At 59.4% G+C, this 225,456-nt stretch carries 202 protein-coding genes and 1 pseudogene (1 of these 203 running past the window's edge); 115 read left to right on the top strand and 88 right to left on the bottom strand.

The window, feature by feature from the left end; genetic code table 11:
• Nucleotides 1-285: 285 nt before the first annotated feature.
• Together JFT87_RS05255 and JFT87_RS05250 are read right to left on the bottom strand one after the other, a co-directional pair.
• On the bottom strand, nt 286-1,506 hold the full coding sequence (locus JFT87_RS05255) for a CaiB/BaiF CoA transferase family protein (protein ID WP_201199436.1): 1,221 nt from the start codon (nt 1,504-1,506) through the stop codon (nt 286-288).
• A gap of 13 nt (nt 1,507-1,519) precedes the next feature.
• Nucleotides 1,520-2,701, bottom strand: a complete 1,182-nt coding sequence (locus tag JFT87_RS05250; protein ID WP_201199434.1) for an acyl-CoA dehydrogenase — start codon at nt 2,699-2,701, stop codon at nt 1,520-1,522.
• A 157-nt stretch (nt 2,702-2,858) separates the two neighbouring features.
• Here JFT87_RS05250 and JFT87_RS05245 point away from each other — a divergent pair, with 157 nt between their 5' ends.
• The 11 genes from JFT87_RS05245 to JFT87_RS05195 all read left to right on the top strand — a co-directional run bounded on the left by JFT87_RS05245 (nt 2,859) and on the right by JFT87_RS05195 (nt 12,939).
• A complete protein-coding gene (locus JFT87_RS05245) occupies nt 2,859-3,758 on the top strand; it encodes a LysR family transcriptional regulator (protein ID WP_201199432.1) in 900 nt (299 codons plus the stop codon).
• A gap of 434 nt (nt 3,759-4,192) precedes the next feature.
• Nucleotides 4,193-5,314, top strand: a complete 1,122-nt coding sequence (locus JFT87_RS05240) for a Re/Si-specific NAD(P)(+) transhydrogenase subunit alpha (RefSeq protein ID WP_201199430.1) — start codon at nt 4,193-4,195, stop codon at nt 5,312-5,314.
• A gap of 15 nt (nt 5,315-5,329) precedes the next feature.
• On the top strand, nt 5,330-5,653 hold the full coding sequence (locus JFT87_RS05235; RefSeq protein WP_007947884.1) for an NAD(P) transhydrogenase subunit alpha: 324 nt from the start codon (nt 5,330-5,332) through the stop codon (nt 5,651-5,653).
• The gene (locus tag JFT87_RS05230) at nt 5,653-7,089 is read left to right on the top strand and encodes an NAD(P)(+) transhydrogenase (Re/Si-specific) subunit beta (RefSeq protein ID WP_201199426.1); all 1,437 of its coding nucleotides are present in this window, start codon (nt 5,653-5,655) and stop codon (nt 7,087-7,089) included. Before JFT87_RS05235 ends, JFT87_RS05230 begins: the two co-directional genes overlap by 1 nt.
• A gap of 180 nt (nt 7,090-7,269) precedes the next feature.
• Nucleotides 7,270-8,763: an acetyl-CoA hydrolase/transferase family protein gene (locus JFT87_RS05225; RefSeq protein WP_201199424.1), complete on the top strand. Its 1,494-nt coding sequence runs from the start codon at nt 7,270-7,272 to the stop codon at nt 8,761-8,763.
• Nucleotides 8,764-9,082: 319 nt separating this feature from the next.
• Nucleotides 9,083-9,298, top strand: a complete 216-nt coding sequence (locus JFT87_RS05220) for a DUF1127 domain-containing protein (RefSeq protein WP_201195908.1) — start codon at nt 9,083-9,085, stop codon at nt 9,296-9,298.
• A 259-nt stretch (nt 9,299-9,557) separates the two neighbouring features.
• Nucleotides 9,558-9,767 carry a DUF1127 domain-containing protein gene (locus JFT87_RS05215; protein ID WP_201199422.1) on the top strand — a complete coding sequence of 70 codons (210 nt, stop codon included), beginning with the start codon at nt 9,558-9,560 and terminating at the stop codon, nt 9,765-9,767.
• A gap of 134 nt (nt 9,768-9,901) precedes the next feature.
• Nucleotides 9,902-10,219 carry a DUF2388 domain-containing protein gene (locus JFT87_RS05210; RefSeq protein ID WP_201199420.1) on the top strand — a complete coding sequence of 106 codons (318 nt, stop codon included), beginning with the start codon at nt 9,902-9,904 and terminating at the stop codon, nt 10,217-10,219.
• Nucleotides 10,220-10,324: 105 nt separating this feature from the next.
• A complete protein-coding gene (locus JFT87_RS05205; protein WP_201199418.1) occupies nt 10,325-10,633 on the top strand; it encodes a DUF2388 domain-containing protein in 309 nt (102 codons plus the stop codon).
• A 27-nt stretch (nt 10,634-10,660) separates the two neighbouring features.
• Nucleotides 10,661-10,981 (top strand): DUF2388 domain-containing protein, encoded by a 321-nt coding sequence (locus tag JFT87_RS05200; protein ID WP_201195912.1) that lies wholly within the window; start codon nt 10,661-10,663, stop codon nt 10,979-10,981.
• Nucleotides 10,978-12,939: a DUF7844 domain-containing protein gene (locus JFT87_RS05195; RefSeq protein ID WP_201199416.1), complete on the top strand. Its 1,962-nt coding sequence runs from the start codon at nt 10,978-10,980 to the stop codon at nt 12,937-12,939. Before JFT87_RS05200 ends, JFT87_RS05195 begins: the two co-directional genes overlap by 4 nt.
• A gap of 189 nt (nt 12,940-13,128) precedes the next feature.
• Here JFT87_RS05195 and JFT87_RS05190 read toward each other — a convergent pair whose 3' ends face one another.
• From JFT87_RS05190 to trpB, 3 genes are all read right to left on the bottom strand, one after another.
• On the bottom strand, nt 13,129-13,587 hold the full coding sequence (locus JFT87_RS05190) for an anti-virulence regulator CigR family protein (RefSeq protein ID WP_201199414.1): 459 nt from the start codon (nt 13,585-13,587) through the stop codon (nt 13,129-13,131).
• Between the two features lie 121 nt (nt 13,588-13,708).
• Complete coding sequence (gene trpA, locus JFT87_RS05185; protein WP_201199412.1) at nt 13,709-14,521, bottom strand: tryptophan synthase subunit alpha; 813 nt, start codon at nt 14,519-14,521, stop codon at nt 13,709-13,711.
• Entirely contained in the window at nt 14,521-15,741 is a 1,221-nt protein-coding gene (trpB, locus tag JFT87_RS05180) for a tryptophan synthase subunit beta (protein ID WP_201199410.1), read from the bottom strand. The genes trpA and trpB overlap by 1 nt, the downstream gene beginning before the upstream one ends.
• 112 nt (nt 15,742-15,853) lie before the next feature.
• On the opposite strand from trpB, the gene JFT87_RS05175 reads away from it, so the two are divergent.
• The gene (locus JFT87_RS05175; protein ID WP_201199408.1) at nt 15,854-16,747 is read left to right on the top strand and encodes a LysR family transcriptional regulator; all 894 of its coding nucleotides are present in this window, start codon (nt 15,854-15,856) and stop codon (nt 16,745-16,747) included.
• Here JFT87_RS05175 and JFT87_RS05170 read toward each other — a convergent pair.
• Entirely contained in the window at nt 16,744-17,070 is a 327-nt protein-coding gene (locus JFT87_RS05170) for a DUF883 family protein (RefSeq protein WP_201195924.1), read from the bottom strand. The two genes, JFT87_RS05175 and JFT87_RS05170, sit on opposite strands and share 4 nt — an antisense overlap.
• 157 nt (nt 17,071-17,227) lie before the next feature.
• On the opposite strand from JFT87_RS05170, the gene JFT87_RS05165 reads away from it, so the two are divergent.
• On the top strand, nt 17,228-17,443 hold the full coding sequence (locus JFT87_RS05165) for a dodecin (protein WP_054047931.1): 216 nt from the start codon (nt 17,228-17,230) through the stop codon (nt 17,441-17,443).
• 123 nt (nt 17,444-17,566) lie between these two features.
• On the top strand, nt 17,567-17,788 hold the full coding sequence (locus tag JFT87_RS05160) for a DUF1161 domain-containing protein (RefSeq protein WP_201199406.1): 222 nt from the start codon (nt 17,567-17,569) through the stop codon (nt 17,786-17,788).
• Between the two features lie 68 nt (nt 17,789-17,856).
• Here the strand turns inward: JFT87_RS05160 and JFT87_RS05155 are convergent, their stop codons facing one another.
• Nucleotides 17,857-18,858, bottom strand: coding sequence for an LLM class flavin-dependent oxidoreductase (locus tag JFT87_RS05155; RefSeq protein WP_201199404.1), 1,002 nt, complete (start codon nt 18,856-18,858; stop codon nt 17,857-17,859).
• Between the two features lie 239 nt (nt 18,859-19,097).
• Between JFT87_RS05155 and JFT87_RS05150 the strand changes: the two genes are divergently transcribed.
• Nucleotides 19,098-19,529: an OsmC family protein gene (locus JFT87_RS05150; RefSeq protein ID WP_201199402.1), complete on the top strand. Its 432-nt coding sequence runs from the start codon at nt 19,098-19,100 to the stop codon at nt 19,527-19,529.
• 249 nt (nt 19,530-19,778) lie between these two features.
• On the top strand, nt 19,779-20,018 hold the full coding sequence (locus JFT87_RS05145; RefSeq protein WP_201199400.1) for a DUF1161 domain-containing protein: 240 nt from the start codon (nt 19,779-19,781) through the stop codon (nt 20,016-20,018).
• Nucleotides 20,019-20,024: 6 nt separating this feature from the next.
• On the opposite strand, the gene JFT87_RS05140 is transcribed toward JFT87_RS05145, so the two are convergent.
• Complete coding sequence (locus JFT87_RS05140; RefSeq protein ID WP_201199398.1) at nt 20,025-20,444, bottom strand: PA0061/PA0062 family lipoprotein; 420 nt, start codon at nt 20,442-20,444, stop codon at nt 20,025-20,027.
• 40 nt (nt 20,445-20,484) lie between these two features.
• Nucleotides 20,485-20,907, bottom strand: coding sequence for a PA0061/PA0062 family lipoprotein (locus JFT87_RS05135; RefSeq protein ID WP_201199396.1), 423 nt, complete (start codon nt 20,905-20,907; stop codon nt 20,485-20,487).
• A 60-nt stretch (nt 20,908-20,967) separates the two neighbouring features.
• Here JFT87_RS05135 and JFT87_RS05130 point away from each other — a divergent pair, with 60 nt between their 5' ends.
• A complete protein-coding gene (locus tag JFT87_RS05130) occupies nt 20,968-22,044 on the top strand; it encodes an aminopeptidase (RefSeq protein ID WP_201199395.1) in 1,077 nt (358 codons plus the stop codon).
• A gap of 115 nt (nt 22,045-22,159) precedes the next feature.
• Here JFT87_RS05130 and JFT87_RS05125 read toward each other — a convergent pair whose 3' ends face one another.
• Entirely contained in the window at nt 22,160-22,810 is a 651-nt protein-coding gene (locus JFT87_RS05125) for an HAD family hydrolase (RefSeq protein ID WP_201199393.1), read from the bottom strand.
• 28 nt (nt 22,811-22,838) lie between these two features.
• Nucleotides 22,839-23,384 carry a gamma carbonic anhydrase family protein gene (locus tag JFT87_RS05120; protein ID WP_201199391.1) on the bottom strand — a complete coding sequence of 182 codons (546 nt, stop codon included), beginning with the start codon at nt 23,382-23,384 and terminating at the stop codon, nt 22,839-22,841.
• Nucleotides 23,385-23,446: 62 nt separating this feature from the next.
• On the opposite strand from JFT87_RS05120, the gene prlC reads away from it, so the two are divergent.
• Nucleotides 23,447-25,525 (top strand): oligopeptidase A, encoded by a 2,079-nt coding sequence (prlC, locus tag JFT87_RS05115; protein WP_201199388.1) that lies wholly within the window; start codon nt 23,447-23,449, stop codon nt 25,523-25,525.
• Nucleotides 25,522-25,809, top strand: a complete 288-nt coding sequence (locus JFT87_RS05110; RefSeq protein WP_201199386.1) for a YheV family putative zinc ribbon protein — start codon at nt 25,522-25,524, stop codon at nt 25,807-25,809. The genes prlC and JFT87_RS05110 overlap by 4 nt, the downstream gene beginning before the upstream one ends.
• Before the next feature lie 56 nt (nt 25,810-25,865).
• Here the strand turns inward: JFT87_RS05110 and JFT87_RS05105 are convergent, their stop codons facing one another.
• Nucleotides 25,866-26,513: a dual specificity protein phosphatase family protein gene (locus JFT87_RS05105; protein ID WP_201199384.1), complete on the bottom strand. Its 648-nt coding sequence runs from the start codon at nt 26,511-26,513 to the stop codon at nt 25,866-25,868.
• A 302-nt stretch (nt 26,514-26,815) separates the two neighbouring features.
• Here JFT87_RS05105 and JFT87_RS05100 point away from each other — a divergent pair, with 302 nt between their 5' ends.
• From JFT87_RS05100 to JFT87_RS05075, 6 genes are all read left to right on the top strand, one after another.
• Nucleotides 26,816-27,556 carry a gluconate 2-dehydrogenase subunit 3 family protein gene (locus JFT87_RS05100; protein ID WP_201199383.1) on the top strand — a complete coding sequence of 247 codons (741 nt, stop codon included), beginning with the start codon at nt 26,816-26,818 and terminating at the stop codon, nt 27,554-27,556.
• A gap of 2 nt (nt 27,557-27,558) precedes the next feature.
• Nucleotides 27,559-29,343, top strand: coding sequence for a GMC family oxidoreductase (locus JFT87_RS05095; protein WP_201199381.1), 1,785 nt, complete (start codon nt 27,559-27,561; stop codon nt 29,341-29,343).
• Between the two features lie 12 nt (nt 29,344-29,355).
• On the top strand, nt 29,356-30,660 hold the full coding sequence (locus JFT87_RS05090) for a c-type cytochrome (protein ID WP_201199379.1): 1,305 nt from the start codon (nt 29,356-29,358) through the stop codon (nt 30,658-30,660).
• 70 nt (nt 30,661-30,730) lie between these two features.
• Nucleotides 30,731-31,789 carry a PA0069 family radical SAM protein gene (locus tag JFT87_RS05085; protein WP_201199377.1) on the top strand — a complete coding sequence of 353 codons (1,059 nt, stop codon included), beginning with the start codon at nt 30,731-30,733 and terminating at the stop codon, nt 31,787-31,789.
• A gap of 243 nt (nt 31,790-32,032) precedes the next feature.
• Entirely contained in the window at nt 32,033-32,764 is a 732-nt protein-coding gene (locus tag JFT87_RS05080) for a carbonic anhydrase (protein WP_201195944.1), read from the top strand.
• A gap of 90 nt (nt 32,765-32,854) precedes the next feature.
• The gene (locus JFT87_RS05075; protein ID WP_201199376.1) at nt 32,855-34,381 is read left to right on the top strand and encodes a SulP family inorganic anion transporter; all 1,527 of its coding nucleotides are present in this window, start codon (nt 32,855-32,857) and stop codon (nt 34,379-34,381) included.
• Nucleotides 34,382-34,501: 120 nt separating this feature from the next.
• Here JFT87_RS05075 and JFT87_RS05070 read toward each other — a convergent pair whose 3' ends face one another.
• Nucleotides 34,502-35,152 (bottom strand): hypothetical protein, encoded by a 651-nt coding sequence (locus JFT87_RS05070; protein WP_201199375.1) that lies wholly within the window; start codon nt 35,150-35,152, stop codon nt 34,502-34,504.
• A gap of 371 nt (nt 35,153-35,523) precedes the next feature.
• Here JFT87_RS05070 and coxB point away from each other — a divergent pair, with 371 nt between their 5' ends.
• From coxB to JFT87_RS05050, 4 genes are all read left to right on the top strand, one after another.
• A complete protein-coding gene (coxB, locus tag JFT87_RS05065) occupies nt 35,524-36,651 on the top strand; it encodes a cytochrome c oxidase subunit II (RefSeq protein ID WP_201195953.1) in 1,128 nt (375 codons plus the stop codon).
• An 82-nt stretch (nt 36,652-36,733) separates the two neighbouring features.
• Nucleotides 36,734-38,323 (top strand): cytochrome c oxidase subunit I, encoded by a 1,590-nt coding sequence (gene ctaD, locus JFT87_RS05060; protein WP_201199374.1) that lies wholly within the window; start codon nt 36,734-36,736, stop codon nt 38,321-38,323.
• A 603-nt stretch (nt 38,324-38,926) separates the two neighbouring features.
• Complete coding sequence (locus tag JFT87_RS05055) at nt 38,927-39,481, top strand: cytochrome c oxidase assembly protein (protein ID WP_201199373.1); 555 nt, start codon at nt 38,927-38,929, stop codon at nt 39,479-39,481.
• 33 nt (nt 39,482-39,514) lie between these two features.
• Entirely contained in the window at nt 39,515-40,402 is an 888-nt protein-coding gene (locus tag JFT87_RS05050; protein WP_201195959.1) for a cytochrome c oxidase subunit 3, read from the top strand.
• Nucleotides 40,403-40,406: 4 nt separating this feature from the next.
• Here the strand turns inward: JFT87_RS05050 and JFT87_RS05045 are convergent, their stop codons facing one another.
• Complete coding sequence (locus tag JFT87_RS05045) at nt 40,407-40,610, bottom strand: twin transmembrane helix small protein (RefSeq protein WP_027926133.1); 204 nt, start codon at nt 40,608-40,610, stop codon at nt 40,407-40,409.
• A gap of 70 nt (nt 40,611-40,680) precedes the next feature.
• Between JFT87_RS05045 and JFT87_RS05040 the strand changes: the two genes are divergently transcribed.
• The 5 genes from JFT87_RS05040 to JFT87_RS05020 are packed head-to-tail and all read left to right on the top strand — an operon-like array spanning nt 40,681 to nt 44,589.
• Nucleotides 40,681-41,421, top strand: a complete 741-nt coding sequence (locus tag JFT87_RS05040) for an SURF1 family protein (RefSeq protein WP_201199372.1) — start codon at nt 40,681-40,683, stop codon at nt 41,419-41,421.
• Complete coding sequence (locus JFT87_RS05035; protein ID WP_201199371.1) at nt 41,387-41,980, top strand: hypothetical protein; 594 nt, start codon at nt 41,387-41,389, stop codon at nt 41,978-41,980. The genes JFT87_RS05040 and JFT87_RS05035 overlap by 35 nt, the downstream gene beginning before the upstream one ends.
• A gap of 10 nt (nt 41,981-41,990) precedes the next feature.
• A complete protein-coding gene (locus JFT87_RS05030; RefSeq protein ID WP_201199370.1) occupies nt 41,991-43,070 on the top strand; it encodes a COX15/CtaA family protein in 1,080 nt (359 codons plus the stop codon).
• Nucleotides 43,058-43,957 (top strand): heme o synthase, encoded by a 900-nt coding sequence (gene cyoE, locus JFT87_RS05025; RefSeq protein WP_201199369.1) that lies wholly within the window; start codon nt 43,058-43,060, stop codon nt 43,955-43,957. Before JFT87_RS05030 ends, cyoE begins: the two co-directional genes overlap by 13 nt.
• Entirely contained in the window at nt 43,954-44,589 is a 636-nt protein-coding gene (locus tag JFT87_RS05020) for an SCO family protein (protein WP_201199367.1), read from the top strand. Before cyoE ends, JFT87_RS05020 begins: the two co-directional genes overlap by 4 nt.
• Nucleotides 44,590-44,767: 178 nt before the next feature.
• Here the strand turns inward: JFT87_RS05020 and JFT87_RS05015 are convergent, their stop codons facing one another.
• The 3 genes from JFT87_RS05015 to JFT87_RS05005 all read right to left on the bottom strand — a co-directional run bounded on the left by JFT87_RS05015 (nt 44,768) and on the right by JFT87_RS05005 (nt 47,300).
• The gene (locus JFT87_RS05015) at nt 44,768-45,541 is read right to left on the bottom strand and encodes a MetQ/NlpA family ABC transporter substrate-binding protein (RefSeq protein ID WP_201199365.1); all 774 of its coding nucleotides are present in this window, start codon (nt 45,539-45,541) and stop codon (nt 44,768-44,770) included.
• 77 nt (nt 45,542-45,618) lie between these two features.
• A complete protein-coding gene (locus JFT87_RS05010) occupies nt 45,619-46,293 on the bottom strand; it encodes a methionine ABC transporter permease (RefSeq protein ID WP_201199364.1) in 675 nt (224 codons plus the stop codon).
• Entirely contained in the window at nt 46,293-47,300 is a 1,008-nt protein-coding gene (locus JFT87_RS05005; RefSeq protein WP_201199357.1) for a methionine ABC transporter ATP-binding protein, read from the bottom strand. Before JFT87_RS05005 ends, JFT87_RS05010 begins: the two co-directional genes overlap by 1 nt.
• 265 nt (nt 47,301-47,565) lie before the next feature.
• Here JFT87_RS05005 and katE point away from each other — a divergent pair, with 265 nt between their 5' ends.
• The gene (katE, locus tag JFT87_RS05000; protein WP_201199355.1) at nt 47,566-49,704 is read left to right on the top strand and encodes a catalase HPII; all 2,139 of its coding nucleotides are present in this window, start codon (nt 47,566-47,568) and stop codon (nt 49,702-49,704) included.
• Between the two features lie 120 nt (nt 49,705-49,824).
• Here the strand turns inward: katE and JFT87_RS04995 are convergent, their stop codons facing one another.
• From JFT87_RS04995 to zur, 4 genes are read right to left on the bottom strand one after another with little or no spacing between them, the layout of a single operon-like run.
• Entirely contained in the window at nt 49,825-50,541 is a 717-nt protein-coding gene (locus JFT87_RS04995; protein WP_201199353.1) for a PA5502 family lipoprotein, read from the bottom strand.
• A gap of 37 nt (nt 50,542-50,578) precedes the next feature.
• Nucleotides 50,579-51,367 carry a zinc ABC transporter permease subunit ZnuB gene (gene znuB / locus JFT87_RS04990; RefSeq protein ID WP_201199350.1) on the bottom strand — a complete coding sequence of 263 codons (789 nt, stop codon included), beginning with the start codon at nt 51,365-51,367 and terminating at the stop codon, nt 50,579-50,581.
• The gene (gene znuC, locus JFT87_RS04985) at nt 51,360-52,145 is read right to left on the bottom strand and encodes a zinc ABC transporter ATP-binding protein ZnuC (protein WP_201199349.1); all 786 of its coding nucleotides are present in this window, start codon (nt 52,143-52,145) and stop codon (nt 51,360-51,362) included. The genes znuB and znuC overlap by 8 nt, the downstream gene beginning before the upstream one ends.
• Complete coding sequence (gene zur, locus JFT87_RS04980) at nt 52,145-52,627, bottom strand: zinc uptake transcriptional repressor Zur (RefSeq protein ID WP_201195974.1); 483 nt, start codon at nt 52,625-52,627, stop codon at nt 52,145-52,147. Before zur ends, znuC begins: the two co-directional genes overlap by 1 nt.
• A gap of 66 nt (nt 52,628-52,693) precedes the next feature.
• On the opposite strand from zur, the gene JFT87_RS04975 reads away from it, so the two are divergent.
• On the top strand, nt 52,694-53,614 hold the full coding sequence (locus JFT87_RS04975) for a zinc ABC transporter substrate-binding protein (protein ID WP_201199347.1): 921 nt from the start codon (nt 52,694-52,696) through the stop codon (nt 53,612-53,614).
• Between the two features lie 127 nt (nt 53,615-53,741).
• Here JFT87_RS04975 and JFT87_RS04970 read toward each other — a convergent pair whose 3' ends face one another.
• Nucleotides 53,742-54,692 (bottom strand): homoserine kinase, encoded by a 951-nt coding sequence (locus JFT87_RS04970; RefSeq protein ID WP_201199342.1) that lies wholly within the window; start codon nt 54,690-54,692, stop codon nt 53,742-53,744.
• Nucleotides 54,693-54,751: 59 nt separating this feature from the next.
• Nucleotides 54,752-55,042: a DUF2782 domain-containing protein gene (locus tag JFT87_RS04965; protein ID WP_201199341.1), complete on the bottom strand. Its 291-nt coding sequence runs from the start codon at nt 55,040-55,042 to the stop codon at nt 54,752-54,754.
• Between the two features lie 74 nt (nt 55,043-55,116).
• Between JFT87_RS04965 and polA the strand changes: the two genes are divergently transcribed.
• Nucleotides 55,117-57,888 (top strand): DNA polymerase I, encoded by a 2,772-nt coding sequence (polA, locus tag JFT87_RS04960; RefSeq protein WP_201199340.1) that lies wholly within the window; start codon nt 55,117-55,119, stop codon nt 57,886-57,888.
• A 294-nt stretch (nt 57,889-58,182) separates the two neighbouring features.
• On the opposite strand, the gene yihA is transcribed toward polA, so the two are convergent.
• Complete coding sequence (gene yihA / locus JFT87_RS04955) at nt 58,183-58,824, bottom strand: ribosome biogenesis GTP-binding protein YihA/YsxC (RefSeq protein ID WP_201199339.1); 642 nt, start codon at nt 58,822-58,824, stop codon at nt 58,183-58,185.
• Between the two features lie 191 nt (nt 58,825-59,015).
• Between yihA and JFT87_RS04950 the strand changes: the two genes are divergently transcribed.
• From JFT87_RS04950 to JFT87_RS04920, 7 genes are all read left to right on the top strand, one after another.
• The gene (locus JFT87_RS04950) at nt 59,016-59,306 is read left to right on the top strand and encodes a c-type cytochrome (protein ID WP_201199338.1); all 291 of its coding nucleotides are present in this window, start codon (nt 59,016-59,018) and stop codon (nt 59,304-59,306) included.
• A 46-nt stretch (nt 59,307-59,352) separates the two neighbouring features.
• Entirely contained in the window at nt 59,353-59,964 is a 612-nt protein-coding gene (locus JFT87_RS04945; protein ID WP_201199337.1) for a c-type cytochrome, read from the top strand.
• 200 nt (nt 59,965-60,164) lie between these two features.
• The gene (locus JFT87_RS04940) at nt 60,165-60,806 is read left to right on the top strand and encodes a thiol:disulfide interchange protein DsbA/DsbL (RefSeq protein ID WP_201199336.1); all 642 of its coding nucleotides are present in this window, start codon (nt 60,165-60,167) and stop codon (nt 60,804-60,806) included.
• Between the two features lie 14 nt (nt 60,807-60,820).
• Complete coding sequence (locus JFT87_RS04935) at nt 60,821-61,699, top strand: endonuclease/exonuclease/phosphatase family protein (protein WP_201199334.1); 879 nt, start codon at nt 60,821-60,823, stop codon at nt 61,697-61,699.
• The gene (locus tag JFT87_RS04930; protein ID WP_201199327.1) at nt 61,696-63,795 is read left to right on the top strand and encodes a GGDEF domain-containing protein; all 2,100 of its coding nucleotides are present in this window, start codon (nt 61,696-61,698) and stop codon (nt 63,793-63,795) included. Before JFT87_RS04935 ends, JFT87_RS04930 begins: the two co-directional genes overlap by 4 nt.
• A gap of 103 nt (nt 63,796-63,898) precedes the next feature.
• Nucleotides 63,899-64,678, top strand: coding sequence for an N-acetylmuramoyl-L-alanine amidase (locus tag JFT87_RS04925; protein WP_201199324.1), 780 nt, complete (start codon nt 63,899-63,901; stop codon nt 64,676-64,678).
• 76 nt (nt 64,679-64,754) lie between these two features.
• A complete protein-coding gene (locus JFT87_RS04920; protein ID WP_201199322.1) occupies nt 64,755-66,368 on the top strand; it encodes an EAL domain-containing protein in 1,614 nt (537 codons plus the stop codon).
• 9 nt (nt 66,369-66,377) lie between these two features.
• Here JFT87_RS04920 and JFT87_RS04915 read toward each other — a convergent pair whose 3' ends face one another.
• Together JFT87_RS04915 and algB are read right to left on the bottom strand one after the other, a co-directional pair.
• Nucleotides 66,378-68,168: an ATP-binding protein gene (locus JFT87_RS04915; RefSeq protein WP_201199320.1), complete on the bottom strand. Its 1,791-nt coding sequence runs from the start codon at nt 68,166-68,168 to the stop codon at nt 66,378-66,380.
• Nucleotides 68,169-68,178: 10 nt separating this feature from the next.
• A complete protein-coding gene (algB, locus tag JFT87_RS04910; protein ID WP_201199311.1) occupies nt 68,179-69,525 on the bottom strand; it encodes a sigma-54-dependent response regulator transcription factor AlgB in 1,347 nt (448 codons plus the stop codon).
• 425 nt (nt 69,526-69,950) lie between these two features.
• On the opposite strand from algB, the gene JFT87_RS04905 reads away from it, so the two are divergent.
• The 5 genes from JFT87_RS04905 (at nt 69,951) to JFT87_RS04885 (ending at nt 74,437) form a co-directional block, all read left to right on the top strand.
• A complete protein-coding gene (locus tag JFT87_RS04905) occupies nt 69,951-70,235 on the top strand; it encodes a hypothetical protein (RefSeq protein WP_201199309.1) in 285 nt (94 codons plus the stop codon).
• 73 nt (nt 70,236-70,308) lie between these two features.
• Entirely contained in the window at nt 70,309-70,473 is a 165-nt protein-coding gene (locus JFT87_RS04900) for a DUF1328 domain-containing protein (RefSeq protein WP_008002172.1), read from the top strand.
• Nucleotides 70,474-70,475: 2 nt separating this feature from the next.
• A complete protein-coding gene (locus tag JFT87_RS04895) occupies nt 70,476-70,943 on the top strand; it encodes an inhibitor of vertebrate lysozyme family protein (protein WP_201199307.1) in 468 nt (155 codons plus the stop codon).
• Nucleotides 70,944-71,642: 699 nt separating this feature from the next.
• On the top strand, nt 71,643-72,974 hold the full coding sequence (gltP, locus tag JFT87_RS04890) for a glutamate/aspartate:proton symporter GltP (protein WP_201199305.1): 1,332 nt from the start codon (nt 71,643-71,645) through the stop codon (nt 72,972-72,974).
• Between the two features lie 233 nt (nt 72,975-73,207).
• The gene (locus JFT87_RS04885) at nt 73,208-74,437 is read left to right on the top strand and encodes a nucleoside recognition domain-containing protein (protein ID WP_201199303.1); all 1,230 of its coding nucleotides are present in this window, start codon (nt 73,208-73,210) and stop codon (nt 74,435-74,437) included.
• 164 nt (nt 74,438-74,601) lie between these two features.
• Here JFT87_RS04885 and JFT87_RS04880 read toward each other — a convergent pair whose 3' ends face one another.
• The 9 genes from JFT87_RS04880 to JFT87_RS04840 all read right to left on the bottom strand — a co-directional run bounded on the left by JFT87_RS04880 (nt 74,602) and on the right by JFT87_RS04840 (nt 85,127).
• Entirely contained in the window at nt 74,602-75,228 is a 627-nt protein-coding gene (locus JFT87_RS04880; protein WP_201199301.1) for an ABC-type transport auxiliary lipoprotein family protein, read from the bottom strand.
• The gene (locus tag JFT87_RS04875; RefSeq protein WP_201199299.1) at nt 75,225-76,163 is read right to left on the bottom strand and encodes an MlaD family protein; all 939 of its coding nucleotides are present in this window, start codon (nt 76,161-76,163) and stop codon (nt 75,225-75,227) included. The genes JFT87_RS04880 and JFT87_RS04875 overlap by 4 nt, the downstream gene beginning before the upstream one ends.
• Before the next feature lies 1 nt (nt 76,164).
• Nucleotides 76,165-76,968 carry an ABC transporter ATP-binding protein gene (locus JFT87_RS04870; protein WP_201199297.1) on the bottom strand — a complete coding sequence of 268 codons (804 nt, stop codon included), beginning with the start codon at nt 76,966-76,968 and terminating at the stop codon, nt 76,165-76,167.
• Entirely contained in the window at nt 76,965-78,113 is a 1,149-nt protein-coding gene (locus tag JFT87_RS04865) for an ABC transporter permease (protein WP_201199295.1), read from the bottom strand. Before JFT87_RS04865 ends, JFT87_RS04870 begins: the two co-directional genes overlap by 4 nt.
• A 54-nt stretch (nt 78,114-78,167) precedes the next feature.
• Entirely contained in the window at nt 78,168-79,196 is a 1,029-nt protein-coding gene (locus JFT87_RS04860) for a DUF5924 family protein (protein ID WP_201199293.1), read from the bottom strand.
• A gap of 255 nt (nt 79,197-79,451) precedes the next feature.
• A complete protein-coding gene (locus JFT87_RS04855; RefSeq protein WP_201199292.1) occupies nt 79,452-80,831 on the bottom strand; it encodes a M16 family metallopeptidase in 1,380 nt (459 codons plus the stop codon).
• A 174-nt stretch (nt 80,832-81,005) separates the two neighbouring features.
• Nucleotides 81,006-82,664, bottom strand: coding sequence for a Na/Pi cotransporter family protein (locus JFT87_RS04850; protein ID WP_201199291.1), 1,659 nt, complete (start codon nt 82,662-82,664; stop codon nt 81,006-81,008).
• A gap of 317 nt (nt 82,665-82,981) precedes the next feature.
• A complete protein-coding gene (locus JFT87_RS04845; RefSeq protein ID WP_201199290.1) occupies nt 82,982-83,749 on the bottom strand; it encodes a TerC family protein in 768 nt (255 codons plus the stop codon).
• 70 nt (nt 83,750-83,819) lie between these two features.
• The gene (locus JFT87_RS04840) at nt 83,820-85,127 is read right to left on the bottom strand and encodes a CitMHS family transporter (RefSeq protein ID WP_201199289.1); all 1,308 of its coding nucleotides are present in this window, start codon (nt 85,125-85,127) and stop codon (nt 83,820-83,822) included.
• Between the two features lie 319 nt (nt 85,128-85,446).
• Between JFT87_RS04840 and JFT87_RS04835 the strand changes: the two genes are divergently transcribed.
• Nucleotides 85,447-85,848: a GFA family protein gene (locus JFT87_RS04835; RefSeq protein ID WP_201199288.1), complete on the top strand. Its 402-nt coding sequence runs from the start codon at nt 85,447-85,449 to the stop codon at nt 85,846-85,848.
• On the opposite strand, the gene JFT87_RS04830 is transcribed toward JFT87_RS04835, so the two are convergent.
• The gene (locus JFT87_RS04830) at nt 85,849-86,205 is read right to left on the bottom strand and encodes a DOPA 4,5-dioxygenase family protein (protein ID WP_201199287.1); all 357 of its coding nucleotides are present in this window, start codon (nt 86,203-86,205) and stop codon (nt 85,849-85,851) included.
• Between the two features lie 84 nt (nt 86,206-86,289).
• On the opposite strand from JFT87_RS04830, the gene JFT87_RS04825 reads away from it, so the two are divergent.
• On the top strand, nt 86,290-86,955 hold the full coding sequence (locus JFT87_RS04825) for an NAD(P)-dependent oxidoreductase (RefSeq protein WP_201199285.1): 666 nt from the start codon (nt 86,290-86,292) through the stop codon (nt 86,953-86,955).
• A gap of 45 nt (nt 86,956-87,000) precedes the next feature.
• Here JFT87_RS04825 and JFT87_RS04820 read toward each other — a convergent pair whose 3' ends face one another.
• Nucleotides 87,001-87,951 (bottom strand): choline sulfate utilization transcriptional regulator, encoded by a 951-nt coding sequence (locus tag JFT87_RS04820; protein ID WP_201199283.1) that lies wholly within the window; start codon nt 87,949-87,951, stop codon nt 87,001-87,003.
• 114 nt (nt 87,952-88,065) lie between these two features.
• Between JFT87_RS04820 and betC the strand changes: the two genes are divergently transcribed.
• The 3 genes from betC to JFT87_RS04805 all read left to right on the top strand — a co-directional run bounded on the left by betC (nt 88,066) and on the right by JFT87_RS04805 (nt 92,296).
• Nucleotides 88,066-89,580: a choline-sulfatase gene (gene betC, locus JFT87_RS04815; RefSeq protein ID WP_201199281.1), complete on the top strand. Its 1,515-nt coding sequence runs from the start codon at nt 88,066-88,068 to the stop codon at nt 89,578-89,580.
• Nucleotides 89,581-89,596: 16 nt separating this feature from the next.
• Complete coding sequence (gene choX, locus JFT87_RS04810) at nt 89,597-90,517, top strand: choline ABC transporter substrate-binding protein (RefSeq protein WP_201199279.1); 921 nt, start codon at nt 89,597-89,599, stop codon at nt 90,515-90,517.
• Nucleotides 90,518-90,727: 210 nt separating this feature from the next.
• Nucleotides 90,728-92,296 (top strand): SulP family inorganic anion transporter, encoded by a 1,569-nt coding sequence (locus JFT87_RS04805; RefSeq protein ID WP_201199271.1) that lies wholly within the window; start codon nt 90,728-90,730, stop codon nt 92,294-92,296.
• 156 nt (nt 92,297-92,452) lie between these two features.
• On the opposite strand, the gene aroE is transcribed toward JFT87_RS04805, so the two are convergent.
• Complete coding sequence (aroE, locus tag JFT87_RS04800) at nt 92,453-93,274, bottom strand: shikimate dehydrogenase (RefSeq protein ID WP_201199268.1); 822 nt, start codon at nt 93,272-93,274, stop codon at nt 92,453-92,455.
• Nucleotides 93,275-93,285: 11 nt separating this feature from the next.
• Entirely contained in the window at nt 93,286-94,200 is a 915-nt protein-coding gene (gene hemF / locus JFT87_RS04795) for an oxygen-dependent coproporphyrinogen oxidase (protein ID WP_201199266.1), read from the bottom strand.
• A 172-nt stretch (nt 94,201-94,372) separates the two neighbouring features.
• Here hemF and JFT87_RS04790 point away from each other — a divergent pair, with 172 nt between their 5' ends.
• Nucleotides 94,373-95,350 carry an NADPH:quinone reductase gene (locus tag JFT87_RS04790; protein ID WP_201199264.1) on the top strand — a complete coding sequence of 326 codons (978 nt, stop codon included), beginning with the start codon at nt 94,373-94,375 and terminating at the stop codon, nt 95,348-95,350.
• An 89-nt stretch (nt 95,351-95,439) separates the two neighbouring features.
• Here JFT87_RS04790 and JFT87_RS04785 read toward each other — a convergent pair whose 3' ends face one another.
• From JFT87_RS04785 to JFT87_RS04775, 3 genes are all read right to left on the bottom strand, one after another.
• Entirely contained in the window at nt 95,440-95,997 is a 558-nt protein-coding gene (locus JFT87_RS04785; RefSeq protein ID WP_201199262.1) for an L-threonylcarbamoyladenylate synthase, read from the bottom strand.
• Nucleotides 95,998-96,052: 55 nt separating this feature from the next.
• Nucleotides 96,053-97,153 carry a DNA-processing protein DprA gene (gene dprA, locus JFT87_RS04780; RefSeq protein ID WP_201199260.1) on the bottom strand — a complete coding sequence of 367 codons (1,101 nt, stop codon included), beginning with the start codon at nt 97,151-97,153 and terminating at the stop codon, nt 96,053-96,055.
• A 79-nt stretch (nt 97,154-97,232) separates the two neighbouring features.
• On the bottom strand, nt 97,233-98,258 hold the full coding sequence (locus JFT87_RS04775; protein WP_201199253.1) for a LysM peptidoglycan-binding domain-containing protein: 1,026 nt from the start codon (nt 98,256-98,258) through the stop codon (nt 97,233-97,235).
• Nucleotides 98,259-98,425: 167 nt separating this feature from the next.
• Here JFT87_RS04775 and def point away from each other — a divergent pair, with 167 nt between their 5' ends.
• From def to JFT87_RS04750, 5 genes are all read left to right on the top strand, one after another.
• Nucleotides 98,426-98,932 (top strand): peptide deformylase, encoded by a 507-nt coding sequence (gene def / locus JFT87_RS04770; protein WP_201199252.1) that lies wholly within the window; start codon nt 98,426-98,428, stop codon nt 98,930-98,932.
• A 57-nt stretch (nt 98,933-98,989) separates the two neighbouring features.
• Complete coding sequence (gene fmt, locus JFT87_RS04765; protein ID WP_201199251.1) at nt 98,990-99,949, top strand: methionyl-tRNA formyltransferase; 960 nt, start codon at nt 98,990-98,992, stop codon at nt 99,947-99,949.
• Nucleotides 99,946-101,256: a 16S rRNA (cytosine(967)-C(5))-methyltransferase RsmB gene (rsmB, locus tag JFT87_RS04760; protein ID WP_201199250.1), complete on the top strand. Its 1,311-nt coding sequence runs from the start codon at nt 99,946-99,948 to the stop codon at nt 101,254-101,256. Before fmt ends, rsmB begins: the two co-directional genes overlap by 4 nt.
• Before the next feature lie 23 nt (nt 101,257-101,279).
• Complete coding sequence (gene trkA, locus JFT87_RS04755; RefSeq protein ID WP_201199249.1) at nt 101,280-102,653, top strand: Trk system potassium transporter TrkA; 1,374 nt, start codon at nt 101,280-101,282, stop codon at nt 102,651-102,653.
• A 175-nt stretch (nt 102,654-102,828) separates the two neighbouring features.
• Entirely contained in the window at nt 102,829-103,146 is a 318-nt protein-coding gene (locus JFT87_RS04750) for a tetratricopeptide repeat protein (RefSeq protein ID WP_201205074.1), read from the top strand.
• Here JFT87_RS04750 and JFT87_RS04745 read toward each other — a convergent pair whose 3' ends face one another.
• The 3 genes from JFT87_RS04745 to tag all read right to left on the bottom strand — a co-directional run bounded on the left by JFT87_RS04745 (nt 103,147) and on the right by tag (nt 104,948).
• The gene (locus JFT87_RS04745; protein ID WP_201199248.1) at nt 103,147-103,386 is read right to left on the bottom strand and encodes a PilZ domain-containing protein; all 240 of its coding nucleotides are present in this window, start codon (nt 103,384-103,386) and stop codon (nt 103,147-103,149) included. It lies immediately after the preceding gene.
• Nucleotides 103,387-103,462: 76 nt separating this feature from the next.
• The gene (locus tag JFT87_RS04740) at nt 103,463-104,350 is read right to left on the bottom strand and encodes a lysophospholipid acyltransferase (RefSeq protein WP_201199246.1); all 888 of its coding nucleotides are present in this window, start codon (nt 104,348-104,350) and stop codon (nt 103,463-103,465) included.
• Nucleotides 104,351-104,390: 40 nt separating this feature from the next.
• A complete protein-coding gene (gene tag / locus JFT87_RS04735; protein ID WP_201199244.1) occupies nt 104,391-104,948 on the bottom strand; it encodes a DNA-3-methyladenine glycosylase I in 558 nt (185 codons plus the stop codon).
• Nucleotides 104,949-105,029: 81 nt separating this feature from the next.
• On the opposite strand from tag, the gene glyQ reads away from it, so the two are divergent.
• The 4 genes from glyQ (at nt 105,030) to JFT87_RS04715 (ending at nt 109,435) form a co-directional block, all read left to right on the top strand.
• A complete protein-coding gene (gene glyQ, locus JFT87_RS04730; RefSeq protein WP_008155694.1) occupies nt 105,030-105,983 on the top strand; it encodes a glycine--tRNA ligase subunit alpha in 954 nt (317 codons plus the stop codon).
• On the top strand, nt 105,980-108,034 hold the full coding sequence (glyS, locus tag JFT87_RS04725) for a glycine--tRNA ligase subunit beta (protein WP_201199242.1): 2,055 nt from the start codon (nt 105,980-105,982) through the stop codon (nt 108,032-108,034). Before glyQ ends, glyS begins: the two co-directional genes overlap by 4 nt.
• 6 nt (nt 108,035-108,040) lie before the next feature.
• A complete protein-coding gene (gmhB, locus tag JFT87_RS04720; protein WP_201199240.1) occupies nt 108,041-108,574 on the top strand; it encodes a D-glycero-beta-D-manno-heptose 1,7-bisphosphate 7-phosphatase in 534 nt (177 codons plus the stop codon).
• 81 nt (nt 108,575-108,655) lie between these two features.
• On the top strand, nt 108,656-109,435 hold the full coding sequence (locus tag JFT87_RS04715; protein ID WP_201196036.1) for a lysophospholipid acyltransferase family protein: 780 nt from the start codon (nt 108,656-108,658) through the stop codon (nt 109,433-109,435).
• Nucleotides 109,436-109,659: 224 nt separating this feature from the next.
• Here the strand turns inward: JFT87_RS04715 and JFT87_RS04710 are convergent, their stop codons facing one another.
• On the bottom strand, nt 109,660-111,192 hold the full coding sequence (locus JFT87_RS04710) for a sensor histidine kinase (RefSeq protein WP_201199238.1): 1,533 nt from the start codon (nt 111,190-111,192) through the stop codon (nt 109,660-109,662).
• 167 nt (nt 111,193-111,359) lie between these two features.
• On the opposite strand from JFT87_RS04710, the gene JFT87_RS04705 reads away from it, so the two are divergent.
• Nucleotides 111,360-112,079: a response regulator transcription factor gene (locus JFT87_RS04705; protein ID WP_201199236.1), complete on the top strand. Its 720-nt coding sequence runs from the start codon at nt 111,360-111,362 to the stop codon at nt 112,077-112,079.
• Nucleotides 112,080-112,243: 164 nt separating this feature from the next.
• On the opposite strand, the gene gyrB is transcribed toward JFT87_RS04705, so the two are convergent.
• The 4 genes from gyrB to dnaA are packed head-to-tail and all read right to left on the bottom strand — an operon-like array spanning nt 112,244 to nt 118,460.
• Nucleotides 112,244-114,667, bottom strand: a complete 2,424-nt coding sequence (gyrB, locus tag JFT87_RS04700) for a DNA topoisomerase (ATP-hydrolyzing) subunit B (RefSeq protein WP_201199234.1) — start codon at nt 114,665-114,667, stop codon at nt 112,244-112,246.
• A gap of 5 nt (nt 114,668-114,672) precedes the next feature.
• Nucleotides 114,673-115,776 carry a DNA replication/repair protein RecF gene (gene recF, locus JFT87_RS04695; RefSeq protein ID WP_201199233.1) on the bottom strand — a complete coding sequence of 368 codons (1,104 nt, stop codon included), beginning with the start codon at nt 115,774-115,776 and terminating at the stop codon, nt 114,673-114,675.
• A 20-nt stretch (nt 115,777-115,796) separates the two neighbouring features.
• Nucleotides 115,797-116,900, bottom strand: coding sequence for a DNA polymerase III subunit beta (gene dnaN / locus JFT87_RS04690; protein ID WP_201199232.1), 1,104 nt, complete (start codon nt 116,898-116,900; stop codon nt 115,797-115,799).
• 39 nt (nt 116,901-116,939) lie between these two features.
• A complete protein-coding gene (gene dnaA / locus JFT87_RS04685; protein WP_201199231.1) occupies nt 116,940-118,460 on the bottom strand; it encodes a chromosomal replication initiator protein DnaA in 1,521 nt (506 codons plus the stop codon).
• A 567-nt stretch (nt 118,461-119,027) separates the two neighbouring features.
• Between dnaA and rpmH the strand changes: the two genes are divergently transcribed.
• The 24 genes from rpmH (at nt 119,028) to JFT87_RS04565 (ending at nt 143,156) form a co-directional block, all read left to right on the top strand.
• Nucleotides 119,028-119,162, top strand: coding sequence for a 50S ribosomal protein L34 (rpmH, locus tag JFT87_RS04680; protein WP_003213577.1), 135 nt, complete (start codon nt 119,028-119,030; stop codon nt 119,160-119,162).
• A 16-nt stretch (nt 119,163-119,178) separates the two neighbouring features.
• Nucleotides 119,179-119,580 (top strand): ribonuclease P protein component, encoded by a 402-nt coding sequence (gene rnpA / locus JFT87_RS04675; protein WP_201196098.1) that lies wholly within the window; start codon nt 119,179-119,181, stop codon nt 119,578-119,580.
• Nucleotides 119,573-119,818 carry a membrane protein insertion efficiency factor YidD gene (yidD, locus tag JFT87_RS04670; protein WP_073636650.1) on the top strand — a complete coding sequence of 82 codons (246 nt, stop codon included), beginning with the start codon at nt 119,573-119,575 and terminating at the stop codon, nt 119,816-119,818. The genes rnpA and yidD overlap by 8 nt, the downstream gene beginning before the upstream one ends.
• 2 nt (nt 119,819-119,820) lie before the next feature.
• The gene (gene yidC, locus JFT87_RS04665) at nt 119,821-121,509 is read left to right on the top strand and encodes a membrane protein insertase YidC (protein WP_201199230.1); all 1,689 of its coding nucleotides are present in this window, start codon (nt 119,821-119,823) and stop codon (nt 121,507-121,509) included.
• A 79-nt stretch (nt 121,510-121,588) separates the two neighbouring features.
• Nucleotides 121,589-122,959 (top strand): tRNA uridine-5-carboxymethylaminomethyl(34) synthesis GTPase MnmE, encoded by a 1,371-nt coding sequence (mnmE, locus tag JFT87_RS04660; RefSeq protein ID WP_201199229.1) that lies wholly within the window; start codon nt 121,589-121,591, stop codon nt 122,957-122,959.
• Nucleotides 122,960-123,508: 549 nt separating this feature from the next.
• Nucleotides 123,509-125,401, top strand: coding sequence for a tRNA uridine-5-carboxymethylaminomethyl(34) synthesis enzyme MnmG (gene mnmG / locus JFT87_RS04655; RefSeq protein ID WP_201199228.1), 1,893 nt, complete (start codon nt 123,509-123,511; stop codon nt 125,399-125,401).
• Nucleotides 125,398-126,042: a 16S rRNA (guanine(527)-N(7))-methyltransferase RsmG gene (gene rsmG / locus JFT87_RS04650; RefSeq protein WP_201199227.1), complete on the top strand. Its 645-nt coding sequence runs from the start codon at nt 125,398-125,400 to the stop codon at nt 126,040-126,042. Before mnmG ends, rsmG begins: the two co-directional genes overlap by 4 nt.
• Nucleotides 126,043-126,060: 18 nt before the next feature.
• On the top strand, nt 126,061-126,858 hold the full coding sequence (locus tag JFT87_RS04645) for a ParA family protein (protein WP_201196049.1): 798 nt from the start codon (nt 126,061-126,063) through the stop codon (nt 126,856-126,858).
• A 9-nt stretch (nt 126,859-126,867) separates the two neighbouring features.
• Nucleotides 126,868-127,740 (top strand): ParB/RepB/Spo0J family partition protein, encoded by an 873-nt coding sequence (locus tag JFT87_RS04640; protein ID WP_201196050.1) that lies wholly within the window; start codon nt 126,868-126,870, stop codon nt 127,738-127,740.
• A gap of 148 nt (nt 127,741-127,888) precedes the next feature.
• The gene (locus JFT87_RS04635; RefSeq protein ID WP_201196051.1) at nt 127,889-128,296 is read left to right on the top strand and encodes a F0F1 ATP synthase subunit I; all 408 of its coding nucleotides are present in this window, start codon (nt 127,889-127,891) and stop codon (nt 128,294-128,296) included.
• A gap of 16 nt (nt 128,297-128,312) precedes the next feature.
• Nucleotides 128,313-129,182 (top strand): F0F1 ATP synthase subunit A, encoded by an 870-nt coding sequence (gene atpB / locus JFT87_RS04630; RefSeq protein ID WP_201199225.1) that lies wholly within the window; start codon nt 128,313-128,315, stop codon nt 129,180-129,182.
• A gap of 134 nt (nt 129,183-129,316) precedes the next feature.
• Nucleotides 129,317-129,574, top strand: a complete 258-nt coding sequence (gene atpE, locus JFT87_RS04625) for a F0F1 ATP synthase subunit C (protein ID WP_002555987.1) — start codon at nt 129,317-129,319, stop codon at nt 129,572-129,574.
• A gap of 56 nt (nt 129,575-129,630) precedes the next feature.
• Complete coding sequence (locus JFT87_RS04620) at nt 129,631-130,101, top strand: F0F1 ATP synthase subunit B (protein WP_008027535.1); 471 nt, start codon at nt 129,631-129,633, stop codon at nt 130,099-130,101.
• A 12-nt stretch (nt 130,102-130,113) separates the two neighbouring features.
• On the top strand, nt 130,114-130,650 hold the full coding sequence (locus JFT87_RS04615) for a F0F1 ATP synthase subunit delta (protein WP_201199223.1): 537 nt from the start codon (nt 130,114-130,116) through the stop codon (nt 130,648-130,650).
• A gap of 21 nt (nt 130,651-130,671) precedes the next feature.
• Entirely contained in the window at nt 130,672-132,216 is a 1,545-nt protein-coding gene (atpA, locus tag JFT87_RS04610; RefSeq protein WP_008007884.1) for a F0F1 ATP synthase subunit alpha, read from the top strand.
• A 50-nt stretch (nt 132,217-132,266) separates the two neighbouring features.
• Nucleotides 132,267-133,127, top strand: a complete 861-nt coding sequence (gene atpG / locus JFT87_RS04605) for a F0F1 ATP synthase subunit gamma (RefSeq protein ID WP_201196055.1) — start codon at nt 132,267-132,269, stop codon at nt 133,125-133,127.
• A 27-nt stretch (nt 133,128-133,154) separates the two neighbouring features.
• Entirely contained in the window at nt 133,155-134,534 is a 1,380-nt protein-coding gene (atpD, locus tag JFT87_RS04600; protein WP_201196056.1) for a F0F1 ATP synthase subunit beta, read from the top strand.
• 45 nt (nt 134,535-134,579) lie between these two features.
• Nucleotides 134,580-135,005: a F0F1 ATP synthase subunit epsilon gene (locus tag JFT87_RS04595; protein WP_201115593.1), complete on the top strand. Its 426-nt coding sequence runs from the start codon at nt 134,580-134,582 to the stop codon at nt 135,003-135,005.
• Nucleotides 135,006-135,122: 117 nt separating this feature from the next.
• Nucleotides 135,123-136,490 carry a bifunctional UDP-N-acetylglucosamine diphosphorylase/glucosamine-1-phosphate N-acetyltransferase GlmU gene (glmU, locus tag JFT87_RS04590; RefSeq protein ID WP_201199221.1) on the top strand — a complete coding sequence of 456 codons (1,368 nt, stop codon included), beginning with the start codon at nt 135,123-135,125 and terminating at the stop codon, nt 136,488-136,490.
• A 199-nt stretch (nt 136,491-136,689) separates the two neighbouring features.
• Nucleotides 136,690-137,466, top strand: a complete 777-nt coding sequence (locus tag JFT87_RS04585; RefSeq protein ID WP_201199219.1) for a DeoR/GlpR family DNA-binding transcription regulator — start codon at nt 136,690-136,692, stop codon at nt 137,464-137,466.
• Nucleotide 137,467: 1 nt separating this feature from the next.
• Complete coding sequence (gene glmS, locus JFT87_RS04580; RefSeq protein WP_201199217.1) at nt 137,468-139,303, top strand: glutamine--fructose-6-phosphate transaminase (isomerizing); 1,836 nt, start codon at nt 137,468-137,470, stop codon at nt 139,301-139,303.
• A gap of 119 nt (nt 139,304-139,422) precedes the next feature.
• Complete coding sequence (locus JFT87_RS04575; protein ID WP_201199215.1) at nt 139,423-140,343, top strand: LysR family transcriptional regulator; 921 nt, start codon at nt 139,423-139,425, stop codon at nt 140,341-140,343.
• 110 nt (nt 140,344-140,453) lie between these two features.
• Complete coding sequence (locus tag JFT87_RS04570; protein WP_201199213.1) at nt 140,454-141,080, top strand: glutathione S-transferase family protein; 627 nt, start codon at nt 140,454-140,456, stop codon at nt 141,078-141,080.
• Nucleotides 141,081-141,125: 45 nt separating this feature from the next.
• The gene (locus tag JFT87_RS04565) at nt 141,126-143,156 is read left to right on the top strand and encodes a 2Fe-2S iron-sulfur cluster-binding protein (RefSeq protein ID WP_201199211.1); all 2,031 of its coding nucleotides are present in this window, start codon (nt 141,126-141,128) and stop codon (nt 143,154-143,156) included.
• A 90-nt stretch (nt 143,157-143,246) separates the two neighbouring features.
• Here the strand turns inward: JFT87_RS04565 and JFT87_RS04560 are convergent, their stop codons facing one another.
• The 8 genes from JFT87_RS04560 to JFT87_RS04525 are packed head-to-tail and all read right to left on the bottom strand — an operon-like array spanning nt 143,247 to nt 152,235.
• Nucleotides 143,247-144,377, bottom strand: a complete 1,131-nt coding sequence (locus tag JFT87_RS04560; protein WP_201199210.1) for a glycosyltransferase family 4 protein — start codon at nt 144,375-144,377, stop codon at nt 143,247-143,249.
• Nucleotides 144,378-145,508, bottom strand: a complete 1,131-nt coding sequence (locus JFT87_RS04555; RefSeq protein ID WP_201199208.1) for a glycosyltransferase family 4 protein — start codon at nt 145,506-145,508, stop codon at nt 144,378-144,380. It lies immediately after the preceding gene.
• Nucleotides 145,492-146,859 carry a glycosyltransferase family 4 protein gene (locus JFT87_RS04550; protein WP_201199206.1) on the bottom strand — a complete coding sequence of 456 codons (1,368 nt, stop codon included), beginning with the start codon at nt 146,857-146,859 and terminating at the stop codon, nt 145,492-145,494. The genes JFT87_RS04555 and JFT87_RS04550 overlap by 17 nt, the downstream gene beginning before the upstream one ends.
• Nucleotides 146,856-148,109 carry an ABC transporter ATP-binding protein gene (locus JFT87_RS04545; RefSeq protein ID WP_201199204.1) on the bottom strand — a complete coding sequence of 418 codons (1,254 nt, stop codon included), beginning with the start codon at nt 148,107-148,109 and terminating at the stop codon, nt 146,856-146,858. The genes JFT87_RS04550 and JFT87_RS04545 overlap by 4 nt, the downstream gene beginning before the upstream one ends.
• Nucleotides 148,109-148,906 carry an ABC transporter permease gene (locus tag JFT87_RS04540; protein WP_201199202.1) on the bottom strand — a complete coding sequence of 266 codons (798 nt, stop codon included), beginning with the start codon at nt 148,904-148,906 and terminating at the stop codon, nt 148,109-148,111. The genes JFT87_RS04545 and JFT87_RS04540 overlap by 1 nt, the downstream gene beginning before the upstream one ends.
• On the bottom strand, nt 148,907-150,349 hold the full coding sequence (locus JFT87_RS04535; RefSeq protein WP_201199200.1) for a mannose-1-phosphate guanylyltransferase/mannose-6-phosphate isomerase: 1,443 nt from the start codon (nt 150,347-150,349) through the stop codon (nt 148,907-148,909). It lies immediately after the preceding gene.
• A 3-nt stretch (nt 150,350-150,352) separates the two neighbouring features.
• Nucleotides 150,353-151,324 (bottom strand): GDP-mannose 4,6-dehydratase, encoded by a 972-nt coding sequence (gene gmd, locus JFT87_RS04530; RefSeq protein ID WP_201199198.1) that lies wholly within the window; start codon nt 151,322-151,324, stop codon nt 150,353-150,355.
• Nucleotides 151,321-152,235, bottom strand: coding sequence for a GDP-mannose 4,6-dehydratase (locus JFT87_RS04525; RefSeq protein ID WP_201199196.1), 915 nt, complete (start codon nt 152,233-152,235; stop codon nt 151,321-151,323). The genes gmd and JFT87_RS04525 overlap by 4 nt, the downstream gene beginning before the upstream one ends.
• Nucleotides 152,236-152,673: 438 nt before the next feature.
• On the opposite strand from JFT87_RS04525, the gene JFT87_RS04520 reads away from it, so the two are divergent.
• The 6 genes from JFT87_RS04520 to JFT87_RS04495 all read left to right on the top strand — a co-directional run bounded on the left by JFT87_RS04520 (nt 152,674) and on the right by JFT87_RS04495 (nt 160,967).
• A complete protein-coding gene (locus tag JFT87_RS04520; protein WP_201199195.1) occupies nt 152,674-154,251 on the top strand; it encodes a glycosyltransferase in 1,578 nt (525 codons plus the stop codon).
• Nucleotides 154,245-155,546 (top strand): glycosyltransferase, encoded by a 1,302-nt coding sequence (locus tag JFT87_RS04515; protein ID WP_201199194.1) that lies wholly within the window; start codon nt 154,245-154,247, stop codon nt 155,544-155,546. The genes JFT87_RS04520 and JFT87_RS04515 overlap by 7 nt, the downstream gene beginning before the upstream one ends.
• The gene (locus JFT87_RS04510) at nt 155,543-156,697 is read left to right on the top strand and encodes an acyltransferase family protein (RefSeq protein ID WP_201199193.1); all 1,155 of its coding nucleotides are present in this window, start codon (nt 155,543-155,545) and stop codon (nt 156,695-156,697) included. Before JFT87_RS04515 ends, JFT87_RS04510 begins: the two co-directional genes overlap by 4 nt.
• On the top strand, nt 156,691-157,524 hold the full coding sequence (locus tag JFT87_RS04505) for a class I SAM-dependent methyltransferase (protein WP_201199192.1): 834 nt from the start codon (nt 156,691-156,693) through the stop codon (nt 157,522-157,524). The genes JFT87_RS04510 and JFT87_RS04505 overlap by 7 nt, the downstream gene beginning before the upstream one ends.
• A 136-nt stretch (nt 157,525-157,660) precedes the next feature.
• Nucleotides 157,661-158,845: a DUF3142 domain-containing protein gene (locus JFT87_RS04500; protein ID WP_201199191.1), complete on the top strand. Its 1,185-nt coding sequence runs from the start codon at nt 157,661-157,663 to the stop codon at nt 158,843-158,845.
• Nucleotides 158,832-160,967: a hypothetical protein gene (locus JFT87_RS04495; protein ID WP_201199190.1), complete on the top strand. Its 2,136-nt coding sequence runs from the start codon at nt 158,832-158,834 to the stop codon at nt 160,965-160,967. The genes JFT87_RS04500 and JFT87_RS04495 overlap by 14 nt, the downstream gene beginning before the upstream one ends.
• Nucleotides 160,968-160,970: 3 nt before the next feature.
• On the opposite strand, the gene JFT87_RS04490 is transcribed toward JFT87_RS04495, so the two are convergent.
• Nucleotides 160,971-161,600, bottom strand: coding sequence for a LysE family transporter (locus JFT87_RS04490; protein WP_201199188.1), 630 nt, complete (start codon nt 161,598-161,600; stop codon nt 160,971-160,973).
• Between the two features lie 145 nt (nt 161,601-161,745).
• Between JFT87_RS04490 and JFT87_RS04485 the strand changes: the two genes are divergently transcribed.
• On the top strand, nt 161,746-162,222 hold the full coding sequence (locus JFT87_RS04485; RefSeq protein WP_201199186.1) for an Lrp/AsnC family transcriptional regulator: 477 nt from the start codon (nt 161,746-161,748) through the stop codon (nt 162,220-162,222).
• 58 nt (nt 162,223-162,280) lie between these two features.
• On the opposite strand, the gene lpdA is transcribed toward JFT87_RS04485, so the two are convergent.
• Nucleotides 162,281-163,681: a dihydrolipoyl dehydrogenase gene (gene lpdA / locus JFT87_RS04480; RefSeq protein WP_201199184.1), complete on the bottom strand. Its 1,401-nt coding sequence runs from the start codon at nt 163,679-163,681 to the stop codon at nt 162,281-162,283.
• A gap of 213 nt (nt 163,682-163,894) precedes the next feature.
• On the opposite strand from lpdA, the gene hflK (JFT87_RS04475) reads away from it, so the two are divergent.
• From hflK (JFT87_RS04475) to cfaB, 5 genes are all read left to right on the top strand, one after another.
• On the top strand, nt 163,895-165,859 hold the full coding sequence (gene hflK / locus JFT87_RS04475; RefSeq protein ID WP_201199182.1) for a protease modulator HflK: 1,965 nt from the start codon (nt 163,895-163,897) through the stop codon (nt 165,857-165,859).
• Nucleotides 165,856-166,896, top strand: a complete 1,041-nt coding sequence (hflC, locus tag JFT87_RS04470) for a protease modulator HflC (RefSeq protein WP_201199180.1) — start codon at nt 165,856-165,858, stop codon at nt 166,894-166,896. Before hflK (JFT87_RS04475) ends, hflC begins: the two co-directional genes overlap by 4 nt.
• Entirely contained in the window at nt 166,893-167,951 is a 1,059-nt protein-coding gene (gene hflK, locus JFT87_RS04465) for a protease modulator HflK (protein WP_201199178.1), read from the top strand. Before hflC ends, hflK (JFT87_RS04465) begins: the two co-directional genes overlap by 4 nt.
• The gene (locus tag JFT87_RS04460) at nt 167,948-169,858 is read left to right on the top strand and encodes a heavy metal translocating P-type ATPase (RefSeq protein ID WP_201199176.1); all 1,911 of its coding nucleotides are present in this window, start codon (nt 167,948-167,950) and stop codon (nt 169,856-169,858) included. Before hflK (JFT87_RS04465) ends, JFT87_RS04460 begins: the two co-directional genes overlap by 4 nt.
• 226 nt (nt 169,859-170,084) lie before the next feature.
• A complete protein-coding gene (gene cfaB / locus JFT87_RS04455; RefSeq protein WP_201199174.1) occupies nt 170,085-171,269 on the top strand; it encodes a C17 cyclopropane fatty acid synthase CfaB in 1,185 nt (394 codons plus the stop codon).
• Here cfaB and cls read toward each other — a convergent pair.
• Entirely contained in the window at nt 171,266-172,705 is a 1,440-nt protein-coding gene (cls, locus tag JFT87_RS04450) for a cardiolipin synthase (protein WP_201199172.1), read from the bottom strand. The two genes, cfaB and cls, sit on opposite strands and share 4 nt — an antisense overlap.
• A 131-nt stretch (nt 172,706-172,836) precedes the next feature.
• Between cls and JFT87_RS04445 the strand changes: the two genes are divergently transcribed.
• Complete coding sequence (locus JFT87_RS04445) at nt 172,837-173,358, top strand: DUF3617 domain-containing protein (RefSeq protein ID WP_201199171.1); 522 nt, start codon at nt 172,837-172,839, stop codon at nt 173,356-173,358.
• A 113-nt stretch (nt 173,359-173,471) separates the two neighbouring features.
• Here the strand turns inward: JFT87_RS04445 and JFT87_RS04440 are convergent, their stop codons facing one another.
• From JFT87_RS04440 to folE2, 6 genes and pseudogenes are all read right to left on the bottom strand, one after another.
• On the bottom strand, nt 173,472-174,803 hold the full coding sequence (locus tag JFT87_RS04440; protein WP_201199169.1) for a dihydroorotase: 1,332 nt from the start codon (nt 174,801-174,803) through the stop codon (nt 173,472-173,474).
• A gap of 2 nt (nt 174,804-174,805) precedes the next feature.
• Nucleotides 174,806-175,366: a gamma carbonic anhydrase family protein gene (locus JFT87_RS04435; RefSeq protein ID WP_201199167.1), complete on the bottom strand. Its 561-nt coding sequence runs from the start codon at nt 175,364-175,366 to the stop codon at nt 174,806-174,808.
• Nucleotides 175,363-176,238, bottom strand: coding sequence for a metal ABC transporter substrate-binding protein (locus tag JFT87_RS04430; protein ID WP_201199165.1), 876 nt, complete (start codon nt 176,236-176,238; stop codon nt 175,363-175,365). The genes JFT87_RS04435 and JFT87_RS04430 overlap by 4 nt, the downstream gene beginning before the upstream one ends.
• Before the next feature lie 11 nt (nt 176,239-176,249).
• A pseudogene (locus JFT87_RS04425) lies at nt 176,250-177,115 on the bottom strand (metal ABC transporter permease).
• Entirely contained in the window at nt 177,115-177,783 is a 669-nt protein-coding gene (locus JFT87_RS04420) for a metal ABC transporter ATP-binding protein (protein ID WP_201199163.1), read from the bottom strand. The pseudogene JFT87_RS04425 and the gene JFT87_RS04420 overlap by 1 nt, the downstream one beginning before the upstream one ends.
• Nucleotides 177,780-178,679 (bottom strand): GTP cyclohydrolase FolE2, encoded by a 900-nt coding sequence (gene folE2, locus JFT87_RS04415; protein WP_201199162.1) that lies wholly within the window; start codon nt 178,677-178,679, stop codon nt 177,780-177,782. The genes JFT87_RS04420 and folE2 overlap by 4 nt, the downstream gene beginning before the upstream one ends.
• A gap of 84 nt (nt 178,680-178,763) precedes the next feature.
• Here folE2 and JFT87_RS04410 point away from each other — a divergent pair, with 84 nt between their 5' ends.
• The gene (locus tag JFT87_RS04410) at nt 178,764-179,966 is read left to right on the top strand and encodes an N-acetylmuramoyl-L-alanine amidase (protein WP_201199159.1); all 1,203 of its coding nucleotides are present in this window, start codon (nt 178,764-178,766) and stop codon (nt 179,964-179,966) included.
• Here the strand turns inward: JFT87_RS04410 and JFT87_RS04405 are convergent.
• Complete coding sequence (locus JFT87_RS04405; protein ID WP_201199158.1) at nt 179,963-180,340, bottom strand: glutamine synthetase; 378 nt, start codon at nt 180,338-180,340, stop codon at nt 179,963-179,965. The two genes, JFT87_RS04410 and JFT87_RS04405, sit on opposite strands and share 4 nt — an antisense overlap.
• A 223-nt stretch (nt 180,341-180,563) precedes the next feature.
• Here JFT87_RS04405 and zigA point away from each other — a divergent pair, with 223 nt between their 5' ends.
• Nucleotides 180,564-181,769 carry a zinc metallochaperone GTPase ZigA gene (gene zigA, locus JFT87_RS04400; RefSeq protein ID WP_201199157.1) on the top strand — a complete coding sequence of 402 codons (1,206 nt, stop codon included), beginning with the start codon at nt 180,564-180,566 and terminating at the stop codon, nt 181,767-181,769.
• Nucleotides 181,769-182,437 (top strand): DUF1826 domain-containing protein, encoded by a 669-nt coding sequence (locus JFT87_RS04395; RefSeq protein WP_201199156.1) that lies wholly within the window; start codon nt 181,769-181,771, stop codon nt 182,435-182,437. Before zigA ends, JFT87_RS04395 begins: the two co-directional genes overlap by 1 nt.
• A 4-nt stretch (nt 182,438-182,441) precedes the next feature.
• Here JFT87_RS04395 and JFT87_RS04390 read toward each other — a convergent pair whose 3' ends face one another.
• Nucleotides 182,442-182,798 (bottom strand): NADH:ubiquinone oxidoreductase, encoded by a 357-nt coding sequence (locus JFT87_RS04390; RefSeq protein ID WP_201199155.1) that lies wholly within the window; start codon nt 182,796-182,798, stop codon nt 182,442-182,444.
• A gap of 27 nt (nt 182,799-182,825) precedes the next feature.
• Here JFT87_RS04390 and JFT87_RS04385 point away from each other — a divergent pair, with 27 nt between their 5' ends.
• Nucleotides 182,826-183,791: a CobW family GTP-binding protein gene (locus JFT87_RS04385; RefSeq protein ID WP_201199154.1), complete on the top strand. Its 966-nt coding sequence runs from the start codon at nt 182,826-182,828 to the stop codon at nt 183,789-183,791.
• 86 nt (nt 183,792-183,877) lie between these two features.
• Here JFT87_RS04385 and JFT87_RS04380 read toward each other — a convergent pair whose 3' ends face one another.
• Nucleotides 183,878-184,291, bottom strand: a complete 414-nt coding sequence (locus JFT87_RS04380) for a DUF3301 domain-containing protein (RefSeq protein ID WP_201199145.1) — start codon at nt 184,289-184,291, stop codon at nt 183,878-183,880.
• A gap of 120 nt (nt 184,292-184,411) precedes the next feature.
• On the opposite strand from JFT87_RS04380, the gene pdxY reads away from it, so the two are divergent.
• Complete coding sequence (pdxY, locus tag JFT87_RS04375; protein WP_201199143.1) at nt 184,412-185,284, top strand: pyridoxal kinase PdxY; 873 nt, start codon at nt 184,412-184,414, stop codon at nt 185,282-185,284.
• A gap of 148 nt (nt 185,285-185,432) precedes the next feature.
• Here the strand turns inward: pdxY and JFT87_RS04370 are convergent, their stop codons facing one another.
• Nucleotides 185,433-185,915 (bottom strand): acyl-CoA thioesterase, encoded by a 483-nt coding sequence (locus JFT87_RS04370; RefSeq protein WP_201199141.1) that lies wholly within the window; start codon nt 185,913-185,915, stop codon nt 185,433-185,435.
• 285 nt (nt 185,916-186,200) lie between these two features.
• Here JFT87_RS04370 and JFT87_RS04365 point away from each other — a divergent pair, with 285 nt between their 5' ends.
• Nucleotides 186,201-187,964: a cation:proton antiporter gene (locus JFT87_RS04365; protein WP_201199139.1), complete on the top strand. Its 1,764-nt coding sequence runs from the start codon at nt 186,201-186,203 to the stop codon at nt 187,962-187,964.
• Between the two features lie 21 nt (nt 187,965-187,985).
• Here JFT87_RS04365 and JFT87_RS04360 read toward each other — a convergent pair whose 3' ends face one another.
• From JFT87_RS04360 to uvrD, 4 genes are all read right to left on the bottom strand, one after another.
• Nucleotides 187,986-188,393: an SMI1/KNR4 family protein gene (locus JFT87_RS04360; protein ID WP_007943369.1), complete on the bottom strand. Its 408-nt coding sequence runs from the start codon at nt 188,391-188,393 to the stop codon at nt 187,986-187,988.
• Nucleotides 188,394-188,540: 147 nt separating this feature from the next.
• Entirely contained in the window at nt 188,541-189,410 is an 870-nt protein-coding gene (locus JFT87_RS04355) for a Tim44 domain-containing protein (RefSeq protein ID WP_201199137.1), read from the bottom strand.
• Between the two features lie 177 nt (nt 189,411-189,587).
• Nucleotides 189,588-190,028: an EamA family transporter gene (locus JFT87_RS04350; protein WP_201190686.1), complete on the bottom strand. Its 441-nt coding sequence runs from the start codon at nt 190,026-190,028 to the stop codon at nt 189,588-189,590.
• 140 nt (nt 190,029-190,168) lie between these two features.
• Complete coding sequence (gene uvrD, locus JFT87_RS04345; RefSeq protein ID WP_201199135.1) at nt 190,169-192,355, bottom strand: DNA helicase II; 2,187 nt, start codon at nt 192,353-192,355, stop codon at nt 190,169-190,171.
• A 258-nt stretch (nt 192,356-192,613) separates the two neighbouring features.
• On the opposite strand from uvrD, the gene JFT87_RS04340 reads away from it, so the two are divergent.
• The 3 genes from JFT87_RS04340 (at nt 192,614) to JFT87_RS04330 (ending at nt 196,897) form a co-directional block, all read left to right on the top strand.
• Complete coding sequence (locus JFT87_RS04340) at nt 192,614-195,487, top strand: EAL domain-containing protein (protein ID WP_201199134.1); 2,874 nt, start codon at nt 192,614-192,616, stop codon at nt 195,485-195,487.
• A gap of 135 nt (nt 195,488-195,622) precedes the next feature.
• Nucleotides 195,623-196,489, top strand: a complete 867-nt coding sequence (gene hexR, locus JFT87_RS04335; protein ID WP_008027445.1) for a transcriptional regulator HexR — start codon at nt 195,623-195,625, stop codon at nt 196,487-196,489.
• Nucleotides 196,490-196,684: 195 nt separating this feature from the next.
• On the top strand, nt 196,685-196,897 hold the full coding sequence (locus tag JFT87_RS04330; RefSeq protein ID WP_201199133.1) for a PA3496 family putative envelope integrity protein: 213 nt from the start codon (nt 196,685-196,687) through the stop codon (nt 196,895-196,897).
• On the opposite strand, the gene JFT87_RS04325 is transcribed toward JFT87_RS04330, so the two are convergent.
• Entirely contained in the window at nt 196,839-197,801 is a 963-nt protein-coding gene (locus tag JFT87_RS04325) for a LysR family transcriptional regulator (RefSeq protein ID WP_201199132.1), read from the bottom strand. The genes JFT87_RS04330 and JFT87_RS04325 overlap by 59 nt on opposite strands.
• A gap of 190 nt (nt 197,802-197,991) precedes the next feature.
• Here JFT87_RS04325 and JFT87_RS04320 point away from each other — a divergent pair, with 190 nt between their 5' ends.
• Both JFT87_RS04320 and oadA read left to right on the top strand, forming a co-directional pair.
• A complete protein-coding gene (locus tag JFT87_RS04320; protein WP_201199131.1) occupies nt 197,992-199,407 on the top strand; it encodes an acetyl-CoA carboxylase biotin carboxylase subunit in 1,416 nt (471 codons plus the stop codon).
• A gap of 11 nt (nt 199,408-199,418) precedes the next feature.
• The gene (oadA, locus tag JFT87_RS04315) at nt 199,419-201,227 is read left to right on the top strand and encodes a sodium-extruding oxaloacetate decarboxylase subunit alpha (RefSeq protein ID WP_201199130.1); all 1,809 of its coding nucleotides are present in this window, start codon (nt 199,419-199,421) and stop codon (nt 201,225-201,227) included.
• 111 nt (nt 201,228-201,338) lie between these two features.
• Here oadA and JFT87_RS04310 read toward each other — a convergent pair whose 3' ends face one another.
• The 4 genes from JFT87_RS04310 to JFT87_RS04295 all read right to left on the bottom strand — a co-directional run bounded on the left by JFT87_RS04310 (nt 201,339) and on the right by JFT87_RS04295 (nt 208,592).
• Nucleotides 201,339-203,591 (bottom strand): autotransporter outer membrane beta-barrel domain-containing protein, encoded by a 2,253-nt coding sequence (locus JFT87_RS04310; RefSeq protein ID WP_201199129.1) that lies wholly within the window; start codon nt 203,589-203,591, stop codon nt 201,339-201,341.
• Between the two features lie 198 nt (nt 203,592-203,789).
• On the bottom strand, nt 203,790-206,747 hold the full coding sequence (locus JFT87_RS04305) for an autotransporter outer membrane beta-barrel domain-containing protein (RefSeq protein ID WP_201199126.1): 2,958 nt from the start codon (nt 206,745-206,747) through the stop codon (nt 203,790-203,792).
• Between the two features lie 190 nt (nt 206,748-206,937).
• On the bottom strand, nt 206,938-207,774 hold the full coding sequence (locus tag JFT87_RS04300) for an amino acid ABC transporter permease (RefSeq protein WP_201199119.1): 837 nt from the start codon (nt 207,772-207,774) through the stop codon (nt 206,938-206,940).
• A complete protein-coding gene (locus JFT87_RS04295; protein ID WP_201199117.1) occupies nt 207,771-208,592 on the bottom strand; it encodes an ABC transporter substrate-binding protein in 822 nt (273 codons plus the stop codon). Before JFT87_RS04295 ends, JFT87_RS04300 begins: the two co-directional genes overlap by 4 nt.
• 111 nt (nt 208,593-208,703) lie before the next feature.
• Here JFT87_RS04295 and JFT87_RS04290 point away from each other — a divergent pair, with 111 nt between their 5' ends.
• Complete coding sequence (locus tag JFT87_RS04290; protein ID WP_201199115.1) at nt 208,704-209,603, top strand: homocysteine S-methyltransferase family protein; 900 nt, start codon at nt 208,704-208,706, stop codon at nt 209,601-209,603.
• 124 nt (nt 209,604-209,727) lie between these two features.
• Here JFT87_RS04290 and JFT87_RS04285 read toward each other — a convergent pair whose 3' ends face one another.
• From JFT87_RS04285 to JFT87_RS04275, 3 genes are read right to left on the bottom strand one after another with little or no spacing between them, the layout of a single operon-like run.
• Nucleotides 209,728-210,399 carry a GNAT family N-acetyltransferase gene (locus tag JFT87_RS04285; RefSeq protein WP_201199114.1) on the bottom strand — a complete coding sequence of 224 codons (672 nt, stop codon included), beginning with the start codon at nt 210,397-210,399 and terminating at the stop codon, nt 209,728-209,730.
• Between the two features lie 18 nt (nt 210,400-210,417).
• Nucleotides 210,418-210,864 (bottom strand): GNAT family N-acetyltransferase, encoded by a 447-nt coding sequence (locus JFT87_RS04280; protein ID WP_201199113.1) that lies wholly within the window; start codon nt 210,862-210,864, stop codon nt 210,418-210,420.
• 9 nt (nt 210,865-210,873) lie between these two features.
• Entirely contained in the window at nt 210,874-211,497 is a 624-nt protein-coding gene (locus JFT87_RS04275) for an FMN-binding negative transcriptional regulator (RefSeq protein WP_201199112.1), read from the bottom strand.
• Between the two features lie 104 nt (nt 211,498-211,601).
• Here JFT87_RS04275 and pdxR point away from each other — a divergent pair, with 104 nt between their 5' ends.
• Nucleotides 211,602-213,152 (top strand): MocR-like pyridoxine biosynthesis transcription factor PdxR, encoded by a 1,551-nt coding sequence (pdxR, locus tag JFT87_RS04270; protein ID WP_201199111.1) that lies wholly within the window; start codon nt 211,602-211,604, stop codon nt 213,150-213,152.
• On the opposite strand, the gene JFT87_RS04265 is transcribed toward pdxR, so the two are convergent.
• The 5 genes from JFT87_RS04265 to JFT87_RS04245 all read right to left on the bottom strand — a co-directional run.
• Nucleotides 213,153-217,721 carry a dermonecrotic toxin domain-containing protein gene (locus JFT87_RS04265; protein ID WP_201199109.1) on the bottom strand — a complete coding sequence of 1,523 codons (4,569 nt, stop codon included), beginning with the start codon at nt 217,719-217,721 and terminating at the stop codon, nt 213,153-213,155.
• Nucleotides 217,722-217,873: 152 nt separating this feature from the next.
• Complete coding sequence (locus JFT87_RS04260; RefSeq protein WP_201199107.1) at nt 217,874-222,535, bottom strand: dermonecrotic toxin domain-containing protein; 4,662 nt, start codon at nt 222,533-222,535, stop codon at nt 217,874-217,876.
• A 190-nt stretch (nt 222,536-222,725) separates the two neighbouring features.
• On the bottom strand, nt 222,726-223,751 hold the full coding sequence (locus JFT87_RS04255; protein WP_201199105.1) for a histone deacetylase family protein: 1,026 nt from the start codon (nt 223,749-223,751) through the stop codon (nt 222,726-222,728).
• Nucleotides 223,752-224,010: 259 nt separating this feature from the next.
• Nucleotides 224,011-225,003 (bottom strand): AraC family transcriptional regulator, encoded by a 993-nt coding sequence (locus tag JFT87_RS04250; protein WP_201199103.1) that lies wholly within the window; start codon nt 225,001-225,003, stop codon nt 224,011-224,013.
• A gap of 149 nt (nt 225,004-225,152) precedes the next feature.
• Nucleotides 225,153-225,456: the final stretch of an asparaginase gene (locus tag JFT87_RS04245; RefSeq protein WP_201199101.1), read on the bottom strand. Its footprint extends 701 nt past the window's final position; only the last 304 of its 1,005 coding nucleotides appear in the window; the start codon falls outside the window, past its right edge; the stop codon is at nt 225,153-225,155.

The raw sequence follows: 225,456 nt of genomic DNA, 5'->3' as shown, positions 1-225,456 counted from the left end.
ACCGAGAAGATCGAACCGTTAATAGAGCCACACAACACCGCTCTACCAACTCCTTCTGGGCTTCGATGACCTGAAGCAACTCGCTGCCGAAAACTGCATAACTCTTTGTTTACCAAGGAGTTTTCCGTTTCGACTGCGCCGGAAGTGGGGCGAATTATAGACTTCCAGAATCTGCCGTCAAGCCCTGATTTAGCTTTTCTATCAATAACTTGCTGAAAGCTGGAAAACCGCACGATTCCTTCTATATAGGAGAGCAAAACAACGCCTTCTATATAGAAGGATCTCTCAAAGGACCCCAGCCTCTTTGAAAGCAGCCACGGCACCAACTGACAACCCCAACACCCGCTGCAGAACCTCAAGCGTATGCTCCCCTAATAGAGGAGGCGCATTACGGTATTCCACCGGGGTCTCGGACAAGCGAATCGGACTCGCAACCTGAGGCACCATCCCGGCCAATGCGTGAGGCAACTCTATAGCCAACCCACGCGCCTGAACCTGCGGATCAGCAAACACCTGGGCCAGATCATTGATCGGCCCACACGGCACGCCCGCCTGCTCCAACTGGAGCACCCACTCAGTCGTAGTCTTGAATACAGTCGTCTGACGGATCAACGGAATCAGTACCGCCCGATTAGCCACCCGCAGCTTGTTGGTGGCAAAGCGCGGATCATCCGCCCACTGCGGCTGACCTGCCACCTTGGCAAACTTGCGAAACTGCCCGTCGTTACCCACCGTGAGGATGAAATCGCCATCCGCCGTAGGAAAGTCCTGATAAGGCACGATGTTCGGATGAGCATTCCCCAAGCGCTTAGGCGCATTGCCAGTAGTCAGGTAGTTCATTGCCTGATTCGCCAGACAAGCCACCTGCACATCCAGCAACGCCATATCAATGTGCTGCCCGCCACCGTCATGATCCCGATGCGCCAGCGCCGCCAATATCGCCACCGTCGAATAGAGCCCGGTCAAAATGTCGGTCAGCGCTACACCGACTTTCACCGGCCCCGCGCCCTCATCACCCTCAGGTCGACCGGTGAGGCTCATCAAGCCGCCCAACCCCTGGATCATGAAGTCATAACCCGCGCGCTTGGCGTAAGGCCCTGTCTGACCGAACCCGGTAATCGAGCAATAGATCAGATTCGGATTGATCGCCTTGAGCGACTCATAGTCCAGACCATAAGCCGCCAGACCACCGACCTTGAAGTTCTCGATCAGAATGTCCGACTTCGCCGCCAGATCACGTACGAGCTTCTGCCCTTCAGGTCGGGTGAAGTCGATGGTCACCGATTGTTTGTTGCGATTGGCCGACAGGTAGTAAGCGGCCTCGCTGGTGTTCTCGCCATAGGCGTCTTTAAGGAACGGAGGCCCCCAGGCGCGCGTGTCATCGCCATTGCCCGGGCGCTCGACCTTGATCACTTCAGCGCCAAGGTCCGCCAGGATCTGCCCGGACCAAGGCCCGGCCAGCACCCGCGATAAATCCAGTACCCGTAGATGCGAAAGCGCGCCCATGGCCGTTCTCCTATTAATAGAACGCCTGGATACCGGTCTGCGCGCGACCAAGGATCAGCGCGTGGACGTCATGCGTACCTTCATAGGTATTCACGACTTCCAGGTTGACCAGGTGGCGAGCGACACCGAACTCATCGGAAATACCATTGCCACCCAGCATGTCGCGAGCCATGCGCGCGATATCCAGGGATTTACCGCAGGAGTTGCGCTTCATCATCGAAGTGATCTCGACCGCAGCAGTGCCTTCGTCTTTCATACGACCCAGACGCAAGCAACCTTGCAGCGCCAGGGTGATTTCAGTCTGCATGTCAGCCAGTTTTTTCTGGATCAACTGAGTAGCTGCCAATGGGCGGCCGAACTGCTGACGATCCAGGGTGTACTGGCGAGCGGTGTGCCAGCAGAATTCGGCGGCGCCCAGTGCACCCCAGGAGATGCCATAACGCGCGGAGTTGAGGCAGGTAAAAGGGCCTTTCAGACCACGGACATCCGGGAAGATGTTCTCTTCAGGAACAAACACGTTGTCCATGACGATTTCGCCGGTGATGGACGCACGCAGGCCGACCTTGCCGTGAATCGCCGGAGCGCTCAGGCCTTTCCAACCCTTTTCCAGTACGAAGCCACGAATGTCACCGGCATCATCCTTGCCCCAGACCACGAACACATCGGCGATGGGGCTGTTGGTGATCCACATCTTGCTGCCGGTCAGGCTGTAGCCGCCTTCCACTTTGCGTGCACGAGTAATCATCGCGCCCGGGTCGGAACCGTGGTCAGGCTCTGTCAGCCCGAAGCACCCGATCCACTCGCCGGAAGCGAGTTTCGGCAGATACTTCTGCTTTTGCGCTTCAGTACCGAACTCATTGATCGGCACCATGACCAGTGAGGACTGCACGCTCATCATCGAGCGATAACCGGAGTCAACCCGCTCGACTTCACGAGCGATCAGGCCATAGCTGACGTAGTTCAGGCCGCTGCCACCGTATTCCTCGGGAATGGTCGCACCCAACAAGCCCACTTCGCCCATCTCACGGAAGATCGCGATGTCGGTCTTCTCATGGCGGAAAGCTTCCAGAACACGCGGTGCGAGCTTCTGCTGAGCGAACTGCTCGGCGGTGTCGCGGATCATGCGTTCTTCTTCGGTGAGCTGTTGATCCAGCAGCAGGGGATCGATCCAGTTGAAGCTAGCTTTACCGCCCATGAGTGAGTCCTCTCGAATCGGGTCAAATAACGTGGGTTGATCCTAGGCCCGGTGCGGCATTCCGGCAAACGAGGATTTCGCATACTGTTGTGCTAATTTCTCACTCCGAAGCATCGCCAAAGGTCATTTGTGCGACGTATTAGTGAGGTTCACGTACATGCGCAGAAAAATCCCCAGCACCACCGCCCTGATCAGCTTCGAAGCGGCAGCGCGCCACGAGAGCTTTACCAAGGCAGCCCAGGAACTTTCACTCACCCAGGGAGCGATTTGCCGACAGATCGCCAGCCTCGAGGAATTCCTCAGTGTCGAACTGTTCCGACGCTCTCGGCGCGGAGTGAAGCTGACAGAAGCCGGGCTTTCCTACAGCCGTCGTGTGGCCACCCAACTCGATGCCGTTGAACGGGACACCTTGTCGGTCATGGGCCAGCAAGGCGCGAACGTGATCGAACTGGCGGTGGTGCCGACCTTCGGCACCCAATGGTTGCTGCCAAGGCTCAAGGACTTCCAGCACAAGCACCCGGAGGTGACGGTTAACCTCACCAACCGCACACGTCCGTTCTTGTTTGCCGACACCGAGTTCGATGCCGCGATCTACTTCGGCGACGCGGACTGGTCGGGTACCGAATCCCACAGGCTGATGGGAGAGAATCCGATGCCGGTGTGCAGCCCAGCCCTACTGGGCAAGAAGACCAACCTGACACCCGCTGAAATCGCGGAACTACCGCTACTGCAACAGACCACCCGCCCCTACGCCTGGCGCCAATGGTTCAACTCCCAGAGCCTGAATATCCCCCGCGACATGACAGGCCCGCGTTACGAGCTATTCTCCATGCTCGCCCAGGCGGCCATGCACGATATGGGGATTGCACTGATTCCGCCGTTCCTGATTCAGCGTGAACTGGCAGAGAAGCGCCTGGTGATTGCCAATCCGCAAGCGCTGTCGAGCATCAAGGCCTATTACCTGATGATTCCTGAGCGAAAGGTCGAATCGGCGTCTTTAAGGGCTTTTCGGGATTGGCTGGTGAATCAGGCCCACAGCTACAGCCTAGAAGGATAAAGGCTATGTCTCGTTAACTGACCCCGTAGTCAGCAAAACCAAAGCACTACAGATATAAGTATTTGTCGCATATTCATAGACTGTACCGACAAACAGTACAAACGTCCCACAAGTGCCTGATGACGTGGCCTTGAGCCTCTATTTCGATGCCATGGCAGCTCATTCACCGCACCGATATGTAAATTCTTGAATTTCGACCAGAATCCTTACAAGGCACGGCCTGCAAGGGATTGACCCGGCTAGTTGCGACATTCGGTCACGGGGTGACTTGTAGTTAATTTTCCGTCACCCGTCATAATCCCTTGAAGGGCACAAAGTTCGCCTGCAAAATGCCGCGCCCCGCCTGATTTGGCGGGATCGTGCTGATCGGCCGCCCCAGCCGCACCATCCGAAGTGCCTGGGTTTACTCAATAAGATCACGCAGGAGATTTGACGTGCACATTGGTGTTCCTCTCGAAACCCAGACGGGTGAAACACGGGTTGCTGCAACCCCGGAAACCATCAAAAAGCTGATCGGCCAGGGCCATAAGGTCACTGTACAAAGCGGCGCCGGGGTAAAAGCCAGTGTTGTCGACAGTGCCTATGAAGCGGCAGGCGCAACCATTGGCAGCGCCAACGACGCGTTTGGTGCCGAGCTGATTTTGAAGGTGGTCGCGCCCAGCGACAGCGAGCTGACTCTGATCAAGAGCGGCACCGTTGTGGTGGGCATGCTCAACCCGCTCAGCAATGAAATCATCGCCAAGCTAGCCGAGTGCGGCATTACCGCGTTCGCGCTGGAAGCCGCGCCACGCACCTCTCGCGCCCAGAGCCTGGACGTGCTGTCCTCTCAAGCGAACATCGCCGGTTACAAATCCGTACTGCTCGCCGCTCACTACTACCCACGCTTCATGCCGATGTTGATGACCGCCGCGGGCACTGTGAAAGCAGCGCGCGTGCTGATCCTCGGTGCAGGTGTGGCGGGTTTGCAGGCAATCGCCACGGCGAAACGTCTGGGTGCGGTGATCGAAGCGTCTGACGTGCGTCCTGCGGTAAAAGAGCAGATCGAATCCCTCGGCGCCAAGTTCGTCGACGTACCTTACGAGACCGATGAAGAGCGCGAATGCGCCGTCGGTGTTGGCGGTTACGCACGACCAATGCCAGCGAGCTGGATGCAGCGCCAGGCCCTGGCCGTGCACGAACGCGCCAAGCAGGCTGACATTGTCATTACCACCGCACTGATCCCAGGCCGCAAGGCACCGACGCTATTGAGTGCCGAAACCGTGGCGCAGATGAAGCCAGGCTCGGTGGTCATCGACCTTGCCGCAGCCCAGGGCGGCAACTGCCCGCTGACCGTGGCCGATCAGGTGGTCGTTGCGAATGGCGTGACCATTTGTGGCCCGACCAATCTGGCCGGTGAAGTCGCGGCAGACGCTTCGGCCTTGTACGCCCGCAACCTGCTGGACTTCCTGAAGCTGGTCTTCAACAAAGAAGGCCAGTTCGAAGTGAACCTAGAAGACGACATCGTCGCCGCGTGCCTGATGTGCCGCGACGGCCAAGTCATCCGCAAAAACGCCTAAGCAGGGATTCAGACGATGGAAGAGCTTATCTCCCCCGGTATCTACAACCTGATCATCTTCGTGCTGGCGATTTATGTCGGTTATCACGTGGTCTGGAACGTAACACCTGCACTGCACACGCCGTTGATGGCGGTGACCAACGCAATCTCCGCGATCGTGATCGTCGGCGCCATGCTGGCGGCGGCTTTGACCGTGACACCACTGGGCAAGACCATGGGCACCCTGGCCGTGGCACTGGCCGCAGTGAACGTGTTTGGTGGCTTCCTGGTCACCCGCAGAATGCTTGAGATGTTCAAGAAAAAAGCCCCGAAAGTCGTAAAAGAAGAGGCGCCCAAGTAATGAGCATGAACCTCGTAACGACGCTCTACTTGATCGCGTCGATCTGCTTCATCCAGGCCCTTAAAGGCCTGTCGCACCCGACCACGTCCCGACGCGGCAACGTGTACGGCATGCTCGGCATGGGGCTGGCGATCCTCACCACTATCGGCCTCATCTATAAGCTGGGCGCTGAGCTCGCGACTGCAGGCATCGGCTACGTTATCGTCGGCCTGCTGGTCGGCGGCACCGCCGGTTCGATCATGGCCAAGCGCGTTGAAATGACCAAGATGCCGGAACTGGTCGCCTTCATGCACAGCATGATCGGCATGGCCGCGGTGTTCATTGCGATCGCTGCTGTCGTTGAGCCGCAATCGCTGGGTATTGTTAAACAGCTGGGCGATTCGATTCCTGCCGGTAACCGTCTGGAGCTATTCCTCGGCGCCGCCATCGGTGCAATCACCTTCTCCGGTTCGGTGATCGCCTTTGGCAAGCTGTCGGGCAAGTACAAGTTCCGCCTGTTCCAGGGTGCACCGGTACAGTTTGGCGGCCAGCATAAGCTGAACCTGCTGCTGGGCCTGGCGACACTGGCCCTTGGCATCACCTTCATGCTGACCGGCAACCTCAACGCCTTCGCGCTGATGCTGGCCCTGGCCTTCGTGCTGGGCGTGTTGATCATCATCCCGATTGGCGGCGCGGACATGCCGGTGGTTGTGTCGATGCTCAACAGCTACTCCGGCTGGGCAGCGGCGGGTATCGGCTTCTCGCTGAACAACTCGATGCTGATCATTGCCGGCTCGCTGGTAGGCTCGAGCGGTGCGATCCTCTCGTACATCATGTGCAAGGCGATGAACCGCTCCTTCTTTAATGTGCTGCTCGGCGGTTTCGGCAACACGGCGGATGCAGCCGGCCCTGCTGGCTCGAAAGAAGCCCGCCCGGTGAAATCCGGTTCGGCTGACGACGCGACCTTCCTGCTGACCAACGCTGACACCGTGATCATCGTTCCGGGCTACGGCCTGGCGGTTGCACGGGCGCAACATGCGCTGAAAGAGCTGACCGAAAAGCTGACCCATCGCGGCGTGACCGTGAAGTACGCGATCCACCCGGTTGCCGGTCGGATGCCTGGCCACATGAACGTGTTGCTGGCCGAGGCCGAAGTGCCTTACGACCAGGTGTTCGAGATGGAAGACATCAACTCCGAGTTCGGTCAGGCCGACGTGGTGCTGGTGTTGGGCGCCAACGACGTGGTTAACCCAGCCGCCAAGAACGATCCGAAATCGCCGATTGCCGGCATGCCGATTCTCGAAGCGTTCAAAGCCAAGACCATCATCGTCAACAAGCGCTCGATGGCCAGCGGCTATGCCGGTCTGGACAACGAACTGTTCTACCTCGACAAAACCATGATGGTCTTCGGCGACGCCAAGAAGGTCATCGAGGACATGGTTAAAGCCGTCGAGTAAAACCTGCGCCAGCGCAATACCCAAAACCTCAGCCTTTAGTAGGCTGGGGTTTTTTTATTCCCCGTGAAACCCGACCAAAGGCTCTAAATCAGGGCTCGGCATTCGACCATGGTAGCGGGACGGATTTTTTTCAAATCACTAGACTGAGTACCTTGCTTCCGTTGCCCGAGATAATAATCCATGTACCGTGACCGTATTCGCTTGCCTTCGTTGTTGGATAAGGTGATGAGCGCCGCTGACGCTGCCGCTCTGATTCAGGACGGCATGACCGTCGGCATGAGCGGTTTCACCCGCGCCGGCGAAGCCAAGGCTGTGCCACACGCGCTGGCCGAACGCGCCAAAACCACGCCGCTGAAAATCACCTTGATGACCGGCGCCAGCCTGGGCAACGACCTCGATAAGCAGTTGACCGAAGCCGGCGTCCTGTCGCGACGCATGCCGTTCCAGGTCGACAGCACACTGCGCAAGGCCATCAACGCCGGCCAAGTCATGTTCATCGACCAGCACCTGTCGGAAACCGTGGAGATGCTGCGCAACCAGCAACTCAAGCTGCCGGACATCGCGGTGATTGAAGCCGTGGCGATCACGGAACAAGGCCATATCGTACCGACCACGTCGGTGGGTAACTCGGCCAGCTTCGCGATTTTCGCGAAGCACGTCATCGTCGAGATCAACATGGCGCACAACCCGAATCTCGAAGGGTTGCACGACATCTATATCCCGACCTACCGTCCGACCCGCACGCCCATTCCGCTGGTGAAGGTCGACGATCGCATTGGCAGCACCGCCATTCCGATCCCGCCGGAAAAGATCGTCGCAATCGTGATCACCAATCAATCCGACTCGCCGTCGACTGTACTGCCACCGGACGCCGAAACTCAGGCCATCGCCGATCACTTGATCGAGTTCTTCACGCAGGAAGTGGCTGCCGGGCGCATGACCAACAAGCTTGGCCCGTTGCAGGCCGGGATCGGCACCATCGCCAACTCGGTGATGTGTGGCCTGATCGACTCGCCGTTTGAAGACCTGACGATGTATTCGGAAGTGTTGCAGGATTCGACGTTCGACCTGATCGATGCCGGCAAGCTAAGCTTTGCCTCGGGCAGTTCGATCACCTTGTCGGCCCGGCGCAATGCCGATGTGTTCGGCAACCTGGAGCATTACAAGAACAAGCTGGTACTGCGCCCCCAGGAAATCTCCAATCACCCGGAAGTGGTTAGGCGTCTGGGCATCATCGCCGTCAACACGGCGCTGGAGTTCGACCTGTACGGTAACGTCAACTCCACCCACGTCTGTGGTACACGGATGATGAACGGCATCGGCGGTTCGGGTGACTTCGCGCGCAACGCGCACCTGTCGATCTTTGTCACCAAGTCGATTGCCAAGGGCGGTGCGATTTCCAGCGTGGTGCCGATGGTCAGCCACGTCGACCATACCGAACATGACGTCGACATCCTGGTGACCGAGATCGGTCTGGCCGACCTGCGCGGGCTGGCGCCTCGTGAGCGGGCTCGGGTGGTTATCGACAACTGTGTTCACCCGGACTATCGCGAAGCCTTGAATGACTACTTCATCGCCGCCTGCGCGCTCGGTGGGCACACCCCGCACATCCTGCGCGATGCCCTGAGCTGGCACATTAACCTGGAAGAAACCGGGCGGATGCTGGTGGTCTGATTGACGTAAAACACAGCTGACGCAAACACAGTTGCGTCAGTTGGCTCTTGCAACACCCGATCCTGTCGAAAACTGTACTGCTGTACTGGTCTTTTCCTACCGAAATCCCCTGCATTTTCGAGTCGACTTACCTATATTGCACTGTATTGGTGCCGACAGGTACAGTTGCCTCAATTTTGACCAGTACACCCCCTATAAACAGTTAATTGATCCCTCACAATACAAGTGAACTGTATCTAGGGGGACTGGCCAAACAGGAGGATCATTGGCATCAGTTAAACCACTACCTAATCCCGCCACAAGCGGAAGGATGTCAACCATGGAACGTACACTCAGTTCCGAGCTGTTCTTCGAAGACAATGCTGCAAAAACCCAGGCTTCCATGCCTCTTCGCGTTATCGCCAACCTGATGTTGTGGCAGCGCCGCATTACCAGCCGCCATCAATTGGCTCGTCTGGATTCGCGTCTGCTGGCTGATGCCGGGATTAGCGAAGCACAACGCTACGAAGAGCTGAGCAAGCCGTTCTGGCGCTAAGTTAGCGTCGCTGGCTCTGACCTATAGGGTCCACCGCCAGCAACCCGAATTGAACAAACAAAACCCGTCGTGGGAAACCACGACGGGTTTTGTCGTTTTGACCACGGAAAACGGCCGGTACAGGCACCTGAGCCGAACACAAGTACAGTTTTAATAAAATCGATTCTGAACCAGTACAATTTTACGCCGGTGTATCTGCTCCGTTGCCTGTATCAGGCTCACCATGACCCTTCACCCTATTTGGCTAAAGGAAAAGGTCATGAACGACTTACAGGATGTTTCAGCAATGTCGAGCAGCGCGCCCCAGCGCAGCCACCCTTTGCGCCGCGTGTTTCGCAATATCTGGCAAGCCCTGGAGCGCGCCAGGACGCGGCGCCTGTTGGCGCAACTGGAGGGTCGGGATCTCGCAGATCTGGGTCTCAGCCACGCCGATCGGCTGAATGAAATGGAGAAACCCTTCTGGCGCTAGCATTTTGCCCACTGTGCGAACCTCGTCGCCGGGCCTAATATCCACGCAGAACGTGGCGAATGCAGTGCAACCGGCGTCTGACTCCTCAGATACCGAGCCACCTCTCACTACGGTTTATCCTCAGGAGTTACCCTATGTCCCGTCTTCGCCTGCTCAGCGCTGCTGCCCTGCTGGCAATGGCTGCCAACGCCAGTGCCACCAGCTTCATCGTTACCACCGACGCCGTTGTCGGTGCGCTGAAATCCTCGTCCGACGCCACTTCCGACGTTTCCTCTTCCTTTCGTGACGACAAAATCGTCCTCGCCGCCCGTGACGACGCTGCCAGCTTCGTAGCCAGCGAAGGCGAAATCCGTGGCGTGAAGCTGGAAAGCGCGCTGGATCACATTCGCCATCAGGCACCACAGTTACAAGCAACCGATGCGCAGCTGGCTCAGGCTATTCTGACCATCTAAGCTGCTGGCATTGCGGGACACGTCGTGCGTGTCCCGATGTTTCGGCGCTGGCTCTGGCCCGGGCATTGCGCTAGTGTTGGGGCTCGCTAACCGTTACCGAGTCCTATGCGTTTTCTGCCAAATCTGTTTATCCCTTCCGTATTGCTCACAGCCTGCTGGGCGACTTCAGCCGATGCCTTTGATGTATCGACGCAAAACACTGTTGTCTCCGTTTGGGCGACCGGCATGGTGACCTCTGCGCCCTTCGACCATAAACTGCTGATCGCCGCTCAGGATGACGCTGCGGCTTTCATTGCCAGTGACGGCCAACTGCGAGGAGCGCAACTGGAATCCGCCCTGGTTTACCTGCGCCGGAGCCAGCCAAAACTTCATGCCAGCGACCTTGAACTGGCACAAGCAATTCTCGTCCAATAGTTATCATCGTTCCTCCGGAGTCGTTCCATGCGTAGCCCGCTGATTGCTGCCACCCTTGGCTTGCTGTTGTTGGCCGACGTGGCCCAGGCGCACACCCTGGTAGCCACCAGTAACATGATCATTCGCGCCACCCAGCGCACGCTTGATTTCACTTCTGATACCACCACGTCCATCCGTGATTCGAAGATCGTGCGCGAAGCTCACGACGACGCGGCCAGTTTCGTCGCCAGCGATGGCGATATTCGTGGCGCGCATCTGGAAGAGGCCTTCAATACCCTACGCACCCGCGTACCTGAAGCCCGCGACGCCAGTGATCAGGTCCTCGCCGAAGCCATCCTCGCACTGTGAGGTCGCTCAGCGCCTGGCTGCTGGCCGGGATGGTGTTGCTGCTTGGCAACACCGCACAGGCCAGCTTGCAATTACGGCTCAAGACCGACGGTCTGAGTCCCGCGCAAGTGCAGGCCAGCCAGGCGCTGCTCGATGAGGCCATGCAGGCATTGCCGCCGCGCTTCGTCGAGCAACTGGATCGGCGCATCGATGTTGGCTGGACCGACGAAATGCCCGACAACGCCTACGGCGAGGCGTCGCTGGTGTCCGAGCTCGATCTGAATCGCAATCTGCTCGACAGCCTCACCGACGGCAGCGCCGCGACGAAAAAGACCTACCGCCCCCACGGCACCGTGCGCCGGGAAATGCTCGCTACGGTCTTGCACGAACTCACCCATATTTACGACCGCGCGCGCCTGTGGCCATCTGCCCAGCGCACGCTGATCCAGCGTTGCAGCCAGCGCAATAGCAGCTCTGGTCTGGTCGGCATTCCCGATCAATGCCGCGGCCAGACGGCGCGACGTTTTACCCTCAGTGACGACCCGCGCCTGCTGGATCTGGCCGGCTGGCCGCAATACGTCGGCCGACGTGGCGAACGCGAGCAGCACAACCGGCAAATCGTTCGCAGCCCGGATATCTACGAGACGACCAATCCCAAGGAGTTCGTGGCGGTCAACATGGAGTACTTCCTCCTGGACCCGAGCTATGCCTGCCGACGTCCTGCGCTTTACCGCTACTACAAAGAACATTTCGGCTGGGCGCCGGCCGCCAAAGACACTTGCGCCAAATCCTTCGCCTTCCTCAATGCCGGTAACGACTTCGCCAAGACACCATTGGGCCAGGTCGACCCGGAACGGGTTTATGCCGTGGACTATCTGCTGGCCGAAGCCAACCAGAACTGGGTCAGCCGTTGGGGCCACAGCATGTTGCGCCTGGTGATCTGTGCGCCGGGCCGACCACGCGGACCGGATTGCCGGCTGGACCTGGATCAGCACCTGGCGCTGTCCTACCGCGCCTTCGTCGGTGACGTACAGTTGTCGAGTTGGGATGGGCTGGTGGGTAAATATCCGTCACGCCTGTTTGTCTTGCCCCTGGCCCAAGTGATCGACGAATACACCAAGACCGAAATGCGCAGCCTGGCTTCGGTGCCGCTGAATCTCTCTCGCACCGAAATCGAAGAAGTGGTGGAACACGCCGCAGAGATGCACTGGAGCTACGACGGCAACTACTTCTTCCTGTCCAATAATTGCGCGGTTGAAAGCCTGAAACTGCTGCGCAGCGGCAGCAACAACGCGCAACTGACCGGACTGGACAGCATCATGCCCAACGGCTTGCTGGAAGTGCTCAAGGGCCGCGGATTGGCGGACACCAGCGTGCTGGACGACCCTCGCGAAGCTTTACGCCTGGGTTATCGCTTCGACTCCTTCCGCGATCGCTATCAAGCCATGTTCGAAGTGCTGAAGAAGCACTTGCCGATCAAGCAGACCACTGTCGAAGACTGGCTGGCATTGAGCGCCGAAGAGCGCCGGCAATGGATCGATCAGGCTGACTTGCGCACCAGCGCGGCATTGCTGTTGTTGGAACAGGCCAGTTTCCGTCGGCAGCTACAGTTGGCCCAGGATGAGGTGAAGCAGCGCTACCTCGGTGCCCGGGAGCTGGAGAACGGCGGCATGGACAAGGCTAACGCGACCTTGCAGGAAATCCTCGCCAACAGCGGCTTCCTCAGCCGCCCGGCAGAGCTTCTTGATAGTCGTGGTTATGGGTTGCCACAGCCGAGCGAGTTCAAGCGGCTTGAGGATGAAAGCAGTCAGCGGCAGAAAAAGCTGCTGGTGCTGTCCGGTGATCTGGATGCTGAAGTGCGTAAGTTGCTAGAGCCCAAGCGCGCTGCGGAGATTGCGGCCAGCGAGGCCAATGTGAAGCAGATCGGCGAGCATTTGCGCAAATTGCACAAAGCCTCGGGCGGACTGGAACTGCCCTGAACTTGAGGCTGAACCTGATGCTGATGATGAGTGCATACCTTGTGGCGAGGGGGCTTGCCCCCGCTGGGTCGCGAAGCGGCCCCAAAATCAGCAGACGCGGATAATCAGATAGACCGCGCGGGCCGAATTGACGACTGCTTCGCAGCCGAACGGGGGCAAGCCCCCTCACCACAGGTGATGTGTGTCAGATCAATTGAGGACGCCATCCAGAATTTCATAAACGATCCCGGTTCCTACGGCGATCAGCACAATGTCGCCGCCCGCGCGGCGCCATTCGTAACCCTCGTATTGCGGCAACCGACCCAGCGCACGCTGATCCAGGCGTTCGCCGTAATAACCGTGAGGCAACGGCCGGCCACGTTCCAGACGGATGCCTGGCGGTGGCGGCGCACCACGCACAAAGTATCCGTGATTGTCGTGAATGGTCTGACGCACCGGGCCAAAATCATGTGGTGGAGGACCGCCACGATGGTTGTCCTCCGGGCCGCGGTGATCATTGCCACGGTTGTCACCATGGTTATCGTATTGGCCCTGCTCCGGGCCGCCGTGGTCGTGATCGTCGCGCTGATCGGCGCTGGCGTGCAGCAACGGGGTCGCACTCAGCATCAGTACGCCCAGGCTGGCTATCAACCGTTTCGGCATTTTCATCGGGGGTTTCCTCACTGCACCTACAGCAAAAAGGGCTTCAGAACGTAGTCCTGAAACCCTCGGTCTTACTGTTTAGTCTGTGTTGCGAGGCGCTAATTCCTTTGTATCAGGAACTTTACTTTCAGCTGACCCGTGCTTTGCGCACGCCCTCGGCCAACGCTGCGCAAAGACTCAATACACCGTCGATCGCCTGATCCGGTGTCGACGCATTCGCGATGTGATCGATCAATGCCGAACCCACCACCACGCCGTCCGCCAGACGAGCGATAGCCGCCGCTTGCTCCGGTGTACGGATACCGAAACCGATGCTGATCGGCAGGTCGGTGTGACGACGCAAACGAGCAACTGCTTCTTCGACGTGTTCCAGCGTTGCCGCACCCGCGCCCGTCACACCGGCAACCGACACGTAATAAACGAAGCCGGAGCTGCCGTTCAGAACGGTCGGCAGGCGCACATCGTCGGTGGTCGGCGTGGTCAGACGAATGAAGTCCAGACCCGCAGCCTGAGCCGGGTCGCACAGTTCGCCGTTATGTTCCGGCGGCAGGTCAACCACGATCAGACCGTCAACGCCGGCCTCTTTAGCGTCCGCGATGAAGCGCGGCACGCCGTACATGTGGATCGGGTTGAAGTAACCCATCAACACCAACGGCGTCTCGGTGTTGCCTTCGCGGAACTCGCGAACCATCTGCAGGGTTTTCGCCAGGTTCTGTTTGGCGCCCAAAGCGCGGATGTTCGCCAGCTGGATCGCCGGGCCGTCGGCCATCGGGTCGGTGAAGGGCATGCCCAATTCGATCACGTCGGCGCCAGCACCCGGCAAGCCTTTGAGGATCGCCAGCGAGGTGTCATAGCTCGGGTCGCCAGCGGTGACGAAGGTCACCAGGGCGGCGCGATTCTGTTCCTTGAGTTCGGCAAAACGCGTTTGCAGGCGGCTCATCAGTGTTTCTCCTGCTTAGATTGTTCCATGTGGTGCATCACGGTTTGCATGTCTTTGTCGCCACGACCGGACAGGTTGACCACCATCAGGTGATCTTTCGGCAGGTTCGGTGCGCGTTTGAACACTTCGGCCAGGGCGTGGGCGCTTTCCAGAGCAGGAATGATCCCTTCCAGGCGGCAGCATTTGTGGAACGCATCAAGGGCTTCGTCGTCGGTCACCGAGGTGTATTGAACGCGGCCGATGTCATGCAACCAGGCGTGTTCAGGGCCGATGCCCGGGTAGTCGAGGCCGGCGGAGATCGAGTGAGCGTCAATGATCTGGCCGTCGTCGTCCTGCAGCAGGAAGGTGCGGTTGCCGTGCAACACACCCGGTACGCCGCCATTCAGACTGGCCGCGTGCTTGCCGGTTTCGATGCCGTAGCCGGCGGCTTCAACGCCGATGATCTCGACGCTCTTGTCATCCAGGAACGGGTGGAACAGGCCCATGGCGTTGGAGCCACCGCCGATGCACGCCACCAGGCTGTCCGGCAGGCGACCTTCCTGATCTTGCAGTTGAGTACGGGTTTCCTTGCCGATCACCGACTGGAAGTCGCGAACCATCGCCGGGTAAGGGTGCGGGCCGGCCACGGTGCCGATCAGGTAGAAGGTGCTGTCGACGTTGGTCACCCAGTCACGCAGGGCTTCGTTCATCGCGTCTTTCAGGGTGCCGGTGCCGGCCACCACCGGGATCACTTCGGCGCCCAGCAGTTTCATGCGGAACACGTTGGCCTGCTGACGTTCGATGTCAGTGGTGCCCATGTAGATCACGCAATCCAGACCAAAACGCGCGGCCACGGTAGCGGTCGCCACGCCGTGCATGCCGGCGCCGGTCTCGGCGATGATGCGTTTTTTGCCCATGCGCCGCGCCAGCAGGATCTGGCCGATGCAGTTGTTGATCTTGTGCGCGCCGGTGTGGTTCAACTCTTCGCGCTTGAGGTAAATCTTCGCGCCGCCGCAGAACTCGGTCAGGCGTTCAGCGAAATACAGTGGGCTTGGACGACCGACGTAGTCACGCTGGAAGTAGGCCAGTTCTTCTTTAAATGCCGGATCTTCCTTGGCCAGTTCGTATTCACGGGCCAGGTCGAGGATCAACGGCATCAGGGTTTCAGCGACGTAACGGCCGCCGAACGAGCCAAACAGGCCGTTGGCATCGGGGCCGTTGCGCAGATTAGTCTGGGTCATGGGTCGCTCCAGTTGGATTCGTGTGATGACAATGACGACCACTCTACCCCTGACGTTCCGACCTGAAAACCGATAAGATCGCCACAACCTGTCAGGAAAACTCACATATCCCATGAGCCATGACCTTCCTCCGCTGAACGCCCTTCGGGCCTTCGAAGCCACTGCCCGCCTGAACAGCGTCAGTCAGGCTGCCGAACAGCTACACGTCACTCATGGTGCGGTTAGCCGACAACTCAAGGTGCTGGAAGAACACCTCGGCGTTAGTCTGTTCGTCAAGGACGGGCGTGGCCTTAAACTCACAGATGCCGGCGTTCGTTTGCGCGATGCCAGCAGCGACGCGTTTGAGCGATTGCGCACCGTTTGTGCCGAATTGACCCAAAGCACCGCCGACGCACCCTTCGTGCTCGGCTGCTCCGGCAGCTTGCTCGCACGCTGGTTCATTCCGCGCCTTGGACGCTTGAATGCGGATCTGCCGGACCTGCGCCTGCACCTGTCAGCCGGGGAAGGCGATCTCGACCCACGGCGGCCTGGACTGGACGCTTTGCTGGTGTTCGCCGAGCCACCCTGGCCGGCGGACATGCAAGTCTATGAACTGGCCAGCGAACGCATCGGCCCGGTCCTGAGCCCACGCTTCGCCGGCTACGAACGGCTGCAACAGGCGCCGGTCAGCGCGCTGCTGAGCGAGCCGCTGCTGCACACCACATCGCGTCCTCAGGCGTGGCCGAGCTGGGCACAGCAAAGCGGCCTCGACGCCAAGGCGTTGAAGTTGGGGCAGGGTTTCGAGCATTTGTATTATTTGCTGGAAGCCGCGGTGGCGGGGTTGGGTGTGGCGATTGCCCCTGAGCCGCTGGTGGCCGAGGACTTGAAAGCAGGTCGCCTGGTTGCGCCGTGGGGTTTCTGTGAAACCCCGGCGCAACTGGCGTTGTGGCTACCCAAGCGTGCCGCGGATGGCCGCGCTCGGCAGTTGGCGCAGTGGCTCAAAAACGAGCTGCGCCAAGCGGATTAGTCGCCGCGTTTGCACAACAGATAAGCCGCGAGTAGACCGAGTGCACCGACAGCGACACCCGCTGTAGTCCAAGGGTGTTCTTGGGCGTAGTCCCGGGTGGCGATCCCGGTTTCGCGGGTTTTCACTTTCACTTCTTCATAGGCATCGGCGAGCAGGTGGCGCGAATGTTTCAGCGCGCTCTCGGCGTTGCTTTTCAGGGCCTTGAGGGTTTTACGCGACTCGTCCGAGGCGTCGTCCTTAAGGTTTTCCAGCGATTTGAGAAGACTCTCGATCTCGGCTTCCATGCTTTGCAATGAGGCTTTACGTAAAGAGGTATTGGCCATGGTGGCTCTCCTTCATTGGTGATGAGTAGCGTGTGTTGGTTGGGACTTCAGGGGTTTGAGAAAGTGCAGTAAATCTGAACGGCGGTGCCCGATTGGCCGACAGAAGTAATACGAAAAATCACTGCTAGGCTGTATTTCATACCCCAAGGAGAACGCCATGACTGACCATCACACCTACAAGAAAGTCGAGCTGGTCGGCTCGTCCCCTACCAGCATCGAAGACGCCATCAACAATGCGCTGGCCGAAGCCAGCAAAAGCCTCAAGCATCTGGAATGGTTTGAAGTGACCGAAACCCGCGGCCACATCAAGGACGGCAAGGCTGCCCACTTCCAGGTGACACTGAAAGTCGGGTTCAGGATTGCCAGTAGCTGAGTTTGAGCTAGTCTTCTGAACTTGCGCGCTGGCCGAGTGCCATAGGGAATGGCAAAGCGCTACTTGAGCGCATCTGGCTACTGCTGGATGCTCCCCATTTGATCCGACCAGGGAATGCGACCGATGAAGAAGTTTATTTTGGCGGTAGGTTTATTGAGCATCGCGGGAACAGCCCTTGCTGGCGGTAAGTCGTGCGAAGACCTGAAAGGCGAAATCGCAGCGAAACTTGATGCCAAGCATGTCTCGGGCTATTCGCTGGAGATTGTCGACAAAGGCGCTGCCGCTGGCGGGAAAGTCGTCGGCAAGTGCGAAGCCGGCAGTAAAGTGATCGTCTACAAAAAGTAGATTGTTACCACCCTCAATGAAAAAGCCGACGCAATGGCGTCGGCTTTTTTATGCGCGTCGTTCCGGGATCAGCCCTTCATGACCTGCGCCAGCAACTCATAGGAATGCACGCGATCCGCGTGCTCGTAGAGGTCGCAGGTGAAAATCAGTTCATCGGCCTGGGTCTGCTCGATCAGCACTTCCAGTTTGGCGCGGATTTTCTGCGGGCTGCCGACCATGGCCAGCCCCAGCAAATCGCCGACCGCTTCCTTCTCATGCGGCAGCCACAGGCCGTCCATGGTTTTCACCGGCGGACGTTGCACCAGGCTCTGGCCACGCATCAGGGCGAGGATTCGCTGGTAGACCGACGTCGCCAGGTAATCAGCCTGTTCGTCGGTATCGGCCGCCACCAGTGGCACGCCGAGCATCACGTAGGGCTTGTCCAATACCGCTGAAGGTTTGAAGTGATTGCGATAGACGCGAATCGCCTCGTGCATGAAACGCGGTGCGAAATGCGAGGCGAAGGCGTAGGGCAAACCGCGTTCGCCGGCCAGTTGCGCGCTGAACAGACTGGAACCCAGCAGCCAGACCGGGACATTGGTGCCTGTTCCGGGCATCGCGATAATTCGCTGGTCCGGCGTGCGTGGGCCGAGGTAGCGCATCAGCTCTGCAACGTCTTCCGGGAATTCGTCCGCACTGCCGGAGCGTTCTCGGCGCAGTGCGCGGGCGGTCATCTGATCGGAACCGGGCGCGCGGCCCAGGCCGAGGTCGATACGGCCGGGATACAGGCTTTCGAGGGTGCCGAACTGTTCGGCGATCACCAATGGCGCATGATTGGGGAGCATCACGCCCCCGGAGCCGACACGAATAGTCGAGGTGCCCCCGGCCAGGTAACCGAGTAATACCGACGTCGCGGAACTGGCGATGCCGTCCATGTTGTGGTGTTCGGCCACCCAAAAGCGGTTGTAGCCAAACTTTTCGACGTGCTGGGCCAAGTCCAGGGAATTGTGCAGTGACTGGGCCGCGCTGCCGTTCTCCCGTACGGGCACCAGATCGAGGGTCGAAAACTTGATATCGGACAGTCGTTTCATAAACCTGCTTCTCCAATGGGGGCGCAGGTTTTTTCACGAACGAAAACCTGCCGAGTCTGAAAGCGTTCCCTATGCAATGAGGGCATATACCCGAGTTTCAATAGCAGACATGAATTTGCCTACCAGATAAGCGGTTTGATCCGACAGGGTGAACTTTGCCAAGTCTTCTATCCTCAGAACCCTTACCAAGCGAAAACCACGAAGGCGCGACGTTTCGCGCCGATCTTGAGGAGGCAGACATGGCTATCACGAAGAAAGCATCGGCTCATTGGGCAGGCGATCTGAAAACCGGCATCGGTTCGATCTCCACGGAAACCGGCGTACTCAGAGAAGCGCCCTACGGCTTCAAGGCCCGTTTCGAGGGCGGTAAAGGCACCAATCCGGAAGAGCTGATCGGCGCGGCCCACGCAGGCTGCTTCTCCATGGCGTTTTCGATGATTCTCGGCGACGCCGGCCTAAAGGCTGACAGCATCGATACCAACGCTGAGGTCACCCTGGACCAGGTGGAGGGCGGATTTGCGATCACGGCGGTGAAACTGATCCTCAAGGCGAAAATCCCTGGGGCAACTCAGGCACAGTTCGAGGAACTGAGTAAAAAGGCTAAGGAAGGTTGCCCGGTATCCAAAGTGCTGAATGCGAAGATCAGCCTCGAAGCGACGTTGGTCAGTTGATGTTCACAAGTCTTTAAATTGGCGTTGATTGCACCGACGCCTTCGCGAGCAAGCCCGCTCCCACAATTGGAATGCATTTCAACTGTGGGAGCGGGCTTGCTCGCGAAGGCAATCTCATGAACGACACAATCCATGGTTGAACATGCAGTTTGTGAGCGAAGTCAGAACTCGCTTTGTAAAACTGTGGTCGAATAAATGACAGCAGCTTCAGCGCATAGACATGCGCGCTGCCTCAAGGGAGCTTCAACCATGAAACGTTTTGTCTTGGCCGTTATTTGCGGTGCATTGGCGACTTCGGCCCTGGCCGCGACCAAAGACTGCGAAGAGCTTAAGAAGGAAATTGAAATAAAAATCCAGGCTAAAGCCATACCCTCCTACACCCTGGAAATAGTCACGAAAAAAGAAGCCGACAAGCACGATGCCGCAATGGTCGTTGGCTCCTGTGAAAACGGCACGAAGAAGATCATCTACCAAAAAAACGATCGTTGATTGGCCTCAAATGGCGCAGTCCACCGCCCGGTCTTCGGCCACGATCTCACGCTTGGCGTTATACAGCCGTGCGCTGGGCGTGAACGACAATGAGCGCCCTTCGAGCATGTAACGCTGGCCGGCCTCGAAATGGTCGTAGCGAATGGTCAGGTAGCAGAGGCGCTCTGCGGGATCGTTCATCATTCCAAAACCGCCACTGAACACCTCAAAGTCGAAACGCACCATCAACTCATGACTGCCGGGGGTGACCTGAAAGAAACGCCCGTCGGTCAATCGCTGGTTATCCAGGCGTTCGGCCATCATTAATTTCCCACCGGGGGTCGGTGTAGACATGTCGACCCAGGCCATCTGCGGATTGACCGCCGGCATCGGGCTCAGGCAACCGGAAATGACGCTTGCCGTGAGCAACAGCAATAACCTGCGCATGATGAATGTCCTGATGATTGGTCATTCAGCATAACGCCGATCACGTGCGTTGGCAGCCTGCCGGTGTGCCGTGCCCAATGACTTTTCGCTGCTGATCATAGAGCTTTGCCCACGGATGGAATCCGATGTTTCCCGCTTGCAACTCATAGCGCTCACCGGCGTTGAAATCCTTGAATTTCACACTCAACTGACAATCGCGCCACAACGGCTCACTGTCCGGGCCAATGTTGGTGGGCTGGACCGCAAACTGGTAACGCACCTTCAATTCATGGCTGCCGGGCTGCACTTCAAAGAAGCGTTTGTCGACGGCGGACTTGCGATCGACTTCCAGCGCTTGCAGCGCCGTGTCTTGTTGCCGTGCATCGAGATCGATCCAGGCTTGCGAAGGGTCAGGATCGGGCATTCCGAATCCGGCACAACCGGCCAATGTCAGCAGGCCTCCCGTCAGCATCAACATGCGCATAGCGGTGCTCCAGTCAGGCGGGATAGTCTTGCGGGCAGACTCTCCGAGGATGATTTTATTTTGATCAGGCCGCTTCCAAGCCTTGGGTTACTTGATCGCGTTTTGCGCGTTTTGTTTCCGGGCGTGTTGTTTTTGTTGCTCAACGGTTGCGCCAGCGTCAGCTACTACGGTCAATTAGCCAGTGGTCAGCTGCAATTGCTGCGGGCCCGGGAGCCGGTTGCCGAGGTGATTGCCGACCCACAGCGCGATCCACAATTGCGTGCGCATCTGGCCCAATCACAAAAGGCTAGGGTGTTCGCCAGCCAGCATCTGCACCTGCCGGATAACCAGAGCTATCGCCTGTACGCCGACATTGGTCGGCCGTATGTGGTCTGGAATGTCTTCGCCACGCCGGAATTTTCCCTGACGCCGCAGAACCATTGCTTCCCCATCGCCGGCTGCGTCGCTTACCGCGGTTACTACAGCCAGAGCGCGGCCCGGGGTGAAGCGGCCATGCAACGACTCAACGGCATGGACGTGTCGATCGGCGGGGTCGAGGCCTACTCGACCCTGGGCTGGTTCAATGACCCGATCCTCAGCTCGATGATGAGTTGGGGCGATGAACGGTTGGCCACGCTGATCTTTCATGAGCTGGGCCATCAGCGGTTTTATGTGAAGGACGACACTGAGTTCAACGAGTCTTTCGCCACGTTTGTCGAGCAGGAAGGCACCCGCCAATGGCGCGCCAGCCGTGGACTCGCCCCAGACACCGGCGCGCAGATGCAGCAACGTAATCAGTTCACTCAACTGGTTCTGGACAGTCGCGCTCGACTTGAACGGCTGTACGCCCAGCCCTTGCCCGCCGAGCAGATGCGCCAACGCAAAGCCGCCGAGTTCGAACGGCTGCGTCGCGACTATCGGACGATGCGTGACAACGTATGGGCCGGGGATAAACGCTACGACGCCTGGATCAATGCGCCGATGAACAATGCCAAGTTGCTGCCGTTTGGTTTGTACGACCAATGGGTGCCGGCGTTTGCGGCGCTGTTCAGGCAGGAGGGTGGGGATTGGGTGAAGTTTTATGCGGCCGTGGAGAGCCTGGGTGGGTTGCCGAGCAAGCAACGTAAAGCTGCGCTGCAAACGTTGGCCGGCAAATAACCCTGTGGCGAGGGAGCTCGCTCCCGTTGGGCCGCGAAGTGGCCCCATAATTTCCGGACCAATCACGACTGCTGCGCAGCCGAACGGGAGCAAGCTCCCTCGCCACAGTTCGGTGTCAGCCTCGCAGAAACGCCTGATGCATCTCCTCCAGCGTTTCAAAGTGATACGCCGGTGCTTCGGCGCTCAGCTCTTCGTGGCTGCCAAAACCATAACCCACCGCCGCCGCATCAAGCCCGTTGCTGCGCGCGCCGATCAAGTCGTGTTTGCGGTCGCCGATCATCAGGGTGTTGGCCGGGTCGAGGCCTTCTTCGGCGATCAAATGGGCGATCAGCTCGACTTTGTTGGTCCGGGTGCCATCCAGCTCACTGCCGTAAATCACTTTGAAGTGCTTGGCGAAGTCGAAGTGCCGGGCGATTTCCCGGGCGAACACCCAGGGCTTGGAGGTAGCGATGTACAGCTGTCGACCTTGCCCGCTCAAGGTTTCCAATAGCGGTGTGACACCGTCGAACACGCGGTTCTCGTACAGGCCGGTGACTTTGAAACGCTCGCGATAGAAATTCACCGCTTCCCAGGCCTTGGGCTCGTCGAACTCGTAAAACTGCATGAACGCCTGCAACAGCGGCGGGCCGATGAAGTGTTCGAGCTTGGTCAGGTCGGGCTCGTCGATACCCAGTTTGGCCAGGGCGAACTGGATCGAGCGGGTAATCCCCTCACGCGGGTCGGTCAAAGTGCCATCGAGGTCGAACAAAACAGTTTGGTAATGCATGAAAATTCCTGGGCAATAGTGAGAAGGCTTAGAGCTGGTCGTAGCCTTCGGCCAGATGCAGGTCCTTGAGCTTCACGTAGTTCGCCGCGCTGTAGGTGAAAAAGGCTTTTTCCTTGTCAGTCAGCGGCCGGATCTGTTTCACCGGGCTGCCGACATACAGAAAACCGCTTTCCAGGCGCTTGCCCGGTGGCACCAGGCTGCCGGCGCCGATGATCACATCGTCCTCCACCACCGCGCCGTCCATGACGATGCTGCCCATGCCGATCAGAACCCGGTTACCCACCGAGCAGCCGTGGAGCATGACTTTGTGAGCGATGGTCACGTCGTCCCCGATCAAGCAGGGAAAGCCATCGGGATTGAACGGCCCTGCGTGGGTGATGTGCAGCACGCAGCCGTCCTGAACGCTGGTGCGCGCACCGATGCGGATGCGGTGCATGTCGCCGCGGATCACCGTCAGCGGCCAGACGGAGCTGTCTTCGCCGATTTCGACGTCGCCGATTACCACCGCCGAGCCGTCGACAAAAGCGCCTTTGCCCAGTAGCGGCGTGTGGTTCAGATACTTGCGAAGGGTCACGATAGGTTCTCTCTCTGTCGCTGATAGCTGCGGTGAGCGTCGATTGTAATTAAGATGGCCGCATGTTTCTTCCAGCCAAGGTGCCAACCGTGAGCGTGAACAACCCTCTTTTGCAGTCCTACGACCTGCCGCCGTTCTCGGCGATTCGTGCCGAACACGTGCAACCGGCCATTGAACAGATCCTGGCTGACAACCGCGCCGCCATTATCGAGATCCTCAAAACCCAGGGCAAACAACCGACCTGGGCCGGCCTGGTACTGGCAATGGACGAACTCAATGATCGCCTGGGCGCCGCCTGGAGCCCGGTCAGCCACCTGAATGCCGTATGCAACAGCGCCGAACTGCGCGAAGCCTACGAGTCCTGCCTGCCGGCCCTGAGCGCCTACTCCACCGAGATGGGCCAGAACCGCGAACTGTTCCAGGCATTCGAAGCCCTGGCCAACAGCCCCGAAGCCGCCGGTTTCGACGTCGCGCAAAAAACCATTCTGGAACACTCACTGCGTGACTTCCGTCTGTCGGGTATCGACCTGCCGGAAGCTGAGCAGAAGCGATACGCCGAAGTGCAAAGCAAACTGTCCGAGCTGGGCAGCCGCTTCTCCAACCAGTTGCTCGACGCCACTCAGGCCTGGACCAAGCACGTTACCGATGAAGCCACCCTCGCCGGCCTGACCGATTCGGCCAAGGCGCAAATGGCGGCCGCTGCACAGGCCAAAGGCCTGGACGGTTGGTTGATCAGCCTGGAATTCCCGAGCTACTACGCGGTGATGACCTACGCCCACGACCGCGCCCTGCGCGAAGAAGTCTACGCCGCCTACTGCACCCGTGCGTCGGACCAAGGCCCGAATGCCGGTCAGAACGATAACGGCCCGGTGATGGTAGAAATTCTCGACCTGCGTCAGGAGCTGGCCAAGCTACTGGGTTTCGCCAGCTTCTCGGAGCTGAGTCTGGCGACCAAAATGGCTGAATCCAGCGATCAGGTACTCAGTTTCCTACGTGACCTGGCCAAGCGCAGCAAACCGTTCGCGGCTCAGGACCTGGAACAACTCAAGGCCTACGCCGCCGAACAGGGCTGCCCGGATCTGCAAAGCTGGGACAGTGGTTTCTACGGTGAAAAACTTCGCGAGCAGCGCTACAGCGTCGCGCAAGAAGCCCTTCGCGCCTACTTCCCGATCGACAAAGTGCTCGGCGGCTTGTTCGCTATCGTTCAGCGCCTGTACGGCATCGAAATCGCCGAGCAGAAAGGCTTCGACACTTGGCACCCGGATGTTCGCCTGTTCGAAATCAAGGAAAACGGCCAACACGTCGGCCGCTTCTTCTTCGACCTCTACGCCCGCGCCAACAAACGCGGCGGGGCCTGGATGGACGGCGCTCGTGACCGTCGCCGCACCGCTGAAGGCGTGCTGCAAAGCCCGGTGGCGAACCTGGTGTGCAACTTCACTCCGGCCGACAGCGGCAAGCCTGCGTTGCTGACCCACGATGAAGTCACCACCCTGTTCCACGAATTTGGCCATGGTTTGCATCACCTGCTGACCCGCGTCGAACATGCTGGCGTGTCCGGCATCAACGGCGTGGCCTGGGATGCGGTCGAACTGCCAAGTCAGTTCATGGAAAACTGGTGCTGGGAGCCCGAAGGCCTGGCGCTGATCTCCGGTCACTACGAAACCGGCGAACCGCTGCCTCAGGACCTGCTGGGAAAAATGCTCGCGGCGAAAAACTTCCAGTCCGGCCTGATGATGGTCCGCCAACTCGAGTTCTCGTTGTTCGACTTCGAACTGCACGCCACCCATGGCGACGGCCGCAGCGTGCTGCAAGTGCTCGAAGGCGTGCGCGACGAGGTTTCGGTCATGCGTCCGCCGGCCTACAACCGCTTCCCGAACAGCTTCGCGCATATCTTCGCCGGCGGTTACGCGGCGGGTTACTACAGCTACAAATGGGCTGAAGTGCTGTCCGCCGATGCTTTCTCGAAGTTCGAAGAAGACGGCGTGCTCAATGCCGAGACCGGCCGCGCCTTCCGTGAAGCGATCCTCGCTCGCGGCGGTTCTCAGGAACCGATGGTGCTGTTCGTCGACTTCCGTGGCCGGGCGCCATCGATTGACGCACTCTTGCGCCACAGCGGCCTGAGTGAGGACGCAGCAGCATGAGCGAGGGGCCTGTGATCACAAAAAAACGCTTTATCGCCGGGGCAGTTTGCCCGGCCTGCAGCGAGCCGGACAAATTGATGATGTGGAACGAAGACGAGGTCCCGCACCGTGAGTGCGTGGCCTGCGGTTACTCCGACACGCTCAATGAGCAAGGTCTGTCAGTGCCCAAGGAATTGGGCACGCGGGTCAACGTTTCGGCGCTGAAAGTGCCGGACGCCAAGGTTCAGGCGGTGCAATTCTTCCCGAACCCGAAGCTGAAGAAAAAGCCTGACGAGCAATTCTGAGTGAACACAACCTTCCACACCGCAATGGTGTGGAAGGTGACACTCCTGCCTTTATCCTACTTCTCGACGTTTGCCGATTTGAACCAGCTCTTCATCGAGCACATGGCGAACGGGCTGGTGCTGCAATCACCATTGGCCAGAGCCGTGCGCAGTTTGTCGACATCGGCCTGCATCATGTAGCGAACGCCGTCCTTGAAGTGGGTACTGTCGCCAAAACCGCCTTGGGTCATTTCATTCAAGGCGTCTTCTTTGCTCCAGCCCTGCACGACCACCCGATACATGGCCGCCATCAGGCCGGTGCGGTCAGAGCCGTGCTTGCAATGCATCAATACCGGGCCTTTGGCCTCGGCGGTCTGAATGGCGCGAAGCGCCTTGAGCACATCAGCGTCATCCACATGATTGGTGCGGTAAGGCAGCTGCACCTGGTCGATGCCAGGCGTCGACAACCAGCTCTTGTCCGACTCAGGCAGGAAGTTGATAACGGTTCCAACCTTGAGTTTTTCCAGTAGCGGCACCGCGCCGCTGTCCGGCAATGCGCTGCGGTAGAGCGTCGGGGACATTTGGTAGAGGTTATATTTCGACTCCACCGACTGTGCCCATTCGGCAGGCCGCGCAGGTGCCGTGTCGTCAGCCAGGGCCAGCGACACATTGAAAAAGGCTACCAACGACAGGCACATCGCAGGGATAAGACGGGTTTTAGACATGCTGGGCGACCGTGAAAAAGATGCGGATGAATAACGCTAGCTTCAACCTTGACCAGTCAAAGGGCTGTGAGCCGACTGTCAAAGAATCGTGAATCGATCGACCCAAAGGCTACTTTCGTCGCAAAACCCCGGTTTATTTATGCTGAATCGCTTCATCCTGATTCTTAGCCTGCTACCATTTGTTACCAAAGTTTGCAGTTACGTGGCCATTTTCACTGATCGTCCACCCGTATCACTGCCAAAACGAAAAGCCGTTCATTGAAACGGCTGAAAACCATCAATGCCTGATGAGGTGCACCCCCATGTCTGATCAAGATCGAGACAACCCGCGGCGTGAGTTTTTGCGCAAATCCCTGACCTTGATCCCGGTGGTCACCGTCGCCAGCACCGCGCTGGGCAGTTCCGTCCTGCTCGCAGCGCCTGAAGCGGCGCCGTCCAGTCCCGGCAAAACCCCTGCCAGCACCAGCGTCTATGAACCCAGCTACTTCACCGCCGAAGAATGGACGTTCATCAAGGCAGCCGTCGCTCAACTGATCCCGAACGATGCCCAAGGGCCAGGCGCACTCGAAGCCGGCGTGCCGGAATACATCGACCGGCAAATGAACACGCCGTACGCCGCCGGCGCGCTGTGGTTCATGCAAGGGCCGTTCAACGCCGACGCCCCGCCGGAAATGGGCTGGCAGAGCAAACTCGTCCCTAAAGAGATCTATCGCTTGGGCATTGCCGCCACGGATTCCTGGTCGAAAACCGTCAACGGAAAAGTATTTGCTGACCAAGATAGCGCTACCCGAGACGATTTACTGAAGCAACTCGAAGCCGGAAAACCTGACTTCGACAGCGTTCCGTCGACGATTTTCTTCAACCTGCTGCTGCAAAACACCAAGGAAGGGTTCTTCTGCGACCCGATCCACGGCGGCAACAAAGGCATGGTCGGCTGGACCATGATCGGCTTCCCCGGCGCCCGCGCCGATTTCATGGACTGGGTGGAACGCAACGAGCAATACCCCTTCCCGGCAGTTTCGATTCGCGGCGAGAGGGCATAAGCATGGCAACAGTTATGAAGAAGGTCGACGCAGTCATCGTCGGTTTTGGCTGGACCGGCGCGATCATGGCCAAAGAACTGACAGAAGCAGGCCTGAACGTGTTGGCGCTGGAGCGCGGACCGATGCAGGACACCTACCCCGACGGCAACTATCCCCAGGTGATCGACGAACTTACCTACAGCGTTCGCAAGAAACTCTTCCAGGACATCTCCAAAGAGACCGTGACCATTCGCCATAGCGTGAATGACATCGCACTGCCGAACCGCCAACTCGGCGCTTTCCTGCCCGGTAACGGTGTGGGCGGCGCGGGGCTGCATTGGTCGGGCGTGCACTTTCGGGTCGATCCGATCGAGTTGCGGATGCGCAGTCACTACGAAGAACGCTACGGCAAACACTTCATTCCCAAGGACATGACCATCCAGGACTTCGGCGTCAGCTATGAAGAGCTGGAGCCGTTCTTCGATTACGCCGAAAAGGTGTTCGGTACGTCGGGTCAAGCCTGGACGGTGAACGGTCAACGGGTCGGCGAAGGCAAGGGCGGCAACCCTTACGCACCGGATCGCTCGAACCCGTTCCCGCTGGAATCCCAGAAAAACACGGTCTCCGCACAGCTGTTCCAGAAAGCGGCCACAGCCGTGGGTTACAAACCCTACAACCTGCCGTCGGCCAATACCTCAGGCCCGTACACCAACCCCTACGGCGCCCAAATGGGCCCGTGCAACTTCTGCGGTTTTTGCAGCGGTTACGTTTGCTACATGTACTCCAAGGCATCGCCCAACGTGAACATTCTGCCGGCGCTCAAGCCGCTGCCGAATTTCGAACTGCGGCCCAATTCCCACGTGTTGCGGGTCAACCTCGACAGCACCAAGACCAAAGCCACCGGCGTGACCTACATCGATGGCCAGGGCCGGGAGATCGAGCAGCCGGCCGATCTGGTGATCCTCGGCGCGTTCCAGTTCCACAACGTGCGGTTGATGTTGCTCTCCGGCATCGGCAAGCCTTACGACCCGATCAGCGGTGAAGGCGTGGTCGGCAAGAACTTCGCCTACCAGAACATGGCCACGATCAAGGCGTTCTTCGACAAGGACACCCACACCAACAACTTCATCGGGGCTGGCGGCAACGGCGTGGCGATCGATGACTTCAACGCCGACAACTTCGACCACGGGCCGCATGGCTTCGTCGGCGGCTCGCCGATGTGGGTCAACCAGGCCGGCAGCCGCCCAATCTCCGGGACCTCGAACCCGCCGGGCACGCCGGCCTGGGGCAGTGCGTGGAAACGCGCCACCGCCGATTACTACACCCACCAGGTGTCGATGGACTCACACGGCGCGCATCAGTCCTACCGCGGCAACTACCTGGATCTCGACCCGGTATACCGCGATGCCTACGGCTTGCCGCTGCTGCGGATGACCTTCGACTGGCAGGAAAACGACATCAAGATGAACCGCTTCATGGTCGAAAAAATGGGCAAGATCGCCGAAGCGATGGGCCCCAAAGCTATCGCCGTGATCGGCAAGCAGGTCGGTGATCACTTCAACACCGCGGCCTACCAGACCACCCACCTCAATGGTGGCGCGATCATGGGCACGAACCCGAAAACCAGCGCCCTGAACCGTTACTTGCAGAGCTGGGACGTGCACAACGTGTTCGTCCCTGGGGCGTCGGCTTTCCCACAAGGCTTGGGTTACAACCCTACAGGCCTGGTGGCTGCGTTGACCTACTGGTCGGCGCGGGCGATCCGCGAGCAGTACCTGAAAAACCCCGGCCCGCTGGTTCAGGCTTAAGGAGCGATAACCATGAAAGCACTCGTTATCGCGACCTTCGCCCTGCTCGGCAGTGCCTCGATCAACGCCGCAGAAGTTGATCAAAACCTGATCAAACAAGGCGAATACCTTGCCCGGGCCGGTGACTGTGTCGCTTGTCACACCGCCAAGGACGGCAAGCCGTTCGCCGGCGGTCTGCCGATGGAAACGCCAATCGGGACGATCTACTCGACCAACATCACTCCGGATAAAACCGGCCTCGGCGACTACAGCTTCGAAGATTTCGACAAAGCCGTACGCCACGGTGTCGCCAAAAACGGCAGCACCTTGTACCCGGCGATGCCGTATCCGTCCTACGCCAGCGTCACCGAACCCGACATGCAGGCCTTGTACGCCTACTTCATGCACGGCGTGGCGCCGGTCGCCCAGGAGAACAAGGCCAGCGACATTCCCTGGCCTTTGAGCATGCGTTGGCCGCTGATGGGCTGGCGCTGGATGTTTGCCCCGGCCGTGGCGGATTACAAAGCCGCACCGGGCGCTGATGCGGTAGTCAGCCGTGGGGCTTATCTGGTGGAAGGCCTGGGACATTGCGGCGCATGCCATACGCCAAGAGCCCTGACCATGCAGGAAAAATCCCTGAATGCCGGCGATGGCAGCACCTTTCTGTCAGGCAGCGCGCCGCTGGAAGGCTGGATCGCGAAAAGCCTGCGCGGCGACCACAAGGACGGCCTCGGCAGCTGGAGCGAGGCGCAACTGGTGCAATTCCTCAAGACCGGGCGCAGCGACCGCAGTGCGGTATTCGGTGGCATGAGCGATGTGGTGACCCACAGCATGCAATACATGACAGACGCCGACCTGACCGCGATTGCCCGTTACCTCAAGTCCCTGCCGGCCAATGACCCCAACGACCAGCCACATCAGTACGACAAACAAGTCGCCCAAGCGCTGTGGAAGGGTGATGACAGCAAGCCTGGCGCCTCGGTGTACATCGACAACTGTGCGGCCTGTCACCGGACCGACGGGCATGGTTACACGCGGGTGTTCCCGGCGCTGGCGGGCAATCCGGTGTTGCAGTCGCAAGACCCGACGTCGCTGATTAACGTTGTGCTCAAGGGCGGCACCTTGCCGGCGACTCACACGACACCGTCGACCTTCACCATGCCAGCGTTTGCCTGGCGGTTGTCGGATCAGGAAGTGGCGGATGTGGTCAGTTTCATTCGCAGCAGTTGGGGTAACAAGGGCGAGCCCGTCAAGGCAAGCACCGTGGCCGATCTGCGCAAGGATGATATGAAAACCACCTCGGGCGACGATCTGGGGCAGGTCACCCAGAAGAACTGATCGCCCAGCGGCACTAGCCAGATGAACGACGCCTCGTTACTGTATATAAAACCAGTATCGAGGCGTTTTCATGTCCACTCCTCTTCCGCCACGCGGTCGCGGCACCGCGACCAACCCGCACAACCGCTTCGCACCGAACCGTTCGGTGGCCGAGGACGATGGCTGGTACCAGGAAGCGCCGGTCACCCAAGGCACCGAAGTGCGCATCGAGACGGCGAAAACCATCATCACCCGCAACACCTCGCCGGACTTGCCCTTCGACCGCTCGATCAATCCTTATCGCGGCTGCGAGCACGGTTGCATCTATTGCTACGCGCGGCCCAGTCACGCCTATTGGGACATGTCGCCGGGGCTGGATTTCGAAACCAAACTGATCGCCAAGACCAACGCTGCAGACGTGCTGGAGGAGCAACTCTCCAAGCGCGGCTATCAATGCGCGCCGATCAACCTGGGTTCCAACACCGATCCGTATCAGCCCATCGAGCGCGAGCACAAAATCACCCGCCAAACCCTGGAAGTGCTGCTGCGTTACCGTCATCCGGTGACCATCATCACTAAAGGTTCGCTGATTCTTCGTGATCTGGATCTGCTGGTTGAACTCGCCCGGCAAAACCTGGTGGCCGTGATGATCAGCCTCACCACACTCGACGACAAACTCAAACGCATCCTCGAACCCCGGGCCGCTGCGCCCAAGGCCCGATTACGAGCCATTCGGGTGATGCGCGAAGCCGGGATTCCGGTGGGGGTTTTGTGCTCGCCGATGATTCCAATGATCAATGACAGCGAACTCGAAAGCCTGCTCACCGAGGCCCACGCGGCCGGTGCCCAGAGCGCGGCCTACATGATGTTGCGCTTGCCCCTGGAAGTGGCGCCGTTGTTCGAAGAATGGCTGGCCGCCCACTACCCGCAGCGCGCGGCTCATGTGTTGAGCCTGATTCGGCAGAGTCGTGGCGGCGAGCTCTACGACAGCCGGTTTGGTGCGCGGATGCGCGGTGAAGGGCCATTCGCCGACCTGTTGGCGCAACGCTTTGCCAAAACCATCAAACGCTTGGGGCTCAATCGTCGTGAAGGGTTTAATCTGGACTGCGACGCCTTCTGTCCACCGGGTCGCCAAATGTCATTGATTTGAGGACAATTGGCCTATGGTTGAGTAGTGGAAACACCCGCCGCCGTCATTACCGGTCACGTTTTTTGCGACCTGGAACGTGCGTTCTAGAGCGGTTTATTCAGTTTGAGTTAAGTTTCGCCGGCTACCTTGTTCATCGAGTGACTGACGGGTCGAGATCTGCGACCTGGATTTTTTTTAAACAGCCACTGGCTTCATATCGGACAAAACGGGACACTTCCCAATCTCCGTCAAAGAGGATGAATCATGAGTGACAAGGATAAACAGCCGTTGGCTGCGTCGGTTTCAGCCCACCCCGAGGCGGAGTCCGCCGATGCAGCGCTGAAGCATATCGTTGACGGCTTTTTGCATTTTCATCACGAGGTCTTTCCACAGCAGGAAGAGCTCTTCAAAAAACTCGCCACAGCCCAGAGCCCGAGAGCGATGTTCATCGCCTGCGCCGATTCGCGCATCGTTCCTGAACTGATCACCCAAAGCGCCCCTGGCGATCTGTTCGTGACCCGTAACGTCGGCAACGTTGTGCCACCTTATGGGCAAATGAACGGCGGCGTTTCCACCGCGATCGAATACGCGGTGCTGGCCCTCGGCGTGCAACACATCATCATTTGCGGCCATTCCGATTGCGGCGCCATGCGCGCGGTACTCAACCCGCAGAGCCTGGAAAAAATGCCCACGGTCAAAGCCTGGCTGCGGCATGCCGAAGTGGCGAAAACCATGGTCCAGGAAAACTGCCATTGCGCTGACGAAAACGAAAGCATGCACATCCTCACCGAAGAGAATGTGATCGCCCAGTTGCAGCATCTGCGCACACACCCATCGGTGGCCTCGCGCATGGCCAACGGTCAGCTGTTTATCCATGGCTGGGTCTACAGCATCGAAACCAGCGAAATCAAAGCGTACGACGCGGATCAGGGTCGTTTCCTGCCGCTCGATGGCAGCCATCCGATTCCGGTGGCGACGCCCAAAGCGCGCTTCTAAAAACCTCCTAAATCGTTGTGTGGTTTAGCCGAGGCTGCCGATTGAGCAGCCTGGCTTCGCCATGCCTGAAAAAACTTCGGGAGAATCCCTATGCGTGCTGCGCAACTAAAAGCTGTTTTGCCACGGGAGCTGCTGGCTTCGGTGGTGGTGTTTCTGGTGGCCCTGCCCTTGTGCATGGGCATCGCCATCGCCTCGGGTTTGCCGCCGGCCAAAGGCCTGATCACCGGGATCATCGGTGGCTTGGTGGTGGGCTGGATTGCCGGCTCACCGTTGCAAGTCAGCGGCCCGGCGGCGGGCCTGGCCGTGTTGGTATTCGAGCTGGTGCGCCAACACGGTATCGCCATGCTCGGGCCGATTTTGCTGCTGGCCGGTTTTCTGCAACTGGTGGCCGGTCGTTTGAAACTGGGCTGCTGGTTTCGGGTGACGGCGCCAGCGGTGGTCTACGGCATGCTCGCCGGGATTGGCGTGTTGATCGTGCTGTCACAAGTGCATGTGATGCTCGACGCCGTGCCCAAACCGTCAGGGCTGGATAACCTCGCAGCGTTCCCTGCCGCCGTGGCTCAGGCGTTGCCATCCTTGGGCTGGCAGGCCGGTTTGCTTGGACTGTCGACGATTGCGGTGATGTGGCTGTGGGAAAAATTCCGCCCGCACTCGCTGCGATTCATTCCCGGAGCCTTGCTCGGTGTCGGTCTGGCGACAGTCGCCAGCCTGATGCTCGCCTTGCAGGTCAAACGCGTGGAGGTCCCGGCCAACCTGGCTGAAGCCATCGACTGGCTCAAACCCGCGGACTTGCTCAACCTGGCTGACCCGACGCTGCTGATCGCCGCGTTTGCCGTGGCCTTCATCGCCAGCGCCGAAACCCTGCTCTCGGCCGCCGCCGTCGACCGCATGCACAGCGGCCAGCGTTCGGACTTCGACCGGGAGTTGTCGGCGCAAGGCGTGGGCAACATGCTCTGCGGTTTGCTCGGTGCATTGCCAATGACCGGGGTAATCGTGCGCAGCTCGGCTAACGTCCAGGCCGGCGCGACCACACGAATGTCGGCGATCTTCCATGGTCTGTGGTTGCTGGCGTTCGTGCTGTTGCTGTCCAGCGTGCTGCAAAGCATTCCGGTGGCGAGCCTGGCCGGTGTTTTGGTCTACACCGGTTTCAAACTGGTGGACGTCAAGGCCTTTCGCGGCTTGGGGCGTTATGGCCGGATGCCGATGTTCACCTATGCGGCGACTGCCCTGGCGATCATCTTCACCGACCTGCTGACTGGCGTGCTGATCGGCTTCGGCCTGACCCTGGCGAAACTGGCCTGGAAGGCTTCACGGCTGAAGATCAGCCTGATCGACCTGCCCAAGGACGGCGAAATGGAGTTGCGGCTAATCGGCGCGGCGACCTTTCTCAAGGTACCGGCGTTGACCCAGGTGCTGGGCACCATTCCGGCCGGCACGACGGTGCATGTACCGCTCAATAACCTGAGCTACATCGACCATTCGTGTCTGGAACTGCTTGAGGAGTGGGGCCGGGCGAATGCGGCCAAGGGTTCGAAGTTGCTGATTGAGGCGCGGGGGTTGAAGCGCAGGTTGGAAGGACGGTTGCGGACCACATCCGGAGTGGGTTCGACAGGGTAAAACAACACTGTGGGAGCGAGCTTGCTCGCGATGGGGCCATAACATCCAACATCTATGTTGACTGACCCACCGCAATCGCGAGCAAGCTCGCTCCCACAGGGGATTGTGTTGATCTATGGATCAAGCAGCCGGTTGATCCAGCTCCAGGCCCACGCCCAACTGGCGCGACAGACACGGCCAGCGTTTCCACGCGGTGCCGGTGTCCGGGCTGTTGAGTTTCTCGCGGTAGGCTTCCACCGACTCCAGCGCGAAACTGTCTTCGTTAAGCATCTCGTCCACGGCGTGATGCACCGCCTCATCCAGTTGGTTGGCAAATTCTTCGCCGATCAATTGGTGGGCAATCAGGTTGGCGACAGTCATGTCCAATGGGATCAGTGGCTGGCCAAAATGCTTGATGTACAGGTCATTGACCTCTTCGACCAACCGGTGCGCCAGATAAGCTTCGTCCAGCAGGCTGTCCAGGCCGATATGCCCGGTCATGATCGCCGGCGGCTTGAGGAAGAACTGCTCGGCGATTTTCAGCACCGGTTTGATCTGTGATTCGATGCCCGCTTCCCGAGCGACATCATTGGCTGCGTCCAACAGGTCCGGCACTTGCTCTATATAAGCGGCCACAAAACGGGTCATCACGCCCTTGGCGTCGACATCCGGTAGCTGGATGGCGGAATGCAGGTGCGGCAGTTGAGTTTCCAGTTGACGAGTTAACAGGCCGGTCTCGGCCTCATGTTGTTGGGCTTTTTGGATCTGCTCGCGCAATGCGGCGGTGCTCATGAAAACTCCAGGAAACAAAGGCAATGAAATAGGGAGAACATAACTTAGCTGGCTTATGAAAAATGCTAAGACGCATTTGTCATAATTATTTCATCCTTGAGACATTGCAGTTATATCGATTTGCCACCACTCGTCTGCATCCTTCTCCATTCGTGCCCTGGAACGCAAGTACAAGCTGTTTCAGCTGATTTACGCCATCGCGTTGCGAGGTCGCGGTCGCTGTCTATACTCGGTTTTGAATGGAGTTAGCTGATGACGCCCGACTGCATATGCAGCAAGGCTCGGCGATTCAAGTTCGTAGTCTGAAAAAGCCGCTCCCTTGCCGCAGGTGAAAGCCGGCGGGATAACAAGAACGATAAGGGGAACCCGCAATGATGCGACATCCACATGTCTGGATGGGCCTCCTGTTGTGGTCGATTTTCAGCCAGGCGCAAGCCGCCTGGACTGTGAATATGGCGCCTGGAGCGACTGAAATCAGTCACGCAGTATTTGACCTGCACATGACCATTTTCTGGATCTGTGTAGTGATCGGCATCATCGTCTTCGGCGCCATGTTCTGGTCGATGATGGTCCACCGCCGCTCGACCGGGCAGGTGGCCGCAAAATTTCATGAAAGTACCACCGTAGAAATTCTCTGGACTGTCGTGCCCTTCATCATTCTGGTGGCCATGGCGGTTCCCGCGACAGCCACCCTGATCAAGATGTATGACTCCAGTGAGCCGGATATCGATATCCAGATCACCGGCTATCAGTGGAAGTGGCACTACAAATACTTGGGCCAGGACGTCGAGTTCTTCAGCAACCTGGCCACCCCCCAGGATCAAATCCACAACAAGGAAGCCAAGGGCGAGCACTACTTGCTCGAGGTCGACAAACCGTTGGTGCTGCCGATCGGGGCCAAGGTGCGCTTCCTGGTGACTTCCGCCGACGTTATCCACTCCTGGTGGGTGCCGGCCTTTGCGGTCAAGCGCGATGCGATTCCGGGGTTCGTCAACGAAGCCTGGACCCGGATCGACAAGCCCGGCATTTACCGTGGCCAGTGTGCCGAGCTGTGCGGCAAGGATCACGGCTTTATGCCGATCGTGGTCGAGGTCAAGGAAAAGGCCGATTACGACAAGTGGCTGGCCGATCGCAAGGCAGAAGCCTTGCAGCTCAAAGAGCTGACAACCAAGGAATGGACCCTCGACGAACTCAAAGAGCGCGGTGACAAGATCTATCACACCACCTGCGTGGCCTGTCACCAGGCCGAAGGGCAAGGCTTGCCGCCAATGTTCCCGGCGCTCAAAGGTTCGCCGATTGCTACCGGACCGAAAGCAGACCACCTGCACCGCGTTTACTTCGGCAAACCTGGCACCGCCATGGCGGCGTTCGGCAAGCAGCTCTCGGAAGTCGATATCGCAGCGGTCGTGACCTACGAACGTAACGCCTGGGGCAACAACAAAGGCGACATGGTCACGCCTAAAGAAGTGCTGGAGTTGAAACAGGCGGAAAGCAAATGACCCGGTCTATTGCGTACGTAAGGAACCGGTCGGGGCAGCGCGCCCCGGCCTGCCCAGCCCATTCGTTCTCGGGAGAACGGCCATGAGCGCTGTAATCGATGACCACGGTCATGCCGCCGACCATGCCCACGGCCCCGCCAAGGGCCTGATGCGCTGGGTGCTGACCACCAACCACAAGGACATCGGCACGCTGTACCTGTGGTTTGCGTTCACCATGTTCCTGATTGGCGGCTCGTTCGCCATGGTGATTCGTGCCGAGCTGTTCCAGCCCGGGCTGCAAATCGTCGAACCGGCGTTCTTCAACCAGATGACCACCATGCACGGCCTGGTGATGGTCTTCGGTGCAGTGATGCCAGCCTTCGTCGGCCTCGCCAACTGGATGATCCCGTTGATGATCGGCGCGCCGGACATGGCCCTGCCACGGATGAACAACTTCAGCTTCTGGCTACTGCCAGCGGCGTTCATCCTGTTGATCTCGACCTTGTTCACCGCCGGCGGCGGGCCAAACTTCGGCTGGACCTTCTACGCCCCGCTCTCCACGACCTACGCGCCAGAAAGCGTGACCTACTTCATCTTCGCCATCCACCTGATGGGCATCAGCTCGATCATGGGCGCGATCAACGTGATCGCCACCATCCTCAACCTGCGCGCCCCTGGCATGACGCTGATGAAAATGCCGCTGTTCGTCTGGACCTGGCTGATCACCGCGTTCCTGCTGATCGCAGTAATGCCGGTGCTGGCCGGGTGCGTGACGATGATGCTGATGGACATCCACTTCGGCACCAGTTTCTTCAGTGCCGCCGGTGGCGGGGACCCGGTGCTGTTCCAGCACGTGTTCTGGTTCTTCGGTCACCCCGAGGTGTACATCATGATCCTGCCGGCCTTCGGTGCCGTCAGCTCGATCATCCCGACCTTCTCGCGCAAGCCACTGTTCGGCTACACCTCGATGGTCTACGCCACGGCGAGCATCGCGTTCCTGTCGTTTATCGTCTGGGCGCACCACATGTTCGTGGTTGGTATTCCGCTGGTGGGCGAGTTGTTCTTTATGTACGCCACGCTGCTGATCGCGGTGCCGACCGGCGTGAAAGTGTTCAACTGGGCCAGCACCATGTGGCAAGGCTCGCTGACCTTCGAAACGCCGATGCTGTTCGCCGTGGCGTTCGTGATCCTGTTCTCCATCGGCGGGTTCTCCGGCCTGATGCTGGCCATCGCCCCGGCGGACTTCCAGTACCAGGACACCTACTTCGTGGTCGCGCACTTCCACTACGTGCTGGTGCCGGGGGCGATCTTCGGGATCTTCGCCTCTACCTACTACTGGCTGCCGAAATGGACCGGCCACATGTACGACGAAACCCTCGGCAAGCTGCATTTCTGGCTGTCGTTCATCGGTATGAACATGACTTTTTTCCCGATGCACTTCGTCGGGCTGGCGGGCATGCCGCGACGGATTCCGGACTACAACCTGCAATTCGCCGACTTCAACATGGTGTCGTCGATTGGCGCGTTCATGTTCGGTACCACGCAGCTGTTCTTCCTGTTCATCGTGATCAAGACCATTCGCGGCGGCCCGCCAGCACCGGCCAAACCGTGGGAAGGGGCTGAAGGTCTGGAGTGGAGCGTGCCGTCACCGGCGCCGTATCACACCTTCACCACCCCGCCGGAAGTGAAATGAACACCCGGCCGTTGGTGAGATGTGTACAGGCACACAGACCTCCTTGGGATCCCCAAAGATCCCCTGTGGATGCTCACAGATATTTTCTGGATGCACACAAAACCCCTGTGGAGGCTCACAGATATCTTTTGGAAGCACACAAAACCCCTGTGGAGGCTGACAGATATTTTTTGGAAGTACACAAAACCCCTGTGGATGCTGACAGATATCTTTTGGATGCACACAAAACCCCTGTGGATGCTCACAGATATCTTTTGGAAGCACACAAACCCCCTGTGGATGTTCACAGGTATTTTGGGGATGCACACAAAACCCCTGTGAATGCTCACAGATATTTTGGGGATGCATACAAAACCCCTGTGAATGCTCACAGATATTTTGGGGATGCACACAAAACCCCTGTGAATGCTCACAGATATTCTTTGGATGCACACAAAGCCCCTGTGGCGAGGGGATTTATCCCCGTTGGGCTGCGCAGCGGCCCCAAAATCTGCGATCGAGATTTATCAGGCAGACCGTGTGCGCTGGATTCAGGGCTGCTGCGCAGCCCAACGGGGATAAATCCCCTCGCCACAAAGGCATCACCGATAGGGGGTGGAAGCCATGGCTGACTCGGTCTCGATGAAAAAACTGGTCACGCGCCTGCTGATGGTGGTGGTAGCGATGTTTGTATTCGGGTTTGCCCTTGTGCCGATCTACGACGTGATGTGCAAGGCCTTCGGCATCAACGGCAAAACCGCCGGGCAGTACGAAGGCGAACAGACGGTCGACACCTCGCGGCAAGTGCGCGTGCAGTTTCTGTCGATGAACAACGCCGACATGCCGTGGGAGTTCTACCCCAAGGGCAATGAACTGACCACCTATCCCGGGGCGGTGAGCGAAATGCTGTTTGTCGCCTACAACCCCACCGACCACCCGATGAGCGCCCAGGCAGTGCCGAGCATCGCGCCCAGCGAGGCGGCGGCGTACTTCCACAAGACCGAATGTTTCTGCTTTACCCAGCAAGTGCTGCAGCCCGGTCAACGGATCGAGATGCCGGTACGTTTCATCGTTGACCGTGACATGCCCAAGGATGTGAAGCACCTGACGCTGTCTTACACGCTGTTCGATATCACCGCACGTCATCCGCCCGTGGCTGCTGCAAGCACCGGTGGCTAGGCGTTGAAGCGTGCCCGATAAGGAGAACAATAAATGGCAACTCATGAGCACTATTACGTACCCGCCCAGAGCAAATGGCCGATCATCGCCACCGCCGGCATGCTGGTCACGGTGTACGGCCTGGCCACCTGGTTCAACGACCTGAAAGCGGCACGGCCGGAATCCCACGGCCCGCTGATCTTTTTCGTCGGCGGCCTGCTGCTGGCCTACATGCTGTTCGGCTGGTTCGGCACGGTGATCAAGGAGAGCCGCGCGGGGTTGTACAGCCCGCAGCTTGATCGCTCGTTCCGCTGGGGCATGAGTTGGTTCATCTTCTCCGAGGTGATGTTCTTCATCGCCTTCTTCGGTGCGCTGTTTTACGTGCGGCACATCTCTGGCCCGGCGCTGGGAGGCGAAGGCCCAAAGGGCATCGCCCACATGCTCTGGCCGAACTTTCAATTCGCCTGGCCGCTGCTGCACACCCCGGACCCGAAACTGTTCCCGCCGCCTAAAGAAGTCATCAGCCCCTGGGGCCTGCCGCTGATCAACACTATTTTGCTGGTCAGCTCCAGCGTCACCGTGACCATCGCCCATCACGCCTTGAAAAAAGGCCATCGCGGCGCGCTTAAAATCTGGCTGGCGATCACCGTGCTGCTGGGCTGCGGATTCCTCGCGCTGCAAGCCGAAGAATACACACACGCCTACCACGAACTGGGGCTGACCCTCGGTTCGGGCGTCTACGGCGCAACGTTCTTCATGCTCACCGGGTTCCACGGCGCCCACGTGACCATCGGCACCATCATCCTGTTCGTGATGCTGATGCGGATCATGCGCGGACACTTCGATAACGAGCACCAGTTCGGCTTCGAAGCGGCGAGTTGGTACTGGCACTTCGTCGACGTGGTGTGGATCGGGCTGTTCGTTTTCGTCTACGTGCTTTGAGGCATTACCAAGGCGCAGTAGACACTAACTGGCCGCTGTAGAAACCCCAGGCGATCAAGCCGACGGTGGTGGCGGCCAAGGCAACCCGAACACTCAAGGCGATCACCAGGCGATTCGAGCTGCTGTCGTCCTTGACCAGAAAAAACAGGCCGCTGAACAGGCTGACAACCGTGGCAATCAGCATCAGGACGATGGCTGCTTTGAGCATGGTAAGACTCCGGGGGACAGGCGATGCATTTGAGTATAGCTATCGCGATGACCGACTTTCTGGCGATGCCATGAAGCGCTTTCGGCCGGGCATCGTGCCGACGATTGTAGTGGCGCTGTTGTTGCCGCTGCTGGTGTCGCTCGGCTTCTGGCAACTGAGCCGAGGCGCAGAGAAAAGCGCGCTGCTGCAAAACTATGCCGAGCGCAGGGCGGCCGAACCGATGGCCAGCACCGAGCTGCAACACACCCAGGACCCGGCCTTTCGCCGGGTGCACCTGTACGGCCAGTTCGATGCCGAGCACAGCTTGTTGCTGGATAACCGCCAGCGCAACGGCAAGGTCGGTGTCGAGTTGCTGCAACCGTTTCATGATCAAGCGACCGGGCTTTGGTTGCTGGTCAATCGCGGTTGGTTACCGTGGCCGGAGCGCCGCACCCCGCCGCAATTCAAGACACCCACCGAAGCGCAGAGCATTGACGCGTGGGTCTACGTCTCCCCCGGCGCGACGTTCCAATTACACGCCGATCCAACGACATCGACCTGGCCGAAGCTGATCACCGCCGTCGAACCGGCCAAGCTCTGGGCTTCGCTCAATCGCGAAGGTTTCGCCTACGAATTACGTGAAGAAACCGGCCCCGCGTCCTACCAGGCCGATTGGCCGGTGGTGGCCATGGGACCGGAAAAACACATCGCTTATGCCGTGCAGTGGTTCGCCATGGCGATCGCCCTGTTTGGCCTTTTTATCTACCTCGGCTGGCACAACGCAAAGGAGAAACACCATGGGAGCGGCCATGAATCCACCCAGCATGTCTGAGGCGAAAACGCCGGCGAGTCGGCGCAAGGGGCGTTTGCAACTGCTGCTGATCCTGCTCGGGGTGATCGGTCCGATGATCCTCGCCACCGGCATGTACAAACTGAATTTCTGGGTGCCGGACGGCCGCAGTTATCACGGCGAACTGATCGGCAACGGCCAGACCCGCGCCGACCTCGGCGTGCAGGCCGAAGAGGATCGCTGGCAAATGCTGGTGACCGCGCCCAAGGACTGCTTGGTGGACTGCCAGCAACTGGTGTACCTGGCGCGGCAAATCCAGATCGGCCTCGGTCGCGATGCGTCCCGTGCCAGTCATGCATTGGCAGCGGCGCAACCGCTGACCGCCGACTATGAAGCCAAGCTGACTCGCGAATATCCACAACTGCAGCGCTATCCCATGGACTTGACCACGTTCAGTAAAACAACAGGGGACAAGACCGCGCCGCAGCTGTGGATCATCGACCCCCACGGCAATCTGGTGCTGCGCTACGACCCGACGGTCAAGGGCAAGGACCTGCTGAACGATCTGCGTCAACTGCTGAAACTGTCGAACATCGGATAAGGGCATCGTCATGGCCAAACCTGGATTTCGCCTCGCGCTGTTTGCCACCTTGCTGGCACTGATTGTGGTGTTGCTCGGCGCCTACACTCGCCTGACCCACGCCGGCCTCGGCTGCCCGGACTGGCCGGGTTGCTACGGCTTTATCAGCGTGCCAAAAAGCGAAGCCCAGTTAGCCCATGCCGAACTGCATTTCCCCGATACGCCGGTCGTTGCCCACAAAGGCTGGAACGAGATGATCCACCGCTACTTCGCCGGCACGCTGGGGCTGTTGATCTCGGTGCTGGCCGGTCGTGCCTGGGTTCATCGTCGTCACCCGGGGCAACCGGTGAAATTGCCGTTGTTTCTGTTGGCGGTGGTGTTCGCCCAAGCGGCGTTCGGCATGTGGACGGTGACGCTCAAGCTCTGGCCGCAAGTGGTCACCGGGCATTTGCTTGGCGGGTTCGCGACCCTGAGTTTGTTGTTTCTGCTGACCCTACGGCTGTCCGGCGTATTGCCGGCCCTAACGGTGCCAAAACGCTTGCAGTACTGGGCGACCGCCGGCTTGCTGCTGGTGATCCTGCAAATCGCCCTCGGCGGCTGGGTCAGTTCCAACTACGCGGCAGTGGCGTGCATCGACTTCCCGACCTGCCACGGCCAATGGCTGCCACCAGCTGATTTCGCCAACGGTTTTCACCTGACCCAACACATCGGGCCCAATTACCTCGGCGGGCAACTGGACAGCGATGCCCGCACCGCGATTCACCTGACCCACCGGATCGGCGCCCTACTGGTGACGCTGGTGCTGCTGGGCCTGGCCTGGCAGCTAAAAGTGGTCGGCATGACTCGCCTGGCCGGGTTGGTGCTAATCGCCCTCGGCGCACAAATCACCTTGGGCATCAGCAACGTGCTGTTTCACCTGCCGCTGCCGATTGCCGTCGCCCACAACGCGGGCGGTGCGACGTTGTTGCTGACGATGGTGCTGGTCAATTATCACGCGCGAACCAGTCTGGTTCGGGTCAAGCAGCAATCCCCTGCGCGCTGGCGTTTCAGCCTGCGTAAACACTCCGCCGGGCCCATAACAATAAAAGGAGAGATGCCATGGCGACTCTGATCGGCGAACGTCACAGTCAGGCAATCTGGCGGGATTATCTGGAACTGACCAAGCCGAAAGTGGTGGTGCTGATGCTCATCACATCCTTGGTGGGCATGTTCCTCGCGACCCGCGCCGGAGTGCCGTGGACGGTGCTGGTGTTCGGCAATCTGGGGATCGCCCTGTGTGCTGGTGGCGCGGCGGCGGTCAATCATGTGGTGGACCGGCGGATCGATGCGGTGATGGCGCGGACTCACAAGCGACCGCTGGCTGAAGGCCGGGTGTCACCCGCAGCGGCGTTGACCTTTGCCTTGGTGCTGGCGCTGCTCGGTCAGGCATTGTTGCTGGCGTTCACCAATCCGCTGACTGCTTGGCTGACCCTTGCCTCCCTGCTCGGCTATGCAGTGGTCTACACCGGTTTCCTGAAACGCGCGACGCCGCAGAACATCGTCATCGGCGGCCTCGCCGGCGCTGCCCCGCCGCTGCTCGGCTGGACCGCCGCGACCGGGCATATCGGTGCCGAGCCATTGCTGCTGGTGCTGATCATCTTCGCCTGGACCCCGCCACACTTCTGGGCCCTGGCCATTCACCGCAAAGAGGAATATGCCAAGGCCGACATTCCGATGCTGCCGGTGACCCACGGCGAGCACTACACCAAAGTCCACATCCTGCTTTACACCTTCGCGCTGCTGGCAGTCAGCCTGATGCCTTATGTGATCCACATGAGCGGTGTGCTCTACCTCGTTTGTGCCTTGGGACTGGGCGCGAGGTTTCTGCAATGGGCCGTGGTGCTGTACCGTGGCACTCGGCCGCACGCGGCGATCAACACGTTCAAGTACTCTATTTGGTACTTGTTCCTGCTGTTTATCGCCCTGCTCGTAGACCACTACTTACTGTTGAACCTATGACTCGAACTCAGAAAACCGTCTTCATCCTCGTTGCCCTGATCGCGCTTGTGCTGGGCCTGACCGTCAACAAAGTGCTGTCCGGCAAGGGCCAGGGTGACCCGACGGCACTGATCGACGCCGGGATCATCTTGCTGCCGCAAAGCCGTAACCTGCCGAGCGTGACGATGACCGACCAGGACGGCAAACCGGTGGCGGTCAACGAGCTGAAAGACAAGTGGAGTCTGCTGTTCTTTGGCTACACCTTCTGCCCGGACATCTGCCCGACCACCCTCGCCCAGTTGCGTCAGATCAAGAGCGAACTGCCGCCAGAAGCGGCGGCCAAGTTGCAGATCATCCTGGTCAGCGTCGACCCGAACCGCGACACGCCCAAGCAGCTCAAACAGTATTTGGGTTACTTCGACCCGCAGTTCCAGGGACTGACCGCCTCGTCGGTGGAAGACATCCAGAAACTCGCCAACGCGGTGAGCATTCCGTTTATTCCGGCGGACACCAGCAAGCCTAACTACACGGTCGACCACAGCGGCAACCTCGCGGTGATCGGGCCGGACGGGACGCAGCGCGGGTTCATTCGCGCACCGCTGAACAACGTGAAGTTGGTGGCGCAGTTGCCGGTGATGCTTAAACGTCAATGATTAGGGCTAACACAGCACCAATGTGGGAGCGGGCTTGCTCGCGAATACGGTGTGTCATTCAGCATATATGTCGGCTGACCCACCGCTTTCGCGAGCAAGCCCGCTCCCACAGGGTCGGTGTTTCAGGCACAAAAAAAGGGGCGCATTGAATGCGCCCTTTTTTCGTTGCATCCGCAGATCAGAACGCCGGCAATACCGCGCCTTTGTACTTCTCGAGAATGAACGCTTTCACTTCCGGGCTGTGCAGGGCAGCAACCAGTTTCTTCATCGCGTCGCTGTCCTTGTCGTCTGGACGGGCCACCAGGATGTTCACGTAAGGCGAGTCATTGCCTTCGATGACCAGTGCGTCCTTGGACGGATCAAGCTTGGCTTCCAGCGCGTAGTTGGTGTTGATCAGCGCCAGGTCGACCTGGGTCAGTACGCGCGGGATGGTCGCGGCTTCCAGTTCGCGGAATTTCAGGTCCTTGGAGTTCTCGGTGATGTCCTTGACGGTCGACAGGATGTTGTTCGCATCCTTCAACTTGATCAGGCCAGCCTTCTGCAGCAGCAACAGCGCGCGGCCGCCGTTGGTGGCGTCGTTCGGGATCACCACATTGGCGCCGCCAGGCAGTTCAGCCAGGGTTTTGTACTTGCTGGAGTAAGCGCCCAGTGGTTCCAGGTGTACGCCGGCAACAGCAATCAGGTTGGTACCCTTGGCCTTGTTGAACTCATCCAGGTACGGCTGGTGCTGGAAGAAGTTGGCATCCAGACGCTTCTCGGCGACCTGCACGTTCGGCTGGATGTAGTCGGTGAAGACTTTGACTTTCAGGTCCACGCCTTCTTTGGCCAGGGCCGGTTTCACGAACTCCAGAATCTCCGCATGCGGAACCGGCGTCGCGGCGACGGTCAGGGTTTCAGCAGCCTGGGCAGAGAACGCGGCAACGGCTGCGAACGCGACGAGTAGTTTTTTCATTCAGCTAACTCCTTGTGAGGCGCCCGTGTGGCGCCTGCCAGCGAATGGCCGGCTCATGTCTTGGTTATGTGAACCATTTATTTTCTGGAAAAGTGTACGACCAACCTGTCGCCAACCATTTGCAGCACCTGCACCAGCACCAGCAACAGGACCACGGTGACGATCATTACATCGGTCTGGAAACGCTGGTAGCCGAAACGGATGGCCAGGTCGCCCAAGCCACCGGCGCCGACCACACCAGCCATTGCCGTGTAGGACACCAGTGTAATTGCCGTCACCGTAATCGCCGCGTAAATGCCCGGACGGGCTTCTGGCAGCAGGGCGTTGATGATGATCTGCTTGGTAGTCGCGCCCATGGCCTGGGTCGCTTCGATGATGCCGCGATCGACTTCACGCAGGGCGGTTTCCACCAGTCGCGCGAAGAACGGCGTGGCGCCCACCACCAACGGCGGAATCGCGCCAGCAACACCGAGCGAAGTACCGGTGATCAACACCGTGAACGGGATCATCACAATCAGCAAAATGATGAACGGCAGCGAACGCAGGATGTTCACCGCCAGCGACAACACAGCGTAGATGCCTTTGGATTCCAGCAACTGACGCGGGCTGCACAGGAACAACAACACGCCCAGCGGCAAGCCGAGCAAAACCGTGAACAACAGCGAACCGCCGAGCATCAGCAGGGTGTCGCCGGTGGCCAGCCAGATCTCGAGCCAGTCGATATTGGCGAAGAAACTCATCAGGGCTTCCATTAGCGCAGCACCTCCATGTGGACGTCAGCCGCGGTGAAGAGGCCGAACGCCGCTTCCATGTCGCCGCCGGTGACAGCCAGGGTCAGTTGCCCGTAAGGGACGTCTTTGATGCGGTCGATACGACCGGCCAGGATGCTGTAGTCGACGCCGGTTTCCCGAGCGACGGTACCGAGCAATGGCGCGTAGGTCGCTTCGCCCTGGAAGGTCAGACGCACGATACGGCCCGGCACGTGAGCGAAGTCGTCGCGCTGTTCGCTTTCGTCGATCTGCTCGCTTTCTTGCACGAAACGCTTGGTGGTCGGGTGCTTGGGATGCAGGAACACCTCAGCCACCGAGCCTTGCTCGACGATCACGCCAGCGTCCATCACCGCCACTTGGTCGCAGACCCGGCGGATCACGTCCATCTCGTGGGTGATCAGCACGATGGTCAGCTTCAGCTCGCGATTGATCTCGGCCAGCAATTGCAGAACCGACGCGGTGGTCTGTGGGTCCAGGGCGCTGGTGGCTTCGTCGCACAGCAGGATTTTCGGCTTGGTCGCCAGGGCGCGGGCAATGCCGACGCGCTGCTTCTGGCCACCGGACAACTGCGCCGGGTACTTCCTGGCGTGGTCGGACAAACCTACCCGGGCCAACAGTTCAGCCACACGCTGGTCGATCTCGCCGCGGGACAACTCACCGGCCAGGGTCAGCGGCAGCGCGACGTTGTCGGCCACAGTCTTGGACGCCAGCAGGTTGAAGTGCTGGAAAATCATCCCGACTTGCTGACGGAAACGTCGCAGGCTATTGGCATCCAGCGCCGTGACTTCCTCGCCATCGACGAAGATCTTGCCGCCACTGGACTCTTCCAGGCGATTGATCAGACGCAGCAGGGTACTTTTTCCCGCACCGGAATGACCGATCAGGCCGAAGACCTGACCGTTCTCAATCGTCAGACTGGTCGGATGCAGGGCGGGAATATCCTTACCGGCGACGCGGTAAGTCTTATGGACGTTTTGAAACTCGATCACGTAGCGAACCTTGTGGGGCGCGTTGGAAAAGGATCAGCGGTTAGCCGGGCGCGCATTTTAGCCTGTCCGTATAGAGGTTATTAGCATTTATTCCGCATTCATCCTTTCATTTGGAAATAACGCGATCAAAGGTCATAAAAAAGGAACGGCTAAAAACCTCATCAGTCACTAATTAGGCAACTCGAAAACGCCCCCGGTGCCGTGCCTGGGGAATTGCACAAGAATCCTGGCTACGGCAGGAATCGCAACGAGGAGTTTACGACTGATGAGTACCAAGAAGCCTGGCGCTCCCAAAAGCGCATTGGCCGGGACCGACACCCTGGACCGCGGCAACACCAACGCCAAGCTCGATAGCCTGGAACAATTTCGCTCCGATGCCACTGAACAGGCATTGCGCACCAACCAAGGCGTGAAGGTTTCGGACAACCAGAACAGCTTGAAGGTCGGAGCCCGCGGGCCGTCGCTGCTGGAAGACTTCATCATGCGTGAAAAGATCACGCATTTTGACCATGAACGCATTCCGGAGCGCATCGTTCATGCCCGAGGCACCGGCGCCCATGGCTACTTCCAGACCTACGAAAACCACTCCGCTCTGACCAAGGCTGGTTTCCTACAGGAGCCGGGCAAGAAAACCCCGGTATTCACCCGTTTCTCTACCGTTCAAGGCCCGCGCGGGTCAGGCGATACTGTGCGGGACGTACGAGGTTTCGCTGTGAAGTTCTTCACCGACGAAGGCAACTTCGACCTGGTGGGCAACAACATGCCGGTGTTCTTCATTCAGGACGCGATCAAGTTTCCCGACTTCGTCCACGCGGTAAAACCCGAGCCCCACAACGAGATGCCGACTGGCGGCTCGGCCCATGACACGTTCTGGGACTTCGTGTCCCTGCAACCCGAGTCGGCACACATGGTCATCTGGACGATGTCCGACCGGGCGATCCCGAAAAGCCTGCGCAGCATGCAGGGCTTCGGCATCCACACCTTTCGGCTGATCAATGCCGAAGGCAAATCGCGCTTCGTCAAATTCCACTGGCGCCCTACCGCCGGCACTTGCTCGCTGGTGTGGGATGAGGCGCAGAAACTCGCCGGTAAAGACACTGACTTCCACCGTCGCGATCTCTGGGAGGCCATCGAGACCGGGGACTACCCGGAATGGGAACTTGGCGTACAAATTATCGAAGAAGAGAACGAGCACAGCTTCGACTTCGACATCCTCGACCCGACCAAACTGATCCCGGAAGAAATCGTCCCGATCACACCACTGGGCAAAATGGTGTTGAACCGCAACCCGGACAATTTCTTCGCCGAAACCGAGCAGGTTGCGTTTTGCCCTGGGCACATCGTCCCAGGCATCGACTTCTCCAACGATCCACTGCTGCAAGGTCGGTTGTTTTCCTACACCGACACGCAAATCAGCCGACTCGGCGGCCCAAACTTTCACGAAATCCCGATCAACCGCCCGGTCGCTCCCTTCCACAACGGCCAGCGCGATGCCTTGCACCGAACCACCATCGACAAGGGTCGCGCGTCCTACGAGCCCAACTCGATTGATGGCGGTTGGCCGAAAGAAACCCCCGCGGCGGCGAAGGACGGTGGCTTCGAGACATATCCGGAACGTATCGACGCCAACAAGATTCGTCAGCGCAGCGAGTCGTTCAGCGATCACTTTTCCCAGGCGCGGCTGTTCTTCAAGAGCATGAGCAAGCACGAGCAGGAACACATCATCTCGGCTTACAGCTTCGAGTTGGGCAAGGTTGAACGGTTGTGGATTCGTGAGCGGCAAGTTAACGAGATCCTCGCCAATATCGACCTGGAACTGGCCAAGCGTGTGGCGCAGAACCTGGGTCTGCCGGCGCCGAAAGCCGGGACTGTGGATGTGCGCAAAACGTCGCTGGATCACTCCCCAGCGCTGAGTCAGGCCAATTTACTGCCAGAAAACATCAAAACCCGGAAAGTGGCGATTCTTGCGGCCAACGGCGTCGATGGTGCAGCGATTGAGGCGATAAAGAAAGCGCTGACCGCCGAGGGTGCTCACGCCAAATTGCTTGGGCCGACTTCGGCGCCGGTGACAACTGCCAATGGCAAGTCACTGCCGGTGGATGCGTCGATGGAAGGTCTGCCGTCGGTGGCGTTCGATGCGGTGTTCGTGCCGGGTGGCGCCGCGTCGATCAAGGCGTTGAGCGGTGATGGCGTGGCGTTGCATTACTTGCTGGAGGCCTACAAGCACCTGAAGGCGATTGCGTTGCATGGCGAGGCCAGGCAATTGCTGGATGTGTTGAAACTGGAGGCGGATGCGGGGTTGATCGTTGGCGCGGATGCCAAGCTGTTCAAGGCGTTTTTTGCCGCGATTGGGCAGCATCGGGTTTGGGACAGGGAGCCTAAGGCCAAGGCGATTCCGGCCTAGAGAGGTGTTTCGTTAGGGAGGGCGCCTTCGCGGGCAAGCCTCGCTCCTACAGGTTTTATGTCGTTCGCCAATAGTGTGAACGACGTGCCCCTGTAGGAGCGAGGCTTGCCCGCGAAGCTTTTAAGGCTTACGCGGACTCAACACCATCTGCGCCGGCACATTGCGCAGGATCTGCTTCTCGATCTTCAAATCGAAATCCGAATCAAGCTTCTTCACCCGGTTGGTCAGCAACGTCGCCAACCAAGGGTAATCCTGAGTACGCGGCGCCTGAATGCTCACATCGCATTCATAATTCACCACATCGGCGGCGATAGCATCCAGTTGACGACGCAGTTTGCTCATATCGGTGAGGTTCAACGCCACCGTGGTGCTTTGCGCCGTCGGGTCGATAACTTTGGCTTTCGGCTTGGCTTCAGCAGCCATGAGCGCTGCCTCAGCCTTGTCCAGCTCAGCCTTGCGCGCATTGACGATGGCGTTGTTAACCCCGCCGGTCAGCGCCGGGGCCTTGGGCATCAATGCCCGGGCACGGCTCAGGGCGGTCGCGGCAGCGTTTACATCGCCTTTTTGCAACACAATCTGGCTGCGTTGCAGATAGGCTTCGGCCAGTTGCCGTTGGTACTGCACAAGGCTTGGGTCGTCGGGCGACTGGGCCTGCAAGGCAGCCAGTTGATCTTCGGCGGTGGCCAGCTCGCTGCTGGCCAGGTTTTGTTCCAGCTGTGCGATGGCCGCAGCCCGTGCATCGGGGGCCTCAGTGGCCGCCGGTGGCGTGCTTTGGCAAGCGCCCAGCAGCAGAGAAAATGCGACAAGGAGCAGATAACGGGAGGCGAACGACTTCATTCCTGCGACTCTCTATTTGCGCAAAAAACGAGCAAGTCTACACCCCTCGACGGGGCAGGACAAAACTCAGCAGAAACAGTGCGGCGGCCGTCACAACAATCGATGGGCCCGCCGGGGTGTCCTTGAACCACGACAACGCCAACCCGCCACACACCGCGAGCATGCCCAGCAGGCTCGCGCCCAATGCCATCTGCTCCGGCGAGCGGGCGTGACGTTGTGCCGCAGCTGCCGGGATGATCAACAACGAGGTAATCAGCAACACACCGACGATTTTCATCGCCACGGCAATCACTATGGCAATCAGCAACATCAGCGTCAGGCGCAACGCTACCACCGGCAAACCTTCCACCGTGGCCAACTCTTCGTGCACGGTGATCGCCAGCAATGGCCGCCACAACGTCACCAGCAACGCCAGCACCGCCGCACTGCCGCCGAGGATCCAGGCCAGATCGGTCGGGCTGATCGCCAGCAGGTCGCCGAAGAGATAGGCCATCAGGTCGATTCGCACTTCATGCATGAAGCTTAGTACCACCAGGCCCAGCGAGAGCGTGCTCGGTGCGAGAATTCCCAAAAGCGTGTCAGACGCCAGCGGCTGACGCTGCTGCAAAGTCACCAGCAACACCGCCAGCAGCAGGCAACCGACGGTCACCGCCACGGTCGGGCTCACGTCCAACAGAAAGCCCAGGGCTACACCCAGCAGCGCGGCGTGGGACAAGGTATCGCCGAAGTAGGCCATCCGGCGCCAGACCACGAACGAACCCAGCGGGCCCGCGACCACGGCCAGGGCCAGACCTGCAAGCAGGGCGTAGAGCAGAAAATCAGCCATGCTTGCAGCTATCTCCATGGACGTGGGGTTGGGCCGACGCGGTCGCGCTGACCACCGAGCCATGCAGGTCATGAGCATGGTCGTGATGGTGGTGATAAATCGCCAGGCTTTGTGCGTTCTTGCCGAACAGCTCGACGAAGGCTGGATCGCCGCTGACGTGTTCCGGGTGCCCGGAGCAACAGACGTGGCGATTCAGGCAAACCACCTGATCAGTGGTGCTCATCACCAGGTGCAAATCGTGGGAAACCATCAGCACGCCGCAGCCGTGACGGTCACGCAAACGCGTGATCAGGCTGTACAACTCGGCCTGACCGGCCACATCGACGCCTTGCACCGGTTCGTCGAGCACGAGCAGTTCCGGTTCACGCAACAGCGCCCGGGCCAGCAGCACACGCTGCATTTCGCCACCAGACACCGTTTGTACCGGGCTGTCGATGACATGCTCGGCGCCGACTTCCTTGAGTGCCGACAACGCACGAGCACGGTCCACTCCCGGCACCAAGCGCAAGAAGCGCAGCACCGACAGCGGCAGGGTTGGATCGACGTGAAGTTTTTGCGGCATGTAGCCAACGCGCAGTTTCGGCTTGCGCCAGACGCTACCGCTGTCCGGTTTCAACAGGCCGAGTACGGCGCGCACCAGAGTGGTTTTGCCAGCGCCGTTGGGGCCGATCAGGGTCACGATCTGCCCTGGCTCGACACTCAGATCGATGTTTTCCAGCACGTTTTGCCCGGCAAACGTGACGGCAACCTGTTCGAGACGGATCAGCGCGTTGCTCATCAAGCCCCCTGGCAACCCGAGCAGAGCCCGACCACTTCAACGGTCTGGGCCTCCACAACAAATCCGACATCCTTGGCGCTGAAGACAATCGCGTCGCTGATGGATTTTTGTTCAAGTTCAATCGCGGCGTGGCATTCGCGGCAGATCAGGAACTGACCCTGGTGGGCGTGTTCCGGGTGATTGCAGCCAACGAAGGCGTTCAACGACGAGATGCGGTGCACGAGGCCGTTATCCAGCAGGAAATCCAGCGCCCGGTACACGGTCGGTGGTGCTGCGCGTCGACCATCCTGCTCGCTGAGTACCGCCAGGATGTCGTAGGCGCCCAGCGGCTTGTGGCTTTGCCAGACCAGTTCCAGCACCCGCCGGCGCAGGGCGGTCAGGCGCAAACCCTGACGTGCGCACAAGGCATCGGCCTCAGACAATGCGCTATGAACGCAATGAGAGTGGTCGTGGGGACGGCTGGCAATCGGTGTTTTAGGCATGAGCGGCGACGAGTTTTGTGAGAGACGTTATTATGTTACCCGTTCTCGCCTCTTCGAGTGGTCATCGTGTCCCGACTTTTTTCTATCCCTGTCGCATTTATCGCAAGTTTCCTGCTGATTGGCTCGGCTCAAGCGCAAGTCACAGTGCTCACCAGCATCAAGCCACTGCAGTTGATTGCGGCGGCGGTGCAGGACGGGGTGGCGATTCCGGAGGTGCTGCTGCCGCCGGGAGCTTCGCCGCATAACTACGCCTTGCGCCCCTCCGACGTACGGAAAGTGCAGTCGGTGGATCTGGTGTACTGGATCGGTCCGGACATGGAAGGTTTCCTGCCGCGCGTGCTGAAAGGTCGCACACTGCCCACTGTCGCCGTGCAGGATTTGCCTGACCTGAAACTGCGACACTTCGCCGAAGATAGCCAATCTCACGCCGAAGATGCCGACGAACATGACCACGATCATCGTCCGGGGACTCTGGACGCGCATTTGTGGTTGTCGCCGGTGAATGCTCGGGTGATCGCCACGAAAATGGCCGCCGACCTGAGTGCCGCCGATCCCGACAACGCGCCGCGCTATCAGAGCAACCTCAAGGCGTTCGATGAGCGTCTGGATGCTTTGGACCTGCGCCTGAAGGCTCGCCTGGCAGGCATCGCCGGTAAGCCTTACTTCGTGTTCCACGAAGCGTTCGACTACTTCGAAGACGCTTACGGCCTCAAGCACACCGGCGTGTTCAGCGTCGCAGCTGAAGTCCAGCCTGGCGCCCAGCATGTCGCAGCGATGCGCACCCGATTGCAGGAAGTCGGCAAGACTTGCGTGTTCAGCGAACCGCCGCTGCGGCCACGCCTGGCGGAAACCCTGGTGGCTGGCCTGCCGGTAAAACTGGCGGAGCTGGATGCGCTGGGCGGCTACACCCCAGCGACTGCTCAGGGGTATGAGCAGGTACTGGAGAAGTTGGGGAATGATTTGGCAGGGTGCCTGGAGTCGTTGTAACCGACACAGAACCTGTGGCGAGGGGGCTTGCCCCCGTTGGGCTGCGAAGCAGCCCCCCAAATTGCCGGTCGATAAATCGCATGGGAGCGCTTCGCACTCCAACGGGGGCAAGCCCCCTCGCCACAATTTAAAGGGCGAACGGCAACTGCGTATTGACCTTCTGCCGCTGTGCCAAGCGCAGCTGAAACTCCATCGGATCGTGAATCAACACGTCCTGCCCGGCGAAAGACTCGGCGGCAATCAACCGCGACAGCCAGAACCGCACGCACGCCACTCGCAGCATGGTCGGCCACAACTCGGCCTCGGCCGCAGTAAACGGGCGCAGCGCCGCATAGGCGCCCAACAAGGCCCGGGCTCGCGGCCCGTCGATCAAGCCTTGTTCGTCCGAACACCAGTCATTCAAGGCAATCGCCACGTCGTACAACATCGGCCCGGAACAGGCGTTGTAGAAGTCGATCAACCCGGTCAGGTGCGTGCCTTCGAACATCGCGTTGTCGCGGAACAGGTCGGCGTGGATATTCGCCCGTGGCAGCGCCAGAATTTTCTCTTTCCGCTGAGTGATTTCGTCCAGCGCCCGTTGCAACAGATCGCTTTGCTCGGCGTTCAGGTGCGAGAGCAACTGCGTGCCCTCCTCCAGCATCCAGTCCAGACCACGATCCGTCTTGCGCTTGATCATGTTGGCCTGGGTCGCCAGGTGCAGATGGCCGAGCAACTCGCCCACCTGTGAACAATGCTGGGCATTGGCGTCCTTGATGTGCTTGCCGGCCAGACGCGGCTGCAACAGCGCCGGCTTGCCCGCCAATTCGCGCAAGGCCACGCCGTCGGTAGTGCGAAGCGCGTAAGGCACCGGCAAGTCAGCGTCGTGCAACACATCAAGCAGTTCGATGAAGAACGGCATTTCCTGAACCGGGCCGCGCTCGACCAGGGTCAGGACAAACTCGCCCTTCTCCAGGCTGATGAAGAAATTGGTGTTTTCGCTACCGGCGGCAATCCCCTGGAAATCGAGCAGGCGGCCGAGCCCGTATGGGGCGAGAAAGGTTTCCAGCTCGGGCCGAGCCAGGGGGGTGAACACAGACATGGTTAAAAACTGCTCAGTTCGGGCGCCGCGATCGAGCGGCGCCGATTAAAGTTAAGAAACTACTTCCACTCAAAGATTTTCCACGACGGAATCAACATATCCGGCTGGTCCGAGCGGATGAAGTTTGCATCGGTCCCGTCTGCGCGCACCAGAAAATATGGCGGTGCACCCTTCGGCGTGACCTTAATCGCATACAAGAAGCCGTTTTGGCGGTATTCCTGAATGACCTTGTCCCCTTCCGTGTGGATCGTGACTTCCGGCTCAGCCTTTGACACATCGTCCGCCGCCATGACGGCTAACGGAACGGTTGCAAACAACCCAGCCAGCAACAGGCGATTTAGTGTGCGCATGATAACCTTGTCCCTTTGTCGTCAACGGTCCCGCTATTCTAGCGCCGGACCCGCCGAAAAGGTTGATCCTGCTCATGAGCCAAGCCCCCCTCGTCCTGGTGGACGGTTCTTCTTACCTGTATCGCGCGTTTCACGCCTTGCCACCGCTGACCACTTCCAAAGGCCTGCCTACCGGCGCGGTCAAGGGTGTGTTGAACATGCTCAAGAGCCTGCGCAAGCAGTACCCGGACAGCCCGTTCGCCGTGGTGTTCGACGCCAAGGGTGGGACGTTTCGCGATGACATGTACGCCGAATACAAGGCAAATCGCCCAAGCATGCCCGACGACATGCGCGTCCAGATCGAGCCGCTGCACCAAAGCGTGATCGCCCTGGGCTTCCCGTTGCTGTGTGTCGAAGGCGTCGAGGCCGATGACGTGATCGGCACCCTGGCCCGCAGCAGCGCGGCCGCCGACCGCCCGGTGGTGATCTCCACCGGCGACAAAGACATGGCGCAACTGGTCGACGGGCACATTACCTTGGTCAATACCATGACCGGTAGCAGCATGGACGTGGAGGGCGTGAAGGAGAAATTCGGCGTCGCTCCCGAGCAGATCATCGATTATCTGGCGTTGATGGGCGATTCGTCCGACAACATTCCGGGCGTTCCGGGCATTGGCCCGAAGACTGCCTCCGGCCTGCTGGTGGGTGTAAATGGTGGCCTGACCGAGCTCTACGCGCAGCTCGACATTGTCCCGACCCTGCCGATTCGCGGCGCCAAGACCCTGCCGGCCAAGCTTGAAGAGCACAAGGAGATGGCATTCCTCTCCTATAAGCTGGCGACCATCAAGATCGACGTGCCACTGGACATCGGCCTCGACGATCTGCAAATGGGCCAGCCCGATCACGACAAACTCGCCGAGCTCTACACCCTGCTCGAGTTCAGGAGCTGGTTCGACGATAACCAGCGCGACGCCAAGCGTTCCGGCCAGGCAGTTGTCGCGCCAGTGGCTGAAGAAGCCGTCGTCGAAGCCGAACTCAACTACACGACGATCCTCACGCAGGCAGATTTCGACCTCTGGCTGAAGAAGTTGAACGACGCCAAATTGATGGCCTTCGACACCGAAACCACGGGTGTCGATGCACAGCAGGCGCAACTGGTGGGCCTGTCGTTTGCAGTACAAGCCAACGAAGCAGCCTACATCCCGTTGACCCATTCCTACATGGGCGTGCCGGAGCAACTGGATCGCGACACCGTACTGCGGGCACTGAAACCGATCCTCGAAGACCCGAGCAAGCTCAAGGTCGGCCAGCACGCCAAGTTCGACATGAACATCCTGGCCAACTGCGCCATCGGTGGTGATCAGAGCTGCGGCATCACCGTGCAAGGCATTGCCTTCGACACCATGCTCGAGTCCTACGTGCTGGACTCCACCGCGACCCGCCACGACATGGACAGCCTGGCGCTCAAGTACCTGAATCACACCACCACCGGTTTTACCGACATTGCCGGCAAAGGTGCCAAGCAACTGACGTTTGACCAGATCGCTCTGGAACTGGCCGGGCCTTACGCCGCCGAAGATGCCGACGTGACGCTGCGCCTGCATCAAACCTTGCAGGCAAAGCTCAATGCGATCCCAAGCCTGAGCAAGGTCTTGAGCGAAATCGAAATGCCACTGGTACCGGTACTGGCGCGGATTGAGCGTCAGGGCGCGCTGGTCGATGCCGAACTGCTGGGTATTCAGAGCGTTGAGCTGGGCAAGAAAATGGTCGAGCTGGAGCGTGAGGCGTTTGTCCTCGCCGGCGAAGAATTCAACCTGGGTTCGCCGAAGCAATTGGGCGCCATCCTGTACGAAAAACTCGGCCTGCCGATCCTCAGCAAAACCGCAAAAGGCCAGGCGTCCACCGCCGAAGCCGTATTGGCGGAGCTGGCCGATCAGGATTTCCAACTGCCCAAGGTGCTGATGCAGTACCGCTCCATGAGCAAGCTGAAAAGCACCTACACCGACCGCTTGCCGGAGCAGATCAACCCACGCACCGGGCGGATTCATACGTCTTATCATCAAGCCGTCGCCGCGACCGGGCGCTTGTCGTCCAGTGATCCAAACCTGCAGAACATCCCGATCCGCACTGCCGAAGGTCGGCGGATTCGTCAGGCGTTCGTCGCGCCAAAAGGCTACAAACTGCTGGCTGCGGACTACTCGCAGATCGAACTGCGGATCATGGCTCACCTGGCCAAGGACGAAGGCTTGCTGCACGCCTTCCGCAACGACCTGGACGTGCACAAAGCCACCGCCGCCGAAGTCTTCGGGGTCGAACTGACGGCCGTCACCACCGATCAGCGGCGCAGCGCCAAGGCGATCAACTTCGGTCTGATCTACGGCATGAGCGCGTTTGGCCTGGCCAAACAGATTGGTGTTGATCGCAAACAGTCCCAGGCGTACATCGATCGCTATTTCGCCCGCTATCCTGGCGTTCTCGAGTACATGGAACGCACCCGCACCCAGGCTGCCGAGCAGGGTTTCGTCGAAACCATTTTCGGCCGTCGCCTGTACCTGCCGGATATCAACGCGAAAAACCCGGCCCTGCGCAAAGGCGCCGAGCGCACGGCGATCAACGCCCCGATGCAAGGCACCGCAGCAGACATCATCAAGAAAGCCATGGTGGCAGTGGATAACTGGCTGACGTCGTCAGGCCTGGACGCCAAAGTGATCCTGCAGGTACACGATGAATTGGTGCTTGAAGTGCGTGAGGACCTGGTTGATCAGGTGCGCGAAGAGATTCGCGCCCACATGAGCAACGCCGTGAAGCTGGACGTACCGCTTCTGGTAGAGGTTGGCGTAGGCAATAACTGGGATGAGGCTCACTGAGCCGCCTGAAAAGGGGCGCTTCTGCTGCGGCCTGGTACCGCGGCAGAATCTGGCGAAGGGCTATTAGTTCGGAAAATGCCTCGGGTTATTCCAAAGGCATTTTAAAAAATTCTGAACTAATTCCGTGAACCGCAACTCAGAGTAACTGAATGGCTGGTGAAGCCCTTCGATGCTCCTATGTTGTGTTAAGTGTTGGCAGATATCTGGACCCCGCCCTAGCGGTCCGGAACTTGAACCCCGGAACTTCCCCCTCCCCATACGAAGTCCGGGGTTTTTTTTGCCTGTAAGAAAGCCTTACTCGGCAATCTCGGCGCCTTTGTCTGCCAATTCCATCCAGCCTGCCAATACAGTGTAGGCGTCTTCCAGGCCCAAGCGTTTTGGTGCCGAAAACAACTGGATGCTGATCGTATCGCCCCAACCCTTACGGATATCGGCCTGCACTTTGAGCAGGACGTTTTTCGCTGCGCCGTAGGTCAACTTGTCGGCCTTGGTCAGCAAAATGTGCATCGGCATGCCGCTGGCGACTGCCCAGTCGAGCATCAGCAAGTCGAAGTCGGTCATTGGATGACGGATGTCCATCATCAGGATCAGACCTTTCAAACTCTCGCGACCGCCCAGATAAGCTTCCAGGTGACGCTGCCAGTGCAGCTTCAGCGGGATGGGTACTTTTGCATAACCGTAGCCTGGAAGGTCGACCAGACGACGATCATCGTCTAGCTTGAAGAAGTTCAACAACTGCGTGCGACCCGGAGTTTTCGAGGTCCGCGCCAGGCTGGCGTGAGTCAGGGTGTTCAGCGCGCTGGATTTACCAGCGTTGGAACGCCCGGCAAAGGCTACTTCAAAGCCCTCGTCGTCCGGACATTGGTCGACTTTGGCAGCGCTGAGCATGAAGGTGGACTGTTGGCACAGGCCGAGGATGGGGTTCTTGAGTTGCATGGGATTTCCGATGTGGGCGGCGCCGGGAATGGACGCGGCAAGCGGTGTCGTTTCCGTTTCAGTGACGCCAGTATATAATGCCGCAGATTTTGTGTGCGCTTTGTCCCAGCGTAGGATGAAGTTCACGAGAGCGATAGACCTTGATTGCGCACTAGAACGCAGAACGCTCTCAACCCTGAAAAGGTCGTTTTATGACGAAATGGCTGCTAGCTGCCGGGGTCTTGATGCCGCTTTACAGCGCGCAGGCTACACAGGATCCGGAAGCTGTGTACAACCGTGTTTGTGGTGCCTGTCATTCCGGCCAACTACCCATGGCGCCTCAAAAGGGCGATCAGGAAGCTTGGACGCCGAGGTTGGCGAAAGGTATGGAGACGCTGGTGCAACACGTGACCCAGGGTTTCAAGGCGATGCCGCCGCGTGGTTTGTGCATGGACTGCAGTGCCGAGGATTACCAAGCCATCATCCGTTGGATGAGCGAGTAAGCCCGGCCCATAACTCTTTAACCCTTAGCCGTAGTTGGATTAGCTGATGAACAAATTGATCGTGAGTCTGCTGTTGACCGTGGGGATCTCCGGCATTGCCCATGCTGCAGGTGATGCAACTGCTGGTCAGGCGAAAGCCGCAGTATGTGGCGCCTGTCATGGCCCGGATGGCAACAGCATGGCGCCTAACTTTCCGAAACTGGCAGGCCAGGGCGAGCGTTATCTGAACAAGCAGTTGCACGACATCAAGTCCGGTAAACGTACGGTACTGGAAATGACCGGCCTGCTGACCAACCTGAGCGATCAGGACCTGGCCGATCTCGCCGCTTACTTCTCCAGCCAGAAAGGCAGCGTTGGCGCCGCCGACCCTAAAGTCGTGGCTCGCGGTGAAGCACTGTTCCGTGGTGGCGACCTGACCAAGAACTTGCCGGCCTGCACCGGTTGCCACTCGCCGAATGGCGCAGGTAATGCCGCCGCCGGCTTCCCGCACCTGGGTGGCCAGCACGCTCAATACGTCGCCAAGCAACTGACCGACTTCCGAAAAGAAGAAGGCGGCCGGACCAACGATGGCGATACCAAAATCATGCAAACCATCGCCAAAAAAATGAGCGACGAAGAAATTGCAGCGGTGTCCAGCTACATTCAAGGCCTGCACTAAGGCCAGCGGATCGAGCGTTGCGGGCGATGGACATCTCCTGCAACGTTAACGCTCGATTAATCCGTCGATGCAAGCATAAAAAGGGTGGCTTTGGCCGCCCTTTTTTGTGGCCGCTGCCGTTACACTACAGAACTCAAGCCCGCCATGATCTGTCTGAAAACAGGTCGCGCGAGGCGACCCAATTTGTCCAGGAGTAAAGCATGCGTAATCTGATCATCAGCGCCGCACTCGTCGCTGCCAGCCTGTTCGGCATGACCGCACAAGCCGCTGAAGCACCCGCCGCACCTTATGTCGAATTGACCAACCCGGTGCCGGTCGCCGAGCCTGGCAAGATCGAAGTGGTGGAACTGTTCTGGTATGGCTGCCCGCATTGCTACGCTTTCGAACCGGTGATCAATCCCTGGGTTGCGAAATTGCCGGCCGACGTACACTTCGTGCGTATTCCAGCCATGTTCGGCGGCCCTTGGGATGCACACGGTCAAATGTTCCTGACCCTGGAAGCCATGGGCGTTGAGAGCAAGGTCCATGCTGCGGTTTTCGAAGCCATCCAGAAAGAACACAAGAAATTGATCGATAAACAGGACATGGCTGACTTCCTGGCGACCCAAGGTGTAGACAAGGACAAGTTCCTGGCCACATTTGACTCTTTCGCCATCAAAGGTCAAATCATCAAGGCCCGTGAACTGGCCAAGAAATATGAAATCTCCGGCGTTCCAACCATGATCGTCAACGGCAAGTATCGCTTTGACGTGGGCTCCGCCGGCGGCGCCGAGCAAGCCCTGCAACTGGCCGACAAACTGGTCGCCCAAGAGCGAGCGGCTAACAAGGCTGCTGCCAACTAAGCGCGGCCCCTGCCATGCGCCGCTGGGGTACTGAACGCGTGGTTGGCCTGCATGAACCGCAGATCAACACGCATCACCTGGAATCGACGGGCCTGCCCGCAGACAGCCGTCTGCGCTTGCTCAGCTTCAATATCCAGGTGGGCATCAGTACTGAGCGCTATCGGCACTATCTGACCCGTGGCTGGCAACACCTGTTGCCGCACACCGGGCGTGCCGGCAATCTGCAAAAGATCGGCAATCTGCTCGGCGACTTCGATCTGGTCGCCTTGCAGGAAGCCGATGGCGGCAGCCTGCGATCAGGCTACGTCAATCAGGTCGAACACCTGGCCCAGCTCGGCGCCTTCCCTTACTGGTATCAACAACTCAATCGCAACCTCGGTCGCTTCGGCCAGCACAGCAATGGCGTGCTCAGCCGCCTGCGCCCATGGGCGATTGAAGACCATCCGCTACCGGGTCCAAAGGGCCGCGGGGCGATCCTGGTGCGTTTCGGCGAAGGTCCGGACGCATTGGTCGTCGTGATGATGCACCTGGCTCTCGGCGCCCGTGTACGCAGTCTGCAACTGGCCTATATCCGCGAGTTGATCGGCGGCTACAAACACCAGGTGCTGATGGGCGACATGAACACCCACGCCAGTGACTTGCTGCAAAACTCTCCGCTGCGCGACCTCGGCCTGCTGGCGCCGCAGCTGGAAGCGACGTTCCCCAGCTGGCGCCCGCAGCGCTGCCTGGACCATATTCTGCTTAGCCCGACCTTGACCCTTGAAAGGGTCGAAGTGCTGGCACAACCGATTTCCGATCACCTGCCGGTCGCGGTAGAGATTCGTCTGCCGGGTTCGCTCACGGCCGATGCATTGCCCGCGTTGAGTCCTGCCCCTCGCGGATCCCATGAATGAGCGACGAAGCACAACGCTGGAAAGAGAAGTACCTCAAAAGCATCGAACAACAGGAAAAGCTCGAACGTCGCTGGGACGCCCGGCTCGACTTGCTGCGACGCGGGCTGGTACGCAGCACTCTGGCGGCCGAGGGCACCGACCGCGCCGTTGACCTGTGCATGAAGGAAATGCGCGAAGTCGTGCGCACTGATGACATGGATGCCGGCCTTGCAGCGTTACTGCCTCGACTGGAAAAAGCCGTGCTCGACTCCGAGCAGCGCCGCGAAACCCGGGCTGATCAGGTCAGTGCTGCACTGAACGCGCTGGTCACGCAGCTCCAGGCATTGCCATTGCCTCGGGAAGTCAGCCGTCCCCTCAAGACCTTTGCCAAACAACTGGACGGGCGCGTCGGCCAGGCCCGAGAGATTCCTTTGTTGCTCAGCGAACTGAGCGGCTTGCAAGGCAAAGCCCTGAACCAGCTGGAGGCGCCGGCGGAGCCGGAGCGTCCGGGACTGTTGCAGCGTCTGTTTGGCAGTCGAGAAAACGAGGAAACGCCTGCCCCAGTAACGGAGGCCCCCGCGCCAGCGCCGATAGCGCCAACCGCGCAAGCCCCGGTTGCCACGGAGCCCGAACTGCAACCCTCGCCGCCGGCCCCCGTCGCGCTCACTGAGTCGGAGGTTACCGCGCCACCGATCAAGCAACCTGCGCCAGCGCTTGATACACCGACGCCACTCGCCGAGATCAAGCCGGAGCCGGACATGGTCGCCTTCGTGCCGCCCACGGTTGTCAGCGAAACGGCCAGCGCCCCCGCTGCAACGCCAGCACCATCCCTCGAGGCCGAACTCGAGCCGGTTTTCGCTCAAGCTGAAACTCAGCCCCGGGCTCATGTCCCGACGCCGATCACCACCGTCGCGATCAACCCCGACGAACTGATTCATCCCGGCGATCCGGCCCCGCTGATCCTCGACAGCCTGCCCTTACCTTTGGTCATGGCGCAGGCGCTGGCCGCGATTGATCCGGAGCACCCCGAGGAAGATATCCTCTATGCCCTGCCCGACTCACCGGAGCCGTCCTACAGCTCCGTCGCCACGCACATCGAAGAAACACTGCTGGGCCTGCTCGACGACTTGACGCTGCCGGAACGCCATCGCCCACAAGCCGAGGCAATGCGCAGTCGCCTGCAAAATGGTCTGAACTGGTACGAATTGCTGCCGATCCTCGACGATCTGGCCACCTTGATGCTGGCGATCACCGACAGCGGCCAGCACGAATTCGAAGCGTATTTGCAGCAGCTCAACGAGCGCCTCGAGTCATTTCAGAGCAACCTGCAAGCCGCCAGCGCCGGTCATGCCGATAACCGCTCCGCCGCACGGGAGATGGACACGCAGATCCGCGAACAAGTCGACGGTTTGCAAACGAGCATGCAGGACGCGGCCGACCTGGAAGACCTCAAACACGTACTGGAAAACCATCTCGAAGGTTTGCTGGGCACCATGGACCAGCATCAGAAGCAGCGAGACGAGCGCGAACAAGAAGTCGCGGCCCGTCTGCAAGGCCTGGCCGAACGGGTCGCACACATGGAGCAGGAAGCCCTCGGCTACCGCGAGCACCTTGAGGAGCAGCGTCAAAAAGCCCTGATCGACCCGCTGACCGGCCTGCCCAACCGCGCCGCCTGGAGCGAACGACTGGAACACGAGATAGGCGAGTGGCAGCAGCATGGCAATACGTTAATGCTGGCCATGCTCGATCTCGACCATTTCAAACGCATCAACGATAACTATGGGCACCTGGCCGGCGACAAAGTGCTGAAAATCATCGCGAGCGTACTGCGCAAACGCCTGCGCGGGTCGGACTTTATTGCTCGCTTTGGTGGTGAAGAGTTCGTCTTGATGATGCCCGCCACAGTACCGGCTGTCGGGGCAAAACTGCTGGAGAGCCTGCGCGCATCGATTGAAGCCTGCCCTTTTCACTTCAAGGGTGAGCGAGTGACCGTCACTATTTCGATGGGACTCACAGCGTTCAAGCCCGGCGAGCATAGCGACATGGTGCTTAAAAGAGCCGATCAGGCGCTATACCGGGCCAAAAACGCCGGGCGTAATCGTGTGGAGCTGGGCTAAAGCCCAGTTGTCTCATTTTGTTTAAAGCAGCCCTTTTGCCGTCGACAAGCAAAGCATTACGTTACACTGTTGCATTATCGTCTTTCGCGTACTGCCTTCTGCCATGAAATATATTGCCCTCGTTGTGTCGCTGCTATTGCTGGCCGGTTGTGCCAGCGGTCCTCGTTTCGACACCAGCCACCCTTCCGCCAATCACGACAGCCGCGTGCAGTTTGTGGTGGTGCACTACACCAACGCGTCGCTGGAGCGTTCGCTGCAATTATTGACCCATGGCGAAGTCAGCAGCCACTACTTGATCGGTGATGACAAGGGCGCGACCGTTTACAAACTGGTCGATGAAAACCTGCGCGCCTGGCACGCCGGGGAAAGTGAATGGCAAGGCCGGACGTGGTTGAACTCCAGCTCCATCGGCATCGAGATCGTCAATCCGGGCTTCCGCGACACGCCGACCGGTCGCGTCTGGTATCCGTACAGCGAAGCTCAGGTCCAGGCCTTGATCGTACTGCTCAAGGACATCAGCAAACGCAACGGCATCAGTCCCCGGCACATCATCGGCCATAGCGACATTGCCCCACTGCGTAAACTTGATCCGGGGCCGCTGTTCCCTTGGAAGCGTCTGGCCGCTGAAGGTCTGGGCATCTGGCCGAACGAGCAAGCCGTCGCGAGCCGCCAAGCACAGTTCGCGGCAGAACTGCCGAGCATCGGCTGGTTCCAGGAAGAGCTCGCGCGCCTGGGCTACGCGACGCCGCAGACCGGCGAACTGGATGTGGCCACCCGACATGTGCTGGCGGCCTTCCAGATGCATTTCCGCCCTTCGCGTTTCGACGGCATCCCGGACGCGCAAACCGCGGCCATGCTTTTGGTGCTTAATCAGACAAAATAATGACGCCCGCCCGACGGTCAGCCCTAAATCCAAATCAGCAGCTATAACTCATTGGTAATACTTCGGATATTCCATGATGCCTGCAGCGCGAGAGAGGTTGCGTAGTTGGTTCTATCGCCCTTGGTTTTTGGCGATGATGGCTGCTGTCCTGAGTGCAACACTGCTGATGGCCGCCAGTCTGTTTATGGCGATGCATCAAGTCGAGCAAGACGAAAGCCAGGAAATGAACGCACAGGGCGAGCGCTTCCTCGCTCGTCTGGAACAGCTGTTCGGACAACTGCGTGAAAGCCTCGATGATCTGGAAGCCCAGCCGTTGCGAACCTGCGACGACGAAATGATCGCCACCTTGCAGCAGATCAGCTTCAGCTACCGCTTCGTCTACGAAGCCGCTTATATGGACGCCACCCGGATCTGCTCCAACCGCCCCCGCCAAGAAGGGCTGTCGGTAGTACGACCGCCGGACATCAAAGGCCCAACCTACAATTATTGGCTCAATACCACCACCGAACCCGATGAAAACCGCGCGGCGCTGATGCTGGGTCGTGGCAATTTCCGGGTGGCGACCTCTCGCGGGCATTTGACCGACATGGTCGACCTCTCGCCCGGCAGCAGTCTGCTGGTGGTGCTCGATCATGGGACCCGGGCGATTCCGGTGCTGGGCGTCGAGCAGGCCTGGCCACCGACGGAACCCTGGCCACCGAAGAGCAGCGACGCGCTGCAAGTGACGCATAGCCGTTTGATTTACCGCATGCCCACCAACAATCCTGAGTACCAGTTGGTGCTGATCTCTCCACGCAGCGGCATGCATGTGCCTGCGGTCTGGTGGTGGCTAGTGCCAGCGAGTCTGGCGCTCGGTGCTTTCGTCGGTTTCCTGGTATTTTTGCTGGCGCGCCAGCGTCAATCGCTGGATGCCGAACTGCATGGCGCGATACGCCGTGGCGAGTTGCAGGTGTTGTATCAACCGATCTTCGATCTCGACAGCCGCCACTGCGTCGGCGCTGAAGCGCTGCTGCGCTGGCGACGACCGGACGGCACGCTGACCAGCCCCGATCTGTTTATCCCCATGGCGGAAAACACCGGGCAGATCCGCCAGATGACCGACTTCGTCTTGCAGCGCCTGCTTGAACAGTTGGGGCAACTGCTACGGGCCAATCCGCAGCTGTATATCTCGGTCAACCTCGCAGCTTGCGATGTCATGGTGCCGCGTATCGGCCAAGTGATGGCGCGCCTGCTGACCTTGCATCGGGTTGCAGCCAAGCAGATTGCCTTCGAAGTGACTGAGCGCGGGTTGATTGATGTGGTGGTAGCGCGGGAAAACCTGCAAGCCTTGCGTGATGTCGGGCATCAGGTGTTGATCGACGACTTCGGCACCGGCTATTGCAGCCTGGCCTATCTGCAAACCTTGCCGGTGGATTGCCTGAAAATCGACAAGGCCTTTATCGATGCCCTGGGCCATGACGCCGCCAGCAGCGGTGTCGCGCCGCACATCATTCACATGGCCCAGGCCCTGCAACTCAAGGTGATCGCCGAAGGCATCGAGCATGAAGCCCAAGCGGCGTTCCTGAGCAGCGAAGGCGTGAAGTTCGGTCAGGGCTGGCTGTTCGCCCATGCGCTGAGTGCCGTGCAGTTCATCGAGCTGATCACCCGTGGCCGCCGCCAGAGCAACCGACGGCTGGATGACGAAGCGTAAAAGCGGCTTTTATACCGCTAGAGCCATATAGAACTGCGTGCCCTGCCCCGGCCGCGAATAAACCCCCATCCGCCCGCCATGCAATTGCACGATTTCCTTGCACAACGCCAGGCCCAGCCCGGCACCGCCCTTTTTGCGACCGACCTGCACGAACGGCTCGAAGATCCGCCCTTGCTGGCCGTAGGCTATGCCTTCGCCATTATCCTCGACGCTGATGATCACCCGCTCGCCGTGGCGCCGGGCCTGCAAGCGGATCTGCCCGTCCTGGGCGGTATGGCGCAAGGCATTGTCGATCAGGTTATCGAGCACTCGATCCAGCTGCGCCTGATCTGCCTGCAAACGCGGCAATGGCCCCTGCACTTCCACCAGCAAGTCGATGCCCCTCTCAGCGGCCGACCCTGCAAAACGGCCCTGCGCCTGCTCCAGCAAGTCTTCGATGGAGCACGGCCCCAGCGTGAGCTTCTGCAAACCATTCTGGTAGCGGGAGAAGTTCAGCAGGTCGTTGATCAACTGCATCAAGCGCTGCATTTCTTCGTTCACGGTGTCGAGTAAGTCCGCTTCGCGTGAATCCTGCGGAAATTTCGCCCGCTCGCGAAACAGGCCGAACGCCATGTGCATGCCGGTGACCGGCGTGCGCAACTCGTGGGAGGCACGCAATACGAACTCACTGCGTACCCGTTCGAACGCCCGCTGCTCGGTGACGTCATGCAACACCATCACCGCGCCAAGGATATGCCCCTGGGTATGGCTGACCGGGGTCAGGCTGTAGGTCAACAGCCGCGACTCGCCATCGACTTCGACGCTCAGGTCTTCCGGCGCCCGCTCCAGCGTTCCGCCACGCAAGACCAATTGCAGTTGTTCATCCAGTTCGGGACGTTCGAGCGCCGCACCCAACCCCTGGCCAAGACGCTCGGTGTCCCAACCCAATTGCCGCTGCGCCACCGGGTTAAGGTGCTCCAGATGGCCCTGACGGTCGATCATCAGCAAACCATCATCGATGCTGTCGAGTACCGCCTGCAAACGTTGCTGGCCGGCCAGCAACTCGTCGACATTGGTCGCTTGGTGCTCACGCAAGGCCTCGGCCATGATCCCAAAGCGGCGCGTCAGCTGATTCATTTCCGCCGCCGAGGATAGCGGCAGCGTTACTTCGAAATTGCCCTGGCCAATGTTGTCCGCGGCCTTGGCCAGGGCTTCAATTGGCCCGCCGAAACGTCGGGCGATCGCGTGGGCCGTGATGAAACCGATGATTAATACCGCCAGCCCGACCAAACCGAGCAGGCCGGCGATCAGCAGCGCTCGATCACGGGCCTTTTGCTGGGTGTCATTGATATTGTCCAGTGCGCGCTTGTGTTCGGAGATCAAGCCATTGCGCAACGCGTTGAATTTTTCCGTGAGCGCTTCATTGCCATTCAGAACATGCGTCGGGTCGCGGGACTCGCTGTATGCCTGGAGAAAACTCAGGTAATCCGTCTTGGCTTGACTGAAACCGTACTGGGCGCCATCGCCCGATTGCTCATGGGCGATGCCTTCATCGAGCAATTGAAAGTAATGCTGCTTGGAGGCCTCGAATGCCGCTGGATCAGCGTTCTCGCTGAGCATGATGATCAGTTGGTCGCCCAACGTCTGCCGCAACTTAAGGCCCAAATCGAGAGTGATGAAGTTATTGCGGGCCAGCGCTTCTTGAGTTCCGGCCATCTGCATCACGCTGACCACCCCTAGCAGCAGCCCGAGCAACGCCACGGTGATCAGTGCGGAGATACTTAGAAAGAGCCGGGTCCGCAACTTCATCGCGAGTTTCATCGGATGTTGCTCACAGGTTGTACTGCTTGCGTTTGCGATACAGGGTCGAAGCATCGATGCCCAGCGTTTTGGCCGCCTGGTCCAGAGTTCCGGCCGTGGCCAGTACGGCGCCGATGTGGGCTTTTTCCAATTCATCCAGACTCAGCGCGGCGCCAACCCGTGGCGAGTTATTGGCCGGTTGCTCGGCCATGCCCAAGTGGCTGATCTCGACCCGCTCCTGTGGACAAATAATGCTCGCCCGCTCCACCACGTTGCGCAGCTCGCGAATGTTGCCCGGCCATCGATAGTTGAGCAGCGCTTCCCGGGCTTCATCGCTGAAACCCCGAGCCGGACGGGCGTATTCCTTGACGAAACGGGCCAGAAAGCGATCGGCCAGGGTCAGGATGTCTTCGCTACGTTCACGCAGCGGTGGCAGGTGCAAGGTGATGACGTTCAGGCGATAGAGCAAATCTTCACGAAAACGACCGTCGCGAACCATGTCCTCAAGGTTCAGGTTGGTGGCCGCGAGGATTCGCACATCGGCGCGTCGGGTCACCGGGTCGCCGACCCGCTCGTATTCTTTATCCTGGATAAATCTAAGCAACTTGGGTTGCAACGTCAGTGGAAAATCACCGATCTCGTCGAGAAACAGCGTGCCGCCATCGGCCTGGTTCACACGACCCAAGGTACTTTCGCTGGCGCCAGTAAACGCACCGCGGCTGTGACCGAAGAGTTCGCTTTCCATCAATTCGCCGGTCAAGGACGGGCAGTTGATGATCACGCAGGATTTCTTCTCGCGCTTGCTCCAGCCGTGGATCGCCCGGGCCAGCTCACCTTTACCGGTCCCGGACTCGCCGAGAATCAGGATATTGGCGTCGGTACCGGCCACTTGGCGGGCGGTCTCGAGCACCACCTTCATCGCCGGGCTATGGGAGTCGAGGCCATCCTTGGGTTTGCGCACTTCGCCTTCGAGGGCTTCCAGACGCGCAGAGAGTTGGCGCACTTCCAGTTGCTTGGCGGTGGCCAGGCGCAATTGATCCGGGCTACAAGGTTTGACCAGATAGTCGGCCGCGCCGGCCTGGATCGCATCGACTGCGGTATCGACCGCGGAATGGGCGGTGACAATCACAACCCGCATCCACGGTGCTTGAATGCGCATCTGTGCCAGCACATCGAGGCCGTTGTCCTCACCCAGACGCAGATCCAGGAAGCACAGATCAAACACCTGACGCTGCAACAACGCATCGGCCTGGGCGGCACTGTTGGCGGTGGCGACGGTATAGCCTTCGTCTTCAAGGCAGTAGCGGAAGGTACGCAGGATGGCGGACTCGTCGTCCACCAGCAGAATGCGGCCTTGATGCTCAGTGGCTGATTCCATTTTCCTACGCTCCTTAATGAATGATTTTGGTTAGTCCCGGACAAATCGGGCAAGTTGCATGGTTGATTCTGAACGAAGCCAGCCATAGGAAGGTAGCTCTCTCCTGCCATTACGGCCAATACGTTGATTTTGTTGGTTTTTTAAACAATCAGCGGTTTGCAGGGCTTTACCTGCGTACTTTTCTGACATCCGCGACCCGCTCTCAATTCCGTAAGAATCAAATCTGCTACGAAATAATCGTGCAATCCGCACGACCCTGTATGAGCCATCGTGCAGGATGCGTCGCGATCTATTTTTTACTAGCTCGTAAGTAATTGATTTTATTGAATATTTTTCAATCAAAAAACTGGCATGCAGGCTGCAATAGCTTATTCAGCCCGGGCAGATCAGAACTGCCCCAACCGAATAAGAGTGAGGAACCCAGGATGACTCGCCAACGTGCCGCCCAAGTGCGTATCTCGCCACTGCTCATCCAGCAAAGTCTGTTTGGCGTACTTGCGCTGTTGATCACCCTGATCGCGTGCCAGCAATACCTGCGCTGGGAAAACAGCCAGCAGCCAGAGCCGCTGATCTCGGTTCAGCACAACACGCAAACGCACTTCAGCGCCGTCAGCAGCAGCCAGGCAGAAAGCCTCTCGATGCGCATGGTGGACGTCGATCAGGCGCAGCCACTGGATCAACTGCCACGTGAAGAGCGCTGGGTCTTCTAATTGATTAAACGGATTCGGGCGCGACGCGCCGGAACACGCAACACCCCTAAATAGAGAAGTAAGGAGAATCACCATGTTGAGCTGGGCAATTACATTCTTGATCATTGCCATCATCGCCGCAGTGCTGGGCTTCGGTGGTATCGCGGGCACCGCCACGGGTATCGCCAAGATTCTCTTTGTCGTGTTCCTGGTGATGTTTGTTGCTTCGTTCTTCTTTGGCCGTCGCGGTCGAGGCTGAACATGAGCGTTTTGTTGAAGACACTGGCAGCCGCCCTGCTTCTGGGCGGTGGTGCCATGGCGATGGCCGCCAACAATGACGGTCAGGCGCGGGCCAACGAGTTGTTGAACTCGGACCCGCAGTACCGTGATACCTGGACGAAAGTCGTGAAAAAGGAAGAACGACTGCCGGAATGGGTGATGAACCTGTCCGGTGCTTCCGAGCAAATGAATGCCGTTGAAGAGAATGGCGGCAAGTATCTGGTCGGGCCACTGTGCGAAACACAGCAGACGTGCCTGAACAAACGCTTGATCGTGGCGTTCAGCTTCAACAAGAAGGACGCCTACGCGATGCTGGTCGAAGTGCCTGCGGGACTGCCCGCCGACAAGTCACCCACGCGACATGCCGACTACCGCTTCCTCGGGAAGCCGAACCAAGGCATGCAGGACCTGTTGATGGAACAACTCAAGAAAGATCCAAACTGGTACTGAGTTCGTAATATGAAAGGAGCAGCATCGCTTCTTTCCAGTGCGCCACCCGAGGAAGGCAGGCGCATGACCAAGGGGTCGGGACGTTCTGACTGTTACAGGGTCGGAGTGACCTACGGGCACATGGAGTGTCTGCGCAAGGGCCGGGTCAGGCAAAAGCTGCGACGCAAGTTCGCCGGCCCCGAGCGGCTCGACGGACTTGCGCAGAGCTTTCAACGTGCAAAACGTTGATCTAGAGCACTTCGCTCATTCCCTTCTGCTGCATATTCCCCGCAAAATCGTTTCGCGGTGTTTCTTATGACCGTATATCGAGAAACTTCCTACTTTTGGCATAAGCGATTTCTCCGTCAAACGTAGGCATTTTCCTAAGTTTCGACTGTAATCCACCTGCGCAAAAAACAACTAACCTGCTCTGAAATGGCCGGTTCACGGCACTTATGCCTGCCGAAATGTCGTATTCGAACCGCTTGGGACGCCAGTTTCATTTGAAAAAGCTCATGCCGATTCGGCATAGGGTAGGCGTTTACGGCATTAGACGTCGGTTCCTTGCATCGGAATAGTTGCGCCTTTTTTCGCCTGCCGAAGAGCTGTAATTACGCGCTTCGGGGCACCTTATACGGGGGCAGATGCACAGGACTTTTGCGCCATTGAGCGTTCCAGTTCGCGCATCTGCCCGAGTCAAACTGAAGTAAGGGTAATGATATGAAGAAGGCAAAGCTTAGCCTCGCCTGGCAGATCCTCATCGGTCTGGTATTGGGGATTGCAATCGGTGCGCTGCTCAACCATTTCAGTGCCGAAAAAGCCTGGTGGATCAGCAACGTCCTGCAACCTGCAGGCGATATCTTTATCCGTCTGATCAAGATGATCGTGATTCCGATCGTGATCTCTTCGCTGGTGGTGGGTATTGCCGGTGTGGGCGACGCGAAGAAACTCGGGCGCATCGGTCTGAAGACCATCCTCTACTTCGAAGTCGTCACCACCATCGCCATTCTGGTCGGCCTGGTATTGGCCAACGTGGTCCATCCGGGCACCGGCATCGACATGAGCACCCTGGGTACGGTGGATATTTCCAAGTACCAGGCGACTGCCGCCGAAGTTCAGCATGAACATGCGTTCATCGAAACCATCCTCAACCTGATCCCGTCAAACATCTTCGCGGCCATGGCCCGCGGCGAGATGCTGCCGATCATCTTCTTCTCCGTGTTGTTCGGTCTTGGTCTGTCGAGCCTGCAATCGGACCTGCGCGAGCCGCTGGTGAAGATGTTCCAGGGCGTGTCCGAGAGCATGTTCAAGGTCACTCACATGATCATGAACTACGCCCCTATTGGTGTTTTCGCTTTAATCGCGGTGACCGTGGCCAACTTCGGTTTCGCCTCCTTGCTGCCGCTGGCCAAACTGGTGTTGCTGGTTTACTTCGCCATTGCCTTCTTCGCCTTTGTGGTGCTGGGCCTGATTGCTCGCCTGTTCGGCTTCTCGGTGATCAGGCTGATGCGCATCTTCAAGGATGAGCTGGTGCTGGCTTACTCCACCGCCAGTTCCGAAACTGTGCTGCCGCGCGTGATCGAGAAGATGGAAGCCTACGGCGCGCCGAAAGCCATTTGCAGCTTTGTGGTGCCGACCGGTTACTCGTTCAACCTCGACGGTTCGACCCTGTACCAGAGCATCGCGGCCATCTTCATTGCCCAGCTCTACGGCATCGACCTGTCGATCAGCCAGCAATTGCTGCTGGTGCTGACCCTGATGGTCACCTCCAAAGGCATCGCCGGTGTACCGGGCGTGTCCTTTGTGGTGCTGCTGGCCACCCTGGGCAGCGTTGGCATTCCACTGGAAGGCCTGGCGTTCATCGCCGGTGTCGACCGCATCATGGACATGGCGCGTACCGCACTGAACGTGATCGGCAACGCCCTGGCCGTGCTGGTTATCTCCCGCTGGGAAGGCATGTACGACGACGCCAAGGGCGAACGCTACTGGAACTCCCTGCCGCACTGGCGCAGCAAGGAAAAACTGCCGGCTGGCGAGACTTCCAAAAACTAAGCAAAACCCTGTGGGAGCGAGCTTGCTCGCGATGACGGACTGACAGCTATCATTGTTGTCGACTGATACACCGCCATCGCGAGCAAGCTCGCTCCCACAGTGGATCGGGGCCAGCCCATGACATTGGGCTTAACGAGGCCTACGCCGTACTAAACAAACCCCGGAGAAATCCGGGGTTTGTCGTTTCTGGCGACCCCGCTATCATTCGCCGCATTCTTCGGGGGATTTAACTGATGCTCAATGGCCTGTGGCTTGGCTTCTTCATCGTGGCAGCCGTGTCGGCGCTGGCGCAGTGGCTGATCGGCGGCAACGCCGGGATCTTCGCGGCGATGGTGGAAAGTATCTTCGCCATGGCCAAGCTGTCGGTGGAGGTCATGGTCCTGTTGTTCGGGACGCTGACCCTGTGGCTGGGCTTTCTGCGGATCGCCGAAAAGGCCGGGATCGTCGACTGGCTGGCCAAGGCCCTCGGCCCGCTGTTCCTGCGTCTGATGCCGGAAGTCCCGCCCGGTCACCCGGCCATCGGCCTGATCACCCTCAATTTCGCCGCCAACGCCCTGGGCCTGGACAACGCCGCCACGCCAATCGGCCTGAAGGCCATGAAGGCGCTGCAAGAGCTCAACCCCAGCACCACCATCGCCAGCAACGCGCAGATCCTGTTCCTGGTGCTCAACGCTTCGTCCCTGACCCTGCTGCCAGTGACGATCTTCATGTACCGCGCCCAGCAAGGTGCGCCGGACCCGACGCTGGTGTTCCTGCCGATCTTGCTGGCCACCAGTTGCTCGACCATCGTCGGCTTCCTGTCGGTAGCGTTCATGCAGCGCCTGCGCATCTGGGACCCGGTGGTGCTCGCCTATCTGATTCCCGGTGCCTTGGCCCTTGGTGCCTTCATGGCGCTGCTGGCGACGCTCTCGGCGACCGCTCTGGCCGGCCTGTCATCGATCCTCGGCAACCTGACGCTGTTCGGCCTGATCATGCTGTTTCTGATCATTGGCGCGTTGCGCAAAGTGAAGGTCTACGAAGCGTTCGTCGAAGGCGCCAAAGAAGGCTTCGACGTGGCCAAGAACCTGCTGCCGTATCTGGTGGCGATGCTCTGTGCGGTGGGCGTGCTGCGAGCGTCCGGCGCCTTGGATTTCGGTCTGGACGGGATTCGGCATCTGGTGGCGTGGGCCGGTTGGGACACGCGCTTCGTCGATGCGTTGCCGACGGCGATGGTCAAACCGTTCTCCGGCAGCGCCGCCCGGGCGATGCTGATCGAAACCATGAAAACCTCCGGGGTGGACAGCTTCCCGGCGTTGGTAGCGGCGACCATTCAGGGCAGTACCGAAACCACGTTCTATGTGTTGGCGGTGTACTTCGGTGCGGTGGGGATTCAGCGGGCGCGGCACGCGGTGGGCTGTGCGTTGCTGGCAGAGTTTGCCGGGGTGGTCGGCGCGATCTTTGTTTGCTACTGGTTCTTCGGTTAACCACAACCCCCCTGTGGGAGCGGGCTTTTGTGGCGAGGGGGTTTACCCCCGTTCGGCTGCGCAGCAGTCGTAAATCCAAACGACCCGGTGGAGCCGAAAGAATGTAGGGGCCGCTTCGCGCCCCAACGGGGGCAAGCCCCCTCGCCACAGAGTCCGCAGGACCTTCAAGGTTTAACGGGTGGGACCAATTGCTGACCTTGCTCCACCGCCCAAGCCACCACCTGCGCCGTCAACTGGTCGCTGGCCTGGCCAAACCCGGCCACCACCGACGGCACCTTCACATCGCTCAACGGCTGGCGCACTTCGAAGCGGTGGCTGGCGAGGATTCGCTGGTCATAGCCACGCACCAGCAACGCATCCAGCCGTACAACGACGCTTGCAGCGGTGCCTTGGTACTCCGTCTGGAATGCTTGCAGATTCCCACCGAGTTCCAGATCCGCCTGGAAGTTGCTGTCATCGGTGCTCAACAACGACACCCGGCCATCGCGCTGAAACCCGTCCAGCAACCGATTACGCAGCAACACCGGCGCCGGATCGCTCCAGCGCGAGGCTTTGTAGCTGCTGATCAGGTCGCCCTGCGGGATCACGGCGATTTTCGGGCTGTTCAGCGCCTCGCTGGCCTGTGGCTTGGTCAGGCGTAGCGACCAGTGTTGCGGCGTGCCGTGACTGGCCGCTACGGCGGTCTGGGCCGAGGGCAAGCGGTAGACATCGGACGGCTCGGACTTCGGCAGGATCGAGCATGAGCTGACCAGCGCAAAACTGGCGAGGAGGGCGAGGTGAGTCGGCTTCATGGCGTGAATTCCTTGTTCTTGTCGCTGCCCAGCAGATAACCGCTGGGGTTGGCTTCCAGTCGCTGGGAAATGGCCCGCAGCGACGTCAGGGTGTCGCGCAATTCACGCACCGCCGGAGCCAGGCCATTGAGGCCCTGCATGCCGCTGTTGAGCGAATCCTGATTGGTCGTCAGCAATTTGTTGATGGTCGCGGTGCTCTGTTCCAGCGATTTCATCGCCTGCCCGGCATTGCCGAACATCTGCTTGCCCTGATCGTTGAGCAGGCCGTTGGCGTTGCGCATCAGCGCGGTGGTTTGCTCAAGGGTGGCGCTGGCCTGTTTGCCGATCGAGGCCAGTTGCTGCATGGCCTGGCGGATATCGCCACGCTGGTCGGCGATGGTCCCGGTGGTTTGCTCCAGATGCTCAAGGGTGTTGCTGATGCGCTCGACGTTTTCCGCGGAAAACATCTGATTGGCGTTGTGCATCAGCGTGTTCACGCCGGCCATCAAGTCGTTGCTGTCGTTCAGCAGGCGAGCGATAGGCGAGGGCGCCGCGACAATCGTCGGCAACTCGCCGTCCTTGCCCCGCAGCTTGGGACTTTGCGGTGTGCCGCCACTGAGCTGGATGATCGAGGTGCCGGTGATCCCGGTCAGCGCCAGTTTGGCCTGGGTGTCTTCCTTGATTGGCGTCTCGCCGCCGAGACGAATCCGCGCCAGCACCCGGCGCGGGTCTTTCGGGTCGAGGCGCAGGGTCACCACATCGCCGACCTTGATCCCGCTGTACTGTACGGCGCTGCCCTTGGACAGGCCGCTGACCGCCTCGTTGAAGACAATTTCGTAGTCCTTGAACTCGGTGTCGACGCTGGATTTGGCCAGCCACAGACCGAAGAGCAGGGCGCCCGCCACCACAATCACGGTGAACAGGCCGATCAATACATGATGGGCTCGGGTTTCCATGTCAGACCTCGTTAAGCTGTTGAGCGGCGGTCAGCGCCGCGCGGCCGCGAGGGCCGTGGAAGTATTCGTGAATCCAGGCGTCGTCGGTTTCGGACACCTTGTCGATGGCATCCGCCACCAGCACTTTCTTCTGCGCCAGCACCGCCACCCGGTCAGTGATGGTGTAGAGCGTGTCGAGGTCGTGGGTCACCAGGAACACGCTCAAACCCAATGCATCGCGCAGGGTCAGGATCAACTGATCGAAAGCCGCCGCGCCAATCGGGTCGAGGCCGGCGGTGGGCTCGTCGAGAAACAGGATGTCCGGGTCCAGTGCCAGCGCCCGGGCCAGTGCCGCACGCTTGATCATGCCGCCGGACAAGGACGCGGGGTACTTGTCCGCCGCCGACAACGGCAGCCCCGCCAGCGCCAGCTTCACTGCTGCCAGGTGTTCGGCGTCGGCACGGCTCAGGCCGGCGTGTTCGATCAGGGGCAGGGCGACGTTCTCGGTCACGGTCAGCGATGAGAACAGCGCGCCTTTCTGGAACAGCACGCCGAAGCGCCGTTCAACCATCGAGCGTTCATGCTCCGACAGCGTCGGCAGGTTTTTGCCGAAGACTTTCACCACGCCTTCACTGGGCCGACGCAAACCGACAATGCTGCGCAGTAACACCGACTTGCCGCTGCCGGAGCCGCCGACCACGGCGAGGATTTCACCCTTGTACAAATCCAGGTCGAGGTTCTCGTGCACGCTCTGGCTGCCGAAGCGATTGCACAGCCCACGGACTTCGATCACCGCCTCGGAGGGCGCTCGGGGTAGACGACTCACCAGCCCATCTCCATGAAAAACAACGCGGCGACAGCATCCAGCACGATCACCACGAAAATCGACTGAACCACGCTGGACGTGGTGTGGGCGCCAACGGATTCGGCGCTGCCACTAACCTTGAAGCCTTCAAGGCAACCAATGGCCGCGATCAGGAACGCGAAGATCGGCGCTTTGACGATCCCCACCAGAAAATGCTGAACGCCAATGTCCGATTGCAGCAGCGAGAGGAACATCGCCGGCGAAATCCCCAGCGACACCGCGCAGACCACGCCACCGCCAATAATCCCGGAGATCATCGCCAGAAAGGTCAGCATCGGCAGCGCCACCAACAGCGCCAGTACCCGCGGGACCACCAGCAACTCGATCGGGTCGAGGCCCAACGTACGGATCGCATCGATTTCTTCGTTGGCCTTCATCGAGCCGATCTGCGCGGTGAACGCACTGGCGGTGCGTCCGGCCATCAAAATCGCCGTCAGCAACACACCGAACTCGCGCAGGAAGGAGAACGCCACCAGGTCCACGGTGAAAATACTCGCGCCGAAACTCGCCAGCACCGTCGCCCCGAGAAACGCCACCACCGCGCCCACCAGGAAGGTCAGCAGGGCGACGATAGGCGCGGCGTCGAGGCCAGTCTGTTCGATGTGCGCGACCATCGGCGTAATGCGCCAGCGTTGGGGGCGAAACAAATTGCGGGCGATGGTTTCGAGAATCAGGCCGACGAAACCCAGCAGTTGCAGGGTGTCTTGCCAGATCGCGTCAACGGCGCGACCGATGCGCGTCAGCAGTTGAATGCCGACGCTGATTTCCGGTTCCTTGAGCGGTACGCAGAAATCGGTCAGCGAGCGGTAGACGGTTTGCAGTAACGCGCGATCGGCGGTGGAAAGGGTGCACTCAGGGTGTTCGGCCGATCGGCCCAGGCGCTCGGAACCCAGCAACTCCACCAGCAGCGAAGCACCGGCGGTGTCGAGGGCGCCGAGGCCGTTGAGATCAATGTGGGTGCTGTCGTCGTACTGGCCGCGAAGCTTGTCGCCCAGGCGCTTGAGGTCAGCGTAATGGGCGAGCGTCCAGTCACCCGTAACCCGCAATTGTGCAGGGGTGTGAGTGGTGTCCAGTTGGGCATTGCCGGGCAATGTGCTGCTGGTCATAAGCTCCGTGCTTGTTCGGCTGTTACGCAGATCTACGTAATAGCACGAACCGGATTACTTTTCTTTGGTCGGTGTGCTGTCCGTGATCTCGAAGCGCAACACGCCGATCACCTGCCCATCTTCGGTCAACACCCGGACCTGCCAATCGCCGACCGGGTTGCCGGGAAAATTCTGTTTGTGGGTCCAGGCCCGATAGCCTTCCTTGCGCCCGCCATGAATATCCAGTGCGATGCGGTCGACCTCTTGGCCGTTGAACTGCCACACGTGATAAATCCGTTCATCCAGACCGCGCGGCGCGTTGATTGCAGTGTAGGCGTAGAGCCCGCCGCCGCGAATCTGCTCGGCGCTGACTTGCTCCAGGCTATCGCCGGGGGTGCGATCCTGCATTTGCGTGCTGATGGCCACGTCGGTCATCCACAGCGTCGCTGGTGGAACCCACGAACGCAGCACCCAACCCATCGCGCCGATACCCAGCGTGATGCTCAGAATCGCCAGGGCGTTGCGCACGGTTCGGATCGGAAAGATCGAGGCCAGGCTCGGGAACGACAACAACACGGAGATGCCCAGCGCCAGTTTGAAACTCTCTGACGTCGTCAGATGCAGGATGACGGGCAGGGCGGTCAGCAGCGCAGCGAACAACGTCAGGGTGTGCAGCGCCAGGAACGCCCAGCGACGTGGCGCCAACCATTTGTAGTACAGCGGGTCGGTGATGGAGATCAGCGCCGCAATGCCCAGCAACCCGGTAAACACCAGTTGGCCGCTGTTCCAGGTGGTGGTGATGAAGAAAAACGGCAGGACAAAAAACAGGCTTTCCTGGTGGATCATCTGCGTCGCATAACGCAGCAACGGCTGGGGGATTTCCCGTTTGAAGACGCGGGTAAACAACCGGGTGAGGCTGTTTTCGAGCATCAGCCAGACCCAGCTGACCAGCATGATGGTGGTGATCCAGGTCGCCAGGCCTTGTTGGCGATCCACCAGCATGAAGCTGCAAACTCCGGAGATAAAACCACCGAGCGCAATGACCCCCGGATAGCGCTTCATCAGTTCGAGGATGCGCTGGATCAGGAGCTGTATTTTCGGCATGTCGGGGTTCACAACGCTGTAGGAAAAATCCCAGAAAGGTTACCGCCGCCCAGCCCCTGTGGCGAGGGAGCTTGCTCCCGCTCGGCTGCACAGCAGTCGTAAAACCTGCGCTGAGGTGTGTCTGAAGGGTCGCGGTTGCTGGTTTTGGGGCTGCTTCGCAGCCCAACGGGGGCAAGCCCCCTCGCCACAAGGACCTCATCATCACAACATGGGTATTCCATGCAGGCGCTGCCGAAGGCTGCGATCTTTTGATCTTCAACCCCGCTTACGGTGCAGGCGCCAGCCGACCAGGATCAGTAACACCAAGCCCAAGCCACCCGCACTCAACCACAACACCTGATCATCACTGATCAACGGCTTCTCGATGCGCAAATACCCCGGCTGCAACAGCAACTCGCGCATGGCCTTGTTCGCCGCTTCCAGCGTCACGCCTTGCAGCTCCCGCGCCGGGTTGGCAAAGCGGCCGTCCTCGTAGTCGCCGAGCGCACTCCAGTAGTAATCGGCCATTGCGCTGTTGCCTTGCACCGCCCAGGCCTGATGGGCGATAGAGGCCTGTTTGATCCGCGCGAAGGTGTCCGGGTCGAGGCCGTTTTTCAGCAGATCAGCCTTGAGGTCTTCCAGCACCTGAATGGCTTCGTCGACATCATCACGATCCAGGTCGGCATTCAGGCTCATGAAGCCAACGCCGCCAAACACTTCACGCTCGGCCCACGGCCCATACGACAAACCGTGGTTCAGGCGCATCTGCCGATAGAGCGCCCAATCCAGATAATCCTTGAGCAGGTCGAAGGTTTGATCAGGCACGTCTTCCAGCACCGGCTCCGGCACCAGCCAATGCAACCTCGCACCGCCACCGACAAAACCGTGAATCAGACTGCGCTCATGGGCGGCACTCGCGTTGATTTCCGGTAACGGCAAATGGTCGGTGGGATCGACTGCCTCAAGCGCGCCCCAGGCCCGTTCCAGATAGGCCGGCAACAACTTGTCGAGGTCGCCGACCACAATAAGCGTCATGTTGTTGGGGGCGTACCAGGCTTTGCGGACCTTATCCAGTTGCTCGCGGGTCAGGTGATCGACTTCGGCCCGCTCGGGGCATTTGAGGCCCAGTTCCACGGCCAACTGATTGCTGGCCGTGTGGCCGAGGTCCTGACGGTCCATCCACCGCTGCAAGTGCGAGTAGTGGCCGCCGTCCTCACGCTCGACCACTTGCTTGGCGGCGTTGATGGCGTTGTCGTCGACTCGGGTCTGGGTCAACAGCGCCAGCAGCAGATCGAGAACCTTGCGCTGGTTTTTCGCCGGGGCTTCGATGACGAACGTCGTGTCGGCGTTGCTGGTGTAGGCGTTCCATTCACCGCCCAGGGCCTGCATGCGCTCTTCCAGGCCACCTTCGCCGCTGGCGTCGATGCCGCTGAACAGCAAGTGTTCAAGCAGGTGGGGCAGCTCTTTGTCATCACATTTGAAGTCATCGATACCGACGCCGACCACCAGCCGAATCGCCACATGCCCACGATCGGTGCCGGGCTTGAGCAGCAATTGCAGGCCGTTGGGCAGCGCATAGCCTTCGACCTGAAAACGATCCAGGGCGAACGAAGGGAATGAACCGAGCAACAGACAGGCGAACAACAGACAACGCATAACGAGCTTCCATACGGCTGATTGGAGATCCGTGTCGCTTTCCAGGCAGCCATCGCGAGCAAGCTCGCTCCCACAGTTGATTTGAGTCGTTCACAAAACCACTGTGGGAGCGAGCCTGCTCGCGATGATCTTGAACCCGAACCACAGTTACTGACTGACCACACTGCCAGACGTTCAAGGCGAATGTGTGATGTCAGCCAAATCGTCCGACTCCAGCGCACCGGTGTCGGACGTTTCCAATACCGCGTAGGCGCTGCTGCAAAACAGCGAATTCAGACGCTTCATGTCGGCGATCAGCTCCAGGTGCAGCGAACTGGTCTCGATACTTTGGACGATCTTACGTTGCAATCGGCTGACATGAGCATGGGCCAAGCGTCGTTCCTGTGCGCGAAAACGACGTTTCTCACGCAGCAACTGGCGGGCGCTTTCCGGATCGCTGCTGAGAAACACCGACAACCCCAGACGCAAGTTGGAAATCAGTTGGCTGTGCAGCCCCGCCAACTCTTCCAGCCCAACCTCGGAAAACGACCGGCGTTGCGAGGTCTTCTGCTGCTGGACCTTGCGCAGCATGCGTTCGATCAGGTCGCTGGCGAGTTTGAGGTTGATCGCCAGTTCGATAATTTCCGCCCAGCGCCGGCTGTCCTGATCGCTGAGGTCTTCGCGGGGCATCTGCGCCAGATAGAGTTTGATCGCACTGTAAAGCGCTTCGACGTCATCGGTCATGCGGCGCATTTCCTGGGTGACGGCGGTTTGCTTGCCGTGCAGCACGTCGAGCATGGCTTCGAGCATGTTGTCGATCAGGTCGCCGATGCGCAGGGTTTCCCGGGCAGCGTTGGCCAGTGCCAGGCTCGGGGTCACCAGTGCAGTCGGGTCCAGGTGCCGGGGCTTGGCCATGCCGTTGAGTTCCGGCCGCTCCGGCAACAGCCAGGCACAGAGCCTAGCCATCGGCCCGACGCTGGGCAGCAGGATCAGACAGCGCGCGGTGTTGTAGAGCAGGTGGAAGCCGATGACCATTTCCTGAGGGCTGTAGTCGAGGCTGTCGATCCAGTGCACCAGCGGGTCGAGCACCGGGATGATCAACAGCAGGCCGATCAGTTTGTACAACAGACTGCCCAGCGCGACTTGGCGACCGGCAGCGTTCTGCATGCTGGTGCTCATAAAAGCGAGAACACCGCTGCCGATGTTGGCGCCGATCACCAGGCCGATGGCCACTGGTAGGCTGATCACGCCGGCGCCGGCCAGGGTCGCGGTCAGCAGCACCGCCGCCAGGCTGGAGTAGGAGATCATCGCGAACAGCGCGCCAATCAGGGCATCGAGCAGGATGTCGCCGGTCAGGGAGGCGAAGATCACCTTCACCCCTTGGGCATGGGTGATCGGTGCGGCGGCTTCGACGATCAGTTGCAGCGCGAGGATGATCAGCCCCAGGCCGATTGCTACCCGGCCCATCTGCCCGACCCGGGTCTGTTTGCGCGACAGGAAGAAAATCACCCCGAGGAAGATCAGCAGCGGCGACAGCCACGACAGGTCAAACGTCAGCACTCGCGCCATCAGCGCCGTACCGACGTCGGCCCCGAGCATGGTCGCCAGGGCCGGGGTCAGCGCCATCAGGCCCTGACCGACGAAGGAAGTGACGAGCATCGCCGTGGCGTTACTGCTCTGGACCATGGCGGTCACGACGATGCCGGCGACAAACGCGAGCCCGCGCTTGGACATATTCTGGCCAATCACATGGCGCAAGTTGGAACCGTAGACCCGCAGGATGCCGGTTCGGACGATGTGCGTGCCCCAGATCAGCAAGGTCACGGCAGATAACAAATTGAGCAGGGTCAGCATGCTGGGCCCCCTGTGGTGGTAGCGTCCCAAAGGGACAAGTTGACGGTACCGCGCGACGTTCTACGTTCTGTACTTAAGCTGTAGTTGGCTAACGGTCTGGGCGCCAGCATCGCATAGCTAAAGTGTCGATTGAAATAAAACTGTCATGAAAACAGTTTGATGCAGATATGAAAGAGGGAATCACGATCAGCGCAAAACCAATGTGGGAGCGGGCTTGCTCGCGAAGAGGTCGTGTCAGTCGACATCACAGTTGAATGACACACCGCTTTCGCGAGCAAGCCCGCTCCCACAGGGTTTGCAGCGCTACAGCATTCGGGTTACTGCCCCGGAACATCCTTGCGCAGTTTCACCGGGTCTTGCTGTTTCTTCTTTTTCGCAATCGCGGTGCGCATCTTGATGTTGATCGCTTCTACCGCCAGCGAGAACGCCATGGCGAAGTAGACGTAGCCTTTTGGCACGTGTACGCCGAAGGCCTCGGCAATCAGCACGGTACCGACCACCAGCAGGAACGCCAGCGCCAGCATCTTCAGCGACGGGTGCTTGTCGATGAATTCACTGATCTTGCCAGCCGCCAGCATCATCACCAGCACCGCCACGATAATCGCCGCGACCATGACCGGCACGTGCGAGACCATGCCGACCGCGGTGATCACCGAATCCAGCGAGAACACAATGTCGATGATCGCGATCTGGATGATGGTGTAAAGGAAGTTGCCACCCTTGCCCGAAGGCTCGTCGCCGGTTTCGTCTTCACCTTCCAGCGCGTGGTACATCTCTTGCGAACTTTTCCACAGCAGGAACAGACCACCGAAGAACAGGATCAGGTCTCGCCCGGAAATACCCTGGCCGAACACTTCGAACAGGTCCGCAGTGAGGCGCATGACCCACGTGATCGACAGCAGCAACAGGATCCGCGTGATCATGGCCAGGGCCAGACCGAAGATCCGGGTGCGCGCCTGCATGTGCTTGGGCATGCGGCTGACCAGGATCGAGATCATGATGATGTTGTCGATGCCCAGGACGATCTCCAGGGCAGTCAGGGTGAAGAAGGCAACCCAGATTTCAGGGTTGGTCAGCCATTCCATGTGTATTCCTTTGAGCGAGTGTTAAACCACGACGCCAGCAGTAAGCTGGCGGCGTGGTGAGTTGATGCCGTTACAAAGTGCTGAACAGCGGGAAAGTCCCCAACAGCAAGGCGGCGACCAGTATGCACAGGCAGACTAGTACTGCCCACTTCAGGGTAAAACGTTGATGGTCACCGAACTCGATCCCGGCCAGTGCTACCAGCAAATATGTAGACGGTACCAGTGGGCTGAGCAAGTGGACGGGCTGACCAACGATCGAGGCACGCGCCATTTCCACCGCAGTGATGCCGTAATGACTGGCGGCTTCGGCCAACACTGGCAACACGCCGTAATAAAACGCGTCGTTCGACATGAAGAACGTGAACGGCATGCTCACCAGCGCCGTGATCACCGCCAGGTACGGGCCGAGGAAATCCGGGATCACCGCCAACAGGCTTTTCGACATAGCATCGACCATGCCGGTTCCGGTCAAAATACCGGTGAAGATACCCGCGGCAAAAATCAGCCCGACCACCGCCAGCACACTGCCGGCGTGGGCCGCAACGCGGTCCTTCTGTTGTTGCAGGCACGGGTAGTTGACGATCATCGCGATACTGAACGCCACCATGAACAGCACCGGCAGCGGCAACAGGCCAGCGATCAGGGTGCACATCAGGGCAACGGTCAGGGCGCCGTTGAACCAGATCAGCTTCGGACGACGGGCGTCCGGGTACTGGGAAACGCTGATTTCGCTGTGGTCCACGTCATCGCCGGCCAGGTGCAGTTCACCCAGGCGAGCACGCTCGCGTTTGCCGTAGAAGTAAGCAATCGCCAGGATCGCCACCACACCGGCCAGCATCGCCGGAATCATCGGCACGAAGATGTCGGATGGGTCCACATGCAGCGCGCTCGCGGCACGGGCGGTCGGGCCACCCCACGGGGTCATGTTCATCACGCCGCCGGCGAGGATGATCAGGCCGGCCATGATTCGCGGGCTCATGCCAATGCGGCTGTAGAGCGGCAGCATAGCGGCCACGCAAATCATATAAGTGGTCGCGCCGTCACCATCGAGGGAAACAACGAGCGCCAGAACGGCGGTGCCGACCGAAACTTTCAACGGGTCGCCCTTGACCAGTTTGAGGATCTTGCGCACGGCCGGGTCAAACAGGCCGGAGTCGATCATCAGGGCGAAGTACAGAATGGCGAACATCAGCATCACGCCGGTCGGCGCAAGCTTGGTGATGCCTTCGAGCATCATCGGGCCGATCTTCGGCGCAAAGCCACCGAACAGGGCGAAGATGATCGGAATAATGATCAGGGCGATCAGCGCGGAAAGGCGCTTGGTCATGATCAGGAACATGAACGTGATGACCATGGCAAAGCCAAGGAAAGTCAGCATGGGAATACTCCAGGCGTAGCGCGGCTAGGGAATGGGCGAACCGGGTGGGTCAGCGCAGAACAGGAAGCACGAGGCGTACGGGCGGAGTTGCAGCGAAAGGGCGGGTAGCAAAGGACATCAGAATCACCATTGTTGTTGTTAATTGGGCCATGCGAGCGATAAAACACACGCGTGGCCAACCGGTCTCTTGCCGGTAGTGGGGGGCGATCCTAATGGGGAAAGCTTTCAGCCAGCTTTCGCTGCCGAAAGCATTGTCCAGATGGGCAACCGGTCGTCGGATGGGCTTAACGTCAGAAAACACTGCACAGGAAGTAAAAACATGGACGACATTCATACCGGCGGCTGCCATTGCGGACATCTGCGCTATCAGTTTCGTGGGTCGCTGCACGACATCGCCCACTGCCATTGTTCGATTTGCCGGCGAGTCAGCGGCGGAATCGTGACCACCTGGATCACCGTGCCCGCCTCGACCTTTGAATGGCTGGCCGGGACACCGACTCGGTACGACTCTTCTGAAAGCTGCGCGCGATTTTTCTGCCCGACCTGTGGGGCGCAGGTGGCGCTACTGACGCTGCTCAGCCCCGAGAGCATCGACCTGACCATCGCCACCCTCGATCATCCAGAGCGGGCTCCAGCCGACCGGCACATCTGGACCGACAGCCGCCTGCCCTGGCTGCACCTGGATGAGCACTTGCCCGGCGAAGCAGAAGAAACGATCTGATCAGAAAATAGACAGGTCCAATGGGCGGATGGCACCCATCCAGACGGCGTGCTCCGTATGATCGAGCAAGTCATCGCCAGTGTCCGGGTGCAGGAACACCACCAAGCCGTTGCGATTGAGCACCAGCCACGGAAGCACATCGCCGATAAGCTGCGGCCCAAACGCCAGTTGGCAGCTCCAGTCCGGGTGCGGACCGACCGGGCGCTCGTGCATGCGGCCCATCTTCAATGGGAACAATTGCGCCGCTTGCTCACACAAGGCCCGTGCCTGATCGATGGTGCTGGCGTCGAAATAAACGTGAGCGTGGTAGCCCGTGATCTGCTGGGCATGAGCCTGTTGGACGTGATCCTTGTGCATCTGAACCTCTCCTGAAATCCGGTCGAACCCTCACCATTTCCTACAGGTCACACGCTATATATGTGGGAAACAAGGAACTCAGCCATGAAAAATGCCGAAACCCCGGTGGTGAAAGTGGTGCTCTATGGTGCCATGAGTAGCCTGGGCAGTGCGCTGATGGCTGAAATGCTGCGGCGCCAGCATGAAGTGATCGCGATTCTCGATGACCTGACGGCGCTGGCGCCTCGACCCGGACTGCGCACCAAGAATGGCGACCTGTTCGACGCCCAACGAGTGAAACAAAGCGTGGCCGGTTGTTCGGCGGTGATCTGTCTACTAGACGCGCCAGGGCTGCCGATCAGCAGCGAACACGTGGAGAAAACCATCGTGCCCGGCCCGGTCGAGCAGGTGCTGGCAGTGGATGCATTGATCGACGGTCTGCAGGCCGCCAGCATTGGCCGTTTGTTTGTGGTGGGGCATTTTGAGGAATTGGACGAGCCGGGGGTGGAGGATGACCTTCAGCGCCATGCCGCCGAAGAAATCCTCGAAGCCCTGCAAGGCAGCGATCTGCACTGGACGTTGGTGGATGTGCCGCACGGGGTGGCCGGGCTGACCATCGAGCATTTCAGTCAGGTCAGCAGCAGCCTTGAGCCGGGTCTGGCCGAGCCATTGCGACGGCTAAATCGTGTGGCGGTCGGGATCGCTGATGAGCTGCGGTTGAACCTGCATGTCGGTGAACATGTGAGTTTTGTGGCGGCTTCAGAACCGTAAAGATCGCAGCCTTCGGCAGCTCCTACAGGTGCGATCTTTGCGCTTTCACACCGCAATCGAAGGAAACGGCAAACCAGTCAACGATTGCGCACTGGTGGCCTGTTCTGCCATCAACCAATCCACAAACTGTTTAATCAACACACCACGACGTTTGCGCTGAGGCAAGACAACGTAATAACCCAGCCGTGAAATCACCGTGTCGGCAATCGGCCGACACAACAAACCCTGGGCCAATAAGTTATCCACAAGGTGCCGCCAACCGATGGCCACGCCCTGGCCGCCAATCGCCGCCTGGATCAACAACGTGTAATTGTCGAAACGCAGCTGTCCCGGTGCCGGCGCCGAGGTTATCCCCAACTCTCGGAACACTCCGCTCCAGTCGAACCAGTTGCTGCTGTTTTCCCCACGCAGATGCAGCAGTGGAAAATCGAGCAACGACTGGACCGGCAAGGGCAGGGGACGGTCCTTCAACAACAGCGGGCTGCACACCGGGAACACTTCCTCGCTGAACAACCAATGGCTTTCGCCTTGCTTGAAGCGCCCGTCACCGAACAGCACCGCCACGTCGATATCGGTACGCAACATGTTGTGATTGCGTTCGCTGGTGACCAGGCTGACATCGACTTGGGGATTGGCTTCGTGAAAACGGTGCAGGCGTGGCATCAACCAATAGGCGGCGAAGGCGAAATCGGTGGCGACTTGCAGCACTTCGTGGGACTGCTGTGCGCTGATCGCAGTCAATCCTGCGTCGATATTCTGTAAACCGAGCTGAACTTGCTCGAAAAGAATCGCCCCCGCCTCCGTCAGCTCGATACCACGATAGATGCGATCAAACAGGCGCGTAGTGAGCTGTTCTTCCAGCCGTTTGATCTGCTGACTGATCGCCGGTTGCGTGGTGCCAAGCTCCACCGCCGCCGCGGTAAAGCTGCGCTGACGGGCCGCCGCCTCGAAGGCACGCAGCAAGTCGAGAGACAAATCACCAAGGGCGTCATACATAAGCTGTGCTTATCCTAGTCATTGCCGTGCATGGGCTTTACCGCAAAAGGCATGGACTACATGCTCGATCGCAGCACTCTCGCATAAATATTCACTATGGAATGCCGCGATCACATGAAGCGCAAGAATATTCTTTTCATCATGGCCGATCAGATGGCCGCGCCAATGTTGCCGTTCTACGGCCCTTCGCCAATCAAACTCCCGAATCTCAGCCGCCTCGCCGCCGAAGGCGTGGTGTTCGACGCCGCGTATTGCAACAGCCCACTCTGCGCGCCGTCGCGCTTTACCTTGGTCAGCGGTCAGTTGCCGAGCAAGATCGGCGCCTACGACAACGCGGCCGATTTCCCCGCAGACGTACCGACTTATGCCCACTACCTGCGTCGCCTCGGCTACCGCACCGCGCTGTCGGGCAAGATGCACTTCTGTGGCCCGGACCAACTCCACGGCTATGAAGAACGCCTGACCAGCGACATTTACCCGGCCGACTACGGCTGGTCAGTGAACTGGGACGAACCGGACGTGCGTCCGACCTGGTATCACAACATGTCTTCAGTGCTGCAAGCCGGGCCCTGCGTGCGAACCAATCAGCTCGATTTCGACGAAGAAGTGGTGTTCAAGGCCCAGCAATATCTGTTCGATCACATTCGCGAGGATGGCGATCAGCCGTTCTGCCTGACCGTCTCGATGACTCACCCACATGACCCGTACACGATTCCCAAGGCTTTTTGGGATATGTACGACGACGCCGACATCCCGCTGCCACAGACGCCGGCCCAGACTGCACTCGATCCACACTCCCAACGTTTGCTCAAGGTTTACGACCTGTGGGACAAGCCTCTGCCTGTGGATAAGATTCGCGATGCGCGCCGGGCGTACTTCGGTGCGTGCAGCTATATCGACAGCAACGTCGGCAAACTCCTGGAAACACTCGAGGAAACCGGACTGATCGATGACACCATCATCGTCTTCTCCGGCGACCACGGCGACATGCTCGGTGAGCGTGGCCTCTGGTACAAAATGCACTGGTTTGAAATGGCTGCCCGTGTCCCCCTGTTGATAAGTGCTCCGGGACAATTCGGAGCGGGCCGGGTCAGTGCGGCAGTCTCTACCGCGGATCTGCTGCCAACCTTTGTCGAACTGGCCGGTGGCTCACTGGAGCCGGGCCTGCCGCTGGACGGCCGCTCACTGGTTTCGCACCTGCAAGGGCAGGGCGGTCACGATGAAGTGTTCGGCGAATACATGGCCGAAGGCACTATCAGCCCGTTGATGATGATTCGGCGCGGCGCCTACAAATTCATCTACAGCGAAGACGACCCTTGCCTACTCTTCGACGTACACAACGACCCGCGTGAACAAGAAGAACTCAGCCAGTCGCCGCAACATCGGCCACTGTTCGAAGATTTTCTCGCCGAAGCGCGGGCCAAATGGGACATTCCGGCGATCCACCAACAGGTGCTCGCGAGCCAGCGACGTCGGCGTTTCGTCGCCGACGCCCTGACCATCGGCAAGCTGAAGAGCTGGGATCACCAGCCGCTGGTGGACGCCAGTCAGCAATACATGCGCAACCACATCGACCTTGATGATCTGGAGCGCAAAGCACGTTATCCACAACCCTGCCAAAACCAATAATGTGAAGGGGAAGTCCATGCAAAGGTTATCCACAGTACTGACGGTCGGGCTTCTGGCTCTGGGCAGTGCATCGGTTTACGCCGATCAGAGCTGCGAGACGGTGAAAATGGCCGACCCTGGCTGGAGCGACATCGCCGCGACCAACGCCATCACCGGGTTTCTGCTGGACGGCATGGGCTACAAGGCCAAGGTCGACACACTGGCGGTGCCGATCACCTTTGGTGGTCTGAAGGATGGCCAGGTCGATGTGTTTTTGGGTAACTGGATGCCGGCGCAGCAGGGCTTTTATGACAAGTTCGTCGCCACCGGCGACGTGACTCAATTGGCGAAGAATCTCGACGGCACCGAGTTCACATTGGCCGTGCCGGATTACGTCTGGGACGCGGGTGTGCATAACTTTGCCGACCTGAACAAATACGCCGATAAGTTCGACAAGAAGATCTACGGCATCGGCTCCGGCGCTCCGGCGAATATTTCGCTGCAGGACATCATCAAGAAGAACGACTTCGAGCTGGGCCAGTGGAAGCTGATCGAGTCCAGCGAGCAGGCGATGCTGGCCGAAGTGTCCCGCGCGGTGAAGAAACAGAAGTTCGTGACCTTCCTCGGCTGGACGCCGCACCCGATGAACGTGCAGCTGAAAATGCATTACCTGAAGGGCGGCGAGAAATACTTCGGCGACACCGGCGCGGTTTATACACTGACCCGTAAAGGTTATGCACAGGCCTGCCCGAACGTTGGCAAGCTGCTGACCAACCTGAGTTTCACCCAGGAAATGGAAAACAGCATCATGGCCGAAGTGGTGAACAAGAAGGTCAGCAATGCGGACGCAGTGAAGGCGTGGATCAAGGCGAATCCGGCGGTGCTGGATAAATGGCTGGACGGGGTGAAGACCGTGGACGGGCAGGATGCGTTAGGCGCAGTCAAAGCCAAGTTGTAACGATAACCAACAGTTGACCCACTTCCTGTGGTGAGGGGATTTATCCCCGTTGGGCTGCGCAGCGGCCCCAAATCCAGTATTCACGGTGTATCAGGTAAACCGAATGCGATGGTTTTGCGACTGCTGCGCAGCCGAACGGGGATGAATCCCCTCCCACAATGATTGCTGTGTCCTGATAGGCTTGCCTGAAAACCCCAACCGAGAGGACCCATGGCCTTCCCCAGCCGCCATTCACTCTTCCCGTTTCTCAGTTGGCTGCCACGGCAGACCCGCGCCAGCGTCGGTCGTGACCTGATCGTCGGTCTCAGCGGCGCTATTCTCGCGTTGCCGCAATCCATTGCCTACGCGTTGATCGCCGGTCTCCCACCGGAATACGGCTTGTACGCCGCGATCATCCCGGTGCTGATCGCCTGTTTGTGGGGTTCGTCCTGGCACCTGATCTGCGGTCCTACAGCGGCTATTTCCATCGTCCTATACGCCAGCGTCAGTCCTCTGGCCGTGCCCGCGTCACAGGACTACATCACGCTGATCCTGCTTCTTACGCTCCTGGCCGGCATTTTCCAGTGGCTACTGGGGATGCTGCGTTTCGGCGCACTGGTGAATTTCGTCTCGCACTCGGTGGTACTGGGTTTTACCCTCGGGGCGGCAGTGGTGATCGCCATCGGGCAGATGCCGAATCTGCTGGGGCTCGACTTGCCCAACCAGGCCACAGCGCTCAACAGCCTGGTGACTTTGATCACGCACCTCGGGGCTGTGGATAAACCTTCGCTGGTGCTAGGCCTTGCCACGGTCGCTGTCGGGATTGTCTTGAAACTGTTGCTGCCCCGCTGGCCGACGCTATTGATCACCCTGATCCTGAGCGGTGTGCTGGTGTGGCTCTGGCCCGCGATGTTCGGCCATGTGAAATTGGTCAGCGCGTTTGTCGGGCGCTTACCGCCCTTCAGTTCGTTGCCGCTGGATCTGGAACTGGTGCTGCGCCTGCTGCCGAGTGCCGTCGCCGTGGGCATGCTCGGACTGGTGACGAGTCTCTCAATTGCCCGCTCCTTGTCGGCCCGCTCACAGCAGTTGCTCGACGCCAACCAGGAAGTCCGCGCCCAGGGTTTATCAAACATTGTCGGAGCGTTTTTTTCCGGCTCGCTGTCAGCCGGGTCCTTCACCCGTTCGGGGCTGAGCTACGAGGCCGGCGCCTGCTCGCCACTGGCCGGGGTGTTCTCGGCGTTGTGGGTGGCGCTGTTCGCCATCTTCGGCGCCGGGCTGATCGCTCACATTCCGATCCCGGCCATGGCCGGCAGCATTCTGTTGATCGCCTGGGGGTTGGTGGACCATCGCGGCATTCGCGCGTTGCTGCGAGTCAGCCGCGCCGAATTCGTGGTCATGGCCCTGACCTGTGTCGCCACGTTGCTGCTGGAATTGCAGACGGCGATCTACGCCGGGGTGCTGGCTTCGCTGTTCTTCTACCTCAAACGCACCTCGCAACCGCGGGTACAGCACTGGCGCGATGGGGATGAAGACATCCTGCGGGTCGGCGGCTCGATCTTCTTTGGTGCCAGCCATTACCTGCAAGTGCGCCTGCAACGGATGCACGGCGCGAAGGTGGTGATCGAGGCGCAGCACATCAATTTCATCGACTATTCGGGTGTGGAAATGCTGCACCAGGAAGCGCGGCGGTTGCTCAAACAGGATCGCAGCCTGACCTTGCGCGGCGCGCGGCCGCCGGTGGTGGAGGAGTTGAGGAAGCTGGAAGGGGCGGATAAGTGCCCGATCCGTTTCGAAGACTAAAACACCACTTCTATGAAAAACGCATAACTTGTGGCGAGGGGGCTTGCCCCCGTTCGGCCACGAAGCGGTCGTAAACTCAGCAACCGTGGTGTATCAGAAAAATAGAAGGGGGGCTGCTGCGCAACCCAGCGGGAGCAAGCTCCCTCGCCACAAAAGCTACAGCGCCAACTGTCGGCGCAGTTCGGCCAGCACCGGCGCTGTGTCCGGGCGCACTCCGCGCCACAGGTAGAAGGCTTCCGCCGCCTGCTCCGCCAGCATCCCCAACCCATCCATCGCCACCGCCGCGCCGTGTTCACTGGCCCAGCGGCAGAATGAAGTCGGTTCCTTGCCGTACATCATGTCGTAGCACACGGTCTTGCCCGGTTCGATCAGGCTGCTGGCAATCGGCGGTACATCACCCGACAGACTGGCAGACGTCGCGTTGATGATCAGGTCCACTGGCTCGCGCAACCAGTCAAAACCACTGGCGGACACCGGCCCCAGATCGGCAAACAACTCCGCCAGCAGCTCGGCTTTTTCCACTGTGCGATTGGCGATGATCACCGACGCCGGTTGTTCGGCCAGCAACGGTTCCAACGCCCCGCGTACCGCACCGCCGGCACCCAACAGCAGGATGCGTTTGCCCTTGAGGCTGAAACCGGCGTTGACCGTCAGATCGCGCACCAGTCCGGCACCGTCGGTGTTGTCGCCCAACAGGCTGCCATCCGCCAGTTTGCTCAGGGTGTTCACCGCCCCGGCTCGCTGCGCGCGCTCGGTCAGGCTGTCGGCCAGGCGATAAGCATCTTCCTTGAACGGCACGGTGACATTCGCCCCACGACCGTGAAGGAAAAATGCCTGGGCAAACCCGGAAAAGTCATCGAGTGGCGCCAGCGAAGTGCTGTAGTCCAACTTCTGAGCGGTTTGCTCGGCGAACAGACGATGGATCAGCGGCGACTTGCTGTGGCCAATCGGGTTACCGAATACGACGTAACGATCCATCAGGACTCCTCTCAGGCCTTGGCCAACCAATCGCGATCTTGCAGGAAGTACTCGGTCAGGCGCGCTTCTTCGCTGCCCGGCTCAGCTTTCCAGTCATAGCCCCAGCGCACTTGCGGCGGCAGGGACATCAGGATCGACTCGGTACGACCACCCGATTGCAGACCGAACAACGTGCCGCGGTCGTAGACCAGGTTGAACTCGACATAACGGCCACGGCGGAACTCCTGGAATTCACGTTGTTTGGCGGTGAACGCATCATTTTTGCGGCGTTGCACAATCGGCAGATATGCGTCGATGAACGCGTCACCGATGGCGCGCATGAAGGCGAAACTGGTGTCGAAGTCCCACTCGTTCAAGTCATCGAAAAACAGGCCGCCGATGCCCCGAGGCTCGTGGCGATGCTTGATGTGGAAATAGGTGTCGCACCAGGCCTTGTAACGCGGGTAGACGTCCGGCCCGAACGGCGCGCAGGCCTGTTCGGCAATACGGTGCCAGTGCACGCAGTCTTCTTCATTGCCGTAGTAAGGGGTCAGGTCGAAGCCGCCGCCGAACCACCAGACCGGCTCTTCACCTTCTTTTTCCGCGATGAAAAAACGCACGTTGGCGTGGGAAGTCGGCACATGCGGGTTGTGCGGGTGAATTACCAGGGACACGCCCAGCGCTTCGAAGCCGCGCCCGGCCAGTTCCGGCCGATGGGCGCTGGCGGACGGTGGGAGACCGCTGCCAAAGACGTGGGAAAAGTTAACGCCACCCTTTTCGATGACTATGCCGTTTTCGATCACTCGGGTACGACCGCCACCGCCAGCAGGCCGGGCCCAGGCGTCTTCGACGAAGCGCGTGCCGCCGTCCTCGGCTTCCAGGGCGGCGCAAATGCGGTCTTGCAGGTCGAGCAGGTAGGCTTTTACGGCCTCGGTGCGGGTCGTCATGTCATCACCTTGAATCGGGCAAAGCTACACGGCGCACGAATGGCCGGCGGCAAATTGCTGCGTAGGATAACACCGCACCTTGCTCCACCGCAGTTGACGAAGATCATGGTTAGGAGTCCGATAGGGAGCTTCGCGCTACACCTCTAAAAGCTAAGACCTAAGGAGAGTTCTGATGGCAAAGCGTATCCAGTTCCGCGCCCATGGCGGCCCCGAAGTGCTCGAGTATGTCGATTACGAACCCGCCGAGCCCGGCCCGCAACAAGTGCGCGTGACCAACAAGGCTATCGGCCTGAACTTCATCGACACCTATTTCCGCAGCGGCCTCTATCCGCCGCCGGCACTGCCGTCGGGCCTGGGCTCGGAAGGCGCGGGCGTGGTCGAAGCCGTCGGTAGCGAAGTCACCCGCTTCAAGGTCGGCGATCGCGTGGCCTACGGCAGCGGCCCATTGGGCGCCTACAGCCAGGTTCACGTATTACCCGAAGCCAACCTGGTGCGCCTGCCCGACGCGATCAGCTTCGAACAAGCCGCCGGTGTGATGCTCAAGGGCCTCACCGTGCAGTACCTGTTGCGTCAGACTTATGAACTCAAGGGTGGCGAAACCATCCTGTTCCACGCCGCTGCCGGCGGTGTCGGTTCGCTGGCCTGCCAGTGGGCCAAGGCGTTGGGCGTGAAGCTGATCGGTACGGTCAGTTCACCGGAGAAAGCTGCACTGGCCAAGGCCAACGGTGCTTGGGCGACCATCGATTACAGCCACGAAAACGTCGCACAACGGGTGCTGGAATTGACTGACGGGAAAAAAGTCCCGGTGGTGTACGACGGCGTGGGCAAGGACACCTGGCTGACGTCGCTGGACAGCGTTTCGCCTCGGGGTCTGGTGGTGAGTTTCGGCAATGCGTCGGGCGCGGTGGACGGGGTGAACCTGGGGATTCTGTCGGCGAAGGGTTCGCTGTACGTGACCCGGCCAACCCTGGCGACCTACGCCAACAATGCCGAAAACCTGCAACGCATGGCGGATGAATTGTTCGAGATGATCATCAGCGGCAAGTTGAAGGTGGACATCAGCCAGAAGTATCCATTGGCTGAAGCGGCGAAGGCGCAGACCGAGTTGTCGGCGCGACGGACGACAGGTTCAACAATTCTGTTGCCTTGACCGGCCCCTTCGCGAGCAGGCTCGCTCCCACCTTTGGAACGCATTTCAACTGTGGGAGCGAGCCTGCTCGCGAATGAGGCAACTCGGTATCAGGCCGGACGCACGATGTTGCCGGTGACCACATCACGAATCACACTCGGATTCTTGCGCCCACCCAGATTGCCACCCATCACCAGATCAAGCTGCCCGCGGAAATACTGTTCGATGCGAATCCGCGTGCGCGCCGCCGGCCGGCCCTGTGGGTTAGCGGACGTCGACACCAGTGGCCCGACCACTGCACACAAATCCCGCACCAACGGGTGATCGCTGACCCGCAGCGCTACCGTTTCATGCACGCCGGTAATCCATTGCGGCAACAGATTCTGGTGCGGCACCAGCCAAGTGTTCGGCCCCGGCCAGGTGCTGGCCATGCGGTCCATCCACAGTTCAGGGAAGTCGTCGAACAGGAAGTCGAACTGGCGAATGTTGTCGGCCACCAGAATCAGGCCTTTACCCACCGATCGGCCCTTGATCATCAACAGACGATCCACCGCCTCTTCGTCCCAAGGGTCGCAGCCCAGGCCCCAGACTGCTTCGGTTGGGTAGGCAATCACCGCTCCTGCGCGAATTGCTTGTGCGGCTTGCTGCACACGCCAACTGTTGACCATGAAAAAACTCTCCAGAATAAGGCTCTGCGCAGTTTACCGATCTTCCTTATAAAACCTAGCTCACCCTGGCAAACCAGCGCCCGCTTTCGCAGGTCGCCCGGCCATCCATTTCCAGCTCCGTCAACGCCGCCAGCACTTTCGGCAACGCCCAGCCACTGCTGTGAGCCAACGCCTCACTGGTGTGGGGCGCCGCGTGGAGCAACATGAGTAATGGATGAGTCGTCGACGGAGCGGCCATGGATAACGGCAATTGCTGCCAGCCACGCAGGGCTTCGAGGATATGCTCGATGGTTTCCACCAGCATCGCCCCGTCGCGGATCAGTTGATGACAGCCTTTGGCGCCGGGGTGGTGGATCGAACCTGGAATCGCGTACACCTCGCGTCCCTGTTCTGCGGCGAGCCTGGCGGTAATCAACGAACCACTGGCGACACTCGCCTCGACCACCAGCACGCCGAGGGACAAACCGCTGATGATCCGGTTTCGCCGGGGAAAGTTGCTGGCGGTGGGGCCGGCGTCCAGCGGGAACTCCGAAAGCACCGCGCTACCCGAGGCAATCATGGCGTCCGCCAGCCGTCGGTTGCGCTGTGGATAAAACTTTTCAAGACCCGTGCCAAGCACACCTACCGTTTGCCCGCCAACGTCCAAAGCCGCCTGGTGCGCCGCGGCGTCGATGCCCAGCGCCAAGCCACTGGTGATGACAAAACCGGCACCGGCGAGGCTGCGGGAAAACGCCGCCGCGGTGTCCATCCCCGGACGCGAAGCGCGGCGGCTGCCGACCATCGCCAGTTGCGGTTTTTCCAGAATCAGCGGGTCACCCGCGACAAACAGCAACGGTGGCGGGTCAGGAATCTGCGCCAGCAATGCCGGGTAGTCAGGCTGGTCCCACATCAGTAAATGCTGGCCCGGACGCTCTAGCCAGGCCAATGCGTGGCTTGCTCCGTCGCGGATTTCATTGCTGCGCCGGGCTTCCGCGCAGGCGACGGGCAAGCCCAGCGAACGCCAGGCGCTGGCCGGCGCACTGATGGCTTTTGACGCTGAGCCAAAAGCTTCCAGCAGTTTTTTAAATCGCGCAGGTCCGAGTTCGGGCAAGCGATGAAGACGTAAGCGAGCCTCCAGTTCCGCAGGGGAAACCGGTGTAACAGCAGAGAGCGACATGGATCATCCTTGATCGTTATGAGCCCCGTTCAAACGGGAATAAGCTGTGGATAACTCTGTTGGTAACTTGTGGAGCAGGCTAAGGATTTCGCACCTTATCCATCACCGCCAAGGAACGCGTTGCCCTGAGGACCAAACCGTAACTAAGTTTGTCGTAGGTACGGAAAACCATCAGCAAACCGGCACGTTCATCGGGAATTTTCAACGGTTGGCCCGTCACACGGTCACGCACGGTTTCGCCGGTTTTCATCACCACCAGCACGTTGCCTTCGGCCAGACCGTCCCGCTGGCCCTTGTTCAACGTGACCACGTCCATCGCGCCAATCTGCGTGACGCCGCGTGGCACATCGATAATCAAGCCGTTGATTTCGCTTTTGGGTGCACTGGGCATGAAGGTCGAGTTGATCGCCCGTTCCTCGCCGGTGAACAAACGGTCGCCGAGGCGCACTTCCTGGGTGGTGCGTTGCAGCGCCAGCGTGGCGACGTCGCCTTCGGTCGCGATAATTTCACCGCCTCCGATGTCGTCGGCGTTGATCCCCAGGAACTCCTTGCTCTGCGGATCGGTGTAAACCTTGCCCTGGCGGAAGATGCCGTACACCGGTTGGTTCGGGTCGAAATGCCCGCGAGCGAAGATCCGGTCACCCGTGCCGCTGAGCACCCGTTCCGCATCGCCAGCGACGATGTACGGCGCCTTGTCGAAGTCCTCGACCTTGTCGACGATACGGTTGCTCAGCAGAAAGCTGTTGATCGATTGCAGCGGAATGCTCGGGATCGCGTCGGCCACCGGGCTGCTGCGGATGCGTGGCGACAGTTTGATGGTGCCGCGGGACTCGCCGCGATTGAGGGTCAGGCGTGGCTGGCCATCGACGTAGGTCAGGGTCAGCAAATCGCCCGGATAGATGAGATTGGGGTTTTGGATCTGCGGGTTGACCTGCCAAAGCTCGGGCCATTTCCACGGTTCCCGGAGGAATTTCCCGGAGATGTCCCAAAGTGTGTCCCCCCGTACCACCGTGTATTGCTGCGGAAAACCTTCCTTGAGTTGCACTTGCCCGTGCGCCAAACCGGCCGAGGCCAGAAGGAGCAAGGCGAGTAGTGATTTCCTCATGCGGTGAATCCCTTTATTATGTGCGTTCGCGTAAAACGCCAGAGCCCCCGTGGCTCGCTCCTGGCTCTTCTCGAAGAAGGGAGCTACGTTTTACAACGGTAGCCTGCATCTTCGGACCCGCCAGGCCATCGACCCGACTTTACCTCACATGTGCAGCAATTAAGCTTATGGCCATTTTAGACATCCTCGAATTTCCCGACTCGCGCCTGCGCACTATCGCCAAACCTGTGGCCGTAGTGGACGACGAAGTGCGTCAGTTGGTCGATGACATGTTTGAAACAATGTATGAAGCGCCAGGCATCGGCCTCGCCGCGACCCAGGTCAACGTGCACAAACGTATCGTCGTGATGGACCTCTCCGAAGACCGCAGCGAACCACGGGTGTTCATCAACCCCGAGTTCGAAACCCTGACCGACGAGATGGAGCAGTATCAGGAAGGCTGCCTCTCGGTGCCGGGCTTCTACGAAAACGTCGATCGTGCGCAGAAGGTCAAGATCAAGGCCCTGGACCGCGACGGCAAGCCTTACGAACTGATCGCCGAAGGCCTGCTCGCCGTGTGCATCCAGCACGAATGCGACCACCTCAACGGCAAGTTGTTCGTCGACTACCTGTCCAACCTCAAACGCGACCGAATCAAGAAGAAACTGGAAAAGCTCCATCGCCAGAACGCTTGATGCCCTCCTTTCAAAGGCTTGCTGCGGCAAGCCTTTTTCTTTTGCGAGACCTTCTTCATGACTGAGCCACTGCGCATCGTCTTTGCCGGCACCCCGGAATTCGCCGCCGAACACCTCAAGGCCCTGCTCGACAGCCCTTACGAGATCATCGCGGTCTACACCCAACCGGACCGTCCGGCGGGCCGCGGGCAAAAGTTGATGCCGAGCCCGGTCAAGCAGTTGGCTCTGGAAAACAACATTCCGGTGCTGCAACCGCCGACCCTGCGCAACGAAGACGCTCAGGCTGAACTGGCCGCATTGAAGCCGGATTTGCTGGTAGTGGTCGCCTACGGCTTGATCCTGCCGCAAGTGGTGCTGGATATTCCACGCCTGGGTTGCATCAACAGCCACGCGTCCTTGCTGCCACGCTGGCGCGGTGCGGCGCCGATCCAGCGCGCCGTTGAAGCGGGCGACAGCGAAAGCGGCGTGACCGTGATGCGCATGGAACTGGGCCTCGACACCGGGCCGATGCTGTTGAAAGTCACCACGCCAATCACCGGTGAAGACACCGGCGGCAGCCTCCACGACCGTCTGGCGCAAATGGGCCCACCGGCCGTGATCCATGCGATTGCCGGCCTCGCTGCCGGCACCCTGGAAGGCGAAGTGCAGGACGACAGCCTCGCCACCTATGCTCACAAATTGAACAAAGATGAAGCGCGCATCGACTGGAGCCGCCCGGCGGTTGAGCTGGAACGCCTGGTCCGCGCCTTCAACCCATGGCCGATCACCCACAGCACGCTAAATGGCGAAGCGCTGAAAGTGCTGGCCGCGAGCCTCGCCGAAGGGCAGGGAGCGCCAGGTGAAATTCTCAGCGCCAGCAAGGACGGCTTGATCGTCGCTTGCGGTGAACATGCTCTGTGCCTGACCCGTCTGCAGTTGCCCGGCGGCAAAGCGCTGAACTTCAGCGACTTCTTCAACAGTCGCCGTGAGAAATTCGCCGTCGGCACCGTGCTCGGTCACGTGGCAGACGCTCAATGAACCCACGTCTGGCCGCCGCCAAGGCACTTGCCGCTGTTCTTAACGGAAAAGCCTCACTCAACAGTTCCCTGCCGACGCAAATGGACAAGGTCGAAGACCGTGATCGCGGCTTCACCCAGGACCTGGCGTTTGGCACCGCGCGCTGGCAGCCGCGTCTGTCGGCGCTGGCGGCCAAGTTGTTGCAGAAGCCATTCAAAGCCGCCGATGCCGATGTCGAGGCGTTGTTGCTGGTTGGCCTCTATCAACTGCTCTACACCCGCGTCCCGGCCCACGCCGCCATCGGCGAAACCGTCGGTTGCGCCGACAAGCTGAAGAAGCCTTGGGCCAAAGCTTTGCTCAACGCTGTGCTGCGTCGCGCCCAACGGGAAAGCGAAGCGCTGCTGGCGGAGCTGGAGCACGACCCGGTGGTGCGCACCGCTCACCCGCGCTGGCTGCAAAAATCCCTGAAAGCCTTCTGGCCGCAACAGTGGGAAGCCATTTGCGCGGCGAACAACGCCCACCCGCCGATGATTTTGCGGGTCAACCGTCGCCATCAGACCCGCGATGCGTATCTCGGGTTGCTGAGTGACGTGGGCATCGCCGCCAGCCCCTGCGTTTACAGCCGCGATGGCATCATCCTCGAAGCCGCCACCGACGTGCGCAGCCTGCCGGGTTTCGCCGAGGGCGGGATCAGCGTGCAAGACGAAGCCGCACAACTGGCCGCCGACTTGCTGGACCTGGCGCCAGGCCAACGGGTGCTCGACGCCTGCTGCGCGCCGGGCGGCAAGACTTGTCACATCCTTGAAGCCGAGCCGGCACTGGCCGGCGTCGTCGCCGTGGACCTGGAAGCCAAGCGTCTGGTGCGGGTGCGGGAAAACCTCGCACGCCTGGGCCTGAGCGCCGAACTGATCGCCGCCGACGGCCGTGACACCGAGAAATGGTGGGACGGCAAGCCGTTCCAGCGCATCCTGTTGGACGCGCCATGCTCGGCCACTGGCGTGATCCGTCGTCACCCGGACATCAAACTGACGCGCCAACCCGACGACATCGCCGCGCTGGCGGTGCTTCAGGGCGAATTGCTCGATGCCATGTGGATAACTCTGGAAGTGGGCGGGATTCTGCTTTACGCCACCTGCTCCACGTTGCCGACCGAGAACACCGAAGTCATCGAAGCCTTCCTCGCTCGCACGCCGGGCGCCCGTGAACTCGACCTCGCCATTACGGCGGGGATCAAACAACCTCATGGTCGCCAATTGCTGGTCCAGGAAGGCGGTCACGACGGGTTCTACTACGCCAAGCTGATCAAGATTGCCGCTGCGCGCGGATAACCGGATTTCAAGGGAGTGACTGGATGAAGATCATCATCCTCGGCGCCGGGCAGGTCGGCGGTTCGCTGGCGGAACACTTGGCCAGCGAAGCCAACGACATCACCGTGGTCGACACCGACGGCGAACGCCTGCGCGACCTCGGTGATCGGCTGGACATCCGCACCGTGCAGGGCCGCGCCTCGTTCCCGACCGTGCTGCGCCAGGCCGGCGCCGACGACGCCGACATGCTGGTGGCGGTGACCAACAGCGACGAGACCAACATGGTCGCCTGCCAGGTCGCCCACACCCTGTTCCATACCCCGACCAAGATCGCCCGGGTCCGCGAAGCCGCGTACCTCACGCGCGGCGGGCTGTTCAACAACGACGCGATCCCCGTTGACGTGCTGATCAGCCCGGAACAAGTGGTCACCAACTACATCAAGCGCCTGATCGAACACCCCGGCGCCTTGCAGGTGATCGACTTCGCCGAAGGCAAGGCGCAACTGGTGGCGGTGAAGGCCTATTACGGCGGTCCGTTGGTGGGCCAGCAACTGCGGCAGTTGCGCGAACACATGCCGAACGTCGAAACCCGCGTAGCGGCGATTTTTCGGCGCGACCGGCCGATCCTGCCCCAGGGCGATACGGTGATCGAGGCCGACGACGAAGTGTTTTTCATCGCCGCCAAAGCGAACATTCGCGCGGTCATGAGCGAAATGCGCCGCCTCGATGAAAGCTACAAGCGCATCGTCATCGCCGGCGGCGGGCAGATCGGCGAACGTCTGGCCGAAGCCATCGAAAGCCGCTATCAGGTGAAGATCATCGAGATGAACCCGGCACGTTGCCGCTACCTCTCGGACACCCTCGACAGCACCGTGGTGTTGCAGGGCAGCGCGTCGGACCGCAACTTGCTGCTGGAAGAGAACATCGCCGACGCCGACATCTTCCTGGCCCTGACCAACGATGACGAAGCCAACATCATGTCGTCACTGCTGGCCAAACGGCTGGGCGCGAAGAAGGTGATGACGATCATCAACAACCCGGCTTACGTGGATTTGATCCAGGGCGGCGACATCGACATCGCTATCAGCCCGCAACTGGCGACCATCGGCACCTTGCTGGCTCACGTGCGCCGTGGCGATATCGTCAGCGTGCACTCACTGCGCCGTGGCGCGGCGGAAGCCATCGAGGCGATTGCCCATGGCGATGCGAAGTCGAGCAAGGTGATTGGCAAGGCGATCGAGAATATCGGGTTGCCGCCGGGCACCACGATTGGCGCGATTATTCGTGATGAAGAAGTGATCATCGCCCATGACGATACAGTGATCGAAACCGGCGACCATGTGATTCTGTTCCTTGTGGATAAGAAGCATATTCGGGATGTGGAGAAGCTGTTTCATGTGGGGCTTAGCTTCTTCTGATCCGATATTTGCGCTGGCCGGGCGGGCCTCTTCGCGAGCAAGCCCGCTCCCACATGTGATTTCGACCGTACATCAAACCTGCGTTCACTGTAGATCTACTGTGGGAGCGGGCTTGCTCGCGAAGGCGGCCTCACTAAAACAGATCAACTCCTGACCCACCTCGACAAGGAATCCACTGATGATCGAATCCCTGGAAAAAATGCTCGCCAAGGGTGTGGATAACGCCTTGCTGCGCTTCGGCCTCGGCAAGGGTTATCTGGATCTTGGGGAAAACGCGAAAGCGGCGGAGCATTTCCAGCGTTGCGTCGAGTTCGATCCGAAGTATTCGGCGGCGTGGAAGCTGTTGGGCAAGGCGCACTTGGCGCTGGCAGATTTTGCGGCGGCACGTCAGGCGTGGGAGCAAGGCCTGGAAGCCGCCCGCGCTCATGGCGATAAGCAGGCAGAGAAGGAAATGACGGTGTTTCTGAAGAAGCTTGAGCGTCAGGCTCGCTAATCAGAGATAGCGCAGGCCAATCCCTTCGGCATCCACCAGCACCACTTCCATGCGCACTCGCGGCGCGCCTGTGGGTAAACCTTGCACCTGGCCGAAGACCACCGTGCCCTTGGGCAAGGCCGACAGGGTCGGGTGCTTGACGTACACACCCGTCGTCGAGAGGTTACGGGTTTGCCCCAGGCACTCGCCGAAGCTTTCGTGACTGATTTTGATGCGAAATGATTTGCGGTGGTCGGACATCTTCTGCGCCCTTGATTGAACCTGTTGTGGATAATTTTGACCTACAAGAAATTATCCACAGATCGTGCCATTAACGTCAGTACCAGCGCTCTTCGCCGAGTGGACGCTTCTTGAAACGCTTCATGCTCCACATGTATTGGCTCGGATAAGCCCCGACATAGCGCTCGACCACCTTGCTCATGGCGGCACAGGACGTCTCGGTATCCGTGCTGTACATGGCTTCGGGCGCGGCTTCGAGGATCACTTTGTACCCCGAACCATCCGGCAGCCGCAGGGCATGCAGGAACACGCCGACCGCTTTGCCGCCGGCGAGCATGTTCGGTACAAACTTGCTGGTCAATGCCTGGGTGGCGAAGAACGGCACGAAGATCCCGGCGGATTCGGCCGGTTCCGGGTCAGCGGGGATGCCCACTGCACCACCTTTGCGCACTTCCTTGATGACGCTGAGGATGCCTTCCTTGGTGGAAGCGGCCACGCGGTTACCCAGCTGTACGCGCTGCTTGCGCAGCAAATCGTCCACAGCCTTCAACTTTGGCGGACGATAGAAGATGATCGGTTTGCACTGGCTGCAATAGAAGTGGTTCAACACTTCCCAGTTGCCCAGGTGGCTGGTGATACCGACCACACCTTTGCCGGAGGCGAGGGCGTCCTTCAATACGTCGAGGCCTTCGACTTCACGCACCAGGTCGATGGAGCGCTGGGCCGGCCAAATCCAGGCGCAGGCGCTTTCGGTCAGGGACTTGCCGATGTCGCTGAGGCTCTGGCCGACCAGGCGTTCACGTTCGGCCGGGTCCATCTCTGGAAAGCACTTGGCCAGGTTGATCCGCACCACATCGCGGGAACGGTTGGGGGTTTTCCACATCACCCAGCCAATGGCCGAGCCCACCGCCTGCACTGCCCGCCACGGAAGCAGGGCAAACAGCCGCAGAGCGCCTACCAGCAAGGCGCCTTTAAACTTATCCACAGGTCACTCCTGATCTTGTGCTGTGTGCGAGGCGGCCATTCTAACCGCCGTTCGCCAGCACCGCGTAGCGATCGCAATCCTGGGTGTGGTCCATGACCATGCCCGAGGCCTGCATCAGCGCGTAACAAATGGTCGGGCCGACGAACGTGAAACCAGCCTTTTTCAGGCCTTTGCTCATCTCCACAGCGACCGATGTCACGGCCGGCACCTGGCTGCGATCCTTGAAATGATTGATCACGGGTTTACCGCCAACGAACGACCAGAGAAACCCCACCGGGTCCTCCAGCGCCAGCCAGGCCTGGGCATTGCGCCGGGCCGCGTTGAGTTTGAGACGGTTGCGGATGATGCCGGGGTCAAGCATCAATTCAGCGATTTCCGCGTCGCTCATCTGCGCCACACGTTGCACGTCAAAGCCGAACAACACCTCGCGATAACGCTCGCGTTTGCGCAGCACAGTGATCCATGAGAGGCCGGCCTGGAACCCTTCGAGCAAAAGCAACTCGAACAATCCCTGCGCATCGCGTAGCGGCGTGCCCCACTCCTGATCGTGATAAGCCATGTATAGCGGATCTTCGGAACACCAAAAGCAGCGTGGCATAAGGCTCCAGGGGGCGTGCGCAGCAACGAATCGGGTATACTCCCGCTCTTTAAATCGCAGCCCAAGAAACAGGTGAATTTCGTGAGCCAGCCTACGCCAGCCGTGCGTACCTTCCAAGACTTGATCCTCGCCCTCCAGCAATACTGGGCCGAGCAAGGTTGCGTGGTACTTCAGCCCTACGATATGGAAGTAGGCGCCGGCACTTTCCACACAGCCACGTTTCTGCGCGCCATCGGCCCGGAAACCTGGAACGCCGCTTATGTGCAGCCCAGTCGTCGCCCGACTGACGGCCGCTACGGCGAAAACCCGAACCGTCTGCAGCACTACTACCAGTTCCAGGTAGTCCTGAAGCCGAACCCGGACAACTTCCAGGAACTGTACCTGGGCTCCCTCAAGCACGTCGGTCTGGACCCGTTGGTCCACGACATTCGCTTCGTCGAAGACAACTGGGAGTCGCCAACTCTGGGCGCCTGGGGTCTGGGCTGGGAAGTCTGGCTCAACGGCATGGAAGTGACGCAGTTCACTTACTTCCAGCAAGCGGGCGGCATCGAGTGCTACCCGGTGACCGGCGAGATCACCTACGGTCTTGAGCGTCTGGCCATGTACCTGCAAGGCGTGGACTCGGTCTACGACCTGGTCTGGGCTGACGGTCCGATGGGCAAAGTCACCTACGGCGACGTGTTCCACCAGAACGAAGTCGAGCAATCGACCTACAACTTCGAACACGCCAACGTCGAGAAGCTGTTCGAGCTGTTCGATTTCTACGAAAGCGAAGCTAAACGCCTGATCGAACTCGACCAGCCGCTGCCATTGCCGAGCTACGAAATGGTGTTGAAGGCCTCCCACACCTTCAACCTGCTGGATGCGCGCCGGGCGATCTCGGTGACTGCACGTCAGCAATACATTCTGCGTGTACGCACCCTGGCGCGTTCCGTTGCGCAAGCCTACCTGCTGGCTCGCGCCAAGCTGGGCTTCCCGATGGCGACCCCGGACCTGCGTGATGAAGTGTTGGCTAAGCTGGAGGCTGCACAATGAGTGCTCTGGATTTCCTGGTTGAATTGGGCACCGAAGAACTGCCACCTAAAGCCCTGAACACCCTGGCCGACGCGTTCCTGGCCGGTATCGACAAGGGCCTGCAAGCCGCTGGCCTGAGCTACGAAGCCAAAACCGTCTACGCCGCACCGCGTCGTCTGGCTGTACTGATCACCGCGCTGGATATTCAGCAGCCGGATCGCAGCATCAACCTCGACGGCCCGCCACGTCAGGCCGCGTTCGATGCCGAAGGCAACCCGACTCAAGCAGCCTTGGGCTTCGCCAAGAAGTGCGGCGTCGACCTGAGCGAAATCGATCAGAGCGGTCCAAAACTGCGTTATAGCCAGAGCATCGCCGGTAAACCGACCGCGAGCCTGCTGCCGACCATCGTTGAAGATTCCCTGAACGACTTGCCGATCCCGAAACGCATGCGCTGGGGTGCTCGCAAGGAAGAATTCGTTCGCCCGACTCAGTGGCTGGTGATGCTGCTCGGTGACCAGGTCATCGATTGCACGATCCTCGCCCAGAAGGCCGGTCGCGATTCCCGTGGTCACCGCTTCCACCACCCGCAAAGCGTACGCATCACCGCGCCGGCCAATTACCTGACCGACTTGCGTGCTGCCTACGTATTGGCCGATGCCAACGAGCGTCGCGCAATCATCAGCAAGCGCACCGAAGAACTCGCGACCTTGCAGGAAGGCACGGCAATCGTCCCTCCAGCCTTGCTCGACGAAGTGACCGCGCTGGTTGAATGGCCGGTGCCGCTGGTGTGCTCGTTCGAGGAGCGTTTCCTCGATGTGCCGCAAGAAGCCCTGATCACCACCATGCAGGACAACCAGAAGTATTTCTGCCTGCTGGATGCCGACGGCAAGTTGCTGCCCCGTTTCATTACCGTGGCCAACATCGAAAGCAAAGACCCGCAACAGATCATCGCCGGTAACGAGAAAGTGGTTCGCCCACGCCTGACCGACGCCGAGTTCTTCTTCAAGCAAGACAAGAAGCAGAAACTCGAAGACTTCAACCTGCGCCTGCAAAACGTGGTGTTCCAGGAAAAACTCGGCAGCGTCTACGACAAGGCCGAGCGTGTTTCCAAACTGGCCGCGTTCATCGCGCAGCGCATTGGCGGCAACGCGGCATGGGCTTCCCGTGCCGGCCTGCTGTCCAAGTGCGACCTGGCGACCGAGATGGTCGGTGAGTTCCCGGAGATGCAAGGTGTCGCCGGTTACTACTACGCCCTCAACGACGGCGAGCCGCAAGAAGTCGCCCTGGCACTGAACGAGCAATACATGCCGCGCGGTGCCGGCGCTGAACTGCCGACCACCCTGACCGGTGCGGCCGTGGCCATCGCGGACAAGCTCGACACCCTGGTCGGCATCTTCGGCATCGGCATGCTGCCAACCGGTAGCAAAGACCCGTACGCCCTGCGCCGTGCAGCCCTGGGCGTGTTGCGCATCCTGATCGACAAGAAGCTCGAGCTTGACCTGAACGACGCCGTGGCCTTCGCCGTGAACGCGTTCGGCGCCAAGATCAAGGCTGCCGGCCTGAACGAGTCGGTGCTGGAGTTCATCTTCGACCGTCTGCGTGCCCGTTACGAAGACGAAGGTGTGGACGTCGCGACTTACCTGTCGGTACGTGCCCTGAAGCCGGGTTCGGCGCTGGACTTCGATCAGCGTGTGCAAGCGGTTCAAGCGTTCCGCAAATTGCCGGAAGCCGCCGCTCTGGCCGCCGTGAACAAGCGTGTTTCGAACTTGCTGAGCAAGGCCGAAGGCTCGATTCCGTCGGTGGTGGAAGCCAAGTACTTCGACAACGCCAACGAGTTCTCCCTGTATTCGGCGATCCAGCAGGCGGACCAAGCTGTCCAGCCGATGGCCGCTGCGCGTCAGTACAGTGAATCGCTGGCGCGTTTGGCTGCCTTGCGCGAGCCGGTGGATGCGTTCTTCGAAGCCGTGATGGTCAACGCGGATGACGCCAAAGTGCGCGCCAACCGTTATGCCCTGTTGTCCCGCTTGCGTGGGCTGTTCCTCGGCGTCGCCGACATTTCGCTGCTGGGGTAAGCCTGTTTGAAACTGCTGATTCTCGATCGGGACGGGGTGATCAACCATGACTCCGACGCTTACATCAAATCGGTGGAGGAGTGGATTCCACTCCCCGGCTCGATCGAAGCCATCGCGCAGTTGAGCAAGGCCGGCTGGACGGTAGCGGTTGCTACCAACCAGTCGGGCATCGCTCGCGGCTATTACGACATCGCCACCCTGGACGCCATGCACGAGCGCTTGCGTTCGTTGGTGGCGGAGCAGGGCGGTGAAGTCGGGCTGATCGTCTACTGCCCGCACGGGCCGGACGAAGGCTGCGATTGCCGCAAGCCGAAACCCGGGATGTTGAAAACCATCGCCGCGCATTACAACGTATCGCTGACTAATCTATGGTTCGTCGGCGACAGTCTCGGTGACCTGGAAGCCGCCAAAGCCGTCGATTCTCAGCCAGTTTTGGTAAAGACCGGAAAAGGCGAAAAGACTCAGGGCAAGACCCTGCCGGTAGGCACCTTGATTTTTGACGATCTGGCGGCGATTGCCGCAGAACTTATCCACAATTAGAGTGCTTCGATTGTTCCGATTAAGGATTGATCGGGAGTGCGCTTTATATAGACGGGCAGAGCCCGCACGGTAAACGTCACCATGTCGATACTGCAGGCCATCAGAACGTTCCTCTTCTATCTGTTGCTGGGCACCAGCTCTTTGCTCTGGTGCAGCCTGAGCTTTTTTATCGCGCCGTTTCTGCCATTCAAGGCCCGATATCGCTTCATCAACGTGTACTGGTGCCGCTGCGCCTTATGGCTGAGCAAAGTATTTCTGGGCATCAGCTATGAGGTGAAGGGCGCCGAGAACGTGCCTGACCAGCCCTGCGTGATTCAGTCGAACCATCAGAGCACCTGGGAGACGTTCTTTCTCTCGGCTTACTTCGAACCGTTGAGCCAGGTGCTTAAACGCTCGCTGCTCTTCGTGCCGTTCTTCGGCTGGGCGATGGCCATGCTGCGTCCGATTGCCATCGACCGCGACAACCCGAAAGCCGCGCTCAAGCATGTGGCGAAGAAGGGCGATGAATTGCTGAAGGACGGCGTTTGGGTGCTGATCTTCCCCGAGGGGACTCGTGTTCCTTACGGCACCGTCGGCAAGTTCTCGCGCGGCGGTAGCGCCTTGGCGGTCAACGCCGAGCTTCCGGTACTGCCGATTGCACACAATGCCGGCAAGTTCTGGCCGAAAACCGGTTGGGCGAAGAAGCAGGGTGTGATCACCGTGATCATCGGCGAGCCGATGTACGCCGAGGGCACTGGGCCGCGAGCCATTGCTGCACTGAATGATCGGGTTCAGGCCTGGAACGAGCAGATGCAGCGCGACATGGGTTCGTTGCCACCCGCTCCTCAGGCACCTGCCACAACTGATCAAGTGGCTGTCTGAGATTCTGTGGATAACCTGTGTACCGTTTTGTTGAAAAACGACGGATTTAGCTTATAGGTTGATGATTTATATACATATTTCTGAAGCTCATAAAAATCTGAAAAAGGTGCATAAGTTTTTTTCGGACGTAAAAAAACCGGCTGATATAGCCGGTTTTTTTGTGCCTCAAAAAATCGCACCCTACGGGCTTGTGAGGCGCTGCCGAAGGCTGCGATCTTTTGCCTTTAATCGGTAAACACCGGTAATTGAAGCCTGAATGTAGTGCCTTGTCCGACCTTGCTCTGGCACTCGATCCGCCCACCGTGACGATCCACAACAGCCTTGACCATCGACAGACCCAAACCCAGACCATCATTGCCGTGCGCCGAAGCAAAGCGCCGGTACTGGCTGAACAACTCCGGCAATTCTTCGGCGGCGATACCTCTGCCCTGATCGGTAATCTCACAGGTCAGCCAGTCATTGGCACAACTCACCCGCACGCTAATCCGTGAACCGGCCGGGCTGTACTTGATCGCATTCTCCAGCAGGTTGAACAGCGCGCGCGTCAGCAATCCCTGATCGGCCATTATCAGTCGTTCCTGAGATTGCTCATCCATGTCATGGAGCAGTTCGATGCGGTTCTGTAGGGCGATCGGCAGGGCCTGGTCGAGTACGTCCAGCACCAGCATCGCAAACAGACTGGGCTGAAAGTGATAAGCCTCGGACTCAGCCCTTGCCAGCAAGACGAATCCATCGGTGAGGTCCAGTGCTCGGCGCACTTGCCGTTCAATCTGCTCGAACAATGGCGCATCCGCACCGGCCTGATGACGATGTACATCAAGCAGCGCGAGGATCGCCGAATGCGGTGCGCGAAGATCGTGCGACAGAAAGCGCAGCAACACACCGCGTTGTTCCTCGGCGGCGCGTTCGGCGCTGAGGTCGGTAAGGCTCAGCAGCCAGCCGATTGGTGTGTCACCGTCCACCGGCAGCAACGCAGCACGTTCAAGACGCAGATTGCGTTCCTTGTGGTCACGAAACTCCAGCAACGGCAGGGTTGATAGCAGCGGGCGCGGCTCTGTGGATAATTCCGGATAACCCAGCACCGCCAGTTGATCGAGAACGTCGTACCCCACCAGCGCGCTGTCGAACAGATCCCGCGCCTTGCGATTGCCGAGCAGAATCCGCCCCTTGGGATCGCTGATCAGCGTGGCGACGGGCAAGTATTCCAAACCATCAGCGATAAACCGCCGGGTGTCACGGGTGCGGCTCATGGCTTGCTCAAGGGCCATGATCTGACCCTGCAAACGATCAGCGCCAGTAAACTGCGTGCGGCGGCGTTCGGGAAAGACTTTTGGCTCGCTGTCCAAACGTGTCAGCTCCCAGCCGAAGTAGGTCAGTACCACGCTGAGGCGTCGCCAATTCCAGATCAGATAGCCGAACAACATGCCCAGTACTGCCGGCGTCGGTGACCACCAGCGGCGCGTCTCCGCCAGACCCGCACTGGTCAACAGCACGCAAGCCATGCCGATCAGCGTCACCCAAAGCGCCCATCGCGGACGCCAGAGCAATAGGCCCAGCACACACGCCACCAGACCGACCGACAATAACGCCCCAATACCGGGAGCCACATCGAGCAAGTTGATCTGCGCGCGATAAGACAGCAGCGCAGTCAGCGGCAACAGCACTAGACTTATCCACAACCACTCGCGCACCAACTGGCGAAACAGGCGCTGTACCTGGCTGGGCTCACGGCTTTCACGCCGACGCGTGTTATTCATGGGGAAAAAGGGCAGGGCAGGTGAATGCTTTCATGGGCCGCGGGTCTGAGTCATGACCCGAAGAATCATAGCGGACGTCGACCAACGGCGGGCCGCTTACTTTCATCGCAATGGCCGAGCGACTATGGTTGACCGCCAACTGCCCAAGCAACAAGGAATCACTGCGCATGCGTGTCGCAATACTGGATGACGAACCCGCCGAGCTACGTCGGGTGGAACAGACACTGCGACAGATCCCCTCCCCGGGAGAGCAAGCGTGGACATTGCACAGTTTCGAGCGAGGGGAGGACCTGCTGCGACAACTTCGGCGGGAGACCTTCGACCTGCTAATCCTCGACTGGCAACTGCCCGATATCAGTGGCCTGTCGCTGTTGCGCTGGACCCGCGAACACATGGACGCACCACCCGCCGCGATCATGCTGACCAGTCGCGACGCTGAGAGCGATATCGTCCAGGCCCTGAATGCCGGCGCTGACGACTACGTGAGTAAACCGTTCCGCCCCAACGAGCTCAAGGCACGAGTGAGTGCAGTGCTGCGCCGACACGGCCTGCAACGATCACCCGCCACCGAACTACTGACGTTCAATGACTTGGTCTTCGACGACGCAGAGCTGACCGTCACCCGCGCCGGCAGCCCCATCAGCCTGACTGAAAAAGAATACCGACTGGCCCACTGCCTGTTCACCAACCTGGGCCGGCCGCTGTCTCGGGAATACCTGTATGAGCGGTTCTGGAGTCATGAAGAGATGGTCTCTTCAAGACCGCTGGATACTCACATTTATCGCCTTCGCAATAAGCTCGGGCTGACGGCAGATCGGGGTTGGCAGTTGTTGACGATTTATGGGTATGGGTATCGGTTGGAAAGTGTGGCGTCAGTAATCGAGTAACGATCAAAAGATCGCAGCCTTCGGCAGCTCCTACAGGGAAATGCGGTCGGCGTAGGAGCTGCCGAAGGCTCGGGCCGCGTTCGGACGATCTTTTGATTTTCCAGAAGCCATAAAAAAAGGCCAACGCTTAAGCGTTGGCCTTTTTGTTTGGCGCTGCCGCTGGATCAGAAGTCCAGGTTGGAAACCGCCAAGGCGTTGCTTTCGATGAACTCACGACGGGGTTCGACCGCATCACCCATCAGGGTGTTGAAGATCTGGTCCGCGCCAATGGCGTCTTCGATGGTCACTTTGAGCATCCGGCGCTGGCTTGGGTCCATGGTGGTTTCCCACAGCTGATCCGGGTTCATCTCGCCCAGACCTTTGTATCGCTGGATGGTATGACGCTTGGTGCTTTCAGCCATCAGCCATTCAAGTGCTTCCTTGAACTCGGTGACCGGTTTCTTGCGCTCGCCGCGCTGGATGTACGCGCCGTCGTCGAGCAAGGTGCTCAGTTGAGCGCCCAGCGAGACAACGGTTTTGTAGTCGTTGCTGCCGAAGAAGTCGCGGTTGAAGGTGATGTAGTTCGACAGGCCATGGGAGATCAGTTCGACCTCTGGCAGCCAGACGTTACGTTCACGGTCTTCACGCAGGCTGGCTTTGTAAACCAGGCCGGACTTCTCGACGGTGCGTAGGCGAACTTCAAACTTAGCCATCCAGTCCTGCATCGCTGCGTGATCGGACAGTTGCTCCAGCGTGACCGCAGGCAGGTAGATGAAGTGCTCGGTCAGTTCCTGTGGGTACAGGCGCGACAGACGCTTGAGGGTCTTCATTACCAGACGGAAGTCATTCACCAGGCGCTCAAGGGCAGGTCCGGAAATACCCGGCGCGTCCTCGTTCAGATGCAGGCTCGCGTCTTCCAGGGCCGACTGCGTCATGTACTCTTCCATGGCGTCGTCGTCTTTGATGTATTGCTCTTGCTTGCCTTTCTTGACCTTGTACAGCGGTGGCTGCGCGATGTAGATGTAACCGCGCTCGATCAGCTCCGGCAACTGACGGAAGAAGAAGGTCAGCAGCAGGGTACGGATGTGAGAACCGTCGACGTCAGCATCGGTCATGATGATGATGTTGTGGTAACGCAGCTTGGCGATGTTGTACTCGTCGCGGCCGATGCCGCAGCCCAGCGCGGTGATCAAGGTGCCCACTTCTTGCGAAGAGATCATCTTGTCGAAGCGCGCCTTCTCGACGTTCAGGATCTTGCCTTTGAGCGGCAGGATGGCCTGAGTGCGACGGTTGCGACCCTGCTTGGCGGAACCGCCAGCAGAGTCACCTTCCACGAGGTACAGTTCAGAAAGGGCAGGGTCTTTTTCCTGGCAGTCAGCCAGTTTGCCCGGCAGGCCGGCGATATCTAGCGCGCCTTTACGACGGGTCATCTCACGGGCTTTACGCGCAGCTTCACGAGCGCGAGCCGCGTCGATCATCTTGCCGACAACCAGTTTGGCTTCGTTCGGGTTTTCCAGCAGGAAGTCGGAGAAGTACTTGCCCATTTCCTGTTCGACCGCGGTCTTCACTTCGGAAGAAACCAGCTTGTCTTTGGTCTGGGAGCTGAACTTCGGATCCGGTACTTTCACCGAAATGATCGCGGTCAGGCCTTCCCGGGCATCGTCACCGGTGGTGGCGACTTTGTGCTTCTTCGCCAGACCTTCGGCTTCGATGTAGGTGTTCAGGTTACGCGTCAGTGCGGAACGGAAACCCACCAGGTGAGTACCGCCATCGCGCTGTGGAATGTTGTTGGTGAAGCACAACAGGTTCTCGTTGAAGCTGTCGTTCCACTGCAGGGCAATTTCCACGCCGATGCCGTCTTCACGCTGGATGTTGAAGTGGAACACCTGGTTGACCGGAGTCTTGTTGGTGTTCAGGTATTCAACGAACGCACGCAGGCCGCCTTCGTACTTGAACAGCTCTTCCTTGCCGCTGCGCTCGTCCTTGAGGACGATGCCGACACCGGAGTTGAGGAAGGACAGTTCACGAATCCGCTTGGCCAGGATGTCCCAGCTGAAGTGGATGTTCTTGAAGGTCAGGTCAGACGGCTTGAAGTGAATCTGGGTACCGGTGGATTCGCTCTCGCCGACGATTTTCATCGGTTCTTTCGGAACACCGTGGATGTAAGTCTGTTCCCAGATCTTGCCGCTGCGGCGAACGGTAAGAACCAGCTCTTCGGACAGGGCGTTCACAACAGAAACACCTACACCGTGCAGGCCGCCGGATACTTTGTAGGAGTTGTCGTCGAACTTACCGCCGGCGTGCAGCACGGTCATGATGACCTCGGCTGCGGAAACGCCTTCTTCTTTGTGCACGTCTACCGGGATACCACGACCGTTGTCGCGAACGGTGATGGATTCATCCGGGTGGATAATGATGCTGATATCGTCGCAGTGGCCAGCGAGCGCTTCATCGATGGAGTTGTCGACTACCTCGAAGACCATGTGGTGCAGACCGCTACCATCGTCGGTGTCACCAATGTACATACCGGGACGTTTGCGTACGGCATCCAGGCCTTTCAGCACTTTAATGCTCGTTGAGTCGTAGGTATTCGTATTTTCTTCGCTCAATGCCTTCACTCCCGATGGTCGTGGGTCTGGGTGATACGGCCCTGTTCCACGTGGAACAGAGCGACTGGCGTTTCCGTCTGCCAGCCTTCCCTCAATAATTCGTGATCTACACAGGTGATAAACACCTGGCAGCGTAAGTCTTCCAGCAAGCGGCAAAGCGCACGGCGGTGTTGCTCGTCCAGCTCGGACGGCAGGTCATCCACCAGATAAATACACTGGCCGCGTCGGGCCTGGCTAACCAAGTGCCCTTGGGCGATCCGCAAGGCGCAGACCACCAACTTCTGCTGACCCCGGGACAAAATGTCCGCAGCGTTATGTGCGCCCAATCTAAGACGCAAGTCAGCGCGTTGTGGTCCGGCCTGGGTATGACCCATTTGCTGATCCCGTTGAAGGGACCCGGCGAGCACGGCACTCAGCTCGCGCTCTTTGTCCCAACCTCGGTAATAGCTGAGCGTTAAGCCCTCGAGCTCAACCAGTTCGCTCAAGGTCTGTTCAAAGACTGGTTTCAAGGCTTTGATATAAGCGCGGCGGTATTCATCAATTTCTGCGCTGGCCTGGCATAGTTCCCTGTCCCAAACCGCTTGCGAAACGGCGTCAAGTGTACCATGCCGCAGCCAAGAGTTTCTCTGGCGCAGGGCCTTCTGCAAGCGCTGCCAAGTGGACATAAATCGCGGTTCCACGTGGAACACACCCCAGTCGAGAAACTGCCGACGAATCTTGGGGGCGCCTTCCAGCAGTCGGAAGCTGTCCGGGTTGATCAACTGCAGCGGCAGTATCTCCGCCAGTTGTGCCGCACTGCGGGCGTTTTGCCCGTCGATGCGGATCTGGAACTCACCTTGGCGGTCCCGGGATATCCCCAATGCGCTGTGCCCGCCCTCCGCCAATTCCACCTGACCGAACACCGTGCACGCCAATTGCTCGTACTGAATCACCGGTAATAGACGGGCACTACGAAACGAACGAGCAAGCCCCAGCAGATGAATGGCTTCCAGAACACTGGTTTTGCCGCTGCCGTTGGCGCCGTAAAGAATGTTAATTCGGGGAGAGGGGGAGAAGGTCACCGGGTGCAGATTGCGCACCGCGGTGACCGAGACGCGACTTAAGGACATCTAGCTTCTGCTGAGCATGATTACAGACGCATCGGCATGACAACGTAGGCCGAGTCGTCGTTGTCGGACTCTTGCACCAGCGCACTGCTGTTGGAGTCGGACAGGATCAGGCGAACCTGCTCAGTAGTCATCACGCCCAGCACGTCGAGCAGGTAGCTCACGTTGAAGCCGATTTCCAGGGAGCCGCCGTTGTACTCAACGCCCACTTCTTCTTCCGCTTCTTCCTGCTCCGGGTTGTTCGCCTGGATCTTCAATTGACCATTGGCCAACTGCAGACGGATACCGCGGTACTTCTCGTTGGACAGGATCGCAGTACGGCTAAACGCTTCGCGCAGGGCCTGGCGATCGCCGAGTACCAGCTTGTCGCCGCCCTTTGGCAGAACACGCTCGTAGTCGGGGAATTTACCGTCGACCAGTTTCGAGGTGAAGGTGAATTCGCCGGTGGTCGCACGGATGTGGTGCTGACCCAGGACAATGCTTACGAGGCCATCCGGCTCAGTCAGCAGACGCGCCAGCTCAAGGATACCCTTGCGCGGCACGATGACTTGGTGACGGTCCGGTTGACCGATATCGGCCTTCATCGAGCACATGGCCAGACGGTGACCGTCGGTGGCCACGGCGCGGATGATGCCTTCGGAAACTTCCAGCAGCATGCCGTTAAGGTAGTAACGCACGTCCTGCTGGGCCATGGCGAAGCTGGTGCGTTCGATCAGACGACGCAGTTTGCTTTGCTCGAGGCTGCAGGTCAGCGAACCCGGGCCTTCTTCAACCGTCGGAAAATCATTGGATGGCAGGGTCGACAGGGTGAAGCGGCTACGGCCAGCCTTCACAACAAGCTTCTGCTCATCGACCTTGATGTCGATCAGAGCGTCGTTCGGCAGGCTCTTGCAGATATCCATCAGCTTGCGCGCAGGCACGGTGATGGAGCCTGGATCAGCCGGTTCTTCGAGTTGCACACGACCGACCAGCTCGACTTCCAGGTCGGTACCGGTCAGCGACAGTTGCTGGCCTTCGACAACCAGCAGCACGTTGGAGAGCACCGGCAAGGTCTGTCGGCGTTCGACGACACCTGCGACCAGTTGCAGGGGTTTCAACAGGGCTTCGCGTTGAATGGTGAAATGCATGGTCTAGTCCCTTGCCTTAATAAGCTGCGCTGGTGTTCATCAAGTGGTCAGTGTACGCAGCAGGTTCTTGTAGTCCTCGCGGATGTCCGCGTCGGATTCCTTAAGTTCGTTGATCTTGCGGCAGGCGTGCAAAACCGTCGTGTGGTCGCGACCGCCAAACACATCGCCGATTTCCGGCAGGCTGTGGTTGGTCAGTTCCTTGGACAACGCCATGGCAACCTGACGGGGACGTGCCACCGAGCGCGAACGGCGCTTGGACAGCAGGTCCGAGATCTTGATCTTGTAGTACTCGGCGACGGTACGCTGAATGTTATCCACAGAGACCAGTTTATCTTGCAGCGCCAACAAGTCTTTCAGGGATTCGCGAATCAGCTCGATGGTGATATCGCGGCCCATGAAGTGCGAGTGGGCGATCACGCGTTTAAGCGCGCCTTCCAGCTCACGGACGTTGGAGCGAATACGCTGGGCAATGAAGAACGCCGCATCGTGTGGCAGATCGACTTTGGCCTGGTCGGCCTTTTTCATCAGGATCGCTACACGGGTTTCCAACTCTGGCGGCTCGACGGCAACAGTCAGGCCCCAACCAAAGCGGGACTTGAGGCGTTCTTCAAGGCCTTCGATTTCTTTCGGGTAGCGGTCACTGGTGAGAATGACCTGCTGGCCACCTTCAAGCAGGGCGTTGAAGGTGTGGAAAAACTCTTCCTGGGAACGTTCCTTGCGGGCGAAGAACTGAATGTCATCGATGAGTAGCGCATCCACCGAACGGTAGAAGCGCTTGAACTCGTTGATTGCGTTCAGTTGCAGCGCCTTGACCATGTCGGCCACGAAACGCTCGGAATGCAGGTACACGACCTTGGCATTCGGGTTCTTCTTTAATAGGTGGTTACCCACAGCATGCATCAAGTGGGTTTTACCCAAGCCTACGCCGCCATAAAGGAAGAGCGGGTTGTAGCCGTGCTTCGGATTATCCGCCACTTGCCAGGCCGCAGCCCGGGCCAGTTGGTTGGACTTACCCTCGACGAAGTTTTCGAAGGTGAACGTGCGATTCAGGTAGCTGGTGTGCTTGAGCGCACCTTCAACCTGCACGGTGCGCTGTTCGGCGCGAACCGGGGCTTGTTGCGAACTGGCGCCGGCCATCGGGTCGAAGCTGTCGCGGGACGGCTCTTCACTGACTTCGGCCACCTTTTGGGTCGCACGTTTGGTCTGAGTGGCGGCCGGGGCTGGGGCTGGCGCGCTGACCGGGGCTTGTGCGGCCTGAGCCTGGGAAGCCGCGGCGGCCAGCGGAGCATTAGGTGCCGCGCGCGGTGCCGAACTGCGTTTGCTGCCTATTAATAAGGAAAGCGCCGGCGCCACGCCATTGCCATGCTCATCCAGCAGTTCGAGGACGCGGCCCAAGTACTTTTCGTTGACCCAGTCGAGAACAAAACGATTCGGTGCGTAGACACGCAACTCGTCGCCTTCGGCTTCGACCTGTAGTGGACGGATCCAAGTGTTGAATTGTTGGGCAGGCAGCTCATCGCGCAAAAGCTCCACGCACTGCTGCCAAAGTTCCACTGACACGGATATCCCCTAAGTTGAAAGCCGGTGAGGCAAAAACAAGCGGCCATTGTAGCGGCCAGCCGCCCACTTATCCACATGCAGGTTGCGCACAGGCCATGATTTATCAATGCGTTAACCGCTAAAAAGGCGACCAGCGGTATGTGCATAAGCTCTGTGGATAACCGCCCATGAGGGCACTGGACAAGTGGGGGGCAAACCCGGTGGATAACTGGCCTGTGGATAACTGGCCATTCCACACACAGCTTATCCGACAGTGCAGCACAGGCTGACCACCGTTTTCCACCGTAGTTGTCATTCTCTGTACATCACGGTTTAGAAGGGCTTAAGGTAGTTATCCACAGAGGATGGTGCCCCTAGCTTTTATAAGCTTTATAAAAAAGCTTTAAATAATTCCCTTCTTTATTTCTATATCTAGCGAAGGACCGTCCAACGAGAAAACCCCTGGAGATCTATTTATAAGGAAACGCTGGTTGGAAATTGACCTAGAGGCTTGCTTTCTCTAGAATCCCCGGTCTCTTAAAACGGGGGCCATTCCGGCCCGTTGTGGACGAACCAGGTAACACGACAATGAAACGTACTTTCCAACCAAGCACTATCAAACGCGCTCGTACCCACGGTTTCCGTGCTCGCATGGCTACCAAAAACGGTCGTGCCGTCCTGTCGCGTCGTCGCGCCAAAGGTCGTGCGCGTCTGGCAGTTTGATAATCCGGCACTGGAGGTGAGTCAGGACTTCAGTCGGGACAAGCGTTTGCTTACGCCCCGGCATTTCAAAGCAGTCTTTGACTCCCCTACCGGCAAGGTTCCGGGGAAAAACCTCCTGCTCCTTGCGCGCAACAACGATCTTGATCACCCCCGTCTCGGGTTGGTAATCGGGAAAAAGAGCGTAAAGCTCTCCGTCGAGCGCAATCGCCTCAAACGTCTGATGCGCGAATCGTTTCGCCTGAACCAGGATTCGCTGGTCGGCTGGGACATAGTTATCGTCGCGCGCAAAGGTTTGGGGGACGTAGAAAACCCCGAATTGATTCAGCATTTCGGCAAACTCTGGAAGCGTCTGGCACGCAGCACGCCAGTACCAGCAGTCAAAGCCGAGACTGTAGGGGTAGACAGTCCCGATGCGTAAACTGGCACTCGTTCCGATCCAGTTTTACCGCTATGCCATTAGTCCCCTGATGGCTGACCACTGTCGCTTCTACCCCAGTTGTTCCTGCTACGCGTTAGAAGCCATAGAAAATCATGGCCTTCTGCGCGGTGGCTGGCTGGCCTTTCGTCGTTTAGGTCGCTGTCATCCGTGGAATCCCGGTGGTTTTGACCCGGTTCCGCCTATCCCTACCTCCCGTTCTTCTTCGATGGCCGAGTAATCATGGATATCAAACGCACGATCCTGATCGTCGCCCTGGCAATCGTGACCTACGTTATGGTTCTTAAATGGAACCAGGACTATGGCCAGGCTGCCCTGCCGACTCAGAATGTTGCTTCCAGTACTACCGCACCGGGCCTACCGGACACGGCGACTGGCAATAATGCTTCTGTCAGTGACGACATTCCACGCGCTGCAAGCGATACCAGTGCCACTGCACCTACTGAAACTCCGGTAGCTGTAAGCAAAGACCTCATCCAGATCAAAACGGATGTGCTCAACCTGGCTATCGATCCACAAGGTGGGGATGTTGCCCAGTTGACGTTGCCGCTGTATCCACGTCGCCAGGACCATCCGGAAATTCCATTCCAGTTGTTCGATAACGGCAACGAGCGGACTTATCTGGCCCAGAGCGGCTTGATCGGCGCCGACGGTCCGGACGCAAGTCCAACTGGTCGTCCGGTTTACTCCTCGGAGAAGAAGATCTACCAACTGGCCGACGGCCAGAACCAATTGGTCGTGGACCTGAAGTTCAGCAAGGACGGCGTCAACTACATCAAGCGTTTCACTGTGAAACGTGGCCTGTATGACGTAACCGTTTCCTACCTGATCGACAACGAAAGCGCCAAGCCTTGGTCCGGTGCGATGTTCGCGCAACTGAAGCGTGACGCCAGCTCCGATCCTTCGTCCAGCACTGCTACTGGCACCGCGACTTACCTGGGCGCCGCCCTGTGGACAAGTAACGAGCCGTACAAAAAAGTGTCCATGAAGGACATGGACAAGGGTCAGCTGAAAGAAACCGTTAACGGTGGTTGGGTTGCCTGGTTGCAACACTACTTCGTGACCGCGTGGATTCCGGCGAAGGGCGAAAGCAACGTCGTCCAGACCCGTAAAGACAGCAAAGGCAACTACATCATCGGCTACACCGCACCGGCATTGACCGTTGCACCTGGTGCAAAAGCTGAAGTCAGCGCTGTTCTGTACGCCGGCCCGAAAAGCCAGGCTGTGCTGAAAGAATTGTCCCCAGGTCTGGAATTGACCGTCGACTACGGCATTCTGTGGTTCATTGCCCAGCCAATCTTCTGGCTGCTGCAACACATCCACGCGATCGTCGGCAACTGGGGCTTCTCGATCATCTTCCTGACGATGCTGATCAAAGGGATTTTCTTCCCGCTGTCGGCAGCCAGCTACAAATCCATGGCGCGCATGCGTGCAGTGGCACCGAAACTGGCCGCGCTGAAAGAGCAACATGGCGACGACCGGCAGAAAATGTCCCAAGCCATGATGGAGCTGTACAAGAAAGAGAAGATCAATCCACTGGGCGGCTGCTTGCCAATCCTGGTGCAGATGCCGGTTTTCCTTTCGCTGTACTGGGTTCTGCTGGAAAGCGTTGAAATGCGCCAAGCGCCGTTCATGCTGTGGATTACTGACCTGTCGATCAAGGACCCGTTCTTCATTCTGCCGATCATCATGGGTGCAACCATGTTCATCCAGCAGCGGTTGAACCCGACTCCTCCGGATCCGATGCAGGCCAAGGTGATGAAGCTGATGCCAATCATCTTCACCTTCTTCTTCCTGTGGTTCCCGGCTGGTCTGGTGCTGTACTGGGTGGTCAACAACTGCCTGTCCATCAGCCAACAGTGGTACATCACGCGTAAGATCGAAGCTGCTACCAAAAAAGCCGCTGCGTAACTTACTCTGTGGATAACCACTCAAAACGCCCCCTAGTGGGGCGTTTTGCTATCTGTCACTTTTGTCTGGATACCGGTTTATGAGCGTTCCTCGTGAAACCATCGCCGCCGTCGCCACTGCCCAAGGTCGCGGCGGTGTGGGCATCGTCCGTATTTCCGGGCCGCTGGCGAGTGTGGCGGCCAAAGCCATCAGCGGTCGTGAACTGAAACCGCGATATGCCCATTACGGCCCGTTCCTCAGTGAAAACGAAGAGGTGCTGGACGAAGGCATCGCCCTGTATTTCCCGGGACCGAACTCGTTTACTGGCGAAGATGTACTGGAACTTCAGGGCCACGGTGGCCCGATCGTGCTGGATATGCTGCTCAAGCGTTGCCTGGAACTCGGTTGCCGCTTGGCCCGGCCGGGTGAATTCAGCGAGCGCGCCTTCCTCAACGACAAACTCGATCTGGCCCAGGCTGAGGCGATTGCCGATTTGATCGAGGCAAGTTCTGCACAAGCTGCGCGAAATGCCCTGCGTTCTTTGCAAGGTGCGTTTTCTCAGCGTGTGCATAACCTCACTGAGCAATTGATCGGTTTGCGTATCTACGTTGAGGCCGCCATCGACTTCCCGGAAGAAGAAATCGACTTCCTCGCCGATGGCCACGTGTTGAGCATGCTCGACAAAGTACGCGATGAATTATCCACAGTCCTTCGCGAAGCCGGGCAAGGTGCCTTGTTGCGGGATGGGATGAACGTCGTCATTGCCGGCCGGCCGAATGCCGGCAAATCCAGCCTGCTGAATGCCTTGGCCGGTCGTGAAGCGGCGATCGTCACCGAGATCGCCGGCACCACCCGGGACATTCTTCGCGAACATATCCACATCGATGGCATGCCGTTACACGTGATTGACACTGCAGGTCTGCGGGATACCGATGACCAGGTGGAAAAAATCGGCGTTGAGCGTGCGTTGAAAGCCATCGGTGAAGCTGATCGGGTGTTGCTGGTCGTTGATGCCACTGCCCCGGAAGCGCTTGATCCGTTTGCGTTGTGGCCGGAATTCCTCGAAACCCGGCCAGACCCGGCCAAAGTGACGTTGATCCGTAACAAGGCTGACCTGACGGGCGAAGCGATTGCCCTGGAAGTCAGTGAGGATGGTCATGTCACCATCAGCCTGAGTGCCAAGTCGGCAGGCGAGGGCCTTGAGTTGCTGCGTGAACACCTCAAGACTTGCATGGGCTACGAGCAGACCTCTGAAAGCAGCTTCAGCGCACGCCGGCGTCACCTGGAGGCGTTGCGACATGCCAGTGCGTCCCTCGAGCACGGTCGAGCTCAGCTGACGCTCGCGGGTGCCGGTGAGTTATTGGCCGAAGATCTGCGTCAGGCGCAGCACTCTTTGGGCGAAATCACCGGTGCTTTCAGCTCCGATGACCTGCTGGGACGGATCTTTTCCAGCTTCTGTATCGGTAAATAGTCCTTCCGCTGTTCACAGACAGGCCATTCGCGCCTGTCTGTTCCCTCCTTTTCTGAAACTTTCCCCGAGTGCTAAGCAGATTTTTTCTGCTTGAGCGGATTTCCCGTGTCCGGAATTCCCTCATTCGAAGCTTTTCTGTGGATTAAGCCCTGTGAATAACTGCCACTAAGGGCAGTTGATAACAGGGCCTGAAAACTGAAGATAAACCACTCTGTGGATAACCACCCCTTTCATCCACAGGCTTAAACCGGTTATCCAAGGGCCTCCTTGGCACATGACCACAGGGTTTTGAATCTCTGTACACATTGAAAATAAAGGCCTGTAGAGATCTATCCACAGAAACGGTGCTCAGTAGAAATAAACATAAAAACAAAGATTTAATAAATTTCTCTCTTTTTAATTTCTATAACCCCGACTTCTCCACAGCTGGTTAAATTTTGTGCAAAGGGTTCTTTAGGAAGGGCGAAGTCCCTATACTTGCCGACCGGGTCCAGAAACCGGGCTCAAACTATTCCTGAATTACCTACTTAAGCAGGCACGAGGTGCGTGGTGGATTTCCCTTCCCGTTTTGAAGTGATCGTCATCGGCGGCGGTCATGCCGGTACCGAGGCAGCACTGGCGTCAGCACGCATGGGGGCAAAAACCCTGTTGCTGACGCATAACGTGGAAACCCTCGGTGCCATGAGTTGCAACCCTGCCATTGGCGGGATCGGCAAAAGCCACCTGGTCAAGGAAATCGATGCCCTCGGCGGCGCGATGGCCATGGCTACCGATAAGGGTGGTATTCAGTTTCGCGTGTTGAACAGCCGTAAAGGCCCGGCCGTGCGAGCGACTCGCGCTCAGGCCGATCGGGTTCTGTACAAGGCCGCTGTCCGCGAAGCCCTGGAAAACCAGCCCAACCTGTGGATATTTCAACAAGCCGCCGACGACCTGATCGTCGAACAGGAACAAGTGCGTGGTGTTGTCACCCAAATGGGTCTGCGTTTCTTCGCCGATTCCGTGGTGTTGACCACAGGCACCTTCCTCGGTGGACTTATCCACATCGGGATGCAGAATTATTCCGGCGGTCGCGCCGGTGATCCGCCATCGATAGCCCTGGCTCACCGTTTGCGTGAATTGCCACTGCGCGTTGGTCGCCTGAAAACCGGTACCCCGCCGCGTATCGACGGTCGTTCTGTGGATTTCTCGGTCATGACCGAGCAAGCAGGCGATACGCCGATCCCGGTGATGTCGTTCATGGGTTCCAAAGAGCAGCACCCGAAACAGGTGAGCTGCTGGATTACCCACACCAACGCCCGGACTCACGAAATCATTGCTGCCAACCTTGATCGTTCGCCGATGTATTCCGGCGTGATCGAAGGCATTGGCCCGCGTTATTGCCCGTCGATTGAAGACAAGATCCATCGCTTTGCCGACAAGGACAGCCATCAGGTCTTCATCGAGCCCGAAGGTTTGACCACACACGAGCTGTACCCGAACGGGATATCCACAAGCTTGCCGTTCGACGTGCAATTGCAGATCGTTCAATCGATCCGCGGCATGGAAAACGCGCACATCGTTCGTCCGGGCTACGCCATCGAGTACGACTACTTCGACCCGCGTGACCTGAAATACAGCCTGGAAACCAAAGTCATTGGCGGTCTGTTCTTCGCCGGGCAAATCAACGGCACCACCGGTTACGAAGAAGCCGGCGCCCAGGGTTTGCTGGCCGGGGCCAACGCCGCACTGCGCGCGCAGGGCAAAGATGCCTGGTGCCCGCGTCGCGATGAGGCGTACATCGGGGTGTTGGTCGACGACCTGATTACTTTGGGTACCCAGGAACCGTACCGGATGTTTACGTCCCGGGCCGAATACCGCCTGATCCTGCGCGAAGACAACGCCGATCTGCGCTTGACCGAAAAAGGTCGTGAACTCGGTCTGGTCGATGACGCGCGTTGGGCAGCGTTCTGCAAGAAACGCGAAAGCATCGATCTCGAAGAGCAACGCCTGAAAAGTACCTGGGTTCGCCCGGGCACCGAGCAGGGCGATGCAATTTCCGAAAAGTTCGGCACACCGCTGACTCACGAATACAACTTGCTCAACCTGCTGAGCCGTCCGGAAATCGACTACGCTGGTCTGATCGCCGTGACTGGCGGTGGTGCAGAAGATCCACAGGTCGCAGAACAGGTCGAAATCAAGACCAAGTACGCCGGCTACATCGATCGCCAGCAGGATGAAATCGTTCGTCTGCGGGCCAGCGAAGATACAAAACTGCCTGTGGATATCGATTACACGAACATCTCCGGTCTCTCCAAAGAGATCCAGAGCAAGCTCGGTGCGACCCGTCCGGAAACCCTGGGCCAGGCGTCGCGTATCCCGGGCGTAACCCCGGCAGCCATTTCGCTGTTGATGATTCATTTGAAAAAACGCGGCGCGGGCCGTCAGTTGGAGCAAAGCGCTTGAGTTCGTTGGTCACCTCGAAACACGCAGAAGAGTTATCCACAGGCGCTCGCCAGCTCGGTGTCACACTGACAGAAACCCAGCACGCGTTGCTGCTGGGTTATCTGGCCCTGTTGATCAAATGGAACAAGGCCTACAACCTGACCGCCGTGCGCGATCCGGACGAAATGGTGTCCCGTCATTTGCTCGATAGCTTGAGCGTGATGTCGTTTGTCGAAAACGGTCGTTGGCTGGACGTGGGTAGCGGTGGCGGCATGCCGGGTATTCCGTTGGCCATCCTGTTTCCAGAGTCCCATGTCACCTGCCTGGACAGCAATGGCAAGAAAACCCGCTTCCTGACCCAGGTCAAACTCGAACTCAAACTGGATAACCTGCAAGTTATCCACAGTCGCGTCGAAGAATTCCGGCCAGAACTGCCCTTCAACGGGATCATCTCCCGGGCGTTCAGCAGCATGGAGAACTTCAGCAACTGGACTCGCCACCTCGGCGACCGCGATACACGTTGGCTGGCAATGAAGGGCGTTCATCCCGCCGATGAGCTGGTAGCATTGCCGGCAGACTTCCACCTCGATAGCGAACACGCCCTGGCCGTACCTGGTTGCCAAGGCCAACGCCATCTGCTGATACTGCGCCGCACGGCATGATTGGGAACACAAGCAAGAATGGCTAAGGTATTCGCGATAGCGAACCAAAAGGGTGGTGTGGGCAAGACCACCACCTGCATCAACCTCGCAGCTTCCCTGGTCGCTACCAAGCGCCGGGTGCTGTTGATCGATCTCGATCCACAGGGCAACGCCACCATGGGTAGCGGTGTGGATAAACACGGCCTGGAAAACTCGGTCTACGACCTGTTGATCGGTGAATGCGACCTGGCCCAGGCCATGCACTTCTCCGAACACGGTGGTTACCAGTTGTTGCCGGCCAACCGCGATTTGACTGCGGCCGAAGTGGTTCTGCTGGAAATGCAGATGAAGGAAAGCCGCCTGCGCAGTGCGTTGGCGCCGATCCGTGAAAACTACGATTACATTTTGATCGACTGCCCGCCGTCGCTGTCGATGCTGACCCTGAACGCATTGGTCGCAGCCGATGGGGTAATTATCCCCATGCAGTGTGAGTACTTCGCACTGGAAGGTTTGAGCGACCTTGTGGATAACATCAAGCGCATCGCCGAACTGCTGAACCCGAACCTGAAAGTCGAAGGCCTGCTGCGGACCATGTATGACCCGCGCCTGAGCCTGATGAACGATGTCTCGGCTCAGCTCAAGGAACACTTTGGCGAGCAGCTCTATGACACCGTGATTCCCCGCAACATCCGCCTGGCCGAAGCGCCAAGCTATGGCATGCCGGCGCTGGCGTACGATAAATCATCGCGCGGCGCCATCGCCTACCTGGCATTGGCGGGCGAAGTGGTTCGCCGTCAACGCAAAAACTCACGCACCGCCGCCGCTCAGGCAACTTAAGGAATCCCCATGGCCGTCAAGAAACGAGGTCTCGGACGTGGACTGGATGCACTGCTGAGTGGTCCGACTGTCAGCTCGCTCGAAGAGCAAGCGGTACAAGCCGATCAGCGTGAGTTGCAACACCTGCCCCTGGACCTGATCCAGCGCGGCAAGTACCAGCCGCGTCGAGACATGGATCCTCAGGCGCTTGAAGAACTGGCGCAGTCGATCAAGGCCCAGGGTGTGATGCAGCCGATCGTGGTTCGCCCGATTGGTGGCGGTCGTTTTGAAATCATCGCTGGCGAACGCCGCTGGCGTGCCAGCCAGCAGGCTGGCCAGGAAACCATCCCGGCGATGGTTCGCGATGTGCCGGATGAAACCGCCATCGCCATGGCACTGATCGAGAACATCCAGCGCGAAGACCTCAATCCGATCGAGGAAGCGGTTGCCCTGCAGCGTTTGCAGCAGGAATTCCAACTGACTCAGCAACAAGTCGCCGAAGCTGTGGGTAAGTCCCGGGTAACCGTGGCTAACCTGCTACGCTTGATCGCGTTACCGGAAGTCATCAAAACCATGCTGTCCCACGGCGACCTGGAAATGGGTCATGCACGTGCTTTGCTCGGTTTGCCGGAGAATCAACAGGTTGAAGGGGCGCGACATGTTGTCGCACGTGGGCTGACCGTACGCCAAACCGAAGCACTGGTTCGCCAGTGGTTGGGGGGTAAACAAGAGCCTGCTGAACCGGTTAAACCGGACCCGGATATCGCTCGACTCGAACAGCGCCTGGCCGAGCGCCTAGGCTCTGCGGTGCAGATCCGCCACGGAAAGAAGGGCAAAGGTCAGTTGGTGATTGGTTACAACTCTCTCGACGAGCTTCAAGGCGTGCTTGCACATATCCGCTGAAACATTTCCTCATGTAGCGCGCAGTCGGAAATCACTACCTGACAGTTGAATAGGGGCTGAACCGCCCCTATACTCTGCGCGCATTTTGTCGGCACAAATTATGCCAAGTTATTGAATTCTGGCAGCCGACCATTGGGGGGAAGAAGTGATGGAAACCCGCACGCCAAACCGCTTGCCGTTCCATCGCCTGGCAGTTTTTCCGGTGTTAATGGCTCAATTTGTCGTTTTGCTCATTGCCGCTTTGGCGCTCTGGCAATGGCACGGAGTCGTTGCCGGGTACTCAGGACTCTGCGGAGGCCTGATAGCCTTGTTACCCAATGTTTATTTCGCTCATAGGGCATTTCGGTTTTCCGGCGCCCGAGCAGCTCAAGCTATCGTCCGGTCTTTTTATGCCGGCGAGGCGGGCAAACTGATTTTGACGGCAGTGCTCTTTGCATTGACGTTTGCAGGTGTAAAGCCATTGGCGCCGTTAGCTGTATTCGGCGTCTTCGTGTTGACCCAACTGGTCAGCTGGTTTTCGCCCCTGCTGATGAGAACAAGACTTTCGAGACCTTAGGGCGTTTGAGGCAACCATGGCAGAAACAACCGCTTCGGGCTATATCCAGCACCACTTGCAGAACCTGACCTTCGGGCATCTTCCTAACGGCGGATGGGGCTTTGCTCACACCGCAGCAGAGGCCAAAGAAATGGGCTTCTGGGCTTTCCACGTCGATACCCTCGGCTGGTCGGTCGCGTTGGGTCTGATCTTCGTACTGATTTTCCGCATGGCGGCAAAGAAGGCGACTTCGGGTCAACCTGGTGCTTTGCAGAACTTCGTTGAAGTATTGGTCGAATTCGTCGATGGCAGCGTGAAAGACAGCTTCCATGGCCGTAGCCCGGTGATTGCACCGCTGGCACTGACCATCTTCGTCTGGGTCTTCCTGATGAACGCCATCGACCTGATCCCGGTCGACTGGATTCCTCACCTGGCCATGTTTGTCACTGGTGATGCGCACATTCCGTTCCGTGCCGTATCGACCACTGACCCGAACGCTACCCTGGGCATGGCCCTGTCGGTGTTCGCGCTGATCATTTTCTACAGCATCAAGGTCAAGGGCATCGGCGGCTTCATCGGCGAACTGACCCTGCACCCGTTCGGCAGCAAGAACATCTTCGTTCAAGCCCTGCTGATCCCGGTGAACTTCCTGCTGGAGTTCGTGACACTGATCGCCAAGCCGATTTCCCTGGCTTTGCGTCTGTTCGGCAACATGTATGCCGGCGAACTGGTCTTCATTCTGATTGCTGTGATGTTCGGCAGCGGTCTGCTCTGGCTTAGCGGCCTGGGCGTAGTTCTGCAGTGGGCGTGGGCTGTGTTCCACATCCTGATCATCACCCTGCAGGCGTTTATCTTCATGATGCTGACCATCGTCTACCTGTCGATGGCGCACGAAGAGAACCATTAAGACCAGTCTCGACTAGTCTGATGTCCCACTCGGTCAAACGAGTGGGTGCCCGAACAGGGCTTATGAAACGATTTGTTTTACCGCTTTAAAATCTAAAAAACCTAAACCATACGACGTAAAAGTCGGGAGGAAAGATGGAAACTGTAGTTGGTCTAACCGCTATCGCTGTTGCACTGTTGATCGGCCTGGGCGCACTGGGTACCGCAATTGGTTTCGGCCTGTTGGGCGGCAAGTTCCTGGAAGGCGCAGCGCGTCAACCAGAAATGGTTCCAATGCTGCAAGTCAAAATGTTCATCGTTGCCGGTCTGCTCGACGCCGTAACCATGATCGGTGTTGGTATCGCTCTGTTCTTCACCTTCGCGAACCCATTCGTTGGTCAACTCGCTGGCTAATTACTCGAACCTTCGAGTAATTGGTGTGATGTGCAACGAACGAGCGAGGTGTTGGCGTGAACATTAATGCAACCCTGATTGGCCAGTCCGTTGCGTTCTTCATTTTTGTACTGTTTTGCATGAAGTTCGTGTGGCCTCCGGTCATCGCGGCTTTGCACGAACGTCAGAAGAAGATCGCGGATGGACTGGACGCTGCCGCCCGAGCAGCTCGCGACCTGGAGCTGGCCCAAGATAAAGCGGGTCAGCAACTGCGCGAAGCGAAAGCTCAGGCAGCCGAAATCATTGAGCAAGCCAAGAAACGCGGTAACCAGATCGTTGAAGAGGCTGTTGAAAAAGCCCGTATCGACGCTGACCGTGTGAAGGTCCAGGCTCAGGCCGAGATCGAGCAGGAACTGAACAGTGTCAAAGACGCGCTGCGTGCCCAATTGGGTGCACTGGCCGTTGGCGGCGCCGAGAAGATCCTGGGTGCCACAATCGATCAAAACGCGCACGCGGAGCTGGTAAACAAACTGGCTGCTGAAATTTAAGCGAGGGCGATCATGGCAGAATTGACCACGTTGGCCCGACCTTACGCTAAGGCAGCCTTCGAGCACGCCCAGGCCCACCAGCAACTGGCCTCTTGGTCAGCCATGCTCGGCCTGGCTGCAGCAGTGTCGCAAGACGACACCATGCAGCGCGTGCTCAAGGCCCCGCGACTGACGAGCGCAGACAAGGCCGCCACGTTTATTGACGTGTGCGGCGACAAGTTTGATGTGAAGGTACAGAACTTCATTCACGTCGTTGCCGAAAACGACCGTCTCCCGCTGTTGCCGGAGATCGCCGCTCTGTTTGACCTGTACAAGGCCGAACAAGAGAAATCGGTAGACGTTGAAGTCACCAGTGCTTTCGCATTGAACCAAGAACAGCAAGACAAACTCGCCAAGGTTCTCAGTGCACGACTCAACCGGGAAGTGCGCCTGCAAGTTGCGGAGGATGCCGCCCTTATTGGTGGTGTCATCATTCGCGCCGGCGACCTGGTAATCGATGGCTCGATTCGCGGCAAACTCGCGAATCTTGCCGAAGCATTGAAATCTTGAGTTTGAAGGGGCAGCAGAGCAATGCAGCAACTCAATCCTTCCGAAATAAGTGAAATTATCAAGGGCCGCATCGACAAGCTCGATGTGACCTCCCAAGCCCGTAACGAAGGCACTGTCGTCAGCGTATCTGACGGTATCGTGCGGATTCACGGTCTGGCCGACGTAATGTACGGCGAGATGATCGAGTTTCCGGGCGGCGTCTTCGGCATGGCCCTCAACCTTGAGCAAGACTCTGTAGGCGCTGTTGTATTGGGCTCCTACCAGTCTCTGGCTGAAGGCATGAGCGCCAAGTGCACTGGCCGCATCCTCGAAGTTCCGGTTGGTAAGGAACTGCTGGGTCGCGTAGTCGACGCACTGGGTAACCCAGTTGATGGCAAAGGTCCGCTGAACAACACCGAGACCGATGCGGTCGAGAAAGTTGCTCCAGGCGTGATCTGGCGTAAGTCGGTAGACCAGCCTGTACAGACTGGCTACAAGGCTGTCGATGCCATGATCCCAGTCGGCCGTGGCCAGCGTGAGCTGATCATCGGTGACCGTCAGATCGGTAAAACCGCTCTGGCGATCGACGCGATCATCAACCAGAAAGACAGCGGCATTTTCTGCGTCTACGTAGCGATCGGTCAGAAGCAATCGACCATCGCCAACGTTGTTCGCAAGCTGGAAGAAAACGGCGCACTGGCTAACACCATCGTCGTTGCAGCGAGCGCTTCGGAATCTGCAGCACTGCAATTCCTGGCACCGTACTCCGGTTGCACCATGGGTGAATTCTTCCGCGACCGCGGTGAAGACGCGCTGATCGTTTATGACGATCTTTCCAAGCAAGCAGTGGCTTACCGCCAGATTTCCCTGCTGCTGCGCCGTCCACCAGGCCGTGAAGCTTACCCAGGCGACGTGTTCTATCTCCACTCCCGTCTGCTGGAGCGCGCATCCCGCGTTTCGGAAGAATACGTAGAGAAGTTCACCAACGGCGCAGTGACCGGCAAAACCGGTTCCCTGACCGCACTGCCGATCATCGAAACTCAGGCTGGCGACGTTTCCGCGTTCGTTCCGACCAACGTGATTTCCATCACCGACGGTCAGATCTTCCTGGAATCTGCCATGTTCAACTCCGGGATCCGTCCTGCTGTGAACGCCGGTGTTTCGGTATCCCGTGTGGGTGGTGCCGCTCAGACCAAGATCATCAAGAAGCTCTCCGGTGGTATCCGTACCGCTCTGGCTCAGTACCGTGAACTGGCGGCATTCGCCCAGTTCGCTTCTGACCTGGACGAAGCGACCCGTAAGCAACTTGAGCATGGTCAGCGCGTTACCGAGCTGATGAAGCAGAAGCAATACGCACCAATGTCGATTGCTGACATGGCGCTGTCGCTGTATGCCGCTGAGCGTGGGTTCCTGACTGACGTTGAAATCGCCAAGATCGGCAGCTTCGAACAAGCGCTGATTGCTTTCTTCAACCGCGATCACGCCGATTTGATGGCGAAGATCAACGTGAAGGGTGACTTCAATGACGAAATCGACGCTGGCATGAAAGCCGGTATCGAGAAGTTCAAGGCCACCCAAACCTGGTAAGCCGCAGCGGGAGCCGCAAGGCTCCCGCTTGCTAACCTGATAGGTGTTACATGGCAGGCGCAAAAGAGATTCGCAGTAAGATTGCGAGCATCAAAAGCACGCAAAAGATTACCAGCGCCATGGAAAAAGTGGCGGTTAGTAAAATGCGCAAGGCACAAATGCGCATGGCTGCTAGCCGTCCTTACGCGGAGCGCATCCGCCAGGTTATTGGTCATTTGGCCAACGCTAACCCGGAATATCGCCACCCATTCATGATCGACCGTGAAATCAAGCGCGTTGGTTATGTTGTAGTGAGCAGTGACCGTGGTCTGTGTGGTGGCTTGAACACCAACCTGTTCAAGGCCTTGGTCAAGGACATGGCTAAAAACCGTGAAAACGGCGTCGAGATCGATCTGTGTGTAGTGGGTAGCAAGGGTGCGGCTTTCTTCCGCAACTTCGGCGGTAACGTCGTAGCAGCTATCAGCCACCTGGGTGAAGAGCCGTCGATCAATGATCTGATTGGCAGCGTCAAGGTGATGCTGGATGCCTACCTCGATGGTCGTATCGACCGTCTGAGCGTTGTGTCCAACAAGTTCATCAACACCATGACGCAACAGCCTACCGTGGAGCAGTTGATTCCACTGGTGGCAACCCCGGATAAAGGCCTCAAGCACCACTGGGACTATCTCTACGAACCGGACGCCAAAGAGCTGCTTGACGGCTTGATGGTTCGCTACGTGGAGTCGCAGGTCTACCAGGCGGTGGTCGAGAACAACGCGGCTGAACAAGCTGCGCGGATGATCGCGATGAAGAACGCTACCGACAACGCCGGTGATTTGATCAGCGATTTGCAGCTGATCTACAACAAGGCGCGTCAGGCTGCGATCACCCAAGAGATCTCGGAAATCGTCGGCGGCGCTGCCGCGGTTTAACGGTTCAAATATTCAGAGGATCCAGCTATGAGTAGCGGACGTATCGTTCAAATCATCGGCGCCGTTATCGACGTGGAATTTCCACGCGACAGCGTACCGAGCATCTACAACGCTTTGAAAGTACAAAGCGATGCCGGCACCACTCTGGAAGTTCAGCAGCAGCTGGGCGATGGCGTGGTTCGTACCATTGCGATGGGTTCCACCGAGGGCTTGAAGCGCGGTCTGGAAGTCACTGACTCTGGCGCAGCCATCTCCGTACCAGTCGGTAAAGCGACCCTGGGCCGGATCATGGACGTCCTCGGTAACCCGATCGACGAAGCTGGCCCGATCGACACCGAAGAGCGCTGGGGCATTCACCGTCCTGCGCCAACCTTCGCTGAACAAGCGGGCGGCAACGACCTGCTGGAAACCGGCATCAAGGTTATCGACCTGGTTTGCCCGTTCGCCAAGGGCGGTAAAGTCGGTCTGTTCGGTGGTGCCGGTGTAGGCAAAACCGTAAACATGATGGAACTGATCCGTAACATCGCCATCGAGCACAGCGGTTATTCCGTGTTCGCCGGTGTGGGTGAGCGTACTCGTGAGGGTAACGACTTCTACCACGAGATGAAGGACTCCAACGTTCTGGACAAAGTGGCACTGGTTTACGGTCAGATGAACGAGCCGCCGGGTAACCGTCTGCGCGTAGCACTGACCGGCCTGACCATGGCCGAGAAGTTCCGTGACGAAGGTAACGACGTTCTGCTGTTCGTCGACAACATCTATCGTTACACCCTGGCCGGTACTGAAGTATCCGCACTGCTGGGCCGTATGCCTTCCGCAGTAGGTTACCAGCCGACCCTGGCCGAAGAGATGGGTACTCTGCAAGAGCGTATCACTTCGACCAAAAACGGTTCGATCACCTCGATCCAAGCGGTATACGTACCTGCGGATGACTTGACTGACCCGTCGCCAGCGACCACCTTCGCCCACTTGGACGCCACCGTCGTACTGTCCCGTGACATCGCTTCCCTGGGTATCTACCCAGCGGTCGATCCACTCGACTCGACTTCGCGCCAGCTGGATCCGAACGTAATCGGCCAGGACCACTACGACACCGCTCGCGGCGTTCAGTACGTTCTGCAGCGTTACAAAGAACTGAAGGACATCATTGCGATCCTGGGTATGGACGAGCTGTCGGAAACCGACAAGCAGTTGGTAAACCGTGCTCGTAAGATCCAGCGCTTCTTGTCGCAGCCGTTCTTCGTGGCTGAAGTCTTCACCGGTGCTTCGGGTAAATACGTTTCCCTGAAAGACACCATTGCTGGCTTCAAAGGCATCCTCAACGGTGACTACGACCACCTGCCAGAACAAGCGTTCTACATGGTCGGCGGCATCGAAGAAGCGATCGAGAAAGCCAAGAAACTGTAATCCCGGCGCCCGGCAACGGGCGCTAATTTAGGTTGAGGCAATCAGATGGCTATGACAGTCCATTGCGATATCGTCAGCGCGGAAGGGGAAATCTTTTCCGGCCTGGTCGAGATGGTGATTGCGCACGGTGCACTGGGTGATCTTGGTATCGCCCTGGGTCACGCGCCGCTGATCACTAATCTCAAGCCAGGTCCTATCCGCCTGATCAAGCAGGGCGGGGAAACCGAGGTGTTTTACATCTCCGGTGGTTTCCTCGAGGTTCAGCCGAACATGGTCAAGGTTCTTGCCGACACTGTGCAACGTGCTGCCGACCTGGATGAAGCCTCCGCTCAGGAAGCCGTTAAGGCTGCCGAGAAGGCCTTGCATGAACGTGGTGCAGAATTCGATTACGGTTCTGCTGCCGCACGTCTGGCCGAGGCGACAGCTCAGCTGCGCACCGTCCAGCAGATCCGCAAGAAGTTTGGCGGTTAATCCGTCATCGACTTGTTGTGCGATTGATTAAAAAGGGTAGCCTCGGCTACCCTTTTTTCTTTTCCGACTTTCATAATCTGGTCGCAGTTGCTGACCACCCAGGATTGGTAGCCAGTCATGTCTCTCGAAATCGTTATCCTCGCTGCCGGCCAAGGCACTCGCATGCGTTCGGCATTGCCCAAGGTCCTGCACCCGATTGCCGGCAACTCGATGCTCGGCCATGTTATCCACAGCGCCCGGCAACTTGATCCACAGCGCATCCATGTGGTGATCGGCCATGGCGCTGATGCCGTGCGTGAGCGCCTGGCAGCGGATGACCTTAATTTCGTGCTGCAAGACAAGCAACTGGGTACCGGTCACGCCGTGGCCCAAGCCGTACCGTTCATCACCTCAGACACCGTGCTGATTCTCTACGGTGACGTGCCGTTGATCGAAGTCGAAACCCTGCAACGCCTGCTCAAGCAGGTGGCACCGCAGCAGTTGGGCTTGCTCACCGTCGAGTTGGATGACCCGACCGGCTACGGCCGTATCGTTCGAGACGCCGACGGCAAGGTCACGGCCATCGTCGAGCAGAAAGACGCCAGCGAAGCCGAACGCGCGATCACCGAAGGCAACACTGGGATTCTGGCGGTGCCGTTTGAACGTCTGGGCGACTGGATGGGCCGGCTCTCCAACAACAACGTCCAAGGCGAGTACTACCTGACCGACGTGATTGCGATGGCCGTCAGCGATGGTCTGGTGGTGGCCACCGAACAACCCCACGACGCCATGGAAGTGCAGGGCGCCAACGATCGCAAGCAACTCTCGGAGCTTGAGCGTCACTATCAGTTGCGCGCCGGCCTCCGCTTGATGGCTCAGGGTGTGACCCTGCGCGATCCGGCCCGTTTCGATGTGCGCGGCGAGGTCACCATCGGTCGCGATGTGCTGATCGACATCAACGTGATCCTCGAAGGCAACGTCGTTATCGAAGACGACGTGGTGATTGGCCCGAACTGCGTGATCAAGGACAGCACCTTGCGCAAAGGCGTGGTGATCAAGGCCAACAGTCATATCGACGGCGCGATTATGGGGGAAGGCAGCGACGCCGGCCCGTTCGCGCGTTTGCGTCCAGGAACGGTTCTGGAAGCCCGGGCCCATGTGGGTAACTTTGTCGAACTGAAAAACGCACACATGGGCGAGGACGCCAAGGCCGGTCACCTGACGTACCTGGGCGATGCCGAAATCGGCGCCCGGACCAACATTGGCGCCGGCACTATCACCTGCAACTACGACGGTGCGAACAAGTGGAAAACCGTGTTGGGTGAAGATGTGTTCATCGGTTCCAACAACTCGTTGGTGGCGCCTGTGGATATCTCGTCAGGGGCAACCACTGCGGCGGGTTCGACCATTACCCAGGATGTGGATAACGCACAGTTGGCAGTGGGTCGGGCGCGGCAGAAGAACATCGACGGCTGGAAGCGGCCGGTGAAGATCAAGAAGAGCTGAGTTATCCACAGAGTGTTGTGGCGGATGACAGATCGCCTTCGCGGGCAAGCCTCGTTCCTACAGATATCACTGTCTGTAGGAGCGAGGCTTGCCCGCGAAGCGTTTATATACACATCTTTTTTCTTGCGCTGGCTTGACGAAGTTTCGCCAATAGGTTTTGATTGCTTCCGTTATCTTTCGAATCGAAACTTACCAGCCCATGTCGAAGCGCAATACACCACAACGCCGCCACAACATCCTTGCCTTGCTCAACGAGCAGGGGGAAGTCAGTGTGGATGAACTGGCCAAGCGTTTCGAAACCTCGGAAGTTACGGTTCGCAAGGACTTGGCCGCACTTGAAAGCAATGGCTTGCTGCTGCGCCGTTACGGTGGCGCGATCACCATGCCGCAGGAACTGGTGACGGACCTCGGTCAGCCGGTTTCCAAGTACAAACAAGCCATCGCTCGCGCCGCGGTCACGCGAATTCGTGAGCATGCGCGGATCATCATCGACAGCGGCAGCACCACCGCCGCCATGATCCCGGAACTCGGTCAGCAACCCGGTCTGGTGGTGATGACCAATTCCTTGAATGTCGCCAGCGCCTTGAGCGAACTGGAGCACGAACCGGTACTGTTGATGACCGGCGGTACTTGGGACCCCCATTCCGAGTCCTTTCAAGGTCAGGTGGCCGAGCAGGTACTACGCTCTTACGACTTCGACCAACTGTTCATCGGTGCCGACGGCATCGATCTGGTACGCGGCACCACGACCTTCAACGAACTGCTGGGGCTGAGCCGGGTCATGGCTGAAGTCGCCCGGGAAGTGGTGGTGATGGTCGAGGCCGACAAGATCGGCCGCAAGATTCCCAACCTGGAGCTGCCCTGGAGCAGTGTCCATACCCTTATTACCGATGATCGCTTGCCGCTTGAGGCACGGGATCAGATTCAGGCCCGCGGTATCAATTTGATTCTCGCGGCTGTCAGTCAGGAGAAATAGCATGTGTGGAATTGTCGGCGCAGTCGCAGAACGTAACATCACCGCCATCCTGCTCGAAGGCCTGAAGCGCCTGGAATACCGTGGCTACGACAGTGCCGGTGTGGCGGTCTTCACCAATGACGGGATGCTCGATCGCGTCCGTCGTCCGGGCAAAGTCAGTGAGTTGGATCAAGCCCTGGCCGAAGCGCCGCTGATCGGACGTCTGGGCATCGCCCATACCCGTTGGGCGACCCACGGTGCGCCGTGCGAACGCAACGCTCACCCGCATTTCTCCGGGCAGAACCTGGCTGTTGTGCACAACGGCATCATCGAGAACCACGAAGCCCTGCGCGAAAAATTGAAAGCCCTGGGTTACGTGTTCACCTCAGATACCGACACCGAAGTCATCGCCCACCTGCTGGCGCATAAACTCAAGGACCTGCACGATCTGACCGTAGCCCTCAAGGCCACCGTCAAAGAGCTGCACGGTGCTTATGGTCTGGCGGTTATCAGCGCCGACCAACCGGATCGTCTGGTCGCCGCCCGCAGCGGCAGCCCGTTGGTGATCGGTCTGGGCCTGGGGGAAAACTTCCTCGCTTCCGACCAACTGGCCCTGCGCCAGGTCACCGACCGCTTCATGTACATGGAAGAAGGCGACATCGCCGAGATTCGTCGCGACAGCGTGCAAATCTGGGACATTAACGGCAAAGCCGTTGAGCGCGAAGCCGTGCAGTACCGCGACAGTGCCGAATCGGCAGAGAAAGGCGAGTTCCGCCACTTCATGCTCAAGGAAATCCATGAGCAACCTTCCGTTGTGCAACGCACGCTGGAAGGGCGTCTGAGCCAGCAGCAAGTGTTGGTGCAAGCGTTCGGTCCACAGGCTGCCGAGCTGTTCGCCAAAGTTCGCAATGTACAGATCGTTGCCTGCGGCACCAGCTACCACGCCGGTATGGTTGCCCGTTACTGGCTCGAAGAACTGGCCGGTATTCCGTGCCAGGTCGAAGTCGCCAGCGAATTCCGCTACCGCAAAGTGGTGGTTCAGCCCGACACCCTGTTCGTGACCATCTCCCAGTCCGGCGAAACCGCCGACACCCTGGCCGCCCTGCGCAACGCCAAGGAACTGGGTTTCCTCGCCAGCCTGGCAATCTGCAACGTTGGCATCAGCTCGCTGGTGCGTGAATCCGACCTGACCCTGCTGACCCAGGCCGGTCGCGAAATCGGCGTGGCCTCGACCAAAGCCTTCACCACTCAGTTGGTTGGTTTGTTGCTGCTGACCCTGTCCCTCGGCCAAGTGCGCGGCACCTTGGCCAAAGGCGTCGAAGCCACCCTGGTGGAAGAACTGCGTCGCCTGCCAACCCGTCTGGGCGAAGCCCTGGCAATGGACAGCACCGTGGAAAAAATCGCCGAACTGTTCGCCGACAAGAACCACACCTTGTTCCTGGGCCGTGGCGCGCAATACCCGGTGGCGATGGAAGGCGCCCTGAAACTCAAAGAGATTTCCTACATCCACGCCGAAGCCTACCCGGCCGGCGAACTGAAACACGGCCCGCTGGCGCTTGTGGATAACGACATGCCAGTGGTCACCGTGGCACCGAACAACGAACTGCTGGAGAAGTTGAAATCCAACCTCCAGGAAGTCCGCGCCCGTGGCGGCCAGTTGATCGTCTTCGCTGACGAGAAAGCCGGCATGGTCAATGGCGAAGGCACTTACGTTGTACAGATGCCGCACATCCACGACATCCTGTCGCCGATCCTCTACACCATCCCGCTGCAGTTGCTGTCGTACTACGTGGCGGTGTTGAAAGGCACGGACGTTGACCAGCCGCGTAACCTGGCGAAGTCGGTGACTGTGGAATAAGTTATCCACCGTTGATATGACCGAAGAGATCGCAGCCTTCGGCAGCCCCTACAGGTGAAACACGAGGCCCATGTAGGAGCTGCCGGAGGCTGCGATCTTTTGATTTTGGGGATGAGCCCATGGACCGCTTCCAGGAAATGCAGGTCTTCGCCGCCGTCGCCCAGGAGCAAGGCTTCTCGGCGGCGGCGCGGCGTTTGGGAATGTCGGCGGCCAGTGTCACTCGCGCGGTGGCGGCGCTGGAGAAACGCATCGGCACCTTGCTGTTGACGCGCACCACCCGCAGCGTGCACTTGAGCGAGGCCGGTCAGCGTTACCTCGAAGACTGTCGCAGAATTCTCGCCGAGGTGCAGGAAGCCGAGGATTCGGCGGCGGGCAGCCACGCCCAGCCTCGTGGGCAACTGACGATCACCGCGCCGGTGTTGTTCGGCGAGTTGTTTGTCACGCCAGTGATGGTGCGTTACCTCGATCAATTCCCTGAAGTCGTGATCAACGGCTTGCTGGTTGATCGGGTGGTGAGCATGGTCGAGGAGGGCATTGATGTCGCGGTGCGTATCGGCGATTTGCCCGACAGCAATCAGCATGCGATTCGCGTGGGGGAAGTGCGGCGGGTTGTTTGCGGTTCGCCGCAATACCTCGACGAACATGGTCGACCGAATCATCCACAGGCATTGGCCGGCGCACCCGTGGTGGCGACTTCGTCGATTGGCCAGCAGCGCAGTTGGTTATTTCTTGATCAGGGTCAGCCGCTGAGCGTGAAACCCGAACCGCGGCTGGTGGTGACGGCCAATCAATCGGCGATCACCGCTGCCTGCATGGGCGTGGGTCTGACCCGAGTGTTGTCTTATCAGGTGGCGAGCAAGGTGGCTGCCGGTGAGCTGGAAATTGTCCTCGCCGAATATGAATTGCCGCCTCTGCCGATCCATATTGTTTATCAGGGTGGGCGCAAGGCGCCGGTGCGGGTTCGCAGCTTTGTCGATTTCGCCGTGAATGCCTTGCGTGAGCATCCTGCGTTGAACATGCGGCGCTATTGCGCTAAATGAAATAATCGATTGCGATTTTTGGTCATTCTGTAGTTTTCGCGATAGGTGGAAGATGACGGCCATCGGCGCTGTCATTCCCGCAACGGCGCCACTGCACTGCGGAGTCGACCATGCAAGCGATCAAACTCTACAACTTCCCACGCTCTGGCCACGCACATCGGGTGGAGTTGATGCTGTCCCTGCTGCAATTGCCGACCGAACTGATTTTCGTAGACCTGGCGAAAGGTGAGCACAAGCAGCCGGCGTATCTGGCGATCAACAGCTTCGGCCAGGTGCCGGCGATTGATGACGGCGGCGTGGTGCTGGCCGATTCCAACGCGATTCTGGTGTATCTGGCGCAAAAATACGGCCACGGTCGCTGGTTGCCGGCTGACCCGGTGGGCGCGGCACGGGTGCAGCGCTGGTTGTCGGCAGCGGCCGGGCCGATTGCATTCGGGCCTGCTGCTGCGCGGTTGGTCACGGTGTTTGGTGCACAGTTGAATGCTGATGAAGCCATTACCCGTGCATACAACCTGCTCAAGGTGATGGATCAGGAGTTGGGCAAAACCCCGTACCTGGTCGGCGAAGAACCGACCATCGCCGACGTCTCCGCCTACAGTTACATCGCCCACGCGCCGGAAGGCAATGTGTCGCTGGACGACTACGGCAACGTGCGCGCGTGGCTGGCCCGCGTCGAAGCCTTGCCCGGTTTTGTCGGCATGCCGCGCACCGTCGCCGGTCTGCAAACCACCGCCTGATTTTCGCAATCCACACTGTGCCGTCGGCGCAGGGGAGAGGTCGTGATGGAACGTTCACCATGGCACGCTGGCGAACAACAGTTGCAGGCGCAGGTCGGGGTTGCCGAACGCATGGAAGCCTTCGGGCGCAAGGTGATTCGCACCTGGATGCCGGATCAGCACCGCGAGTTCTATCAGCAATTGCCCTTCCTGCTGTACGGCGCCGTTGATACGGATGGGCGGCCGTGGGCCAGCGTGCTTGAAGGCGCGCCGGGGTTCGCCCACTCGCCGGACCCTGAGCATCTGCATTTCGCCAGCCAGGTCGCGGCTGATGATCCGGCGCAACTGCGCGATGGTGAGCCGATCGGTTTGCTCGGCATCGAGTTGCACACCCGCCGGCGCAATCGCCTCAACGGCCATGTCGGTCATCTGAACGCTCACGGTTTTGAGGTGAGCGTGGATCAGGCGTTCGGTAATTGCCCGCAATACATCCAGCTGCGCCAGTTTCAGCGTGTGCCACTGACGGATCCGCTGAGCCGCCCGGCTGAGCATCTGAACGGTCTCGATGACGCCGCCACCGCGCTGATCGCGGGCGCCGACACGTTCTTTGTCGCCAGTTATGTGGACGTCGACGGCCAACGCTCGGTGGACGTTTCTCATCGCGGTGGCCAGCCCGGTTTCGTCCGTATCGAAGGCAATCGCCTGACCATTCCGGACTTCGCCGGCAACTTACACTTCAACACCTTGGGCAACCTGCTGCTCAACCCTCGGGCTGGTTTGCTATTCGTCGACTTCAAATCGGGTGACCTGCTGCAACTCAGTGGTCGCACCGAGATCATCCTCGAAGGCCCGCAGGTCGAAGCCTTTCAAGGCGCCGAGCGCTTGTGGACGTTTGAGGTTGAACGCGTGGTGCGGCGGCCGGCGGCGTTGGCCCTGCGCTGGCGGTTCGATGGGATGTCGCCGAACAGTTTGATGACCGGCACCTGGGAACAGGCCACTGCTCGCCTGCAAGCCCAGGCGTTGGGTGATGCCTGGCGGCCATTGCGGGTGGTGCGGATCGAGGCGGAAAGCCAAAACATTCGCTCGGTTTATCTGGAGCCTGCCGATGGCATCGGTTTGCCGGTGTTCCAGGCCGGGCAGCATTTGCCGCTGCGTTTTAAGGTGGGCGGCGAGACGCATATCCGCACCTACAGCCTGTCGAGTGCGCCGTCCGATGATTTTTTCCGCATCAGCGTGAAGCGTGACGGCTTGGTGTCTTCCCACGTGCATGAGCAGATCCGCGTCGGTGATGTGCTCGAAGCTCGCGCGCCGCAGGGCCATTTCACCGTGGCGCCCCATGAGCGTCGGCCGCTGGTGCTGTTGGCCGCCGGGGTCGGCATCACGCCGTTGCTGTCGATGGTACGCGAGGTGGTTTATCAGGGCTGGCGCACGCGGCACATTCGTCCGACCTGGTTCTTCCAGAGCTCGCGGACCTTGGCCGATCAACCGTTTCGCCAAGAGCTGGACCGTTTGCTTGAAGGGGCGGGTGACAGCGTTCGCGTGCTGCGCCTGCTCAGCCAACCGGAACCCGAGGCGCGGGAGGGCGAAGACTTCGACCTGACCGGGCGTATCGACATGGCGTTGTTGCAGTCGATCCTTGAGGTTGAGGACTACGATCAATTGGACTTTGTCCTGTGTGGTCCGGGGAGTTTTACCCAAGGCATGTACGACGGGCTGCGGGACCTGGACATCCGTGATTCACAAATTCACGCCGAAACCTTTGGCCCATCGACATTGCGTCGGCGCCCCGATCCGGATGCGATCGTCATCGAACAACCCCCAGCCGCGACGACCTCGGTGCCAGTGGTGTTCCAGCGTTCGGCCAAAGAAGCGCGCTGGCAACCGGACGGCGGCAGTTTGCTGGAGTTGGCGGAGAGCCGCGGCTTGCGCCCGGAATTCAGTTGTCGCGGCGGGTCGTGCGGCACCTGCAAGACCCGGTTGATCAGCGGCCAGGTGAATTATCCACAGCCGCCGGCAGAAGTGCCGGAGGCGGGGCACGTGCTGATCTGCTGCGCCGTCCCGGCACAAAGCCCCCAACCCCTGATCCTCGATCTGTAACCCGCCCCCTTTAGGAGCTGCCGCAGGCTGCGATCTTTTGCTGTTGTTTTTAACAGACAAGGTCAAAAGATCGGGCGATTCGGGTTCGAATCAGGCGTAGGACAGGGATTTTTCTTCCAGCAATTCCTGATACAGCTCCGTCCACTTGCGGCCCATTTCGTCGGCAGTAAACAACTGCCGATACCGCGCCTCAGCTTTCACGCCCATGGCTGCCGCGCGCACCGGGTCTTCCCACAAGGTGCGCATCGCCTCGCGGAACGCCTGTGGATTACTCGGTGGTACCACCAGCCCGGTTTCGTTGTGGATGTTGATGTAGCTGGTACCGGTGCCGATTTCACTGGAGATCATTGGTTTGCCGTACATCGCGCCTTCCAGCAGCGAGATGCCGAACGCTTCGGAGCGTAGGTGCGACGGGAACACGATGGCGTAGCTCAGTTGCAGCAACGCCACCTTGTCTTCATCCCCCAGCCGGCCGAGGAAGTGGATATTGCGCAGACCCAGCGCCGCCGCTTGGGCGTGCAATTCCATTTCCAGTGGCCCGGCGCCGACGATCACCACCGGGTAATCCACGTCTTTCAAGGCGTCGAGCAGGATGTGCAAGCCTTTGTAGTAACGCATCACGCCCACGAACAGGAAAAACTTATCCCCAAGCTTCTGCCGCCAATGGGCCATGCGCTCGGTATCAGGCTGTGGATAACCGGCCTTGTTCAAACCGTAGGGAATGACGCGGGTCTTGTCCTGAAACTGCTGCAATACGTCGCTGGTGTGCAGGTAGTTGGGCGAGGCCGCGACGATGCGGTCAGCGCTGGCGAGGAAGCGGTTCATCAGCGGCCGATAGAGTTTGAGCAGGTGTTTCTGGCGAATGATGTCCGAGTGGTAAGTGACCACGCTCGGTTTGTTCATGCCGCTGGCGAAATGCACCAGGTCCATGAACGGCCATGGGAAGTGGTAATTGACCACATCGGCTTCGGCCGCCAGCTCGCGAAACTGTTTGAACACGCTCCAGGAAAATCCCGTGGACGCGAATTGAATGTCGAGTCTGGCCCGATGCACTTCATGCTGACCGAGTTTCACCACGGGCGGCGTCGGGTCGGCACTCAGCGTCAGTACCTGGCCCTCGATGCCGTGCTGGGCGCCACTTTCGCAGAGCTGGAAGATGACTTGTTCGATGCCACCTACGGAGTCGGGCAGGTACGTCTTGAAAAAATGAAGAACTCGCATTCAACCTCCCAAAACCTGGCGGTAGGCGCGGGCTGTGATCTTCGCGCAACGCTCCCAGGAAAAAAGCTTCGCTTGTTGTAGTCCCGCTTCTCGGCATGCCTGCCAATGCGTTTTATCGTCGATCAGTCGGCTCATCGCATCCCGCAAGCCGACAGGGTCGTCAGGTTCAATGTAGTTGCCCGCCGCGCCGGCCACCTCTGGCATCGCCGAATGCCGAACCAGAATCACCGGCGTGCCGCTGGCCATGGCTTCCAGCACAGGCAGGCCGAAGCCTTCATAGACCGATGGAAAAATCAGTGCCTGCGCCCCGGCCAACAGCTGTGCCACGTGCTCATCGGGCAGGTAACCGAGCAAGCAGACGTGCCCGGCGGCCAGCGCCTGGCGCAGTTCTTCGCTGAATTGCTCGCGCTGCCAGCCGGCCATGCCGACGATCAACAGCGGAAACCGCTGGCGCTGCGCCTCCGGCAGCAAGGCGTGGGCACGCAGGGCCAGGGCCAGGTTTTTGCGCGGTTCCAGGGTGCCGACGCAGAGAAAATATTCTCGGGCCTCGACCCCGTGGGCCTTGAGGACCGTGTCGATGTCTTCGGCTGAGCGCGGATGGAAACGCGCCGCCACGCCCAGCGGTGCGACGATGAAACGCTCGGCGGGCAGGGCGAAATAGGCTTGAGCCTCATCGGCAATGAACTGCGAGTCGGTCAGAATCAACTGCGCCTGTTGCACGCCATCGGCCAGTCGCCGCTCGATTTCGCGCAAGCGCGCCGGCGGTTGCGTCTCGGGGTAATGCAGGTGCGTCAGGTCATGCAGGGTGATGACCGTTGGGCCGTCGAATGACAGCGGCCACAAACTCGGTTCGTGATACAGGTCGATCGACTGGGACCGGCCCTGATCGAAACGTTTCTGCGCCAGCCAGCGCCGTGCCTGATAGGCCCCGGGAATTTGCCGCAGCAACGGCGACAGTCGCGAGTAGCCGGGCATGGCGGCCTCGGGCAGCGAAGTGCTCCAGCCCCAGCCGTGGAACAGCGAAAGTTCGATGTCCGGTTCACAGGCGAGTGCGCCCACCAGTTCGGCAACGTAATGGCCGATGCCGGTGCGCGGGGCCTGGAGGATGCGGGCGTTAAGGGCAATTCGCATGTTGCCTCTCTGCCACGACCGGTGTCGGCTGAAGATTGCGCAGGGTGCGTTCGGCCAGTTGCGCACTGGCTTCACGCCAGCCGATCCACTGCCAATCAGTGACATTGCGAGCCGCTGGGAATTGGCCGCTGTTCTCGAAGCGAACCACCAGATCGGCCAGGGTTTGCGGCTTGGCCAGGTCGAAGTAGGCCATGAACTCACCGCCAATTTCGCGGAAGATCGGGATATCACTGCCCATCGCGGGCAACCCGCGTTGCATGGCTTCCACCAGGGGCAGGCCGAAGCCTTCGACCCAGGACGGAAACACCAGCGAACGGGCGTGGGAGTAGGCGTATTCGAGGCTGGTGTCGCTCAGGTCGTTGAACATGAACAGCCGTTTGTTCAACTGCGGATGGTTGTGCACCCGGGCGAGCAGGGCGTCGCACTTCCAGCCGATGCGCCCGGCGATGCACAGTCGGGCTGTCGAGCCCGCCGCCCAGGCGAGTTCAAAAGCGTCCAGCAGGTAGTCGTGGTTCTTGCGCGGTTCGATGGTGCTGACCATCAGGAACACCGGCTCCGGGGCGTCGAACATCCGCTTCAGGCGCGGTTCGACGGCAGCGCGCGCTTCGCTCAGGTCCAGTTCTGAGCCGAGGTGGAAATAGTCGAACCACAAGGCATCGGCTTTAGCCGGACCGACCCGGCGCTGCAATTCTTCGCGCACCTGGTCGCGCACCGTGGCGGAAATCGCCACATAGCCGTCGGCGGTTTTAGTGATCCAGTCGAACCATTCGTTGAAAACCTGTACCAGCCGCGTGTCGTAGAACTGCGGGTGGGTCAGGGGAATCAAGTCGTAGATGACTGAGACAATGCCCACGCCTTCGCGCTTGAGTTGTTCGGCAAACGGGAAGAAATCGGTGTGCCAGGACGAGTCCAGCAACACCAACTGATCCCCCGGCTGATGCTGCAACGGCGTGCAACGCTTGGGCAGTTGGTATTGGTTGAGACCGTCGATCAGACGCAGCGGAATACTGAAACAGGTAATCGCCGTGACGCGGTAGGCCACGTGCAGCAAACGCTTGATCACTCGCGAATTCGTGCGGTTGTGCAGGCGTTGGTGCAGTTGCCAGAACCGGTGGGCCAGGCGCCCCAGACGCCCGCCAAAGATCATCAAGTGATCGAAAAACGGAATGTTCAACGCGCCGAGCTTGAGCACTCGGTAGAGCTTGCCTTTGAGCATCACGACCGGGATGCATTCGACGCCCTGCACGCTGGGCGGCAGTTGATTGATGACGTTGCGCACCACGCGCTGAATGCCCGAGTTGACCTTGGGATGCTGGAACACGTGGGTGCATTCCACCAGCAGGCGAGTCATGACGTGCGCTCCTGGTGAATGGCAGTGGCCGTGCGGGTGATGGTGGTCTGGGCGCCCAGCCACGAGCAGCCGACGAAGTCTTCGTGGCGATTATTGATGACGTGGAACACCAGGCCGTAGTCGCGCCATTCGAAGTTGCGGTCCAGGTGTGAGTCCAGGCGCGACAGGCTCAGCGCCACGGAATAGTTACCCTTGCCCAGGCCCATGACGAAGGCAAAGCGATAGGTCACTCGCTCACCAGCGTGCAGGTCGTCCAGGGCTTTGTCCTGGCGGTGGGTGTTGATGCCGTACATGGCCTGGCCCAGGCGATCCTTGATCATGAAGCCCAGCACCAGGCGTTCGATGTCCTGGCGAATCTCTACCTGCACTTCCAGCACCACCGGTTGACCGACTTCGGCGGCATCGATGGCGCGTTCGTTTTCGTCCAGCAGGCGCACGCTGAGGATGCCGGCTTCACCGGTACCGGAGATGGTTTGCACTTGGCCTCCGGCGAGCATTTCCTGGCGCACGGTCTGGCCTTCGCGTTCGGCGAGCAAGGCGTTGTAGTAATCCATGACCGCTTCGGGTTTGTCGTGCATCGCCATGCGGCCGCGATCCAGCAGGATCGCCGAGTCGCAGATCGACTGGATCGCCCCTCGGTCGTGGGACACGATCAGCAAGGTGGTGCCGGCTTTGCGAAAGCTGCGGATGCGGTCGAAACTCTTGTGCTGGAAGTAGGCGTCGCCCACCGACAATGCTTCGTCGACGATCAGGATGTCCGGGCGCCGGGCCGTGGCCACGCTGAACGCCAGGCGCATCTGCATGCCGCTGGAATAGGTGCGCACCGGCTGATCGATGGCCTCGCCGATTTCGGCGAAACGTTCGATCTCCGGCATCAGGGCTTCGATGTCTTCGACGTGCATGCCCAGCAGTTGCCCGGCCATCACGGCGTTCTGCCGGCCGGTGAAGTCCGGGTGAAAACCCATGCCCAGTTCCAGCAGGGCGGCGACCTGGCCTTCGAGCTGGATGTTGCCGCAGGTCGGTTGGGTGGTACCGGTGATCATCTTCAACAACGTGCTTTTACCGGCGCCGTTGACCCCGACGATGCCCACCGCTTCACCGGGGGCGATCTCGAAATTCACGTCTTGCAGCACCCAGTGCTGGCGGTGGCGCATCGGCGAAAACGGGATCAGCCACTCGGCCAGTCGGCTCCAGCGCGTAGGGTATTGCTTGTAGGCCTTGCCCAGACCAGTAACGCGTATGTGCCCCATCAGAGTTCATCCACCATTTCGCCGACCCGCTGGCGAAACAGCCGCAGCCCGATCACGCAGAACAGCACACCGGTCACGAAGATCGGCAGCAGGGAACTCCACACCGGCCACTGGCCGTAGAGGAACAGGTTCTGATAACTGGCCATCAGGTTGGTCAGGGGGTTGAGTTGCAGCAGGCGCTGGACCCACTCCGGCAGGATGCTGATCGGATACACGATCGGTGTCAGCCAGAACCAGAATTGCAGGCATATGCCATAGAACTGGCCGATGTCGCGAAAGAACACGTTCAACACCCCCAGGACCATTCCCAGCCCGGCGCAGAACATCACCTGCAACGCCAACAGCGGCAGCAGCGCCAATAACGCCATGCCCGGCCAGCGTCCGGTGATCAGCAGAAAGCCGAGGAACAGCCCGATGATGATCGCGAAATTGATGCCGGCGTTGAACAGCACAATCACCGGCAGGCAGATCCGCGGGAAGCTGATTTTCTTCAGCAGGTTGGCGTTTTCCAGAAACATGTTCTGGCACCGCAAGGTGATTTCCGAGAACAGGCCCCAGGTCAGCAAACCGGCGCAGAGGTAGACGCTGTAGGCCATGCCGTCATCCACGCCCGGCAAGCGGGCGCGCATGATGTGGGCAAAGACCACCGTGTACACGACGATCATCGACAGCGGATTGAGCACGGTCCAGAGGGCACCGAACAACGAATTGCGATAACGCGCTTGGAACTCTCGCTTGACGCTACCGAGGATGAAACCTCGATAGCCCCACAGCGATCGGTACAGGGAAAGCAGCATTCAAACCGTCCTGCCATATTGGTCTTCGAAGCGGACGATGTCGTCCTCTCCCAGGTATTCGCCGCTTTGTACTTCAATGATCACCAGGTCGATCACACCCGGGTTTTCCAGGCGATGCTTGTGCCCGGCGGCAATGAACGTGGATTCGTTCTTGGCCACCAGGTGGGTGCCGGTGCCGTTGTTGGTGACCTTGGCCATGCCTTCGACCACGACCCAGTGTTCGTTGCGGTGGTGGTGCATTTGCAACGACAGCTTGCCGCCCGGCTTGACCACGATGCGCTTGATCTTGAAACGCAGACCTTCCTCGAGCACGGTGTAGGTGCCCCACGGCCGGCTGACGGTGCGGTGCAGGCGATAGGCTTCGTGCTTTTTGTCCTTGAGCTGCTTGGCCACCCGGCGTACATCCTGGGCGCGGTCGGCGTGGGCCACCAACACCGCGTCGGCGGTGTCGACGATGATCAAGTTATCCACACCCACCGCGGCGACCAGCCGGCCTTCGCTCTGGACGAAGTTGTTGTGGCTGTCGACGAAGATCGCATCGCCACTGGCGCGGTTATTTTGTGCATCGGCCGGCACCAGTGCAGCCAGCGCGCCCCAGGAGCCGATGTCGCTCCAGTCGAAACCGGCGGGCACCACGACCACTTTGTCCGAGCGTTCCATCAAGGCGTAGTCGATGGAGATGTCGGTGATCTCGGCAAACAGCGCCGGCGATAATTCCTGTTGCAGGCAACCGCCGGTTTCCACCGATGGGCTGACGGCCATGCAGGCTTGGGTCTGTTCCAGCAGTTCGGGGGCGTGAACCTGCAACTCGGTCAGCAGCGTGGCCACCGAGAAGCAGAACATGCCGGAGTTCCACAGGAAGTTGCCGCTTTCCAGGTAATGCGTTGCGGTTTGCAGGTCGGGTTTTTCGACGAAGCGCTGCACCCTGGCCGCACCTTTGTCGTCCAGCGGTGCACCGGTCTCGATATAGCCGAAGCCGGTTTCCGGCGTCGTCGGCTCGACGCCGAACGTCACCAGGTAACCCGCCTTGGCCAGCGTCACGGCATGCGCGACGGCGCTCTGCAAGGCGTCGACATTGACGATCAGGTGATCGGCCGGCATGACCACCATGATCGCTTCGTCACCGTGCAGGGCTTGCAGCGACAGCGCCGCCGCCGCGATGGCCGGGGCGGTGTTACGGCCGGTCGGCTCAAGCAGGAAGTGCCCGCGATGACGGGCCAATTGCGCGTCCTGGTAGTGATCCTTGCTCTGGAAGTAATACTCGCGGTTGGTCACCGTAACGATGTCGCCCCAACCATCGAGCAGCGCGGCGGCACGCTGATAGGTTTTGCCCAGCAGCGACTGGCCGTCGGGCAGGGTCATGAACGGCTTGGGGTGCCCTTCGCGGGACACCGGCCACAAACGGGTCCCGGCACCGCCGGAGAGAATCACAGGAATCAGCATGGCCTACTCCTTGGCGACGCGTTTCATGTCCGCATCCATCATCATGCGGATCAAGGTATCCAGATCGGTTTTTGGCTTCCAGCCCAGCACACGCTGGGCCTTGGCCGGGTTCCCGAGGAGCACGTCGACTTCGGCCGGGCGGAAAAACGCCGGGTCAATCTTCACGTAGTCGCGGTAATTCAGGCCAATGTGGTCGAAGGCGATCCGGCACATTTCGCGCACGGTGGTGGTCACGCCGGTGGCGACCACGTAGTCGTCGGCTTTGTCCTGTTGCAGCATCATCCACATCGCTTCGACGTAGTCGCCGGCAAAACCCCAGTCACGCTTGGAGTCGATATTGCCCAGGCGCAATTCCTGCTGTTTGCCTTGCTTGATGCGGGCGGCGGCGTCGGTGACCTTGCGGGTCACGAACTCGATGCCGCGCAGCGGTGATTCGTGGTTGAACAGGATCCCGCTGCTGGCGTGCAGGTTGAAGCTCTCGCGGTAGTTCACGGTGATCCAGTGACCGTAGAGCTTGGCTACGCCGTACGGGCTACGGGGGTAGAACGGCGTGTTCTCGTCTTGCTGCTCGGCCTGGATCAGGCCGAACATTTCGCTGGTGGACGCTTGATAGAAACGCGTGTGCGGGCTGAACTGGCGGATCGCTTCAAGCAGATGAGTCACGCCCAGGCCATCAACGATGCCGGTGGTCACCGGTTGATCCCAGGAGGCGGCGACAAAGCTTTGCGCCGCCAGGTTGTAGACCTCGTCCGGCGCCGACTTGATCACCGCGCGCTGCACGGAGCAGGCATCGGCCATGTCGCCATCCAGGTAAATGATGTCGCCCTCGACCCCCATCTCGCGCAGGCGCCAGCGTGAATCGCTGCTGCGCCGGGCCACCAGGCCGTGGACCTTGTAACCCTTGTCGAGCAGCAGTTTCGCCAGATAAGCCCCGTCCTGGCCGGTGATCCCTGTGATCAGTGCACTTTTAGTCATTCGTCTTTTACTCGTTTCTCCCAGTCGGACAGGATCGCCCGCAGGGATTGTTGTGTTGTGATTTCAGGCGTCCATCCTGTGGTCTGGGCGAGCTTGGCATGGCTGCCACAAACGCGACGCTGATCTGCGCGGCGAAGTCGCGCAGGATCCTGAATCAATTGCATGTCGACCTGGGCGAGGTCCCCCAGTTGTTCAATCAAACTGCGGATACTTTGCTCGCGCCCCGAGCAAATGTTGTAGACCTGCCCCGGCGTACCCTTTTCGAGCAGCGCCAGGTAGGCCGAAATCACATCGTCCACGTCGAGGAAGTCACGGGTGACGTCGATGTCACCGACTTCCAGTTGTGGCGCTTGCAGGCCTTGCTTGATTCGGTTGATCTGCCGCGCTGCGCTGGCGATGACGAAGCTGTCTTTCTGCCCGGTGCCGATGTGGTTGAACGGACGGGCGACCAGCACCGGCCAGCCTTCGCTCAGGCCCCATTGCAGACTCAAGAATTCCGCCGACAGTTTGCTCACTGCATACGGGTTGCGCGGGCAGGGTGGCTGGCTTTCGGTGATGGGCAGTTGGGCTTCGCTGACCTGGCCGTAGACATCGCCGGAGCTGACGTACAGGAAGGTGCCGTTGAAGCCGCGAGCCTTGAGGGCTTGCAGCAGGTTCAGGGTACCGAGCAGGTTGATGTTCAGCGTGCGCGCCGGATCACGGAAGGCTTCGGGAACGAAAGTCTGGCCGGCCAGGTGAATGACGGCGTCGGGCAGCTCGGGCCACAGGTCTGCGAGGCTGTCCGGGTTGCCGAGGTCATAGCGCGAAGGGACCGTCAGCAGCTCCCATTTCGAGGTATCGGCATTCAGACGCGATTGGATGTGTTGTCCTACGAATCCACTCAGACCCGTAACGAACAGACGCTTTTTCAAACAGCAGCCCCTTGGTCATTAAACTTCTGCCATTTCCCACAGGCTGACGGGAATGTCTGTCAGACCGTGCGAAAACATCGGTAGGAAAACAGGCGAAGTCTTTGTTGTAGTTGTTTGGTAGCCAATCTGTGCCAATTACGGCGCAATTTCAACAGGTCCAACCGTGACTGGTCAGTTCTCGTTAGCGTAGCCTCATTTTTCTCGTCGGGCGGTTCACGAATCCTCAACGGATGTGTTTAGAATGCCCCTCGTCACGATTATCCAGCGATCGTTCGGGGTGCTGCGAAAGTTGTTCCCATCCCCGCGAAGCTGACCATTAAAACAAGAACGTAGACGGGCAAGAAGACGATGGACGACGACCGGCAAACGCCGCCGCGATCCGTTGCTTTGCCGTCATAGAGTGGGGCTGCCGGGACGGCGGTTTCATCGTGGGATGCCATGAATTTCATTCTTTACTCGGACGTCAACGACAGCTCCATCAGCCAGAGCCTTGGTCGACCCGAATACAGTTATTACTTCGTGCTCAAGGCGTATCGCCCGGTGCTCGAAAGCCTTGGGCGGGTGCACGTGGTGTCCAGCGTCGCCGAGGTCGATCCCCTCTACAGGCAACTGCTCGCCGCTGGCGAAGACAGCTTGTTCCTGTCGTTCACCCCGCCGCAGAAAACCCCGACCGATCTGGAGTGCCCGACGATCTGCGTGGTGGCCTGGGAGTTCGACTCGATTCCCGATGAGCAGTGGGACAATGACCCGCGCCAGGACTGGACGCACATGCTCGCGCGCCAGGGCCGGGTCATCACGCTCTCCAGCCACACCGCCCGGGCGATTCGCCGGGCCATGGGTGAAGACTTCCCGGTTCTGGTGTTGCCAACGCCGTTGTGGGAAAACTTCGCGGCCATTCGTAGTCACCACACCAGCGCGCCGGTGAACCCCGGTTCAACACTGCAGATCAAGGGCTGCGTCTTCGACTCCCGTACCCTCGGGCTCAACGCCGATGCGCTGATCCCGGTGCCGCCGAGTGCCGAGGAACTGGCGGCGCTGGCGGCCGAGCTGGAGGCTTTGAAGCCACCGCCGCTGACACTGAAACGGCGCTTCGTGATTGCCCGCCATTACCTGCACATGTGGCGCCTGGACAAAGGCAAATCGCTGCCGGACCCGGTCCATCGCACGCACTTCCTGAGCCAGTGGTATTGGGAAGGGGTTCGCGACTTGTTGTCGGACACCGTCCATGCACGGCTCGCCGAGTACCTGCCGGCCATCGCCGGTCCGCAGACAGTTGCAGTGCCCGAGCCCGAACCCCGGGAGTGGCCGGATACCAACACCCAGGTCGAGACTCAAGTGGACGGCGTGGTCTACGTCACCGTCTTCAACCCGCGTGACGGTCGCAAGAACTGGCATCAGCTGATCACCGCGTTCTGCTGGGCGTTCCGCGAAACCGACGACGCCACGCTGGTGCTGAAGATTACCCAAAGCGACCTGTCGTCCTACTACGACGAGCTGATGACGTTGCTCGCGCAGCTGTCACCGTTCGCCTGTCGAGTGGTGGTGATGCACGGTTATCTGGACGATCCGCAATACGCCCGGCTGTACGAAGCCGCCAGTTTTTACGTCAATGCTTCACGCTGCGAAGGCCTGTGCCTGCCGCTGATGGAGTTCATGGCCAGCGGCAAACCGGTGATCGCCCCGGATCACACCGCCATGGAGGATTACATCGATGAGCGCGTGGCGTTTGTGGTCAAGTCCAGCGAAGAGCTGACCATTTGGCCGCAGGACACCCGCATCATCTACCGCACCCTGCGTTATCGACCGGACTGGGGTTCGCTGAAAACCGCCTACGAAAACAGCTACCGGATGGCCAAGGCGCAACCGCAGGATTACCAGCGAATGTCCCGCGCCGCCATCGATCGCATGCACGACTACTGCGCGTTCGCCCCGGTGCAGCAACGTCTGTCGGACTTCTTCGGGCTGGTGCCGCAGGCCTCTGTGCCTGCGACCGTGACGGATAACGCCTCATGCTGATCATCATTCATTCGGAAACCAACCAGCGCACCATTGCCCAGAACCTCGGCCGCTCGGAGTACAGCTATTACTTCGTGCTCAAGGAGTACCGGCCGGTGCTGGAGCGACTGGGGCGAGTGGTCGAAGTCAGCGACCCACAGACCGAAGTCGATGCGCTGTACCTCGACTGTCTGTCCCGAGGTGAAGACTGTGTCTTCCTGTCGTTCTCGCCCCCGCATCGCACGCCGGTCAACTTTGCCTGCCCGACCCTGGCGGTGTTTGCCTGGGAATTCAGCACCATTCCCAACGAGCCGTTTGCCGGGGAACCACGCAATGACTGGTGCAGCGTGTTGCGCGCGTCCGGTGCGGCCATCACGCATTCCAACTACACCGTCAACGCGGTGCGCGAGGCCATGGGCGCGGACTATCCGATCGTCGCCGTGCCCGCGCCCGTATGGGACCGCTTCGCTGCCCGTGGTGCGCAGTTGCAACGCCAGCCGTTGGCCAGGCAGGTGAAATTGAAGATCAAAGGGGTGGTGGCGGACAGTCGTCAGCTCGACCTGCAGGCGTTTGGCCCGGTGCATTTGCGTACGGGTCAGGGCATCGATTTCGATGCGCCGGCCAGTGAGCACGAGTTGGTGCTCGACGGGGTGATCTATACCTCGGTGTTCAACCCCAGTGACGGGCGCAAGAACTGGGAAGACATGCTCAGTGCCTTCTGCGTGACTTTCCGCGACGTTGAAGATGCCACGCTGGTGTTCAAACTGACCCACCACGATGCCGAAGAAGCGCTGGCCGATATCCTTCATCACTTGTACAAAAACCAGTCCTACCGCTGCCGCATCGTGTTGATTTACGGTTACCTGGCGGATGCGGATTACGAGCAACTGGTCCAGGCCACCAGTTATGTGGTCAACACCGCTTACGGTGAAGGGCAGTGCCTGCCGCTGATGGAGTTCATGTCCTGTGGCAAACCGGCAGTGGCGCCGCGCACCACGGCGATGATCGATTACCTGGATGCCGACAACGCCTTCATCATCGACACCACCGACGAATTGACCGCCTGGCCCCATGACCCGCGCCGCGCCTTCCGCACGTTGCGCTACATCACTGATTGGGCGTCGGTGTGCAGGGCGTATCGAGCAAGTTATGACGTAGCCAAGGACGATCCCGAGCGTTATGCGCAGATGTCCGCCCATGCGGTGACCAGCCTGCAAGCGTTCTGCAGTCAGGCCGTGGCCGAACAGCGTTTGCAGGTTTTCCTCGGGCAATTGTTCGAGCAGCGCAGGGCCGCCATGGAAACCCCTGAAGCATGAGCAGCAAACGGATCATGGACATCGAGTTGCTGCGCGGTATTGCAGTGCTCGGCGTGTTGTTTCATCACCTGCAAGGCAGCCTGTTTACCGACACGGTGCCATTGCTGGAAAACATCCATGCCTGGGCGCAACCGTGGTGGGGCGTCGATCTGTTTTTCGCGATCTCGGGCTTCGTGATTGCACGCAGTTTGATCCCGGCCTTGCAGGGTTGCAGCACGCGCCAGGAATACTGGCAGCAGACGCGTAACTTCTGGCTGCGGCGGGCCTTTCGCTTACTGCCGTCGGCGTGGTTGTGGCTGGCGTTGATGCTGCTGGCCTGTGTGTTTATCAACCGCTCCGGGGCGTTCGGCACCTTGCAAGCGAACTTGCAGGCGACGCTGGCCGGGGTCGCGCAATATGCCAACTTCCGCTTTGCCGACAGCTTTTTCCACTACGAATACGGCACCAGTTTCGTGTACTGGAGCCTGTCGCTGGAGGAGCAGTTTTACCTGCTGTTCCCGCTGCTGATTCTGCTCTGCCGCAAGCACCTGGTCTGGGCGTTGCTGGCGTTGGTCGCGGTGCAGTTGTTCACCTTGCGCACGCCTATCCTGATGGTGGTGCGCACCGATGCATTGGCCCTCGGCGTGCTGCTGGCGATGTGGAGTGCACGACCTGATTACGTGCACTGGGAGCCGACATTCTTGCGTCGGCCGTGGGCGGGCGTCGCGGCGCTGCTGATCCTGGCGCTGGCGCTGAGCTTCATGGCCACCGACCGCTTCACCTTCGCCAATTACCGGATCGGCGCGATTGCCGTGCTCAGCGCGGTGCTGGTCTGGATCGCGTCCTACAACCGTGATTACTTGATGCCAGCAGGTTTGCTGAAGAGCCTGATGGTGTGGATCGGCAGTCGCTCCTACGGGATTTACCTGATCCATATTCCGGCGTACGCGTTGGTGCGCGAAGTGATCTTCCGGTTGCAGGCGGCCGGTCTGCCGAGTCCGGCGGGCCATCCGGTCCTGACTATCCTGATCGCTGGCGGGCTGATTGTCCTGTTGAGCGAACTCAATTACCGCTTCGTCGAAATGCCCATGCGCAATCGCGGCGCCTCGCTGGTGCAACGTCTGAGCACGTCCCGAACCGCCGTCCCATCCTCTGGAGCTACCTCATGCTGAGCCTTTTGAAGAAACTCACGGCGGGCACGCCCGCTCCCGCGCAGCCAGTGGCACCGGTCGCGGACAAGGTCGACCCGTACATGCTCGGCCTGCATGACGCGATGCTCAGTGGCTGGTTCAACCAGGAAACCGGCGAGCTGTTTACCGGTTTCCCGGTGACCCCTGAGGACACCTTGCTCGACGTCGGCTGCGGTGATGGCGGCAACGTGCATTTCTGCGGCATGCGCGGGGCGAAGATCATCATTGCCGACATTGACGCGGCCAAGGTTGAAGCGACCCGCCAGCGCCTGAGCGATACGCCGGCCCGGGGCGTGGAGTGCCACGTGACCGACTGCAATCCGCTGCCGATTGCCGATGCGACCGCCACCCGCGTGGTGTCCACCGAAGTCATCGAACACGTCGACGACCCGGCGCAGTTCCTCGCTGAACTGGTGCGGGTCGGCAAGCCTGGGGCGTTGTATTTGCTCAGCGTTCCGCACCCGAGCTCCGAAGACCTGCAAAAGGACATCGCCGCGCCAGAGTACTTCCAGAAGCCCAACCACATTCGCATCATCAGCGAAGAGCAGTTCAAGGCGATGGTCAGTGACGCCGGCCTGGAAGTGCTGAGCCACAGCCAGTACGGGTTTTACTGGTCGATGTGGATGCTGTTGTTCTGGGAAGCCAAGGTCGACTTCAGCAACGCTGACCATCCGCTGCTCAATCACTGGGCGGATACCTGGAAAGCGATCCTCGATTCGCCGCGGGGCGCGCAGATCAAACAGGCACTGGATGCGGTCGTCGCGAAAAGCCAAGTGATCATTGCCCGCAAACCCCCGGTAGCCATGTAGGAGCTGCGGCACGCTGCGTTCTTTTGATCCTGATTTTGAAAGCAAGATCAAAAAGATCGCAGCCTCGTTTCCCTCGACAGCGCCTACAGGGTTTTGTGTAACCTTGCAGCCTTGTGGTGACAGGGGTCTGGAAGGTATGCGCTTTATTGTGGGTCTGTTCCTGGGCATCTTGCTCGCGGGTTGCGAGCAACACGACGCGCCGCCCCTCGACCAACAACTCTATATCTGGCAACGCCAATGGACGCCCGCCCATGAAGCGGCGTTGCGTGACAGCCACGATGACTTTTCAACGCTGCGCGTGCTGGCGCTGCAAGCCTTTCCGAAGGCGGGATGGAGCCGGGCGCGGATCGATGCGCAGCGATTGCACGCCGATGGGCGCCCAGTGATCGCGGTGATTCGTCTCGATGGCCAGCTCAAGTCGCTGGATCAGGCTCAGGTCACTTCGCAGATTCTTCAGGTGCTCGCCGATTGGCGGGCCCAAGGCCTGACGCTGAGCGGCGTCGAGATCGACCACGATGCCGGTAATGCACGGTTGCCGGCCTACGCTGAATTTCTCCAACATCTGCGCGCGGCACTACCGGCATCTCTGGCGTTGAGCATCACCGCGCTGCCGGCGTGGCTCGACAGTGCGCAACTGCCGGCGTTGCTGGCCACGGTCGACAGCAGCGTGCTGCAAGTGCACGCCGTCAGCGACCCGCGTCGGGGTCTGTTTGATCCTGATCAGGCGTTGAAGTGGGCCCGGGCCTGGTCAGGCATCACGGACAAACCGTTTTATCTGGCGCTGCCGGCGTATGGCGTGGCGCTGTTGCCGGATGACGGCGGTGCACCGCTGGTGGAAAGCGAAGTGTCGCTTGAACGGGGCGGAAAGCGCCGGGAACTGTTGGCGGACCCGCTGCAGTTGAGTCAGCTCGGCAAAGCATTGCGAAACGATCCGCCGGCGCATCTGGCCGGGCTGATCTGGTTTCGCTTGCCGCTGGCCAATGACCGCCGCGCCTGGAGCCTGACCACGTTACGCGCGGTGGCGCGTGGCGATGCGCTGAGCAGCCAGCTCGGCCTGACGTTCAGCGAGCACAACGGGCTCTACGATATCCAACTGAACAACCCTGGAAACCTCGACAGCGACTGGCCCGAACGCCTGACGCTGGCGGTGCAAGGCTGTGATGGCGCTGATGCGCTGGCCGGTTATGCGTTGCAACAGAGCCCGGATCTGCTTACCTTCACCCGCTTGCGCGACGGTCGAATTGCGGCCGGCGGACAGCGCGCCATCGGTTGGGCACGCTGCGCAAAAATTGATCAAGGAGGTTCGAATGTTCACCCGTAACTGGCCCCGCCATCTGCTCTGCCTGAGCCTCGGTTTGCCGCTGGGTTCGGCGCTGGCCTGTGGGCCGGACTTCCCGATGCGTTTGCTGGATAACCGCGACCAGTCACTCTCTGAGCTGCCGGAAGGCAACTTCCGCTTCGAGGTCAGTCGCCTTGGGCAGGCCATCGCCGGGCTGAAAAGCCTGACGCCGGCCGCCAGCACCCAGAATGGTTTGTACGCCGAGCCGACCGATCCTGTCGAAGAGCGTGGCAAGGTGGAGGCCGCTGGCCTGACCGCTGAGCAGCAAGCTCTGGTCACGCGTCTGCGCACCTTCACCGATGCCCGCGACGCCTACGCGCAGGGCGCCAGTCTGCCGGCGGAAATCCGTCTGTATGTGGCCGGTGCGGTGGCATTCAATGTCGGCGAGCATCAACTGGCGGTCGATTACTTCAGGCAATTGCTGGCGCTGCCGCCGGATCAGCGCCCACTGCGCAGCACTTGGGCGGCGTATTCGGAAGGGCGCGCGCTGTTTGCCATGAGTCCCGACGCCGACGACATGCTCGACCCACTTGAAGAGGCCATCGCAGCATTCCGGCAGACCCGGCAGTTGAGTATCGACGGCTTCAGCGATCCGCTGGGGCTGGGTGTTGCCAGCCTGGGGGAAGAGGCCCGTGCGGCGCGTCTGACCGGTGGCTGGGACAATGCGATCAATCTTTACGCGGCGCAGAGCGTGCACGGTTCATCGGTGGGCTACACCTCGCTCAAACAACTGGCCAACGAATTGGCTGATATGCCCGAGCCGGAATTGGCCAAGCTGATGCAGCACGAAGGCGTGCAGAAACTGGTCACCGCTTCGTTGATCAGCCGTCTCGGCGGGTCGTTCGGCGATGAACCACCGAACCAGAAAAAGCTGCTCAAGGTCCTGCAAAACAGCACCCGTGGCAGCTTCGAAAATGCCGATCGGCTGGCCGCGGTGAATTATCAACAGGGCGATTACGCCAACGCCAAGGCCTTCCTCGAACACGCTGGCGACGGCGGCCTCGCCTGGTGGCTGCGGGCGAAGCTGGCGGTGCGCGACGGCGATAAGAATGCGGCTGTCGCCGCTTATGCCAAAGCCGCACAGGCTTTTCCGCAAAGCGAAGATTGGGGTAATCGGCGTACGCCTGACTGGGCGTTTGAAAGCGTTCAGCCGAAATGCCGTGTCGAAGGCGAAAGTGCAATTCTCGCGTTGCAACGTGGCGAATATCTGCAAGCATTCGTGCAGTTGTATCGCAGCAATGAGATCTATTGGTTTGATGCCGCGACCGTTGCTGAACGCGTGCTGACGGTCGACGAACTGAAACGGTATGTCGACGAAAATGTGCCGGCACCACCGGTGCTGACCCAACAGGATCGCGACAACTACGTGCAGCTTTCGGTAGCAGCGAAACTGCGCAATCTGCTCGGCCGGCGCTTGCTGCGCGAGGGCCGCTACGAAGAAGCCGTCGGCTATTTCGACAATCCTGACCTGCAGCACAAAGCCGAACTGTACGCTCAGCAGCGGCTCAAGGCTGACGCCGCATGGTGGCCGACCAAACGTGCCAGTGCCTTGTACAACGCGGCGTGGACGGCGCGCGATTGGGGCATGGATATCCTCGGTTACGAGATGTCCCCGGATTACGCGACGTTCGACGGTAATTACAGTCTGGAAGCTCCCGAACTCAAAGTCGGACCGCTGTTGGCCGAGGGCGAAATAAAGCGTCAGCAAGCCACGGTGGCGCAACCGGATGAGCGTTTCCATTACCGTTATGTCGCCACGGCCCTGGCCAGTAAAGCCGCCGATCATCTGCCCCGCAGCAGTCAGGCGTTTGCTTCCGTGCTGTGCAAGGCTTCCAACTGGGGCACCAGCCTGGAGGAGCAAAGCGCGTTTTATCAACGGTATGTCGAGCAGGGCCCTTACGTGGTCTGGGCCGGTGATTTCGGTCATCAATGCCAGGACCCGGACTTCCAGAATGCCGACAAACGCTACGTGACCCAGTTTGTGGATAGCCTGCGCTCGACACTTCGTCCCTACAAACGCGTGCTGCAGGTTTGCGGTGTGTTACTGGTCACGGCGACGGCTTTGCTGTTGATCAATCGCCGTCGTCGTCATAAGGCACAGTAAGGCTCAGGCCTGTTGAACAAAGGTCAGCCGCACGGCGAAACCGATCAACAGGCTGCCGAACAGCCATTGCTGTACGCGTTGGGCTGACGGGCTGCGTTGCAGCCAACGGCCCAGCGCCGCGCCAGTCAGCGCGTAGGCGCTGTCGAACAGTAAACCGGCGACCACCAGCAACACACCAAGGGTGGCGAACTGCGCGAGCACCGGCCCTGCCTGAGGATTGATGAACTGCGGCAGCAATACCGAGCAGAACAACAGTGCCTTGGGGTTGAGCAGGTTGGTCAGCAAACCGCGTTGGATCGACTCGCGCCAGCGTGGTTTTTCGCCGCCAGCGTTTGCCCCATTCAAGCTCGGCAGCAGGGTGGTGCGCAGGCATTGAATGCCGATCCACAGCAAGTACGCAGCGCCGACCAGGCGCACCACATCGAAGGTCCAGGGCGCAGCCTTGAACAGCGCCGCCAGCCCCAGCGCCGCCAAGGCCACATGACAACCGCGGGCAATGCCCAGGCCTATCGCCGTGGCCAGCGCCGCGCCTTTGCCCTGACGAGCACCGGTTTGCAGCAGCAGAATCATGTCCGGGCCGGGCAGCAGATACACAACCGCCAACGCCATGAAAAACAGCCAGAGTCCTGCCACGTTGCACCCCATTCGTTGTCGATTTGGTAGGGTCAGTCTAGGGCTGGAGGGCAGGGCAGGTGCTTGCGTAGTTCGCTTCTATAACCTTCTGAATTGGCATAACCTGCCACGTCATGACGTACACACCATCAGGATCTGCCAAACCATGAAACTGGATGCCTACGACCGCAAGATTCTCGCCGCCCTGCAACGGGACGGTCGACTGAGCAATGTGCAACTGGCCGATGAGATTGGTCTGTCGGCGTCTCCGTGTTTGCGCCGGGTGCGGATGCTCGAAGAGGCGGGGGTGATTCGCGGTTATCAGGCCAACCTTGATCGTGACGAAGTGGGGCTGGGGCTGACGGTGTTTGTCGGGGTCAAGGTTGAACGCCACAACGATGAACAGGCCGAGGCCTTTCGCGAGGCGGTGACGGCGTTGCCCGAGGTGATTTCGGCGTTTCTGGTGTCCGGGGAATCGGATTTTCTGCTGCAAGTGGTGGTGCCGGATCTGCGTGCCTACGACCGGTTTCTCACCGGGCGCCTGCTGAAGTTGCCGGGGGTAAGTGATATTCGCAGCAACTTTGCGATTCATACGGTGAAGACGCCGGGGGCGTTGCCGCTTGAGCATTTGCCCAGTTTATAAAGATCAAAAGATCGCAGCCTTCGGCAGCGCCTACAGGTGCGATTTTTTGATCTTTGATTTACATCTGCGTCGCCATCCCCTCCACATTCATCGCCGCCTGGCGCAACGCTTCTGAACGGGTCGGGTGCGGGTGGCAGGTCAGGGCGATGTCCTCGGCCGAGGCGCTGAACTCCATGGCCACGCAATATTCACCGATCATTTCACTGACGCTCGGGCCCACCAGATGCACGCCAAGGATTTCGTCGGTGCGCTCATCGGCCAGCACTTTGGCGAAGCCTTCGGTCTCGTGGTTGATTTTCGCCCGGCTGTTGGCGGTGAACGGGAACTTGCCGACCTTGTACGCACGACCCTCGGCCTTGAGCTGTTCTTCGGTCTTGCCGACGCTGGCCAGCTCTGGTCGGGTGTAGATCACATTGGGGATCAGGTCGTAATTGACCTCGCCGGCCTTGCCGACGATCTGCTCGATGCAGGCCATGGCTTCGTCTTCGGCCTTGTGGGCGAGCATCGGCCCGGACGTGACGTCGCCGATTACCCAGACGCCAGCGGCTTCGGTGCGGTGACCCTTGTTGGCGAGCATGCCGCGTTTGTCGGTAGTGAGGCCAACGGTTTCCAGGCCCAGGCCTTGGGTGTAAGGCCGGCGCCCGATGGCCACCAGCACGTAATCGGCTTCAAGCAATTCTGCGGTGCCACCAGCGGCGGGCTCAACGCTGAGCTGCACGCCGTTGGCCGAGGTGGTGGCGCTGGTGACTTTCGAACTCAACTTGAAGCTGATGCCTTGCTTGGTCAATGAACGTTGCAGGGTTTTGCCGGCCTCGCCATCGACGCCGGGGCAGATCCGGTCGAGAAACTCGACCACGGTCACTTGAGCGCCCAGCCGCCGCCAGACCGATCCCAATTCCAGACCGATTACTCCGGCGCCGATCACCACCAGGTGCTTCGGCACTTCGGTCAGGGACAACGCACCGGTTGAATCGAGGATGCGCTTGTTATCGATGTCCACGCCGGGCAGGGGAGTGGGCTCGGAGCCGGTGGCGATGATGATGTCTTTGGCCGTCAGCTCGGTCTTGGCGCCCTGGCTGTCAGTCACGGTGACCTTGCCCGGCCCGTCGATATGGCCCCAGCCCTTGATCCAGTCGACTTTGTTTTTGCGAAACAGAAACTCGATGCCTTTGGTCAGCCCGGTAACGCTTTCGTCCTTCTGTTTCATCATCTGGGCGAGATTAAGCGTCGGTTTGACCTCAATCCCCAGGTTGGCGAATTCCGCACCCATGGCTGCGTCGTAGAGTTCGGAAGCATGCAGCAGGGCCTTGGACGGCATGCAACCGACGTTCAGGCAGGTGCCGCCGAGGGTGGCGCGGCCTTCGACGCAAGCGGCTTTGAGGCCGAGTTGGCCGGCCCGGATCGCTGCGTTGTAACCGCCCGGGCCACCGCCCAGAATCACGACGTCATAGGTGCTCATGCTTGTACTCCTGGAGTAAAAGGGGCCGGATGGGTAAACGTAGCCGTTGATAAAAATTACGAACGTAATATGTGCGTTCCAACGTATTTAGGTCAAGGCTTCAGGTAAATGACAGGTCGAGCGTCTTTGAATAAGGGCAATTGTGTACGAATATTTCACGCTTTTCGTTATATCGTAACGATATGCAGGGTGAATCAATGATTTCGGGGTGATATGCAAGTTGATCTGGAGGTTGATGGCACGCGAGTGAGCGGGCTGCCGCGCTTTCAACAGGCGGCAACGCAGGCCAAGCGCTTACGCCGCTGGGCTATCGGGCTCGGTGCGTTGGCCGGGGCGGCCTGGGTATTGGCATTTTTTGTCGGGCTGTTTGCCCCGCAATCAATCTGGTTGCCGCTGCTGGTCAATCAGAGTGCGGCGTTGCTGGTGCTGGTCGCCGGGTTGCAGTCGGCGTGGTGGCTAACGCGCTGGCGCGCGCACGCGCTCAATCCCGTCGTGCTGGCTCCGCAGACGACTGTGCAAGAACAGACCGAGCCGCACGGCTGGTACGAACGGTTGCTGGACCGTCTGAGCCGGCGTAGCGCGCATGTGCTCGGCCAGATCGGTGCGGCGACGCTGTGGTTGGGCGGTTGGTCGCTGCTGGTGCTGCTGAGCATCGAACAAGTGTGGAATCTCGCCTTAACCCCGGCGGCTGTTGGCGTGTCTGCCACGGTCGGCGCGGCATCGGCGTTGTTGCTGGCTTTTGGTCTGTTGGTGCTGGAACGTCAACTGGCCCAGGAAAACCTCGCCGAATGGCCGGAAGCAGGATCACTCGCGCAAATGACGCGTGTGGCGATTATCTGTTTGGTGCTGAGCGCGCTGTGTTTATTGTTCGGCAATGACACCTCGGTTTGGCCGGTCCGTCTGGCGGTGCTGATCGGCTTGCTGCCGGGGCTGGTGGCCGTTGAATTGCTGCTGCGTGCGGTGCTGTCGCTGTTCAGTCCGCAGCGTGAACAACTTGAACCATCGTTGCTGGCGCGAAGCTTTGTCGCTGACATGCTGCGTTGGCCGCCACAACCGTTGCTGGCGTTGCAGCACGAATTGCACAACCGCTTCGGCATCGACCTGCGGCAAATCTGGGCCTTCACTTACATGCGCCGGGCGTTTTTTCCGGTGTTGGCGGTGGTGGCGATTGTCGGTTGGTCACTCACCGGTATTCACGAAATTGCGCTGCAAGGGCGCGGTATCTACGAACGTTTCGGCAAACCGGTGGAAGTCTTCGGCCCAGGTTTGCACGCCGGTTTGCCCTGGCCGCTGGGCCGAGTGTTGAGCGTCGAGAACGGCGTGGTCCACGAGTTGGCCACCAGCGTCGGTGAAGCATCGGCACCGGTGGTGGCTGAGCCCGCGGAAGGCCCGGCCCCGGCGATTGCCAATCGCTTGTGGGACGCCAGCCATGTGAATGACAAATCCCAAGTCATTGCCAGCAGCCGTGCCGACAAGCAGAGCTTCCAGATCGTCAACATGGACGTGCGTTTCGTCTATCGCATTGGCCTGACCGATAAAGACGCGTTGGCCGCGACTTACAACAGCGCTGATGTGCCGACGCTGATTCGCAGCACCGCCAGCCGAATTCTGGTGCACGACTTTGCTTCGCGTACCCTCGACGGTTTGCTCGGTGAAGACCGGGTAGGGCTGGGCGAAGAGATCGGCCGTGCCGTGCAGGCAGACCTGAAAAAACTCGACAGCGGCGTGGAAATTCTCGCCACGGTGGTTGAAGCGATTCATCCGCCGGCCGGTGCTGCCAATGCTTATCACGCGGTGCAAGCGGCGCAGATTGGCGCTCAAGCGTTGATCTCTCGTGAACGCGGTGCGGCAGCGGAGGCGACCAACCAGGCGCAGTTGCAGGCCAGCATTGCTCGCGATCAAGCCACTGCAAGCGCCCGTGAAATCAATGCGGCGGCGCAGGCTTCCGACCTTCGGTTCAGTGCCGAACGCAAAGCCTTCGCCAGCGCCGGCCAGGCTTTTGTGCTGGAGCAATACTTCAGCCAACTGACCCAGGGCCTGGCCAACGCCAAGTTGTTGGTTCTCGATCATCGCCTGGGCGGCAGCAGCAACGCGCCGACCATCGACCTCCGTACATTCACGCTGCCGGCTGACCCTGCGCCGGCGCGTAATACCGCTCAGCCAGGAGCCTCCCATTGAGCCAGTCGCATACTCACGATCACGATGACCACACTGGCCACGATCACGGCCATGGCGGGCATCATCACGGACATCACCATCATCACCACGGTGATCCGCAGGAGGCCGGTCCATTCCCGTGGCGGCGCATGGGTTGGGCGGCGTTGCTGGTGGCGTTTGCCATCGCAGCAGCGAGCCTGGTGCAAGTGCGTTCGGGGGAGGCCACGGTGATTACCCGTTTCGGCAACCCCTCGCGGGTGTTGCTTGAGCCGGGGCTGAGCTGGCGTTGGCCGGCACCGTTCGAGGCGGCAATCCCCGTGGACTTGCGCTTGCGCACAACGTCCAGCGGTTTGCAGGATGTCGGCACCCGGGATGGTTTGCGCATCATTGTTCAGGCTTATGTGGCGTGGCAGGTACAGGGCGATCCGGACAATGTGCAGCGCTTCATGCGCGCGGTGCAGAACCAGCCCGATGAAGCGGCGCGGCAGATTCGCACCTTTGTTGGCTCGGCACTGGAAACCACGGCCAGCAGTTTTGATCTGGCGAACCTGGTCAACACTGACGCCAACCAGGTGCACATTGCCGAGTTCGAAGCGCAGTTGCGTCAGCAGATTGATCAACAGTTGCTGACCACTTACGGCGTGCGAGTGCTGCAAGTCGGCATTGAACGACTGACGCTGCCGTCGGTGACACTCACCGCTACGGTCGATCGTATGCGCGCTGAGCGTGAAACAATCGCCACCGAACGTACCGCGATAGGCAAACGCGAAGCCGCGCAAATCCGTTCCGCCGCCGAACGTGATGCGCGAATTGTGCAGGCCGATGCCACGGTGAAGGCTGCTGACATCGAAGCGCAATCTCGCGTTGAAGCTGCGCAGATTTACGGCCGCGCCTACGCTGGATCGCCGCAGCTCTACAATCTGCTGCGCTCACTCGACACCTTGGGCACTATCGTTTCGCCGGGCACCAAACTGATTTTGCGCACCGATGCAGCACCATTCCGGGTGTTGGTTGACGGTCCGCCGAGCCTCGATAACAAGTCCGGGTCGCAGCCATGAATTTGGTTCCACGTGGAACAAATGAGTTAAGCAGCCCTTGGATTCAGGCCGGGCGTCTGGCTTTTCTGGCGCTGTACGCGGTGACAGTGCTGGCCGCTTTGGCCTGGGCGTTCTCCAATGTGCGGCAGATCGACCCGCAGAATCGTGCCGTGGTTTTACACTTTGGAGCCCTGAGTCGCGTCCAGAATGCCGGTCTGTTGTTGGCGTGGCCGCGTCCGTTTGAGCAGGTGATTTTGTTGCCGGCGGCGGATCGGGTCATCGAGCGTCGAGTGGAAAATCTGTTGCGCAGCGATGTGGCGTTGCAGGCTGATCGCGTCGCCACGTTTGCCACTCCGCTCAGTGATGCACTGGCGGGCTCCGGTTATCTGCTGACCGGTGATGCCGGCGTGGTGCAACTGGATGTGCGGGTGTTTTACAAAGTCACCGAGCCGTACGCCTTCGTCCTTCAGGGCGAACATGTGCTGCCGGCACTCGATCGCTTGGTTACTCGCAGCGCCGTGGCGCTCACCGCCGCGCGCGATCTGGACACCATTCTGGTTGCACGTCCCGAACTGATCGGCGCCGATAACAAGGCTGCCGAACGTCGTGAACGCTTGCGCGGTGATCTGGTGCAAGGCATCAACCAACGCCTCGCCGAACTGACGGCGACGGGGCAGGGAATCGGTATTGAAGTTGCTCGCGTCGACGTGCAATCGAGTCTGCCCGGCCCGGCAGTAAACGCATTCAACGCCGTGCTGACCGCCAGTCAGCAAGCCGACAAAGCAGTAGCCAACGCACGTACCGAAGCCGAGAAACTCACTCAGACCGCCAACGAACAAGCCGACCGTGCCCTGCAAGTGGCGCATGCCCAAGCGAGCGAGCGACTGGCCAAAGCCTCGGCGGATACCGCGACGGTACTGAGCCTGGCCAAGGCGCAACAGCAGGGCACTGACCCGCAAATGTTGCTGCGCATTTACCGTGAGCGGATGCCGAAGATTCTCGGTCAGGCTGGCTCGGTGACCACGGTCGATCCGAAAGACGATTCCCGCCTGATCATTCAGGGAGCTGCACAATGACTGCCCACACCGCCGCCGCACCGAGCATGTTGTCCTCGGCTGAGCAACGCAGCGCTGCGCGCCAACTGACCTTGGCGATGCTCGCCCTCGGCTTGCTCGGGTTGGGTCTGATCTGGCGCTGGTTCTCTCCGGAGCAGACCGGTGTCAGTCAATTGCTGCTGGGATTCGCCTCGGTACTGGTCGCTGTGCCGGTGATGCGTTCGGCCTGGTACAGCTTGCGCTACCCGAGCCTGCACGGGATCACCGATCAACTGATCGCCCTGGCCATGCTCGGTGCCTGGGCCACCGGTGATTTGCTCACGGCAGCGTTGCTGCCGATCATCATGATTTTCGGCCATGTGCTGGAAGAGCGCAGTGTGATCGGTTCCCAGGAAGCGATTCACGCCCTCGGCAAATTGACCCGCAGCCATGCGCGCAAGCTTCAGGCGGACGGCGCCATTGTCGAAGTCGACAACGGCACGCTCAAGGCTGGTGACATTGTGGAGGTGCGCGCCGGGGATCGAGTACCGGCGGATGGTCGGGTGTTGTCCGGTCAGGCGAGTCTCGACACCGCATCAATCACCGGCGAGTCGGTGCCGTTGGAAGCGGTGGTCGGCATGGCGGTATTCGGCGGTGCGATCAACCTCGATGGCTTGCTGCGCATTGAAGTGACCCGCACTGGCAACGAGTCGACCCTCGGTAAAGTGATCGCGCTGATGCAAAGCGCCGAGCGTTCCAAACCACCAATCACCCGTTTGCTGGAACGTTACGCTGGCAGCTATATGGTGTTGGTGTTGCTGCTGGCGGCAGTGACCTGGTTTGTCACCAACGATGCCCAGGCAATGTTGGCGGTGTTGGTGGCGGCTTGCCCGTGTGCGCTGGTGCTGTCGGCACCGGCCACGGCGATTGCCGGCGTAGCAGTAGCGGCGCGTCACGGGATTCTGATTCGCAGCTCGGCGTTCCTCGAAGAGCTGGCGGACCTGACGTCACTGGTCGTGGACAAGACCGGGACGCTGACCTTTGGCACCTTGCGTCTGCAATCCATCGATAGCCCGTTGGAGGATCGCAGCCACGTGCTGAAACTCGCCGCCAGTCTTGGTTCGGCGAGCAGTCACCCGGTCAGCCGTGCGTTGGCCAGCCTGGTCACTCAGGAGCATTTCCTGCTGCTCTCGGACATTCACGAACGCCAAGGGCTGGGCGTGGTGGCAATGACGGAGCAGGGCGAGGCAGCACTCGGTCGTCCGGAGTTGTTTGCGCAGTTGGGCATCGACACTTCGGCCGTTCCGGAACACGACGGGCCGATCGCTGGGCTGGCGCTTGACGGTGAATTCCTCGCCTGGCTGTTGCTGGCGGACACGGTCAAACCTGAAGCACGCTTTGCCTTGAACGAGTTGCGCGAGCTTGGCTTGGGTCGGCAGTTGTTGCTCACGGGCGATCGACAAAGTGTCGCGCATACACTGGCTCGGGATGTCGGTATCAGCGATGTCGAAGCTCAGGCGTTGCCCGAGGACAAACTCAATCGTGTACTGACGGAAATCGGCAGTGGCTTCCGGCCGATGGTGGTCGGTGACGGCATCAACGATTCCCTGGCACTGAAGGCCGGTGTTGTCGGTGTGGCCATGGGCGCCGGCGGCGCGGATATCGCGCTGGCTTCGGCAGACATTGTGCTGATCGGCAGCGACCTGCGTCGGCTCGGTACCTGTGTACGGTTGAGTCGCCAGTGCCGGCAAACGCTGCAAGTGAACGTGATCATCGGCCTGGGTTGGACCTTGGCGATTGTCGCCTTCGCAGCTTTCGGTTGGCTGGGTGCGGCGGGAGCGATGATTGCGGCGTTGCTGCACAACCTGAGCACCTTGCTGGTGTTGGGCAACGCCGGGCGTTTGCTGCGGTTTCAGGAGCCTTTGCTCAAGCTCAAAGACGAAGTTTGAGTCCGCCGCGAGTGAAGGCTCTAAACCGGGAGCTTACGGCGCCAGCAACTTTTTAGAACTGTGCGCCCACATCGTAGTCATCTAGGTGTGGGCCATTTGTTTTTTAGGTCGCGACGGCTGTCTCGAGCGCCGCGAGTTATAGAAAAAGGCTATTAATTCGATAGCCAGCTAATTTTCTAAGATGGTCTACCCTCAGATCAGACGTCTGAAATAAGGGGGATTATCCATGCTCGCGCAACTTCCACCGGCCTTACAGAATCTGCAGCTACCGCTTCGCCTGCGACTCTGGGACGGCCATGAATTCAATCTGGGGCCGACGCCCAGCGTCACTATTGTGGTCAAGGACCCGCAACTGGTTTCCCAGTTCACCCATCCTAGCCTCGACTTGTTGGGGGCGGCATTTGTCGAAGGCAAACTTGAGCTGGAAGGCTCAATCAGCGATGTAATCCGCGTCTGTGATGAGTGGAGCCAGGCCATGTTGGGTGACGCCGACAGTCAGCCGGTGCGCCTCGTCCACGACAAGGAAACCGACGCCAAAGCGATTTCCTATCACTACGACCTTTCCAACGCGTTTTACCAGCTGTGGCTCGACAGCGACATGGCGTATTCCTGCGCCTATTTCGAGACCGGCAGCGAGACGCTGGAACAAGCCCAGCAAGCCAAATTCCGGCATCTGTGCCGCAAGCTGCGCCTGCAACCGGGCGATTACTTGCTGGATGTGGGTTGCGGCTGGGGCGGGTTGGCGCGGTATGCGGCCCGGGAATTCGGCGCGAAGGTGTTCGGTATTACCCTTAGCAAAGAGCAACTGGCCCTGGCCCGTGAACGGGTTAAAGAAGAAGGGCTGGAAGATCTGGTTGAACTGCAACTGCTCGACTACCGCGATTTGCCGCAGGACGGGCGTTTCGACAAGGTGGTCAGCGTTGGCATGTTCGAGCACGTCGGCCATGCGAACCTGACCGAGTACTGCAAGGTCCTGTTCGGCGCGGTGAAGGAGGGAGGTCTGGTGATGAACCACGGGATCACCGCCAAGCACACTGACGGCCGACCTGTCGGACGCGGTGCCGGTGATTTCATCGAGAAGTACGTGTTCCCCAACGGCGAGCTGCCACACCTTTCAATGATCTCTGCCGAGATCAGCGAAGTGGGGTTGGAAATCGTCGATGTCGAGAGTCTGCGCCTGCATTACGCGCGTACCCTCGATCACTGGAGCGAACGCCTGGAAGACAACCTGGAAGCTGCCGCCAAACAGGTGCCGGAACAGACGCTACGGATCTGGCGGCTGTACCTGGCCGGTTGCGCTTACGCGTTCGCCAAAGGCTGGATCAACCTGCACCAGATCCTCGCGGTGAAAGCACACCCGGACGGCAGTCATGAACTGCCTTGGACCCGGGACGACATCTACACGCCTTAAAGGATCGGTGAAATCAGCCGGGCGACCCGCATGCCGACTTGTTGCAGGCGGTGGGTCTCCCGGCTTTCTTCTTTGGCGATCTCGTGGGCCTGGTCGAAATCATCGTTGAGCATTTGTTCCACCTCGGCGGCGAACACGCTGTCTACGGTCAACAACATCACTTCGAAATTCAGCCGGAACGAGCGGTTGTCCAGGTTGGCGCTGCCGATGGCGCTGATTTCGCTGTCGATCAACACCACTTTCTGATGCAGGAATCCGGGCTGATAACGGAACACCCGCACGCCTGCGCGAACGGCTTCGAACGCGTAGAGACTGGACGCGGCATAGACGATCCGGTGATCCGGGCGCGACGGCAGCAGCAATCGCACGTCCACACCGCGCAGTACCGCCAGGCGTAAAGCGGCGAATACCGCTTCGTCCGGAATGAAGTAAGGACTGGTGATCCACACCCGCTCAGTCGCCGCGTGAATGGCTTCGACGAAGAACAGCGAACAGGTTTCGTAGGAATCCGCCGGGCCGCTGGCGAGCAATTGGCACAGCACGCCGTCGTCCGGGTACACGTCCGGCAGGATCAGCGGCGGCAGTGAACGCGCGGCCCAGAACCAGTCTTCAGCAAAAGATTCCTGCATGCTGGCCACCACCGGCCCGCGCACTTGCACGTGAGTATCGCGCCATGGCGCCAGGGGCGGTTTCTCGCCCATGTATTCGTCACCAACGTTGTGGCCGCCGACGAAACCCAGCACGCCGTCGACCACGACAATTTTGCGATGGTTACGGAAGTTGACCTGGAACCGGTTGAGCCAGCCGCTGCGGGTGGCGAACGCCTTGATCTCGACGCCAGCATCGCGCAACGGCTGCACGTAGCTATGGGGCAACGAGTGGCTGCCAATACGGTCGTACAGCAGATAAATCGCCACGCCTTCGGCGGCTTTTTTCAGCAATAGGGTTTGCAGGCGTTGGCCGAGCCGGTCGTCGTGGATGATGAAAAACTGGATCAGCACCGCTTCTTTTGCGTGGTTGATGGCATCGAAGATCGCCTCGAAGGTGGCTGTTCCGTTGATCAGCAGGCGCACTTCGTTGTTAGCCAGGCACGGCATGCGCCCCAGTTTTGGCATCGCCCTCAAGGACGCGTAGGCATTCGACGCGCGAGCGGTCAGGGCTTCTTCGACCCAGGGTCGCCAATTCAGCTCGGAAATGGCCTTGCGCATTTCTTCGTTGGCCTGGCGCCGGGCCTTGATGTAACCGTCGAAGGTGCTACGACCGAAGACCAGGTACGGAATAAGCGTGAGGTAGGGAATAAACAGCAACGACAGGGCCCAGGCGATCGAGCCTTGGGCGGTTCGAACGGTCAACACGGCGTGGATGGCGGCGATCAGGCCCAGCGAGTGCAGTAGCGCAATCATGTAACCGAAAATATGCGGTCCAAAATAATCCATGGGGCAACCTTGCTCCTGAAGATTCAATGCGTAAAAGACCATGTTCCGTGCAGAATGTCGCTATTTAATTGGCCCATGAACCGAAGCACATGGCTGACGTCTAACGGCCACTATTGATCAGGAGTTACTCGATGAACGTTCGTCTGCTGGGTTTGGCCATGGCCCTTGGTTTGTCCCTTCCTGTGGCCGCTCAGGCGCAGATGCTGCAGCCGGGTTTGTGGGAATTGACCTCGAGCAACATGAAGGTTGATAACCAGGACCTGCCGGATCTGCAATTGATCCTTGGCCAGCTGCAAAGCCAGATGACCCCGGAACAACGGGCGCAACTGGAGAAGCAGGGCATCACCATGGGCGGCAAAGGGATTCGGGCGTGCCTGACTCAAGCCCAGGTGGCGTCCGACAACATTCCGCTGACGGACCCGCAATCGGGTTGCAAGCAGGAAATTACCGACCGTAACGGCAACCAGTGGAAATTCCGCTTCAGCTGCCCGAAAGCGCAAGGCGCGGGTGTGGCGACGTTCCTCAGTGATCGTGAGTTCACTACCAAGGTTAACGGTACGTTCAACGCCACCGGCATTCAGCAAAAGGGTAGCCTCGATACGCGTGCGGTGTGGTTGGGGCAGGATTGCGGCGCCGTTAAACCCCGCGCTTGATGCGATCCCTGCAGGAGCTGCGGCACGCTGCGATCTTTTGATCTTGATTGTCAAAAACAAGATCAAAAGATCGCAGCCTCGTTTCACTCGTCAGCTCCTACAGGGTTGTTGAATCAGCGCATAAACCTCAGCGCCAACCCCCGACACCCCTCGTTCACCCGTCCCTCCCGCCACGCAATCTGCCCGGACACTATCGTTGTGCCTACCCGATGCCGAAAGCTGCGCCCGGCAAACGGCGTCCATCCGCACTGCGACAGAATCGGCTGCCGTTCCACCGCCAGCGTTTGCGGTTCGACCAACACCAGATCTGCCCAATACCCCTCACGCAAATATCCCCGATCAGGAATAGCAAACAAGTCAGCCACGCGATGGCTGGTCTTCGCCACCAGCGTAGTGATGGGCAGCACGCCGTCCGCGACCAGTTCCAGCAGCGCCGGCAGCGCATGTTGCACCAACGGCAACCCCGAAGGCGCCTGAGTATAAGGCTGCTGCTTTTCTTCCCAGGTATGCGGTGCATGATCGCTACCTATAACGTCCAGCCGATTGCTGTTCAACGCCTCGCGCAGGGCATCGCGATCAGCTTGGGTTTTAATCGCCGGATTGCACTTGATCAGGTTGCCGAGGTTTGGGTAGTCACGATCATCGAACAACAAATGATGCAGACACACCTCTGTGGTGATGCGTTTTTGCGCCAGGGGGCTGTCCTCGAACAAGGCTAGTTCCCGCGCTGTGGTCAGGTGTAAAACGTGCAGGCGTGTGCCGTGACGTCGGGCCAATTCCACTGCCAGTGAAGAGGAGCGATAACACGCCTCGGCATCACGGATCAGCGGATGAGCGGCGGGAGGGATTAGATCGCCGAACACCTCCCGCAGGTTGGCCACGTTGGCGTCGATGCTCGGTGTGTGTTCGCAATGGGCCAGCAGAATCGTCGGCACCTCGGCGAACAGCCGCTCGAGAATCCGCGGATCGTCCACCAGCATGTTGCCGGTGGACGCGCCCATGAACACTTTCACCCCGGCGACTTCGCAAGGATTGAGCGCGGCAACGGTGTCGAGGTTGTCGTTGCTCACACCGAAGTGAAAGCCGTAGTTGGCCACCGAATTGATCGCCGCTCGACGCTTTTTATCGGCGAGTGCTTCGAAGGTAAGGGTGGCCGGATTGGTGTTCGGCATGTCCATGAAGCTGGTGATGCCACCAGCCACGGCGGCTCGGGATTCTGTGTAAAAGCTGCCCTTGTCCGGCGCTCCAGGATCTCGGAAATGCACCTGGTCATCAATCATCCCCGGCAGCAACCACTGACCGAGCGCGTCGATTTCCACGCTTGCCGTTTCGCCTTCGATGCTGCTGGCGATCTTGACGATTCGGCCATTGCTCACCAGCAGGTCGCCGTCAAACGCGCGACCTTCGTTCACCAACCGGGCATTGCGAATCAGCACGCTGCTCATGGTCAGAACTCGTTCTGCAGTGCTTTGTAGCCGCGCACCAGATCGACGTTGGTGCGCGCCACGTCTTCGGAAAACTCCGAGGCACTGACGCTCACCGGCGGAAACTGCGACAGGTCGGTGCCGGGGCCGATACGCGTAGTGGACGGCACGTAGAAGGCATCGGGCAAGTCCCGGCCGTCGACTACCGAGTTGTGCCGCACCACGCAGCCATTCCCGACGACGCAGTTGAACAGCACGCTGTTGAAACCGATGAACACCCGGTTGCCGACGGTGCATGGGCCATGAACGATGGAGCGGTGGGCGATGGAACTGAACTCGCCGATGGTCACCGCCGCGCCGGATTTGGAGTGGATGACCACGCCGTCCTGAATGTTCGAGTTGGCGCCGATGGTGATCGGCTCCATCTCGCCCGAGGCATCGACCTCATCGGCGCGAATCACCGCGTAGGGACCGACGAAGACGTTCTCGCCGATCACCACTTTGCCGCAGATGATCGCGGTTTTATCCACGTACGCGGACTCCGCAATCACCGGAAGATCACCTGAGGGATTCTTTCGGATCATGGCTTGCTCAACGCGTCGTACAGGGTGTTGAGGTTGTACTCGAACAGCCCGGCGAAAGTGCTGGCCGGGCCGCTTGCCGCGAGTGCATCGGAGTACAACGTGCCACCGATATGCGCACCGCTTTCATCGGCAATTTGCTTCAGCAAGCGAGCATCCTTGATGTTTTCCATGAACACCGCTTTGACCTTGGCCTGGCGAATCTGGGTGATCAGTGCAGCCACTTCCGCAGCGGAAGGTTCGCGCTCGGTGGACAGACCTTGAGGGGCGATGAAGTCGATACCGTAGGCTTGGCCGAGATAACCGAACGCGTCATGGGAGGTGACGATCTTGCGGTTACCCGGTGGCAGCGAGCCGAGCTTGGCTTTGGCTTCGGCGAGCAGGGCGTAGATCTGTTTCAGGTAGGCCTGACTGTTGCGCTGGTAGTCAGCTTTGTTCGCCGGGTCGGCGGCAATCAGTGCCTTGGTGATGTTGGCGATGTACAACTCGGTGTTCGCCAGGTTGTGCCAGGCGTGTGGGTCGGGAATTGTTTCGCCGTCTTCATCCAGCGAGCGCGGAATTACACCGTGGCTGGCGCTGATCACCGGGGCTTTTGTTTCCGTACTGGTCACCAGACGATCCAACCATGGCTCGAAACCGAGGCCATTCTTGATGATGAGTTTGGCCTGGAGCAGCGCTTTGGCATCGTCCGGGGTCGGCTCGTAGGTATGGGCATCGGCGTCCGGGCCGACCATGTTGGTGATCTGGATATGGTCGCCGCCAACCTGATGGGTCATGTCGGCGAGGATGCTGAAGCTGGTGACCACCTGCAGTTTTTCAGCGGCAGACACGGACATCGACAGCATCAAACTGAACAGCACGAGTAAAGCGCGCATCGGGAAACACCTCATTGGGATGTGAGCAAAGGCGGGCGGCGCAGCAAGCCGTGCACCGGACCGAACACCACGGACAGCAGATACAAACCGCCAGCCACCAGCACGATGGCCGGGCCGCTGGGCAGCGAGTAGTAGAACGACAGCAGTAAACCGAACCACACCGAGAGGCAGCCGAGGATCGCCGCAATACCGATCAGGCTTGGCAGATGGCGACTCCAGAATCGCGACGCGGCGGCGGGGAGCATCATCAATCCGACCACCATCAATGCGCCGATGGCCTGGAAGCCAATCACCAGGTTGAGCACCACCAGCATCAGGAACACACCATGCGCGAGGGGGCCGAGGCGGCTGACAGTTCTCAAAAAAGCGGATCGAGGGTGTCGAGCAGCAGCGCTTTATAGATCAATGCCATGGCGATCAGACTGAATGCCGAGACCCATAACATGCCGTTGAGCGTCGGTCCGTCGACGGCCAAGGCCGAGCCGAACAGCAGGTGCAGGAGGTCGAGACGCTTGCCGGCAATCCCCAGAATCAATACGCCGCTGGCCAGGGAGATCGGATAGATCGCGGCGAGGCTGGCGTCTTCGCGCAGGCCGGTGCGGCGGGTGATCCACGCGGCGAGCCCGGCCATGCTCAGGCCTGCGCCGAGGCCACCAATCGTTAGCGCCGGAAGACTCAGGCCGGCGAACCAGAAGCCCAACGCGGCGCCGGGCAAGATGCCGTGAGCGACCGCATCGCCGATCAGACTCATGCGGCGCAGGATCAGAAACACGCCAAGCGGCGCGGTACTGCACGCGAGGACCAGACCGCCGAGCAATGCCCGGCGCATGAACACGAACTCTTGGAACGGTTGCCAAAGGTGTGCGGCGGCGATCATCAGGCCACCTGCGTTTGGGGTTGTTGGCGGATTAGTTCGGTGCTGAGTCCTAGCGTGCAGCCGCTGCTTTTAATCAGCAGGGTTTGTGGGATGTGTTGGCGAACGGCGGCGAGGTCATGGCACACGACGACCAGGGTTCGACCTTCGGCATGCCAGGCGTGGATATTTTTCCAGAGCAATTCCTGACCGAGTTCATCGAGGGCGGCGTGGGGTTCATCAAGTAACAGCAAAGGCGCTTCGGCGAGACTCAATCGAGCGAGCAGGGCGCGTTGCAGTTCGCCGCCGGAAAGCGCCATCAGCGGGCGGTGCTCCAGACCGGTCAGGCACCAGTTATCAAGGACGGCTTTGAGTCGCTGGTTACGGATCTCTGGAGATTGCTTGCTGCCCCAGAACCCAGCGGCTACCAACTCTTGCAGACTGATAGGGAATTGCCGGTCCAGGTGTTGTTGTTGAGGCAGAAACGAGAGACCGCCCTTGCGTGGAACGTCCAGGACGATTTTGCCGGCCAGTGGTTTTTGCAGGCCGGCGATGACTTTCAGCAGGCTACTTTTGCCGGAGCCGTTGGCGCCGATTACGGCGGTCAGGCTTCCTTTGGGTAGCTCGAAATCCACGGCGGGTGTGAGCGGTTGGCCGGGCGCGCCCCAGCGTAGGGATTGGCAGCGGATCATGCGGCTGCCTCCCAGTTCCAGCGACTTTCAGCCACGGCGTCGTGAGCGTGAAGGCTTTCGGCATGGACGACTCGGACGTGGAATCCATTGATACCAGGTGAGCGTTTCAGGGCCAGGTTCAAGCGTCGCGCGGCGTCTTCGCAGAACATCAGGTTTTGACCGTTGGCCAAGGCGAAGGCTTGTTCGTCAGCGCGTTTCACTGCGGTTTGCACGGCTGTGCCGAGGGCGGCTTCCGCGTCGTTGATGAGGGCGATTAATGGCAAGTCGTCGAGATAGTCATCCAGGCGCAGCTGCAAATGAGCAGTGCTGCGTTGACTGTGAGGCGTTGCGACGATGCCCTTTGTGGAACCGAGCCAGGCCAGAACATCGGCATGCAGCAGTGGTGTATTGGCGAAATCATCGAGGAATTGCTGTTGGATGAGTTGGCGCGACAACGCTGCGGAACACGGGCAAGTCGAGGAATAAGGCACGTCTATTTTTAGTTCCACGTGGAACATATCGTTTTTCAGACGGGCTGAAATCGTCACCGGATAGGCTTTCCATCCCGACAGCGGGCTGACCAATGCCGGTCTTTTCAGGAGTAAATCAGTGTGGATATTCAGGTAGGCATTGTTGGATAGCCCTTCGTGACTATCGAGGAACTCCTCAAGGACTTGGCGTAGAACCATTGGAGACAGGCTTTCCCGCTGAAGAGATTCCAGCGCCAAATAAAGCCGCGACATATGAATGCCCCGCGCATCACCGTCATCGAGGCTCACTCCCGCATCAGCTCTTGCGCTCAAGCGTTGGCCTTCCAGCAAAACAGGTAACGCAATGCCGCGCATGCCCACCCATTCGAGCGGCAAGTTTTGGCGATTGGATTGCGCGGCGATATCCGGGAGTGACAGCAAATTCATGTTCGGAACCATCGTGTTGATTAAATTCGATGTTACATTATAACAATACAAATCACGATGCCTTTTTCATGAACAGGCTTTCATATGCACAGACGCCATCTGCTTAATCTGATCCTGGCCGGCGCGGCATTCGCCTTGCCCTTTAGCGTGTCCGCTACGCAAATCCGCAATGCGCGGCTCTGGCGCTCGGATGACAAACTGCGTTTGGTTTTCGAATTGAGCGGACCGGTGCGCTACAAAACCTTCACGCTCAGCGCTCCTGAGCGACTGATCATTGACCTGAATGGCGCCAGTCTGATTGGCGATTTCAGTCAACTGTCGCTCAATGACTCTGTCATTCGGTCAATCAGATCGGGTCGGTTCGGCCAAGGTGATACGCGGATTGTTCTCGATCTGAGTGATCCAGTACTGTTGAACAGCTTTCTTCTGGCGCCTCAGGACGGCCAGGGATATCGCCTTGTCCTGGATTTAGTCAGCGCAAAACAGGCGCCTGTAGCGCCAATGGTTCCACGTGAAACACCCGAGAATAAGGCTCACCCCAAGCGCGACATCATCGTAGTGGTCGACCCCGGTCACGGTGGCAAAGACCCAGGCGCGGTCGGCGCCAAAGGTGAGCGAGAAAAAGACGTGGTGCTGTCGATTGCGCAGTTGCTGGCCAAGCGACTGAAGCGCGAGAAGGGCTATGACGTGAAACTGGTGCGCAATGACGACTTCTTCGTTCCGCTGCGCAAACGCGTGGAGATCGCCCGCAAACACAACGCCGACATGTTCATCTCGGTGCATGCCGATGCCGCACCACGGCTCACAGCGTCCGGCGCGTCGGTGTATTGCCTGTCTGAAGGTGGCGCGACCTCGGCCACGGCAAGGTTTATGGCGGAGCGGGAGAACGGCGCGGATCTTTTAGGCGCCACGAGCCTGCTCAATCTCAAGGACAAGGACCCGATGCTCGCCGGGGTGATTCTCGACATGTCGATGAACGCGACCATTGCCGCCAGTTTGCAACTGGGCAGCACCGTGCTTGGCAGCCTGGCGGGCATCACCACGCTGCATCAGAAGCGCGTGGAACAGGCTGGATTTGCCGTGCTGAAGTCGCCGGACGTGCCGTCGATCCTAGTGGAAACCGGCTTCATCTCGAACGCCCGCGACAGTCAGCGGCTGGTCACCGCGCGGCATCAGCAAGCCGTGGCTGACGGTTTGTTCGAAGGTCTACAGCGCTATTTTCAGAAGAACCCGCCGCTCAACAGCTACGTTGCCTGGCAGCAGGAGCAGAAAAAAGCCCAGGTCTAGCAGCCGGCAATCCGGCTACAGGTGAATTTGCCGCTGCTGCCCCCGGAGCTGGAAAACCGATTGATGGTGGTCCAGCCAACACGGCGGGTGTAGCCGACCCAGGCTTCGCCATCGGAGGCGAGGCCGGTGAAAAACGTCAGTTGCCCGTAGCGACTGCTGGTCTGCGCCCAATAACGTTTGCCGGCCACCTCAAAGCCGCGCAGATAAATCGTGCTACCGACGGTGTTGACGCTGTAGGCGTTGCCGTCATGGTCGACACACGCGAGCAGATTGGCGCTGCGGGTGCACTTGGCCAGGGTCGGCATCTGCGCCCACGCGTTGCCAGTCATCAGCAAGGCAAGGCTCACCAGCGAGCATTTCAGCGCATTCATCAACACATTTCCCGACTAGCAGATTGATTGCAGATTCCAGCGCTTTGTCATTTAGCGCAAGAGCAGGGCTGGCTTATTCTTGTTGTTATACTATAACATTAATTTTAGCCAAACCTGAGCTGGCCGATTTCAAGCGTTCAACTTCTGCGAGCCCATCGCCTGCGGCCAGAAAACGTCATGCGCAACCAAAAGCGTTGATCGGCTACTACCTTATGAGGATTATCCAATGTCAGCTGCGTTGCCCGTGACCGTTTTGTCGGGCTTTCTCGGCGCTGGCAAGAGTACGTTGCTCAATTACGTACTACGTAATCGCGAGAATCTGCGCGTCGCTGTGATCGTCAATGATATGAGCGAGATCAACATCGATGGCAGCGAAGTTCAGCGCGATGTCAGCCTGAACCGTGCCGAAGAGAAACTCGTGGAAATGAGCAACGGCTGCATTTGCTGCACCTTGCGCGAAGATTTGCTGGAGGAAGTCAGCAAACTCGCCAAGGACGGTCGTTTTGATTACTTGTTGATCGAATCCACCGGCATTTCCGAACCGCTACCAGTGGCGGAAACCTTTACCTTCCGCGACGAAGAAGGCCAAAGCCTGGCGGACGTTGCCCGGCTCGACACCATGGTCACGGTGGTCGACGGGATGAACTTCCTGCTCGACTACCAGGCCGCCGAGAGCCTGGCGTCCCGGGGCGAAACCCTGGGCGAAGAGGATGAGCGTTCGATCACTGACTTGCTGATCGAGCAGATCGAATTCGCCGACGTGATCCTGATCAGCAAGATCGACTTGATCAGCAGCAGCGAGCGTCAGGAACTGATCGCGATCCTCGAGCGGCTCAACTCCCAAGCGGAAATCATCCCGATGGTCATGGGCGAAGTACCGCTCAAGAAGATCCTCAACACCGGTCGCTTCGACTTCGAAAAAGCCGCCCAGGCCCCAGGCTGGCTTCAGGAACTACGCGGCGAACACGTGCCGGAAACCGACGAGTACGGCATCGCCTCCACGGTCTATCGCGCGCGCCGACCATTCCATCCCCAGCGCTTTTTCAGCTTCATTGACCGTCCGTGGGTGAACGGCAAACTGCTGCGCTCCAAGGGCTTTTTCTGGCTGGCCAGCAAGCACATGGACGCCGGTAGCTGGTCACAGGCCGGCGGCTTGATGCGCCATGGCTTCGCCGGACGCTGGTGGCGTTTCGTGCCGAAAACCCAATGGCCGCAGGATGAAGAAAGCACTGCAGGGATCATGGAAAACTGGACGGCGTCCACGGGTGATTGCCGTCAGGAACTGGTGTTCATCGGTCAGAACATCGACTTTGCACAGCTCACCGCCGAACTCGATAGCTGCCTGCTGACCGACGATGAAATGGCCCAAGGCATCGAGGGCTGGCGCCTGCTGCCAGACCCGTTCGGCCCCTGGCACGAAGAGGCCGCCTGATGCTCACACTCACCCCTGTGGGAGCGGGCTTGCTCGCGAAGGCGCCAGTACGGACACCACGCCAACACCGCGGAGCAACCCCAAAAGTCCTGACAAAAATTCTCCACGACGACGCCAATCTCGCCGTCTGGCGGCGCCAACTCCCGTTACACATCGCGGATTTCGCCAGTTTACTTCTGTCCCTGAACGAACCACTGGCGGAGTCCCTGTCCCTGGACATCGCCAATGAAGACGCCGAGCCCAACCTCAAAGGACTGGCCTCAGGCTTCAGCGATCTGGAAGGCTACGAAGGCTTCATCACCGACGTCTCCTGGCTGGTCAGCGCATTCGCCTGCTTACTCGGCGCCAAGCACATCGGCCTGCGCCTTCGGGTGCTGGAGACTGCCATGTGCCCACGCTTTCACGTCGATCACGTACCTGTGCGGCTGATCACCACTTACGCCGGCATTGGCAGCCAATGGCTGAAAGAAGGGGCGATGGATCGCCGGCAACTGGGCAAACCCGAGGCAGAACCCCAGTCGCAGATCCAGCAAATCAACAGCGGTGACGTGGCGCTGTTAAAAGGGGAGAAGTGGCATGGCAATGAAGGCTTCGGTCTGATCCACCGCTCGCCGCAACCGGCGCCGGGCGAGCGCCGGTTAATCCTGACGCTCGACTGGCTGAGCTAGTGGCTCAAGGTTTGAGCCAGTTTCCCTGGCTCTGCGCCTCGCAAAACGGTTTCAAATACGCCGCATCGGTGGCCACGCCGTAATAGTGAATATCCTGGCGGTAAGGCATATTGGCGACTTGGGCGTTGCTGCACACGCCGAAGGCGCCGGTGGGGCATTGGTCGACGTATTGCACCTCGACTTTCTGACCGGGAAGGTTCGGCTGGCAGAAACCGTCGGCGAACAGTTTCTCCGGGATGTTGCGGTTCTGCTGGCAGACTTTCACGTCGAGCCGTTCCGCCGTGCTATGTACTACGCACGCTTGGGCCAACGCCTCGCCCGACCCCAGCGCCAGCAGCAACGACAATCCCATCAACCGCATCCCTTACCTCCTCAGAAAACTTCGACCATGTTGCAGAACATTCCCACCCACGTCATCGCCGGCCCGTTGGGCTCCGGCAAGACCAGCCTGATCAAGCATCTGCTGGCCCAGCGCCCGGCGAATGAACGCTGGGCGGTGCTGATCAACGAGTTCGGCCAGATCGGCCTCGACGCCGCTCTGCTGACCCAGGACAGCGATGGTATCGCACTGGGTGAAGTGGCCGGCGGCTGTTTGTGTTGCGTGAATGGTGCGCCGTTTCAGATCGGCCTCGGGCGGTTGCTGCGCAAGGCGCGGCCGGATCGGTTGTTTATCGAACCCTCCGGGCTGGGGCATCCGGCCCAGTTGCTGCGGCAGTTGAGCGAGGCGCCGTGGCAAGGTGTGCTGGCGGTTCAGCCGTGTGTTCTGGTGCTTGATGCCCAGGCGCTAGCTGCCGGAAAACCGCTGCCGGCGGCGCAACAGGAGGCGTTGAACAGCGCGGGTCTGTTGCTGCTGAACAAGTCAGAAGGTCTTGATGACACGGCCCGTACACAAATCGCCAGCCAGTTGCCGCCAGTCAGGTTGATCTGGACGCAACAGGCGCAACTACCTCTGAGTGAGCTGCCGGGCCTGGCCGCAAAAGCGCTCAACGGTGTGGATAACTTCATCGTCCCCAAGGGATTGGCGCAGATGCCGGCTATCTGGACCGATGCCGCGCTGCCGATTTGCTTGAGTCAGGCGCAGGAGGGTGGCTGGAGCATTGGTTGGCGTTGGCATCCGGTTCAGACGTTCGACAAACAATGCCTTGCTGACTGGCTAACCCGCCTCAATTGGACGCGAGCCAAACTGGTTATCCACAGCCGGAATGGCTGGGTGTCTGCGAACGCCCTGGAGAATGCCGAGCTGATCTGGCAGCCCAGCGAATGGCGAAAAGATTCGCGAATCGAGCTGATCTTCGCTGAAGCGCAGGATGTTGAGGGTTTGCAGCGGGGGTTGTCGGGGTGTCGGAGGGATTAGATTAAAGATCGCAGCCTGCGGCAGCTCCGGAACAGGATGTGCGTACCCCCTGTAGGAGCTGCCGCAGGCTGCGATCTTTTGATCTTTCAGGGCTTCCACTTCGTGTGTTCCTGCCGCCATTGGCTCAGCTCAATGACTTCCGCACGAGGCCTCACCACATCAACCACCGCTGGGGTGTCGTCAAACGGCATCGGGTAGGGCGCCAGTTCGATCTGCGCGCTGTGCGCACCGAATTGGGTGATGGTCCCGTTATGACGGGTCTCGCCGGTCACGGTGAATTCAAAGTTATACACCCGCGCCAGGCGTCGGCGACCGTTCGCGTCTTTGATAAAACCGATTTTTTTCAACGCCACGTTGCCGTCCAGCAGCTCGATCTGGAGCTTGGCGCAATGCTGTTTGACCCGCTCCAGCGCACGTTCGCGCAAGCCGTGGTTGTGCCACAGCCACGCGGCGCCGGTGGCGAGCAGCATCAGCACGAAGATATTTCCGAGGGTCAGCATCAACAGGGTGCTCCAACAAGATAGTGCCAGCTTAACTGCGTCGCTGGTCTGTCGTACAGGCTGCGTTTAGTCGCATACTGCGCGGCTCGAATTTCATTCGTTTTACGGAAAACTCACCGCATGAAACGTACGCCCCATCTGCTCGCCATCCAGTCCCACGTGGTGTTCGGCCACGCCGGTAACAGCGCCGCGGTTTTCCCGATGCAGCGGGTCGGGGTGAATGTCTGGCCGCTCAACACCGTGCAGTTCTCCAACCACACGCAATACGGGCAGTGGGCAGGTGAAATACTGCCACCGCATCAGATTCCCGAGCTGGTGGAAGGCATCGCGGCGATTGGTGAGCTGGGCAACTGCGATGCGGTGTTGTCGGGTTATCTCGGCAGTGCGGCCCAGGGCCGGGCGATCCTTACGGGCGTGGCGCGGATCAAGTCGATCAACCCCAAGGCGTTGTATTTGTGCGATCCGGTGATGGGACACCCGGAGAAGGGCTGCAGTGTGCCGGTCGAGGTCAGTGACTTCCTGTTGGAGGAAGCGGCGGCCGTCGCCGACTTCATGTGCCCGAATCAGCTGGAGCTGGACAGCTTCTCAGGGCGCAAACCGCAGTCGTTGTTCGATTGCCTGGCCATGGCGCGAGCGCTGATGGCGCGTGGGCCGAAGGCTGTGCTGGTCAAGCATCTGGACTATCCCGGCAAACCTGAAGAGGTTTTCGAGATGCTGCTGGTGACCGCTGAAGGGAGTTGGCACCTGCGTCGGCCATTGTTGGCGTTTCCGCGGCAGCCGGTGGGCGTGGGCGACCTGACGTCCGGGCTGTTCCTGGCTCGCGTGCTGTTGGGCGACAGCCTGGTGGCGGCGTTCGAGTTCACCGCGGCTGCGGTGCATGAGGTGCTGCTGGAAACCCAGGCGTGCGCCAGCTATGAGCTGGAACTGGTGCGGGCGCAGGACCGGATCGCACATCCTCGGGTGCGGTTCGAAGCGACCCCGATCAGTCTCTGAGTTCGGCGTCGAGCCCATTCGCGAGCAAGCCCGCTCCCACATTGGTTCTGCTGAGTTGCACAAAATGTGTGCACACCGCAGAACCAATGTGGGAGCGGGCTTGCTCGCGAAGGCTATCTAAAGAACACCCTCAACCTGACTGAACAGCTCAGGCGTCGTCCTTGATTTCCTGATAACGCTTTTCCAGCTCCTGGCGAATCTGCCGACGCTGCTGGGCCTGCATAAAGCGACGCTTGTCTTCGCTGTTCTCCGGCTGCAGCGGCGGGACGACGGCCGGTTTGCGCTGGTCATCCACCGCGACCATGGTGAAGAAGCAGCTATTGGTGTGGCGCACCGAGCGTTCGCGGATGTTCTCGGTCACCACCTTGATGCCCACCTCCATCGAGGTGTTGCCGGTGTAGTTGACCGACGCCAGGAACGTCACCAGCTCGCCGACATGGATCGGCTCGCGGAAAATCACCTGATCCACCGACAGGGTCACCACGTAGCGGCCGGCATAACGGCTGGCGCAGGCGTAGGCCACTTCGTCGAGGTATTTGAGCAGGGTGCCACCGTGGACATTGCCAGAGAAGTTGGCCATGTCGGGGGTCATCAATACCGTCATCGACAGTTGGGCGTTTCCGGGTTCCATAGCGTTCTCACGGGTCAAGGCGGGTTTTCGGGAGCGCACCTCTGCGGGTGCGTAGTCGGCTTTTCAAAACCAACAGTTATCGGGACGCCGGGCAAGTGGCTGCCGTCACGCCTTGATCGATCTGTTTCCATATATTGCGCCGCCTTTCTGCCGGAAGTCGCGGTGTTACCCTTCAAAAGCCCATCCCAAGGACGATTCCTACGCCATAAGCAGATTTTTACTCTGGTTCAACAGACCTTTCCTGCGTCTGCCGTTTGAGCACTATCACCCAAGGAGCGCCATACCATGCATGCCATCAGTTTCATTCAAGACCTGGCAGTGATCATGTTGGTCGCAGGCGTGGTAACCGTGCTCTTTCATCGTTTCAAACAACCGGTGGTTCTTGGTTATATCGTCGCCGGTTTCATTATTGGCCCGCACACGCCACCGTTCGGCCTGATCCACGATGAACAAACCATCAAGACCCTCGCTGAACTCGGGGTGATTTTCCTGATGTTCTGCCTGGGCCTGGAGTTCAGCCTGCGCAAGCTCTTCAAGGTTGGAGCCACGGCGTTTATCGCGGCGTTCCTGGAAATCGTGCTGATGATCTGGATCGGCTACGAAATCGGCCGCTGGTTTGACTGGAACACCATGGATTCGCTGTTCCTGGGGGCGATCCTGGCGATTTCCTCGACCACCATCATCGTCAAGGCCCTCAACGACCTGAAGATGAAGAACGAGCGCTTCGCCCAGTTGATCTTCGGTGTGCTGATTGTCGAAGACATCCTCGGCATCGGCATCATCGCCTTGCTGTCGAGCATCGCAGTCAGCGGTACGGTCAGTTCCGGCGAAGTGTTCTCGACCGTCGGCAAGCTCTCGCTGTTCATGATCGTCGCACTGGTCATCGGCATCTTGTTGGTGCCGCGGCTATTGGCCTACGTGGCTAAATTCGAAAGCAATGAAATGCTGCTGATTACCGTACTGGGCCTGTGTTTCGGCTTTTGCCTGCTGGTGGTCAAGCTCGAATACAGCATGGTCCTCGGCGCCTTCCTGATTGGCGCGATCATGGCCGAATCCCGGCAGTTGCTGAAGATCGAACGTCTGATCGAGCCGGTTCGCGACCTGTTCAGCGCAATCTTCTTCGTCGCCATCGGGCTGATGCTTGATCCGATGATCCTGCTGCAATATGCCTGGCCAATCGCGGTGATCACCGTGGCGGTGGTGCTGGGCAAGATGCTGTCCTGCGGCCTCGGGGCGCTTATCGCCGGCAATGACGGACGAACCTCACTGCGGGTCGGGATGGGTCTTTCACAGATTGGCGAATTTTCCTTCATCATCGCCGCGCTTGGCATGACCTTGCAGGTCACCAGCAACTTCCTCTATCCGGTGGCCGTGGCGGTATCGGTCCTGACCACACTGCTGACGCCGTATTTGATCCGCGCGGCCGACCCACTGTCGATCAAACTGGCGGCAGCGGTGCCCAAACGTCTCGGTCGGGTGCTGGGGATGTATGGCGAGTGGCTGCGCAGCATTCAGCCGCAAGGCGAGGGCGCGCTGCTGGCGTCGATGATTCGGCGGATTTTGTTGCAGGTTGGGGTCAATCTGGCGCTGGTGATCGCGATTTTCTTCTCGGGCGCGTTTTTCGCCGAGCGTATGTCGGCTTACCTGCAAGGCTGGATCAGTGACCCGAGCTGGCAGAAAGCGTTGATCTGGGGTGGGGCGTTGCTGTTGTCGCTGCCGTTCCTGATCGCCGCCTATCGCAAGCTCAAGGCACTGTCGATGCTATTGGCAGAGATGGGCGTGAAGCCAGAGATGGCGGGCCGCCACACGCAGCGAGTGCGCCGGGTGATCGCCGAAGTGATCCCGATCCTCTCGCTGCTGGTGATCTTCCTGCTGCTGGCAGCCTTGTCGGCCAGTATTCTGCCGACCAACAAGTTGCTGGTACTGATCGCCGTCGTCGCGGCCGCCGTGGCGGCGCTGCTCTGGCGCTGGTTCATCCGCGTGCATACACGCATGCAGGTAGCCCTGCTGGAAACCCTGGACAACCACAAGGAATCGTCCGGGCATTGACCACCTGGGGCGTCAGGCGTATCAGCTTTCCAGCCAGACGTCCCGCGCCCAGTGCCACACCGATTCCCAGGTTTCTTCGGCAATCAGCTCTTCTTCGGCCTGCCACAGCACCACGGTGCCGTCTTCTTCAACCAGGTAGTAGTCGTCACCGTCCTGGCAGATCGGGATCATGCTGCGATCAACGCCAGCGTCCCAAGCGTTGGCGGCAACGTCCGGCAGATAGGTGTGGGATTGCGGGTCGGTGACAGTCACCGGCTCCAGGCTGCCGTAGACCACATCACTGACAGTCAGCAAAAATTCTCTGAAGACAAATGGAATGTCGATGAACAGTTGTTCTTCGATTTCCACGATCTGATCTTCGTCGGGCAACTCCAAGGGGACCGGTACCGGTTCGTTGGCTTCACGCAGTTGTTCGATGATTTCTTCCACGTCCGGGATCCTCTTGCTTGATGGCGCGGTTTAGTTGGGGCGGTTTATACAGTAGCTCGCTATAGATGCAACCGCGAAATAGAAAACCCCGGCCGAGGCCGGGGTTTTGATTGCGCCAATATTGCGACAGGTTTATTGCGCGTCGGTTCAGCCGTTCTGGCGGATACCGGCGACCAGCCAAGGCTGGTTCTCGCCCTGTGGACGTTCCATGTTCCAGCTTTCGCTGAACACTTCGCCCTGGTCGAAGCGCGAAGTCTTCGACACACCGCTGAAGGTCAGGGTGGCGATAGTCTTGTCCGCCCGATCATCCACGCCATCCAGTTGTACCTGGAGGTTATCGATGTAGGTGGACTGGAAGCCTTCGCCCAGATCTGCACGTTCGCGCTTGAGGAACTCCAGCATCTGCGGGGTCACGAACTCGGCGATCTTGTCCATTTCGTTGGCGTCCCAATGCTGCTGCAGGGACTGGAAGTGGTTGCGGGCCGCTTCGACGAAGCTCTGTTCATTGAACCAGGCCGGAGCATTGATCACCGGACGAGCGGCAGCAGGTGCAGCCGAACCGCCGAAGATCGAACCACTGGCAGGCTTGTTCTCGAACACTTCACGCTGCATCGGCGCGCCAGCCGGAGCCATGTGCTCCTGCTGCTTGCGGCGACGGGCGGCGATGAAGCGGAAGATCAAGAAGGCAATGACCGCCATGATCAGGATGTCGAAGATCTGCATGCCCTGGAAGCCACCGCCCATGAACATGGAGGCCAGCAGGCCGCCGGCAGCGATACCGGCCAGAGGGCCGAGCCAGCGCGAAGCACCGCCGGCCTTGGCCGCAGCGCCTGCGGCACCGGCAGCACCAGCGGTCGCCGCAGCGCCGCCCGCGGCGGAAGAAGGGGCCATTTGGCTGGTTTGGTGGGTCGGCGCAGCGCCGACGCTTTTGCCGCCACCAAAGCGCTTGGCGTTGGCGTCGAGGCTCATCGTCAGGCCGATGCACAACGCCATGGCGATGCTAAGAAAACGTTTCATAAAGGGAATTCCCATTTGTGGATGGCACGCGCGCCATGTTGCACAGCTGAAGTGACACTGGCTAGCGGCAGAGTGTTTCGGGCTTTTGCCTGACAGGTTGCGTTCAGCTACGTCGGGGCAATAAGGCCTTGTACTTTTGTCTGTAGGACAAGTGGATAGGTTCTGCCGGAAGTTTGCTCAGCGTCGCAACGCGAGCATTACCACTCCGGCGGTGATCAGGCCAATTCCGCCCCATTGGCGCAGGTCGAGTTTCTCGTCCAGCAGGATCACGCCGAGGACGGCCACCAACACCACACTGAGCTTGTCCACTGGAGCGACCAGCGAGGCCGGGCCGAGTTTCAGCGCGCGGAAGTAGCAAATCCATGAGGCGCCAGTCGCCAGTCCTGATAGCAGCAGGAACAGGTAACTTTTGGCAGAGATCGATCCTAATGACTGATATTGGCCCGTCGCGTACAAAATCAAGGCCAGGCTGACCAATACCACGATGGTGCGCAGGAGGGTGGCGAAGTCGGAATTGACATTTTCGATGCCGATCTTCGCGAAGATTGCAGTCATGGCGGCGAATGCCGCTGACAGCAGGGCCCAGAATGTCCAGGAAGAAAAAAAGCCTGAGCCCATCGACATATCCTTGATCAATCGCCAACACCTGACCCCGTGGGAGCGAGCCTGCTCGCGAAAGCCGCACTGCGGTTTATCAGATCAACCACGGTGACGTCATTCGCGAGCAGAATCGCTCCCCCAGAAAAGCGAAACCGGCTTTAGATCGCTTCGAGCTTGGCATAGCCAAGCATCAACCACTTGCTGCCTTCGCCAAAATTCACCTGCACCCGAGCCTGGGCCCCGGCGCCTTCGAAGTTCAGGATCACGCCGTCGCCAAACACTGAATGCCGAACAGCCTGGCCGAGGCTGAAGCCTGTGTCCGGGATTTCGCTGCCGCCGAACAAACTGCTGGAACTCTGCTGCTGACCACCGCCGAACGGACGGCTGACGCTGTTGGACAGCCGCACTTCCTGAATCAGGCCTTTGGGCACTTCACGTACGAAACGCGAGACCTTGTTGTAGGTCTCACTGCCGTACAGGCGTCGGGTTTCAGCGTAGGTCATGACCAGGTTCTGCATGGCCCGAGTGATACCGACGTAGGCCAGACGGCGTTCCTCTTCAAGACGGCCGGGTTCTTCCAGGCTCATCTTGTGCGGGAACAAGCCTTCTTCCATGCCCACCAGGAACACGTAAGGGAATTCCAGGCCTTTGGCGCTGTGCAGGGTCATCAGCTGAATGCTGTCTTCGTGTTCGTCAGCCTGCGTGTCGCCGGCTTCCAGCGAAGCGTGGCCGAGGAATGCGGCCAGTGGCGTCAGGTCCTCGTCTTCTTCTTCAGCTTTCTCGAAATTGCGCGCAGCGCTGACCAGTTCCTCAAGGTTTTCTACCCGGGCCTGGCCTTTCTCGCCTTTTTCCGCTTCGTGATAGGCGATCAGCCCGGACTGCTCGATGACCGTCTGGGTCATCAGGTGCAGCGGCATTTCCATACACTTGGCGGCGAGGTTCTCGATCAGCTCGATAAACCCACCCAAGGCGCCCGCAGCACGGCCGGTCAGGCCTTTGTTGGCGACCAGCAAACGCATGGCTTCCCACATCGACACATCGCTATGACGCGCGTGGTCGCGAATCGCTTCGACGGTTTTCTCGCCAATGCCGCGGGCCGGGACGTTGATCACCCGCTCCAGCGCCGCATCGTTACCACGACCTTCCAGCAAGCGCAGGTAGGCCATGGCGTTCTTGATTTCCGCCCGTTCGAAAAAGCGCTGACCGCCATAGATGCGGTACGGGATGCGCTCGCGCAGCAAGGCTTCTTCCAAAACGCGGGATTGGGCGTTGGAGCGGTACAAAATCGCGATATCACTGCGAGCCAAGCCGGTTTTCAGCGCGCTTTCGATGGTTTCCACCACGTAGCGTGCTTCATCGTGTTCGTTGAACGCGGCATACAGGTTGATTGCTTCGCCTTCGCCCCCATCGGTCCACAACTCTTTGCCCATGCGCCCGGTGTTATTGGCGATCAGGGCGTTGGCAGCCTTGAGGATGCCGGCGGTGGAACGGTAGTTCTGCTCCAGACGAATGGTTTCAGCGTCCGGGAAGTCGTCGGAGTACTGATAGATGTTCTCGATTTTCGCCCCGCGCCAGCCGTAGATCGACTGGTCGTCGTCGCCGACCACCATCAGGCTGTCGCCGCCCTTGGCCAGCAGCCGCAACCAGGCGTACTGCACGGCGTTGGTGTCCTGGAACTCGTCCACCAGAATGTGCCGGAAGCGCTTTTGATAATGCGCCAGCAACCCCGGGTTATCGCGCCACAGGTCGAGGGCGCGCAGTAGCAGTTCGGAGAAGTCGATGACACCGGCGCGCAGGCACGCGGCCTCGTAGGCTTCATAAATGCTGCGCATGGTGGCCAGGAACAGATCGCCGCTGGCTTGAATGTGTTGTGGGCGCAGACCTTCGTCTTTCTGCCCGTTGATGAACCACTGGGCCTGACGGACCGGCCAGCGTTGCTCGTCCAGACCCAGCTCGCGGATCACCCGCTTGACCAGCCGCTGCTGGTCGTCGCTGTCGAGAATCTGGAAAGTCTGGCTCAGCCCGGCTTCCTGCCAGTGCGCCCGCAACAAGCGGTGCGCCAGGCCGTGGAAGGTGCCGACCCACATGCCGGCCGGGTTTATACCCATCAGCTGCTCGATGCGATGACGCATCTCGGCAGCGGCCTTATTAGTGAAGGTCACCGACAGGATCGAGTGGGGCGAGGCGTTTTCGACCTGGATCAACCAGGCGATACGGTGCACCAGCACTCGGGTTTTACCGGAACCAGCACCGGCCAGGACCAACTGACGACCCACGGAGGCAGCTACGGCCTGGCGTTGGGCATCGTTGAGGGAGTTCAGCAGAAGGGAGAGATCATCGCGCATCGGGGCATTCTAGGGGGCAGCGTCACACCGGGCAAACCCCGCTTTGATTTAGCCGATGAAAGATGAAGGGAGGACGACCGGTCGGTCACTGGCTGCAAGCGGCGGCGGGGCTCGCTTGGACACTTTTATACCGCCGTCAGCGGTCGATACTTTGGTCTACTTTGTCACTTGGGGCGGTTTGGTCCCGGCCTTTGCTTGTGTATGCTCCGTGCACAATTCGGGCTCACCACGCTCATTATAAGAACAAGAACATTGCCTATGACCCTCAGCTCCGACCTGTCGGGCCCCTCTGTGGAGCCCCGGGTTATTCGTAAACAGTACGCTATGGAAATGGCGGTCGAACGCACGCGCCTGCTTTACCAGGGCTCGCTGTTGCCGACGCTGTTCATGCTAATCAACGGTCTGGTCTGCGCCGGTTTGCTCTGGAGCCCGCAACGCTATTTCCTGGTCAGCGTCTGGCTGGTCTGGTTGCTGTCACTGGTGGCGCTGCGAGTGATTCAGGTCGCGGCCTTCGATTCGGCGATTCCCAACCGTCAGGCCCATCCAGTCTGGATTCGCATGTTTTTACTGGGTTCGGCCATGACCGGCCTGACCCTCGCCGGTGCCGGCATTGCCCTGGTGCCCGCGGACACCTTCATCCAGCAAGCCTGGGTGTTCGGCCTGATCGGCGCCGCCGCTCTCTCGGCCAGCGTGGCCTACGCGGTCAGCCTGCCGGCATTTCTCTCCTTTACCTTGCCCTGCCTGTTGCCGCCCATCGGCTATATGTTCTGGGGCGGTGATGAACAGCAGCAGGGCTGGGGCTGGTTCGGGCTGATTTTGCTGGGCTCGTTGAGCGTCGTGGCCTGGCAGGTCAATCGGCTGATTGATCGCGGATTGTTGCGGCGCTTCCAGAATCAGGCGTTGATCGAGCATTTGCAGCACGCTCAAACCCAGGGCGACCAACTCAATTACGAACTGGCCAAGGAAATCGACCAGCGCCGCCGCGCTGAAGAAGAATTGCGTGAAGCCCAGGTCGAACTGGAACACCGCGTCGCCGAGCGCAGTCTGGAGCTGAGCGCCGCCACCGAAGCCTTGAGCAAAAGCGAGGCACGCCTGGCGCTGGCATTGAAAGCCAGTGAACTCGGGTTGTGGGACTGGAACCTGCAAACCGACGAAGTCCATCACACCCAGCTCCAGGAGCTGTTCGGCCTGGCGCCGGAGTACGTGACCGCCATGCTCAGCCACCTCAGGCCACGTCTGCATCCGGACGATGTGCCGTCCCTCAAGCGCGCGCTGGTCGAGCACTTGAAGGGCCGCAGCGAGGATTATCAGATCGAATACCGCGTGCGGCATGGCGACGGCCATTGGGTCTGGATTGAAGACCGTGGCCGCGCGGTGGAGCGCAGCGAAACTGGCCGGGTGATCCGCATGGTCGGCACTCGCCGCGATATCAGTGCCAGCAAAAGCCTGGAGGAACAGCGGCAACTGGCGGCCACGGTGTTCGAGGCAGCCAGCGAAGGCATCGTGATCTTTGACCCGAATTACGCGCTGATCGCCGTCAACCAAGCCTTCAGCCGGGTAACCGGCTACGACATCGAGGACATGCTCGGGCGCAACGTCGTGGAGTTGCCGTGCAGTCGGGATGCCCGCCGGCACTACACCGCGATTCATCAGGCACTGGAGCAACACGGCAGTTGGCAGGGTGAGCTGGTGGAAACCCGCAAGAATGGCGAGCTGTATCCGCAATGGCTGCAATTGAACGCAGTACGCGATTCTCGGGGAAAGGTTAGTCATATTGTAGGCTTCTTCGCCGATCTATCCGCCCGGCGCGAATCCGAAGAGCGTATGCGCTACCTGACCCATTACGACGAACTCACGGGCCTGGCCAACCGCTCGCTGTTCCATGAACGGCTGCGCGAGGCTCATCAGCGAGTGCGTCAGGGCGGTCGGCGCAGCCTCGCGTTGCTGCACATCAATCTGGATCGTTTCAAGCTGCTCAACGACAGCCTTGGCCATGAGATCGCCGACCAGCTATTGCAGAAAATGGCTCGGCGGCTGGTGAATGCGTTGCCTGAGGCGGACACCATTGCGCGGCTGTCCGGTGACGAGTTCGCGGTGTTGTTCGACGCCTACGGCAACTTGTCGAGCCTGGCGCGGGTGGCAACCCGGTTGTCGACCAAGCTGCGCTTGCCGTTGACGGTCGACGGCCATGAACTGGTGGTCAGTGCGTCCATGGGCATCAGCCTGTTGCCGGACAACGCGAGAGAAATTTCCGCGCTGGTCAGTCAGTCGAACATGGCCATGCAACATGCCAAGCACCTGGGCGGTAACAACTTCCAGTTCTACACCGACAGCTTGCAAGCCAGCACCCTTGAGCGTTTGCAGCTCGAGAACCAGTTGCGCAAAGCCATCGAAGAAAAGCAGTTGAAGGTGTTTTACCAACCGAAACTCTGCCTCGCCACCGGCCGGCTGAACGCCGCCGAAGCTTTGGTGCGCTGGGACCACCCGACAATGGGCTCGGTGCCTCCAAACGATTTCATTGGCTTGGCCGAGGAGACCGGGTTGATTGGCCCGATTGGCGAGTTCGTGCTGCGTCAGGCGTGCTGGCAAGCCTGCGAATGGCAGCGCCAGGGGCTTGAGCCAATCCGGGTGTCGGTCAACCTGTCGGTGCATCAATTGCGTCAGGGAAAACTGGTCAGTCTGGTGCGCCAGGTGCTGGAGGAAACCGGTCTGGCGCCGCACCACCTGGAACTGGAACTCACCGAAAGCCAGTTGCTGGACAGCGTCGAACACATCATCGCGACCTTCCAGCAGTTGCGTGATCTGGGTGTGAAACTGGCGATTGATGATTTTGGTACTGGCTATTCATCACTGAGCTACCTCAAGCGTATTCCAGTGGATTACGTGAAGATCGATCAGGCGTTTATCCGGGGCTTGGGGGAGGGCAGCGAGGATGCGGCGATTACCCGGGCGATCATTGCGATGGCGCATGGGTTGTCGCTCAAGGTTGTCGCAGAGGGCGTGGAAGACCAGCAGCAGCTGGATTTTCTGACCGCCGAGCGTTGTGATGAAGTGCAGGGTTATCTGATCAGTCGGCCTGTGGATGCCGCCGTTCTGGCCGGGCTTTTACGCGAACAGAGCAATCCGTATTAAGGGCTACATGCACGCCATCGCGCCTGAAATGGGGGGATGTTGTTACGCATTGAACGGGCAAAAAGCCGATTCATGTAGTATAACTACAAGCGTGCTACATCCCCGGCACCTGCCAATAACAAAGAGTCGACCCCTTTGAATCTGCTGCAACACATCGCCCAGTCACGCCACCTGTTACGCAAGTCGGAGCTCAAGGTCGCCGACCACGTGCTGCTTGATCCTGCGGCGGTGATGCACAGTTCCATGGCCGACCTGGCCCACAGTGTGGGCATCAGCGAGCCGACCATCGTGCGCTTTTGCCGCGCCATTGGTTGTTCCGGTTTCCAGGACTTGAAGCTGAAGCTGGCCCAGAGTCTGGCGGCCGGTGCGAGCTTCGGGCAGTTCGCAATTCATGAAGACGATTCGGTCGCTGACTACAGCCTGAAAATCTTCGACACCACGCTGCACACGTTGATGGAGGTTCGCGAGAAGCTCGATCCGGTCGAATTGCAGCGGGCGGTGTCGCTGATGTCTCAGGCCCAGCGCGTCGAGTTCTATGGCTTTGGCGCGTCGGGTGCGGTGGCGGCGGATGCCCAGCACAAGTTCTTCCGTTTGTTGCTGACCGCAGCGGCCTATTCCGACCCGCACATGCAGGCGATGTCGGCGGTAACGTTGAAGCCGACCGACGTGGCGATCTGTATTTCCCAGTCCGGGCGTTCCAAGGATTTGTTGATCACTGCGAACCTGGTGCGTGAAAGCGGCGCCTCGTTGATCACCTTGTGCCCGAGCCAGACGCCGTTGGCCGAGCTGTCGACCGTCAACCTGGCAATCGATGTGCATGAAGACACCGAAATCTACACGCCGCTGACCTCGCGCATCGCCCATCTGGTGGTGATCGACGTGTTGGCGATGGGCGTGGCCATGGCGCGCGGGCCGAGCCTGGTTAATCACCTGAAAAGCGTCAAGCGCAGCCTTCGTAGCTTGCGGTTGTCGCCCAAGTCGGTGAAAGCGCTGGACGACTAAGATCCAAAGATCGCAGCCTTGGCAGCTCCTACGGGTGTTCACATTCCCCTGTAGGAGCTTCCGAAGGCTGCGATCTTTGCTTTTGCCCCGCCTGCAGAACCCGGCAATATTCACATCCCTGTAACCCGCCCGCCGCCAAACCGTCATCCCCAGCGTTCATCGTGTAACTCCCGTAATCGCCTTGGGAGACTCGAAATGGCCCAGCCCTACGAAGAACGCAACAGCGCCCTGAAAACCCGTCGTCAGCAAGAAGACCAGCGCCGCATGGAATTCCGCCGCGCCATCGAAGATCGCTCCGAACGCCGTCAGCTTCTGGCCGAGATTGGCGATTTTCCTGACGAACTGGAACTCAACTACTGGCAGGCAGCTCCCGTAGCTTCCCGTCGAAACGCTCAACCAGCGCGCTGATCTGCACCCGTTCGCTGCGGATAAACGCAAGGAACGCGTGAGCCACCGGTGACAGGCGTTTAGCCTTGGCCTGCACCAGGCACCAGCTGCGATACAGCGGCAGTTCTTCGACCGGCAGCTCAATGAGTCCGCCGGTCGCCAACTCCAGGTTCAGGGCGTGGCGCGTCAACAGCGCGACGCCCAGACCCGCCAACACACATTCACGCTGGGCTTCGGCCGACGCGACCTCTTGGGTCTGGGTGAAGTGCACGCGCTTCTCTTTGAAATACTCTTCGCACGCCATCCGCGTACCGGACCCTGGTTCGCGCATCAGCAGCGTGTAAGGCTCAAGATCCTGCAAGCGCAGCGGCCCCATGTGGCACAGCGGATGTTCCGGCGGTGTCACGGCGACGATCGGGTTGTTAAGGAACGGCAGGAACTCCAGCCCCATGTCCTGCGGCACCATCGACATGATCACCAGATCATCACGGTTGTCCGAGAGGCGCCGGATGACCTGGCCGCGATTCACCACGGTCAGTTGCAGGTTCACTTCCGGGTGCTGGCGCTTGAACGCGGCAAACAAGTGCGGCACGAAATACTTGGCGCTGGATTCCACCGCCAGTTTCAGCTGCCCTTGCAGTGAGCCCTGCATGTCCGACAGCTGCATGTCGAGGTTTTCCAGGCGCCCGAAAATGTCTCGGCTGGCACGCTGAAGCGCTTCCGCGGCTTCGGTCATGTAGAGTTTTTTGCCGACGTAATCGAACAAAGGTTGGCCAATCAGCTCCTCAAGTTGACGAATCTGTAGGCTCACGGCAGGTTGTGTGAGGGACATTTCGTCAGCCGCGCGGCTGTAGGACCTCAAATCACAGACTTCATTGAAGATCTGCAATTGACGTAATGTCATACGCATCAAGGACTTACGCATTTTATAAGTAGTCTCGCCGCAGGCTGGTGATTCAACTATAAGTCTTTACTTATGCCTAACCCAATTATTAATCATTTTTGTTAATCCCTCATGGGGGCTAGTGTGGGGCTGCGACTAAATTGAAACATTTAGTCACGCGTCGACCTGGTCTAGCAGGTCGTGGGTACCACCGGCTCAAGGGAACCTCCAAGTGATAACAAAGATCCTGATCGCCAACCGTGGTGAGATTGCCGTACGAATCGTGCGTGCTTGCGCCGAGATGGGCATTCGTTCGGTCGCGATCTATTCCGACGCCGACCGCCATGCCTTGCATGTGAAGCGTGCGGACGAGGCCCACAGCATCGGTGCCGAGCCACTAGCGGGTTACCTGAATGCGCGCAAATTGGTAAATCTGGCAGTGGAAACCGGTTGTGATGCATTGCATCCCGGCTACGGATTCCTGTCGGAAAACGCTGAGCTGGCAGATATCTGCGCCGAGCGCGGCATTAAGTTTATCGGTCCATCGGCTGAAGTGATCCGCCGCATGGGCGACAAGACTGAAGCCCGTCGCAGCATGATCAAGGCGGGCGTACCGGTCACTCCCGGGACCGAGGGCAACGTTGCGGACATCGCCGAAGCCTTGGTTGAAGGCGACCGCATCGGTTATCCGGTCATGCTCAAGGCCACCTCCGGTGGTGGCGGCCGGGGTATCCGTCGCTGCGACAGCCGAGAAGATCTTGAACAAGCATTCCCACGGGTCATTTCCGAAGCGACCAAGGCCTTTGGTTCGGCGGAAGTGTTCCTGGAAAAGTGCATCGTCAATCCGAAACACATCGAAGCGCAGATCCTCGGCGACAGCTTTGGCAACGTCGTGCACCTGTTCGAGCGTGATTGCTCGATTCAGCGCCGCAACCAGAAGCTGATCGAGATCGCCCCGAGCCCGCAACTGACCCCGGAACAGCGCGCCTACATCGGCGACCTGTCGGTGCGTGCGGCCAAGGCTGTGGGTTACGAGAACGCCGGTACCGTGGAGTTCCTGCTCGCCGAGGGCGAGGTGTACTTCATGGAGATGAACACTCGGGTGCAGGTGGAACACACCATCACCGAAGAAATCACCGGCATCGACATTGTGCGTGAGCAGATCCGCATCGCGTCCGGCCTGCCGCTTTCGGTGAAACAGGAAGACATCCAGCATCGCGGTTTCGCGCTGCAATTCCGGATCAACGCCGAAGACCCGAAAAACAACTTCCTGCCGAGCTTCGGCAAGATCACCCGTTACTACGCACCCGGCGGTCCTGGCGTTCGTACCGACACGGCGATCTACACCGGCTACACCATCCCGCCGTTCTACGACTCCATGTGCCTGAAACTGGTGGTGTGGGCGCTGACTTGGGAAGAGGCAATGGACCGTGGCTTGCGTGCCCTCGACGACATGCGTCTGCAAGGGGTCAAGACCACCGCCGCGTACTACCAGGAAATCCTGCGTAACCCGGAATTCCGTAGCGGCCAGTTCAACACCAGCTTCGTTGAAAGCCACCCTGAACTGACCAACTACTCGATCAAGCGCAAACCCGAAGAGCTGGCCCTGGCCATCGCCGCCGCCATCGCCGCCCACGCAGGCCTGTGAGGAATATTCCAATGACCAAGAAAATCTTCGTTACCGACACCATCCTGCGCGACGCCCACCAATCGCTGCTCGCCACCCGCATGCGCACCGAAGACATGCTGCCGATCTGCGATAAGCTCGACAAAGTCGGCTACTGGTCGCTGGAATGCTGGGGCGGCGCGACTTTCGACGCCTGCGTACGCTTCCTGAAGGAAGACCCGTGGGAGCGTTTGCGCCAACTGCGCGCGGCGCTGCCTAACACACGCCTGCAAATGCTCCTGCGTGGCCAGAACCTGCTGGGCTACCGCCATTACAGCGACGACGTGGTTAAAGCCTTTGTCGCTAAAGCAGCGGTCAACGGCATCGACGTGTTCCGCATCTTCGACGCGATGAACGACGTGCGTAACCTGCGCGTGGCCATCGAAGCGGTGAAAGCCGCCGGCAAACATGCCCAGGGCACTATCGCCTACACCACCAGCCCGGTGCACACCATTGGGGCGTTCGTGGCGCAAGCCAAGCAAATGGAAGCCATGGGTTGCGACTCGGTGGCGATCAAGGACATGGCCGGCCTGCTGACCCCGTACGCCACTGGCGAACTGGTCAAGGCACTGAAAAGCGAGCAATCGCTGCCAGTGTTCATCCACTCCCACGACACTGCTGGCCTGGCCGCGATGTGCCAACTCAAGGCCATCGAAAACGGTGCCGATCACATCGACACCGCGATCTCCAGCTTCGCTTGGGGCACCAGTCACCCAGGCACCGAATCGATGGTCGCCGCCCTTAAAGGCAGTGAGTTCGACACCGGCCTGAACCTGGAACTGCTGCAAGAGATCGGTCTGTACTTCTATGCCGTGCGCAAGAAGTACCACCAGTTCGAAAGCGAATTCACCGCCGTCGACACCCGTGTGCAAGTCAACCAGGTACCGGGCGGGATGATTTCCAACCTGGCCAACCAGCTGAAAGAGCAGGGCGCACTGAACCGCATGAGCGAAGTGTTGGCCGAAATCCCGCGGGTTCGTGAAGACCTCGGCTTCCCGCCGCTGGTGACGCCGACCTCGCAGATCGTCGGCACCCAGGCGTTCTTCAATGTGCTGGCCGGCGAGCGCTACAAAACCATCACCAACGAAGTGAAGCTTTATCTGCAAGGTGGTTACGGCAAAGCGCCGGGTATCGTGAACGAAAAACTGCGTCGCCAGGCCATCGGCAGCGAAGAGGTGATCGACGTTCGTCCAGCCGACCTGCTCAAGCCGGAAATGACCAAGCTGCGTGCCGAAATCGGTGCGGTCGCCAAGTCTGAAGAAGACGTGCTGACCTACGCCATGTTCCCGGACATCGGTCGCAAGTTCCTCGAAGAACGCAACGCCGGCACCCTGACACCGGAAGTGCTGTTGCCGATTCCTGAAGCCGGTAGCGTGGCTTCGGCCGGCGGCGAAGGCGTACCGACCGAGTTCGTCATCGATGTCCACGGCGAAACCTACCGCGTCGACATCACCGGTGTCGGCGTCAAGGCTGAAGGCAAGCGTCACTTCTACCTGACCATCGACGGCATGCCGGAAGAAGTGGTGTTCGAACCGCTCAACGAATTCGTCAGCGGCGGCAGCAGCAAGCGCAAACAAGCCACGGCACCGGGCCACGTCAGCACCACCATGCCGGGCAACATCGTCGATGTGCTGGTCAAGGAAGGCGACACCGTGAAAGCCGGGCAAGCCGTGCTGATCACCGAAGCCATGAAGATGGAAACCGAAGTCCAGGCGGCCATCGCCGGCAAGGTCACCGCCATCCACGTGGCCAAGGGCGACCGGGTGAACCCGGGCGAAATCCTGATTGAGATCGAAGGCTGAGATAACGGCCTCGATACACCGCTTTAAACCTCGGGGGGGCATGTGCTCCCCTTTTTTTGCTTTTTCCCTGTAGGAGCTGCCGCAGCCTGCGGCAGCTCCTACAGGGATCGGTTAGAACGCCATGCGCCATTGGCCCATTACGGCGGTGTTGCGGCTGTCAGATGCGATGTCCCCGGTGACGCCCATGCCCAGCGTGTGGTTGGCGGACAGGGCCAGATCGAGGCCGGCATCGAGTGACAGGCTGTTGCGATCCAGTTGTGCTCCGGCGATTTCGAAATCGATGCCACCGTTGAGCAATTGCTGGCGGGTGTGCTGGTCGAGTTCGCCATAGGTGTGTTTCCAGCCTGTGCTCAAGCGCGGAGTCAGTTGCATGCCGTTGTCCAGGGTGTTGGTTTTTGCCACACGCAGGCCGAAGGTGCTGTTCAAGTTGTTTTGCGATTGCCCGTGGACTTTCAACGCCGCGTGGCCACCTTTTTCGCTGTAGCTGTCGCGTTGATAGCGCTGATAACCCAGATTGGCGAAAGGTTCGAGCGTGACGTCTCCCTCGCCGAAGTTGTAACCCGCTTCGGCGAAGGCCTGTTGGGTGCTGGCGTCGTAACTGCCTTTGAGACGATCGCTGAAACCATTGAACGCCACTCGACGTTTGCTGCTGCCATCGTGGCTGGCATAGGTGGCGCCGAAACGCAGCGCCAATGGGCCGTCCTGGCGAACGGCATACGCACCGACGTGCCAGCTGTCGAGGTCGCCGTCGGAGTGTCGGGCATCCAGCTTCGTCTGCGATTTACCGCCGATGATCCCGACATGCCATTGCTCGTCGAGGCGCCAGTCAGCACCCGCAACCAGACCTTGAGTCGAGTGTTTCAGCGTGCTGTCGGTATCACGATCAATCTTGCCGCCATTGCCCAGTGCCTGCACCCAGAGTCGGCCGTTGCCCTCACTGGCGCTGATCGAAGTTGAGCCACCGTCTAACTGGCGCATGGCAGACAGCATGCTGTCGCTGACCGGATTCACGGCGTTGAGCGTGGCTTTGGCGAGGTTGGCGTTGCTGCCGGCGGCGAGTTGTTCCAGAGCGATCGCAGCCGTGTCCAGGTTACTGCCGAGCAGGGCAACAAGGGCTTTGTTTGCTAATACGGGAGAAGGTGAAACCGAAACCCTCGCAGGCGCTGCGCTTGCGATAGGTTCTGGCGCTACAGCAGACGTTTGAGTAGCGACCGGTGTGGACGCCACGGCAGAAGCTGCTGCTGCCGATGGAGCGGAAACCGCTTGCAGGGCCGAAACCGTCGCCGGACCAGATGGCTGCGCAGAGGCGGTTTCGTCAGACGCTGGAGGCGTTAGTGGAACGGGCGCGGTATTGGGTGTCTGATCAATTCCTTTGGCAATCTCAAGAGCATTTTCCGAGTTCGCGACGCTTTCAACCGTCACACCATTTCGGCTGTACGTCAGCCCAACCGTCTTCTCATCGTATTTCAGCGTCGGCGTCATGAACGCCAGATCGTTTTCGATACGGCCGAATTCCCCGACGACTTTTTCGGCTTTCAGAATCGTATGCTGACTGCTTTGAGGGTAGTCACCGCCAGTGATCAACTGCAAAGTCGAATCACCCAGATTGGCCGTTCCGGTGACATCGACGGTCTTGCTGACGCCTTTCGCTTTGACCTCGTAAGCCAGAGTAGCGCTAGGCTTCAGGTTCAGATCGCCATTGACGGAAGGTGCGCCCAGCGCCTGATTAACCGTCAACAGTCCATGAACATTCAAAGTACCCGTTGCACCTCCACCCGCGAACTGACCCTTTTCATCGACGGTGACTGCGCCGCCAATGATTGCCCGGTTGTTGAGGCTGCCGCCGGCCGATACAAAGGCTCCTTCATTGATCCCGCCTTTATTGATCAGCGTGCCTTCGACCACGGCATGTCCAGCGATCACACCTTCATTGGTGAAGGTGGCTCCAGGGCGCACCACGACCCCGGCGCTGAAATCCGAAGGCGTATTTTTGGTTCGATTCCAGACGCCTTGTTTGACTTCCAGTCCATCGAAGTTTCGCGTTTCCCCCAGCGAACCCTTGGCAGCATCGAGTTGCAAGACATTCACGCCGCCAGCGCCATCCACCGGGCCTGCGAAGCTGCCGTTCCCTGTGACGATGAGCAAATCATCGCGGTCATCAAAAGGCTCGGCATAACCCTTGTTGTGGATCGGCGTTTTGCGCGTGTCGGGATCGTTGCTGAAGGACTCGAGTATCGCCGTCAGTGCGCTGGCTGTCGGCACTTTGGCAGGCACTTCTTCGGCTTGTGTGAATTGAACGCAGCCCACCGCGAGAGTGATGGCCAGCGCCAGTTGTTTCGGTTGGTAGAAGTGTTGAACGGGCATCAAGTAAGGCCTCTTTTGACAGGAGGCCAAACTCTAAATTGAAGGCCCGCGGGGCCGATGTCAGCTACTTCTCACAGGTTTGCGGCTTCTGTCAGTTTCCTCTGTGGAAAATTTCCGCGAGCGTGGGAACGGCTGGTTTTACCCCGCCGTTGCGGCGTGTTTTCCTACAGAAATTACAGATGTAACCCGCTGGCAAACTCAAAAACTCATCTGCCATTGCCCGATCAACCCGTGATTACGGCTGTTGCTGCCAATCTCGCCGCTGTAACCCACACCCAGGGTATGCCGCGCCGAGATCCCCACATCCAGTCCTGCTTCCAGCACCAGACTGTCACGATCCAGTGAACTACCATCGACGCTGAACGCCGTGCCACCCACCACAAACGCCTGGCGCGTCGAGCTGCTGACATCTCCATACGTATGCTTCCAGCCAGTGCTCAAGCGTGGGGTCAGGCTCATACCGTTTTCCAGCGTGCTCAGGTGCGCCAGGCGTACGCCGAAGGTGCTGCTGAAGTTGTCCTGGGTTTGCGCGTCAACCTGCAACGCGGCGACGCCGCCTTTTTCCTGGTAGCTGTCGCGGTGATAGCGCTGGTAGCCGAGGTTGGCGAAGGGTTCGGCGCTGAGTCGACCGCTGCCCAGCGCGTAACCCAATTCGGCGAAGGCTTGTTGGCTGTTGGCGTCGTAATCGCCTTTTGGTCGATCATTGAAACCGTTGAACGCGACGGTGCGTTTGCTTTCGCCTTGATGGCCGCTGTAGGCCGCACCGAGGCGCAGCGCGAACGGGCCACTTTGGCGTAGCGCGTAGACGCCGGCATGCCAGCTCTCGAGATTGCCGTCGACGCCGGTGGCATCCAGATCGGTTCTCGAATAACCACCGAGCACGCCCAGTCGCCATTGCGGGTTGAATGCCCAATCAGCGCCGAGCACGCTGCCTTTCGAGCGTTGTTCCAATCCGCTGTTGCCATGTTCGCCGTCGATTTTGCCGTAGCCGCCGATGGCTTGCAGCCACACACGACCTTGGGCGTTCGGGTCATTCAGGTTGCGCGCTTCAGACGGAACTCCGGTGGAAGCGAGAACGGGCGTATCCCGTTGATCAAGACCCATCAGCAAGCCTGCGCCACCGCCCATTTGCCGCATCGCCGAGAGCATGCTGCCGCCGATCTGGCTGCTGGCGCTGAGAGTCGCGCTGGTCAGGTTGGCGTTGCTGGCGCCGGCCAGTTGCTCGATGGCCGCGCCCGCCGTGGTGTTGGTGGTGTTGAGCAATGCGTTGTAGAGCACGCTGTTTCTGCCCATCGAGGCCAGGCTGTTGGCGGCGTTGCTGCCGTTGCCGGTGGCGGCGAACTGGTTGAAGGCGATGTCATTGCGGGTGTAGGTCAGATCGACCTGAGTCGGGGTGTAAGCGAGAGTCGGCGTTAGGAACGCGTAGTCGCTGGTAACCTTGCCGAACGTGCCGTTGATGCTCGCGGCTTGCAGTACGGTGTAATTGCTTTGCCATGGATAGGTGCCGCTGCCGGGGTTCACCGCCAGGGTCGCGCCATTCAGATTGGCGGTACCGCCGACCACCACCGGGGCGCTGCTGCCATCTGCATTCACGCCGTAAGCCAGGATGCCGCCGCTGCCGAAGGTCAAATCGTGAACGACGGTCGCGGTGCCGAGTTGCGTATTGGTCTGCAACGTACCGTTGACCAGCAGATTACCCACCGAACCGCCGCCGGCATACACACCGCCCGCGTCCACCGTCAGGCTGCCGGCGATGCCGCCCTGGTTGATCAGCGTCGCGCCATTGCGCACCGCGCCGCCGTCGCTGAAATCACCGCTGCCGGTCAGCGTCCAGACGCCTTGCTTGACCTCCAGCCATTCGAAATTGTGACTGGCGCCGAAACTACCGCCTGCCACGTCATCCATCACCACGCGGTCATAACCGGTGCCGCCATCAACCATGCCGACAAAGCGGCTGCCGTTGCGTAAGGTGAGGCTGTCGTTGCCACCCCCCAGGTCCAGCGCCAGGCCGTTGCTGCTGCTGATGGTGCCGCCGTTGATCACGTTGTCGGCAAACTCGCCGACGAATTTCACACCGAAACCGTCGAGGCCCTGAATCGTGCCGTAGTTTTCCAGGGTGGTCGCTGCCACACCTGAACCACCGCTGCCGTCGTCCACCAGGATCGCGCTGTTCGCGCCGCTGATCAGCGCACCTTTGGCGTTCAAAATATAGCCGCCACCCAGCGCGATGCCTTCACTGCCGTTGGCGAAACCACCCTTGTCCACACCACCCGCGCCGACGCCTTGAATGGTGCCGTAGTTTTCAATGTGGGCGATGTTGTCGATGTCCACACCATCGCCGTCACCGTTGGGTTGCAGCCCCGAATAGGTGCCGGTAATCGTGCCGTGGTTGATCACCGTGCCGTCGCCATCGGAACCGAAACCCGAACCGTTGCGCCCAGTGATCTGGCCGTAGTTGACCAGTGTGGCGCCAAGGTCGGTGGTGATGCCGTGGCGTCCGCCGGAAATGGTGCCGTAGTTGGTCACCGTCACGCCGGTCGCTGTATCAATGTCGATGCCGTCGAACTTCTCGTTGGCGTTATGCGAGTCGCCGGTGGAGATCTCGCCATAGTTGGTAATCGTCGCGTTGGCGCCGGTCTTCATGCCGTCGCTGGCGTCCCCCCGAATCAGCCCGCCCGCGCGGTTGATGATGGTGGTTTTCACGCTGGCGCTGCGCAGGGCATCCAGGTCCAGGCCTTGGCCAGTGGTGGAGCGGATGGTGCCGCTGTTATCGATCAACAGACTGCCGCTGGCGAAGTTGCTGTCGATACGCAGTGCATCGTTGAAACCAAGGATCTGCCCGCCACTGCGGTTGTAAATGCTGTAGTTGCGCGCCTGGGTCAAGTCGCCACTGCTGTCGATCGCCCGACCACCGGTGGACACGATCTTGCCCGAGTTATCGACCACCACACCTGCGCCGCTGGTGCTGTCCTTCAGGCTCACGGCCTTGCCACTGTTGGTGATGCTGCCGGGGGCGGAGATCATCAGGGTGTCGCTACCGCCGAGGGTTTGCGCGGTCGTGGTGGCGGTGTTGATCTGCACGGTTTTGGCGTGGACGGCGCTGGCGCTGATCAGCAGGGCGATAGAGAGCGCCAGGCGTTGGGGCGAGAAGGGCATGAGTGGACAGCCTTTTTGTTATAAGCGGGCCGTCTGGTATAGCGGAGGGGTTTTACAGAAATGTGGCTTTGGGAAATGAAATCGTTTGCAGATGTTTCCGAGTGTCCGTCACTCGTGGGAGCGCGGCTTGCCGGCGATGGCGTTCGTAAGATTGTCATCGTCGGATCACCGCCCGGAGCAAGCTCAACCCCTACGAACGGCTCAAATACGCCTTCCCATAATGCCGCTCCATCCGCGCCTGAATCAGCTCCAACCCAATCGACATCACCCAATAAATCACCGCCGCTGTGGTCAGCATCTCGATATACCGATAGCTCGAGCGCCCATACGACTGCGCCAGAAACATAACCTCCCAAACCCCCATTACCGAGATCAGCGACGAGTCCTTGAGCATGGAGATGAATTGGTTGGTGGTCGGCGGGATGATGGTGCGCATGGCTTGGGGCAGGGTGACGCGCCAGAAGATTACGGTTTCGCGCATGCCCAGGGCCAGGGACGCCTCGCGTTGGCCATGGGGGACGCCGAGGATGCCGGCGCGGAAGATTTCGCTGAGGTAGGCGCCGTAGTTCAGTGACAGGGCGATGATCCCGGCGGCGATGGCGCCCGGCACGAAACCCAGTTGCGGCAGGCCGAGGTAGATCAGCAGGATTTGGATCAGCAGCGGCGTGCCGCGAAAGAACGACGCGTAGAAACTCGCAATCCCGAACGCCACGGCGCTTTTCGACAGCCGCGCCAGTGCGGTGATGAAACCCAGCAGCGACGAGGCGACGATTGAGCACAGGCACAGAAACAACGTCAGCGCCGCCCCTTGCAAGAAGCCATTGGGCGCCAGGTGCAGGCCGACGAGGTTGGGCAGTTTGTCGAGGATGATCGAGAACTTCAGGTCGAAGCTCAGGAAGAAACTGGCGAACAAGCCGAGCATCGCCGCCCAGGTCAGGTACAGCCGCGTGCGGAAACCGAACATCCGTTGCAGCCGCGACTCAGCTACCGGTTGCGGTGGCTGGGGAGGTTTTGGGAAAGAAGTCATTTGCTGATATCAGCGCCGATCCATTTTTGTGAAAGCTTGCTCAGAGTGCCGTCCTGTTTCAGCTGGGCGAAGACTTCCCGCACCTTGCCATCCCATTGCGCGTCACCCTTTTCGATGGCGACCGAGTTCGGCTCCGAGTACAGCGGGTCGCCGGCCAGTTTGAAGCGTTTGTCTTCGTTAAGGCGCGGTTGCGCGGTCACCAGGTTGGTGAGGATCGCGTCCAGTCGCACGCCAGCGCCCAGGCCCAAATCCTGGAATGCCACGTTGTCGGTATCATACGGGGCGATCTGCACGTCCTCGAACGGGTACTGCAATTTCGTGTCCTCGGCGCCTTCGATCACCAGGTTTTTGTTCAGGTAGCTTTCGTAGCTGGAGGCGCTGGTGAGGCCGACTTTCTTGCCGCTCAGGTCCTTGGCGTTGTGAATGCGGTCATCCTTGGCGTTGACCACGATCACCGCCGGCGAGGCGTAATACTCCACCGGGAAGTCGAAGACTTCGGCGCGGGCCTTGCTCGGGGTCATGGAGCAGATGCAAATGTCGTAGCGACCGCTCCAGCGGCCGGCGGCAATCACGTCCCAGGACGGCGTTTCGAGGCGCAGTTTCACCCCGAGTTTCTCGGCCACGGCTTTCGCCACATCGACGTCGAAACCGTCGAGCTGGTTCTGGTCATTGAGGAACGAGAACGGTGGATAACTCTCCATCAACACGCCCACCAGTTCTTTCTTTTGCTCGACGCGATCCAGCGTGGCGCCGCCAAAGGCTTGGGTAGAGGCAGCCAGAATCGTCAGGCCCAAGGCCAGTAGCGGTTGGATTTTCATAGTCGATCCCTGATAAATAATGGTTGTTATTAACCGAATGGTGCGTATTAAATAGTTATAAGAACGACTCTGATAGTGAGTTATTTTCATAAGCTTATGAGTGAAAAGCATATGGGCGCAGGAAGCACAATAATTCTGGACGGCGGCATGGGCCGTGAGCTGCAACGTGCTGGGGCGCCGTTCAGGCAGCCCGAGTGGTCGGCGCTGGCCTTGAGTGAAGCGCCGCAAGCGGTCGAAGCGGTGCACGCGGCTTATATCGAAAGCGGCGCGAACGTCATCACCAGCAACAGTTATGCGGTGGTGCCGTTCCATATTGGCGAAGAGCGTTTTGCCGCTGAGGGTCAGGCGCTTGCAGCGTTGGCCGGTGAGTTGGCGCGGCGTGCAGTCGAGGCTGCCGGCAAACCGGTACGCGTGGCCGGTTCATTACCGCCGCTGTTTGGCTCCTACCGGCCGGACTTGTTCGACGCTGAGCGCGTCACCGAATTACTGACGCCACTGGTGAAGGGGCTCGCGCCGCACGTTGACCTGTGGCTGGCGGAAACCCAGAGCTCAATCGTCGAGGCGCGGGCGATCCACGCGGGTCTGCCAAAGGACGGCAAGCCGTTCTGGCTGTCGTTTACCTTGAAGGATGAAGACACCGACGAGGTGCCGCGTTTGCGTTCCGGTGAGCCGGTGGCCGAGGCGGCGGCAGTGGCGGCTGAGCTGGGCGTCGAAACGTTGCTGTTCAACTGCAGCCAGCCAGAAGTGATCGGCGCGGCGATTGATGCGGCGCGGGAAACGTTTGAGCGGTTGGGTGTGAACATTCATATCGGCGCGTACGCCAATGCCTTCCCGCCGCAACCGAAAGAGGCGACGGCCAACGACGGGCTCGACCCATTGCGCGAGGATCTGGACCCACCGGGTTACCTGCACTGGGCCATCGATTGGCAGAAGCGTGGGGCCAGTCATTTGGGCGGGTGCTGCGGGATTGGGCCGGAGCATATTGCGGTGCTTGCCCAGAAATTGGCGTGAAGCCATTCGCGGGCAAGCCTCGCTCCTACAGGGGTTTTCGGTTGACCACAAATGTGGTGATCAATCACATAACCAATGTGGGAGCGGGCTTGCTCGCGAAGGCGTCCGTCCAGACGCCAAAGATTTACCCGCGGCACTCAGCCAGGGTTTTCACCTGCCCCGAATCTGTCTGGTTTTCATCCGAAAGCCACCGCTCAAACCCAGCGCCAACCACCGGCCATTCCGAATCCAGAATCGAGTACCACGCGGTATCGCGGTTCTGTCCCTTCACGACCATGTGCTGGCGAAACACACCTTCAAAACTGAAACCCAAACGCTCGGCCGCATATTTGGAGCGGGCGTTGCCGTTGTTGCACTTCCACTCCAGGCGTCGGTAACCCATGGCAAACGACTCTTTGGCCAGCAGGTAAACCGCCTCGGTACTTTTTGGCGAACGCTGCATCGGTGCGCCGAAGGTCACGTGGCCGATTTCGATACGGCCCTGGGCCGGAACAATCGACATCAGGCTGAGAATGCCTTGCACATCGCCACTGGCGCGGTCGATCACCGCGAAGAAATACGGATCGCTGTTGGCCGCGTGGTTGTTCAGCCAATCGTTGAACACGCTGCGCTCCGGGAACGGACCGTAAGGCAAGTAATCCCAGAGTTTCGGATCGGCACCCGGGCCCTGCAGGGCTTTGAACAAGCCATCGGCATGACGCGCCGGGTCGAGTTTTTCCAGGCGAATGAAACGCCCTTCGATCAGTTGAACCGAGGGCGCCGGGGCGCCTTTCCAGTCCGCGAGTGAAGTTGTCATTGTTGTTCTCCTTGAACCTTAAAGGGCTTTGCGAAACTGGATGAAACCAGGGCGTTCGGCGATGCGCTCGTAGAGCTGGATCGCGGTGGCGTTTGTTTCGTGGGTCAACCAGTGAACCTTGCAGCAACCGTCCGCCTTGGCGGTGGCGTAGACGAATTCGATCAACTGCCGACCGACGCCGGTGCCACGGGTTTCGGGGACGACCAGCAGGTCTTGCAGGTAGCAAGAGTTTTCAATGCTCCAGTTCGAGCGATGGTAGATGAAGTTCACCATCCCCACGGCTTTGCCATCGGCCCAGGCGAGGGCGGAGTGGGTGGTTTCGCTTGGGTCAAGCATGCGCTGCCAGGTGCTTTGGGTGACGGCTTCGGGCAACTCGGTGTTGTAGAAGCTCAAGTAGGCCTGCCATAGCGGCAACCAGGCAGCGTGGTCGTCGGTGGTGACCTGGCGAATCTCGATCTGACTCATGTTCATTCCTTAACGCATCAAGTGGGCGAGGGCCTGGTCCTGCATGTCGGGGCTGGCAGCAAGCCCTTCGCGCACACCGGCGATGTCTGCGGCACTACGGTTCTGGCTCAGTTTGCGTTTGCCTTCCAGGCGCTCGATCGGCAAGGCGAAACCGACGATGGCCTTGAGCATGCCGTCGATGTAGTCGGCGGGGGCGTCGTCGACTTTCCAGGGCTTGGCACGGCTCGCTTCGTGGCGATCGGTCAGGGCGCTGACCAGATTGCGCAGGCGATGGGCATCGTTGAACACTTCAGCCTTGCCGTAAGCGTGCACGGCGACGTAGTTCCAGGTCGGCACGACTTTGCCGTGCTCGGCTTTGCTCGGGTAAAACCCCGGGCTCACGTAAGCATCGGCACCGGCAAAAATCACCAGCGCCTCGGCACCGTTTTGCAGTTCCTGCCATTGTGGATTGGCCTTGGCCAGGTGCCCGTAAAGGGTGCCATTGGGGCCTTGCTCGGCGTCCAGCAGCAGCGGGATATGACTGGCTTGCAGGCCTTGTTCACCATGGGTCACCAGCACGGCGAGGCGGGTGGCGAGTATCTGCTGATGCAGTTCCTGCAAATCGTCGATGGCAAAAGCGCTTGGCGTATACATGGAAATTTCCCTTGGCGAATGTCTTCATCCTAGGCAGGCTATTGGTCTGTTGTAAGAGCCATTACCGACCAATTTCATAGGTCCATTCTTTATAGGTGCAGGCAATGACCAGCGAACCACTGTCCCTGTCCTTCAACCCGGCCGGCATCGAACTCGATCGCCGCCAGGGCTTGAGTCGTCAGCTCTATCAGGCGTTGCGGGTGCGGGTGCTCGACGGGCGACTGGCCAGTGGCACGCGATTGCCGGCCAGTCGTGACTTGGCGGCGGCGTTATCGATTTCCCGTAACAGCGTGGTCCGCGCCTACGATCAGCTCTATGCCGAAGGCTTTATCGAAGGACGGGTGGGCGATGGGACTTATGTCGCGCAATTGCCTCAAGCCGCGTTGCCGGCAAAAAAACTATCCACAAAAGTATCCACAGGGTTTTCAACAGGGTTATCCACAGCCTTATCCACAAATTGGCTGGATTTACCTGTGATTCCATCCAGTAAAGTTATCCACAGCGGTGCGCTGGAGCGCGTTGAAAAGAACCATTTGGCCAAGCCGCCGAGCGGTCCGCCGAAGGCTTTTCGGGTGGGAGTGCCGGCGTTCGATCTGTTTCCGTTCGAGGTATGGGCCAAGCTGAACGCGGCTTTCTGGCGAAAACCGGATTTACAGCAGCTGTGTTATGGCGATCCGGCCGGTGATGCGCGATTGCGCGGGATGATTGCCGCGTATTTGCGCAGTTCGCGGGGCATGCAGTGCTCGGCTGAGCAAATTGTGATCACCAGTGGCGCACAGCAAGGAATTAGCCTTTGTGCACAGCTGCTTGTGGAGCCGGGCGACGGGGTCGCAATCGAAAATCCGGGGTACCGGGCAGCCGGTCATGCCTTTGCTGTGGCGGGTGGCCGATTGCACGGTGTATCGGTGGACAGCGAGGGAATCAATTGCGCCGAGCTGGACGGGTTGACCGATTGCCGACTGGCTTATGTCACCCCGTCTCATCAGTACCCGACCGGTGTGATTATGAGCCTGGCGCGGCGGCTCGAGTTGTTGGCGTGGGCCGAGCGCACCCAAGGCTGGATCGTCGAAGACGATTACGACGGCGAGTACCGCTACAGCGGCGCACCTTTGGCCCCATTGGCAGCACTGGATCGGCAGGGGCGGGTGTTGTACGTCGGGACGTTCGGTAAAGTGGCGTTCCCGGCATTGCGATTGGGTTACCTGGTATTACCGCCGGGCCTGGTGGATGCGTTTTCCCGTCGGCGTGCGGTGGATGTGCGTCATTCGGAAGTCAGCACTCAGGCTGTGATGGCCGAGTTCATCGCCGCCGGGCATTTCCAGCGGCACATTCGCCGTATGCGCCGAGCCGCTCTAAGTCGGCGCAATACACTGCTGGCTGGTTGGCCAAAAGACATCCCCGGTGTGGGCAGCCTGCCCAGCGTGGCGGCAGGGCTGCATTTGACGGTTTCGGTCGACACGCAAGCGCGGGAGCAGCAATTGATTGAAAAGGCTGCCGGCGTCGACGTTGAAATCAATGGTTTGAGCAATTACTGGTTGCCGGACTCAAGCACCCCGCACGATCAGCGTGCAGGCCTGGTGCTGGGTTTCGCTGCGGTGCCCGAGGCCGCTATCAGCGCGGCGCTCGGGCGATTAAAAAAGGTATGGCAGGGTTGATCAGGCTATCGGTCGGGCGCTCTCGGCGAGCGCATTCTTTTGCGGTTCCAGTGCCAGAAACAGGTCACGCAAACTCAGGTCCGTCAATCTGCGCAGCACGCCATCGACCGGCTGAACGGTGTTCAATGCAAGTTGCTGTTCGCTAGTCAGTGTTTCCAGATAACTGTCCGCAATCTTCAGATGAGCAGTTTCAGGCTGGGCAGCGGGGCTGTGGGCCGTTTTGTAGTGAAAGTGCGCCACCCACAATGGCTGATCCTTGTTCGTCCGGTCGAGAATCGAATACTCCTGGAAGTAATCCCCGCGTTTTTTTGTCTGAATGCGGCCTAGTGGATTACGCGTGAATTTGAGCTGCGCGTTGTTGTGCATCCATTGAAAGCTGCCCTGGGTTGGCTTTCTGAGTTTGTACATGTTGGCGCGCGTCTCTATGCCTTGTTTTCGGACGCGCGCTGACGCTTCGCGAAGTTCCTGGCTTAGCGTCGCCACAGGCGGGTTTTTTCCATTGGCGCGAAGTCGGGCCATGGCCTTATCGACGTTCATGGCGCTGTCCTGCAGTTTGAGTGCGTACTGTTCGAAGATTTCTTGCATATCAGCCGGGATGCGGTGGGGGCGCGAAGCGTCCTTGATCGTGCGCTCGATAAACCTGGACATTTCAAGTGTCTGATCAAGCCCGTCCTCAATGATGCCCATGTCATCGAGCGTCGGCTTCGGTGGCTGGCGGGATTTCGGTATGACGGTGTCGACCTGCTCAGGCTCGGGCTCGGATTCACCCGAATCGCTGTCGGACTGGATTCTGGGGCGGCTCTTGCTGACTCTCAGGGCTGGACGTGACGGACCTGGGCGCTCTGGCGGCGCTTGCGGCGTCGTCAGGTGCGGGTGGTTGAGCAGCACGGAATCGAGCTCGTTTTGCACGATCTGGCGAAACTCGCCGATCAAGGCGCGCAGACGTGACAGCCGAGCGGGATTGACCAGATCAGGATAGCGTTCGGGCAATTCCTCGATGCGCTGTTCGGCATCACTGAAGCTGTCGTCCAACGTGCTCAGTTCTTCGAGCGCAGCCTTTGGATCGGAGTGCGCGGTCGTTTTTTTCATCAGCCTTGCGACTTCCATTGCGCTACGCGACGCCTTGATGATGATCTCTCCCACCGCGTCCCGTGCTTCGTCCATGAGCGGGCTTGCAGTCATTTGCATCGCAGGCACATGTGACAGACCGATTTCGTTTGCCTTGAAATCCAGCGCGGTAGTCTTCGGCAGCATTTTCTCCATCTTCAGGGCTTTGACGATGCCCGTTTTACCGAGCACCTTCAGATCTTCGAGAGAGGCATGCGCGCGTTGCAGACTTTCGATTATTTGATGACCGATGTCCGTCGCTTCTTTGATGGCGTCCATGAAGGGTTGCAGATTTGTGACGGTGTCAGGCGGCTCTGAGATCAGCCGTTGCGCTAGCGTGTTGTATTGGTGGCATTTGACGTTGTACCAAAGCGCCTGGTGTTTCTGCAGTTCAGTGGTAATTCGCAACAGGTCGTAGACGTACCCGGAGGTACCACTCTGCGTGCGCCATTCCTGAACGTTTTTGCGTGCCTGCTCGTAAGCGGAAATTCGCTCTTCAAGTTTTTTCAGATAGGCCGCGGTGGGTACCTGACGGTTATCTGCAGAGGCGCTGGTCATGGCCGTCTGTGCCTGTGTCAGTTCGATTTTCGCGGCTTCTTCGCCGTTCCTGAACGTGTTGATCTCGTCCTCCAAATAATGGGCGCGCATTTCTTTGGCTTTCTTGAAGGCTTTGAGGCGATTTTTAGGGCCGCCCCCGCGCAGACGCAGACGAAAATCCAGATACCACAGACCGTGTACGCCAGCATGCAGTAACGGGCCGGAGCGCGTCGGGCTGCCGGGCTGGTGGATGGTGACTTGGGCATCGTCGTCCGTACTGACCTCGAACCAGCGTTGGCCGACCTGGGCATAGGTTTTGCTGTCGAGTTGATACAGGTGTGGTGGGTACTCGTTGATCTTGCCGAGGTTCTCGTTGGCAAGATCCGGCGCCACAACGGCGAGAGTGTTCAGGTACCGGGACATGGCATCGGGGGCGCGGCGTGGTACTGATCCCGCTACTTCGAGCGAAGAACAATGGTCGGGCGGCAGCTGCGCGAGCAACGGAGTGGGGTCCAGTGTCAGCGGGGGAAAATCGTGGACAGGTTCGAGCGTTTCTCCAACGAGTAGGTGTTTTGAATTCGGTTTACCGGAAGCCATCGTGCGTCGTGAGATCGCGTGGTGGGTCAGGATGATTCCCAACGTCAGCAAGACGTCGCCCAGCGAAGTCCACGCGACAACACCATCGCCGCGCTCATGGGCGTCCACTGCTTGCTGGATCGCCTCGATGCTTTGCCACACCCAGACGGCGGTCCCGACGGCCCCGCTCAGGAAGTTCGAGGCGACGTTGAACAGCGCCCAGTTGCTGTCTCTGAACAATGCCCAGCGCTGATCGGCGTTGGACTGTGATTGGCGATTGGCCATTTCCACCATCGCCTGGGCGTGGCTGTTGAACAGCGTCAGAAACAGGTCATCGGTGATTTCGCTATTGCCGAACACCACACTCCCCAAGGCACTGAGGTTTGTCAGCGGGGCTGTCAGTTGCTCGGTGATCAACCACGGCGAAGGTAACCCGACGGGGAAAACATACTGGGAGTATTCGAAGCTCAATGCTTTGTCGGCAAGCCAGGCCAGGACCGAATCCCTGAGTTCGCCAGGCTGATGCAGGGCATACAGCAGGTTTTGTCGGGAGGGGAATTGCATTAGTGGCCGAGCGAACAGTGGCCGATAGAGCAGACAGGGACCTTGGTTGGCGTCACGCGGGCCAATGATGAACATGTTGGCGACGCTGTCTTGCGAGCTGATAAGTCGATGCTGAGGCGTCAGTGCGAGCGGGCAGATGACGACAGGCCTGGAGGTGTCGGTAGTTTGATCCATCAATTGGACGATGTAGCTGTAGCCCGTTTTATCAATACCATTTTCGTGTTTGACCTTGGACTCCAATGCCGCAAGCGGCAGCAGAATACGCAGTTGTTCCTGGTAGAAGCGGGCTTGGCGACGGGATTCGATCGGGTCTTCAAGCAGCTTGCTCTCGAGCATTTCTGGGTAGAACTTGCCAACATCGACCTGCCTGGACATTTTCAGCAGTAAGTCAGGTGTCAGCCATTCAGGAACCGCTGTACCGTCGTTGAAGTGCAGGCTCGTCATGTACGGTGCGCTGTTTTCCAGTGCAAAGTCGGCAAGTGTTTCGGTGTATGAGTCCAGTGGATTGGGCAGTGTCAGGTCACCGGCAGTGAAGCTGTTGGTAACGGTAATTTCCAGTTTCTCGAAGGGCAGTTGTTCTGCGTCCGACGGTTTGCCGTTGATAACAGCGTCCTTCATCCGTTCGAAGGCGAACTGGGTGATCGGTGTGATGGGCTGCCTCGCTTCTTCGAGATCCTGTTCCTGATACAACTTGCCCAGTTTGCTCACCAACAGGCTGTAATCGCTGATATCGGTTGCAGAGGCGTAGCGCAGCCAATCGGGAATGGAGGTTTCCAGGGTCTCGAGGCGCCCCAGCTCTTGCGGTTGGCCATTGGTTGCCAGTGACCGGATCGCCGTCGATGCCGGGGCTGGACCCGTGTGTCGGAGTGAATCGATGGTATCGAGTTGAGAGGCCACCAGGGCCCATGCCATATGGTCGAAAATGTTGCCGTCGGGCTCGAACAGGCGCCACTGTAGAGGCCGCTCTTTCAATGGATCGGCGATGTGCGCAGATAATGCCGTACCCAGCTGTTGCAGAGACTCGAAAGACTCGAAACCGCTACCAATGGTGAACATCGTCACCAATTGGCGTTGTTGATAAGTGGCGCGCAATACCAGAGCCGACCCGATCAGCAGGTGGCTGGTCACCTCGTTTTGAAGCACATCGATGTCGATCAGGCAGGCCTGCAAATGGGTGAAGTCACCGGTGTTTCCACGGCGCTCGGCTTTGTCCGGTGTGACCGATACCTGTCGAGCCATTGCACACTCATCGGCGCTCCAGCCCTTGACCTGCGTTACGTTCACGGCTTTTCGAAGTGAATCGGACAACTCCTCCCAACGGGGCGATTTCTTGCCGGTCTGATTCCAGAACGCCAACTGACGCGCTTGATACTCGACGAATAAAAGCGGCGAGTAGTCATTCAGCATCGCGCCGATGACCTCAATGTCGACAGCCAGATGCCTGGGCGTTCTGGCCTTGTGTTCAATGGTCAGAAAGTGTTCGCCGGCAATGTAATTGGCTGACAAACCTGACACGTTCAGGCGAATCAGCGCGAGGCTCAAGGTTTCGAAGTGCGTGCTATCTGGCACCACATGATTGTTGTCGACCCTCCAGTGCGGGGTCGCGACCATGCAGCGATCAGGGTCGATGATCAGCTCCGGGTAGAGCGTATCAAGTGCTTCTTTTAATACCTGCGAGGCGACATCTGCGAGGGTAGGGCCGTAGCTGATCTGGCTGAGCAGTTCACTTTTTTCAAATGACACGCTGGGCGCGGCGGGAGTTTGGGTTATGGCTTCAGGTGGCATGGTAGTTCCTTGGGTGCGCGGGCCGAGGCCGCTTGAACGCAGCCTCGTCAATGCACCCAAGGTAAGGGGCGGGCAGCCAGCCCAGGTGGTAGATATGTATCGCATTGAAGAAAACTGATGAACGCAGGCGTTGCAGCTCCGTACGACAGATTTCAGCGGGTGGAAGGCCCTGTCAGGGTAGTTCGGAAAAACAGATTTCTGGCCAGTCTGGTGTCGATCGCACTGCGGTAAATCGCAATCACCTCCCGGTTGCTGGCGCCCGCCTGCGGGCTATTGATCCTTCCTAACAGTCGCTGTTCTACAGTCTTGAGGTGGGCTGCGTTGAACAACAAGTTGGGCGAGTCGAGTTGTTCATAATGAAAATGCGCATACCACAGCAGTTTGTTGTTGTGGTGATCACGTATTTCATACTCTTGCAAAAAATCCTTCTTCGGGCCTTTTAGCCGACGACGCTGTTGCGTCATCACCACGCGTATTTCTTCTTTACTGTCTAACCACTCCACGCGTGCGGCTGTTGGTAATTGGCGCTTGGTCATGGCAATACGTGTGCTCAACCCAGCGTCGGCAAGCTGAGTGACTGCAGCCTCGAGTTGCTTCTTGAGCTCTAATGCATTGTGGGTTTTTACACTCGTGTTGGGGCCAGCGGACAGCGCCTTGTCGATCGCAGTGACGGCCTCGCTGAATTGCGTGGCGTGATGATGAAAGGACTCTTCGACTTCCACCGGAAGCCGTTTGAGGTCATCAACAAATTTCTTTTTATCCTTGATGAAGGTTGGCAATCCGTCGAGCAGGGTTTGCGCGGCAGTCGTCGTGATGGCCAGTGTCTGTGCCGGTAACGGCGCTAACGGTTTACGCGGCAGACGTTGTACCCAGACATTCGGACTTTTCTCGTGGAACGTCGCCAGCACCTTGCCGGTTATGGATGACTTGACGTCAGACAGCTGCTCGTGACCTTTGGCGGTTTTGCGTGGCACCGCGAATTGCATGCCGTTGAAGTGGGTTTTGATCGCCTTCTTCAGGGGCGGTTTTGAAGGGCCCGGCGTTGGCTGCAGTAACTCTCGGGCGCGCAGTAACTCTGCCAACTGTTGGGTACTGCGCAGGCTGAATGCGCCAATTCGCTCTTGCAGCAGGTCGACTTGAGGTTGCACCAGTTCTTGCGCGAATTGCCGGGAGAGGTCCTGAAGGCGCGAGTCGATACTGGTGAATTTATCGACCAGCGAGTTGAGCCCGTCGATAAGGCCAGTGTCATCGAGCCTGGGGTTGTCATTTTGCAGATCCATCGAGTTCTGGATGGCCAGATCAGCATCGCCGACGAGGTTATCGAAATGCTCCCAGGCGTCGATCAGTGTGGGTGTGACGCCTTCCATCACACAGAGATCGCGACTCAGAGTCACTTGTAGAGCCCTTATGTCCTGCAGGTTGAACTCGGGTAATTTACTTTTGTATTGCTGAGCGATCCTCGCGGCCTCTTTACCCAGTGTGCTCATTTCCACAAAGGCCGATTGCGCCTTTTCAACCGTTTCAACCAGCGCTGCGGACACTTCAAGCATGTGGTTATAAACACTTGAATGATCAGGTCTGATCCCTGGCATTTCCTTTTCCAGATGCTCAAGCGTGCTGTGCAGCGCACTTTCGAAGGCGGGTTGTTTGATTTCTATTATCGACTGGTTGAAAAACAACTGGGTTTTCACCAATTCGATCATGGACAGTCGATAGCGAGGTACGGCCTCGATGAGGTTGAGTGCCTTGAGCTGACCGATAGCGACGTCATAGTCCTTGATTCGCTCTTCCAGCATTTCCACAAACAGTGCAGTTTTCGCCTTGAGTGTTTCGGCACTGGCGCTCGTCATTTCTTTACGGGCCGCGATCAGTTCTATTTGGCAACGGTCGAGTCTTTCGTTAAAGGTCCTCAGGTGTTGGTGCAACTCTTCGATCCGTTGCGCGTTCTGGCGTTCTACCTGAGCTCGCCGGCTTTTCAGACCACCACCGCGCAAGCGCAGGCGTGTATCGATCACCCAACGTCCGTTGCGCAGCAGGCTGAGCAGAGGCCCGCTGCGCGTCGGTGGCTGCCGGCTGTCGATGATTTGCACTTCCTGCTGGTCATTGATGACCACCTCGAACCAGCGCGCACCGACCGGCGCGTATAATTTTTCGCCGAGCTTGTAGAGATTCTGCCGAGGTCCTGTTTCGCTCACAGGGGCACTCAGGTCTTCAGGCTTGTCGATGACAAAGCGCCTGACGGCGTCGCTCAGGCTCAACGGACGGCGGTTGAGTGCACCGCTGGTGTGAATCAGGTTCACATGGTTGGTCGATAACTGCTCGGCAGTGGTGTCCGCAATCTGGATGACGGCGACGCCCATAGACGGCGCCGGCTTTTGCAGGATCTCGTTGGATTCGAGGGGCTTGGTCGTCTTGACCGGGTCTGAGATTTCGGTGCTTTCAGAGGTCGGCTCCAGGTGCTCTTCAGGAAGCGCACTCAGGGGTTTCCAGTGCATCGCGGCATGGTGGGCGAGCACCATGGATAACGTCAGAAACAGGTCAGTCAGGGCGCTGGCGGCAACGTCGTCGTCCTGATTTTCCTTGGCGTCGAGGGCTTGTTGCAGGTCATCGAGGATCTGCCAGATCCACGCGCCGGTGCCCAATGTCCGGCCCAGAAAAGGCAGCGCAGCATTGAACAGTTTCCAGGCGCCTTGCTTGAAGGTAGCCCAATGGCTTTCTGCATTGGAGACCGATTGCCGATCGGCCAGTTCGATCAACGCGTTGGCGTTGGCTTTGAACAGCGCCGACAGGTAGTCGCCCTTGAGCGGTTGGCCGCCCAGCTTGACCGGGCCTTTGCGATAGACGTTCAGCAACGGGTTTGCCAGCAGGTCCGCGAGCACGGAAAACCCCGGTAAATCCCCGTGGAAAATGTAATTGGAGTAATCGGCACGCACCGCGTCCGGCATCCAGGCGAGCACTGACAGGCGTATTTTTCTCGAATGTTTGATCGCGTACACCAGGCTGGCCGGGGAAGGGTACTGGAGCAGCGGGTCATCCATCATCGGTCGATAAAGCAGGCAGGGCCCCTGGTCTTGATCGAGTCGGCCAATCACAAACATATTGGCAACGGTATCGACGCTGTTGTTGGCGCTGTTTTGTGCAACGAACGCCAATGGCCGGATGACAATGTCGTGGCCATCTACCTGAGGTTTTTCGACAGAAGGGTCCATGACGGCGACGATGTAGCGGTAGCCCAGTTCATCGATGGCGGCCTCGCCGCGAATTTTGCATTGCAGGGCGATCAAGGGCAGCTGTACCCGCAAGTGGCGGGTATAGAGCTCGTTCAGGTGCGCGGATTTGGTGGCGTCATCGACCATTCGGTCTTTGATCAGCGCTGGATAGGTCTTGCCGACATTGACTGCAGTGATCAACGCTTCGAGATAATCGGCGGTCAACCAGTCAGGCACAGGCGTGTTGTTGGCGAAATAAACCAACTTGACCCCCAGTGGCGCGGCGACAAGGTTCTCCAGTGCGAGTTCGGCCAGCGACAGCGTGAGCGTCTGGCTTGTGCCTGTCGCCAGCGTGCCCCACACCACAGGGCTGGTGATGCTGATTTTGAGGTCTGAGAGCTTGAGGTTTTTGGCCTCCGGATGGGCCTTTTGCATGAGCAGGGCAATGGCATCGAGCGCAAATTGGTCGATGGGTGGGATGTCCTGTTCAAAGGATGTACCGCTGCTGCTCTGGCGTACTGTCGCCAGATCCATCAGGTGTCGGCTGTAAGCACTGATGTCGGTAGGCGTGGCCTGGCTCATCCAGTCGGGCAGCAGCTGCTCGACACGGCTCAAGCGTGAGGGGTAGTTGAGCGGTGTCTGGTGAATATTTTGCAGGGTGGCACGGGTTACCGTGTTCGGGCTGAGTGCCGCAGTCGACTCGTCCGCGCCGAGCGAACCGATCGCTTGCGTCTGAAGTGCGATCAGCACAACCGCCTGATAATCAAAAAAATCACCGTCGGGTTCGAACAGCCGCCATTGAAGCTGTGTGTCTGCGGGCAGGTCGGCTCTGTAGACCCGCAACTGCTCACCCATTTTTTCCAGCGAGTCGAAAGTCTGGAAACCCGAGACAATCGAGTGCGTGATGATGAGTGTGCGCGCCCCGACCGTACCGATCACGACGGCGGTATCAAGGATGTTGAGGTGTGTTGACGTGCCATCGTTCGCCCGGTCAAGGTCAATCAGGCAGAGGCGTGTTTGATAGTTATCGTGGGGTTGCCGCGTAGCCCGGTCCGGCCACGAGAAGGCTTGCCGGGCCAGCGCATGCTGATCTGCATCCCAGCCCTGAAACTGCGCGACGTTCCAGATATTCCGTATGGAGTGCGAAAGATCCTGCCAGCGCGGAGCGGAGGTGTCATCAGTGTGATTCCAGTAGTCGAGTTGCGCCTCCTGATAAGCGGTGAAAAGTAACGGGGCCAGCTCATTCATCAGGCGCCCGATGGCATCGATATCGACCGGCAGTTGTGACGTCAAACGTGCGGAGGGCTGCAGCGTCAAGAACTGCTCGCCATCGAGGTACATGACCGGGGTGGCGTCTATGGCATGCCTCACCAGGCCACTCGTCAGCGATTCGAAATGGGTGCTGCGTGCCACGATCTGGTCATTTTCGTGCTCCCAGGAGGGCGTGCCGACCATGGCCTGATCCGGGTCGAGTGCTAGCGCTGGGTATAAGGTTGCAAGTCCGACGCGTAGTACCTTCGCGGCCACTTCACGTAACGTCGGACCCGTAATCAGCTGGGTAATCAGATCGCCGGGAAACGGCAGGGTCTCTGGGGCGTCGAGCATGTTCATGTCCTTCCGATGGGCAAGGCTGTGGATTCACAGCATCTGGCCCTGTGGAAAGTAATGAACTGCGATCAACGTGTGGCGGTACATAGTTACCGCCAAAAATATGCTTACCGCCAAAAAACATCGTTATCGGCAAATAGCCCCCAATGGGGCGGATCAACCGGGGCGGTGAGGCGCTTGAGCCCGTTCATTGCTCGAACCCTTCAAGCACGTTCACCGCATTGATGCCGATTTCTTCGACAGCGTAGCCACCTTCCATGACAAACAGCGTCGGTTTGCCGAGGGCGGCAATGCGTTTACCCATCGCCAGATAATCCGGGCTGTCGAGTTTGAATTGCGAGATCGGGTCGTCCTTGAAGGTATCGACACCCAGCGACACCACGATGATGTCGGCACCGTAGCGGTCGATCTCGTCGCAGGCCTGCTCCAGCGCGGCGCTCCAGGCGTCCCAGCCGGAACCGGCGGGCAGCGGGTAGTTGAAATTGCAGCCTTCACCCACACCTTCACCACGTTCATCTTCATAGCCGAGGAAGAATGGAAACTCCGCTTCCGGGTGACCGTGGATCGAGGTGAACAATACGTCGCTGCGTTGGTAGAAAATCGATTGGGTGCCGTTGCCGTGGTGGTAGTCGACGTCGAGGATCGCAACCTTTTTGTGGCCCTGATCGAGAAATGCCTGGGCGGCGATAGCGGCGTTGTTGAGGTAGCAATAACCGCCCATCAAGTCGCTGGCGGCGTGATGTCCCGGTGGACGGCACAACGCGAAGGCACTGCGGGCACCGCGCTGGATCACCGCTTGGGCGGTCAATGCGACTTGCGCTGCGCTATAGGCCGCTTGCCAGGTGCCAGCAGTGATCGGCGCGCCGCCGTCGAAGCTGTAATAACCGAGTTGGCCATGCAGGCTGGTCGGCATGATCCGCCGCAAGGTGCGGGCCGGCCAGGTATAGGGCAGCAAGTCGCCGTCGGTGCCGAACTCGGTCCAGCGTGCCCAGGCACCTTTGAAGAAGTCGAGGTAGTCGCGATCGTGAATGCGCTGGATTGGCCCGAGGCCAAAATCCTGCGGCGCTTCCACCGGGCCCAGGTTGCGGTACTGCACGCGTTGCAGCACATGGTCGGCACGTGAGGGCATTTCGAAGCAGGGCATCAATTGCCCGTCCATCAATTCACAACGGCCGTGATGCAGGTGGTGATCGTCCGAGTAGATCGTCAGCATTTCTTGTTCTCCGCAGGCTGATTCGGTTGAACACAGTCTTGCGGGGCGCAGCGTTTGGGAGAACGGCAGGAAAGGCCAAAAGGGGATTTATATGGCCAAAAGGTTTGACCGAAATTCGCCCCTTATTGGCGCTGCAACGCCCCCAAATAACGCAGAACCCGTAGGAGCGAGCGGTGCGACGATTCGACTTGCCCGCGAAGGCGTCCCCGAGAGCGCCAAAAGCTTCGCGGGCAAGCCTCGCGCCTACAAGGGCGGTTTGTTACGGGCGGAATTGGCTGGGCGCCACACCACTCCAGCGCACAAACGCATGCCGGAAACTCGCGGTCTCGCTGAACCCCAACGCCTCGGCAATCCGATAGATCGGCAATTGATCCTCGCAGAGCATCTGCTTGGCCTGCTCGAACCGCAGCTCATCGAGCAATTCCTGATAGCTGCAGCCCAGATCCTTCAGATGCCGGCGCAAAGTCCGCGCCGAACACTTCATCTGCTCGGCCAACCCCTCAAGCCCCGGCGCCGCGTTCAGCTGTGCGCTGAGCAACTGACGAATCCGCCCCAGCCACGCCTGACGTCCGGTGAACTCGGTGTTCTGCTTACGGCAGCGTTCGGCCATGGCTTGATGGGTGATGACATCGGCCAGTGGCAAGGGCTGGTCGAGCCAGCGTCGGTCGAAGGCGAACGCGTTGTCCGGAGCCTCGAAGTTCAGCGGGCAGTCGAAGTGTTCGGCGTAGGTCGCCTGATAATCCGGTGCAGTGTGTTCGAAGCGCGCAGCCCGCAGCGGCAGTGGGTGCCCGAGCAGGTCGTCGCAGATGACTTTCAGTGAAACCAGGCAGAACTCGGCGTTGAACACCGCCATCGCCGGGCTTTCCCGATAATCCGCAGCGACGAACCAGACACGCTCGCCATCGTCCTCAAGACTCAGCTCGAAAAGTGTTCCCAACAGCGCCGGATAACGTATCGCCAAACGTAAAGCGTCACCGAAGGTGGCACTGGTGAGCAGCGCATAACCGAGCATGCCGTAGGACGAGACGTGCATCCGCCGACCGAGTTCCAGGCCTATGTCACGCTTGAACGCGACTGCGTTGGCGCAAACCTGCATCTCCTGATTGGTGGTGATCCGCGTGTCCGCCCGGCTTAGATCCGCCGCGCTGATGCCGCTTCCCGCCAGCAGTGCTTCGCTGGACAGGCCTTCGGCCTTGAAGGTGTTGAGCACCAGGGAGACGGCGTTGAGGGTAGTGAGGTGGGAGTGGAGCATGGAGGATTCCAGCCTTGGGGTGACTGGAAGACAGCAAGTTATATGCCTGGGGCCCCGGACCTGTAGGAGCGAGGCTTGCCCGCGAAGCTTTTGGCGTTTTCAAGGACGCCTTCGCGGGCAAGCCTCGCTCCTACAAGGGCGGTGAGGTGTCAGCTGAGTTCGCCGCAGAGGTCGAGCTCTATGAGACGACGCACTTCAGCGTTATCCAGCCCGGCACCCAGCAACGCATGCAATTTGCCGAACGCAGCCTCGCGAGTCATGCCGCCACCGGACAACACACCAACACCACGCAAGCGGCTCCCCGCCTCGTAAACATCCAGCTCGACGCCACCTTCATGGCACTGCGTCACCGCGACCACCACAACACCGTTGTCCCGCGCCCGTTCCAGAGCGGCGAGAAACTCAGGGTTGTCGCTCGGCCCGGTACCGCTGCCGTAGCATTCCAGCACCAAG

Origin of the sequence: Pseudomonas sp. TH15 (genome assembly GCF_016651105.1) — a bacterium.
In the GTDB taxonomy this organism is placed as follows: Bacteria; Pseudomonadota; Gammaproteobacteria; order Pseudomonadales; family Pseudomonadaceae; genus Aquipseudomonas.
The sequence above is the reverse complement of the archived record's forward strand: the minus strand, read 5'-3'. Positions and strand labels throughout refer to the sequence as shown.

Excerpts from the sequence above, each read along its gene's own strand:
- JFT87_RS04585 (WP_201199219.1), top strand. The coding sequence starts at position 136,690 with ATGTCGAAGCGCAATACACCACAACGCCGCCACAACATCCTTGCCTTG.
- JFT87_RS04935 (WP_201199334.1), top strand. The coding sequence starts at position 60,821 with ATGCGCCGCTGGGGTACTGAACGCGTGGTTGGCCTGCATGAACCGCAG.
- JFT87_RS04615 (WP_201199223.1), top strand. The coding sequence starts at position 130,114 with ATGGCAGAATTGACCACGTTGGCCCGACCTTACGCTAAGGCAGCCTTC.
- rsmB (WP_201199250.1), top strand. The coding sequence starts at position 99,946 with ATGAACCCACGTCTGGCCGCCGCCAAGGCACTTGCCGCTGTTCTTAAC.
- aroE (WP_201199268.1), bottom strand. The coding sequence starts at position 93,274 with ATGGATCGTTACGTCGTATTCGGTAACCCGATTGGCCACAGCAAGTCG.
- JFT87_RS04305 (WP_201199126.1), bottom strand. The coding sequence starts at position 206,747 with ATGCCCTTCTCGCCCCAACGCCTGGCGCTCTCTATCGCCCTGCTGATC.
- JFT87_RS04645 (WP_201196049.1), top strand. The coding sequence starts at position 126,061 with ATGGCTAAGGTATTCGCGATAGCGAACCAAAAGGGTGGTGTGGGCAAG.
- JFT87_RS04355 (WP_201199137.1), bottom strand. The coding sequence starts at position 189,410 with ATGAAACGTTTTCTTAGCATCGCCATGGCGTTGTGCATCGGCCTGACG.
- JFT87_RS05215 (WP_201199422.1), top strand. The coding sequence starts at position 9,558 with ATGAACGACTTACAGGATGTTTCAGCAATGTCGAGCAGCGCGCCCCAG.
- JFT87_RS04775 (WP_201199253.1), bottom strand. The coding sequence starts at position 98,258 with ATGAGGAAATCACTACTCGCCTTGCTCCTTCTGGCCTCGGCCGGTTTG.
- glmS (WP_201199217.1), top strand. The coding sequence starts at position 137,468 with ATGTGTGGAATTGTCGGCGCAGTCGCAGAACGTAACATCACCGCCATC.
- JFT87_RS04430 (WP_201199165.1), bottom strand. The coding sequence starts at position 176,238 with ATGCGCGCTTTACTCGTGCTGTTCAGTTTGATGCTGTCGATGTCCGTG.
- recF (WP_201199233.1), bottom strand. The coding sequence starts at position 115,776 with ATGTCCTTAAGTCGCGTCTCGGTCACCGCGGTGCGCAATCTGCACCCG.
- gltP (WP_201199305.1), top strand. The coding sequence starts at position 71,643 with ATGAAGAAGGCAAAGCTTAGCCTCGCCTGGCAGATCCTCATCGGTCTG.
- JFT87_RS04310 (WP_201199129.1), bottom strand. The coding sequence starts at position 203,591 with ATGCCCGTTCAACACTTCTACCAACCGAAACAACTGGCGCTGGCCATC.
- JFT87_RS05090 (WP_201199379.1), top strand. The coding sequence starts at position 29,356 with ATGAAAGCACTCGTTATCGCGACCTTCGCCCTGCTCGGCAGTGCCTCG.
- coxB (WP_201195953.1), top strand. The coding sequence starts at position 35,524 with ATGATGCGACATCCACATGTCTGGATGGGCCTCCTGTTGTGGTCGATT.
- fmt (WP_201199251.1), top strand. The coding sequence starts at position 98,990 with ATGACTGAGCCACTGCGCATCGTCTTTGCCGGCACCCCGGAATTCGCC.
- JFT87_RS04875 (WP_201199299.1), bottom strand. The coding sequence starts at position 76,163 with ATGGAAACCCGAGCCCATCATGTATTGATCGGCCTGTTCACCGTGATT.
- trkA (WP_201199249.1), top strand. The coding sequence starts at position 101,280 with ATGAAGATCATCATCCTCGGCGCCGGGCAGGTCGGCGGTTCGCTGGCG.
- katE (WP_201199355.1), top strand. The coding sequence starts at position 47,566 with ATGAGTACCAAGAAGCCTGGCGCTCCCAAAAGCGCATTGGCCGGGACC.
- JFT87_RS05190 (WP_201199414.1), bottom strand. The coding sequence starts at position 13,587 with ATGAAAATGCCGAAACGGTTGATAGCCAGCCTGGGCGTACTGATGCTG.
- JFT87_RS04510 (WP_201199193.1), top strand. The coding sequence starts at position 155,543 with ATGAGCAGCAAACGGATCATGGACATCGAGTTGCTGCGCGGTATTGCA.
- oadA (WP_201199130.1), top strand. The coding sequence starts at position 199,419 with ATGACCAAGAAAATCTTCGTTACCGACACCATCCTGCGCGACGCCCAC.
- JFT87_RS04865 (WP_201199295.1), bottom strand. The coding sequence starts at position 78,113 with ATGACCAGCAGCACATTGCCCGGCAATGCCCAACTGGACACCACTCAC.
- JFT87_RS05055 (WP_201199373.1), top strand. The coding sequence starts at position 38,927 with ATGGCTGACTCGGTCTCGATGAAAAAACTGGTCACGCGCCTGCTGATG.
- folE2 (WP_201199162.1), bottom strand. The coding sequence starts at position 178,679 with ATGAATTTGCTGTCACTCCCGGATATCGCCGCGCAATCCAATCGCCAA.
- JFT87_RS05040 (WP_201199372.1), top strand. The coding sequence starts at position 40,681 with ATGAAGCGCTTTCGGCCGGGCATCGTGCCGACGATTGTAGTGGCGCTG.
- JFT87_RS05235 (WP_007947884.1), top strand. The coding sequence starts at position 5,330 with ATGGAAGAGCTTATCTCCCCCGGTATCTACAACCTGATCATCTTCGTG.
- JFT87_RS04925 (WP_201199324.1), top strand. The coding sequence starts at position 63,899 with ATGAAATATATTGCCCTCGTTGTGTCGCTGCTATTGCTGGCCGGTTGT.
- JFT87_RS04850 (WP_201199291.1), bottom strand. The coding sequence starts at position 82,664 with ATGCTGACCCTGCTCAATTTGTTATCTGCCGTGACCTTGCTGATCTGG.
- JFT87_RS05015 (WP_201199365.1), bottom strand. The coding sequence starts at position 45,541 with ATGAAAAAACTACTCGTCGCGTTCGCAGCCGTTGCCGCGTTCTCTGCC.
- JFT87_RS04390 (WP_201199155.1), bottom strand. The coding sequence starts at position 182,798 with ATGCGGTTGATGGGATTGTCGTTGCTGCTGGCGCTGGGGTCGGGCGAG.
- JFT87_RS04840 (WP_201199289.1), bottom strand. The coding sequence starts at position 85,127 with ATGCTGACTTTCCTTGGCTTTGCCATGGTCATCACGTTCATGTTCCTG.
- JFT87_RS04970 (WP_201199342.1), bottom strand. The coding sequence starts at position 54,692 with ATGTCTGTGTTCACCCCCCTGGCTCGGCCCGAGCTGGAAACCTTTCTC.
- JFT87_RS05035 (WP_201199371.1), top strand. The coding sequence starts at position 41,387 with ATGGGAGCGGCCATGAATCCACCCAGCATGTCTGAGGCGAAAACGCCG.
- JFT87_RS05010 (WP_201199364.1), bottom strand. The coding sequence starts at position 46,293 with ATGGAAGCCCTGATGAGTTTCTTCGCCAATATCGACTGGCTCGAGATC.
- zigA (WP_201199157.1), top strand. The coding sequence starts at position 180,564 with ATGTCAGCTGCGTTGCCCGTGACCGTTTTGTCGGGCTTTCTCGGCGCT.
- JFT87_RS04275 (WP_201199112.1), bottom strand. The coding sequence starts at position 211,497 with ATGTATACGCCAAGCGCTTTTGCCATCGACGATTTGCAGGAACTGCAT.
- JFT87_RS04945 (WP_201199337.1), top strand. The coding sequence starts at position 59,353 with ATGAACAAATTGATCGTGAGTCTGCTGTTGACCGTGGGGATCTCCGGC.
- JFT87_RS05135 (WP_201199396.1), bottom strand. The coding sequence starts at position 20,907 with ATGCGCATGTTGATGCTGACGGGAGGCCTGCTGACATTGGCCGGTTGT.
- JFT87_RS04255 (WP_201199105.1), bottom strand. The coding sequence starts at position 223,751 with ATGCTGACGATCTACTCGGACGATCACCACCTGCATCACGGCCGTTGT.
- JFT87_RS05100 (WP_201199383.1), top strand. The coding sequence starts at position 26,816 with ATGTCTGATCAAGATCGAGACAACCCGCGGCGTGAGTTTTTGCGCAAA.
- atpD (WP_201196056.1), top strand. The coding sequence starts at position 133,155 with ATGAGTAGCGGACGTATCGTTCAAATCATCGGCGCCGTTATCGACGTG.
- uvrD (WP_201199135.1), bottom strand. The coding sequence starts at position 192,355 with ATGCGCGATGATCTCTCCCTTCTGCTGAACTCCCTCAACGATGCCCAA.
- JFT87_RS05050 (WP_201195959.1), top strand. The coding sequence starts at position 39,515 with ATGGCAACTCATGAGCACTATTACGTACCCGCCCAGAGCAAATGGCCG.
- JFT87_RS04300 (WP_201199119.1), bottom strand. The coding sequence starts at position 207,774 with ATGACTTCTTTCCCAAAACCTCCCCAGCCACCGCAACCGGTAGCTGAG.
- rpmH (WP_003213577.1), top strand. The coding sequence starts at position 119,028 with ATGAAACGTACTTTCCAACCAAGCACTATCAAACGCGCTCGTACCCAC.
- JFT87_RS04905 (WP_201199309.1), top strand. The coding sequence starts at position 69,951 with ATGACTCGCCAACGTGCCGCCCAAGTGCGTATCTCGCCACTGCTCATC.
- JFT87_RS04885 (WP_201199303.1), top strand. The coding sequence starts at position 73,208 with ATGCTCAATGGCCTGTGGCTTGGCTTCTTCATCGTGGCAGCCGTGTCG.
- JFT87_RS05145 (WP_201199400.1), top strand. The coding sequence starts at position 19,779 with ATGAAACGTTTTGTCTTGGCCGTTATTTGCGGTGCATTGGCGACTTCG.
- JFT87_RS04880 (WP_201199301.1), bottom strand. The coding sequence starts at position 75,228 with ATGAAGCCGACTCACCTCGCCCTCCTCGCCAGTTTTGCGCTGGTCAGC.
- JFT87_RS04860 (WP_201199293.1), bottom strand. The coding sequence starts at position 79,196 with ATGCCGAAAATACAGCTCCTGATCCAGCGCATCCTCGAACTGATGAAG.
- trpA (WP_201199412.1), bottom strand. The coding sequence starts at position 14,521 with ATGAGCCGCCTGCAAACGCGTTTTGCCGAACTCAAGGAACAGAATCGC.
- JFT87_RS05250 (WP_201199434.1), bottom strand. The coding sequence starts at position 2,701 with ATGGGCGGTAAAGCTAGCTTCAACTGGATCGATCCCCTGCTGCTGGAT.
- JFT87_RS04340 (WP_201199134.1), top strand. The coding sequence starts at position 192,614 with ATGACCCTCAGCTCCGACCTGTCGGGCCCCTCTGTGGAGCCCCGGGTT.
- JFT87_RS05170 (WP_201195924.1), bottom strand. The coding sequence starts at position 17,070 with ATGGCCAATACCTCTTTACGTAAAGCCTCATTGCAAAGCATGGAAGCC.
- znuC (WP_201199349.1), bottom strand. The coding sequence starts at position 52,145 with ATGAGCAACGCGCTGATCCGTCTCGAACAGGTTGCCGTCACGTTTGCC.
- JFT87_RS04705 (WP_201199236.1), top strand. The coding sequence starts at position 111,360 with ATGCGTGTCGCAATACTGGATGACGAACCCGCCGAGCTACGTCGGGTG.
- JFT87_RS04520 (WP_201199195.1), top strand. The coding sequence starts at position 152,674 with ATGAATTTCATTCTTTACTCGGACGTCAACGACAGCTCCATCAGCCAG.
- JFT87_RS04835 (WP_201199288.1), top strand. The coding sequence starts at position 85,447 with ATGGACGACATTCATACCGGCGGCTGCCATTGCGGACATCTGCGCTAT.
- JFT87_RS04995 (WP_201199353.1), bottom strand. The coding sequence starts at position 50,541 with ATGAAGTCGTTCGCCTCCCGTTATCTGCTCCTTGTCGCATTTTCTCTG.
- JFT87_RS05140 (WP_201199398.1), bottom strand. The coding sequence starts at position 20,444 with ATGCGCAGGTTATTGCTGTTGCTCACGGCAAGCGTCATTTCCGGTTGC.
- JFT87_RS05230 (WP_201199426.1), top strand. The coding sequence starts at position 5,653 with ATGAGCATGAACCTCGTAACGACGCTCTACTTGATCGCGTCGATCTGC.
- JFT87_RS04825 (WP_201199285.1), top strand. The coding sequence starts at position 86,290 with ATGAAAAATGCCGAAACCCCGGTGGTGAAAGTGGTGCTCTATGGTGCC.
- JFT87_RS04895 (WP_201199307.1), top strand. The coding sequence starts at position 70,476 with ATGAGCGTTTTGTTGAAGACACTGGCAGCCGCCCTGCTTCTGGGCGGT.
- JFT87_RS05245 (WP_201199432.1), top strand. The coding sequence starts at position 2,859 with ATGCGCAGAAAAATCCCCAGCACCACCGCCCTGATCAGCTTCGAAGCG.
- JFT87_RS05020 (WP_201199367.1), top strand. The coding sequence starts at position 43,954 with ATGACTCGAACTCAGAAAACCGTCTTCATCCTCGTTGCCCTGATCGCG.
- JFT87_RS04325 (WP_201199132.1), bottom strand. The coding sequence starts at position 197,801 with ATGCGTAAGTCCTTGATGCGTATGACATTACGTCAATTGCAGATCTTC.
- dnaN (WP_201199232.1), bottom strand. The coding sequence starts at position 116,900 with ATGCATTTCACCATTCAACGCGAAGCCCTGTTGAAACCCCTGCAACTG.
- JFT87_RS04540 (WP_201199202.1), bottom strand. The coding sequence starts at position 148,906 with ATGCTGCTTTCCCTGTACCGATCGCTGTGGGGCTATCGAGGTTTCATC.
- JFT87_RS04260 (WP_201199107.1), bottom strand. The coding sequence starts at position 222,535 with ATGCTCGACGCCCCAGAGACCCTGCCGTTTCCCGGCGATCTGATTACC.
- JFT87_RS04855 (WP_201199292.1), bottom strand. The coding sequence starts at position 80,831 with ATGCGTTGTCTGTTGTTCGCCTGTCTGTTGCTCGGTTCATTCCCTTCG.
- cls (WP_201199172.1), bottom strand. The coding sequence starts at position 172,705 with ATGGATTATTTTGGACCGCATATTTTCGGTTACATGATTGCGCTACTG.
- algB (WP_201199311.1), bottom strand. The coding sequence starts at position 69,525 with ATGGAATCAGCCACTGAGCATCAAGGCCGCATTCTGCTGGTGGACGAC.
- cfaB (WP_201199174.1), top strand. The coding sequence starts at position 170,085 with ATGCTCGCGCAACTTCCACCGGCCTTACAGAATCTGCAGCTACCGCTT.
- JFT87_RS04710 (WP_201199238.1), bottom strand. The coding sequence starts at position 111,192 with ATGAATAACACGCGTCGGCGTGAAAGCCGTGAGCCCAGCCAGGTACAG.
- JFT87_RS04550 (WP_201199206.1), bottom strand. The coding sequence starts at position 146,859 with ATGACTCGCCTGCTGGTGGAATGCACCCACGTGTTCCAGCATCCCAAG.
- def (WP_201199252.1), top strand. The coding sequence starts at position 98,426 with ATGGCCATTTTAGACATCCTCGAATTTCCCGACTCGCGCCTGCGCACT.
- JFT87_RS04485 (WP_201199186.1), top strand. The coding sequence starts at position 161,746 with ATGAAACTGGATGCCTACGACCGCAAGATTCTCGCCGCCCTGCAACGG.
- JFT87_RS04535 (WP_201199200.1), bottom strand. The coding sequence starts at position 150,349 with ATGCTGATTCCTGTGATTCTCTCCGGCGGTGCCGGGACCCGTTTGTGG.
- trpB (WP_201199410.1), bottom strand. The coding sequence starts at position 15,741 with ATGACCCAGACTAATCTGCGCAACGGCCCCGATGCCAACGGCCTGTTT.
- JFT87_RS05095 (WP_201199381.1), top strand. The coding sequence starts at position 27,559 with ATGGCAACAGTTATGAAGAAGGTCGACGCAGTCATCGTCGGTTTTGGC.
- hflK (WP_201199182.1), top strand. The coding sequence starts at position 163,895 with ATGCAAGTTGATCTGGAGGTTGATGGCACGCGAGTGAGCGGGCTGCCG.
- JFT87_RS04495 (WP_201199190.1), top strand. The coding sequence starts at position 158,832 with ATGTTCACCCGTAACTGGCCCCGCCATCTGCTCTGCCTGAGCCTCGGT.
- JFT87_RS04805 (WP_201199271.1), top strand. The coding sequence starts at position 90,728 with ATGGCCTTCCCCAGCCGCCATTCACTCTTCCCGTTTCTCAGTTGGCTG.
- JFT87_RS04830 (WP_201199287.1), bottom strand. The coding sequence starts at position 86,205 with ATGCACAAGGATCACGTCCAACAGGCTCATGCCCAGCAGATCACGGGC.
- JFT87_RS04410 (WP_201199159.1), top strand. The coding sequence starts at position 178,764 with ATGCACAGACGCCATCTGCTTAATCTGATCCTGGCCGGCGCGGCATTC.
- zur (WP_201195974.1), bottom strand. The coding sequence starts at position 52,627 with ATGCCTAAAACACCGATTGCCAGCCGTCCCCACGACCACTCTCATTGC.
- yidD (WP_073636650.1), top strand. The coding sequence starts at position 119,573 with ATGCGTAAACTGGCACTCGTTCCGATCCAGTTTTACCGCTATGCCATT.
- JFT87_RS05205 (WP_201199418.1), top strand. The coding sequence starts at position 10,325 with ATGCGTTTTCTGCCAAATCTGTTTATCCCTTCCGTATTGCTCACAGCC.
- JFT87_RS05085 (WP_201199377.1), top strand. The coding sequence starts at position 30,731 with ATGTCCACTCCTCTTCCGCCACGCGGTCGCGGCACCGCGACCAACCCG.
- JFT87_RS04900 (WP_008002172.1), top strand. The coding sequence starts at position 70,309 with ATGTTGAGCTGGGCAATTACATTCTTGATCATTGCCATCATCGCCGCA.
- JFT87_RS04930 (WP_201199327.1), top strand. The coding sequence starts at position 61,696 with ATGAGCGACGAAGCACAACGCTGGAAAGAGAAGTACCTCAAAAGCATC.
- JFT87_RS04785 (WP_201199262.1), bottom strand. The coding sequence starts at position 95,997 with ATGGTCAACAGTTGGCGTGTGCAGCAAGCCGCACAAGCAATTCGCGCA.
- ctaD (WP_201199374.1), top strand. The coding sequence starts at position 36,734 with ATGAGCGCTGTAATCGATGACCACGGTCATGCCGCCGACCATGCCCAC.
- polA (WP_201199340.1), top strand. The coding sequence starts at position 55,117 with ATGAGCCAAGCCCCCCTCGTCCTGGTGGACGGTTCTTCTTACCTGTAT.
- JFT87_RS05175 (WP_201199408.1), top strand. The coding sequence starts at position 15,854 with ATGAGCCATGACCTTCCTCCGCTGAACGCCCTTCGGGCCTTCGAAGCC.
- JFT87_RS04575 (WP_201199215.1), top strand. The coding sequence starts at position 139,423 with ATGGACCGCTTCCAGGAAATGCAGGTCTTCGCCGCCGTCGCCCAGGAG.
- JFT87_RS04500 (WP_201199191.1), top strand. The coding sequence starts at position 157,661 with ATGCGCTTTATTGTGGGTCTGTTCCTGGGCATCTTGCTCGCGGGTTGC.
- prlC (WP_201199388.1), top strand. The coding sequence starts at position 23,447 with ATGTTTCTTCCAGCCAAGGTGCCAACCGTGAGCGTGAACAACCCTCTT.
- JFT87_RS04380 (WP_201199145.1), bottom strand. The coding sequence starts at position 184,291 with ATGCTGACCCTCGGAAATATCTTCGTGCTGATGCTGCTCGCCACCGGC.
- atpE (WP_002555987.1), top strand. The coding sequence starts at position 129,317 with ATGGAAACTGTAGTTGGTCTAACCGCTATCGCTGTTGCACTGTTGATC.
- glmU (WP_201199221.1), top strand. The coding sequence starts at position 135,123 with ATGTCTCTCGAAATCGTTATCCTCGCTGCCGGCCAAGGCACTCGCATG.
- atpB (WP_201199225.1), top strand. The coding sequence starts at position 128,313 with ATGGCAGAAACAACCGCTTCGGGCTATATCCAGCACCACTTGCAGAAC.
- JFT87_RS04420 (WP_201199163.1), bottom strand. The coding sequence starts at position 177,783 with ATGATCCGCTGCCAATCCCTACGCTGGGGCGCGCCCGGCCAACCGCTC.
- atpG (WP_201196055.1), top strand. The coding sequence starts at position 132,267 with ATGGCAGGCGCAAAAGAGATTCGCAGTAAGATTGCGAGCATCAAAAGC.
- gmd (WP_201199198.1), bottom strand. The coding sequence starts at position 151,324 with ATGACTAAAAGTGCACTGATCACAGGGATCACCGGCCAGGACGGGGCT.
- JFT87_RS04565 (WP_201199211.1), top strand. The coding sequence starts at position 141,126 with ATGGAACGTTCACCATGGCACGCTGGCGAACAACAGTTGCAGGCGCAG.
- JFT87_RS05070 (WP_201199375.1), bottom strand. The coding sequence starts at position 35,152 with ATGAGCACCGCCGCATTGCGCGAGCAGATCCAAAAAGCCCAACAACAT.
- JFT87_RS04290 (WP_201199115.1), top strand. The coding sequence starts at position 208,704 with ATGGGCGCAGGAAGCACAATAATTCTGGACGGCGGCATGGGCCGTGAG.
- JFT87_RS04330 (WP_201199133.1), top strand. The coding sequence starts at position 196,685 with ATGGCCCAGCCCTACGAAGAACGCAACAGCGCCCTGAAAACCCGTCGT.
- JFT87_RS04395 (WP_201199156.1), top strand. The coding sequence starts at position 181,769 with ATGCTCACACTCACCCCTGTGGGAGCGGGCTTGCTCGCGAAGGCGCCA.
- pdxR (WP_201199111.1), top strand. The coding sequence starts at position 211,602 with ATGACCAGCGAACCACTGTCCCTGTCCTTCAACCCGGCCGGCATCGAA.
- JFT87_RS05045 (WP_027926133.1), bottom strand. The coding sequence starts at position 40,610 with ATGCTCAAAGCAGCCATCGTCCTGATGCTGATTGCCACGGTTGTCAGC.
- JFT87_RS04965 (WP_201199341.1), bottom strand. The coding sequence starts at position 55,042 with ATGCGCACACTAAATCGCCTGTTGCTGGCTGGGTTGTTTGCAACCGTT.
- JFT87_RS04370 (WP_201199141.1), bottom strand. The coding sequence starts at position 185,915 with ATGGAACCCGGAAACGCCCAACTGTCGATGACGGTATTGATGACCCCC.
- JFT87_RS05030 (WP_201199370.1), top strand. The coding sequence starts at position 41,991 with ATGGCCAAACCTGGATTTCGCCTCGCGCTGTTTGCCACCTTGCTGGCA.
- JFT87_RS04560 (WP_201199210.1), bottom strand. The coding sequence starts at position 144,377 with ATGCGAGTTCTTCATTTTTTCAAGACGTACCTGCCCGACTCCGTAGGT.
- JFT87_RS05225 (WP_201199424.1), top strand. The coding sequence starts at position 7,270 with ATGTACCGTGACCGTATTCGCTTGCCTTCGTTGTTGGATAAGGTGATG.
- JFT87_RS04555 (WP_201199208.1), bottom strand. The coding sequence starts at position 145,508 with ATGCGAATTGCCCTTAACGCCCGCATCCTCCAGGCCCCGCGCACCGGC.
- JFT87_RS05155 (WP_201199404.1), bottom strand. The coding sequence starts at position 18,858 with ATGAAACGACTGTCCGATATCAAGTTTTCGACCCTCGATCTGGTGCCC.
- JFT87_RS04640 (WP_201196050.1), top strand. The coding sequence starts at position 126,868 with ATGGCCGTCAAGAAACGAGGTCTCGGACGTGGACTGGATGCACTGCTG.
- JFT87_RS05125 (WP_201199393.1), bottom strand. The coding sequence starts at position 22,810 with ATGCATTACCAAACTGTTTTGTTCGACCTCGATGGCACTTTGACCGAC.
- dprA (WP_201199260.1), bottom strand. The coding sequence starts at position 97,153 with ATGTCGCTCTCTGCTGTTACACCGGTTTCCCCTGCGGAACTGGAGGCT.
- JFT87_RS04745 (WP_201199248.1), bottom strand. The coding sequence starts at position 103,386 with ATGTCCGACCACCGCAAATCATTTCGCATCAAAATCAGTCACGAAAGC.
- JFT87_RS04435 (WP_201199167.1), bottom strand. The coding sequence starts at position 175,366 with ATGATCCGAAAGAATCCCTCAGGTGATCTTCCGGTGATTGCGGAGTCC.
- glyS (WP_201199242.1), top strand. The coding sequence starts at position 105,980 with ATGAGTGCTCTGGATTTCCTGGTTGAATTGGGCACCGAAGAACTGCCA.
- hemF (WP_201199266.1), bottom strand. The coding sequence starts at position 94,200 with ATGACGACCCGCACCGAGGCCGTAAAAGCCTACCTGCTCGACCTGCAA.
- JFT87_RS04265 (WP_201199109.1), bottom strand. The coding sequence starts at position 217,721 with ATGCCACCTGAAGCCATAACCCAAACTCCCGCCGCGCCCAGCGTGTCA.
- JFT87_RS04570 (WP_201199213.1), top strand. The coding sequence starts at position 140,454 with ATGCAAGCGATCAAACTCTACAACTTCCCACGCTCTGGCCACGCACAT.
- JFT87_RS05210 (WP_201199420.1), top strand. The coding sequence starts at position 9,902 with ATGTCCCGTCTTCGCCTGCTCAGCGCTGCTGCCCTGCTGGCAATGGCT.
- JFT87_RS04950 (WP_201199338.1), top strand. The coding sequence starts at position 59,016 with ATGACGAAATGGCTGCTAGCTGCCGGGGTCTTGATGCCGCTTTACAGC.
- hflK (WP_201199178.1), top strand. The coding sequence starts at position 166,893 with ATGAATTTGGTTCCACGTGGAACAAATGAGTTAAGCAGCCCTTGGATT.
- JFT87_RS04545 (WP_201199204.1), bottom strand. The coding sequence starts at position 148,109 with ATGGGGCACATACGCGTTACTGGTCTGGGCAAGGCCTACAAGCAATAC.
- JFT87_RS04940 (WP_201199336.1), top strand. The coding sequence starts at position 60,165 with ATGCGTAATCTGATCATCAGCGCCGCACTCGTCGCTGCCAGCCTGTTC.
- JFT87_RS05165 (WP_054047931.1), top strand. The coding sequence starts at position 17,228 with ATGACTGACCATCACACCTACAAGAAAGTCGAGCTGGTCGGCTCGTCC.
- JFT87_RS04790 (WP_201199264.1), top strand. The coding sequence starts at position 94,373 with ATGGCAAAGCGTATCCAGTTCCGCGCCCATGGCGGCCCCGAAGTGCTC.
- JFT87_RS04515 (WP_201199194.1), top strand. The coding sequence starts at position 154,245 with ATGCTGATCATCATTCATTCGGAAACCAACCAGCGCACCATTGCCCAG.
- yihA (WP_201199339.1), bottom strand. The coding sequence starts at position 58,824 with ATGCAACTCAAGAACCCCATCCTCGGCCTGTGCCAACAGTCCACCTTC.
- JFT87_RS05255 (WP_201199436.1), bottom strand. The coding sequence starts at position 1,506 with ATGGGCGCGCTTTCGCATCTACGGGTACTGGATTTATCGCGGGTGCTG.
- atpA (WP_008007884.1), top strand. The coding sequence starts at position 130,672 with ATGCAGCAACTCAATCCTTCCGAAATAAGTGAAATTATCAAGGGCCGC.
- mnmE (WP_201199229.1), top strand. The coding sequence starts at position 121,589 with ATGAGCGTTCCTCGTGAAACCATCGCCGCCGTCGCCACTGCCCAAGGT.
- JFT87_RS04635 (WP_201196051.1), top strand. The coding sequence starts at position 127,889 with ATGGAAACCCGCACGCCAAACCGCTTGCCGTTCCATCGCCTGGCAGTT.
- choX (WP_201199279.1), top strand. The coding sequence starts at position 89,597 with ATGCAAAGGTTATCCACAGTACTGACGGTCGGGCTTCTGGCTCTGGGC.
- JFT87_RS05150 (WP_201199402.1), top strand. The coding sequence starts at position 19,098 with ATGGCTATCACGAAGAAAGCATCGGCTCATTGGGCAGGCGATCTGAAA.
- pdxY (WP_201199143.1), top strand. The coding sequence starts at position 184,412 with ATGAAACGTACGCCCCATCTGCTCGCCATCCAGTCCCACGTGGTGTTC.
- JFT87_RS04920 (WP_201199322.1), top strand. The coding sequence starts at position 64,755 with ATGCCTGCAGCGCGAGAGAGGTTGCGTAGTTGGTTCTATCGCCCTTGG.
- JFT87_RS04295 (WP_201199117.1), bottom strand. The coding sequence starts at position 208,592 with ATGAAAATCCAACCGCTACTGGCCTTGGGCCTGACGATTCTGGCTGCC.
- JFT87_RS04385 (WP_201199154.1), top strand. The coding sequence starts at position 182,826 with ATGTTGCAGAACATTCCCACCCACGTCATCGCCGGCCCGTTGGGCTCC.
- JFT87_RS04280 (WP_201199113.1), bottom strand. The coding sequence starts at position 210,864 with ATGAGTCAGATCGAGATTCGCCAGGTCACCACCGACGACCACGCTGCC.
- JFT87_RS05160 (WP_201199406.1), top strand. The coding sequence starts at position 17,567 with ATGAAGAAGTTTATTTTGGCGGTAGGTTTATTGAGCATCGCGGGAACA.
- JFT87_RS04505 (WP_201199192.1), top strand. The coding sequence starts at position 156,691 with ATGCTGAGCCTTTTGAAGAAACTCACGGCGGGCACGCCCGCTCCCGCG.
- JFT87_RS04250 (WP_201199103.1), bottom strand. The coding sequence starts at position 225,003 with ATGCTCCACTCCCACCTCACTACCCTCAACGCCGTCTCCCTGGTGCTC.
- tag (WP_201199244.1), bottom strand. The coding sequence starts at position 104,948 with ATGCCACGCTGCTTTTGGTGTTCCGAAGATCCGCTATACATGGCTTAT.
- JFT87_RS05200 (WP_201195912.1), top strand. The coding sequence starts at position 10,661 with ATGCGTAGCCCGCTGATTGCTGCCACCCTTGGCTTGCTGTTGTTGGCC.
- JFT87_RS04350 (WP_201190686.1), bottom strand. The coding sequence starts at position 190,028 with ATGGGCTCAGGCTTTTTTTCTTCCTGGACATTCTGGGCCCTGCTGTCA.
- JFT87_RS04445 (WP_201199171.1), top strand. The coding sequence starts at position 172,837 with ATGAACGTTCGTCTGCTGGGTTTGGCCATGGCCCTTGGTTTGTCCCTT.
- cyoE (WP_201199369.1), top strand. The coding sequence starts at position 43,058 with ATGGCGACTCTGATCGGCGAACGTCACAGTCAGGCAATCTGGCGGGAT.
- JFT87_RS04285 (WP_201199114.1), bottom strand. The coding sequence starts at position 210,399 with ATGACAACTTCACTCGCGGACTGGAAAGGCGCCCCGGCGCCCTCGGTT.
- JFT87_RS04595 (WP_201115593.1), top strand. The coding sequence starts at position 134,580 with ATGGCTATGACAGTCCATTGCGATATCGTCAGCGCGGAAGGGGAAATC.
- JFT87_RS05105 (WP_201199384.1), bottom strand. The coding sequence starts at position 26,513 with ATGTCTAAAACCCGTCTTATCCCTGCGATGTGCCTGTCGTTGGTAGCC.
- JFT87_RS05220 (WP_201195908.1), top strand. The coding sequence starts at position 9,083 with ATGGAACGTACACTCAGTTCCGAGCTGTTCTTCGAAGACAATGCTGCA.
- betC (WP_201199281.1), top strand. The coding sequence starts at position 88,066 with ATGAAGCGCAAGAATATTCTTTTCATCATGGCCGATCAGATGGCCGCG.
- JFT87_RS04845 (WP_201199290.1), bottom strand. The coding sequence starts at position 83,749 with ATGGAATGGCTGACCAACCCTGAAATCTGGGTTGCCTTCTTCACCCTG.
- JFT87_RS05110 (WP_201199386.1), top strand. The coding sequence starts at position 25,522 with ATGAGCGAGGGGCCTGTGATCACAAAAAAACGCTTTATCGCCGGGGCA.
- lpdA (WP_201199184.1), bottom strand. The coding sequence starts at position 163,681 with ATGAGCACCTATGACGTCGTGATTCTGGGCGGTGGCCCGGGCGGTTAC.
- JFT87_RS04715 (WP_201196036.1), top strand. The coding sequence starts at position 108,656 with ATGTCGATACTGCAGGCCATCAGAACGTTCCTCTTCTATCTGTTGCTG.
- JFT87_RS04460 (WP_201199176.1), top strand. The coding sequence starts at position 167,948 with ATGACTGCCCACACCGCCGCCGCACCGAGCATGTTGTCCTCGGCTGAG.
- JFT87_RS05075 (WP_201199376.1), top strand. The coding sequence starts at position 32,855 with ATGCGTGCTGCGCAACTAAAAGCTGTTTTGCCACGGGAGCTGCTGGCT.
- yidC (WP_201199230.1), top strand. The coding sequence starts at position 119,821 with ATGGATATCAAACGCACGATCCTGATCGTCGCCCTGGCAATCGTGACC.
- JFT87_RS05080 (WP_201195944.1), top strand. The coding sequence starts at position 32,033 with ATGAGTGACAAGGATAAACAGCCGTTGGCTGCGTCGGTTTCAGCCCAC.
- JFT87_RS04915 (WP_201199320.1), bottom strand. The coding sequence starts at position 68,168 with ATGAAACTCGCGATGAAGTTGCGGACCCGGCTCTTTCTAAGTATCTCC.
- JFT87_RS04365 (WP_201199139.1), top strand. The coding sequence starts at position 186,201 with ATGCATGCCATCAGTTTCATTCAAGACCTGGCAGTGATCATGTTGGTC.
- JFT87_RS04820 (WP_201199283.1), bottom strand. The coding sequence starts at position 87,951 with ATGTATGACGCCCTTGGTGATTTGTCTCTCGACTTGCTGCGTGCCTTC.
- JFT87_RS04440 (WP_201199169.1), bottom strand. The coding sequence starts at position 174,803 with ATGAGCAGCGTGCTGATTCGCAATGCCCGGTTGGTGAACGAAGGTCGC.
- znuB (WP_201199350.1), bottom strand. The coding sequence starts at position 51,367 with ATGGCTGATTTTCTGCTCTACGCCCTGCTTGCAGGTCTGGCCCTGGCC.